We start from the raw sequence: 230,686 nt of genomic DNA on the forward strand, positions 1-230,686 counted from the left end.
TTCAAATCCATGATCTGTATTTTAAATGTTCACAAGCATAATGCCAAATTCCGTACCTGTGAGGGGTGTTTTATTATATGTTATTGAAATTCATTTAGTTGTTAATTAGATCTTTGCCGAGAGAAAGAAAATATCCTTTCAAAATGAGATGGTTTTTATCAGAATGAAATTATCCTGATTGTCTGATATAATTAATATCTTTGCAGTCCAAAAATATTCAGGAAATGTTTTCAAAAATCGTAGTACACAGAGTAGGAAATAAAATCAACGGAGAATCATTAATTCTTTCGCAGGAAGAGCTGCAGCTGGAAGAAGGAATGGCAGAAATGCTGGAGAACTATTTTTTAGGTTCTTTCAAATCGGAAGAGACTTTTCATTTTTACAGTGATTCCTATCTGGTGAATAATCCGGTATACAGCTCGGTTTCTGAGATTTTTGATGACAAGGCAAAATTCATGTGGGAGGCCGAAAATATTGCCAAGCACCTTTTTGAAGCAGCCGAAAACCCGCGCGTTCAGGGTGGGGAACTGTTTATTGTTTATTTTGAAGACGAAAGGGAAGGAACCGAAAGGGTAGATAAAATCGGGATCTTTAAAACCGAAAAAAGAGAATCTTTCCTGAAAATTTCGCCTCAGGAAGAAAATTTTGAAATCGAAAAAGACCAGGGAATCGGTCTGTCTAAGATTGACAAAGCAGCCCTCATCTACAACAATGATAAGGAGACCGGATATGTGCTTTCCGTGGTGGATAACAACAAAAACGGTGATATGTACTACTGGTTTGAAGATTTCCTGAAGGTGAAACAGCGGGACGACGAATATTTTCATACGCAGGAAGCCTTAATGGTTTATAAAGATTACATCACGAAGCAGCTGCCCCAGGAATTCGAAGTTTCAAAGGCCGATCAGGCAGATTTCCTGAACAAGTCCATCAATTTCTTTAAGGAAAAAGAAGAATTCAAGCTTGACGAATTTGCAAGCGAAGTATTGGGGGATGAGCACGTGATCGAAAGTTTTAATAATTTTAAAACCGATTACGAACAGGATATGCAGATCAATATTGCGGAAGAATTTCCAATCAGCGAAGCTGCCGTAAAAAAAACGCAGCGGCATTTTAAAAGCATTATCAAACTGGATAAGAACTTCCACATCTACATTCACGGCGACCGGCAGAAGATCGCGCAGGGAGAAGATGAGAACGGAAAATATTATATGCTGTATTTCGATAAAGAAGTTTAAATTGGGAATCTTATCTCATCCATAAAATTATCCTTTGGAACAGTTTATAAACCTTCTCTGTTTTGCCGCCTTCCGAAGTCAAGGTATGCGCATTTTCCCTGAAACTGTTGGCGGATTCATAGCGGCAGGAGTATTGCTTAGATTAAATATGGGGCAGAAATGGAAAAAAGGCTATATTTCCATTGTCATAGACTTACACGAATTGGAAAATAAATTTCTATAAAGGCCGTATCAGTAAAGAATAATTTATTGCAAATGTCCTGAATGTGTGAATTTTTTCGTAAAACTGTGGTACTTATTTGTATAGAAAAAACATCGTACCACGAAAAAAAGAGTTATATTTGATTGGTCAAAGTATTATATGAATTTTGTAGAGTGTCATGAAGAGCCTATCCATATTCCGGGCTATATACAAAGTTTTGGTTATCTGATTGGCATTGATGCAGATTCTCATTCCATTACTTTTTTCAGCAAGAATATCGAGGATATTTTTTCTGTCGAAAACCTGAATCAGCTTTTCGGCAAAAAGCTTACTGATTTTCCCGAAAGCTTTGCAAGTATTATAGAATCGGATATTTATAGTTCTTTGCCGAAGTTTACCCGAAGAGAAAACGAAACCTATTACGATAAAATTTTTATCAGCGGACAGGAATATCATTTCTCCGTTTTTAAAAGCAAGGACATTATTTTTCTTGAATTCGAAAAGGTATTGCTTAACCCCAATAAAAGAATTTCCAACAAGTACGACAACTTCTACATCATTGATGATTACCAGGAAATCTGGGATCAGCTGCTGACTACTTTATCAAAAATCGTGAACTACGACAGGATGATGATCTATAAGTTCTCTATGGACGGATCCGGGAAAGTAATTGCCGAGAAAAGCAATGAAAACCTGGAAAGCTACCTGGGGCTGCATTATCCTGAAAATGATATCCCGAGACAGGCAAGAGATCTGTATCTCAAAAAGAGAAAAAGGATTTTCAGCAATGTGTATTCGGAAACGGTTCCTCTTTTAAGCAAATCTCATGAAACCATAGATCTTACCTATTCTGCTTCACGCGGAATGTCGCCGATTCATGGGCAATATGTAAAGAACTCCGGGGCTTCTTCCAGCTTCAGTATTTCCATTATTATCGATGATCAGCTCTGGGGGCTGGTTACCTGTCAGAACGTAGAGCCTAAACATATCGATCTGGAAGACAGGGTTCAGGCCGGGATTTTTACGGCATTGGCGTCTAACGCCTATTCTTCGTTTAAATCGAAAAATGAATTGAACTACCGTCTGGAGCTCAATGGAAAGATGGCTTACCTGAAAACGGAGTTTTTAAAACATAACAATTTATTCAATTCGCTGATTGATAATAAGGCGCAGATTAAAAAACTTCCTGAAGCGGACGGGCTGGCTATTATTGCCGATGAAACCATCGTTACGGAAGGAAATGTGCCGGGACGAGATACTATTCTACGAATCATTAAGTGGGCGCACGCTCATACCGAAGATGATATGTACCTGAGCCGCAGTTTCCTTAAGGATCACGGTGCAGAACTAGATTTGACCGAAAATGCAGCCGGAGTCGCCATTTATTTTATCGAAAGAAGTAAAAATAATCTTGTGATCTGGTTCCGTAAGGAATTCGACGAGCATATCGATTGGGCCGGAAACCCGGAGAAAAAGATAGGCACCATCTCCCAAAATGGAGAAGAACGGCGGATTGTTTCACCTCGTACTTCTTTTCAGCTATTTACCGAAAACATCAAAGGAAATTCTAAAAGATGGGGATCGAGAAATATTACTGCTTTGCAGGCGATTAAAGACCTTATCCTTGAAACTTCCCATAAAAACTATAATACGATCAAAAGGCTCAATGACGAGCTGAAAAAAGTAAACGAAGAGCTCGACAGTTTTTCATATACCATTTCCCATGACCTGGGAACACCGCTTACGGTGATGAAGCTTAATGCACAGATGCTTTTGAAAAGCCTTACCGACGAATCGGATAAAAGCCGGAACAAGATCAATTCCATCATCGAGGAAATCGACAATATGGCGGAAATGATGAATGATGTTCTGCAGCTCAGCCGTGCCAAACACAGCGAAATCCAGCTGGAAGCCCTGCATACCGTTAATATTATCGAGAGAATTTCGCAAAATGCAAAAATCACTTTCGGAAGTCCGAGAAGTGAAATTATTATCAAGGCCTGTCCAGATGTTCTCGCAGATAAAACGATGCTTCACCAGGTGTTCTTAAATATCATCAACAATGCCATTAAATATTCTTCCAGACAGGAAAACCCGCGGGTGGAAATCGAAGGAAGCGATGAGGGCGATCAGGTAATCTATAGAATTAAGGACAACGGCATCGGAATTCCTGAAGAAAACAAGCACCAGATGTTCAAGATCTTCAACAGGATGGATAATGCAAAGAAATTCAAAGGAAATGGGGTAGGACTTTCCATTGTACACCGGATTATGAGAAGATTGGGCGGAAGCGTAGATTATGAAAGCGATGCCAACGGCACTTGTTTTATTTTAACATTTAAAAAGCCTTAGATTGAGGCATTTTCAGAATTTTTATTATGGTATCTGAATATCTTAAGCAACATACGGCAGAATATCACGACGCTGCCGAAAAACTTTTTAATTCAAAAAAAATATTCAACAAAACATTCACGCTTGAAGATTACAAAAAGATCATCGGGACCAATTACCTGATGCTGCTTCATTCGGAAGATCAGATTTTCAGCAGCCTTTCGGACCAGTTAGCCGAGAAACTGAATCTCGAAAACAGGAAAAAGCTTCCTCTTATTGAAAAAGACCTTGCCAGCCTCGCCCTTGAGAACAGAACGGCTGTCCACAATCTTGAATTTACCAGCGAAAACGAAGCATTGGGTGCTTTATATGTGATTGAAGGCTCTACTCTCGGCGGAAATGTGATTGCCAAACAGCTTTCCAAAACAGAGGGTTTTGATGAGGTGACGTTTAATTTCTTCGGATGCTATCAGGAAAATACGGGGCCGATGTGGAAAAACTTCAAGGAAGTCCTCGATACGGAAGTGAAAGAACAGAACTACGATGAGGTTTTGTCCGGAGCCAAAAAATTATACACGTTTTTGTTAAACGTTAATTAATTTCTTTTCAAACCTCATAAATATCGCTTTTAAAGATAATTAAATTCCTGAAAGATTGCCCAATTTTTCAGGAATTGTTAAATTTGGGCGTTCTCAGTTTAGAGCTGAATCAAAAGAAAACAAATTAAAAAAAATAATAAAAAGTAAATTATGAAAGTAACTGTCGTAGGTGCCGGCGCTGTAGGAGCGAGCTGTGCAGAATACATCGCAATGAAGAACTTCTGCTCGGAAGTGGTTTTGGTAGACATCAAAGAAGGATTTGCGGAAGGTAAAGCTATGGATTTGATGCAGACGGCATCTCTTAACGGATTCGATACAAAAATTACCGGAACAACAGGAGATTACAGCAAGACTGCAGGTTCTCACGTAGCGGTTATTACTTCAGGAATTCCGAGAAAACCGGGAATGACAAGAGAGGAACTGATCGGTATCAACGCCGGAATCGTGAAAGAAGTTACTGAAAACCTGGTAAAAAATTCTCCGGAAGTGATCATCATCGTGGTTTCCAACCCAATGGACACCATGGCTTACCTGGTACACAAGACCTCAGGTCTTCCGAAGCACAAAATTATCGGGATGGGTGGTGCGCTGGATTCCGCAAGATTCAAATACAGATTGGCGGAGGCTTTGGAAGCTCCGATCTCCGATGTAGACGGAATGGTAATCGCAGCACACAGCGACACCGGGATGCTTCCTCTATTGAGCAAAGCAACAAGAAACGGAGTTCCTGTAACAGAATTCCTGGATGCTGAGCAACAGAAATACGTTATCGAAGAAACAAAAGTAGGAGGGGCAACCCTTACCAAATTATTAGGAACTTCTGCATGGTATGCACCGGGAGCAGCTGTTTCGGTAATGGTTCAGGCAATCGCTTGCGATCAGAAAAAAATGATCCCTTGTTCTTTGATGCTGGAAGGGGAATACGGGCAGAACGATATCTGTTTAGGGGTTCCTGCGATCATCGGGAAAAACGGAGTTGAAAAAATCGTAAACGTTACCCTTACGGCAGATGAGCAATTGAAATTTGCTGAAGCTGCAAATGCAGTAAGAGAAGTAAACGGAGATTTGAAGTTTTAATTGACTGACAACGCTTTAAATATTGAAACCGCGCTCTTGGGCGCGGTTTTTATATTGTTTAATTTGAATTTCCGAACTTTTTAAAAAATTTCTCCCGTCCTTCTTTATTGTAAATATAGGGATCAGCAAAACTATTTGACCAGTCATCTTTAATTTCACTTATACTTTTATGAGTAAATTTTTCCAGCTGAGATTTTTTGACATCAATTTGGTAGGTTTTATTCCTAAATGGTAAAATAATCTTTACCTCATTAATGAAATTAAGATTTTTCATAATTCTTGCTGGACTTCCAACGAGCATCTTTTTGATAGAATCACCTGTTGACCAATAAGATTCTAGATCATTTTCTGTTAATCCGGATTGAGGATTTAGTGTCTTATACTCTTTATAATTTTTGATATAGGTAATTGTGGCTTTACCATTTTCTAATTCAACATTTTTTATTGAATTTCCTCCGTTCAGACGATAAGCCTCAATTTTAAGCTCCTCAATATCAGTTTTGTTACGAGTCTCAGGATCTATTACAGGTCCATGTTCTAATGGGGAAGATTTAATTGCAATATTTGGACTATCAATTTCTTGTGATGAAAGATTAGCACTGTCAATTTGTTTAACTTCTGCTGCAGTGTCCTTATTATTACAGCTAAAGAGAATAAGAAGGAATGGTAATGCAAAAGAAATCATTTTTGTTTTCATGGTTATTATTTTTATGTTTCAAAACTAAACAATCTTCCTGTTATAACTTTACGGAAAACCATAATCAGAATTATTCTCAACATAGTCCCACAAAAAAGAGCGGTAAGAACCGCCCTCATGAAAGAATATTATAAAGTTTATTAAATGTAAACACATCCGCAGCCTTCTTCCCAAGGCTCGCATATTCTCTTCGGTTCAAGGCATCGACCGTCGCCGCCACTGATCAAAGCTAATTCCTTACGTACTAATTTTTTTAGATTTTTCATAATACTATTGTTTTAATTTGGTGATAACGAATATACAAAATTATTTATTAATACACTTTATAGTGATTTAAAATTATTTTTTTTCATAATCACATTGCAATATTGAGTTCAGAAAATTATAATCGGCTCAACATCTCCGCCAGCTTTTTTCCCTGAGTTCTTGCTTTTACTTTTACATCTTCCTCCGTATAGCCGGCATTCACGGAAGTCCCGTGAAAATAAAAAGGCTCTACATAATTCATCTGTGTGTAATAAGCCGTCTGTTCAAGATTTTTACAGAATTCATATATCCTGAAATGATGTTCGCCCAATGTATAGTACTCACTTTCCGGAGCACCGACCGTAAAACTGGGAATGAAGTTTTTGCCTTTAAGCTTATCGCCTTTCGAACCGTAAGCAAACTGGTAGGTAAAAACCACGTCGAACCAGTGTTTCAGGATGGCAGGCATATTGTACCAGTACAGCGGATACTGAAAAACAATGTTCTGATGCTTTAATAATGCTTCCTGTTCTGCTTCTGCAGTGATGTTGTAGTCCGGATAAAGTTTTGACAGATTTCTGATTTCAAGGTCCAAACCGCTGTTTTCCAGTTCTTCGATGATGGTCTTATTGGCCAGTGATTTTTCAATATCGGGATGTCCAAGGATAAGTAATGCCATTTTCTTTATTTTTTTTACTATACAATTTATAGTTGCAAAATTATTTTGAGTCGGTTACATTTGCAATACCTATCTTATTTGATAGGTCAAAAAAAATGAAAAAGGAATGCACAGCCCATTACGTAAAAATGAATGGAAAAATGTATCCATGCTCGGTAAGCCTGGCGATGGACCTGGTAGGAGGGAAGTGGAAGACAGTTATTCTGTACCACCTGAAAGACGGTGAAAAACGGTACAGTGAGCTGCGGAAAGAATTGTTTTCGGTGACAGAGATGACGTTGAGCCTGCAATTGAAGCAGCTTGAGAAAGACGGGCTGATTTTAAGAAAGGTTTTTGGCGAAAAGCCCCCGATCAAAGTAGAGTATTCACTTACGGATTTCGGAAAGACCTTTATTCCGGTACTGGAAGCCATTACCAATTGGGGAAACCAGATTGTGGATAAAAGTGGAGAATTTGTGGATAACTTTTAAAATCCTGTGGATAACTCAAATTTTATTAAGACTCAGCAGATTTTAAAGGACTTCAAAGCTCATAAACAAAGCGGTTTCGGTGGAATCCGTATATCGCTTCGTATTGATCCCCGTAATGGCAAACCCTGCTTTGCGGTAAAAACGGATAGCGGGATAATTCGTATTCTGGGTTTCCGTTTCCACGATCCGGCATTGCAGTTCTCGGGCTCGGCGATTGATACTTTTAATAAGCATCCTTCCGGCATTCTGTCCTCTGAACGCTTCGCTTATCAATAAATGCTGAATGAACAGGCTGTTGTTCCACTCCCTGTACTCGCAGATCGCCCAGCCGACCAGCTCCTCTTCGTAAAAGGCTCCGAAAGAATGTCCCTGGTCAATAACGGTATTCAGTTCTTCTATATCCTTTGAACTTATTTCCCAGTTTTTGGTATATGGCTGATTTTTTTCCCGTAAGCTGAATTCGAAAGAAGTTCCGACTTCAATGGCGGAAACAACAAAAATTTTATCGGTGTGGTAGCCCGTCATTCCCCAAAAGTGCGTGGGATTGCCGGTAAGTCTTTCTAATCTTCTGATTTCCATGTTCAGCAGTTTATGATTTTGAGCCCGAGAAATTCCCTTTCGTCATATACAGCATGATTTGTATAACAACCAGGACGGAGATAACCACAATTCTTACCATCGCATTTTCCGATAATCTTTCCCGGATCAATTCCAGGTAGTTGATCTTCTCAATGGTAAATTCCTTCAGCCGATCCATATTGGTAAAGGCATTTACTTTTTCCACTTCAGATCCGATCTCGGCTTCGTTCAGTGTTTTAGCGACATTGATGAGATTAAGATTGCTCATCAACAGCCATCCGAAAAGCAAAATAGAAATAAAAAGAAGAAAAGGCCGCACAATATTCATGAATACGGAAGTTTGAGATTGGTACATATCGATAAATGTGTTAATTCAAATTTAAATAAAAATTTATTGGGCAGACAGCTGAAATCAATAAAATCTATATAAAAATTCTTGGGTTACATACACTTCAATAGCATTCAATTCTATCATATTGTTGATATTTAGCAACTCCAAAACCAGAGTACAGATTGAATTGATCAATCATAAGAAATTTTCCGCAAAAATTATTTTCTTCAGAAGATTTTTTTGAATTGCTTAATTTTCCGAGCTCAGCAATAAGATGAATTCTAGGATTACGGATTATATTATAATTTTTAATAATATATTGTGCCGGAAGTTTTAACTCAAAATATTCAGTCTTTTTATCATAGAATTTGTAATAACTGATAATCTTCAGGCCATCGTAAAAATAACCAATATCAAAAATAATTTTGCCATTGTCGTAAATCAATGGATAGTTTTCTGTATAATAAATTATCTCATTTTCTGTATTGAATAAAATATAACTGTCAATTTCAAAAGCATCCAGTTTGAAGATATAAAAGTTTTGCTCTTTGCCGGTCAACAATATTTTTTGCCGGTCACTGCAATAAGATATTTTTTCTGTTCTGCCACTTCCGTATTGTTCGCCACGAATACAATGGGTCGAAATTTTATCCGGAAATTTTTTCTGAAACTCCTTATAAAGTATTTTATCTTCTTTCAATGCGATTTTTTTCGGCTTCTTAATGCTGTCTTTCAATTTTCGATTATAATCATTCTGACTAATGAAGCTAAGAGTATTTCTTGTATTTGATTCTATAGTAAAGCTAAAATCATCACAATTAGGTATCAGAGATAAATTATCCTGAGCAGACAGTTTTAAAGAAACAAACAGAATTAAGAATAAAATATTTTTCATTAGTTATCATAAAAAAGAAATCAAATTTAATCAAAACTTCATATACCAAAACTTTCAAAACCCTTACATTTGTTTCCAATAAAAATTTAGTGGATGTTTAGGAAAATTTCGGTTGCGGCGGCCTTGGGCCTGTCTGTAATCACAATCAATGCACAGAAGAACAAAAACCCTCAGCTGGAAAGACCCAAACTGGTCGTAGGTTTGGTAGTGGACCAGATGAGATGGGACTATTTGTACCGTTTTTACAACAAATATGGAAATAACGGATTCAAAAGGCTTTTAAATACCGGCTATTCTTTAAATAACGTTCATATTCCTTATGTTCCTACCGTTACCGCTTTGGGGCATACCTGCATCTATACGGGTTCGGTGCCTGCCATTCACGGGATTGCCGGGAACGACTGGACGGATAAGGAAACCGGGAAAAACGTTTATTGTACGACCGACGAAAGTGTACACCCCGTAGGAACCACTAACATGAATGTGGGAAGCCATTCTCCGAAAAACCTGTGGTCGACAACCGTAACCGATGAGCTGAGGCTGGCGACTAATTTCCAGGGTAAAGTGATCGGGGTTTCTCTGAAAGACAGGGCTTCGATATTGCCGGCAGGCCATACGCCGAACGGTGCTTTTTGGTTCGACGATTCTTCAGGGAATTTCATTACGAGCACCTGGTACATGAATGATCTTCCGCAATGGATCAAGACGTTCAATGCACAGAATCTGCCGGAAAAATTGGTAGCAAACGGCTGGAATACCTTACTTCCGATCAGTCAGTATACCGAAAGCGCACCGGACAATTCGTCATGGGAAGGGCTTCTGGGAAGCGCAAAAACACCGACTTTCCCGTACAGCAATCTGGCAGCTGATTATCAGGCTAAAAAAGACAACATCCGCTATACACCTTTCGGAAATACCCTAACCCTGAAACTGGCAGAAGCAGCGATCGAAGGGGAAAAGCTGGGCGGAGACGATGTAGTGGATATGCTGGCGATCAATCTGGCTTCTACAGACTATGCCGGGCACAAGTTCGGGCCGAATTCCATCGAAGTGGAGGATGTTTATCTAAGACTGGATCAGGATTTAGCTCAGTTTTTCAATTACCTGGATTCCAAAGTGGGGAAAGGGCAGTATACAGTTTTCCTTTCTGCAGACCATGGCGGAGCCCACTCTGTAGGATTTTTACAGGAACACAAAATTACCACCGGTTTCTTTGGAGACGGAATGGATAAAAATGTCAACCAGAAACTGAAAGAAAAATTCGGTGTGGATAAGCTGATCAATGCTGTAGATAATTACCAGATTTATTTTGACAGAAAATTGTTAAAAGACAACAATATCAAGCTTGAAGACGTAGTGGATTTCACGGTGAAGGAAATTGAAAATGATCCTTCCGACCTGTATGCCGTAGCGGTAACGAAAGTTTCCGAAGCAACGATTCCTGAACCGATCAAGCAAAGGGTGATCAATGGGATCAACAGGCAGAGAAGCGGAGATATCCAGCTGATTTCCCACGATTCCATGCTTCCTCCTTACTCTAAAACCGGAACGACCCACAGTGTATGGAACTCCTACGATTCGCACATCCCGCTGATTTTTATGGGGTGGGGGATCCAGCACGGAGAAAGCAGCAAGCCTTACTTCATGACCGATATTGCGCCTACCGTTTCTTCCCTGCTGAAGATACAGTTCCCAAGCGGAAATGTAGGAAACCCGATCAGTGAAGCGATTGGAAAATAAAATACTTCTTACATAAAAATTAAATCCTTAACCGTCTGAACGGTTAAGGATTTTTTTTATGGCAAATTTAGGTTTAATGTAAATCCTGTTTAAAAAGTTTTAATGTGAATTTAGCAATAATGTGTACGGCAAAACTTCTGCATTTCTCTTCCAGCCTGTTTATCAGGTTTTTCTTCATGCTGAAATCAGATATAAATCTTGCTGTTGTCGATTTTCAGGACCTCCTGTTTTTCCATCTTTTTGATAGCGCGGATTACCGTTTCTATACGCATTCCGGTAAGGGAAGCAAGCTGCTGGCGGGTATAGGGGATCGCAAAAGAGAATTTATCCTCAAAACCGAAATGGGCTTTGATGTACCGCATCAGGATATGTAATTTCGTCACCGGGTCTTTAAAAAAGAAGGGGGCTGATGTTACAAACCGGTAATGCATCCGGTCTGCCGTGAAAGAATACAAATTGAGAATAAGCTGTGGTTGCGCCAGCAACAGATCGGTAAACCGGTTCTTTTCCAGCCGTATGATTTCACATTCGGTAATGGCAATGGCATTTACTGCATATTTCTTATCCGTAAAAAGATACGTTTCGGCAAAACAATAACCATCAAACGGGATCCCGTGAATAAATTCTTTACCGTCTTCCAAAAAGCTGCTCAATTTGACAGTGCCGGATTTTATTTGAAAATAATATTTGGGGGTGCTGTCTTCTTCGATGATAAAGTCACCGGAATGATAATTTTGCAGTTCAGCTCCATGAGAAAACAATAGGTTTTCCGAGATGATCATAGATTTTTTTTATAGTTGATTATAGAAGTTAAAATTAATAAAATAACCTATCGCCGGAAAACATAAAGGTACCACATAGATGCCCCAAAAATGTCTTATGCGGTTACATTTTAATGTTTTTGTCCGGCTTGCCGGAATTTTAAGTTAAATAAAGGGTTTTGCGAAGAAAAAATAAAAATTTGGAAGGAGGTCTATGTTTGATTTTGTTACTATTATATTCTGATCCTTTTTTATAGGAATGTATAAAAGCCGTCACTTTAAGAAAGCAATTTCAATAAATAAGAAACCCGCAAATGTGTGGACTGCCCCCAAAAAGTTAGACACTTTTTAGGGGCATTTTTTATTTATGGGAATATCAAAATATAGTTTATCATTTAAGTTGAGTTGCATAGAAAGAATTGGGAAACAAAATCTTTCGGTCCGCTCTTTAGCTCGGGAAATAGGTTTGGATGAGTCTATTATTCGCAAATGGAAAAGGTTTTATGATTTATACGGAATTCAGGGTTTACAACGCAGGAGCAACCGCTGTTATGATGTAAAATTTAAGCTCAGGGTTTTGGAAACGATGGAGTCGCAAAACCTTTCTCTAAAGCAAGCTGCTGCCAGATTCAATATCGCTGCAGAATCCAGTATTAGTACCTGGCGTGTTGCTTACGAAAAATATGGTATTTTAGGGTTAAAGAATAAACCCATAGGAAGAGCATCAATAATGAGCAATTACAAACAAAAAAAGAAAAAGTCCGGCAAACCACTGACTAGAGAAGAAGAACTGTTATTGGAAAATGAAAGACTTCGGGCCGAAATCGATTTTCTAAAAAAGTTAGACGCCTTAGCTCTCAAAAACAACAAGCAGAAGCCATCGAAGAGTTAAGGCATCAATACAATCTCTCTGTGTTGCTGGATTGTGCAGGGATGGGCAGAAGCAGTTTTTATTATCATCAGAACAGAGCTCAGAGCGACAAATATTCTGATGTAAAAGCAATGATAAAACAAATTTATCACAGGCACAAAGGAAGGTTCGGATACCGACGTATTACTTTAACAATGAAAGAAAAAGGTGTCATCATCAATCATAAAACAGTTTTGAGATTAATGAAAACGTTAGGACTGAAAAGTATTATACGGGTCAAAAGATACAAATCTTACCGGGGTGAACAAGGGAAAATAGCACCCAATATTTTAAAAAGAAACTTTAAAGCAGAGCAGCCGAACAAAAAATGGGCAACTGATGTAACTGAGTTTAATGTCTCGGGAAACAAGCTTTATCTGTCTCCGATCATCGATTTATTCAACGGTGAAATCATCAGCTATAATCTCTCAGAAAGACCTGTCTTCGCGCAGATTACAGATATGCTGAAAAAGAGCTTAAAGAAAATTAAAAATACAGAAAATATCATCTTACATTCAGATCAAGGTTGGCAATACCAGATGAAGGCATATCAAAATATCTTGAAAGAAAAAGGAATCATCCAGAGTATGTCCAGAAAAGGAAACTGTCTGGACAATGCCGTGATTGAAAACTTTTTCGGAACACTGAAATCTGAGATGTTTTATACCAAAAAGTTTAAAACAATTGATGAGCTGAAAAAAGAGATAAAACAATACATCACTTATTACAATAATGACAGAATACGGTTAAATCTAAATGGAAAGAGCCCGGTACAGTACCGAACTCTTTTCTTTAATAATATTGTTTAATTTTGTCCAAACTTTTGGGTGCAGTCTAGTGTTGCGGGTTTTAATATCATTGTTACTCTTCTTCAGCATCATCTTCATCATCCTCATACTGTTCGAGAAAATAAGTAAAGGTAAAATCTTCCATTTCGTCTTCAGCATCTTCCAGCGTGGTGAGAAGGTCCTCAAAGATTTCCAGCTGATCTACCGTCATGTTTACAAATTCGAGGTGGAGAGGCATTTCCAGCCCACCTGTAATTACATCCGAAAGGGCATCCAGATTGTCCCCGAAATACTCCGGAAGCGGAAGCTTTTCCTTGAGTTGTGCATAGAAGTCTTCATAATCCCCTATGTCTGTAAAGTCTATATATATTGTACTCATATTGAATTGAATTTCCAGTTTTTATTAATTAAAAATTGTTTGCATTTTTTACAAAAATCAGTTTCTTCATTGGTTGGGTTTTTACCTTCTGCATCTCTCATAAAGCAGGTCTTTACCGGGCAGTGTTTTAAGCCCTGCGTATGACCTAGCTCATGAATAGCTATTTTAAAAAACTGTTCGTCCGAATTGTTTTTATTTAATCTGAAACTTGAAGCAATGCATGCATTGCCAGGTCTTAATCCCAAACCCATAATTCCAAAATCTTTTATTTTACCTTTGGTAAAGCTGATATCCTTTGAGGTTAAACCTATCGTCACAAAACCATCTTTGGTATTCCTGCTTAAATATGAAATTACAGAATCTGCCCTGTAGCGTTTTCTGGGTTCATAATAAGTATTCTTTGGAAAATCAATTGGCTCCAGGATGCTGACATGTGGATACACCTTTTTGATTTCGTTGGCTAAACCTATTGCATTTTCAGATTTAAGATCTTTGAAAGGCTGGATAAGAATGGTAACTGCATGTTGATCCTTCATGATCTCCTGTTGTTTTTTTGAGCAGGAAAAAATAAAAGCAAAACAGAACAGCATTATCCCAAAACTACTGCTGCTCAAAACTTTTATAATGGTTTTTGGTAAGATAAACATCACCATCTTGGGTAAAGACAATCCGGTCTGATTTTCTGCTTCCGCAATGGTAATTTACGTCGGCTTCAAAATATTTTTTACCGTCCGGCAGCCTTCTTTCCCTGTTCCCGAATGCATCCCCGCCGATTGCTTTTCCCGGAGCGGCTTCACACAGGTTTCCTTTGGAAGGATTCCAGCCAAGGTTTCGGGCCTGGCTTTTTGTAATATAATAATCCGGAAGCTTATGATTTTGTTTGATAAAATGAATCACCGTTTTTTCTTCCGTCAGTTCATCGATGCTTTGATTTTGTTTATATCCGGAAATCGAGCTTCCGTCGGCAGTTTCTCCGGGAGCGTGGTACCTCGGACGGTTATCCGCAGCAATAGCTGTTTCTTTATGATCTGCTATAAAATTATTGTAAATATACATCACCGACATTCCGAAGAGAAGTCCGAGGCAAATAAAAAAAAGAGATCTCATTTTACCGTTCATACCTTTTGATTAATGTAGCAATGTAACAAGGTAGCAATTTACCTATATCTATTTTCAGTAAATCGCTACATCACTTATTACATTGTTACATTGCTCTATTATTATATTGTTATATTAATTAAGCTCTCCACTCTTCCGGCACATCACAAATCGGAATCGGAACCATTTTATGTTTTGCGGCTTTATGCATTCGGTCGAAAATCATGAAAACTTCCTTATCGCGGCCTTCATAATCTTCCACGGCTTTTGTCCCGTATTCTTTCTGGATTTTTTCGAGTTCCGGATAGGTGGCACCGATCTGGTCTTCATCCGTTCTTTCCGCATCCCAAAGCCCGTCCGTAGGAATGGCATTCTGAATGCTCTCAATTAAATCCAGTCCTCTTGCAAGTTCGTAAACTTCGGTTTTGTAAAGATCGGCAATAGGAGAAACATCTACACCGCCGTCTCCGTATTTTGTATAGAATCCGATGCCGAAATCTTCCACTTTATTTCCGGTTCCGCAAACCAGAAGCCCGTGAAGCTGCCCGAAATAGTACAGGTTCAGCATTCTGAAACGGGATCTTGTATTGGCCAGCGCAAGATTATTGCTCCATCTTCCTTCCACATGATCGTGGACCACCTGCTCAAAACTTTCGAAAACAGGAGTCAGGTTGATGGTTTTGGACTGTACGTTCGGGAATTTTTTCTTCAGGTATTCCATATGCTCCTGAGCACGGTTCACCTGGTCTTCTTTCTGGCGGATCGGCATTTCCAGCAGCAACACTTCAAGGCCTGTCATGGCACATAAAGTAGAAACCACTCCGGAATCCACACCTCCGGAAACTCCGATAACGTATCCGTTTACATTTGCCTTCACAGCATAATCTTTCAGCCAGCTTACAATATGATCTATTATTTTTTGGGTCTGCATTGTTTATATTTTTAGTCTGTTATTATTTATGAAATTCAAAATTAAAGATTTTGATGATGGTTAACGATAATTTTCACGGCTAAGTTCGTACCAGAAACAAATTCCGTCCGGTTCGGCGAGCTCACCGGTTTTTACAAAGCCTGATTTTTCTAAAATATGCAGGGAACTTTTATTTTCGCAATGGGCATAAGCGTAAATCATATCCGTTTTCAGATCACGGAAACCGAAGTCAAGAGAAGCATGCACGGATTCTAGAGCATATCCTTTTCCCCAATATTCCGGCAGGAAACGGTAGCCGAGTTCATAGACATTTTTGTAACCATTGGTCTCCAAGGTTAAAAATTTCAGTCCGCTCCAGCCGATTAGGAGTCTGCTTTCTTTTTCAATGACTGCAAGCCTTCCAACCCCGTGATCGGAGTATTGCTGCCGGATCATGCGGATAATCTGCCGCGATTCGTTGAGGTCTGAAACGGGAGGAATCCCGATGTACTTCATAACTTCCGGATTCGAGTCAAGTAGAAACAGGCGTTCGGCATCCGTTTCTTCAAATTTTCTTAAAATCAGTCTTTCTGTTTCCAGGTACATATTCTTAAGGTTGGTCCAATCCAAAAATCGTGACATTTGCCGGCCCTTTTTTAATATCTTTTTCCCTGATGGGATTTTTCATGATATTCAGGCTTTCCAGATTTACATTGGCGGAAATATCGAGTTTCTGGATCTGGTTATGTTCAAGATTCAGCTTTTTAAGATATTTCAGTGCGCTTACATCAATCGTCTTAATTTTATTTAAAGATACGGTTAATTGATTAATTTTAGGCGTCATTTTCAGCGAAATATTTTCAATAAGATTGTTGTCCAGGTACAGTGACGTAAGGCTTTTCAGGTTTTCTGCCATGAAAATGGAAACTTTGCTGCCTGCACAGGAAATCAGCTGGACACCATCCATATTTTTCAGGGAGATCTTTGGGATATTGTTCTCATCAAGAATAATCATTTTGGCATTTTTAAAATAAGAAAGATCTTCTGCAGAAGTAATACCTTTATTCATCAGAAATAAGTTTTCCACTGCTTCGGCTTCAAAAGGGCTTATTTTTCCGTCTTTATTGAGGTCATGATTTTCGAGAACGGCTTTTTCAAAATTCCTATCTTTAAAAGTAAGCTGCTGTGCATTAAAAAAGGGCAGCAGCAAAATCAAAGGCAATGCGGTAATAATTTTGTTTTTCATCATCAGGTTATGTTTAAATCATTATTTTTGTACACTTTAATTTCATGTAAAAATATGAAGATTTTCAGAATTATTGTCCTGTCTGCAGGATTCGTTGTAGCCCTGAATTCCTGTAAAAAAGAATCTCAGAACCAATGGAATGTTGAAATTACAGCACCCGCTGAAAAAGTGGAAATTACCGATATTTCCAACGAGCTGTATAACCCAGGTGTTTCTTCAGAGCAGTTTAAAGCAAAATATCCGTGGTTCCAGGGAACCGTAAGCGATGCCGATTTTGCCAAAAGAAGAATGGATGCAGGGGAAATTAAAATATACAAGGAAGCCATTGCAAAAATAGACCAGAAAAAGCTGCAAACGGATCTTCAGGATCTTTTCTCGCATATCAAATATTACTTTCCTTCATTTAAGAGCCCGAAAGTATTTTTATTTTCGTCCGCTCTGCAGATGGTACAGGATCCTATTTTTTACAATGCAAAAGAAAACCTTCTCTTTATAGACATTACCGGCTTTATGGGCGACGGGAACCCAAACTATAAAGGACTGGAAATGTATTTTCAGAAATCCATGAACCCGAATAATATCGTGCCGAAGGTAGCGCAGATCTTTGCCGAAGGTTTTGTAAAAGAATCACCGGACCATCAGAAATTTATCGATATGATGATCCTGAACGGTAAAATCATGGTGCTTAAAGACGCTTTTCTGCCTACGTATCCGGAATACCTGAAAATGAACTATACCCAAAAGCAGTACGAGTGGGCAGTAGCTAATGAAGCGAATATCTGGAATTACTTTGTAGAGAACAACCTGATTTTCGGGGATGACCACAGGCTGGAAGACCGTTTCATTGCGCCGGGGCCGTTTTCTAAATTTTATACGGAGATTGATAACGAGTCTTCACCACAAATCGGGATTTTCACAGGATGGCAGATCTGTAAAGCCTATCTGAAAGAAAAGCCGGATACCAAGCTTCAGGATTTCCTGAAGATGGATGCCACCATCATTTTCAACCAGTCCGGTTATAAACCGAAATTGTAAGAATTAAACCTTATCACAATATGAACCTTCAGCCTTGTCTGAAGGTTTTTTCATTTGGTTTTATATTAATTTACTACTTTGTATTGCATATTACTATTTTAATTATATATTTGTGGTATTAAATTATAACCTATGAAACACATTATCCGGATTCAGAACCTCCATTTTGAATTTTCCAGGGACAAACCTGTATTAAAAGACATCAGCCTTTCGGTTCCGAAAGGAAGTATTTTCGGGTTCCTCGGAGCCAATGGAGCGGGCAAATCCACGACGATGAAAATGCTGATCGGCAGCATTCCTGATGAGCACAATGCCATTCAGATTTTCGACCAAGAATTATCTGCACTATATCCCGAAGGCTTTACCCGGATCGGGAGCCTTATCGATACGGCTGCTTTCTATGAGCATCTTTCAGGCTGGGACAATCTGCTGGTTATTTCAAGGCTGAGAAACCTCCCGCCTTCCGAATGTGAAAGGGTACTGTATCTCGTGGGGCTTTGGGAAAGCCGGAACATGAAAACGAAAAGATATTCGCTGGGGATGAAGCAAAGACTAGCCATTGCCATTACTTTACTAGGAAAGCCTGATCTGCTGATTCTGGATGAGCCGGTAAACGGTCTTGATCCGAATGGAATGCTGGAAATACGCGAACTGCTTATCAGACTGAACAGGGAAGAGGGCGTTACCATCTTTATTTCGAGTCATCTGCTTCAGGAAATTGAAAAAATGATTACCCACCTGGCCATTATATCCAACGGTGAAATCCGTTTTGCAGGAAGCATTAAGGACCTGAATGAACGCTACCGTTACAACCGGATCAGAATCGGGCTGAATGACGCGGCTGCTTTCATCAACGAAATTCCCGGAAGCTATTCGCCGAAGATGTTGGATGAGACCGGTATTGAAATTACTGCTGCATCCAGGGAAGATGTTATCGCTCTTGTAAAACAGCTGGTGCTAAAAGAGGCCGGTATTTTCGAAATTAAGACCAGTGCAGGACTGGAAGAATGGTTCATGGAAATCACTAAAAACTAAAAAACTATGAAAAAATTACTAACGACAGTCGGTACGGAATGGCTGAAGCTGAAAGGATTAGGGATTATTTATATTGCCGTTGTTTTAGGCGCATTGCTCCCACTGTTAGTCTATGCCCCTTCATTTTTCATGCCGGAAACCGTTCCGGAAGGGACGCTGAAATTTTCTGTTTTTGAAGATGCCATTGGTGGTGATCAGTTAAGGTATTTCGTATTTTTCATATTGCCCCTGCTGATTATTGTTGCGGCAAACCGGATTGCACAGACCGATCACAAAAACAATGGCTGGCAGCTGATGGAAACGCAGCCGGTAAGCCGTTTGCAGCTTTATTTATCAAAATACATCATTGTCGTGATATTAAGTGTTATGTGCATCACCTCCTATTTTATATTCAGTGTGATGATGGCGGTGGCCGATTATTATATCCATCCGAATGCGGTGAAGCTGATGGATTTCGATTTGGTCTGGACGATTAAGACGTACATCAGGATCTGCATCACAATTTTAGGAATCGCAGCACTTCAGCTCTGTATTTCAGTGGCTTTCCACAGCTTTATCTGGTCCTTCCTAATCGGCTCCCTGGGCATCGCGTCGAATATTGCTGCACTTATCCAGAAACAATCTTACTTTTTCAATCCGTATGGTTCTCTATGCTCGTTCTGGAATGCACCGGAGATCAGAAATCTGAATACTTTTATTTCTCATTCCGAGTATATGAGCTTATTCTGGATGGTGATCTTCCTGGTCATCGGTTATTTATGGTACAGCCGAAAGGGCTTTAAAAATGCTTTTGGTAAAAATAAGAAACAGATGGCTGTTTCAGCTGCATGTTTTGCAGCCGGCGCCGGTCTGCTGTATTTTATCCAATTGCCGAAGCCTTATCGAAGCGGAGCGTCAGGGATTTCCATCAAAGGAACATTGGATACTGATCTTAAAATTGATTCCGTTAAAATCTTTACGTCGGATTTCCATAAAAAAGTTGGTGCCGTTCCGGTAATCAACAACACATTCAGCTGGACGACAAAGAAAAAGCTTCCGTTGGACGAATATCTGATTGAGTTCGGAAATAAAAAGCTGATCCTGGTGATGGGAAGCGGCGACTGGTTTAACCTGGATTTTAAATTCAACAATACCGAAATGGTAACCTACCTCAAAATCCAACCGGAAAGCGGATCAGACCTTCCGGGAAAAACAGGATTCTTTCGGAAGGGAGTTTACGTACGCCCTGGATGACCAGAGCTATATCGATGATCCCGCAAAATTCTATGAAGTGGCCCAGGACGACTGGAAGGAGAAAAAAAGAATCCTGAATGTTTTTGCCGATCCTGCCAACAATGCCCTGTCGGAGGATTATAAAATATACAGAAGACAGCTGATGGCCATCCGCTACCTTAACGAGATCAGCAATTACCGGAAAATGACTTCATGGAACGATCCTAAGTTTGCCCCTCCGAAAGCCTTTGTAGAAGAGTTGAATGCCAATATCCAGAAGCCATCACCTCTTTTAAGCAAAAACGAAAGCTACCTGCAGTTTAAGCTGGATCATCTGCTTACGGATAAAGACCAGTCGGTAAATGCGGACAGTATCCTGTTTGTAAAAATCAACCAGCTTCCGAAAGGGCTGGAAAGAGATCAGCTGCTTTCCCGGCATTTGGCAAAGACGCTGGAACTTCAGACCGACAGTATATCCAGAAAAAAATTATTTGCTGCTGAAATCAACACGATTAACAATGTTGATTACCGAAATAGCCTGTATTCCAAGCTAGAACAGATTAATATTTCCCAGAAAGGAGCGGTTTTTCCGGATCTCAGTTTGTTAAATGATAAAGGGAAGGCCGTAAAGCTTTCAAAATTCCGCGGAAAATATGTCGTCATTGATCTTTGGGCTACCTGGTGCGCACCATGTAAACAGATCCGTCCGGTTTTCGAAGCAAGAAATAATCAGTATAGATATTATCAGAATATCCAGTTTATTTCGGTAAGCGCTGATGAAAACCCGTCGAAATGGAGAAACTTTTTAAAGACAAAACCGGCAAGTATTCCTCAGTTTTGGCTAAAAAATGCAGAAAAGCTGATGACAACTTATAAAATCCAGTCGATACCGAGGTTTGTCATTATTGATCCGCAGGGGAAAATTTTTAACCTGAATACGCCGTTTCCGGATGAAGATAACTTTGTAGAAATTTTGGATAAGCTGAAGAAGTATTAACTTTGTACGAAATTTAGAACAAATAGAAAGTTATGAGAAAAACTCAGATTACGATAGATGTAGAACTGGATGAAAACCACATCCCGGAAAATATTACCTGGAACGCTCAGGATGGCGGCATCGAAAAGGAAGCAACCAAGGCAACGATGATTTCGGTTTGGGACGATAAAGCCATGGAAGCTTTGAGAATCGACCTTTGGACTAAAGAAATGCCCGTTGACCAAATGAAGATGTTCATCCATCAAATCCTGGTTTCTCTGGGAAATACTTACCAAAGAGCAACCGGAGAAGAGGATGTGGCCCAGTGGATGGAAGAAATAGCGGAGGAATTTGCGGTAAAATCTGCGATAAAAATGTAAATATTAATATAACAATCTAAAAATGTAATAATGTAACGATGATTGCTCGACTGTTACATGGATACATTGGTAAATTATAAAGTAATGAATTTCAATACAAAAGTAATACACGGTGGTCAACACCACGAATCGGCGACAGGTTCGGTAAACGTTCCTGTATTTTTAACGTCAACCTTCGCACAGAAAAGTCCGGGTGTACATTCCGGATACGAATATTCAAGAGCGGCGAACCCTACGAGACAGGCTTTGGAAGATTCTTTGGCAAGCATTGAAAACGGAGCGAGAGGACTGGCTTTCGGATCAGGCCTTGCAGCAATCGACTGTGTTTTAAAATTATTAAATCCCGGAGATGAGGTGGTTGCAGTAGATGATCTTTACGGCGGAACGTACCGGATGTTTACCCGCCTTTTTGAAAAATACCAATTGAAATTTACTTTCGTGAATTTTGATGACGTTTCAAAAATTGCTGATGTCATTACAGATAAAACAAAACTGATCTGGGTGGAAACCCCGACCAATCCTTTGATGAAGCTGGTAGATATTAAGGCGGTAGTGGAAGTGGCAAAAGGGAAAGATATCCTGGTGGCCGTAGACAATACCTTTGCAACACCTTATCTTCAGCGGCCGATCGATCTTGGAGCGGATATCGTGATGCACTCTGCAACAAAATATTTAGGAGGCCACTCGGACGTAATCGCCGGAGCTTTGGTGGCAAAAGATGCCGAATTGGGAGAAAAACTTCACTTCATCCAGTTCGCCAGCGGCGGAATTTTAGGCCCTCATGATTCTTATTTGGTACTAAGAGGAATTAAAACATTGGCATTACGTGTTCAGAGGCACTCGGAAAACGGAAGGGCTGTAGCCAAATATCTTGAATCTCATCCGGCTGTAGACAAAGTAATTTATCCCGGATTGGAATCTCATCCACAGTACGAACTGGCAAAAGCCCAGATGAAAGATTTCGGAGGCATGGTTTCTTTCACCTTTAAATCCGGAAAAAAAGAGGATGCGATTAAGTTTTTGGAAAAAGTAAAAGTATTTACACTGGCCGAATCTTTAGGCGGCGTAGAGTCTTTGGCGAATCATCCGGCACTGATGACGCATGCTTCTATTCCTGCTGAAAAACGTGCGGAACTGGGGATCACCGATGATCTGGTACGTTTAAGTGTAGGTATCGAAGATGCGGAAGACCTGATCGCTGATCTGGAAAGAGCATTTTCATAATAATAACTAAAGAACTTTGTCAAAGTTATATTTTCATCGCTTTTAACTTTGACAAAGTTTTACTTATAGCATGACAAGAAAAGCAACCCTTCAGGACATCAGGCAGCTGTCTGAATTATTCGATCAATACAGGATATTTTACCATAAGACTTCAGATGTTCCGGCGGCCGAACAGTTTTTAACGGAAAGAATCGAAAACGGAGATTCCAAAATTTTTGTTGCTGAAAACGAAGAGAGACTGGTCGGTTTTGTGCAGCTTTATCCGTTGTTTTCTTCTACCAGAATGAAGCGTTACTGGCTGCTGAACGATTTATTTGTCAATGAAAGTTACCGTGGAAAAGGCTTTTCAAAACAACTGATTGAACGGGCAAAAGAAATGGCAAAATCAACGGATGCCTGTGGAATTCTCCTGGAAACCGGAAAATCCAACGACATCGGAAACAAGCTGTATCCCAGCTGCGGCTTTGAACTTTACGATGAAGTCAATTTTTATGAATGGACAGTGGATTAATGTACTGATGTATTAATCTAACAGTCTACCAATGTTAATTGCTACATTGCTAAATTATTATAATGTTAAATTATAAAGTATGACAGATTTTCAAAAATATATCCAACGCTATTTAGACTTGGTTCCGTCCGGCGACTGGGTGAAAGAATTACAAACATCAGGTGAAAAAACTATTGCCGTTTATTCAAAACTTTCGGAAGAGCAGTCCCATTTTGCCTATGCTGAAGGAAAATGGACGTTGAAAGAACTTCTTTTGCATCTTTCCGACACCGAAAGAATTTTCCAGTACCGGATTCTGGCTATTGCCAGAGGCGACAAAAATGAATTGCCGGGCTTTGATGAAGAACTTTACGCCAGTCAGTCATTTGCCAACGAAAGGCATTTGGATTCCCTGCTTGAAGAATATCAATTGATCAGGAAGTCCTCCCGGATTTTACTGGAAACCATGAATCCTTCTGCTTTAACTAACATTGGAACCGCCAATGGAAACCAGATTGCTGCTGAAACTATCGGAAAACTGATTGTTGGTCACAACCTGCATCATTTGAATATTATTGAGGAGCGGTATTTGCCAAATCTGTGAAATTCTGTAAAATTCATATTGCAATCCTGATCAGTTTAGTCATATTTTTAATATCACTGACACAAGATTGTATGACCTATCAATATTTCAGATCGGTTGAGTATCCGTCATTTTACGCCTTATTATTCGGCTGGATGCATTTTGGCGGCGGCGGATTTTCAGAGGGCTGTATTTGGTTGGCTAATCCTTTTTATTTTACAGGCTTATTTTTACTGTACAAGAAAAAAGTTAATACTACTGTTTTGTCACTTATTGTTTCTTCTGTTTTGGCTTTGTTGTTTCTTAGTTTTGAAAATTTGACTATGACCAAAAGCGGAAGAATCGCACCGATTATTAAATTAAGTTCAGGATATTTTCTGTGGCTGATAGCCATTTTATTCGCTGCATTTTCTTCGATTTATTTGAAATTAAAAAAATGGACTTCAAAAAATATCAATAGGAACGGGCTTTAGCCCGTTTTTTCTATTATGTTATTCTTTCGGCTTTAGCCAAAATTTAAAAATAATTTATATTTTTGGCAAAACAACACAAATGCCTTTTATTAAAATTTATATCCATCTCGTTTTTCAACGAAAAATAGAATTCCGTTTTTCAATACTTCAGCATTAAGGGTGAAAGTCTGGAAACATATTAAAGAAAATGCTTCGGAAAAGGGGATTTATATAGATATGGTCAATGGATTTTCTGATCATTGCCATTGCTTAATTTCTTTAGGTTCGAATCAGAATATAGAAAAAGTTGTTCAGTTGATCAAAGGGGAATCTTCTTTCTGGATTAATAAAAATCAACTGACCCCGGAGAAATTTGCCTGGCAGGATGAATATTTTGCGGTTTCCATTTCTGAATCCATGCTTGAGCCGGTAAGGAATTACATCAGAAATCAGGAAATCCACCATACAAAACAGACTTTTGAACAAGAATACTTAAGGTTTAAGGAGAAGTACGGTTTTGAATAAGTTTCGGCTGAAGCCAATGGAATAATTCTTTTGGTAAACGGGCTTCCTTCGACAAGCTCAGGATGACATTGCCCGTTTCTATTGATATATATAGTTTGCAGTATTATAACCAAACAAAAGTCATAAACGAAATTTCATTCCTTTTGTTTTTAAGATATTCATTTGGCACAATTCCATAGATTTTTTATCTTTGAAAACCGGCTGAAGCCCGGTATTACTCACTTATGGAAAACATCATCAACATATTAAAATCCGGCGGAACCATTCTTTACCCGACTGATACGATCTGGGGAATCGGATGTGATGCGACGAATATAGAAGCCGTCAATAAAATTTTTGAAATCAAAAAACGGGAAAAGAACAAATCCATGATCATCCTCGTAGAATCGGAAAAAAGGCTGCAGGATCTGGTAGACGTTCCGGAGATGGCCTGGGAGATTATCGATCTGAGCGAAAAGCCGGTGACGATTGTTTACGAAAATCCCCGTGGCCTGCCGAAAGAGCTGTTGGCGGAGGATGGAAGCATCGGGATCCGTTTGGTGAAGAATGAGTTCTGTAAGAAATTAATTACCAAGCTTAATAAACCTCTGGTTTCAACATCAGCCAACTTCAGCGGTGAAAAAAGCCCGCTTACATTTTCGGATATCTCTCCGAAAATGATTGAGATGGTGGATTATGCCGTGGAAGAGGACCGCGAAAAAGTATCTAAATATTCCGGATCATCGGTTATCAAAATCTGGCACGACAACAGAATAAAAGTGCTTCGCGAATAAAAGAAAAGATTTTAATTATCTTTGCAGAATAATATAACCATTAAGAAGCCGGAGGTTTGGTTTTTAACCTGAATATCCGATTTCTTAATGGTTTTACATTAGATAACGTAAAGATCCTATCAGTATTGGATTGTAGTTTCGTTATCTGAAACCTATTATCTAAACCTAAAAAAATGTTCATTAATTTAAATCAGAATAAAAACCTGAAACTTTTCAAAATCATTTCGGAGGTTGCCTCCCGGAACAATCAGTCCGTATACGTTGTCGGAGGTTATGTGCGGGATTTGCTGATGAAAAGAAAAGCATCTACGGATATTGATTTTGTGACTGAACAGAGCGGCATCGAGCTGGCGCAAAACGTCGGAAAGGAAATAGATCCTAAAATGAAGGTTTCGGTTTTTAAAACCTACGGTACCGCCATGATCAGATACAAAGATCTCGAACTTGAATTTGTGGGAGCGAGAAAAGAAAGCTATACCGAAAACAGCCGCAAGCCGGAAGTGGAAGGCGGGACCATTGAGGACGACCAGAAGAGAAGGGATTTTACCGTTAACGCCATGGCCATTTCTCTGAACGAAAATAATTTCGGTGAGCTGATTGATCCCTTCAATGGAGTGGAGGATCTGGAAAAGGGAATTCTGAGAACCCCTTTGGAACCGGCGCAGACATACTCTGATGATCCGTTGAGGATGATGCGGGCCATCCGTTTTGCTTCAACGCTGCAGTTTCAAATTGAAGATCAGTCTTTGGAAGCGATCAGACAGGAAGCAGAGCGGATAAAAATCGTTTCCCGGGAAAGAATCATGGTGGAATTCAATAAAATCATGCTTTCCCAAAAGCCGTCAGTCGGGCTGAAACTCATGGAGCAGACCGGACTAATGAAACTTATTATTCCCGAACTGATTGATCTGAAAGGAGTAGAGGAGGTCGAAGGGCAGACCCATAAAGATAATTTTTATCACACTCTGGAAGTGGTGGATAACATTTCGGAAAACACCGATAACCTGTGGCTGAGATGGTCGGCACTGTTACATGACATCGGAAAAGCACCGACGAAAAAATTTGTAGAAGGAACAGGCTGGACTTTCCACGGACATGAGTTTTTGGGTTCCAAAATGGTAAAAACATTATTTCAGCGATTGAAGCTGCCGTTGGGTCCGGATATGAAATATGTCCAGAAAATGGTTAAGCTCTCCTCGCGTCCGATAGCTCTGATTACCGATGATGCTTCGGATTCTGCTCTGAGAAGATTGCTTTTTGATGCCGGAGAAGATATGGAAGACCTGTTTACCCTTTGCAAAGCCGATATCACGACCAAAAATTCCAGGAAACAGGAAAAATTCAAGAAGAATTTCGAGTATGTAGCGGTAAAAATCAAAGAAGTGGAAGAAAAAGACCAAGTGCGGAATTTCCAGCCACCGATTTCCGGAGAAGAAATCATGGCCATGTTCAACCTCAAGCCAGGCCGTGAAATTGGTATTTTAAAGGAAAAAGTAAAAGAGGCCATTCTGGAAGGAGAGATTGGCAATGACAGTGAAGAAGCTAAAAGGTTCGTCATTGCCGAAGCAGAAAAGCTGGGATTGGCATTGGTTTAACGGATTCTTATTTAATAAATTTTAAAGCAATGGATTTTTAATCTGTTGCTTTTTTTAACAAAAAATCCGGGCGGCTCTCAGGAACCGCCCGGAAAAAACACAAATGATGAAAAAAAATTAAATGAAATATTCTCGCTGTAAAGCGGAATATTAGTTTTTATAGAATCCGTTGGTCGCGATTCCTGTATTGAAAGAGGTTAACAATGAACCGTTGTTTGCATTGTAAACCGATACTTTGCTGTCTGAAGTAAATGTTTTCGCATCGGCGATGTATAATCTTCCGTCGATGACATTGAATCCGTAGAGGTTGGTAATACCTGTTAAAGAAACAAGCGCAGCCGTAGGCGCAGTAGTAGCCGTGATGCTCATCGAATATACTTTGCTGTAATCTACAAAATAAAACTTATCGGAATCAATTTTCAGCCTTTGTACCTGAGGAATGGTAGTCAGCGTTGTCGTCTGATAAGCTCCTGTAGCCGTATTGATCTTATAAATATAAGAAGCGGTATCGCTGGACGTAAGAACATACGCAGATCCGTTGTAAGATACAAGGTCTTTGATAATCGCTCCGTTGTTCGGTAAGCTTACCGTAGCGGAAACCGAGTTATTGGAAGGACTGATGATCGTAACGGTATTTCCGGTTGGGTGACTTGCGTAAGGAGGAGTAGAGTCATAATAAACACCGTCGGTCTGTACCACGATATTTCCTCCGGCTTCAACTACTTTCTCCGCGTATCGGTCGAAATTGATGCTCTTTACAAAGGTATTGTCCCCTGAGTTATAAACATTGATTTTCTTTACCGATCCGAAATTATTGTTGGTTACATAATATTGGTTTCCTGAAAATGCAATATATCTCGGGTTATCAAGATTTGAAGTAACGGTCGTCTGCTTTTTAAAAGTGGATCTGTTAACGATCTCAATCTTATTGGGCGTATTCATCACAAGATAAGCATTGTCCCCTTTGAAACCGATCGTCTGCAGAACGTTACCTAAAATTTCTTTGTTGTTGTTTGCGGCGTAGATTCCGTTCTGTAAAACGGCAAGGTCGTTGCTTACATAAGAAACATCAGAAGTTGGTGTGGTGAACCCTCCTTCATTGGCAATGATAATACCGTTGGTATAATCTGTTTTTTGTGTTTCCATCACAAATTCGTCATCGCTACAGGCAATGTTGAACAACAGGGCCGAAGCAAATGCAAGAGATAAAATTTTTCTGATTTTCATTTATTTTTATTTAAAAATTAATATTCAAATAGACGCTGTAATTCCTTTTAGGCAGCGGATAAAAAGCGGTGGTCTGATAGATTTCGTTAAATATATTGTTCACCTTACCGCCGATCGTGTAATGCTTAAGGAAAGTTCCTGAAATTCCGGCATTCATTACGAAATACGGTTCGATGGCAGCACTTCTTTTTTCTTCGCTGTCGGCATACGTAAGCCCGTTGTACATTCCCTGTACATAAACTTTCATAAAAGAATAGCGGTAATCGATATTCCCGAAAAACTTGTGAAGCGGAACATACATCATCTGCTTATCCGTTTCCAGATTGGTGGATTTTGTATACGAATAACCCAGGTTGGACCTTAATACATGTTTCCCGAATTTTCTTTCGTATTCGATTTGGGATTCAAGCCCGTAAGACTGAACTTTATAGGTGTTTACCGGCGAATAATATCCCATACTTCCCGGAAGCCAGGTAATCATGTTGGTGATCCTGATGTAATAGGGGGTCAGCATAAGCTTTACACCGGCAATGGTAAACTGGTTTTTCAGATCAAACTGATAGGCAGTTTCGGGTTTCAGATCAAGATTTCCGCCGGGTTGCCAGTACAGGTCATTAAAGGACGGATACCTGAAATTTTTAGCAGCATTCAGGTTAAGATTGTACCATCTCGTCATGTTCCAGTTTCCCGAAAAAGAAAGCAGAACCGGAGTGCTGTAATCTTCAACAAAATCTTTTTTGATCCCTGCTTCGAAGCGTAAATCTTTTGTTGCAAAATACCGTAGTAATCCGGCTAAGGAACCCACATTCCGACTGACATTTTTAATGCCGCTCATGTAGCCTTCTCCTTTATTTACCTGAAATTCCCCGATGATATTGATGTTCCATTTCGGATCGAGGAAATAATTGAAATCATTCTTCAGGATATAATTTTTACCCGCTCCGCCGCTGCTTTTTGGGCGGTCGATATTATCGAAATACTGGAAATTTTCTTCCGTATAGGCCGCACGGAATACGTTGTTCAGCTTAGAAGTATTCCAGTCCCAGATAAGGAGGCTTCTCACATTCTGGGTTTCATATTTGGTTTTGGTCTGGCTGTCGAAAAATACGGGAAAATGCTGGTTTCCGTTGAAAAATTCAGAAATCCATGAAACCTGATGATGCGGTGCTATTTTATAAGCCGCTGCAAAATTAAAATTCGTATTCGAGTATTCCCCGTTTCGGTTGATATAATTCCTCGATTCTTCCACTTCATAATCATTTTCACTCACCGAGTAATTCCCCGACAGTTTAAAGCTGAATTTATTGTTGGAATACGAAGCTTTTGCAAAATTATTATACGTATCGAACGACGCTGCTTCGGAAAAAAGGGAAGCATGCAGCCCTTTGTTAAAATCAAGGCTGTTGTTGAGGTGTACCGTTCCACCGACCGCGCCGCTTCCGTAAATAACGCCTACACTTCCGGCTTTTACCTCAAGCTGGTCGAATCCCATCGACGGAATATTGTTTACGTCTCCCTGACCTAAAAACTGCGAATTAATATTAATGCCGTTCCATACAAAAGCCGTTTGTCCGGCACTGGTCCCGCGAAACGAAGGTGACGAAACCGCACCCCGTCCGTTTTCTTTAATATAAACCTGGGACTGGAAACGCAATATTTCGGAAAGGTTGGTTGAGTTTTTCTCGGCGTCTTCCGGACGGATGGTGTTCACTTTATGGAAAAGCTTCACCTTGCTCATCTGGTTATCGAAAACATACACGGTATCGATAGCTGTCTCCTGTGCAAAAAGAAAACAACCGTAAGACGAAAAAAGCAGTACGAGCGATTTTTTTATATCCATTATTTTTTTGCCCTTCCTCCGAAAGCAATTATTTTAAAATTAGATTCTGGCAGGTCTCCTGACTTTCGCTTTCTACACCTTCCCGTTTGCACAGTGGTTTGTCGTAGAAATCTTTTGCGCGATCTACAGTTGCGGGGACAGTTCGGGATTTTCACCCGATTCCCTTTTCATTCCAAATGATTGGAAACCAAAATTTTTGCAAAGATAAACTTATTCACCGGAAAAGCAAATCCCCGGACCCAATAGCTTCAAACTGTGGTATCAGCACAATGTAAACATCCGCAAATAAAAGAAACTGCCCTCCATAAAAAACGTTTGCTAAATTCCCTGCCTATTTCCCACCACACCCTCAAACCCCCAAAACCCTCAAACCCCCAAAACCCTCAAACTCCCAAAAACCCCAAAACCCTCCAACGCTTACACCCACAACCCTTTAAAATATCAGGAGCTGTTTCCCGCTATCCACTGTATCTTTTTTGTTACAGTCTCCGCGCTGCTCCGCCTGCAACAAAAAAGGATGCCGTTTCTATCGGGGCTAAAAACCCGGGATAGGATGGCTTCGAGAGCCTCTGCCACCCTCAGAACCAGACGCGTTCAATTATAAAAAAGAGAATCATGGAGATCAGAAAACCATGCGCAATCCATTTTCTATTACAGGAGTAGAAGGTTTTAAAGAAAAATTTAGACAAAGTAATTTGAAAGCAAAATACTCGACAGGATGAATTCACGATCCTCAGCTATCTTACAACAATTTACTTTTTATTGATAAAAAATAAACCCTAAAAAATATGCGCTGTCTATTCCCCTCCGGCCGGAGGGGTGGATAAATTTTCAGAGAAAATTTAGACGGGGCGGTTTAAAAAGTAAGCAGAAAAATTAACGAAATAAAAAGCTACAGGAAAGTAGCATCAAAATAAAACGGCAGCAGATCCTTAATGGCATGCACTTTCACCACTTCTTCATTCATGCTCGAAAAATAGAGTTCGATATTCTCCTGCTGCTTGGTTTCGTATTCCATCAGGCTTTGCCTGCATGCGCCGCACGGCGGAATCGGCGGGTTTTTCTCGTGAAATTCCTTCGGGCCGCCCACCACAAAAATCTTTTTGATCTTTACATCCGGAAAGTTGGCTGCGATCCAGAACAAAGCCGTTCGCTCCGCGCAAAGCCCGGAAGGATAAGCCGCATTCTCCTGATTGTTTCCCGAGTACATTTCACCGTTTTCCAACAACACCGAACAGCCCACCAGGAAATTGGAGTAGGGAGCATAGGCATTTTCGCGTGCTTCTTTAGCTCTTTCGAACAATTTTTTCTCAATATCGTTCAGCTCACTGCTATTCTTAAAATATTCGTAACTGATCTGAGTTTCTTTTTTCATATATTGTGGATTAAAAAAGGGGGATAAAATTATTTCTTTTTCGTGAGGTGGGCAATATAGGCCTGTTCTTTGCAACTTTCAATTTTTTAAAACCAAACTAAAATGTTATATACTCCAATTAAATTCAGAAATGTTGAGTTGAAAAACCGTTGGGTAATGTCACCCATGTGTATGTATTCCTGTGAAAACGGACTGGCGAATGACTTCCATTTTGTGCATTACGGCAGCCGGGCGCAGGGCGGAACGGGTTTAATTATTGTTGAAGCTACCGGAGTGGAACCCCGCGGACGGATCACCAATCACTGCATGGGAATCTGGACCAATGAGCAGGCTGAAAAACTTCAGAAAATCGTAGAATTTGTTCATCAGCACTCAGAAAGCAAGATCGGGATTCAACTGGCGCATTCCGGGAGGAAAGGCTCCACCTGGAACAATGTACAGATTCCGGTAGAGGAGGGTTGGGAGACCGTAGCACCGAGTTCCATTCCTTATCATCCGAAAGAGAGAATTCCGCATGCATTAACGGTAGAAGAAGTAAAGGAGCAGGTACAGAATTTTAAGCTGGCAGCAAGAAGGGCGGCAGCGGCAGGTTTCGATGTCATTGAAATTCATGCGGCTCACGGCTATCTGCTCCACCAGTTTTTGTCGCCGCTGTCCAATATCCGGACGGATGAATACGGCGGAAGCTTTGAAAACCGGATCAGGTTCCTGTTGGAAGTGGTAGACGCCGTTAACGAAGAGCTGGATGAAAATATAGCTTTATTTGTAAGGATTTCCGGAACAGAATATGCGGAAAATGGCTGGGATGTAGATGACAGTGTTCAATTATCGAAAATCCTGAAACAGCATAAAGTAGATTTGGTGGACGTTTCCAGCGGCGGAAATATCCACGGTGCTAAAATTGAAGTACGTGCAGGTTACCAGGTTCCTTTCGCTTCAAAAGTCCGCACGGAGGCAGAGGCCGAAACCGGAGCCGTCGGTCTGATTACAACCACGGAACAGGCGGAAGAAATCCTTCAGAAAGGAGAAGCCGATCTTATTTTTATTGCGAGAGAAATTTTAAGGAATCCCTACAAGGCCGTTCAGGGATCTTTTGAAATGAATGAAGAATGCTTCTTCCCGCATCAATATTTAAGGGCTAAAATCTCTACTTAATTTTATATATTTGGAAAAGAAAACCATTTAAATGAGAATAGAAGACTTTATGCTGCCGTGCCCGATCAAGAAATTTTTCGGATTCGAATGTTTCGGATGTGGTACCCAACGGGCGATAGTCATGGTCTTTGAAGGCAGATTTACAGAAGCATTTTATATGTTTCCCGCGGTATATACCTTATTGCTCTTTTTTGCCACGGTGGTTCTCAATTTTATGGATAAAAAACGGAATTACAGCAATGTGATGGTTTTTTTAGCCATTTTTAATGCCATTGTAATGGTTATTTCTTATTTTTATAAACATCTATTTGTACATATACATTAAATTAAACCATTAAAATGATAACTATGGATCAACAAAAGTTACCTAACGCAACAGCGGTCTTAATTTTAGGAATTGTATCGATTATCGGCTGCTGCTGTTATGGGCTCCCGGGGTTGGTTGCAGGGATCATTGCCCTTGTCCTGGCTAAAAAGGACGGAGAACTGTACAGGAAAAATCCTGCTTTATATTCCAATTACAGTCAGCTGAATGCAGGAAAGATTATGGCAATCATCGGGATTGTGTTAAGTATTTTATACGCTATCTATGTAGTTGTATTGATTTCAACGGTAGGTTGGGAAGCAATGAAAGACCCGCAACTGATGCAGGAAAGATTAAGAGACCTGATGGGTCAATAAATTTTCCTTTCAGAAATAAAACAAAGCCTTCCCCAAATCGGAGAAGGCTTTGTTTTTAGAGATATTTTAAAATGTGAAAGATTTAACGGCAAGCTTTTAAACCTCCATCATCCAGCTTCCATCACCCATCTTTTACTTCACAATAAATTTCAACGTTACATCGTCCAGCTTCAAAAGATAAATACCCTGCCCAGGATTTTTAATCCTGATCGAATTCCTGGTATTTTTAAAAGGCTGGTCAATCGTCTGGATTAATTTGCCCTGAAGATTATAAATTTCCGCTTTCCGAATAGATTCTGTTTTTCCTTTTACAAAAATTTCATTGCCTGAAACCGGATTGTTTGAAATCTGTAATGAATTCTGATTCAAGTCCGTCGCTGCCGGATAAAGGTTTTGAGTCTGTCTTGAAGTTCCCGAATAGCAGGTCCAGCTCAGGTTATCAATCGCTACCCGGTCGCTGGTTGAATTATTTTCCAGGGTAATCGCCACATTTCCGGAAATGTTGATGTTATTGATGGTAGTGGTCGTTGTATTGGAATTGTAAGGCACTGTTCCTACGGTATTTCCGTTTACTTTTACATTGAAGGTACCGTTTGATCCCGTGAATTTCAGCTGGGTGGTTACCGTTAGAGATCCGATCCCGTTGGCGGAACTGCCGGAAGCTAACGAACCGTCCCGTACGGTAATGGCTTTTGAAGAAATGGTCTGGTCGGTTCTGGCGTCTGTGGCGGTCCATGAAATGCCGTTATTCGTCCAGGTTCTCGTCAGGTAAGAAGCTGAGCTTGCGGTTGGAATGGTTTCAAACGTTTCGTTGGCACAGCCTGTTGAGCTTGGTGGGGTCGTGGTACCGGTACCGGAAGTAGATCCGGAGCCCCAGATCTGGCTTACATAATTCGGGTTGTCAATAAAAGGGTTCCGGTTTCCTTGAAAGGAGTAAGACGCGTTGTTCCGGTTGATCTCCGCCTGAGAAACAGGATCCTGGTTATGCCATGCCAGCAGGACATTCAGTTCCCAGGTCTGTAATCCCGGATATGCGGAGCTGCCCAGCATGTTTCCGGATGAGAACGTTGAAAGCCTGCTTTGGTACCTGGTTACAAAATAAAAGATCATCCGGGCAACATCTCCTTTAAATTCATCGATCGGCTCAAACACCGTCCCGGAATATCCTGAAGACGCGGATGTCCCCAATTTGGAACCGTTTTTAGAAGTAAAGCTGGCCGTTCCCACTTTCCCGAAAGGATAATTGGAACGCATCCCGTTTACTTTGCCGTCAGTCGCTCTGATGAAATGAATGTCCGAAACCATCGGAGAAGATTCATTGAATAAACTCTGCGGAACCAGGTGCTCCCGGTTGTAGCAGTTTCCTTCGACTGAATACGTTCCGCACTGGTTGGTTACGGGGGTAAATTTATAAGGATCGGTTCCTGACGGTTTTTCAGAATAAATGTCCAGAATCGAACCGTCATTTTCGTAGTTCTTGTCGATATCTGTGGTTTTATATCCGGTCCAGAGCCCGTTGTAGCCTTTGTCCTGGTGACCGTTGGTGATGATGTTACTCAATGCTGTTTTCAGGGATGCTCCTGAAAGACCGTTGGCCGAATTGTAATACCCGGAAGGGGCCTGGGCAACTGCCAGCCCGGAAGCCAATACCAAAAGAAATAGTGAATTTTTCATATAAATATTTAAGTAGGTAAGATTACTATAAATTTATCAATAAAAAATTACGGGATTGTTAATTTTAATAGTCAGCGAATAATAATTAAATTAAATAAATTTAATTTGGTGGTATTTGTCTGATTTTCAAATATTCATTTTTCAATACATTAACCCAGATTCTATTTGGGGTAATTTCAAAATTAATTTTAAGAAAGGTAAGGACTGCTATTGGAATTGGAAGATCCTAACGTAATTAAGTTTATTCATTTAATTTTAAATTATTAAATAAAATTAGGATGTACCATAAGTCAAAATTTTAAACAGTGTTTATTTTAACAGCTTAAAAAACTTTTTGATAGCCAAAGTCCATTGGTTGTCATATTAACTGTGGGTAACTTCCAACATCCCGCTTCCTTCTTCCGGCCTTTTATTCCAACTCATATCAAAACAAAAAAGCCAATACCGCAATGGCATTGACTTTCTATATATCTGATTAGTTGAATCTTATTTTCCCGGTTGCGGCGGGTAGTTTTTCATTATTTCCATCATGATTTCAGGAATCTGCTTTTGCTTGGCTTTCGGACGGTCTACGGAAATTCCGCTGCCAATTCCCTGCCAAACCAGTTTGTTGGATTTTGCATCTACCATATCCACAATAATGGCTCCCTCATTGTAATTGCTGGTCCAGGTTCTGTTCATCCCGATTCCCCAACCGAAAGGCCCGCCCCAGCCCCAGGCTCCGTATGGCGAAGTGGTCGTGATGTCGGTTACTTTTTTATGGTTGGCTTTTACATTGATGATCAGGTCAGGATTTTCGCCCGGCTGAAGACCTTTCGCCTGAAGTTGTCTCGACAACTCGTTTAAGACCCGGTCTTTATCAATATCATTCAGTTTAAGATCGTCGATTCTCAGTTTATACGTTCTGTACGTATTAAAATTAGCCGTACTCGCATAATCGGAACGTACATTAAAAGGACTGCAAGACGTTAAACCCAAAGTAGCCGAAGCTAGCAGAATAAAAATATAGCGCTTCATTTTTATTTATTTTTTTTATCGTTTTTAATAAATGTATCGGTCTTTTTATCGTATCCGTAAGGACAATGTCTACAGCCACTTTTACAGCAATGTCCTCTTTTCAAATGGAATTTTTCTGTAAAAACCTTATAACCCTGTTCGTTGTAGTAAAAGTCTTCACCTTCTTTGATGTCAAAAAGTGCCATAGGTTAAATCTCTAAGTAAAAAACTTTTATATTTGTTATTATGATAATTATATGCCAAAAGCCTTTAAAAAAATTAAAAATTAACGGCATTGCTCTTTTTCCTTTTATCTTCATAAGGAATCCCGAAGATAAGAAAAATAACGTATTGATCAACCACGAAAAAATCCACCTAAGGCAGCAGATTGAAATGCTCGTTATTTTCTTTTATCTTTTCTATGTTGTTGAATATTACTATTGGCTGGCCAAACTGAAAAACGCCGATCAGGCCTACCAGAGAATCTCTTTTGAAAGGGAAGCTTATGCGAATGAGCGCAACCTGAATTATCTCAGTGAAAGGCCGTTCTGGAGTTTCAGGAAATATCTTTAATATTCAAAATTCAAAATTCAAGATTCAAGATTCAAAATTCAAGATTCAAGATTCAAAGTTTAATGTTTAAAGAATCTCAAGTATTATTGTTATTCGGATTTTCGCAGAATCCACACGCGAATCTTTCCACGTTTTCTATAAGGGTGTGTTTAGATTCCTGCGAAATGACAGACGTTGCTTAATATTATGGTGAGATCTCTACAGAGTGTATAAATAGAATGTTTAAAACCTTTTAAAAAATATTATTTCTGATTTTCCCATTCCTGATCAAAATCTTTCTGCGTTTTTTCTGGGGCGAAATATCTGTCGTGATGTTTCCCGATGTCGTATGAAATAGCACGGTCTATCAGGAGGTTGAGATCAGGCTTTATCCATTCCGGAGAACCTTTTCTTTCCTGTCCGTTGGTATAAACCTTTAGGGCTTTGCCGTTCTTCATTTCCGCTTTTATCAGGAGACAGGTTTCTATATAAGCGCTGCATGGACGGCCTGTATATACTTCACTGGCCTCGCTTCCGTCGTTGAATGTAATTTTTAATTCGATGTAATTTCTGGGCTGGGTAGACTTTACTCCGTACCGGGCATAGCTTTCAATGGATTTTATGGATTGCAGAAACGCTATGGTATTCTGCCGTGCTTCAGGAATGTAGCCGGGATACATCACACTCTGGGTATGATCGTTTATTTCTTTATCAATCTCAGCATTCAGCATGCGGATCATTTTGTCATTTTGCCTGCCTGGAGTATCGAATTCTGATTTTGAGGGAAAATAGTTACGGAAAGCAATGAATGCGATTATTCCGCAAAAGGCGATAACAAAGGCGGCAATGAGTATAGAAACAGCGGTTTTTTTCATGGTTGTCATTTTTAAGTTTAGTTTAACTAATTTAAAAATTATCATTTAAAATAAATTCGGAAATTTGCATCTGATGAAAATCCCTGAAATACATATTCCTGTTATTGAAATTCCTACAGAAAAGAAAGTGAAGCTCTTTATGAAAAGGGAAGACCTTGTTCATCCTCAGATTTCCGGGAATAAGTATTGGAAGCTGTTTTTCAATATCAACAAGTATCTGGACCGAAAGCCGGCAAAGCCGTACATGATCACTTTCGGAGGTGCTTTTTCCAATCATATCGCTGCGGTTTCTGCGGTGGGGAATCTCGCAGGGGTTCCGACGTTGGGGATCATCCGAGGTGAGGAATTGAAAGACAAATGGCGTGACAATCCCACGTTGCTTTTTGCAAAAAGAAACGGCATGAACCTGCAGTTTGTAACCCGTGAAGAATACCGCCATAAAGAAAAGCTGACCGGATTTTTGCAGAAGGAATTTCCTGATGCTCTGATTATTCCGGAAGGCGGAACCAATGCCGAGGCCGTAGCCGGCGTGAGAATGATGCTGAATGAAGGAACAAAAGATTTTGATTATCTTTGCACTGCAGTCGGAACCGGGGGAACGATTGCCGGGCTTTCGAAATACAGCGAGGACCATCAGAAAGTTATAGGATTCAGGGTAGTTGATGATGATTCACTGGAAAATAGAATCCTGGAATTAACCTCAAAGAAGAATTTCAGTCTAATAGATTCAAGCTTTGGGGGTTATGGTAAAATAAAGGATGAGAATATCCGTTTTATCAATGATTTTAAAGAGAGATATAATATTCCTCTGGAACCGATCTATACAGGAAAAATGATGCAGAAAGTGTTTGAATTGATTGAAGAAGGTTTTTTTCCTGAAAACAGTAAGATTTTGTGCTTTCATACCGGCGGACTGCAGGGAATTGAAGGGGCGAACCTACTTTTGGAAAAACAGAACAGAACATTAATCGTATAAAGTAAAATTGAAAACATGAAACACGAAGTGTTCCATCTTTCTTTTTAAAACCATAAAAATTATAAGATGAAAAGACTTTTCACGCTGGTAAGCCTTTTAGTTTTATCAAAATTCTCAGCTCAGACCTGGGCTACTGAAGACCAATACATCCAGAAATTTGCAAAATACGCAGTAGAGGAAATGGAAAAATATAAGATTCCGGCTTCTATTACCCTGGCTCAGGGACTGCTGGAAACAGGAGGCGGGCAGAGCCGGCTGGCGCTGGAAGGCAAAAACCATTTCGGGATCAAATGTAAGGAAGACTGGACCGGAAAGACCATGAAGCATACCGATGATGCCCCGAATGAATGCTTCCGTGTATACGATGATCCGAGGCAGTCTTACGAGGACCATTCGATCTTTTTATCCACCAGAAAATATTACGCGAATCTTTTTAATTTAGATATGAAAGATTATAAAGCGTGGGCTACCGGACTGAAAAAGGCGGGATATGCTACCAATCCCCGTTATGCATCGATCCTGATCGGTAAAATTGAACGGTACAAATTATATGAATTCGATAATACCAGCTCCAAGGAAGTGCTGTATGCGGTTCTGAAGATGTATCCGGATCTGAAAAACGACGTGAGCTTCATGGCCCAGATGGATTCTGAAAAGTATGCTAAAAAAGCTAAAGTACCGGTGACTGTCGAAGTTCCGTACAAACAGACTTCTTATGCCCAGCAGCAGAAAAGGGTAGAAAGAATCAAGACCAGGGCGGAGATGATGAATACGATTCTCATAAAAAGCCACCCGAACGACGGCCTGAAATACATTATTATTCCTGAAGATACCAATGTAGAGTTTATCGCCAAAAAATTTAAAATCAGTGAAAGCAAGCTGATGAAATGGAACGAGCTGGAAAGTAATGTGCTGAAAAAAAATGAGATTGTGTTCCTGGAATCCAAAAATTCCGAAGGAAATACAGCAACCTACAAAGCCGAACCCGGCGAAGACATGCATGATATCGCTCAAAAATTCGGAATCAAACTAAACAAGCTGTATGCAAAAAACAGAATGGATGAAGGCCAGAAGCCTACACCAGGACAGCTGATCTACTTAATTGATAAAAAACCCAGAAATTAAATTGTTGATGGTTTTTGGTTAATTGTAATTAGTAAATATTATTAATAACACCCAACCAAAGTTCCGCCAACCAATCCTTATATAATGAAATACCAGAGAAGTTCGGCTTTATTTGATGAAGCTTACCAATACATTCCCGGCGGTGTAAATTCACCGGTCCGTGCATTCAAATCCGTAGGAGGAGTGCCTGTTTTTATGAAATCTGCAAAAGGAGCCTACCTTACCGATGCCGATGACAATACCTACATCGACTATATCAATTCCTGGGGGCCGGCCATTCTGGGCCATACCCATCCTGAAGTATTGGAAGCATTGAAAATCCAGGCCGAAAAAGGGTTTTCTTTTGGTGCGCCAACGGAACTTGAAACGGAAATCGCAAAATTTATCGTCGAAAATGTCCCGAATATCGATCAGATCAGAATGGTCTCTTCAGGAACAGAAGCCTGTATGAGTGCTGTCAGGTTGGCCAGAGGTTTTACCGGAAGAGATAAGATTGTAAAATTTGAAGGTTGCTATCATGGGCATTCGGATTCATTTCTTATCAAAGCGGGAAGTGGAGCAGCCACTTTCGGAAATCCGAATTCTCCGGGCGTAACGGCAGGAACAGCAAAAGATACTTTGCTGGCAAGATACAACGATATGGAGCAGGTAGAAGACCTGTTCAGACATAATCAGGGTGAAATTGCGGCGGTTATTATTGAGCCTGTTGCCGGAAACATGGGTTGTGTCCTTCCTGAAAACGAATTTCTTCAAAAGCTGAGAACCATCTGTGATGAAAACGGAGCATTACTGATCTTTGACGAGGTAATGACCGGCTTCAGGCTGGCATTCGGAGGAGCGCAGGAGCTTTTTAATGTTAAGGCGGATCTCGTGACCTACGGAAAAGTAATCGGCGGTGGACTTCCGGTCGGTGCTTTTGCAGGCAGAAATGAAATCATGGACTATCTGGCACCGAAAGGTGCGGTTTACCAGGCAGGGACTTTAAGTGGAAACCCTCTGGCCATGAGAGCCGGACTGAAAACCTTGCAACTGATCAAAAATGATCCTGAATTCTTCAACAGGCTGGAAAAAACCACGGAAACGCTGGATTTTGAAATCGGAAAAATCCTGAATGAAAAAGGAATTGCCCATAAAATCAACCGAAAAGGATCGATGATGTCCGTATTTTTCCATACGAACAGAGTTGCTAATTTTGACGAAGCCCAGGAGGCCAACCATGCTTTGTTTAATAACTTCTTCCACCAGATGCTGCAGAACGGGATTTACCTTCCGCCGAGCGGCTATGAAACCTATTTCATCAGTGATGCTATTAAAGATAACGAGATCGATAGGACGCTGGAAGCAGTGAGAAAGTTTGAGTACTCTTAAAAGGTCGATGGTGAATTCCTCCGGGTGAATGGTGAATTTTAAGTTTTTTTAAAATTGACTTGCGCAGCAAAATTGACGATTCACGATTCACTGTCATGGTGAATTCTTTCAGGTGAATTGTCAATCTGTTCGGGAGAATAGTGAAGATTTTGGTTGATTTAAAATTGACTTGCGCAGCAAATTGACCATTCACTATTCACTTGTCAATGGTGAATTCTTTCAGGTGATTTGTCAATTCCTTTGGGTGAATAGTGAAGATTTTTGATTGATTTAAAATTGACTTGCGTAGCAAAATTGACGATTCACGATTCACTTGTCAATGGTGAATTTCTTCGAGTGAATTGTCAATTCCTGAGGTTGAACAGTGAATTTTTAGTTGATTTAAAATTTATTTGCATAGCAGAATTGACAATTGACCATTCAATTAAATAAAAAAAGACGTAGTTTTTGCTGCGTCTTTTTTTGTTTAGTAATCAATAATTTAATATCAAATTAATACTTGTGAAATCCTGAAAATTTTTGAACAGCTTATTTTTATGCCATAAAAAACATTCAGATCATGCATAAAATAATTAAAACAGGAGAGTGGAAATATTCCGGCAATACCTATCTGCCGATCCTACTGGTGGAGCAGGATCCTGCACATTTGCCACCATCTGCATCCGTTGCTTTTTCATCAAACATCGGAAAAGACAGGACAGTCTATTATCTGCATTTCGGAAAATATCTGATCGATGAAAAAGGCTATGTCTCCTCCGACAGCAGTTCGCGCCCCTTTTTGTCCGTACAGGAAGCAATGGGCTATGCAGAAAGAAATATTGAGATTCTGAATTGGAATATGGATTAATAAAATAGTATTGGCTTTTTCGAGTAAAAACTGATAATACAATCTATTATTTGTCTGAAATGATAAAACGACTCTTTTGATAGATAGTTAAATATCTTTTGCGAAATTTTAAAATTAATAAATATAAATACTAAGAACATGAAAATACTCTACATGAGTGCACTTACTTTATGTGCAGTGCCGGGCATTTCGGCCCAGGAAGTAGTCTGGCAAAAAGACATCAGATGCTCGACCCAGGATTTTTTAAGCCAGATTACCACAACCATCGACGGGCAATATCTTATTTCGGGAAGCAGTATCCAGCCCAATAAAATTTCTTCAGACAATAAACAAAATAACGGCTACAACTATCATTTGGTCAAATTAAACCAAATGGGTGAACAGGTTTGGGAAAAATATTTCTCCGGGAAAAACCATGATTTTTTATCCGCTACCGTTAATACGCAGGAGGGCGGATTTTTGCTTGCAGGAACTTCCTACAGCGGAAAAGGCCTGGATAAGAAGGACGAATCTAAGGGCGGAAGTGATTTTTGGCTGATCAGAGTAAATGAATTTGGTGACGAATTATGGCAGAAAACCATTGGTGGGGCTTCGGATGAAGAAGCGAGAGCTGTGATTCAGACGACGGATTTTGGGTTTTACGTTGCCGGAAACATCACCCTTCGAGAGCCTCAGGGTACTTTCCAAGGGTACGGTTCCAAAGATGTGCTTATTATAAGACTTGATAAAAACGGAAAAGAAATCTCACAGCTTGTTTTAGGAGGAAGAGGATTGGACGAAGTGGAAAAAATGATTCCAACGATCGATGGCGGAGCCTTGTTAGGGATCTATTCCAGAAGTGGAGCGGTGGCTGGAAGTAGCAAAGCCATTAACCATCAACCAAAAACCACCTCCAATTATGGCGAAGGTGATTATCACATCGTCAAGCTTAATAATGAAGGCAAGGTAGAATGGGAAAAGAATTTCGGTGGAACAGGTGACGATCATTTGAGAACTTTGGCGATGACATCCACGGGTTATCTGATCGGCGGGGAATCAAGATCGGAAAGATCGGGGAATAAAACCATAGGTATTGAAGAAGGGACTGACCTATGGTTAATCTCCGTAAACACGATAGGCGAAGAGGTCTGGCAGAAGTCCTACAATTTCAAGAACCGCGATGTTCTGATGGGCATGAGTGTTCTACATGCTTCCGACGATAAATCTACGAAAGGGATTTTATTGGGCGGCTACACGCAGGTAGAAGGAAGGATTGAAACGGATGATGAAAAGTTCTGGATGCTGTATTTGGATCAGAACGGGAATGAGCAGTGGAGAAAGCACATCAAAGGCGAATCCAGCAAAAGAGAAGAACGGCTATCAGATATTAAGCTGAACCGCGACGGTTCGATCATCCTGGCAGGAACCAGTGCCGAAGAACTGGGTAAAGAGAACTGGAAGATTGTAAAGCTGGGTGACAAGCAGGTTGACCAATTGATCGAGAAACAGGATATTAAGATCTATCCGAATCCGGTGAGTGATTATGCGTATGTGGAACTTGGGTTTGAGGGTATGAGAGAAGGAGCATTTGGAGCGGAGATCACTGTGTATGACATGGGCGGAAGGCAGCTTCAGAATATTAAGACAAAAAACAAAATAACCAAAATCAACACACAGCCGCTGGTTCAGGGAGCTTACCTGGTATCGGTGAAAACGGATGCAGGGAAAACGGCGAGTGCTAAAATTATTAAGAAATAAAATATGAAAAATAAGTTAAGCTTACTATTTACAATTCTTGCTATAAACTACATTTATAGTCAACAAAACAATAATCAATACGACTACTATAAAAATTATAACAATACGGAAAGAATTACCCAAAAACCATCTGACTGGTCTTTTAAAGATTATTCTAAAGACGGTACTGTCGATGTTTCAACAGGAAAATTTGGACTTTCACTTCCGGTTTGGATTATTAAAGATCAAGATATGGAATTACCCATTGGGCTATCTTATTCAACTTCAGGAGTAAAGTTAGATCAGAATTCTTCTGAAGTGGGGTTAAATTGGGAGTTATTTGCAGGTGGAAGTATTATCAGAAAAGTAAATGGTGTCCGGGATGAAATACAAGAAGCAACATCACCAAGTGGAGGAACGACTTTAGTAGAATATGCTGGTAATGCAGTTCCGACTAATACAAATGGGGGTATACTCGGATCCGGAACAAATGTTTTCACTACAACACTAATGAAAACAGGATCAATGTACTTTGTAAATTCTTTTTATAATATGTCGACATATAATGAGAAATTTCCAAGAATTCATAGTGATAATTATTATTCTGGGATGCCGGTCAATATCACTCCGCCAGCATTGGAAAATATTCCGCAATCTGTTTACGAAATAAATAGGGCTCAATATTCTAAAGAATATCAAAGAGATATATTTAAATTTAGTGTAGGTGATTTTAGTTTTAATTTTGCTTTAATTGATGAAAATCCTAATGATCCATTTACGGGACAAATAGCTTTGCCATTGGATGAAAAAGGAATCAAAATTGAATTTGAAAAGAAATTTGCTCCAACAACCAGCTTGTATAATGTTTGTGAAAATTGCCAGGAGACAAGTATTTTTACAAAATTTATTGTAACTGATAAAAAAGGAGTTAAATATTATTTCGAAGAATATGAAATTGTGGAAAACGAATATGTATATGATTATTATCGTTTTCCGGTAGATCCGACAGTAGATTCTTCGCCATGGTTATTGATAAGAGACGAGGCTATATCTGCACAGTTTAGGAAGAAAATTTTTCAGCATCTCATGAAATCTGCTAACGTAGATCGTTGGTATCTTACTAAAATTGAATATCCAAGCGGGAAAAAAATTAATCTAACCTATACTACTGACAAATATGCTGAATTTTTTGTACAGCAGAGAAAGCATGACGGAGAATATCTTGGAAATTCTAATAATACCGTACCAAAATATAATGCGGGATATTTTGATAAAATGAGAAGCTACACACGTAAGAAATATATTAATTCAATTTTCGCCGAAGATTTTAATACAAAAATATATTTTAACTATACAAGTTACCGTCCGGATTATATAACTGGAGGAAAAAATTTAGATAATATTCGTGTTATGGATAATCATAATTCAATTATTAAGCAGATTGTTTTAGAAAAAGAGTTTTCAAATGCGGAAATTGAAGAAAATTCGCAGGATTATCGTATGTTTCTTTCTTCATTTAAAGAAATGAAAATTACAGATAAAAGTAATTATAATAACAATAATATTGTTGATAATCAATATAGTTTTCTATATAATTCTATAAACCTGCTTCCACAAAAAAACTTTTTACCATACACTGATTTATTTGGATATTACCTAGGCAATCGAGGTGCAGCTACAGTGCTATCAAATCTTGCGTTTCCAAAACTTTTTCTTTATCCAGATGAAACTGATGGAAATAGAATATCTTATGAGCCCTATTCGCAAACAGCAGTTGAAACTAATGGCGTTGACAGAAGGCCGATAAGAGCAGATGGTCCAAGTGAGGGGTCATTAAGCGAAATAATTTTCCCCACAAAAGGAAATTTAAAAATTACTTATGAAGCTAACACTTATTTTTTTGATAAGGGATTAAATAAAAATCCTTATGGACCAGGAATAAGAGTAAAGAAACTCGTTCATGATAACAACAATAATAACCAAACAATCAAAGAATACTACTATAATAAGTTTACAGATAATCATTCGAGTGGAAATTTTATTATATAAGCCTTCTTTTGCCTATATCTCAAATCATGTTGCGAATAATCAAATTAATCAGGATAATTCTCTTAATTCCTCTCCTCAGGATTTTATGAATTTTTATAGATTTAATATTTTTACAACAGCACGTGAATTAGAAATACAAGGTCTTGATTCAAATAGCATTATTAAAAAAATGGTGGTATTGTCAAATCAAAACCTAGGGCCTCAGTCAGATATTTTTGGAAGAGAAATACTATATACAAATGTTACTGAAAAAACCATTAATTCAAAGAATAATACTGAGAGTTACTCAAAGAAATTTTATAATTTTTACGAAGATAATTCTACTGAAGTTAATGCTATAAGCGGACCTACCGATGAGCCAACTTATATAAGTCCTGGAAATAAATATTTGCATCATATTGATAAAGTTACTGATATATATATGCCTTGGAATGACTCATATACAAGTATAAACTATAAAATGTCTTACGGATTTGTAGAAAAAAAAGGAAAAAATATTTTTCCTTTTCCGGATAGGAATTATTTTGATATGAATAATGAGCTGTTAAATGGGAAAAATATTAAGACTGAATATCTGAATAGCGCAGGAAATATTGTTTCAGAGGAAAACTTTGTTTATGAGCCATTAATTACAATAGATAAAGCATTACATCTATTGAGGAACAGAAATTTTCAAGTTTCTTCTGTAGCTACTCATGTTTTTAATGCAACTGATCCTTTAAAAAGATCTGTCGAACTAGACTCTTCGGTACCTACTTATAGTAGAATGTATCATCATTTTGAAAGATATAGAAGGGCTATTATATTTTTTACAGATACCAATCAATACTTTCAGCGACCATTACGACTAAAGACTAGTAAACGTAAACTATATTTTCAATCAGGAGAATCTGTTGAAGAGATTACAAATTATGAGTACAGCCCTTACCAATATGCTTTATCATTACAAAAGAATCTATCTTCAGATGGTAATATATATGAGACCAAATTTAAATATATCAATGACATTTCCTCAGGAAACAATGATTATGTTGCTTTTGGTCTTACAGGAATACCTTTAATCATTGAGAAATTTAAAAACAATAAGCAGATCTCAAAATCATTAATAACCTACGGGCGAGATTGGATTGGACATGAACATATGCGTCTTTCAAAAGTGGAAGATATAAAAATAAATACGATTAATGGAAATGAGGAAATTATTAATCAAAGAAAAATTACGCAGTATGATGATAAGGGTAATATTTTGGAATATAGTACAGAAGAAGGAATTCCTGTAACTATGATTTGGGGATACAATAAAACCTTACCTATTGCAAAAATAGAAGGCGCAACTTATAGCTTAGTTTCTCAATACGTTTCAGATATTATTGCTAAATCTAATAATGATACAGATACATCTTCCGAACAAATATTAATTGATGCTCTTGATGCTTTTAGAAAAAATACAGCATTTGTCAATTATCAGATTACTACATATACCTATGATCCTTTGGTAGGAATTACAACTACCACTTCACCTTCAGGAATGCGTGAAACTTATCAATATGACAAATTGGGCAGACTGGAAAAAATAATAGATGTTGATGGAAAATTGATAAAAGAAATGAAATATAACTTCAAACAATAAACACTTAATCATGAAAAAATTTTTAAGAAGAATAATTCTGTTCTTCAATATATTTTTAATAGGAATTTTGCATTCACAAACCTCTTCTGAAAATTATGTTTATTCTTCCACATGCCTGGATGCAGATTGTATTAAGAAATCTGAAACCGTAAAATATTTTGATGGTTTAGGAAAGCCTATTCAGATTATTAGTGTAAAATCTTCGCCCGGAGGTAAAGATGTAGTTGTACCCTTGGAATATGATGGATACGGGCGATCTGTTAAAAGTTATCTTCCTATTCCTCAACAAACGACAGAAAATGGAAATATATTTACGAATCCGTTTTCATCTGCAACTGCTGTTTATGGTAGCGAAAAATACTTTTCTGAGAGTATACTTGAGAAGTCTCCATTGGGTAGGCCTGAAGAAAAAATAAGTGTAGGGAATGACTGGATAAATCATTCTTCAAAACTTGAGTATGATACAAATTCGCCAAATGATAATGTAAGGAAGTTCTCTACAACTACAATGTGGTCATCAGATATGACTATTTCTACTGTAAAATATGAAAATAACTATGAACCATCTCAATTGTATAAACTAACCTCTATCGATGAGAATAATCATAAAAATATAATTTTTAAAAATAGTCAAGGACAGTTGATTTTATCTAGGAAGGTCCTTAGCCCTAAAGTTAGTATAGACACTTATTTTATTTATAATGAATACGATCAGTTAGCAGCCGTTATTACTCCTAAAGCAGTAAACGAGTTTTTTGATGTTTATGGTGCTGGAATTGACGATCAAATACCTGATGATATAATAAAAAATTTGTGTTATCAGTATCGTTATGACGGTAGAAATCGCTTGGTTGAGAAAAAGCTTCCGGGAAAGAATTGGGAATATTTGGTATATGATAAACAGAATAGGGTCGTTTTATCCCAAGATGGTAATCTTGGTTCCTCAAAACAGTGGGCATATAATAAATATGATGAGTTTGGAAGATTGGTATATTCCGGAATTTATACCGGTTCGCAAAATTACGGAAGCCAAGGCCGGAATTTTGAACAAAATATCGTCAATACGAAAGGTAGTAATAATACTTTAAGGACATCTTCCATCGGTTTCACAGATGTGAGTGGTATGGAATTATATTATAATAATGATGCTTATCCCAATACAGATATAAAAGTATTAAATGTAAATTATTTCGATTTTTATCCTCAATATAGCTTTAATCCCGCTTTTCCTATTACAATTCAGAATCAGGAAGTGCTTAATGATGATCAGATTACTAATAATAAAAGTACAAAAAGCCTTTCCGTATTAAACTTTATTAAAAATATTGAAGATAATAATTGGACTAAAATATATACCTATTATGATAAAAAGTCAAGACTTATCGGAAGCCATTCAATTAATCATTTAGGCGGATACACACGTGTTGAAAGCCAACTGGATTTTTCTGGAGCACTTCAGAAAATAGTAACATCTCATTCAAGATTGGCATCTGATGTGACAAAAAGTATAACGGAAACCTTTGAATATGACCCTCAGTACAGATTAAAAAAGCACTGGCATCAGGTCGGTCTGAATACTCCCGAATTATTAACCGAAAATATATATAATGAGCTCTCGCAGATTGTCAGTAAAAATGTTGGAAATAATCTTCAAAGTATTAATTACACTTATAATATCAGAGGTTGGCTTACGAAAGTAAATGATCCGCAATCTCTGAGCGGAAAGTTATTTGGCTACGAATTAAAGTATACAGATCCTGTTTATACATCACTGACGCAAGGTAGATACAACGGGAATATTGCAGAGGTTGATTGGGCATCATCAAAAGATGGTGTTCTCAAAAGATATTCTTATCAATATGATGATCTTAACCGTTTGAGAAAAGGTATCTATTCCGAGCCCAACAATTCTCTTCCCCAAAACGAATATTATAATGAAGCTGTAGATTATGACCTCAATGGGAATATAATTTCTTTGCAAAGAAATAGAAAACTGGAGAATGTTGGCAGGCAGCAGATCGATAATTTAGCTTATTTCTACACCGGAAATAAACTGGATAAAATAGTAGAATCCCAGCCTAATTACTTTGGTTATCCTGAATCGTCTGGAAACCTGATGAATTATGATAGTAATGGAAATATGACAGATCATATTGACAAGGGCCTTCTGGAAATTAAATATAATTTTTTAGATCTTCCGGATTATGTTAAATTTGATCAGTATGTAATGCGTGACGATCCTTTTGGATTTGGACTGACCGCACAATATAAAAATACAAGTTACCTCTATCGTGCAGATGGAACGAAATTAAAAAAGATTCATAATTATTTTTCCGGACGTAATCAGAATAATGCTTCCAAAATTACAGAATATCTTGACGGTTTTCAATATAATTATGATTTAAATAGTCTTGGAGTTCCAGCAACTTCACAAGGACTACAATTTGTGCCGACTTCTGAGGGATATTATGATTTTGCCCAAAATAAATATATTTACCAATATAAAGATCAGGTTGGAAATGTAAGATTATCATTTTATAAAGATAGTAATGGTATTGCACAGATAGACAGAACTACTGATTTTTATCCTTTTGGATTAGAGTTTGGTGGAGATAAATCTTTGAATACAACGGGGAGCCTATCTCCAGACTATACTTATTCTTTTCAGGAACAGGAAAAGCAGCAGGAAACAGGATGGTATTCATTTAAATGGAGAAACTATGATCCCTCCATGGCCAGGTTTTTTAATATAGACCCGTTAAGTGAAGTATATGCCTATCAGTCGCACTATAATTTTTCCGAAAACAGAGTCATTGATGCAAGGGAATTGGAAGGGTTAGAAAAAGAATTGGTTAATTCAGGCGCAAGTTTTGATGGAATGTCATATGATGGCGGGGTAGAATCTACTCTTACCTGGGGCGATGGCCTGAAAGGAGCTGATATTGAAAGAATCGTTTTACAGGGACAGGCAGTTGATAATAAAACAGATGCTTCCGGAAGCTTTAATTGGTCCGATGCAGGAAGGACTGCTGTAGGTTTTGTACCTGTTGTAGGAAGCGGGTTTGATATTTATGAAGGGGCAAGAGATGGTAACTGGGTACAGTTTGGTTTTGGAGTAGGTGGTTTGGTATTAGACGTTGCCACATTAGGCTCAGGATCAATAATCAAAGGAGGAGTGAAAACTCTGGGAACCCATCTGATTGAAGAGGGAATGGAGAAGGCAGCTAAAGAAGCTGCGGAAGAAATAGTAGAGAAAGAAACTAAAAATTTAGCATTAGGTTTAGGAGATGATTTGTTTAATTTTGCTGAGCATCATGGTTTTGAAACTTATAGGGATTTCTCGACAGGATTTCAAAAAAATAAAATTTTAGATGCCATGAAAGCTTATGATAAGATACATTTTAATACTACTGGATTTGGGAAGGTTAATTTTTCTAGATTTAAACCAAATACTCCAATTTCTTATAGAAATTATACAAATTGGGAAATGCACACTATTATGAATGATCCGGCATTATTACAAAAAACTACTTTCTACAATAAATCATTCGATGGAACTTATAAAATTATAGATAATTATTCACCTTTTTTTAAATAAAAATTATATGATGTTTTATTCAAACAGAAAATTTAAAATATGGGCATATACTACAAGCCATCAATCATTATTATTAAGAAGCTATCTTCAACTTTATGATGAAAATGGCTATTCAGATGAAACGTCTTATAATATTGATTTAGAATTTTCAGGTGTGGAATATATGGATATGATTACTACTATAAATTCGTTGTCACTATCAATTATAGAAAAAGGAAATTTGCCTGATGATCTAAAAAAAGATAATGTATTTCGAGGAAAAGTCTTTGAAATATTATCAGAAGATAAAAGAAATTTAATAATTGCCGATAGTTTAATTATAGGTACAAATAGATGGATATATGAAGATAGGATATTTAATTATGATTTAGATTTGAAACATGATAATATCATATTATGTGTGCCACATTAATAATGCCAATTCTGCAATAAATAAATTAGTTTATATTAATTTCGTGAAGTATCTGATCGATAAAATGTCTATATCTTAGCAGACGGCAGCTCGCGTCCGTTTTTGTCAATATATGAAGCAATCAGTTATGCAGAAAGAAATATTGAAATTTTGAACTGGAATATGGATCAATAAAAGAATCAGTCTCACAACTCAATGATGTGGGTTGAAAATCGACTGTACGAAAATCATTCTCAGACAGAAGGTCGAGAAAAATCATAAAAAAGTCCGTTTTCACTAGTTGTGAGACGGACTCTTTGTATTTTGATAAAAGTGTTTATTGTAAGGTAGACCACCCAATCGCCCAAGCCGGGTTGGCCATCTTATTTCCGGCACCGGTAGCGTCGGATTTTTCCGTATAAGTATTGCTGAGCAAAGTTACAGTGGCTCCTGCGGTTGAGGTCGCGGTGATTTTGCTGGTGACATTCGTGTCAAAAAATACATTCGTAATTTTACTTTGTCCGTTCAGATAAGTAACGGTAGCATCGCCGGCGATATTGAATCCTTTTGCCCAGTTTGAAACCACCACATTGTCAAAATTGGCGTATGTTCCTGAAGATAAAGTGATGGCGTTGGATTCCCCCGAGGTTCCGCCAAGCAACGTAATATTTTTAATGGTAGGGCTTGAAATCGGAGTTGCTACGGAATTAGAAGCATTGTTCATTCCTTTGATCCCGGTATTTCCTGTGCCGTTGGTTTTTCTTTGGGTGAAGAGGGTGTTGACAGTCCCAATCCACCCATCGGTCCATACAAAGGCGTCGTCTGCATTGCCTAAGGAGGCGATATTGGATACATTTACCGTCCCTCCGTACAGCTGGATTCCGTCCTCAGCACCATTAACCAGAGCGATATTTTCCACTTTGGTTCCGCTTCCCACACCGAACAGCGAAAGCCCATTGAATTTTACGGTAGTCGAAAAGTCAGCACCAGCATTTTCAATCCGTACATAGGTCAGAGATCCTGAAGTATCTGTAGCAGAAGTTCCTCCGTAGACGGCGGTTCCGATTTCAGAAGTACCTGTTGTTCCGGTATTGATGGGTGCTTTTCCACAGATAATCACACCGCCCCAGGTTCCCGGAGTGGCTGCCGATGAAGTAAAGGAAACCGGTGAAGCAGGAGTGCCGTTGGCATAGATCTGCCCGCCCTGTTCTACCAGGACATATGAGGATGTGGTTGCCGTAGCTACAATTCGGGTTCCTGCAGGGATAACAAGTTTTCCTCCGTCTTTTACCCGCACCGGACCATTTAGTACATATACTTTGGTAGGATCTAGGGTAACCACCTGTCCGCTGATAACATCACCTTTAAAGTTTGCTGGGATCCTGGGCAATTCCTACAACAGCAGTGGTTGCAATTTCATCATCATCTTTATTGCATGAATTCATGATCAGTGCAGTGCCTATAAGAAATGCAGCCGGGATTATCTTTAAATGATTTTTCTTCATAATATTTCATATTTTACTTCCTCACGAGAAATTTTTCAACAGTGTCTGTTTTGAAAATACCAAATTACCATTTTTCCGGATATTATCCCAATACTAATCTGTAACGGCCGTTATTTTTATAAGCAAAACAGCATCGGAAAATCTTTCCGATGCTGTTTTTAAATTTAATATGAAGAAACTAATTACTATTTTTTTTTAGTTCATAGCATCAGATACGTCGAAGCTGCTTAAACCTGTCCATCCTTTACCCCAATCTGGCAATGCGGTTCCGCTTCCTGCACCTACCGCTGAAGTGTTTTCAGTATAAATGGCAGAAATATCTACTGCTGTTCCTGCTGTGTTTTTAGCTTTAGATTTTGTAGTGATGTTTACAAATCTTAAGTTTTTCAAATAAGAACCTGACTGGAACCATGCTAAAGTTCTGTCGGTTTCAAAATCAAGACCTGTAGTATAGTTTGCTAATACAATATTATCGAACTGACCGTTTGATCCTGCTCTTACCTTCATCCCCTGAGATTCTGATCCTGCAGTGTTTCCTAGGAAAGTAGCATTGGTGATCATCGGGTTAGAAGCTCCGTTTCCGAAAGTAGTTGTAGGATTGGTATCCTGAGTATCTGCTTCAATCCCTCTGTTTCCTGGTTCAGCAGCTGTCTGATACGTTTTCATTCTGGCAGCATACAGGTAGTTTACTGAACCTCTGTATCCTTCTGTCCAGTCAAAAGAGTCATCTCCAACACCCGTTACTACAACGTGATCTAAATTTACATTTCCTCCGAAACATTCGATTCCGTCATCGGCACCTGTAGTTACGTATACATAAGAAATTGTAGTTCCGCTACCTACTCCGAAAAGAGAAAGGCCGTTAAATTCTTTTTCAGGATTATATTTGAATCCGCTGTCTTTAATTACAAGATATTTAATAATACCTGAATTATCAGCCGTATTTGTACCTCCGTAGGTTAAATCACCCAATTCTGAAGTGGATGTTCCTGCAGAAGTTCTGTTGGTAGGCGCGTTACCTAAGATAACAATACCTCCCCAGTGTCCTTGCTTGTGAGAAGTACCTTCGAAGATTACAGGGCTTGAAGAGGTACCGTTAACGAAGATTTTTCCTCCTCTGTCTACGATCAGGTAGTTAGCACCTTCCGCTACCGTAATTCTTGTTCCGGCAGGGATGATAAGGCTTGCACCGTTTTCAACCATTACCTTCCCGGTGATTGTATATACTTTTGACGGATCTAACGTTACGGTAGTTCCCGCAGCAATATTTCCTTTGAAATTGCTTGGATCTATTGAAGAAATCGTTTCATTGGTGTCATCATCAGACGTGCTGCAAGAGATCGCAACAGATGAAAATGATGCGGCTAATGAAAAGAAAAGAGCGGCTTTTAAAATTGTTTTTTTCATAACTTTTATCGATTTATATAGTATTAAAATTTGTAAGATAGATTCAATCCAAGCTGACGACCTTTCGTATAATCTTTGTGGATGAATGTCTTGGTGGTGTTTTCCTGTTCGATTTTAAAATGAGGATTCAACAAATTCTTTGCAGAAATCCCGATTCCGATTTTGTTTAATGTAAAGCTTAAGTTCAGATCAAGAATCTCTCTCGGTACTTCATAGAAATTTCCGATAAACCCTGTTCCTACGGCGTAAAGGCTTTTACCGATGTGAGAATAAGATGCTACGAAATCCAAGCTGTTTACATTATTCCATTTATAATTATATCCTATGTTGACATTGGCGATGAAATCTGCCACCCCTTGGATTTTATCTTTCGGAGTATTGAATACGATGGTTTTACCGGCGTTATTTTTCGCAATTTCGCTTTCCGATTTAAATTCCTGCTCAGAATGCATATAGGTAGCATTAAGGAAAGTATACACTTTAGAATTGTTCCAAGAGTATAGATCTTTTCTGAATTCTGCTTCAGCTCCTACAATATATCCCCAATCTGAAATGTTGAAATATGTCATGTCACTTGGCGCAGAACTCGCATAACTTGTTCTCGCAATAGCATTCTGGATATATTTTCCGAAAGCCGTTACTGAAATCAGTTCACCGGATTTAGGAAATAGTTCCCATTTAAGATCCGCATTGTAGTTATCGGATGGATTAAGGAATTGGTTACCATATGTATTGGTCGTTACATCATAGTAAGCAATCGGAATAATTTCTTTTGCCTGTGGTAAAGTATATGTCTTTGAGAAGGCAAATCGTAAATTTTGCTTATCGTTTAGGCTGTACTTCGCGTTTAAAGCTGGTAAGAACTTGTTGTATTGCTTGTTCTTTTTACCGTCCTGTGCAATCGGATCCAACCACTTCATCTGCATGTCGATATAATCGAAACGTCCGCCTACCTGAATGATGAACTTATCAGATAAAGTAATATCCACATTGGCCAGACCAGATTGAATATTCTGTTTTGCCGTGTAGAAGAATGGCTTGAACAATTTATCTGTCGGCTGGAAAGTAATGTAGCTGAATAATGAATTGTTTCCTGCGTTGATGTATCCGTCGATATTGTTAGGATCTACCGGAACAACATTGCTGAAGTTCATCCCGATGGTTGTGTTTTCGAATCGTCTGTCTTTGTACTGCCCGTCGTATCCTAAAGTAACTTTAAACTTTTCAAATGTTCTTGTAAGATAGGCGTGTCCAAGAACCGTATTGTCCTTCAACTCGTCGAAATACCTGTGGTTGTTGATGGCACTTCCTGCAATAAGCTGAAGGTTAGTAGCATCGATGGTATTTTGAAGACGGTCAGGTCTTTTGCTGTTCAGCATATTATAACCCAATGCCCAGTCTCCGGACCATGAGTCACCGAATTTATGAGTACCTAATAATTGATTTACCCAGGTTGTGGTAATTTTATTATCTCCTCTGTTGATAATTACATTTCGATCGACGTCATACGAATACCCTTTATAAATTTTTGCCGACTGATCGGAAGAATGGATGTAGTTTGAAGTAAAGCTGATTCGGTGATTGCTGTTAATTCTATATCCTAAATTAAGCAAAGCTGTCGTATTCGTTTTATAATTAAAGCGTTCTACATCAGTATAATTTTTACTTGGTGTATTATCGAAGAAATAATAACCCTCCTGACCTTTGCTGTATTCGTAAGAATTTTCAAATCCTGCATAACCGAATAAAGAGAACTTCCCGAAGGTTGCACCTCCTTCAATATTCATATCGGTATTAAAAGGATTTTTTGCATTTTTAAAATTCCAGTTTGTCTGGAAAGGATATTTCTGATAAGGATTTCCTTTAGTGAAAGTTGCCTCTTTATATCCGAAAAACCCTGGAGCACCATCCTGTACTTTGAAGTCTTTTTTATCAAACGTCTGAAGATTGATGCTGCTTCCGATACCCACTCTAAAATAAGGCTTTCCTGTATGCTCCTTAGAAACGATGTTTACATTTGCTCCTCCGAAGTCTCCCAGCATTTTTGGGTTGTAAACTTTATCTAATGAAATATATTCGATCATTGAGGTCTTGAAGATCTCAAGATTGATGTTTTTATATTCCGGATCGTCCGATGGAATGGGTAATCCGTTTAATGTAGTACTGTTATACCGGTCTCCAAGACCTCTTACGAAAATCTGTCCGCTTCCTTCCTGTTTGGTAGTTCCTGTCGCTTTGGTTACCGCTGTAGCGGCATCTCCTACACCCTGCTTGGCAAGTTGTACGGATCCTACACGTTCAATAACTTCTACCGATTTTTTTTGCAGGTTGATAAGGTTCGCTTCAGTACCCTTTTTAGTAGATCCTTTAATGACTACACCTTCGATTTTCTTTTCTTTCTTTACGGTGTCGTTTTTGGTCTCTTGAGCGTAAAGTACAGTTCCTGATGTTGTTAAAAACAAAACTGCGATACTCAGTTTTCTAAAATTCATTTCTTTTTTACTATATTCTTTCGGTGCAAAGAAAGAAAGAATTCATGGGGTAGATGGTTTAGCGAAATTTAATTTTTTCTTAACTAAACATTAAGAAAAGAATATAATTGTTAACTTTATGTGAACGATACCCGTTTTGTTAAACCGTGATTAAAATATTATTAACTTTGACGCGTAAAAATTGAAAATGAACCAAAAGAAAATCCTCTTAATAGACGATGAACTGGATATTTTAGAGATTCTGTCTTACAATTTAGAAAAGGAAGGCTACGACATTTATACAGCCACCAATGGTAATGAAGGTATCGACAAAGCCAAAGAAATTATCCCCGATCTGATCTTACTGGATGTGATGATGCCCGAAAAAGACGGGATCGAAACCTGCCAGGAACTCCGCAAAATCAAAGAGCTTCAGAAAACACTTATCGTTTTCCTTTCCGCAAGAAGCGAGGAATTTTCCCAGTTGGCAGGCTTCCAGGCAGGCGCGAACGATTATATCGTAAAGCTGATTAAACCAAAAATCCTCATTTCCAAAGTAAATGCTTTACTGCAGCTTACTTCCCAGGTATCCGATAATGCCAAATTAATCGAGATCGGAGATCTGATTATTGATAAGGATAATTTCAGAGTATCAAAGAACGGGCAGCAGTTCCTGCTTCCGAAAAAAGAATTCGATCTGTTGTATCTGCTTGCTTCAAATACGGAAAAAGTGTTTAAGAGAGAAGAAATCCTGGAGAAAGTCTGGGGTAATGATGTCATCGTAGGCGAAAGAACCATCGATGTACACATCAGAAGACTGAGAGAGAAACTAGGCATCAATACGATCCAGACATTAAAAGGAATTGGGTATAAACTTATTGTTTAATACTCAATTTCAATTCTTATCTTTATATCAACCCATAAAACGTTGTAAAATTGAAATTTTACAGGCTTACTTTCGTCGCCTCTTGTCTGTTGACATTGGTGATGTTCCTGTTAGTAATCATTTTCGATTCGCTAAAGGATATCTATTACAACACCCCATTCTTTAAAATCGGGCTTTTCGTCTGCCTCATTCTTATTTTTATCATTAATTATATTGTTTTGGAGCTGCTCTTTAACTATTATGGTAAAAAGCAGGTTCGCGGGCTTTCGCAGCTGTTGCCGCAGGAGATTGTTCATAACGATAATGAGAATATCACCATTAAAGAATTGGGAGAACGGTTTTCAGATCTTAACCAGCAGAAAGTAACCGAGCTCGATATGTTGAAAGAAATGGAGAGCTACCGGAAAGAATACATCGGTAATGTTTCACACGAGCTGAAAACACCTTTATTTTCCATTCAGGGTTATGTGGAAACGCTTCGCGACGGCGGGGTGGATAATCTTACCATCCGCGACAAATACCTGGAGAGGATCGACAAGTCGGTGGAAAGACTAATTGCCATCGTTACCGATCTGGATATGATCAACCGGCTGGAGGCCGGAGAAATTAATCTTACGGTTTCAAAATTTGACGTTAACCTTTTAATTAAAGAAATTTTCGACCTGCTGGATCTTGAAGCCGAAAAGCACAATGCCATGATGCAGATTCAGACTTTGCAGCCACAGATTTTTGTAGAAGCAGACAAACAGAAAATCTCCCAGGTCTTTATCAATCTGATCTCGAATGCCATCCATTACGCCAACAGGCAGGAGGCAAAAGTGGTGGTGAAGACAAGCATCCTTAAAAATAAAGTGCTGATCGAAGTTATCGACAACGGAATGGGCATCAAATCCGAAAGCCTTCCAAGGATTTTCGAAAGGTTCTACCGCGTGGAAACCAGCAGAAGCAGAAGGGAAGGAGGATCCGGATTAGGGCTGGCTATCGTAAAGCATATCCTTGAGGCACACAACGAAAATATTACCGTGGAAAGTGTCTATCTTGAGGGGACAAAATTTAGTTTTATGCTGGAAAAAAGTAAATAATTCCGGCAAAATGTAAGGAAAAAAAATAATTTAAAAAATCCTGAAATATTTTTTTGTCACATCTCATTTATTTTATATTTGCAACAGAGATTTATCATAATAATAAAGGCAAAAAGTAATTTAAACTGATGGTTTACAAAATCCGCGTAATATTAGATGCGAAAGAAGATATTTTCCGGGATATCGAAGTTAAAGGAAAACAGACGCTGTGGAACTTACATTTAGGAATTAAAAGTGCATTCAGCTTGCAGGGAGAAGAGCTATCTACTTTTAACCTGCTGGAAGATGACGGAACGATCGTTAAAAGTGTTCCGCTGGAAGATATGAGCGACGACGGAGACGGCGAAATTATGTCGGATGTGTACATCGATGAGGCTTTCGAAAAAACGGGAGATAAAGCTCAGTTCCAGTACGGACTTTTAGATCTTTGGGAGTTTTTCTGCGAATTGGTGGAAGTAATCGAAGAAACAAAAGGAGTAAATTACCCGATCACCGTATACCGATTCGGAAATGTACCTTTGAAAGCACCAAGCAAGAGCGGTACCGGAGGATCTAAAAAGAAATCGGCAATGCCACTGATGGATGACGATTTCGGTTTCGAAGATGATTTCGGAGCAACCGGAAACTTCGCAGATGAAGACGACGATGCTTTTGATGATGAGGAAGAAGAAGATTACAACGACGATGTTTTCGATGATGAGGATGACAACGATGACGAAAGATAATCGAAACAACTAAAAAATATACAGCCCCGGATCAACATCCGGGGCTTTTTTATGATCAGAATATCAATATTCACTCCTGTATTTAGAATCCCAATCTCTGTTTATATATTATATTTTTAGACGTTGCCCATAATTGCCAGAGGAATCTAAACATAACATCAGGGATAATCGTGGAACTACTCGCGTCCGGATTCCTATGGAATGATAAAATGACTGTCTAGGTATCTACGTACTATTTTGCATTTACATTTTGCTTGTCATTCCCGAAGGGAATCTAAATATAGTATTAGCGATTAGTATAAGATACTTCTGATCTGGATTGGAGCAAATATAAAAGGATGTTTAGGACAGATTGCACAGATTTATATCCAGTTGGTGCAAGCTCTTGCTTATATTCTCATTCTGTTCTCAGCTGCTTACATCCATTCTCTGCAGGCTTAAGCGTCCGCTCTTATACCTTTCATATAATTACTTTGTAAATTTTATAGCCGGTTTTCCCGTTTTCCGATCACAATTCCTATTTTTGTTAAAAGAGAATTAATGAAAAAATTAATTTTAATTGCGGTAATGGGTATGGGACTTGTATCCTGCGCCACCACCCAAAAAGCTACGAAAGACATGACGGATTTACCTAAAAACTGGAAACATACGACGAATATATACGAAGTCAACGTAAGACAATATACCAAGGAAGGAACATTCAAAGCATTTGAAAAAGAAATGCCGAGGCTGAAGTCTATGGGCGTGAAAACCCTTTGGTTCATGCCAATCACGCCGATTGCGCAGCTGAATAAAAAAGGAAGCCTGGGCAGCCAGTACGCTGCATCGGATTATACTTCCATCAATCCGGAATTCGGAACGCTGGATGATTTCAAACACATGGTGAACGAAGCCCACCGTTTAGGCTTTAAAGTGATTATCGACTGGGTGGCCAATCATACGGGCTGGGACCATGTCTGGACCAAGACCCATCCTGAATTTTATCTGAAAGATCCCGATGGCAGTTTTCACCGTGCTTCCGGAATGGACGACATCATCGAACTGGATTATAAAAACCAGGAAATGCGACTGGCGATGATCGATGCCATGAAATACTGGGTAAAAGAGACCGGTATTGATGGTTTCAGATGTGATCTTGCATCCTGGGTGGAAGTGGATTTCTGGGAGCAGGCACGTCCTGAGGTAGAAAAATTAAAGCCGCTGTTCTGGCTGGGAGAATATGATGAACTGGAAAATCCGGACTATGGAAAAGTCTTTGATGCCAGCTATTCGTGGAAATGGATGCATAAATCTGCCGATTACTACAAAAATAATGAACCGCTTTATGAACTGACGGATCTTTTAAAAAAATATTCCGCAATCGGCGACAATTCTATGCGGGCATGGTTTACCACCAACCACGACGAAAATTCATGGAATGGAACCGAATATGAAAAGTATGGTGTAATTACAAAACCGATGGCCGTATTTTCAGCAACATGGAATGGTGTACCGCTGTTATATTCAGGACAGGAATTGCCGAATATGAAACGCCTGGAGTTTTTTGAAAAAGACCCGATCCAATGGACCAACACTTACCAGATGGCAGATTTTTATAAAACCTTATTGGATCTTAAATCTTCCAATCCGGCTTTGAGAGGCGGAGATCCCAACGTTACGACTTATCTTTTAAACACTACCGCCAACGATAAAATCCTGGCGTATGTAAGGAAAAATGGAAATAGTGAAGTGCTGGTGGTCCTGAATATGTCAAAAGAGCCGGTGAATTTTACCATTGACGATTCACAGGCTGCCGGTTCATTTAAAAATGTTTTTGATCGCACCAAAAGAAACTTTGACGAAGGAAAAGACTTCAGTTTCAAGCCCGGCGATTACGCCGTTTTTGAAAAATAAAATATAAAGTAAATATTCTCCGTCTGAAAAGGCGGAGATTTTTTATGATGAGATCAGAACTTTGATATTTAAATTTAATACATTTGGATAGCTGTGCTAAATGAAATGCTTGTCTATGGATAAAATAAAAATACTTACTCTCGTAAAAACGAAGATCGCCGATAAAATTCAGAAATTTGAAAGCCTGATTGAAGAAACCCGCGTGTCGAACAATGACACGAAGAGTTCGATGGGAGATAAATACGAAACCGGCCGCGAAATGCTTCAGCAGGAAATCAATAATCTGCAGCGGCAACTGAATGAGTGCCTACAACAGCAGTTATTGGTTCAAAAGATAACTGGGGATGCAGTTTCAAAAGTACAGCAGGGTGCCCTCGTAAAAACAAACAAAGGTTTATTTTATATTTCAGCTTCGATTGGAGAAATTACGGTTGAAAATCAGAAAGTCATGACGGTTTCTACCGAATCCTCGTTAGTAAAGGCAATGGCAGGATTAACCCAGGGTCAGAATTTCTTCGTAAATACCGTCAGCCAGACCATTGAGCAAATCTGGTAAGCAATGCCATTTCTAAATTGATAGTAAAATCAATCTAAAAATGAATATCTGATAAACAGAATTTCCGTTAACTGTACGGAAAAACATCCATTTAAGATATTTAATATTTCAGTTAATAAATTAAGAAAACTTTATCTTTGCTATTTGAAAAGAACCGGAAATTTCCCCGTAACTTTATATGAAACAAGTTAATAAAATAATTAAAATTTTATCAATATGGGAATTCTAGACAGTAAAGTAGCATTGGTGACGGGAGCCGGATCAGGAATCGGATTAGCCGTAGCTGAATTGTATGCAAAGGAAGGCGCGAAAGTCATTGTATCTGATATCAATGAAGAACACGGAAATCAGGCAGTTGAAAAAATCAAGTCTAAAGGAGGCGAGGCGACTTTTATAAAAGCGGATACGTCTAATGCCGGAGATGTTGAAGCCCTTGTTAAGAAAACCGTTGAGGTTTACGGAAAACTGGATATTGCGTGCAACAATGCCGGGATCGGCGGAGAGCAGGAGCTTACGGGAAACTACAGCCTGGACAGCTGGCGAAAAGTCCTGAGTATTAATTTGGATGGCGTTTTCTACGGCTGCAAATACGAGCTGGAGCAGATGGAGAAAAATGGAGGCGGTGTTATCGTCAATATGGCATCCATCCACGGAACGGTGGCAGCCCCACTTTCTTCAGCCTATACTTCGGCAAAACACGCGGTAGTAGGACTCACCAAAAATATCGGTGCGGAATATGGCCAGAAAAATATCCGTTGCAATGCAGTAGGTCCTGCCTATATCGATACTCCGCTTTTGGAAAGTGCCAGCGGTGATATGAAAGAAGCGCTTATTGCCAAACATCCGATGGGAAGATTAGGAAAACCGGAAGAAGTGGCGGAGCTCGTCCTGTTTTTAAGCTCGGATAAATCTTCGTTTATGACAGGAGCATATTATCTTGTAGACGGAGGATATACAGCAGTCTAAAAGAAAAATTTCATTTATAAAAATAAAGACAGGCTTTCCGGAGCCTGTTTTTATTTTCAGAAACTTTTCCTTCTGATATATTCCATCAGAGAATCCTTATAATTCGGGGCGATGGCAATTTGCTGATCACCAATGACAATATGGTTTCGTTCAATGGCTTCTATTTTATCAAGGGCAATAATATACGAACGGTGCACCCTCATAAAATGATCAGACGGAAGTTCTTCTTCCAGCTTCTTTAAACTCATCAAAGTTAAAACCGGTTTTGGCTGATCTTTCATGAAAATTTTTACATAATCTTTTAAACCTTCAATAAATAAAATTTCAGAAAAATTGATTTTAATTTGCCGGTATTCAGATTTTACAAAGAAAAATTCCTGTTTTTTTTCAGTTTTTTCCTGAGCCGGTTGAAGGCTTTTAAAATAATTTCTGGCTTTGGTCGCCGCATTCAGAAACTCAATGTAATCGAATGGTTTCAGAAGATAATCCAATGCATTCACTTTATATCCGTCAACTGCATACTGTTCAAAAGCCGTTGTAAAAATGACCTTGCTTCTTGGCGGGAGTAATTTTGAAAATTCCAGTCCCGTAAGATCAGGCATTTGGATATCAAGAAAAAACAGATCGATATCTTTATCCTCTTCAAGTTTTTCCATAGCTTCGATCGCACTGCTGCATCTGTATTTAAGTTCAAGAAAAGGGGTTTTCAGAACATAACTTTCCATTAAGTTCAGAGCCATAGGTTCGTCATCGGCAATCAGGCAGGTTAGTTTTTTCATATCAATCGGTTATGATTTTTATTTCCGCAATATACATTCCGTTGTTCAGGTGCGAATAAAATTCATGTTTTTCAGGATACAGCAGATTCAGTCTTTTTTTTAGATTTTCAATCCCGATTCCCGAACCGCTTTTATCCATATCGGTTTTCGGAAAGTTGGAATTGGAAGCCGTAAAATGAATTTCTTTTTCTATAATTTCCATTTTAAAATGAATATCGGAATGCTGAGTTGCCGAAATACCGTGTTTGAAAGCATTTTCAACAATCGAAATAAAAAGCAGCGGAGCAATTTTCAGATCGGGAATGGTCTTCGGAAAATTGGTATAAACTTTTATATTATCTGTCAGTCTCAAAGACATCAGTTCAATATATTTATTTAAAAATTCAACGTCTTCAGAAAGATTTATTCTTTCAACATCGGTTTTATACAGAAGATGCCGCATCAATTTGCTTAAGCTGTGCATGCTGTATTTAGCTTTTTCCTGGTCGAAATCTATCAGGGAATAAATATTATTTAATGAATTAAAGAAAAAATGCGGCTGAAGCTGATATTTAAGATGTTGAAGCTCGGACTGCAGTTTGATATTATCGGCTTCAATCTTCATCTCTTCTGCTTTCTGTATCTTCTTTCCGGCATTAATGGCGATAGAGAAAGCAACCGGGATCATATAGATCAGTGTGTCCATAAAGTAGAACAAGGCCATAGGAGGACGCCTGTCACCAGGAGGATGCCTTCTAGGTTCCAGCCAGTCCGAAATCTGATTCTTCATGGAAATTAACGTGAGAATCAATAACAAATTCACCACAAAAAACCACAATTTTTTATTCTCAAAAAGATGTTTTACGAGATAAGCATAATTCGCATAAAAAACAACCGCAAGAAAAATTAGCTGTAGCCAAAAATGGCGAAAAAGATCCTTCCAGTCTGCATCCGAGCCTATGGAAAAGGCAGCAGGAAGAAAGAATAAAACCATCCAGATCAGGAAATGCAGGCTGATCTCAACGTTTTTGTTTTTCAAATTAACCATCGCACAGGGCTTGGATTTTAAAATTTATATTTTTTTAAACCTTCAAAGAATCTAACCTTATAAAACCTTTGGATCAGTGAATTTAAAATTTTTTCTACCATTTTTTCTAAACTTATTAAAATTTGTACAATTGCAATTATAACCACGGCATCAGGGAGAACCTATTCATACCTCAATGCATTGATAGGGTCAGACTGTGCTGCTTTTCTTGCAGGATACCATCCGAAAAAGACTCCTGTTATCGTACATACGGCAAATGATATTCCAATAGACATCAGGGTAATATGAACGGGCCATCCGGCAAAGTATTTGATTCCGAAAGTGGCCATAAGTCCTATGATTACGCCCAAAGTACCTCCGGTGATACTGATGAGAACCGATTCTATCAGAAACTGCATCAGGATATCTTTGTCTTTGGCTCCGATCGCCATCCGAAGACCGATTTCTCGGGTTCTTTCTTTCACCGAAACATACATAATATTCATAATTCCGATTCCGCCCACAATCAGGGAAATGCTGGCGATGGCAACTAGTAAGAGGGTCAGCATCTCACTGGTAGAGCTGAACATGGATATAATTTCCTGCTGAGAAGAAACGTTGAAATCATTATCTTCACTGGATTTCGACTGATGCTGTTTTTCCATGACGGTTTTAATCTCGTCCACCGCTGCTTCAGATTTATCCTCGCTTATGGATGAAGCGACGATCGACTGAAGATAAGTTTGCGCTAAACTCCTTTTCTGGACAGCCGTGTAAGGGGCAATAATAATATCGTCCTGATCCTGTCCGAATGTATTTTCACCCTTTTCCTTTAAAACTCCGATCACTTTGAACGGAATATTCTTAAAACGGATCATTTTTCCGATCGGATCTTCATTTGGAAAAAGATTTTCCTGGACAGTTTTTCCGATAACCACTATTTTTCCGAAAGATTCTACATCATCATCCGTGAACATTGAACCTTGATCAATTCCCCAGTCACGGATTTTTAAATATTCCGGAGAGGTCCCGTAGATAGACGTGGGCCAGTTCTTAGAACCCGCAATACTTTGTCCGCTTCCGTTCACCAAGGGCGAAATATCCTTGATTAATTTAACTTCTTTTTTTAACGCCTTGTAATCCGCTAAAGTCAGGGTCTGCATCGCAGAAGGGTCTGAACGTACACCACCCATCATTCCAGCTCCGGGACGAATAGTGATGAGATTCGCGCCCATACTCGAAATATTTTTCTTGATGCTTTCTTTGGAACCTTCACCAATAGCCAGCATCGCAATCACAGAAGCCACACCGATAATAATTCCGAGCATGGTCAGCATGGCCCTGGTTTTATTGAGAATAATGGCTTTCCAGGCTATTTTTAATAAGTTTGAAAAATTCATAATTTCATTTTTTGATTTAAAAATCCTTTGCAAATCTGTCCTGCAACAAACTAATACCACTCTAAACAATTTCGATTTACAAAAATCTCCTCTTCATGTCAGATTTACAAAGGATGAAACAGCATTTAAATCCTCTTCATTACAGCTAATACAAATTGAAATATATTATTCCGGTTTTGCCAATTTTTCCAGTTCGGCTTTCGCCAGGAGTCTGTTGGTTACCATTTTATCTTCTTTGATCAGTCCATCCCGCAAAATCACGGTTCGTTTGCTGAATCTGGCAATGTCTTCTTCGTGGGTTACAAACCCGATGGTCATTCCTTCATCATTCAGTTCCTGGAAGAGATTCATCACTTCATAAGAAGTTCGGGTATCCAGGTTTCCCGTGGCTTCATCGGCCAGTAAAATCACCGGCTGGTTTACCAGAGCCCTCGCAATGGCCACCCGCTGCTGCTGGCCACCTGAAAGCTGGCTCGGGACATGTCCCATCCTGCTTTCCAGGCCTACCTGCCGTAAGGCTTTTACAGCCCTTTCCCTTCTTTCTTCCGAAGAAACAGCGGAATTATAAAGCAATGGCAACTCCACATTTTCCAGTGCGCTTGTTCTCGCTAAAAGATTGTACGACTGAAAGATGAACCCGATTTTTGTATTCCGGATTTCGGCAAGCTGATTCTTGTTTAAATCTTTTACCAGAACACCGTCCAGTTCATAGGTTCCGGAAGTAGGCTGGTCGAGGCATCCCAAGGTATTGAGAAAGGTAGACTTACCCGAACCGCTGGTTCCCATAATGGTTACAAATTCACCTTCATTAATGGTTAGATCGATTCCTTTTAGTGCATGAACAACCTCGTCACCCATTCGGAATTCACGTTTCAGATTTTCTATTTTGATGATGGGTTTCATTTTTCTTTGGAGTTTAAGGTTCAGGGTCTTCACAAGCGGATTTTATCTGGAACCTGCTTTTTTATTGTTGTTATTCGGTCTTTTCGGCATGAAAGGGCTGCTTTCTCCCGAATCGGATTTTGCAACAGTTTCCGTCTGCTCGTCCAAAGCCGTTACGATCTGTTCACTGCCGGTCAGCCCGCTTTTTACTTCTACGTTGATGCCGTCATTGATTCCTACGGTAATAAGCTTTTGCGAAAGGCTTCCGTCACTGTTTTTGATCCAGACATATTTTTCTTTGCCGTTTCCGGTTTTCGTTTCCGGAATTTGTGCAGTAATTTTGTTTTTCTGGTAATATTTCTTTAATGTTTCCGCATCGGGGCTAAAACTGATGGCCGCTGCCGGAACCGTATTGGTTCCTTTCAGTTCCTGTGTGAAAATGGTGATGGTGGCCGTTAATCCCGGTTTTAATTTCTGTTCTGAATTATCGGCATCAATCAAAACGGTGTAGGTAACAACATTTGAAGATGTTTTTGGGCTCAGACGCATCTCTCTTACCGATCCTTTAAATTCCGTTTCGGGATAGGCATCCACTGTGAAGGTCACACGCTGGCCCACCTGAACATTTCCGATATCTGCTTCGTCAACATTGGCCTGGACCTGCATTTTCGTAATATCTTTTGCGATGGTGAAAAGGGTAGGCGTCGTCATGCTCGCGGCGACGGTCTGTCCTTCCTGCACTTCTTTGCCTAAAATAATCCCGTCGATCGGCGCATAAATATTCGCATAGCTTAAATTGGTTTTTGCCTGGGCCAGCGTAGTTCGCTTCTGGTTAACCGATTGTTGTGCATTCTTTACCTGGTAAGCAGCCTGTTCGTAATCTGCCCGGCTAATCACCCCGGATTTAAACATATTGTTCTGACGGTTAAAATTCTGCTGCTGGTAACTAAGTTCATTCAAAGCCGAATTGTATTGCGCCTGAGCATCATTTACCGATTCCTGAAGATTGGTCTTATCGATTTCAGCCAAAAGCTGCCCTTTTTTTACCTCCGAATTGTAATCCACATAAATATTTTTAATCAGTCCGGAAACCTGTGTACCGACCTGAACGGTGTCGACGGGTTCTACAGTTCCTGTTGCCGTAACTGAAGTCGTGACATCCTGTTTCGTTAATTTTACCGTCTGCACATTAATTTCAGCATCTTTGGCTTTTGCAAAAAAGCGATAAGCAAAAACAATCACAATCACAGCTGCCAGAAATAATATAGAGTTTCTGAAGGTCTTTTTATATTTCGGATTCATAGTCTTGTATTTCCTGTTACTTTTAATTGGTGGTTAGAATTTTTCCCTGGTAAAAATTCAGGAGCTGGGTGTACAGAACTGCCATGTATTTCGATTGCAGATAAGTCTGTTCGTTCGTCAGATAAGTATTTCTGCTTACCGCAAGTTCTGTGGTCGTTAAGCCTCCGAACTCGAATTTCTTGGCAGATAAGTCATAGGAAAGTTTGGCATTATCTCGCGCTACTTTCGAAGATTTCTGTTGAGCCTGGTTGGCTACCGCATTTTGCCATGCGGTTTCGATGCTTGAATACAGGGTTTTTCCTGCACTGATCTTGTCTAAATTATTTTGCTCGATGTCTATTTTCGCTAATTCTACATTCGTGTCGTTCTGTTTTTTCGAGAAAATCGGAATGTTAAGCGAAATTCCTACTGACTTATTGAAGTTATTTTTAATCTGATTCATGTAAGAATAGTCCTGAGTGCTGGTAAACCCGGTATTCAATCCTGCCGTTGCGGAAAGGGTAGGCTTGTAACCGGATTTTGTTATTTCCAGTGCTTTGTTCAGGATCTTATTTTGTGCATCATAAATTTTGAGATCGGGAAGATTTTCTGCTGCCTGAGCAAAAACCTGCTGTTTATCGGGAAGGGTTTCTTCAATATTGGGAAGCGATGTTTTTTCAATTTCAAAATCTACACTTGGATCCAGTTCCAGTAATTGTTTTAATTTTAAAACCTGCTGGTTGTACAGATTTTCATTATTGACAACGGTATATTGGTTTTGGGCGTTCTGAGTTTCCACATCGGCCAGTTCCAGCTGTGAAATGGCTCCGTTTTTATATTTGATCTGCGTTTGTTTCAGTTCTTGTACTGAAGAATTTGCGGTGTATCGGGCAATTTCAATTCCTTCATAATAGTATAAAGACTGCAGATAGGCTTGCAGAACATTCAGGATGATATTGTTTTCTGCTTGTTGCTGATACAGGGAAGACTGATCCAGGATCATTTTATTCTGCTCGATCTGTAAATTCAGTTTATTTCCCTGGTAAATCGTCATATTTCCGCTCAACCCGAAACTGTTCGATAAAATATTCTGATTCACAAAGCTGCTGGTGATCGGGTCAATACTCGAACCATTGGTTAATCCCAATGAAGATGAACCGTAAATGGTCGGAAGTTTATTATTTTTCTGCTGCTGATAATTCAGCTGAGCCGTCTTTTTATCGAGAACGGTTTTCTTTACCGTAATGTTGTTTTTTACCGCATAATCAAGACAATCCTGCAGCGTCCATACTTTTTGAGCAGGAGCCAGGATCCCGATAAAGAGCGCTATAGTGAAGTAATTTTTCATTGTCTTTCTGCTTTACGGTGACAAAATTCCCCGATTCCCGATAGAAAATCAAAAGTATTAGACGAACGGCCTTATTTTATAGAAGTATTGCTTCTTTCTATCGTTACAGATTTTTATTTTTCAATTTTAAAAGAACTTTTTTACATTAAAAATCCTTTATTTTGTAAAAAATCAACAGCGGTTTTTTAAACGATAAATTATAAGACGATGCAGAACTACTTAGACCTCTTACAGCATATTTTAGACAATGGGACAGATAAAACCGATAGAACCGGAACCGGAACCAGAAGTGTTTTCGGCTATCAGCTGAGATATGACCTGTCTGAAGGTTTTCCTATGGTAACCACCAAAAAAGTGCATTTGAAGTCGATTATCTATGAATTGCTTTGGTTCTTAAAAGGCGATACCAATATTAAATATCTGAAAGACAACGGCGTTTCTATTTGGGACGAATGGGCTGATGAAAACGGAGATCTTGGGCCGGTGTACGGCGCGCAGTGGCGGAGCTGGACCGGTGCCGATGGAAAAGTAGTGGACCAGATTACGGAAGTAATCGAGCAGATCAAAAAAAATCCGGATTCCAGGAGGCTCATCGTATCGGCCTGGAATGTAGCGGAAATTCCGAATATGGCTTTGGCACCTTGCCATGCGCTATTCCAGTTTTATGTAGCAGATGGTAAACTGTCGCTTCAATTGTATCAAAGAAGTGCAGACGTATTTCTGGGCGTTCCCTTCAACATTGCAAGCTATGCTTTGTTATTGATGATGGTAGCGCAGGTATGTGAACTGGAAGTTGGGGATTACGTACACAGTTTCGGAGACGTTCATATTTACAATAACCATTTTGAGCAGGTTCAGAAGCAGCTTTCAAGAGAGCCGCGTCCGCTCCCGGTGATGAAGCTTAATCCTGAAGTTAAGAATATTTTTGATTTTGATTTTGAAGACTTTACGTTGGAGAATTACGATCCGCATCCGGGAATTAAAGCGCCGGTAGCCATCTGATTTTTAATAATTTTAATTAACTTTGATCTAAATATTGAATTATGGAAATCAAGATCAGTTTAGATGAATATGCCGATGTTCCGTTCATTAAAAAACTTTTATCACAAATAAAAGGCGTCACGAATATTGAAGTTTCTGAAGACGATAAAGCATATTCGTGGGAAGAAATCGAGAATTCAGAATATTTTGCAAAGGTGATGGAGCAGAGCGAGAATGAGTATAAAAATGGGAAATCCCAGGAATTGACTGATGATCTATTGGAGCGCATTTTTAATAAAAAATGAAAATTACAATATCAGAGACGGCAAGAATTTCGCTGGAGGAAATTGTAGATTTCCTGCAAATGCATTGGACTAAAAAAGAAATCGCAGTGTTGAATCTGATATTAAGAAATTCAGACAGACAATTAACGATAAAATTATTAAACATCCTTCATTAGAAAGATTCCCTGAAATTAAATATACTCTTATTGGCAAAAAGCAAATTAAGTTGATTTATGAAATTAAGAAAGATGAAATAATCATCAAATTATTTTGACACTGCAAACAGAATCCGGTAAAATTAAAACATCTTCTTACTTAGAATACTGAAAGTGAAGCTTCCAAACTTCGCTTTTTTTGTAACATCTCGTCAAATATTTCAACTTATTATCAAATCTCAAAAGTATGTTGAAAAAGTTACTTTTTCTCTCAGCCATCGGAATTTCCGGCATCGCCTTTTCTCAGACCAACGTAAAAGAGAAGCTGGGAAATTATCTCGACTCTCTTTACGCTCATCACAAAGTAATGGGAAGTTTTGCTTTTGCGGAAAATGACCGTCCGACTTTTATTAAAGTGGTTGGGTTTGCTGATGCAGGAAAACAGCAAAAGGCAAATGTAGATACCCAATACCGCATCGGATCGATCAGCAAGACCTTTACAGCCGTACTGGTCATGAAAGCGGTTGAGGAAAAAAAGATTACCCTGGATCGTAAACTTTCGGATTTTTATCCTGAAATTCCTAACGCGTCCAAAATTACCATTGAGAACTTATTGCAGCACCGCTCGGGAATCCATAATCTTACCGATGAAGCGGAATACCTTCAATATAATACAAAAACGCAGACGGAAAGTAACCTGATCGGGATTATTAAAAAATTCAACAGTGATTTTGAACCCGGCTCGAAATATGAGTACAGCAATTCCAATTACATTTTGCTGGGATTTATTCTCGAAAAAATATATAAAAAGCCCTACGCCGAACTGATCCGGTCTAAAATTACCAAGCCGCTGAAACTTACCTTTACGGAAGTCGGTGGGCCGATCGATACTTCAAAAAATCAGGCAAAGTCCTATAAATGTACCAACGGAACCTATCAGGCTTCTGACGAAACGGACATGAGCATTCCGATCGGTGCCGGAAATATGATTTCGACGCCACGGGATCTGTTGGATTTTATATTGGCGCTGGAACAGGGAAAGCTGATCAGAAAACAGAGTCTTGAAAAAATGAAAACTTTTACCGATGGGTATGGGTTTGGTCTTACAAAAGTTCCATTTGGAAAGTATTGGGGGTATGGTCATAACGGAGGGATCGATGAGTTCAGGTCGGTCCTGTATTATTTTCCTGATCTGAAAATAGCTGCGGCCTTTACCGTCAATCAATCGGATATGAACATCAATGAAATATCCGTTAAGCTTCTGGAAACGGCTGCCGGACATGACTTTGAAATGCCGGACTTTAAAACATTCACTATCGCCAAAAGCGAACTTCAGAAATTTACAGGAAAATACGCCAGTCCCGGAATTCCCGTAAAATTTAATATTTTTATCCAGGATAACAAACTGATGGCACAGGCTACCGGGCAAGGTGCATTCCCGTTGGATGCGGTTTCCGGCACAAAATTCAAATTTGAACCCGCCGGCATTACCGTCGAGTTTTTCCCGGAGAAAAATCAGTTTGTCATCATGCAGGGTGGCGAAAAAGATACTTTTACCAAAGAATAAGACAATGAAATATTTAAAAATTAACATGGTACAGGATGCCGATCTTGAAGCACTGAAAAATGCCATTCTCCAGATGAAGGGCGTGGATTCTGTAGAAACGATTGACGATGAAAATCCGGAAAGCGAATTAAAAAAAGCTTTTGCCAAAACAAAAGAACAGTTCAAAAAAGGGGATTACGAAACATTGGTCAACGATATTTTTGATATTCTAACCAAAAAATAATTTTAGAAATACATGAAAAAAGCCATTTTATCGATTGCTTTATTGGGTGGGATTTTCTTTTCCACAAATGCAGTGGCACAAACCGAAACTTCGGGCCGTGAAAAAGTGTACCGGGCTACCCATACCAAGGTAACAGAACTGAAGCACACCAAACTTAAAGTAAACTTCGATTACCAGAAGGAACAGATGAGCGGGGAAGAATGGCTTACGGCCGCTCCCTTTTTCTATCCGACCAACGAACTGACACTGGATGCCAAAGGAATGCTCATCCATGAAGTAGCATTGGAAGCAAATGGTAAAAAATCTCCTTTAAAATACGATTATAAAAATGAGGTTTTAAAAATTACCCTGGATAAAATCTACCAGAAAAATCAGGAATATACGGTTTACATCAAATATACGGCGCGTCCTAACGAAGTAAAGCAGGAGGGAAGTGCAGCCATTAGCGATGCAAAAGGCCTTTATTTTATCAATGCCCAGGGTAAGGAGCCCGATAAGCCTACCCAGATCTGGACGCAGGGTGAAACGGAATCTTCATCGGCCTGGTTCCCGACGATTGATAAATCCAACCAGAAAACCACCCAGGAAATTTACATGACGGTTCCTGATAAATATGTTACTCTTTCCAACGGTATTTTAAAAGATTCGCAGAAAGAAGCAAACGGTCTCAGAACCGATCACTGGGTAATGGATAAAAGACATTCTACTTATCTTTTCTTCATGGGCGTCGGAGACTATGCCATTGTAAAAGACAAATGGAGAAACATCCCGGTAGACTACTATATTGAAAAAGAATACGAGCCGTATGCAAAACAGATCTATGGAAACACTCCGGAAATGATCGAGTTTTTCTCTAAGAAGCTGGGCTACGACTATCCATGGGCAAAATATGCGCAGATCTCCGGAAGAGATTATGTAAGTGGTGCGATGGAAAACACAACGGCAACCCTTCATGGAAGCGGGATTTTGCAGAAGCCGGGGCAGCTGGTCGATGAAAACACGTGGGAAGATACCATCGCTCATGAGCTGTTTCACCATTGGTTCGGAGATCTGGTAACCGCGGAAAGCTGGAGCAACCTTACCGTAAACGAGTCTTTTGCCAACTATTCCGAATACCTGTGGAACGAATACAAATACGGAAAAGACCAGGCCGATTATCACCAGATGACTGATGTGAATATGTATCTTCATAATCCTGGGGATTTCAAGAAAGATCTGGTGAGGTTCGATTATGCTTCCCGTGAAGATGTCTTCGATTTGGTAACCTACCAGAAAGGAGGAGGAATTCTTCATATGCTGAGAAACTATTTGGGCGATGATGCTTTTTTCGCCGGAATGAATGATTACCTGAAAACCTACGAATACGGAAATGCGGAAGCCCACCAGTTGAGATTGTCCTTTGAAAAGGTTTCGGGAAGAGACCTGAACTGGTTTTTCAACCAGTGGTATTTCGGAAGCGGAAATCCGAAGCTTAAATATTCCTATACGTTTGAGCCGGTGAAAAAACAGATTGCCGTTACCATCGAGCAGACCCAGGAACAGCCGTTTCAGTTTCCGCTGGCCATCGATGTGTACGATAATGGGAAGCCAAAAAGATATAATGTATGGGTAGATGCACAGGCAAAAAATACCTTTAATTTTGATGTTTCCAAAAATGCAGATCTGGTAAACATCAATGCAGATGGAATTTTAGTGGCAGAAATTACCGATACGAAGACTCCTGAGCAGAACCTGATGCAGTTCATGGGTTCCAAAGAATTCAAAAGCAAATATGAAGCACTGAACGGGATCAAAGACCAGGTCGGAAAAAATCCCGCAGCCACCAAACTGTTGGCCGCGGCAATAAAAGATCCTTTTTTCAGAACAAGGATAAAAGCTCTAAAAATGATGGACCTTTCCAACGCCGAACAGTTCAAAGCTATGGGTGCGGACGTCGAAAAACTGGCAGGAAACGATCCTAAAACACTGGTACAGGCAGCAGCCATTTCTGCATTGGCCAAAACGAAGGATAAAAAATACCTTCCTGTTTTTGAAAAAGGCATGAATGCCGTTTCCAATGCTGTAAGAGGAAGTTCGGTAAGTGCGATCATCGAAATCGATTCTTCACGAGCAGGGGCGCTGGCTGAAAAAATCGATTTAAAAGATGCTTCTGAAGACCTGATGAATAAACTTCTGCCGGTGATTGTTAAAAATAAAGTCACTTCACAAATGGAAAATATTACCCAGCTTGTCGCATTTTATCCGTTTATCAAATTCCAGAATCCTGAATTGGGCAAGTCTGCGGAAGAAGGCTACAACTGGATCATGAGCTCCGACAATCTGAAGGCGACGGAAGGGATTACAAAAATGCTGGGCCGGGCAAAAGGGGAGATCGGAAACAACCCACAGGTTAAAATGATGATAACCCAGATGCTGAAAGACGGACTGAATAAGAAAATGGAACTGCTGAAACAGAATCCGCAAAGTGCTGCCAGCATCAACAAGCAGATTGATGCCATCAACAAAGCCATAGAGGATTTTAAATAATTTCAGAACCATAATTTAATAAAATATGATAACCGCTGTCCTGGATGGCGGTTATTTTATTTTAATCGTTATAATTAAAATTAATTTAGTTCTTTAACAAAATATTTGATTTATCTGTTTTTTTAACGTAGTTTTGCTGTCAAATTAATACCGATAACCATTGAAGAAAAATACAGGCCCTAGTCGGGCAAAAGGAATAATTACAATTGCTTGCAAACCGATGATATTCAATGAGAATCATTATTCAAATTACCATTTACATTCCCTGACTTTTATTTTTATTATACCTGAGTAATGCTCTTAATGATCATCGCTTACTTATGAAACAATAAGTTCAGGAAGGGTTATGAAAGAATAAATTTTTTTGATTTATAGCTGAACACAAATTTAATTAATAATTTACACTTGGGCATTTCTTTATAGGAATGCCCTTTTTATTAGTCAAAAGCTCCTCTTTTACATTTAAATAGAATTTCTTTAATGAAAATGAAAAATCGGATAAAAATCATATATGATTAAACGTTTACATTTTTTAAATTCGTACTAAAATAAATTAGTATGACTTTTGGAATTGAGGCGGCAAGTTACCACGTACCTTCATTATATCTGAAAATTAAAGACCTGGCGGAAAAAAGAGGCATTGAACCGGCTAAACTGGAAAAAGGACTGGGCCTTCACAAAATGGGCTTTCCCGACGTACACGAAGATGCGGCAACATTTGCAGCAGAAGCTTTGCTGAAGCTGATTAGAGATTACGAACTTAATCCCAAAGAAATATCAAGAATTTATCTTGGGACGGAAAGTGCCCTCGACGCAGCCAAGCCGACCGCCTCGTACGCAATGCAGATGGTTGAAGACGCTTTGGGAGCCGAATTTGGTGAAAGGGTTTTCAGAAACTGTGATGTGGTAGACATGACCTTCGCCTGTATCGGTGCCGTGGATGCACTCCACAATTCGTTGGATTTCGTACGTGCCAATCCTGATAAAAAAGCAGTGGTGATTGCCAGTGACTATGCAAAATATGAGCTGGCTTCGTCCGGAGAATATACCCAGGGAGGGGGTGCAGTAGCCGTTCTGGTTTCATCAACTCCTAATCTTTTGGAAATTGAGAACCATTGGGGAGTAGCTACAGAAAGTGTCTTCGATTTTTTTAAGCCGAGGCGCCATTTCAAAAAAGAAGATCTTTCTCACGCGCCTGAAAGTTTTCCTGACAAAATTGAAATATTTACTGATGAGCCTGTTTTCGACGGGCAATATTCCAACCAGTGTTATCAGGACAGGATCAGGGAAGCCTACAGCCATTACAAAGAAATCACGAGTAAAGAAAAGCCTTATGAAAACTGGAAATACCTCATTTTCCACCTTCCGTATGCTTTCCACGGAAAAAGGGTGTTCACGGAAATCTACAGCCTTGAGAACGGATTGTCTTACGAAACGCCTGAAGAACAGAAAGCCGTAGCAAAGTCAGACGAATACCTTGCGTTTATCAATCAAAAAATTGAAAAATCACAAAGGGCATCTTCCGAAATCGGGAATATGTATACTGCTTCCATTTTTATGGCCCTGCTTTCCGCTTTGCAGACTTCATTTAATGAAAATGAAGAACTGGCAGGGCAGGAAATCGGATTTTTAGGATACGGAAGCGGTTCGAAGTCCAAAGTGTTTACCGGTAAAGTTTCGGCCAACTGGAAAGAGGTTGCCGGAAAATGGAATATTTTTGAAGAGCTGAAAAACAGGACGGCGATCGATTTCGATACCTACGAAAAACTTCACCGCAAACAGCTGGAAAATTCGTTGAATAAAAACTATAAAGGCTTCGGACTGAAATCGGTAGAACTGGAAAACCCGGTATTGAAAGGAGCTAGATATTACGATTTTAAAAAATAAGATTAACTTAAAGACAAATATAGAACCGGAATTTAATGAGTTCCGGTTTTTATTTTAAATAAATCTTTGATTTTCTATAATATTCTAAACTATTTTCAAAGTTTGGTCCTGATCTTATATGACTTATGTGTTTAATCTTCTTCAGATTAAAATAGCAAGTATGAGTTATTTTCCCCAGAATCCATTCCGTTGTGCCCAGCTTTTAAATAATTGCGGCCATTCGGAAACCTCAGTTCCCGGTTTTCCCAAACCCCAGCCATGGTCGCCGCTCCGAAAAATATGCATTTCTACGGGAACATCGGCCTTTTCTAAAGCCGCATTCATGAGATAAGAGTTCTGTACGGGTGAAACCGGATCATCTTGAGCCTGCGCCAGAAAAGTGGGCGGCGTATCGGCTGTAACCTGCCGTTCTACCGAAAAAGCGGTTTCCTGCGAAATGGTAGGATGAAGACCTAAAATACTCTTCAGCGAATGGGTTTTGTTATTGGGCGGAAGCATGGAAATAACAGGATAGATGAGCCCTGCAAAATCCGGTCTTGCGGATAATGAATCGATAAAATCAACCGGTTCGTAAAATTTCTTATTAAAAAGAGTAGCGGTAATGCCTGCCAGATGCCCGCCTGCCGAAAATCCCAGAACGCCGATCTTATGCGGATTTATTCCATATTGATCCGCCATGCTGCGGATTAGCCTTACCGCACGCTGGGCATCTTCAAAAGGAACACTCGTGGTATTCCAGACTTTCTGGGGCAACCTGTAAATAAGTTCGAAAGCGGTAACTCCCTGCGACTGCAGCCAACTGGCCGTAGGATGGCTTTCTTTCCCCAGTTCAATGTGGGCATATCCTCCGCCGCTGATGACAAGTATGGCCGTTCCATTAGAATGTTGAGGACGGTGAACAATCAGCCGTGGCGTTGAAATATGAGTAATAGAACCCTTGTTACTTATAATTTCAGGACCTCTTGAGCCGCCTTTATCCGGCATAACAGCATTCCATAAATCAATTTGTTCCGAATCTGAAGGTAAAGTAAAGGGCTGCTTTCCGGACTGTGCATCGGCAGCATGGCTCATGAGGAGAAGCGCAACTGTCAGAACAATCAGCCGTTTCATTCAAAAAAAGTTGTTTTATCCTGATAGCTTTTTGGGGTGATCCCTACGAGCTGTTTAAAAACCCTTGTAAAATAATTCGTGTCCGAAAAGCCCGTCTGGAAAGCGGTTTCTTTAATGCTGTTCCGGCCTGCCAGGAGCTCTTTCGCCCTGCTGATCCTTTCCTGTAAAATAAAATCGTTCGGTGATGTGCCTAGTTCTTCCTTAAACATTTTAAAAAAGTTCGACTTGCTTACGTAGGCCATTTTTGCAATGCTTTCCACGGACAGCTTCTGATGCAAATTTTTCTTAATATAATCTACCACAAAGCCGATCCTCGATCTGTTTTTCGCCATATTCTTTTCCACGATGCCCCTTGCCTGGGTTTGCATCAGCCGGATCAAAAGTTCTTTCAGCGCAAAATCGGCCATAATATCCTTTTGGGAATTGTTATCCATCGCAATCCGCATAATATTATTGGTTGCAGAGGCCAGGGAAGTATTGTTGAAAAGATAATATTCATCCAGCCCGATATTCCAGTGGGAAGTTTCGTCAGCCTTCGGAAGATGATAATTCAGATAATTCAGGGAATCTTCGATAAATTCAGGATTAAGGCTCAGCGAAATGCATTGGGTAGGCGTTTCATCGGCTTCAGGAAAATCGATGACCATCGTTTCACCCGGGGAAACAAGTACGCTTTCTCCTGGAAAATAATCGAAATAGCCGGTTTTATTATCCAGCTTCATATGTTTTTTTCCGCGGAGCATGGCCGTGAAAGCAATCGTCTCAAAATGAAGCTTTACCCCAAAAGCTGCCTGATGCGTTTCGTAGATGCTGAATTCGCAGTTGTTTAGATTGAAGGTCGTCTGATTTTCCACCAGGCTCATAAGCTGGTTTTCCCTTTTCAATTCAGGAGTTTCTAATAAAATCTTGTTGCTGTTCATTACTAAACATTTTTTATGGGCCTCTATACTCAAATATAGAAAATATCTGCCTATCAATTTGTTAATGAAACCATAAAAAACAAATGCTGTGTACGATTTTGAAGTTTTTTTGTACGATTGTGCTATACGAATGTCAAAGAGAAGTGTAATTTGGATGGATAATAAAAATTAAAATTGTACGAATTATGAGCACTACAACACAACAGCAGTCAGAGACCCTATTACAATGGCCTGAGTTCAAAAGCAAATATGATAACTATATCAACGGGCAGTTTACCGCACCTGTAAACGGAAAATATTTTGACGTGGTTTCTCCGGTTAACGGGAAAAATTTCACACAGGCCGCCCATTCCTCTAAGGAAGATCTGGAGCTCGCCGTTAATGCTGCCGAAAAAGCCTTCGAAACCTGGAAAAATACTTCTTCCACGGAGAGAAGCATTATTTTAAATAAAATTGCCGACAGGATCGAACAGAATCTGGAATATATTGCCACTGTTGAAACCATCGATAACGGGAAAGCCGTAAGGGAAACGCTGGCAGCAGACATTCCGCTGGCAATCGATCATTTCAGGTATTTTGCGTCGGTCATCAGAGCAGAAGAAGGATCCCACAACGAGCTGGATAAAGATACCGTTTCCCTGATCGTCCACGAACCGCTGGGAGTTATCGCACAGATCATCCCGTGGAACTTCCCGATCTTAATGGCAGTATGGAAACTGGCTCCGGCATTGGCGGCAGGAAACTGTGTGGTCTTGAAACCGGCAGAAAGCACCCCGATCTCCATTATGGTTTTGATGGAACTGATCGGTGATCTTCTTCCTCCGGGCGTTGTAAACATCGTCAACGGATTCGGGGCAGAACTCGGAAGAGCCCTGGTAACCAATCCGAAAATAAATAAAGCGGCATTCACAGGTTCTACAGCAACCGGACGTCTGGTTATGCAATATGCCACGGAAAATATTATTCCGGTAACCTTGGAACTGGGTGGTAAATCGCCAAACGTGTTCTTCAGTTCCGTGATGGACGCCGACGACGAATTTTTAGACAAAGCAGTTGAAGGAGCTGTTCTTTTCGCCTTAAATCAGGGGGAAATCTGTACCTGCCCTTCAAGGTTGTTGGTTCAGGAAGATATTGCAGATGCTTTCATCGCCAAAGTGATTGAAAGGGTGAAGGCCATCAAAGTCGGAAACCCGTTGGATAAAACCGTAATGATGGGAGCGCAGGCCTCACAGATCCAGAAAGACAAGATCCTTTCCTATATCAAATTAGGGAAAGAAGAAGGAGCTGAAGTGCTTACAGGAGGTGATGTGAATAATGTAGGAGAAGGATTGGAAGAAGGATACTACATCCAGCCAACGATCTTTAAAGGCTCCAACAGAATGAGGATTTTCCAGGAAGAAATTTTCGGGCCGGTATTGGCGTTTACAACTTTCAAAGATGAAGAAGAAGCGGTGAAAATTGCCAATGATACCATCTATGGCCTTGGTGCAGGAGTATGGACGAGAGATGCACACCAGTTGTACAATGTTCCGCGTCAGATCCAGGCGGGCAGGGTATGGGTCAACCAGTACCATTCTTATCCGGCAGGAGCGCCATTCGGAGGATACAAGCAGTCGGGAATCGGGCGTGAGAATCACAAAATGATGCTCGATCATTACCGTCAGACCAAGAATATGCTGATCTCTTACAACAAGAACAAACTCGGTTTCTTTTAATTTTTATACATGATGGCGTGTCCGTTTCCCCGTCTTGCAACGGGGAAACGGCCGGGCTATCCAGGGCTCCACTTCGTTCCGGTGCTTTGCACGCCCGCTTTCAGCGAGCCCCTTCCTATCCCTCACGCGGACCTGTAGTCTGTGATTAAATACATCTATAAAAAGAAAATTATGCAGAATAAAATACCCAGGCTTTCAGCCACCGAAAAAGCATTGGAAGTGATCTGGGAGTTGGAAAAAAAATATGGGGACCTGATGTTCTACCAGGCCGGAGGATGCTGTGAAGGAACCCAGCCGCAGTGTTTTGAGAAAGGCGGATTTTTCCCCAGAATGAACGACGCCATGATCGGAACCATCCACAACCATGAATTCTGGATCGACCGTGACCTCTTTGAATACTGGCAATATTCCCATTTTACCTTAGACGTTACCGACGGTTTCGGACCGGGAGGGTTTTCTCTTGAAACCCCTTTGGGAAAAACATTTAAAGTTATTTACAGGCTCTTCACGCCCGAAGAACTGGAAAACCTGAAACCGGTGAAACGGAGTGAGTAATTTTTATTTAATATTCTGGAACTGATTGTTTTTCCGGGCAATAAAGTATAATTCCCTTTCAAAGTCATATTTGTCTTTTTTTATTGCTCTTTTTAATCCGAAATACTGAATTATTAATAGAATAAAAGGGAAAGCAGTAAGAATAAAATTTTCGTTTTCTTTAAAGAATTGGAGAGCAATAAAGATCATAGCAGGAACAAAAAAAACGAGCGTTGGAAGATAAGGAAGGAAAGGAACGAATTCTACAGTAATAGCAGTTCTATTATTTTCTTTTAATATATTTCCTTTGATTACGGAATGAATCACATTAAAGTCAAAGAAACAGACTCTTTTTTTGATGATAAAATAATCCGAATTAACAATCCCGCGGTATTCAAATCGTGTAGGTATTCCATTATCTGGAATTAATGACAGGAACGTCGTATTGGTTTTATATGTGATTTTCCGAAGACTTTCTGTAAATTCAGATCCGTCCATTTCAAGGCTGAGATTTAAACTATCGTACAGTCCGATACTTTTGTAAAAAGAGTTCATGGTAATTTGAATGAAAATTACATAAATAATAAGGTCACACCTTCACAAACCGGCTTACAAACATCGAAGCGACCAATTGTCCCACCGCATTCAGTACGGTGGCCAAAGGATCCACCAGGGTACCGATGATCATCACGGCCGGAACAGCTTCCTGTGGCAGCTGGTAGACGGAGATCATCAGCATTTCCCCAATATAACCGCCATTCGGAATTCCGCCGGCGACAATGCTGACAAAGATAGTAATTCCCAGGGCCAACAGCAGATTCACCGGATCAAAAAAATCCCTTCCGATAATCAGGAATGCCACATAAATTTTAATGATCGAAGACATCGACGAGCCGTTTTTATGCAGGGTTGTCCCTATCGGAATGACGATATTCGAGATCTGGCTCGGAATCCCGATTTTTGAGGCAGCTTCCAAATTAGCAGGCATCGTGGCAAAGCTGCTGCACGTACTCAAAGCGGTTAAGGTCGGAAACGGAGCATGGGTCCAGAAACTTTTTACCCCTGTTTTCCCATTGGCCATAAAAGCATACAGCGAAAAAAAGACAATAAAATAGATAACTCCGGCAACATAATAGAGTCCCAGAGGTTTGGCATAAAACCCGAAAAGCTGAGGTCCCAAAGTAGCTACCTGATAGGCAAGATAAGCACCCAAACCAATTGGGGCGGCTCTCATGATGATTAAAAGCAGCTCTTTCATCACTTCATATCCTGAAGCAATAAATGACCTGAAAACCATCCCTTTTTCCCCTGCTTTCCTCGCTGAAAATCCGGTCATAAACGAAAAGATGAGAAGCGCGAGCATATTTTGTCTCGAAAAAAGCTGGGTAAACTCCCCAACGCTAAAGAACCCGACAATCCTGTCAGCCCAACTGTCGTCACCGGCTGATGCTTCCACAACTTCACTGCTGCCCATTACCCCCGAAACCGGAAACAGATACACAGCACCAATAGTAAAGATTGCCGCCGTGATGATGAAAAAAAGAAACGTAAAGGTCATAACGAACATTATTCTCCCGAACTTAGACTGCTGTTCCAGCGATGCAATAGAGTTGGCGACTGCAAAAAATACCAGCGGAACCACACTTACGAAAAGGAGGTTCAGGAAAATATCGCCCAAAGGTTTCAGATACTCCACCAGGTTTGGAGCCACAATTCCGATGATGCTGCCGATGGTAATTCCGAGAAGCAGGAGTAAAATTCCGGAGTAGTTTTTCAGGACGCTGTTCATGGATGCTTTTTGATCAAAGATAGCGGTAATTTTTAATATTTGAACTGCCTGTTTCGGTCTCAAATTTGTTGATTTTAAGAAAAATTGTTTCTATGGCTTATATAGATTACTATACCATTTTAGGCGTAGACAAAAATGCAACTCAGGAAGACATCAAGAAAGCGTATCGTAAACTGGCAAGAAAGCTTCATCCGGACCTTAATCCGAATGATAAGGAAGCGGAACGGAAATTTAAGGAACTCAACGAAGCCAATGAAGTGCTGAGCAATCCGGAAAACCGAGCCAAATACGATAAGTATGGCGAACACTGGAAACACGGGGAAGAATACGAAAAAGCTCAGCAACAGCAGCAAAGACAATATCAAAGCCAGGGTCAGGGAGGAAACTTCGGAGGCGGGTTTTCAGGTGCCGATTTTGGGGAAGGAGAAGATTTTTCAGATTTTTTCCAGAGCATGTTCGGTGGTGCAGGCGGCGGAGGCTTTGGAAGAAGTTCCCGCGGAAGCGCGTCAGGAAAATTCAAAGGACAGGATGTTCATGCAGAACTGAATCTGAACTTGAGAGATGCTGCCGTTACGCATCCACAGACTTTTGAAATTAACGGTAAAAAAGTACGGATTACGATTCCGGCAGGTGTGTACGACGGACAGCAGATCAAACTGAAAGGTCATGGCGAGCCCGGCTTTAACGGAGGCCCGAACGGAGATCTGTACATAACCTTTACTATTCCGGCGGATCCGGATTTTGAAAGAGTAGGGGACGATTTGAAAACTAAGGTCACCATTGATATGTACACCGCCGTTTTGGGAGGTGATGTAAAAGTGAATACCCTGAATGGAAGCGTCAACCTGAAAGTAAAACCGGGAACCCAGAACGGAACAACGGTAAGGCTGAAAGGCAAAGGCTTTCCCGTATATAAAAAAGAAGGGGAATCCGGTGACCTGTTTGTAACTTACGAAGTAAAGCTTCCAACAAATCTCACGGATAAGCAGAAAGAACTTTTTGAACAACTAAAAAATTCCTAAGTCATGAGTGAAAGAATATCGAGGGAAGAACTCGTAAAAATATACAATATCGAAATCACTTTTTTTGATGAACTGGTCGATTCCGGCCTGCTGAATATTCAGACTGAAAATGAAATCCGGTATCTGATGTATGAAGACCTGCCTAATTTCGAGAAATTTACCAACTGGCATTATGATCTGGATATCAATCTTCCGGGACTGGAGGTGATTCATGAGATGCTTAAAAAGATGGAAGTGCTGAAGCAGAGAAACCGTGAACTGATGAACAGGCTTTCGGTAATCGGCAATAAGTACGAAGAAGGATAAGGGTGATGGAAGGTGGCAAGCTTTAAGACCTTGAGTTTAGTACTACATAATTTTTAGTTACTGAATTATGCTTAAGGTAAATTAGCAATAAGAATCTGTCAGAGTTTAAAAGGGCTTTCTAATCGGATTGATATCTTTTAATCATCAAAACCTCTGGTTGTAATATGAAGAAGATAACTCCCGGCATTCAACTTCCTTATTCCAATCTCCGGTTAAAAAACAATCATATCAGATTCCGTATCGGAGTTCTGAAATTTTCAACTAGCTTTGTATTCAGAATTTATCAGTATGAGCGAAGAAAAGGTAATTGTTTTAAAACCGAGAAGGCAGGATTTTGAAGAGATCTATTTTAACGGAAACCAGGGAAGCCTGTTTTTCTCGCCGACCACCAGAGGAAGAACAATAACTACGATTGTAATAGGAGCGATTCTGCTGATCGTATTTATTTTCAGGAATGATTTTACCCGGGAAAAAGCAGGGATTTTATATTTTGTAAGTTTTCTGTTTTTACTGTGTGCTGTTTTCCTTTCCGTAAGCATCAACAAAGTTTCAAGGTGGAAAAAGCAGGTCAGCCGTTATCTGACAAGGCTTGAAAAATGCAACATCTATGAGATAAGGTTTGATGAAAATTTTTTTACCGTGAATATCGACGGTGAAAAAGAAACCAGCGAATGGAAAGACTTCGAATATTTCGACAATAACAATGAGTGTATAGTTCTGGAAGGAAAATACAGCTATGTATTTCCGAAGAAGGCCATGAGTGAAAAGGATTACAGCATATTGAAACAGGTGGTAAAAAAGAATATTACGACATAAAACAAAAAACTCAGAGCAACTTTGCTCTGAGTTTTTTTATGATTGAAGCTGATTAATTAATCCAGCCAGCCCATTTCTTTCATCCACTCGTCGTTGTAGATCTTTCCAACGTATCGGGAACCGTGGTCATGAAGGAGAACCACGATCACATCATCTTTTGTAAACTGGTCTTTCATCTGGACCATTGATGCAATGGCACTTCCCGCCGAATAGCCGCAGAAAATCCCTTCTTCCTTGGCCAGTTTCCTGGCGTAAACCGCACCGTCCTTATCCGTTACTTTCTCAAAGTGATCGATCACCGACATATCATAGTTTTCAGGAAGAATATCTTCTCCGATCCCTTCGGTAATATAGGTATAAGCATTACCTAAATTGATTTCTCCGGTTTCGTGAATTTCTTTCAGGATTGATCCGTAGGTATCAACACCAATGATTTTGATGTTTTCATTTTTCTCCTTGAAAAATTTACCGCAGCCCGTAATGGTCCCTCCTGTTCCGGCACCTACTACAAAGTGCGTCAGTTTACCTTCAGTCTGTTCCCAGATTTCTGGAGCGGTAGATTCATAATGCGCCGCGCGGTTCGATAAATTGTCGTATTGGTTTACGTACCATCCGTTTTCCGTCTCTTTAGCCAGTCTTTTAGACACTGAATAATAAGAACGCGGGTCAGTAGGCTTTACGTCGGTCGGACATACGATTACCTCGGCTCCTACGGCACGGAGAATATCACATTTTTCTTTAGACTGTTTCGAGTTGGTTACAAAGATACATTTGTAGCCTTTGATGATCGCGGCAAGAGCCAGCCCCATCCCTGTATTTCCTGAAGTTCCTTCAATAATGGTTCCTCCGGGTTTCAATCTTCCATCTTTCTCGGCGTCTTCAATCATTTTCAGGGCCATTCTGTCTTTTACGGAATTTCCCGGATTGAAAGTTTCCACCTTTGCCAAAACCAATGCCGGAAAATCTTCACCTAAAACTTTATTTAGCTTTACCAATGGGGTGTTTCCGATGGTTTCGAGGATGTTGTTTGCGTATTTCATAAATGTTTTTTAAAGCACGTGCAAAGATACGGCTTTCAACGAATTAATTATAAGTCATCCATCATCAAAAAGATAGATTAACTGTAAACCTGCGTGATAGATAGAAGTTTACCGACAGATTATTTATGATAATCTTATTTAACCATACTTAATTTTAAAAGATTCGTAAATCAATCCTTTTATTTCAATATAAGAATTCGACCGTATCAATCGGATAATGATTTGTAAGTAAAATGAAGTAATGGTTTATTATTGACTATTTATGTTTAATATCAATAGTTAATTTTATAATTCTAAATTCACTAGCGAAGCAAATTCACTATTAACTATTAACCTAATTATACTTTATCGCTTTTACCGGGGATATTTTGCTGATCAGGTAACTCGGAACAATCAGTGCCAGACCCGAAATAAGCAGGATGCCGAGAGAAATGGAGATAATTGCAATTGGATTGAGGTCTACCGGAACGGTGCTTACATAATAATTCTCCGGATTTAATTTAATTACTCCAAAAATCTTCTGGATGAAAATCAGGCCGAGGCCGATAGCGTTTCCGTACAGTAATCCCGGAACCATGATGATGAGCGTATAATTGATAAACGTAGCCCTGATCTGCGCATTGCTTGCGCCAAGGGTTTTCAGTAAACCAATGGAATTTGTTCTCTCAATAATCAGGATCAGAAGAACCATGATGATATTAATGACCACGACAATCAGCATGATGATGATGATCAATGCGATATTGGTGTCGAAAATGCTGATCCAGTCGGTAATCTGCGGGAATTTTTCCGTTGCCTTTTCCGCATAGTTTTTATAGCCGATCAGCTTTTCAATTTCAGGCATATTCCGGTCGATATCGTTTACGTTTTTAAAAAAAATATCCAGTCCGCCGATTTCATCCGGCTTCATATCCTGAATTTTGCGTACATGGTTAATTCCACCCAGCACAAACTGGTCATCGATCATTTTAATATCCGTCCTGTAGATTCCGACTACCTCAAATTTTCTGTAAATAGGCTTCTGATCTGCTTTGGAGAAAACGGTTACGATGCTGTCTTTTACTTTCAAATGAAGATCATTGGCTATTTTCTGAGAGATGGTAACCCCGTTATAATATCCTTTTTCAGTAACTTTCGGTGAGGTTCCGGCGATCAGGAATTTTTTAAACCGAAGGCTGTCGAAATCTTTTCCAACCCCTTTGAAAATAATACCGGCAAAATTGTGCTCATTCCGCATAATTCCTGTTACCGTAGCATATTTCTGGACACTTGCCACATCCGGCAACTCTTTTATTTTTTTCAGGTCCAGCCCCTGGTTATCCAGTACCGACGTATTATACGACGAGTTGGACCGGGTTGAACGTACGGTAATATGCCCGCTGAAATCTGCCAGTCTTTCTTTTATGGCTTTCTTGGAGCCAAACCCCGTGGAAACGGTGATCAGCGAAACAATAATTCCCAAAGCCACGGAAAGCCTGCCGATAAAGATGATGACCCGTGATAGGTTATTTTTGTTATCTTTGGAAAACGCTATTTTTTTGGAAAAATATAAAGGAAAGCTCAAGACGATGAATTTAGATTTCAAAATTAAAAATTTACTTCTTATTTGCCTAATTTTTTTAGGAGTATTCAATCAATATTATTCTCAGGTTCAATATACAGGTAATTTTAAAACCGGTGCCGATCAGCCCGGATTGTATTTGCCCTTGCTGAAAGGCAAAACCGTCGGGGTCGTGACCAACCAGACGGGACTGATGAGCGACCGGACTTATGTGGTGGATTTCCTGGTAAAAAACGGAATTAAAATCAAGTCTATTTTTGCGCCGGAACATGGCTTCAGGGGAGATGCCGACGCCGGGGAAAAAGTAAAAAACGGGGTGGACGTAAAGACCGGGATTCCGATTGTTTCCCTGTATGGCAACAACAAAAAGCCAAGTGTTGAACAGTTGAAGGGAATTGATATTATTTTATTTGACATTCAGGATGTCGGAGTCCGTTTCTATACTTATATTTCCACGCTAACGTATGTGATGGAAGCCGGAGCCGAAAATAATGTAGAGGTCATCGTATTAGACCGTCCAAATCCGCATGACGGTTATACAGACGGACCGGTTTTAAAGAAAAAATGGACCAGCTTTGTCGGTATGCATGAAGTTCCGGTGGTGTACGGATTAACCATCGGCGAATACGGAAAAATGGTCAATGGTGAAAAGTGGCTCAAAAATAAGGTGCAGGCTAAGTACACCCTGATCCCAATGAAAAACTATCATAAAACCAAGCGGTACCCAATGCTGGACAGGCCATCGCCCAACCTTCCGAACGATAAATCGATCAATTTATATCCAAGCCTTTGCTTTTTCGAAGGGACACAGGTTTCGGTAGGAAGGGGTACGGATCTTCCGTTTCAGATCTACGGCTCACCGTGGACCCAAAGTCTGCCTTATCAGTTTATCCCTAAGCCTACGAAAGGAGCAAAAGACCCCTTTTTAAACGGGAAATTATGTTACGGCGAAAATCTGTCGGAGTATCCGCATGACCTCAGGGAATTGAATCTCGAATGGCTGATGAAAGCCTATAAAAATTACAGAAATCCGGATCTCAGTTTTTTCCTTCAGCCTGCAGCAGGGAAGAATTTCTGGTTTGATACACTGGCGGGAAGCGATGAGCTGAGAAAGCAGCTTGTTGCAGGAAAATCAGTTTCCGAGATAAAAGCATCCTGGAAATCCGATCTCGATCAGTTCGAAAAGATCAGGAAGAAATATGTGGTTTATGAAAAATAGAAAGGTGAATGGTCAATCGTCAATTTGGCTTCGCCAGTCAATTTTTAAAATTCACAAGCGTTAGCGAATTCACCATTGACTATTGACCATTCACTTTATTATATCAGTCAAAATTCTGTGGCGGTGTCTTATCATCTTTTCCTTTGTTCATAATAACCAAACCGATGGACAGCCCGATAACGCCGGCTCCGGCAATCATGAGCGCTCTTTCCAGCTTGTCTGCCTGATCATTTCCGAGGTAATTCATCAGGAAAAGGATGACAAATGTAATGACACAAATAATGATATGGTTCTTTCCGAATAACTTCATGAGATTATTTTAATTTATAAGAAATCATAACGCCGCCTCTATATGGAATGATTTCACCGCTCTTATTGTAGTCGGTCGCTTTATCATAACGGTCTCCTCTAACACGGTCATATCCTTTGTAGAAGTCCTGTGAAGTTCCTACCGCTCCATAGATATCGATATTCCAGCGGTCGGAAACTTTAAACTGGTATCCTGCAGTAACTCCCAGGATTAACGAATATCCTCTTTGATAAAAATCTGAAGAATTACGGGTAATCCCTGTTTCTTCTTCAGTATATATATTGTCTTTCCAGTAGTTCCATTTTTGTACATTAAAACGGGATGCTGCAATATTGGCTCCAATATACCAGTGGTTAAATGCTTCATTGAAATAATATCGTCCTTCTAATGAAATGGAATAATACTGCATCTCATGTCCTGCAAAAGATTTCCAAGGCGAAATAAAAACATCACCCTGCACCGTAACCTTCTTGCTTACCTGATGCTCCAGTGCTAAATTTACAATTCCGATAGGGATAAATAAAGCATTTCCCTTCACATATACGCTTTTTTCAGATGGCTGTTCCTGTTCCTGGGCGTTTAAACTTCCTAATAAAAACAGGGTAAGAAATCCTGTAATAAATTTAATTTTTGACATTCGTTATTTCAATTGTTTCAATAATTCATTAGCTAAAGTGGAATCTTTTTGTGATTGGGTGGCTATATTTTTAGACATTTCGGCATAGGTTTTTGCCATTTCCTTATTTCCTGTTAAAAAATAAAGCTTCGCAAGAATGTAAGTGTTTTCGGAGGTTTCGCCTCTCATGACGGATTTTTCTGCCCATTCTGCGGCTTTTTTAAGAGAAGATGGGGTTTTTATATGTTCAGAAAATATCCAGGAAGCTTTTAAAAGCTCGTTGGGTTCAAAGGCTTCAGCATTTTTGTAATAAGCCAGTGCAGCCTTTTCGTATTCCGGGAAATCGGCGTTCTGCTCGTAATAGCTTAATTTGGTCTGGTTGAGTTTTACTTCCGCGTCATGCTTTCCCACAAGAGGCTCAGCATTTTTCATGAAATAGTTTTCATTAATTTTTTTACTCTGCGGATCGATTGATTGTTCCACAATCTTTCCTAATTTAATCTGGTTGTCAAACTCTTTGTAAGTTTCTTCGGGTAAAAATTTAATAATATCTGCTTTTCTTTCGACGAAGGTTTTATAATTTTTATCTTCGGTAGACTTTAAAAAATACAGGAGCAGTCCGACATCATCTTTTGTGAATTCATCGGTTGTTTTCCTGTTTTCAAAATACCTTTCGGAAGCCAGCTTTGCAAAGGCATAATCCGTAGAAGAGTTTAGCTTCATAATGTTGATGAGAAATTCCGGATCTTTCTCTCCTTTGGCAAAGCGCTCTTTCAGGGAACCTTTCTTGTTGTTGGGAGAGTTTACATCCTGGGCCATAGTAAGAAACATGCTGCTTTCCATATAGCCGAAATTCTGTGATACCAGTTCGCTGTCACCATTCAGAAACAGGTAGGTAGGATAGGAGCGGACCCCATATTTTACAGCAATATCCCTGCCTTCGCCTTTTTCCATATCAAATCTCGCGTTCACGAAATTAGCATTGAAATAATCTCCGACCGTTTTTTGGGTAAATACATTTTTTTCCATCATTTTGCAGGGGCCGCACCATGAAGCATAGGCATCGAGAAAGACAATTTTCTTTTCCTTTTTTGCTTTGGCAATAAGGTCTTTGAAAGGCAGGTCCTGAAACTGGATGGCTTCCTGGGCAAATGCTGCTACCGTGGAAAATAAAAATAAACCGGAGATAATCTTCTTCATTTTTCAAATAGAAATTTCAAAAAGCGAATATACTTATTTTCAGGTAAAAGATTGGTGATTATTGTGACATTAACCACCATTTAACAAAATTCCAAAAAACAAAAAAGTCACCTCGTATGAGATGACTTTAAGTGGTTTCTCCAGGAATCGAACCAGGGACACATGGATTTTCAATCCATTGCTCTACCAACTGAGCTAAGAAACCATTTGGTTGTACTTCGTTTTGAAGTGGTGCAAAACTAATAATAATTATTAAATCATGCAAGGATATTTAAAATAACTTTGAAAAGAAAACCACCTTTTTACAGGTGGTTTTTTAAGTGGTTTCTCCAGGAATCGAACCAGGGACACATGGATTTTCAATCCATTGCTCTACCAACTGAGCTAAGAAACCATTCTTTTACTTCGTTGTTTTAAAGTGATGCAAAAGTAGTAAGTTTTCGTATATGAAGCAAGTATTAAGAATACTTTTTTTAACAAATCTTAAAACCTACTGATTTTCAATCGGATTATTTTCCTGTTCCTTTCGGATCTGTTCGCTCATTTCCTCTAATACCGGCTTAATCGTGCTTTCGGGAAGATCACTGATCCGGATATACATCAGCCCGTCGATCGCATCGTTGAAGTTGGGATCTACATTGAAGGCGATTACCTTTGCGTTCTGCTTAATGTATTTCTTAATTAAGACAGGCAGTCTCAGCTCCGGCTCGAGATCGTCAATGATCTTATCAAGCTTATTCAGATCAGACTCCATTTCCTCGAAAAACAGGTGCTTGTCGCGGTCCCGGAGTTTTACTTTATATTCATTTCTCGGCGTGATGTACTGAGCTACGGCAGAATCATAGTAATTCGAACGCATAAACTCGATCATCAGGGATTTTGAGAATTCGGAGAATTTATTCGAAATACTCACACCGCCCATCAGGAATTTATGATCGGGATTTCTGAGGCAGACGTGTACGATCCCCCTCCATAAAAGGAACAGGGGTAGAGGCTTCTGCTGGTATTCCTGGCAGATGTACGCCCGTCCCATTTCAATTACTTTTTTGAAGAAAGGGTGGATATCCTGTTCAAATTCGAACAAAGAACTGGTATAAAAGCCCCGGATCCCCGATTTTTTCATAACTTCTTTGCCCAAAGCCATCCGGTAGGCACCCACAAGCTTTTCCGCAGCATTATCCCAAAGGAAAAGGTGATGGTAATGCTTATCATATTCGTCCAGGTCGAAAGGCAGGTTGCTTCCTTCGCCCACGGCACGGAAGGTAAGCTCCCGCTGGCGTCCGATTTCCCTCATGATCGAAGGAATCTCCTCGTAAGTGGTAAAGTAAACTTCATAATTTCCATTGCTGAAAAACATCTTATCTGTTCCTTTCAGCTTGGAAATGTCTTTTAAAATGTCCTCTTTCGGTGTTTCATCAATGATGTTCTGGACAATATTTTCTTCCTTCAGCAAAGGGAACTTTACCGATAGATTCTTAAGATTGATGCTTTCAGCCAATGATTTCCTCTTTTCATAATAAGATTGCATCATGTATACTTTACGTTTCAGAAACTCGCCCAGCTCCTGAATCGTTTCCATATCATCCATGGCTTTTACCGTAATCGGCTTTCCGATCCTGATCCTGATCGGTTTTTCCCGGTCTTTCATCATCTCCGCAGGAAGCATGATGGTCTGTAAATTAGGATGAAACTTTGCCACCTGATAGAACACCCTGCTGTTTTTTGCATGGAAATACATAGGAACCACCGGCACTTTAGCCATCCGGATCAGCTTCAGCGCCGGTTTTTCCCAGTCTTTATCCAATATCTCTCCGTAAGGATTATTTTTGTTTGAAACTTCGCCTGCCGGGAAGATTCCTACGCAGCCTCCGTTTTGCAGATGCTTTAATGTTTCGCGCATCCCCGAAGAGCTGCTGTGTGCTTCTTTTCTGTTTTCAAAAGGATTGACGGAAATTACGTAAGGTTCCATAGGTTTAATCTTCTCCAGAAGAAAATTTCCCATTACCTTAAAATCCGGTCGCACTTCCGAAAGTACCTTACACATGAGAATCCCGTCGATTGCGCCCAGCGGATGATTCGAAACCAGAATAAAAGGACCTGTCTTAGGAATTTTTGCCAGATCCTCTTCAAAAGCGATATAACTTAATTTACGCTCTCTCACAAATGAGTCGAAAAAGTCTTTACCTTCCTTGTCTTTCAGTTTGTCGTATAGTCTGTTTACTTCGTTTATTTTAGCAATGCTCATAATAGCAGATGCTACAGGATTCTTAAGAAATCCTATTTTACTTAAGCCGGAAGCTTTTATTAAATCGTTTTTCGAAATTAAACTCATGTGTGTTTAGTCGCAATTAGTTTTATTGTGTTACCATTTGAAGTGTATTCTTCGAAATCTGCTCCAATAATACACTTTTTTCCTGGTAAAATTGATCTATGTTCTCGATTTTAGCATTTCTTACCGTGAATAAAGATACATTTTTTACGATTTCCGTTTTAAATGATTTTTGCAGTTCTTCGTTAAGCTCATCGATATGATTGAATTTATCTTCCAGGCATAAAGCCAGTGAAATAGCAGAATTCTGCATCAGGGAAACCTTGATTTTATTTTTAGATAAATATCCGAAAACCAGGCTCATATGGTCTTCCGCAATGAATGAAAAATCGCGAGTCGATATTTTTAACAGCGTCTGGTTTTCCTTTAGGATATAAGATTCTTCGCTTTGATTTTTTTCTGAAGCGCCTACTTTTGTTCCTTCTTTCGTAGGATCTACAAAAGATTTTACGTAGAAAGGAATGTTTTTTTGCTGAAGCGGCTGCAATGTTTTCGGGTGGATTACACTCGCGCCATAGTAGGCCATCTCAATCGCTTCTTCGTAAGAAATATTGGATAGCAGGGTCACATCCTTGAATTTTCTCGGATCTCCCGTCATTACCCCCGGTACATCTTTCCAGATGGTCATTGCTTCGGCATTCAGGCAGTAAGCAAAAATAGCGGCTGAATAATCGGAACCTTCTCTTCCCAAAGTAACGGTGAAATTATTGTCATCCGAACCAATAAAACCTTGGGTAACGTAGCAGATCTCTTTATTTAAGTTTGAAATAAATTCTTCGGTTTTCGCCCAGTCGACAACTCCTTCGCGGTAGGAATTATCGGTTTTTACATAATCCCGGGCATCCAGCCACTGGTTGGTAAACTGAATTTCGTTTAAATATTCACTCACAATTTTCGTGGAAATCATTTCCCCGCAGCTTACGACCTGGTCATAGACGAAGTTATAGTTAGGAGACTTGTTTCTACGTAAAAAAGAATCAATATCATCAAAAAATAAATTGATTTCCGCAAAAACAGCATGATTTTCGGGAAATAGGCCTTCCGCGATTTCCATGTGTTTTCGTTTTATCTTTTCAATTTCTGTTTGATAGTTCTCTTTTCTGAAATAAAGCTCCACCACTTTTTCCAATTCATTCGTCGTTTTGCCCATCGCTGAGATTACCAGCAGACATTTGGCAAATCCCTGGCTTTTTAAAACCATAGACACGTTCTTTACGCTTTCAGCATCTTTTACCGATGCTCCACCAAACTTGAAAATTTTCATTAATTTGTTAATAATAAAATTGTTAGATAAAAATTATGGGAATATTTTACGGGGCTCAAAATTATAAATTTACAACGAGATATGAAATAGCCCATGAATTTCACCGGCTTAAGATTTTATTAAAATTAGTAATAAGCAGAAATTAGCATTGTTGCAATACCGAAAAGGGAGCATGTTTTTATGATAAGTCCTGCTTTTCAGATGGAGATTGAGTGTTTATTGTATTTAGGTACAGTAGGTTATAGGCTTTTATTAATAATTATTTTAATTTGTGATAAATTTTACGAAATTTGAGCAAATCGTAAAAAGAAAAATATGTCACAGCAACCATTACAGACTTTAGGAGAGTTCCTTATCGAGAAGCAGGATGATTTCCAGTACTCCACCGGAGAATTTTCCCGCCTGCTGAGTGCGATAAGGCTGGCTTCTAAAGTGGTAAACAGAGAAGTAAATAAAGCAGGGATCGTAGACATCGCAGGTGCGGCCGGTAACCAAAATATTCAGGGAGAAGAGCAGCAGAAACTGGATGTGATTGCCAATGAAATTTTTATTACGGCTCTGTCTCAGCGTGAGGTTGTCTGCGGAATCGCTTCCGAGGAGAACGATGATTTTATCGATATTAAATGCGGTGAAAACGGTCATTTAAGCAAATATGTTGTGTTGATCGATCCTCTGGATGGTTCTTCAAATATTGATGTGAATGTTTCTGTAGGAACCATTTTCTCCATTTTCAGAAGGGTTACCGAGCCGGGAACGCCGGTACAGCTGGAAGACTTCTTACAGAAAGGGATCAACCAGATTGCAGCAGGATACATCATTTACGGATCATCTACCATGATCGTTTATACGACAGGAAATGGGGTGAATGGATTTACACTGGATCCATCTTTGGGAACCTATTATCTTTCCCATCCGAATATGACCTTTCCAAGAACCGGGAAAATTTATTCGATCAATGAAGGAAACTACATCAAATTTCCTCAGGGTGTAAAAAATTATCTTAAATATTGCCAGATGGAAGAAGGGGACCGGCCGTACACATCAAGATATATCGGTTCGCTGGTTGCCGATTTCCACAGGAATATGCTGAAAGGCGGGATTTATATCTATCCGTCTTATTCACAGGCACCTAACGGTAAGTTGAGATTACTTTACGAATGTAATCCGATGGCTTTCTTAGCCGAGCAGGCGGGTGGAAAAGCAACCGATGGTTTCCGAAGAATCCTGGAGATCGAGCCGACTGAGCTGCACCAAAGAATTCCGTTTTTTTGCGGAAGCATTGACATGGTAGAAAGAGCGGAAGAATTTATGCGAATCGACAGTGTAAAATAATGAAAGCAGAATATTTCAGATATTTATTGGAATTCAAACGCCCGAGCGGAACATCTCGTGGCGTTTTGCATGAAAAGGAAACCTTTATCCTTGAAATTTCCGAAAACGAAAAGAAAGGAGTCGGAGAATGTGCCGTTTTCAGAGGGCTTAGCTTTGACGACCGCCCGGATTATGAAGAAAAGCTTCAGTGGCTGTGCGAAAACATCCAGCAGGATTATGAAGTTCTAAAAGCTTATTTAAAAGATTTTCCTTCCATCTGGTTCGGATATGAACAGGCATTGCTGAATCTGAAGCATGGGGGGAATATTTACTTTCCAAGTGAGTTTACTCAAGGAGTTTCGCCGATCATCATCAACGGGCTGATCTGGATGGGAAGTGTCGATTACATGGAAGAACAAATACGTGATAAACTGGATCAGGGATTTCATTGTATCAAATTAAAGATCGGGGTCGACTGGAAATCGGAATATGAAGTTCTTAAGAAACTGAGACAGAAGTTTTCAAAGGAAATCCTGGAATTGCGCGTGGATGCCAATGGCGGTTTCAGCAAAGATGAAGCGGAAACCGTTCTTCAACAGCTGGCAGATTTACAAATTCATTCTATTGAGCAGCCGATTAAGGCAGGAAATATAGCTGATATGGCTGAACTATGTTCGGAGACGCCAACCCCAATTGCTTTGGATGAGGAATTGATCGGAATTACAGACTTTAATGAAAAGAAAAAGCTACTGGAAATAATAAAGCCTCAGTACATTATTCTGAAACCAGCTCTTATCGGAGGTTTTGCAGGTTCGGATGAATGGATTTCTTTAGCGGAAAGCCAGAAGATCGGATGGTGGATTACCTCAGCGTTGGAAAGTAATATCGGACTGAATGCCATTGCTCAATATACTTTCACAAAAAAAAGCCCGATGCCGCAAGGATTGGGGACCGGAGCTTTATTTGTAAATAATTTCGAATCACATCTTGATTTGCAAGGCGAAATGTTATGGTTCAAAATATAAATAAGAAAATTAATTAGCAAGCTGGCGGAGGTGAATCCGGACAAGTGGTTTTGCCACAATAATCGGGATCCCATGATCTGCAGCACATAGCCGCCGGATTCCAATTGTTACAGCCAAGAGGAGGCCTTCCTCCCTGAATTGTTCTCAATTTTTCTCTTTTGATTTTTTCTAGATTTTTCATGATAACATTTTAATTTGATTGGTAATGTAAATATGAAAATCTTTTGGGAGATCTGCAACAATTCCAGCGTATTTAACAGATATTAAAACAGTATATTCTGTAACTGAAATCTATTATTCCCTTATTAACTATAATAATAAGTGCAAATCGTGTCTGTTCTGTGAAATTTAATACTTTTTATTAAATCACGTCTTTTATGAAAATTGCTTTCTTAAGGTATTCTACCCATGAAGAAAACTTGCTTTTAACTTTTTCCATGATATAAATTTTTGTATTCCTTTACTATTAATTGTTGAGAATGGCTACAATCTCTATGCCAGACTGTGCTACCACAATTATTCAATAAAGTGTGATATTTAGGTGTTTGAAGCAATGAGCTGGTTAATAAGTTATTGTAAAGGTATTTTCGTTGTTTTTTATTCTGTTGGTGATAAGATTACGATCGATACCATATAGATTTTGAAAAATGTCGTTTTGAACCATCGAGCTGGAAAGATAACCCCAATGATTACCGATTTCAAATTTAAAAGTATCCAAAATATCATCTTCAACGAAAGTACAGTCGATCACCGAAACAATATCTTTGAAACGGTCAATATTGCTGGGTCCATTTTTTCCCAGCCTTGGGGTCAGGATATTTTTGGTAAACTGGGAAATACCCAAAATCACGTCTTGTTTGTTTAAATAAATGGAAACCCGATTGGAAAGCAGGGGAAGCTTGTTGAAGGAATCTTCCGAATCTTCAAAGACTTTATAGCTTACGTCCGAATTCAGCAATAAAACCTGGTCGATCACACGCAGGATGTTTTCACTTTTTAAACTGTACAGCATACTCTGAAGAACACGGTTTCCCATAGAGTGCGCCATGATATGAATCCGCTGGTTGCAGGGAGCCAGGTCACGGTTTGAAAAAACATCTTTTAAGAATTGGGTATAAAAGTAAAAAAGCCGCATCAGCGAAGTCCCGGAATTGATGCTCGAAGCCTTATCGTCGAAATAGGTCAGCGGAACAATACTGCTCGAAGCAGGCCAGCTGATAAACAGAATATGCTCTACGGGGGATGCCGGATTGTCTATAAAGATTTTTTTAAGATCAATAATAGCTTTTAATTCATCATTGAAATCATAGGCGTATCCGTGGATAAAAATCATTACATCGCTTCTGTCTTTTGCTGAAGACATATTTTTATAAAGCTCATAAAACATTCTCTGGGTACCGCCCAGATTAGTTGCGGTCAAAGAGGAATTCTTGATCCCTTTTTCATTCAGCAGCACTTCCAGCACTTCCTGGTAGCCCTGCTTTTCGGGTTCTGAAAAAAGCGTATAATTTAGAATATTCCGGTTGGTGTAATCTTTTTTCTTTCGGGCCGCTTTGGTCGGTTCTTTATAATTATCAAAGTTACATTTCGCAATTCTGAAATTAGGAATTGAATATTCATCATTGGAAAAAGAATCGGCTTTTTCACCTTTGTGACGGACGATTTTTCTATTGCTCAGGATGTAGACGGCCATGTTGATATCGAATTTGAGTAACGGTTTTAGTAAGCCTAAATTAAGTAAAAATATTGTACCCGAAACACTTGTTGTCTTAAATAATCACTTGGGTAAACCCTTAAATTTTCCTAAATTTGCAAATTGCCGTTATATGCGGCATTTTAAAGCGAATTTTAATGGAAGAAGAAAAAAAATCACTCAATTTTATTGAGCAAATTATCGAAGATGATTTGGCAAACGGCCTGAAAAGAGATCAGATCCGTTTCCGTTTTCCGCCTGAACCAAACGGTTATCTGCATGTAGGTCATACCAAAGCGATCTGCATCAACTTCGGTTTGGGTGAAAAATACAATGCTCCCGTGAACCTTCGTTTCGACGATACGAATCCTGAAAAAGAAGAGCAGGAATTCGTGGATTCTATTATGAAAGACGTTGAATGGTTAGGCTTCAAATGGGATAAAGTATTGTACGCCTCCGATTACTTCCAGCAGCTTTACGATTGGGCGGTACAGCTTATTAAAGAAGGAAAAGCGTATGTAGACGAGCAGCCTTCCGAAGTGATTACCGAACAGAGAAAAAATCCTACCGAGCCGGGTGTGGAATCGCCATACAGAAACCGTCCTGTTGAAGAATCCCTGGACTTATTCGAAAGAATGAAAAATGGGGAGTTTGAGGAAGGAGCAATGTCGCTTCGTGCCAAAATCGATATGACGTCGCCGAACATGAACATGCGTGATCCGGTGATGTACAGAATTCTGAAAAGACCACACCACAGAACAGGAACCACCTGGAAAATTTACCCGATGTACGACTGGGCGCACGGGGAATCCGATTATATCGAACAGATTTCGCACTCCCTTTGTTCTCTTGAGTTTGAAAACCACAGGCCTTTGTACAACTGGTACCTGGATCAGGTATATGAAGAAGGAAAGGTGAAGAACAAGCAGAGGGAATTTGCCAGGATGAACGTTTCTTACATGATCACTTCCAAAAGAAAGCTTCAGAGGCTGATCGCGGAAAAGGTAGTGAACGGCTGGGACGATCCGAGAATGCCTACCATTTCCGGAATGAGGAGAAAAGGGTTTACACCGGTTTCCATCAGGAATTTTATTGATAAAGTAGGAGTTGCCAAAAGAGAAAACCTTATCGAGCTTCAGCTGCTTGAATTCTGTGTCCGTGAAGACCTGAATAAAGTGGCAAAAAGAGTGATGACGGTGGTAGATCCTGTGAAATTGGTCATTGAAAACTATCCGGAAGGCCAGGAAGAATGGCTGGAAACAGAAAACAATCCTGAGCAGGAAAATGCAGGAACAAGAGAAATTCCTTTTTCCAGAGAGCTGTATATTGAACGTGAAGACTTCAAGGAAGAAGCCAATAATAAATTTTTCAGATTGAAATTAGGCGGTGAAGTGCGTTTGAAATCTGCTTATATCATCAAAGGAGAAAGAGTAGAGAAGGATGAAAACGGAAACATTACGACCATTTACGCAACTTATGACGAAAAATCCAAATCGGGAAGCGGTACGGAGGAAAGTTTGAGAAAAGTAAAAGGGACCATTCACTGGGTGTCTGCAAAACATGCCATTCCTGTGGAGATCAGAAACTACGATAAATTATTTACGGTAGAACAGCCTGATGCGGAGAAAGACGTGGACTTCCTGGATTTCATCAATCCGGATTCCGTAAAAACCGTTCAGGGATTTGCCGAGCCAAGCTTAAAAGAAGTAGCTGTTGGGGAACCGCTACAGTTCCAGAGAATTGGCTATTTTACGAAAGATCAGGACTCTACGGATGCAAATTTTGTATTCAACAGAACCGTAACCTTAAAAGACTCTTATAAGCCGGAGTAGAAATTTATTTATACATATAAATGAAACAGGGCTTAATTTTTTAAGTCCTGTTTTTGTTTTTAAACACTGATGACACGAATAGGCTCACAAATATTATTAAGGTTCATTCGTGAAAAACATTAGTGGTATTTGTAGTTAGAGTATAGGAATGCTGATTAAACACTAATGTCACGAATAAGCTCACAAATATCACAAATAATAGTTGTGTCGTTCGTGAAAAAAAATGAGTGCTGTTTGTGGTTAAAAATGAAGCAGGCAATGGCTTAATTTCAAATAATAAAATATAAAAAATCAAAATTGTGAAACTATTAAAAATATATATCAATTCATTCAGAGGGCTTTCGTCGGAAAGCTGGATGCTCGCCCTGGTGATGCTGATCAACCGTTCGGGTTCGATGGTGTTGCCTTTCCTCGGCGTTTATATGACCGATCATCTTAAATTCGACATTAAAAGTGCCGGAATTGTACTCAGTTTCTTTGGGATTGGCTCTGTGGTGGGTTCCTGGCTGGGTGGAATGATTACGGATAAAATCGGAGAATTCCGGGTACAGAGTATGAGTCTGTTCCTGAGTGTTCCCATGTTTTGCCTGATCCCGCTTTTTCATACCGAAACCGGGCTGGCGGCGATTATTTTTATCCAGAGCTCCATCAGCGAAGCGTTCAGGCCGGCCAATTCCGTAGCAGTATCCAAGTATGCCAAACCCGGAAACATTACCCGGGCATTTTCCCTGAACCGGATGGCGGTAAACCTCGGATTTTCCGTAGGCCCCGCGCTGGGCGGAATACTGGCTGCGATTTCGTATGACTTCCTATTTTACTCAAATGCCATCGGTGCTTTACTGGCGGGATTAACCTATGTTTTCTTTTTCAGAAACCGAAGTTATAGGAACAAGGAAAAATCCGATCCGGTAATGGCCAATACAACGGTATCGCCTTACAAAGATTCAAGGTTTATTCTTTTTGCGGCGGCCTGTTTTCTGTTTTCCGTGTGCTTTTTCCAGATATTGAATACGCTTACCATATTCTACAAGCAGGAAGCCCGTCTTTCTGCTGAGAAAATAGGTTATATCCTGGGCTTCAGCGGAGTCATCGTCGTAGTCATGGAAATGATTATGGTACAGATCGCGGAAAAATATTTAAAGCTGAAAACCACCATGCTGTTGGGTACACTGTTCTGTGCTGTTTCTTTTGGGATGCTGGCTGCCGGAACTTCGTTATGGATCCTTGTGGTGTCTATTACCATTCTGAGTGTGGGGGAGATCTGGGCCCTGCCGTTTATGGCGACTATTACTTCGCTCCGTTCGGGAACACATAACAAAGGCGCTTATATGGGATTGCTGGGAATTGCCTTTTCGCTTTCGTTTATCATAACGCCGTCGCTGGGGACGTTTATCGCAGAACGTTTCGGGTTCACCTTTTTATGGTCTGCAACAGGAATTATTCTCGGAATGACAGCAGTCGCTTTCTATTATATTGTTCCGTGGATGATCGGTAATAAAAAAGAATCGCATTAATAAATTTAAAATAATGTTAGATGAAAGAGCCGGTAGATAATCGGGTTCTTTCTTTTTAGGTAAAGTGATCTGTCGGTGTTATGGTAATTGATGTATTATTTAGTACATCAGTTATTGTAAATTCAATTTAGTTAAGGTTGGTCTGGATAAACTTATCAGTAGCGTCGGCTTCAGCCCGATGTAATTATAGCAGTTTAAAATCCGGCTTTAGCCAAAACTTATAATAATTTTCGCTAAAGCCGGATTATCATACATCATATATCAAATGGGCTTTAGCCCATTTCTATTGAAACTTTTTGTCTGCTTTATTAATCTTGCAATGAATGCGAATTGGAGATCATTGTACTTTAAATCAGCCTGAAAACTCTGGAATACATACGCACTCTCTTGAAGTTAAATTAAAAAATTTAGTTTAAATATACCCTGATTGCAAAGGAAAGTACAGTTTTTGCATATCGTTAGGCGATGACAAAACTCTATTTTTTCCTTCCCATTTTTTCGGCTTCATTGCTGTTCGCCCAACAAAGAGATTCGGCAGAGCTGATCTCGGAAGTCCGTATCGATGCTTATAAAAAACCGACGGCTTTTATCTCTTCCACCAAATCGGTTTCCGTGGTTTCTCAAAATCTGCTGATCCAGAACCCGCCGGAAAGGATGCTCGAATCCATCAACCAGATTGCAGGAGCAAGAATGGAAGAGCGCTCACCGGGAAGTTACCGGATTTCCCTGCGTGGTAGTACGCTGAGATCACCTTTCGGGGTGAGAAATGTCAAAGTATATCTGGATGATTTTATTTTATCGGATGCCTCGGGAAACACATATTTTAATGTACTTTCTCCTGAACTGATCGACAGGATAGAAATCTATAAAGGTCCGGAAGGTGGAGATTACGGAGCGGCTACGGGAGGTACTGTTCTTCTGAAAACAAAAAGCGCGGATCAGATTTCAGCCAGCCTTTCAGCCGGAAGCTACGGAACCTTCAACCAGAGTTTTGATCTATCCAGGCAGATTGGAAAACACTTTGTTGAGGTTTTTCAGAACTATTACCAAACCGATTCCTATCGGGAACAGGCTAAAGTTCAGCGAAAACAGGTATTTCTTAAAGATCATTTTAAATATTCCGAAAAAGGATTGCTGAAAGCGATGCTGATGTACTCCGACCTTGATTATCAAACCCCTGGCGGACTGACCCTGGAGCAGATGAACGCTGACCGAAGACAGGCCAGGCCGGCAACAAAAACGTTGCCCGGAGCAAAAGAACAGGATGCCGGAATCCGAAATAAAATGATTTTGGCCGGACTTTCCCATGAATTCAGCTTTAGTCCGGAATTTTCCCATTTCATATTGATCCAAGGTTCTTATGTTGATTTTGAAAATCCGTTCATTACCAATTTTGAAAACCGTTTTGAAAAGAATTTTTCACTGAGAACCCATTTTAATTACGAAAAAAACTGGAACGCTGTTTCATTGGCGTACCGTCTCGGATTTGAGGGAGGTATCAATGATATTCTGGTTAAAAATTATGATAACAACAGGGGAATGGAAGGAAACCCACAGAATTTCGATCAGCTGAAAAACATCTCAGGATTTTATTTTTTATCCCAAAAGCTGAATGTCGGCGAAAAACTTTTTACCGATATTTCGATCAGCCTGAATTCAAATGTATACGAATGGGAACGGATGTATCCGCGGTCAGAAAACGGGAAAGTAAGGTTTGGGAATCAATGGCTGCCCAATTTCGGGCTTACCTACATGCTGGGAAAAGGGTTTTCTCTACGGGGAAAAATCGGAAAAGGCAATTCGGCACCTACGAATGAGGAAATCCGCTCTTCAACGCAGCAGTTTAATCAGGATTTAAGACCTGAATTCGGCTGGAATAAGGAAGCCGGTATCAGGAAACAATTCGGAAACTCTATTTTTGTTGAAGGAAGTTATTTCGATTTCAGAATGAAAGATGCTATTGTAAGAAGGCAGAACGAAGCCGGACAGGAATATTTCGTCAATTCCGGGGAAACGGTTCAGAAGGGAGTGGAAGTTTTATTGGAATCTAAAAACTTTGATTTAAAAAATAATTTTCTGAGCCGGTTTAAATTTCGGTTTTCAGGCAGCTTTTATGATTTTAAATTTAAAAATTACAGACAGAACGAAACTGACTTTTCGGGAAATGAGCTCACCGGAGTTCCCAAAACAACGATCAACAGTTTGTTGAATTTTACTTTTTTCAGAAAGCTTTCTATAGATTATTCCCATTTTTATACTTCAAAAATCCCTTTGAACGACGCCAATTCGGTATGGTCAGACGCCTACCTGATCGGGAATATCCGGTTTGGGTTTCCAGTAGATTTAGATAAAACAAGACTAAATTTATTTTTTCAGATCCAGAATGTATACAATGAAGACTATGTATTGGGCTTTGATATCAACGCGTTCGGAAACCGGTATTACAACCCTGCGGCCAAAAGAAATTTTGTATTTGGAGTGAAGATTGATTTTTAATGACACAATAAACAAAGCAAAATAAGATTTTTTTATCCGGTCACTTGTTATTAATTATATTTCTTTGCGGAAAATTTATTATTAAGAATATGCTTCACAATCATCTCCGCATGAACCCTGGAGTTTTCTATAAACCACAGATGTGTATCTTTTCCGCCACAGACCACACCGGCAAGATATAATCCCGGTACATTGGTTTCCATCGTTTCAGGGTGGTAAAGAGGATTCAGGCATTCGCCCTGCAATTCGATACCAGAATCTTTTAGGAAATCGAAGTTGGGAAGATAACCGGTCATGGCCAGTACAAAGTCATTTTCAATCTCATTGAGTTCGCCGTTCTGATCTTTAAATACAACTGAATTTTCTTTGATTTCCAGTAATTCCGCTCTGAAATGTGCGGTAATGCTTCCTTCTTCAATCCGGTTTTCAATATCTGGCTTTACCCAATATTTTACGCTGGGCGAAATGGCATCATGGCGGATGATCATCGTTACTTCAGCACCTTTCCGGTAGGTTTCCAGAGCGGCGTCCACTGCCGAATTGCTGGAACCTACAACCACAATTTTCTGTTGGGCGTAAGGATAGGGTTCGGTATAGTAATGCTTTACTTTGGCTAAATTTTCACCCGGAATATTCATAAGATTGGGGATGTCATAAAATCCGGTAGAGATAATGACGTGCCGGGCGGCATACTTTCCTTTTGTCGTCTCAATGGTGAAAACTTCATTTTCTTTGAAAACTTTTTCCACTTTCTCATACAGGTTAATATTGATATTCCGCTGCCGGGCAATACCCTGGTAATATTCCAGCGCTTCCTGCCGTCCCGGCTTCGGGGCTGTAGAAATAAACGGAATGCCATCAATTTCCAGCTTCTCTGCCGTTGAAAAGAATCTCATGTACAACGGATAATTGTATAACGAATTTACGATGGTTCCTTTTTCAATAATCAGGTAGCTGAGGTTATTTTTTTTGGCTTCCAGTGCACAGTTTAATCCGATAGGGCCGCCTCCGATGATGAGAATATCTAAAATTTCCATAAAACGAAATTACAAAAAACGGATAAGCAATACATTATAAACTCAGCAAAAACCATACAACAGGCCATTGTTTTCTAATTAAAGATAAAAGGAAGCGTAGAGATTTAGAAAATGTGGCATCTATTTTGGTGCATCAAAAGGTTAAATATCATGAAAATATGAAAAAAGCAGTTATTCTCTTATCCTTTCTGGCTGTAGTTGCCTGTAAGAAAAATCCGGAAAAATTCGTTAACGATAAAGCCGACTCCACTAAGCCTGCGCAGACCGGAAACAGACAGCAGACATCAGTAAGTGTAGATAAGGAAACTGCTCTGAAAGCAGCTAATGAAGGGGTGCTCCAAGCATTAAAGGATAAAAATTACAAAAGGTTTGCCGACTTTATCCATCCTGAAAAAGGTGTGCGGTTTTCGATGTATGCCTTTGTAAGTCCGGAAGGCGATAAGCTTTTTTCGAAGTCGGATTTCATCAAATATCAGCCGACAAAAACTATTTTTACCTGGGGTGCGCTGGACGGCTCGGGGGATCTTTACAAATCGACGATTACCGATTATCTGATTAAATGGGTTTACTCAAAAGATTTTGCAACCGGACAGGTATCTATCAATGAATTTCAGGGAAAAGGAAATTCAATGAACAATTTAAAAGAAATTTATCCAAAAGCCGATTTTACGGAAAACTTTGTCAAAGGTTCAGAGTCCAACCCGGAAATGGATTGGAAATGCCTTCGTCTTGTGTTTGAACAGTATCAGGGAAAATATTACCTAATAGGAGTTGTCAATGATCAGTGGACAATCTAAAAGTCCCCACAGATTCAATAGTTTTTTACGGATAAGGATGTGATGTGGCTTCGAGTAGTCTCAGCCACCATGACATTGTTATTTGAACCATGACTATAAAACACATACCTGAAAAACTCCAACACCTTGTTTGTCATTCCCGCAGGGAATCTCAACATCGTATTAGAGATCCCTAAATGTTTTCAAAGGTGGCTTCAACATTCCCAGTCACCAAATTTTCATATGCCTGATGGGTTAATCTTTTACGGTTTAAAAAAGCGATTTAAAATTTCAGCCAGCTTTTTCGTCAGGTTCCTTCTGGAGAACTGCTCAATGTTTTGGGCATTTGCAGTCAGGCTGCCGTTTTTCCAAAGCTCAAACTTTTCGAGGATAAATGCTTTGATTTTTTCAGTATCGTCATAGCTGAAATGTTTACCTGCCTGGGTTTCCTTAAGGATTTTTGCCACATCAGCCTTATCGGGCCCAAAAGAAATGATTTGCTTTCCCGTAGCAAGGTATTCGAAAATTTTCCCCGGAATGATGCCCTTTGAAGAAGCGTTGGGAAAATTGGTAATTAGTAACAGATCCGAGGTCTGCATTTCGTCGATGGCCTTGTCATGGGAAAGGTAGCCGAGATTAAGAATGTTATTCTTTACAGCAGAATTTTCTATTGAATTCAGAATTTTATCATCAATCCTTCCGGCAAATTTTAAAGTAAAATTCCCTGCAAATTCAGGATTTGTTTTCACCAGATCCTCTAAAGCTTTCCAGAGGTTTTCAGGATTTCTCAATTGTTCAAGAACGCCGATATAGCTCAGGGTGAATTTTTGTGGTTGGCTACCGTTTAATGCCGGTTTCTGACTATGGGAATTCGCATCGGCTTCATCAAACCCATTGGTAATGCAAATGGCATTGGCTCCATTCTTCCTGAAATTTTCTGCGTCGGTATAGCTCGTGGCCAATGTAAAATCGGCATTTCTGAAGACTTCGCTTTCCAGTTGACGGTGCTTTTTATCAGAGCTTTTCGTAAGCTTCAGGTGTTTGTAATAAGAAATTTCCGTCCACGGATCACGGAAGTCGGCAATCCATTTCAGCTCAGGCCGCTTTTTTTTCAGTGCCAGGCCGATAAGGTGCAGCGAATGCGGCGGCCCGGAAGTAACTACGACATCAATCTTGTTTTTTTTTAAATACTGTTCCAGAAATTTTACGGAAGGCTTCACCCAGAATACCCTCGCATCCGGAATGAAAAAATTCCCTCGTACCCAGATCGAAAGCCTGGATTTCCAGCTCTGGTTCTTTCCTACATCAAACTGTCCGGCTTTAAACTTCTTATTGCTTTTATTCAGTTTTTCGGCAAGCTGATAAGGTTCCCAGATTTTTGTTTTTACCATCTCGATATCTTCCGGGATATCTTTCAGCAGACTTTCGTCCAATAGAGGATAGCTTGGATTCTCCGGGGTGTAGATCACCGGTTTCCAGCCGTTTTCAGGCAGGTACTTGGCAAATTTCAGCCACCGCTGAACACCAGGGCCTCCCGCAGGAGGCCAGTAATAGGTGATAATGAGTATTTTTTTTTGAGAATCCATTGATTTTTATTTTAACCGCAAAAGAGACAAAAGATGAATATGGCTTTTCAGTGATTCAAAAGTTGACAAAATGTAAACGGATATTTTAATTAAGTTGGTCAAAGTACTTATTAATGAAGGTTTCCTGACCAAAATGATAGATGTTTTTTACATTAAAATTTACCAGAATTCCTTTAGGAACTTTCAACAAATTTATATAATTAATAACCTGTGATCTATGAATCTCCAGAATAGAAGAAACTGCTTTTATTTCTAAGACAATTAAATCTTCTACTAAAAAATCGCATTTAAAATCACACTGTAAATGTTCATCTTTGTAAATTACGGGAATCTGAAACTCGGATTTATATTTTATATCTCTTAATTTAAACTCTTTTTCTAAAGCTTTATGATAAACAATTTCTGCCAATCCTGCACCCAAAATCTTATGAACTTCAATACAAGCCCCATTAATCCGATAAGTCAGATCTGTTATATATTTTTGAGTAATCATTAAAACAATGCTTTTTCAAACTTTTGAATTTCTACAATTCAGCAACTTTTCTTTTGTCTCTTTTGCGGTAAAAAAGATAAATCCCCAGTCCGCTTAAAATAACAAACAATCCGAAGCAGATCAGCGATATCCATTTTCCTTTTTCGATGACTTCCGGCTCAAAGACCATTCTTACGCGGTGGTTTCCGGCAGGTACATGCACGGCACGCAGCAGGTAATCAGCTTTGATGTAAGGCACTTCTTTTTCATCAATGAATATCTTCCAGCCATGAGGATAATAAATTTCAGAGAATACAGCCAGTTGCGGTGTTTTCGATTGTGATTTAAATTCTAATTCGTTCGGCTGGTATCGCGTTAAGTTAATAAATGCAGTAGAATCGGCCTGAACGGATTTCCCTTCAAAATATTTACGGTCGGAAGAAGCGATAACGGCAGTTCTTTTACTGTTGATCGTACCGATCGCCTTGATTTCCTGGTTCGGAGAATCCACAAATTTCAGATCGCTGACAAACCATGCGTTTCCATTCGCTTTGGGATTTGGAATGGCCTGTGGCTGCTCCGGTCCGCCTAATACGAGGTATTTGGCATTCAATAGGTTTAAGATATTCGGAACTTTTACCGAGTCCATCACCTGGAAATATTCGTTGATGACATCGTCATATCTTCTCAGTTTTACCGCGTGGTAACCCCCGATGGAAGATTTGAAATAAGAAGTATTCGTCTCGCTGAATGTTCCTAAAATATTATTGAAAATACGGTAATGCGTTTTGTCTTTGTCGGCAATGGTTTCTAAAGTTTTATTAACGTTGACATTCGCTAAGATCGATTCCAGGTTCGGGTTTCCCTGGGCCTTTTCAGCCAGCAGATCCGAACTTTCCGTTTGGAAAGGGTTTTCAGCAAAGATTTTGTCTACATAATTTTCATCATTCAGATAACGCTTGTTTACCGTCCATAAGTCGAATAAGCTCACTGCGCCGATAATGACCAAGGCAATATTCTGATTGAGTTTTTGCTTCAATACCATAAACAAAGCCGCAACCGTAATCGCTACATAGAAAAATGCTTTAATGGCATCCACCCTGAACATTTTAAATCTTTCTTCAATTAAGTAATCCAAAAGGAAAGGAGGAAGATAGGTCTTTTCATTTTCCGTCTGGAAACCTAAAAGGGATTTTCCGAAGAGCAGCAGGATCAGGACAAAACCTAATGTTCCGCCGCCCACGTACAAAAGAATTTTCTGTTTGTATTCTTTGGTTAATTCGTTATCCGTAAAGAATCGGTACAATCCGATAATAGCGATTAAAGGGAACAACAGTTCCACCACTACCAGGATCGAAGAAGGTGCCCTAAACTTATTATAAAAAGGAATAAAATCGATAAAGAAATCGGAAAGCGCCATGAAATTGCTTCCCCAGGCTAAAAAAATGGTAAGAACCGAAGCACCTAAAATCCAGTAACGGTACTTTTTCCAGGCAAAGAACAAACCTAACAGAGCCAGGAAACATACGATTGCTCCCTGATACGCAGGACCGGAAGTTCCCGGCTGGTCTCCCCAATAAGTAAGGTTTCCAAATCCTTTCGATATCCTGTCCATTTCAGTTTGGGAACCCACATTTTCCTGAACCATTTCCTGGATCTTCGCCATCATTTCCTTGCCTTCCGGTTCCTGGCTTCCGCCGCCCATCAGTCTCGGAATAAAAAGATTCAGGGTTTCAAGCTTCCCGTAGCTCCACATCAGCATGCTTTCTTTATCCATTCCCGAATCTCCTCCGGTATGGCTTTCATTGGTAAGGATCTGCTTTCCGCGGACAGTTTCTTTTATATATTCTGAATTGGCCATGATTCTCTGGGAATTCATTCCAACTCCTATTAAACAGGAAGCGGCAATGATTCCGGAAGAGATCAGGAAATGTTTTACCGATGTTTTTTTCTGAATAGTCCTGATTAATTCGGACAGGAATAAAAATCCTAATGCCAGGAAAAGGTAATAGGTCATCTGCGGATGGTTCGCCGCAATCTGAAGCCCCATGAAAAGGGTGGTGACAATGAATCCCCAGATGTATTGCTTCCGGATATAAACGAGCAGCATCCCGGCTAAAAGCGGGGCGAAATACTCGATGGTATTAATCTTACCGTTGTGTCCCGCCGCAATGGCAATATAAAAATAAGTTGAGAGGCTGAAAAAAGTAGCTCCCAACAGCGCATATTTCCAGTTTCTTACCACGACCATTCCCAACAGGAAAAAGCCAGCCGCAAGAAGAAAAAGGTAATTGACAGGCCGCGGGAAAAAGTTCAGCTTGGAGTCGATATTCTTAATGATATCTCCTTCAAACCGGCTTCCCATCTGATAGGTCGGCATCCCGCCGAACATGGAGTCGCTCCAGTACGTTTCTTTTCCGGTGGCATCCCGGTAATCGAGGAGTTCCTTCGCTCCACCGCGATATTGCACGATATCATGCTGGAAAAGCTGTTTCCCCGTAATCACGGGAGTGGAGTATAAAAATGCTAAAACGATAAATACAACTAATGAAATTGCAATATAAATCAGGTTTTTATTTTTCGCCATGTGGATGGTTATTATCTTTATTTTTTGGAATGATTACCTTTTGTCCTTGCTTTCTTTTACCTCTTCGTAGTCTACGGTTTCCGCATCCCAATTGAGGCCTTGGTTATTCTTATCAGAGTTTTGTAGATCCGGCTTGCTATTATTGTTCTGCTGGTTATTGAATCGGTAACTGTAAAACGTCTTGAAGAAAATCCTTTTCAGAATATTCCAGACAAAGAAAATAATAATGGCGCTGAGTACGAGCTCAAGAATATATTTCATAATTTTTATTTAAAATAATTTATATGATAATGAGAGGTTTAAGCCATCCATTGTCATATCATGATAAGCACCATAATAAGAAGAACTAAAATTAGGAATTGTTCCCAATTTTAATTCAGCACCAAACTTATCATAATTATATCCTAGTCCAAATGAATAACCATAAAGTCCACCGCTAGCTTTAGAAGAAAAATTATCTACTGTAAAATTATCTTTATTTAACATTAAATTATAGTATAATGCCGTTGAAATATAAATTTTAGACTTCTGATTTAAAAACATATTGTATTTAAATCCCAGAGGAATTTGAATTGATGAAAAATTGACTCTAAAATTTCTTCTGTTATAATCATTCACCGTAAATTTTACAGTCTGAAAACTAGGCTCAGAAAAAATTGCCCATTTCCCTTTGTTAAAATTTAAAATATATTCTAATTCTAAAGCAGCTTTAAAAGCAATTGAATTCTCTTTTTTTTCACCTATAGATAAATTTTCTGACGGAGGTAATATTTTATAATGTGAAAGACCAACACCAGATTTAACATAGATATGAAAATTATTTTTATTATTACTGCTTATATCTGCTAAGTCATCATAATTTTTAAATATCCTCATTAACTCATTTTCTCTATAAACTAAGTTATCTATATCTTTGGCTCTAATTTTTTCATTATCTGAAAATTCTTTTTTTAATTGACTTTTATATTCTTCATTTTTCTGAAGTAAGTTATTGTTTACTAAATATTCTTTATAATTTAGCGGCTTAAATGTGTTATCATTTTCTTTTTTATAAAAGAAACGTGTAATAGAACCGTCTGTGTATCTATAAAGACTTACTTTCCCTTCTAAAAGTTGTTTTAAAAGTAAAGTTTCTTCTTTACTATTAAAGTTTGGTGAATCAGATAGATTCTCAATTTTAGATGAGGATCTATCAATCATTACTTTTGCGGTTACATATTTTTGGTCTCCTACCGAAAATTCCTGTAAATCTGAAGTTTTTATTTTTAAAGGAGTTTGATCATCTTTAATTTTATATTCAATGACGGTAGGGTTATTTTTCCAGTCATAGTTTTTTATTAAAACATCAGTTTTTTCACCGTTATTATTGATAAAATATCCATTTTCAAAAGTAATTTGCCCATAAGCAAAAGTTGATAGTAGCAATAAAGCAGCGTAAAATAAATTTTTCAAGGTTACTATTTTAAATTTAAGATTTTAATTATTATTTAGCGGAAGGATTTACCATGACAGAAGAGTTGGAAACACTGGTCATCGACTGTGATTCTTTCCCTTTTGAAATGCTTTCGATCTGGGTTGTTTTTACGGAAATGTTCTGGTTCTTGATCCACCCCGTATTCTGGTCAAACTTAATGGTTCCGTTCTGCGTCAGTTCGCTGCTTAAGCTGTGGGTTACATCGCCCTGGTTCTGTTTTTCAACTTTTTTAGGAATTCCACCTGTTACGGAAATTTCTACCACCCCATTTCCTGCGCTTTTCAGTGTGTAATTTGATGTTACTTTAATTCTTCCCTGCGCATCGGCATTTTCACTGTTAGACCATTTTCCGCCGATCTTAGCTCCTTTTTTAGGAATAATCGTCAGGTTTTTGGTGAACTGGTCTTTCAGCACTTTTTCATTAAACGATTCTTTAAGGCTAGCGACTACGTTTTCTTTCTGGCTTTTGTCTTTAATAAGCGTTCCTACCGAATTGGCCACTTTATTGTAAATGGGATCGAATCCGGTAATGGAGATCACATTTCCTTTGGTATCCATTTTCATGTTCAGCTTATTTCCGGTTAAGGCTCTGTTGATATTCCAGATCATTTTCAGGTCGTCTTCTTTCGGAATTGGTAATTTCGTATCCACAACGAGGGTTTTGCCCTGAGCCGTTTGTGAGTTTCTTTTAGCAATAAGGTTTAGGGTAATGTCGTAAACATTGCCTTTCACATCGTTTACCGTAAAAGACATTTCGTCCGTAGATTCGCTGGTCGCATTAATGGTTTTCCCGTTAGGATCCGTCATGGTTTTGGTATCCCTCTGATAGGTCGTCAAAGGATAGGTTTTTCCTTTTTCCAACTTAAACGTCTGGGTGTAGATGCCCGCTGAATCTTTGATCGCCGGGTTTTCTTCTACTTTCGCCACGGAATCGGCCGGAACTTCCACCGTGATGGTTTTTCCGGTTTTAGGATCAACTTTCGTGATTTTTGCCGTTTCTTTTTTATTACAGGAAACTAAAGCTATGGTTGAGATCAGCGCTATTGCTGCTATGTTTTTCATTTAGGGATTTTTTTAATGTTAATTAATTGGCTTCGTAAATTTCTGTCGTACCGCTTCATACAAAATCGCTCCGCAGGCTACAGAAACATTTAAAGACTGTGTTTTTCCTTCAATCGGTAATTTTATTTTTTCGTCGGCGTGATGCAGCACTTCTTTGGAAATTCCGGTTTCTTCATTACCCATTACAATAGCGGAAGGCTCGGTAAAATCAACGTCATAAATCAATTTTTCCGCTTTTTCGCTGGCGGCATATACGGAAATTCCGCTTTGCTGAAGAAAATCCACTACGTGCGCCAGGTTGGGTGCTTTACAGATCTTCACATTATACAGTGCTCCCGCAGAAGTTTTAATGGCGTCTGAATTGATGGGTGCTGCTCCTTTTTCAGGAATAATCACCGCGTCCACTCCCACACATTCCGCGGTTCTGCAGATCGCTCCGAAGTTTCTGACGTCGGTAAGGCGGTCTAAAATTAATAAAAACGGCGTTTTTCCTTCTTCAAAAAGCTGAGGCACAATATCCTCTACTTTGTGAAACGGCACATCCGAAATAAACGCCACCACTCCCTGGTGGTTCTTCCTTGTAAAACGGTTGAGTTTTTCAACCGGGACGTAATTGGGACGGATTTTATTTTTAGCTAAAATAGCCTTAAGTTCAGCATAAATCGGTCCCTGCAGCGCATTCTGCACAAAGACCTTGTCAATTGTTTTTCCCGCTTCAATAGCTTCAATTACGGGACGTAATCCAAAGATGAAATCGTCCTTTTTATCGTTGTTGTTCATTTACTTAAATTAATGTTTATGAGGCAAAATAATATCCAGAAAGAAGGTTTTCTTCAATTTCTATTGCTTGTCCTCGAAATATAGCTATATCCTCATTATTTCGGAACCACACTAAATCGAAAACTCTTCTATTACTATCTGAAATTCTAATATTTAAATTTACAATTTCTGAAGTGTTACCTTCTCTCCAAGTTGATAAATAACTATTATCGAATCTATTTTCGTTATTAATTGTATCAGCACTTTCTGTACGTATAGATGTATCGGCATCATTAAAAAATTCGCCTACTAGATTTCCATTGTTGGTCAATCGAAAATAAAAAAAGCCTCTTGTCATTTTGATATTTTAAATAGTGAATGGTCAGTGGTCAACTTTACTTCGTAAGTCAATTGTATATTTTTAAAATTCACGTTTGACTATTGACTTGCAAAGCAAAATTCACTTGAACTATCTTCCTTTTTCTCCTAAAATTGCTCTTTTCTGTGCCAGCGCATATCCGTAGTGCAGGCTTTCGTGCATATTGTTAAAAATAATTGCATCCTGAATGCTTTTCAGATCCATCCCAAAGCTGGTGGTGTATGGTGTATAATCGGAAAACAAATCGCTGTCATAATCTTTCATCAGGATCTTTGATGTCTCCGTCAACAGGAATTCCAGGTCTTCCACTTCGGATTTCTGAACGTCAAGATTCGGCAGGGTACCTTTCTTGTAGGTTTCGATCCAGTATTTATCAATTCTGAAAGGATTTCCGCTCAGGTAATAATGCAGAAGCTGCTGGGTAGCAACGGTGTGGGCAATGTTCCAGTATAAGTTATTGTTGAAACCGTCCGGAATCAGCAAAAGGTCTTCATGTGAAGTATTCTGTAAAATATCGAGAAGATTCTTTCGGACCTGCCGGTGCGCTTGAAAATGATAATTCATTTTGCAAATTTTTTAATCACCAAAAATAGTTTAATAAACTGGAAATGACAATTTTTGAAAGGTGCATTGAAGTGAAATTTATATATTTTTATGAAAAATGGCAATCATCCTGTTAAATTACATGGTTTCATTCTATTTTCAATCCTGCATTGATGTCGGAACATTTAACAAACTTTAACTCAAAGATGGCATTTTTTGTGTTGATTAATGCAAGTATTTATTAGAAATTTACCAATTATTTTAAATAAGACTATGTCAGATACATATCAGGCGGATGATATTCGTCAGCTAACGGAACAGGTAAAGGAGGCCAACTTCTATTTTTCCCGTCTTCGCGAGGAAATCAACAAAGTAATTATCGGTCAGGAATATATGATCGACCGTCTTTTGATAGGACTTTTAGGGAATGGTCACGTTCTTTTAGAGGGGGTTCCCGGATTGGCAAAAACTTTGGCGATCAAGACCCTGGCGGAAGCGGTTCATGGTGAGTTCTCTAGAATCCAGTTTACGCCAGATCTGCTTCCTGCAGATGTGGTAGGAACCATGATCTATAATGTGAAAGACAATGATTTTTCTATTAAAAGAGGTCCTGTGTTTGCGAATTTCGTATTGGCGGATGAGATCAACCGGGCACCGGCCAAAGTACAGTCGGCCCTGCTGGAAGTGATGCAGGAAAAACAGGTAACAATTGGGGACGAAACGATGAAGCTTCCGAAGCCTTTTCTCGTATTGGCTACCCAGAACCCGATCGATCAGGAAGGAACTTATCTTCTGCCGGAAGCGCAAAGTGACCGTTTCATGCTGAAATGCACCATCGATTATCCAAAATTTGAAGATGAAAGAATGGTGATGCGGATGGTTTCCACTTCTCACCAGCCGACAGTAAAACCTGTAATCTCACTCGAACATATTGTAGCTGCGAAAGAACTGATCAATCAGATTTATCTTGACGAAAAAATTGAAAAATATATTCTCGATATGGTGTTTGCTACCCGTTTTCCTGAAAATTACGGATTGGCTGAACTGAAAAACTATATCGGTTTCGGCGCTTCACCGAGAGCATCTATTAACCTGGCAATTGCTTCCAGGGCTTATGCGTTCCTGAGAGGAAGAGCATTTGTGATCCCTGAAGATGTGAAAGCATTGGCAAAAGACGTATTGAGACACAGGATCGGTTTAACGTTCGAAGCAGAGGCAGAAGAAATTTCATCAGAAGAAATCATCAACAGAATTTTAGCGAAAATTCAGGCTCCGTAATGGATGACGTGACGATAAGAAAAGCTGTCCGGGAAGATTGTGCGCCAATGCTGGCGCTGATCAAGGAACTGGCGGAATATGAAAAGGCATTGCATGAGGTTACTTTAACGCTGGAACAGTTTTCTGAAGACGGATTCGGAAATAATCCTGTTTGGGGAGCTTTTGTAGCAGAAACCGACGGAAAGATTCTTGGAATTTCTTTGTATTATGACCGGTATTCTACCTGGAAGGGAAGGAGGCTGTATCTGGAAGATCTGGTAGTAACTGAAAAGATGAGAGGTAAACAGATTGGCAAGAAACTATTTGAAGCAACAATGGATTATGGAAAATCAAATAACTACAGTGGCATGGTTTTCCAGGTACTGAACTGGAACGAGCCGGCCATTAGTTTCTATAAAAAATACAGTCCGAAATTTGATGAGGAGTGGCTTAATGTTTCGATCGAATTCAAAGTTTAAAGTGCAAGGTTTAAAATTCTTATTACCTATATTAAAGATTTTTAAAATTTAATATCCGAACTAAAAACATTTAACCCTAAACATTAAATCTTAAATGAATTAAGTGCTATGCAGATAAAAGATATTGTAAAAAAAGTAAAGCAGATTGAAATCCGTACCCGAAAAAAGACGGAAGCTACTTTGATGGGGCAATATCACAGTGCTTTTAAAGGCCAGGGAATGACGTTTTCAGAAGTGCGTCCGTACCAGTTCGGAGATGAGATCCGTAGGATCGACTGGAACAAAACGGCCCGTTTCCGCGAGCCTTTCGTGAAAGTGATGGAAGAGGAAAGGGAACTGACCATGATGCTGCTCGTCGATATTTCGGCGTCTATGGATTATGGGACCAAAACCCAGCTGAAAAGGGAATATGTTGCAGAAATTGCTGCAAGTCTCGGCTTTTCGGCAGCAGGAAATAACGATAAAGTAGGCTTGATTTTATTTGCCGACAAAGTATATAAAGTGATTCCTCCGCAAAAAGGAAGAAAGCATATTCTCTCGATTATCAGTATGATCCTGACGGCCGATTATGTGCCGGCTGTTTCAAAGATCGATAAAGCCATGGAATATATGATGGGCATTTTTAAAAGAAAATCACTCGTTTTCCTGTTTTCGGATTTTGAGGATGAATATGATTCCAAAATGCTGCGGGTCGCTTCTAAGAAACATCAGTTGCTTGGGATGAGGATTTACGACGAAAAAGACAATGAAATTCCTGACGTAGGATATACGCTGTTATATGATGCCGAAACCGGAAAACAGGTTTGGGCAAATACGTCCAGTGCAAGGTGGAGATATACCTTTGCGGAAGCCAAGAAGCAGAAGCTGAGAACGCTGGAAGAAGATTTTGCCAATAGTTCCGCAAGCTTTATGAATGTAAATACGGGAGCGGACTATTCTAAATTGCTGTATAATTATTTTCAGAAAAAATAAAACAAACGGAAGTGGGCAAAGCTCATTTTAAAATGTATTGAAATTGAAAAAATTAGTATTACTATTTTGTTTTTTAATCTGTGCAAGTGCTTTTTCACAGATACTTTCTTCAAGCGTGGAGAAGAAGACCATTGCTTTGGGAGAGGTAAACCATCTTGTGGTGACCATCAATAATATTCATAACGAAAAGGTTTCTGCAGCTCCTGAAAATGAATTGCTGCCTTTTCATTTCGAGGAAATCAAAGACAGCATCGCACAGACGCAGGATGTTTATTACCGAAGGATTGAATTTACTGTTTTTGATGAAGGGAAATTCACCATTCCCGAACTGGAATTTAAGGTAGGAGGAAAAGTGTTAAAAACCATTCCTTACGAAATAGATGTCATCAATACGGCTCAGAAAACGGACCAGATCAACGACATTATGAACAATAAAAATGTAAAGCTTGAGGTTACCGATTACTGGGAACTGTATAAGTTTTATATCCTGGCTGCCATCGCGCTGATCTGTCTGATTATTGCCGTCATTATGTTCATAAGATACGGACGGAAGAAAAAAAGTTCACCAGTGGTAACCACAAACCAGACCTTAAAAGAGCTGGATTCCCTGAAAAAGAAAAAATATGTAGAGACCGGAAACTACCGCTCATTTTATGTGGAGCTGATCGACATTTCAAGAAAATTTCTCGCAACCCAATACCGTCTGCCGGCAGATGTTCTGCTTACCGATGACCTTATCGATCTGATGAAGAAGAACAATACCATTTCCCAGGAAAATGAACGCGTGGTGGAAGAGGTTTTCGTGAGAGGTGATCTTGTGAAATTTGCAAAAACATTCCCGGACAAACAGACGATGGAAAAAGACCTGGCGGATATTACCGCATTTGTAAAACGGTCATCAAAGGATTTAGAATTCGAAAACCTGAGAAAAGATGCTTAATTTTGAATTTTACAGTCCGTGGTTTTTACTGCTTTTTGTCCTGTTCATCCCGCTTTTATTCATGGATCTCAGTAAGCAGAAAAGAAAAGGCATCAAGGTTCCCACTGTTAAAAATATGGGCGACAGCGGCGGCATTCATATCGTCATGTTTTTCCTGAGAATTTCAAAATACCTGATTCTTTCAGCACTGATCATTGCAATGGCGAGGCCAAGGACGTTCACAGTTTCTCAGGACAGGGATGATACCAAAGGAATTGATATTATGCTTTCCGTAGACGTGTCCTTGAGTATGCTGGCAAAGGATCTTACCCCGGACCGTTTGACTGCTTTAAAAGATATCGCTATTAAATTCGTTAATAAAAGACCGAATGATAGAATTGGTTTAGTGGCTTACTCAGGAGAAGCTTTTACAAAAGTACCGGTAACCTCCGATCATCAGGTGGTTGTAGATGAATTGAACAGTCTGAACCCGCTGGAATTGCAGCCAGGAACCGCTATCGGCGAAGGTCTTTCCGTAGCTGTAAACCATTTGAAAAACAGCAAAGCGAAAAGTAAGATCATCATCCTGATGACGGATGGGGTAAATACAATAGAAAATGCGATGCCTCCTGCTATTGCAGCGGAACTTGCTAAAAATAACGGAATAAAAGTCTATTCCATCGGGATCGGAACCAACGGATATGCGCTGATGCCTACGCAGCAGGATATTTTTGGGGATCTGGTCTTCACGGAAGCAGAAGTGAAAATCGATGAACCGGTTTTAAAGGAAGTGGCCCAGATGACCGGCGGAAAATATTTCCGGGCAACTTCCAACAGCAGTCTGGAGGAAGTCTATGATGAGATCAACCAGCTGGAGAAATCCGATGTGAAGGTAGCCAAACTGTTTAATTATCAGGAATATTTTAAGATTTTCCTTTGGATTGCATTAGGCCTGCTTTTCCTGGATGCTTTGATGAGATGGGTGTTTTATAAAATTTTAAGCTAATGGATTGGTATTTAGGTAATTATTGGTATTTATTGTTACTGCTGCTGTTGCCGTTTTTAGCTGCCTTTCTGATCCGTTATCTGAAATGGAAAAAAAAGAAGAGAGCCCTCTTTGCAGACAGTCAGTTTCATGAGCATTTGTTTGAAAAAAAATCAGGTTTTACAAAGTTTTTCCCGGCTCTGTATTTACTGGCAATCCTGTTCCTGATTTTTTCGATCATTGATCTACTCAGCGGTTCGGAAGAGATTAAAACCAACCAGAAGCTGAATAACGTTATTTTCATGATGGATGTTTCCAATTCGATGAATGCGGAAGATATAAATCCAAGCCGCCTCACGGAAGCGAAGAACCTGATGCTTCAGACCATGCAGAAAATGAAAAATGATAAAGTCGGAATTGTGATTTTTGCGGGACAGGCAACTTCCATTATGCCACTGACCACTGATTACGGTTCAGCAGAAACCTACATTGGCGGAATTGAAACCAATTCGATGCAAATTCAGGGAACTGATTTTTTAAATGCGATGAAAATAGCCGTCGAGAAATTTAAAAATGTAAGCAAAGACGGAAGAAAGGTCGTCCTGCTAAGCGACGGTGAAGATAATGAAGGAAATGATGAAGCAGCGATACGGTTAGCTAAAAAAGAGGGAATCATGATCACCTCGGTCGGAATCGGTACAGATGAAGGAGCTCCGGTACCGGAGTATGTTTTCGGTCAGCTGATGGGATATAAAAGCGATATGAACGGGCAGACTGTTATTTCCAAAAGGCAGACGGAGGCCCTTAGAAAAATGGCGGAGGCGACTGGCGGAACTTATATCGACGGAAATAACATCAACGAAGCACCGGACCGTATTCTGGATGCCCTGAAAAAGAAATCGGGATCTTCGGAAACTATGGTGAAATCGCAGAATGCCAATCATTATTACCAGTATTTTCTGGCAGTTTCCCTGTTTTTCTTCTTTTTGATTTATATTTTTAATCCTAAAAGGGATTTTAATCTTTAATCTGAAAGTTTTAGAGTCTCTGTTTGAGTAAATTACTTTAACCTAGTTTTAACAAATAAAACGCTGTTTATTAACATATAAAGGAATAATTTTGTACTTGATGAATACTAAAATCTTTTTTTTGTCGTTTATTACTGCTTTCCTGTGTTCAGGCTTCCTGTTTGGCCAGGAAAAATACCGCACGCTGGTATATGAAGGGAATGAAAAATTTAACGGCAAAGATTATGACGGTGCTTCGGTAAAGTATCTGGAAGCGATCCGGAAAAACAGCAAAGATTTTACAGGGCACTACAATTTAGGAAACGCATTATATAAAAGCAAAAAATACGCAGAGGCAAAAGCGGAATTTGAGACAGCGCAGAAGCTGGCGCAGACCCTTCCGGATAAAGCGGCTGCTCTTCATAATCTAGGGAATACGTACATGCAGATGAAGCAGCCGGAAAAGGCAGCGGAAACTTACAGGCTATCCCTGAAGCAAAACCCATACAGCGAAGCAACAAGAAAAAATTACGAAATTGCGAAACTGAAAGAAAAGGAAAACCAGCAAAAGCAACAGCAGAAGAATAACTCCGGTAAAGGAGGTGGCGGTGGTAAAGACCAGCAACAAAATGATGATCAGAAAGGAGGCCCTAAAGACCAGAAGCAGGATCAGGGGCAGGGCCAGCAGAATCAGGGAAAAGGGCAGGGAAATGACCCTAACAAGAACCAGAATAATGAAGGGAAGATTCCCAAAGGCCTCGAAAATCAGATACTCAATAAAGTAAGCGATAAAGAAAAAGAAACCGCCAGAAGAATTTTAAATAAAAATTCTTATTCGATGCCCGAGAGCAACGAGAAAGATTGGTGATGCAGAACAGAATTATTTACATATTAATCCTTTTTACTTCCGTAATTTCTTACGGGCAGGTAAACCTTACCGTAACGCCGGATAAGACAACCTACAATGGGAAAGATATCGTAAACTTGAGTATTGTTCTTGAAATTTCAGGTAGTGAAAATAATCCGCAGACAAAACTTCGTCTGCCGGATTTCTCCAAGTTCAATCTAATCGGAACAGGATCTGTAAACAATGCATTCATGGATCCGGAAACCAATACGGTAGTTTCTCAATCAGTGACCAGGCTTGCTCTTGAACCAAAACAGAAAGGGAAACTGAAAATAGGATCATTCCTAATCACTATCAACAATAAGATTTATAAAACCGAACCTTTCGAAATTCTCGTTAAAGATTTGGAAAAGAAAACTGCGACGGCAGCCAATACTTCAAAAGACGTTTACCTGAATATGGAAATTGATGACCGTGAAGTCTATCAGGATCAGCCAACCGTTGCCGTATTAAAGGTATATTCTAAAAATATGGATAATCTGAGGAAGGTGAGAAACATTCATCTTCCTGAGCAGGAAAACCTGGATGTATTTCCAATCAGTTTTGCCAGATCCGAAATCGATCCGTCGGATAACGGCAGCATGGCCTCACAGATCCTGGCCGTTTTTATGGTTTTTCCTAATGAAGCAGGCTATGTAGACGTTCCGGGTGTTTCCGCTTCTCTGAATTCTTATTCCCATCGGGACAAGATTGTTTCCAACAAGGTAAAGATCAACGTAAAAAAACTTCCTGAAGGTTCACCCGAATGTTTCAAAAATGCCGTCGGAAATTTCAACGTGAGTGTTGCCAATATTTCAAAAGAAAAAGTAGAGGTGAAGAAGCCCATGAATGTATTGGTAAAAGTAACCGGTGAAGGGAATCTTAAAAGTATGGAAATTCCAAAGATTGCGGCTTCTCCGGATTATGAAGTTTTCGCTCCCAAGATTACATCGCGGGTATTGGTAGGAACCGAGGGAATGAAAGGAGAGGTACTGGCCAATTATCTTGTAATTCCTAAAAAAGCAGGAGAAATAACCATCAGAACAGAGCATTTCGCATTTTTTGATCCTTCAAACAAAGAATATGTGGATCTTGGCGAACAATCACTGGCTGTGAACGCTTTTTCCCACGATCAGATTCTTGAATCGCGTACTACTGTTGAGAAAGTAAATGAATACACCAACACCTTCCTGGAAACGGTAAACACCCCAGTTCTGAAAACAACCTCATTGAAAGTAAAAGAAAAAAGCAAGTTTCACTGGAACATCCTTTTCACCAATATTGCTATTCTGCTTGGATTGTTTCTTGCTTATCTGGGATTCAAAACATGGCAAAGAAAAAACCGATCTGTTAAAGAAACGGCAACTCCAGAACCAACGGGATCTGTTGAGGAAACCGAGAGAGAAATCAGAGAGAAACAGAAAACGGATATCAACGATTATTTCAGCTATCTGGAAAATCTTAAGGATAATTCGGACTATGAACGGTTCTTTCAGGCTTTTGATGAGCTGGACGGAGAGGTAAGAAAACAATATGCAGGCGGATCTGTAAGCGATTTCAGCAGTACACTGGAAAATCATCACGGGCTTGCTTTCGCTGAAGAATACCGAAGCCTTATCCAGCGTGTGCAGATGGAAAAGTATGCACCGGTAAAATCACCGGAAGCGATGGATGAGCTTTTAACGGCCATTGTTAATTTGTATTCAAGAATTAGCAAATAATCAATTTATTTTCATATTTTTGCGAAATTTTTAATAACAGATTGATGGATATTTTTGATCATTTTTCTATAAAAGAAATTGTAACCTGTTTTATGGTGCTTTTTGCCGTGATTGATATCATCGGTTCTATTCCTATTGTAGTAAGCCTTCAGCAGAAATACGGACAGATCGAAGCGGAAAAAGCGACGCTTACCGCAGGCGCCATTATGTTGGTTTTCCTTTTCGTTGGGAACAAAATTCTGAAATTTATCGGCGTGGATGTGAATTCATTTGCCATTGCAGGTGCTTTTGTGATTTTTATCATTGCCCTCGAAATGATTTTGGGGATTGAGATCAACAAAACTTCCGAAGTGAAGGCGGCTTCCATTGTTCCGATTGCCTTTCCTCTTGTGGCAGGTGCCGGAACCTTAACGACAACGCTTTCCCTGAAGGCTGAATTTCATGATATTAATATTATTTTCGGAATCATTCTCAATACAATTTTCGTATATTTGGTGCTGAAATCTGCGACCTGGCTGGAAAGGAAAATGGGGGATGCCACATTGGCCATTTTACAGAAGGTTTTCGGGATTATCCTGTTGGCGATTTCAATTAAATTATTTACCGCAAACTTTGCACAATTGGTGCAGAATTATATTAATTTTTAAGAATCATGCAGAAGTTTTATAAAGTATTTTTGGTAGTGTTTATCGTGTTTATTGCGATCAATGTGTATGCGCTGGACTGGCAGTCGGATATGTTGTCCGAAGATAACTCGAAGTTCGTATTCTCTATTGCTTCAGCCGTTATCGGACTGATGCTGCTGTTCGTAATGAATACCTGGAGTAAAATAGGCATAAAGAAATAAATTTTAAAAATTTACAGATACAAGACCTCTTTCATTTTGAAGGAGGTTTTTTGTTATATTGAGCTGAGGTTGATTATCAATAGGAGCGGACTTTAGTCCGCTTATGAGATCGATTTTCACTAGGGCTTTAGCCAAACTTGCAGCAGGGTTGCAAAACTGTTTTATTTTCAATAGATTCCACAGAATTTCACAGGGAATAATTATGATTCAGGATTCGCTCCTCCAATGGAAATCTTCCGTTTCTACCATATAGGATGAAATTAGCATCCGCGTTTCAATGCAAAGTTTGTTACCCCTATGGTAACCTAGATATCATATTATAAAATTGCGTGGAAAGATTCGGGTTTAGATTCCTGTGGAATGACAAGATGCTGGAAACATGAGTTAAAAAAATAACACAACGTTGTCATCGCCCCGTGTATCTAGATAATTATATAAAAAGATGTGAATTAAGATAGTATGTCAGGAAACATGAGTTAAAAAACAACACCACGTTGTCATCCCGTAGGGATCTAAACATAATATTAGAGATTTCACTCAACCGAAAATCTTCGATTTTCTCTCTTCTGTGCTCTAAAAATATGCGCAATATTTAAAACTAAAATCTAATGTGACTCATGTGCTAAAAAACTTTTGTGACTTTGTGGTTATATTTTTCCTGCATGGTGAAGACTGCCTCAGCCACCGTTTGCTTATCATGACATTCCGGAAATGAATTATAAAACAACAAGGTTCTTTAATACCGCTTCGGATTTCAGCTCGGTTTCAATCCATTCTTTTTCAGGATTGCTTTGCGCGGTAATGCCACCGCCAACAAACACATGAACGGAATCCTGATAAAGCCTGGAACAGCGGAGATTCACAAAATACTGAACGGTGTCTTCCGTTTCGATTTTAATATAGCCGGCATAGAGTTCCCGTGAAAATTTTTCAAGTTTCTGAATGCTTTCCTTACAGAATTCTTTCGGAATACCACAAACGGCGGGGGTAGGGTGTAACACCTGAATAAGAGCATCTAGATCTTCCGGTTGTATCTTTGCCTTAAAATCGGTGCGGAGGTGCTTGATGTTTCCAGAAATATGGTCAAAGGTCCCGGATTCATCTACATTTTCAGAATAATTATTTAAAATAGTCCGGATGTAATTGGTCACCGGTTTCTGTTCCTCGATTTCCTTTTCCGACCAGTTTTCCGAAACCGGCAGTGTACCGGCAAGGCTCATGGTTTCAAATTCATGGGTTGTCTTGTTGAATTTTCCCAGCACTTCGGAGAATGCACCCATCCAGGAATGTTCGCCATCATTAAAAATATACCTGAAAGCATTGGGATATGATGTGCAGAGGTTTTTAAAGCTGCTTTTGAGGTCGATCTCCTGAAATTCCCTGAAAATCTTTCTTCTTGAATAGACGAGTTTTGGAAGATGGTTTTCCTTAATTACCCCGATTACATTTTCAAGCTGGTTTAGGTATTCATCTTTGGTTTCGGCAACGAATCCAGCTGTACCTTCGGGCAGGTGCTTGCTTGAAATAACGGTATCTGCAAAATATTCCGGACTTATTTCAACCACATTTCCGGCAAATTCTAATGGGTCTGAACCGTCAAAAGCATAAAACCCGATTTTTTTTTGTCCGGAACCTTTGTCTGTGGAATACAGTGTTTCGTCGAATGGAAATTTGAAATAAATCATTGTTTAAGGGATTTGCAGAAATCAGAGCTTCGAAAGGATATAGGAAATTCCGAAACTTATTTTTCTTTCTGCAAAGGTATTATTCGTCTTAAAAATCTCAAAATCAAAGTCAGCATTTTTTAATGAAAAATTCTTTAAAGCATATTGCTGATATTCTGCGGATAAAAGGAATCTCCGTAAAATACGGTATTGAATTCCCAATGCAAAGCCCAGGTTGGTCTGGCTGGATTTAAAATCATCCACCCGGTTCAGAACATTGTTTTCCGGTACCAGAAACTGCATCTTATAGGTGTTGCGATTCACCAGGATCCCGGCAAAAGGGCGGATATTTCTCCAGTTATACATGAATTTCAGCTGAACCGAATATTCAAAATGCTTATTGTTAAATCGTTGGAATAAGAGTGGCTGGTTATCTTTCGTAAAATAATATCCGTTAAAAAAAGTATCTTCCTTGTTGGCATCCAGATCGAAGGAGGAATTCCAGTGATAGACATTTGCAGAAAGCTGCACTGAAAACTGGGAACTGAAAAAACTTTTAGAGGCCCAAAACCCAAGATATTCTCCGAACTGGTTGTTGTTCCCTGAATTTTCTGTGGTCCAGTTTGTGTTTTTTAAGCCTGCTCCGCCTTCAATTCCGTACAGAAAAGTCGCAGGTCTCCGTAATTGTGCCCTTCTGGAAGCCCTTTGCCGATCGATTTCTTCTTTGTAAACATTCCGTACGAATTTTGTTTCTTCAACTTTCAATTCGGGAAGGATCAGGTCTTTCAGCCTGGACGGTAAAGGCTTGAAACGGTAGACCGTATCATAAACAACTACTTTTTCATAGATATATACCGTATCCACTTTCTTTTTTTTACGGTTTTGGGCAAATGAAAGGCTTACCGTTAAGACTGATAAAAGCAATACGAGTTTTCTGAGCATCATGGTCTGTCGGCAGTTTATTTTTCTACAAAGATAGTATCTCTTTTAATGATTTTTTTAACGACCATAACTTTCTGCGATGGTTCTGCTAAAGAATCTCCGGTAATGCCTTTTTTAGAGTGTTGTCTGCTGATTACTTTTTCTTCATTCTGAATTTTTGGAGTATTGTTCTGCCCGTTATTTTCAGACGATGCTTCTTTTAGCTGTTGGCTGACTGAATTTTGTATTGAATCTGAACCCGATATTGCTTTATTTAGCTGGGGATGTTCTATAGTATTTTGATTGTTATCCAATGAAACCGACGAGGATGCAGATTGACGAGCGGTTAAAAAACCGTTTCCAGGCCGCATCAGGAAAATTGATATTATAATAATGATCAGAACAGTTCCTGCGATGATTCCTTTTTTCTGCATGGCAGCATTTGAGGAGGGAAGGATTAAAATTTTTCCCATACTGCCGGATGGAATTTCAAAGCTTTTTGAAGGGGAAATTTGAAAATCTGCAAATTTACTTTTGAATGTCTGCGCCCAGAGCAATCCGCCCAGGCCAAAGATGACAAGCAACTGTGCCGTTTTCTTTTTCGGGGTATTCTGGTTGATCGTGTTGTTCAATAAATAATTTTGAACCGATTTTTTAGCTCTCAAAAGATGAGATTTGGATGTATTTACTGTAATACCAAGCAGTCCGGAAATTTCGGCGTGCGAATGGTTTTCAATAAAAAAAAGGTTAAAAACCGATTTATGGTGGGGCGGAAGGTTGTCGATCGATGATAACAATTCTTCACGCGTAAAGTCGTAAATGAAAATGTTTTTTTCTTCTGAAAAAGGATGGTCCATGTCTGCGTAGGTATCTGGGATTTCTGAGGGTTTCGCATCGACGAACGTATGTTTGCTGTATTTGCGGATGTGCTGTAAAGCGTTATTAACAACAATTTTTTTCAGCCATGCAAATAATGCCTTTTCATCGTTCAGCTGATTGTTTTTCTGAATGGCATTCATAAAGCTGTCCTGTACAATATCTTCTGCCGTATAAATATCCGTGATATATCTACGGCAAATCCCCAAAAGTTTCGGGGAATATTGGCTGTAGACTTTCTGCCAGTCTAAATTATTGGTATTCTGTATCATATTTTTATTCGGGATAACAATAACCAATTGTTTTCCCATCGAAATAATATTAATTTTTAAATTCACCCCATCCCAGCACTGCCTGGGATAAAGGTAAATTTAATAAAAAGGATACGAAATAATTTTTTACAAAAATTTGGTTTTATAATATAAGGATGAAATAAAATGAAAAGGTTGCAGTGTTTTTGAAAAATATTTTAATTCACGACAACAAAAACTGAGTTAAATGCATTTACAACCGTATTAGCAGGATTAGTAATGCTTTGTATCTCATTATTGTTTATGTATACTTTACTTGCGAAAGGTATACCTTTTTGCTTTATTACATATATATTACCATCAAGAACAAAAAGATCTTGAATAATCTCGTAGTCCGGGTCCAAAGGGAATGTCGTCTCAATATCGTTTTTATAATAAAAGTTATTCATCAGCATTCTTCCTGTTATATAATAGTCAGCAGAAGTTTTTTCTCCGGAAATTTTACCAAAGGTAAAAATAGGATGTGAAAAATTCGCAGCAAGAATCTCTGTATTGGTAGATAATTGCATGGAATAGTAATTGTAATTTTTAATATAAAGAAACTGGATTCCCGATGAGGTTTCTGTAAAATTACACACACGGATGATTCCAGGAACTGTGTGAAATACGGAATTTACATAATACCCGGACTCAGTTGTACCGGCATTTCGTATTGTTGCAGAAATATAGGACTGATGATTAAAAACACTAATTTTCGAATCGTCATAAATAATATTGTCAGATGTATTAAGCTCTGTCTTTACCCCGTTTTTCCAAAGACAAAAAGCATATCTTTGAACAGCGACGGGTGAAAGCGTATCATAATATCCGATAAAATAAGTGTCATTACCATCAACTGCTATATCTAAAATCTTATAGTAATGCCCCGCTGGAATGCCTAGATATTGTTCTAAGTTCAGCCGTATATTATTTTTCCAGTAATAATAGCTGCCATTAAAGTTCGTACGGGTTTTTCCGAGAACATGTACATTGTTATTTTCTACGATGATTTTATTGGCAGTAGTACTATCTGGAGAAAAAAGATTTGTTTTAATATTATTTTTCCAGTAGCAAGCTTTGTAATTTTCCATCCCCGCCACGTATACGTCATGTGAAGTGACGTTTTTTTCTAAAGCGTCAGTGTTATCAGGTGAACATGAAATGCAGAAAGTGAGTAAAAGTAAAAAAGGTAAAATTAAAGTCTTCATGGTTATTAATTTCTTATAAGATGAAAAAAAATGAAAAGGTTGCAGTGCTTTTGAAAATATTTTAATTCGTAGCAATAAAACTGAGATAAAACATTTATAAATATATTTTTCGGATTGATAGTTTTTGTTTTTCTGATAATAATCCAGTCTTATCGACAAAAAGATTTTGTCTGCTGATTTATCAAGCATAGTTAAATCCTGAACGAAAAGACAAATTAAAATCTGTAGGAAAAGTCTGGATATTGTTCTTATAATAAAAATTGTTCGTCATCGCGATTTTTATTACATACTGATTCATCGAGGATAAATACGGAATGCCGAATATCAATAAAATTAGAAAAGATAAAATAAGAGTCTTCATGGTTGTTAGTTTCCTATAAGATGCACAAAAATAAAAAGGTTGCAGTCAGCACATAAAAAAAAGCTCAAAAAAACTTGAGCTTCGTATTTTATTCCATTAACCTTACTTCCGAATAATGGTATTCGTCATGGTGGTGTGGCTGATCAACGCGTCTTTTTCATCGCGGATTTCGATTTCGGAGACGTGCATGGTCTTTCCTTTACGAATAAACCGGGCAACCGCAGTTACCGTTCCGTCTTTTTTGCTTCTCAGGTGGTTGGTATTGATGTTGGTTCCCACCCCAAAGTATTTTTCACTGTCGATAAAGATATTGGACAGGCTTGATCCCATGGTTTCGGCCAGCACACAGCTTGCCCCGCCGTGCATGATCCCGAATGGCTGATGGATTCTTGGTAAAACAGGCATTGTAGCCGTTAAGGTTTCATTTTCCATATCAATATCCGTGAAATGGATTTCCAGGGTTTTAGCGAAAGTTTCTTCGCCCCAGCTGTTGATGAATTCCAGTATTTCTTCCTTCGTCTTATCTTTAGTATACATCTTTTTTATGAGTAATAAATAATGGGTAATGAGTAATTTTGCTAGTTGCTAGTTGCTAGTTGCTAGTTGCTAGTTGCTAGTTGCTAGTTGCTAGTTGCTAGTTGCTAGTTGCTGTTTCGGAATCGGTTCCCATGATATTGGGGTTCCAGTTTTCCGGAACTTTCGGTCCGATATCGTTTTTAATATAATAATCCTGAATTTCTTTCATGATTTCCGTAAAAGGGACGGAAGCAATTCTTTCGTAAGGAATGGTGTATCCTAAGTAAACGGTATTTCGTTTAAAATCTCCTGCCGCCAGAACGATCGGCACTTTTGCCGCCAGTGCCATATGGTAGAATCCCTTTCTCCATTTCGGAACCCAGCTCCGGGTACCTTCCGGTGTGATCACCAAACTGAAATCGTCTTTTGCAAATTGTTCTGCGACAAAATTAATCAGGTCATTTTTCCGGCTTCGGTCGATCCCGATTCCGCCAAGCCCTTTTACAATTCCACCGTACCAGGCCTTGGTATGGGCATCTTTAATGATGATCTTCAACGGTTTTCCCAACGACCAATAGGCAAGATTTCCCAGGATGTATTCCATGTTGTGGGTATGAGGCGCCACGACCAGGATGCATCGGTCCAGGCTGCTTGCATCGCCCTGTAGAACGACCTTCCAACCCATTAATTTTAATAGCAGTTTGCCAATCAGCTTTTTCATAATATTTCGGTTAAAAACAAAAAAGTATAACCAAAGTGGTTATACTTTACAAATATATTGAAATATTATCGCTCTTAAAACAGACTGCTGATTAAATCAACAATTTTCATTACAATTTCTAATGCCAGTTGTACCATAATTGTTTAATATTTTTTATGAGTGTTTCGGTTATTATTTTTTACTACACAAATGTAAATATTTTTCTTGATATGAAGAATTAAATTTTTACATTTTTTCATTTTTTCTGAGAGAAGAAGGGTGTGAATTTCAAACGGTTGTGTTATCCACTCACACCTTCTGCCACTCTCTGAAGTTTAGTTATTTGGTTTGTATGGAAATTTCGTTTTTATCCTTATCTACTTTGAAGTCGATATTGGCTCCTTTCATCTTTTTGATGCTGTGTTTCATCGAGTCGATTACGTGGTCTGCTTCATCACTGGCTACTTTTTTTCCGTTTACAATGATGCTGTCCTGGTCTTCGTCACCTGAATTGTATTCGATCGTAGAGCCGTTTACGGTGATTTTATTTTTTTCAATCTTGATGTTGCCGTCCTCGTCTCTATCCTGGTCATTGTCATTGATGCCATCTGCATTCAGATCCCCGTAAAAGCTGATGCCGTCCTGTTTTACCGGAATAACTACGGTTTTCATTGGAAGTACCAGTTCATAGTCTATGCTGTAATCTCTGAATCGGTGATCGTAAGGATATTTGATATAATTCGGAAAGATGATCTTATTGTCAATGATATCTACCGGAACACTTACATTCAGTGGAAGATTATATCCTTTTGCTTCTTTTTTGATGATCAGATAGGGTGTTTTTACATCGGCCTTTCTTGTTACATCCACATGGATCCAGTCTTTATGGTAAACGGAAACCCTGTCGGAATAAAGATCGTCATCATAAGCTGTGAAGTTCTGAGGAATGGTTACCTGTTTGAAATCCGCATAAATCGTATCCGATTTGGTATTGATGGAAATTTCTTCCGTATCTTCTTTATGACCTTTGAAAATCATTTCTCTTTTTGCGATGCTCACCCCGAAATAAGTTCCCAGTCCGATCAGCGTAAGAAATAAAGCCCCCAGTACCCAGCCAACATTTCGCAGTTTGGTTTTCGGAGAGAAAATCTTGATGCTTAATAAACTGAAGATCAGTGCAGGAATAAGAGATCCGATGATAATCATTGCTGTCAGTACGCTGTACAATCCGTTGTCATCAAAATAGAATTTGATTTCACTGGCACCCGGAAAATCGGAATCGATCCCGAAAAGCCCGAACACGACAAACACCCCGATAATAGATCCTACAGCCATCAAAGCGAAGAATGCACCCATGATGTATTTTAGAACATTCCATACACCGCTGCTTGCGTTATTGATGTAAGGTTTGTTTTCGATATAGATTTCGCCTGCTCTTGTTGTGGTTTCATTCGCAAACTGTACCAGTTTGCTGGATTCTTCCTTTAGGTTATCAAAATTAAGCGGTTTTCCTTTCATCTTCAGAAAATCGGATGCTGTTTCAGCCTGCGGAAGTACGGCCCAAAGGATAAAGTAAAGCAGGATTACCAGAAAAGAAGATCCCGGTGCTACCCAAAGGAATAGGAATGCGCCTACCCAGATCAGTCTCATTACCGTAATGTCCATGCCGAAATAAGAGGCCAGACCGGCACAGACTCCCGCGAGCTTTTGTCTTTCAGGATCACGGAACAATTGTTTTTTATCCGAATATTCGGTTCCTGTGCTGCTTGCTTTTTTTGTGTTTTTTTCAGAATAGTAAGCTTCTTCCTGCTCTTCGATTTTTTCAGGGCTTCCAATCTGGGCAATAACTCTTTCTACATCCGTATCATTGATTACTTCCCGTTTTGCCATGGAATCTCTGAAAATTTCCACCATTCTGATTTCTATATCGTGCATTACCTCATCAGCCTCCGAAGCATCCAGCGAGCTTCTCAGCGCATTCAGGTAGTCGCTCAGTTTTATGTAAGCATGTTCTTCTATCGTAAAAGAAAAACCTGCAAGTCCTATTGAGAGTGTTTTGTTCATAGCTTTGTTTTTAATGTTTTTGAGTGATTTGGTTAACTGAATTTGTCAATTCGTTCCAGGTGTTTTGAAGTTCGCCTAAGAACAGTTTACCTTTTTCTGTGATCTGGTAATATTTCCGGGGTGGTCCTCCTGTAGATTCCTCCCATCGGTACGAAAGAAACTCTCCGTTTTTCAATCTTGTTAAAAGAGGGTAGAGGGTTCCTTCCACAACATCCAGTTTTCCTTTTTTCAGTTCATCAATTAAATCAGAAACATACATTTCGCGGTGATTGATGAGGCTTAAAATACAGAATTCCAGAATCCCTTTCCGCATTTGCGCTTTGGTATTTTCGGTATTCATCTTTAATAAGTTTTGTTAATTAGTTATATAATTTTCGAAACCCGGAACCTAGCTAGCAGAACCTGTTTCGATTTTACATTACAAAGATATGTAATTAGAATGGTATTATGCAATACAAAGTAGTGAAAAAATATTAATTAATTGTTTAAGTGACTGATAATCAATTAAATTATTTTTAATGATAAAATTAAGAAATTGGGAAGACCAGAAAATTCAGGCTAAATTTTAGTAATTTTACCTGGGAGGCTTGTGGTTCGTAAAGTGACCAATGCCTTTTTCTCCAACACTTTCTGATATGATTGAAAATTGTATTTTTTGTAGAATTTACGGACGATGAGTGCCATTTCCATCATCGCAAAATGTTCGCCGATGCAAAGACGTGGACCTGCTCCGAAAGGATAGTAGGCAAAATTCTTTGCATTTTCATCGTCAAAACGTTCAGGAATAAACGAAGTGGGATGGTCCCAATATTTTGGATTCTGATGCAGGCCGGCAATGTAAAGGATAATTAACGTGCCTTTCTCCCATGAATAGTCTTTGAATCGGTCGTCTTCCAATGCCTGACGGTCAATAGCCCAGGCAGGGGGATGCAGCCTCATGGATTCTTTAATGACATTCATTGTAAAAGACTTTTTCATCAAGCTCTCAGTGCTGAAAGCATTTTCACCTTCGTTTTCAATCTCCTGCCGTAATTTTTCCGCTTCATAGGGATGTTGGCTGATTTCGAAAAAGATAAAACTTAGCGCATTGGCCGTCGTTTCGTGCCCGGCAATAAAAAGGATCAGCATTTCATCCACCAGCTGCTTATCGGACATTGGGAGTCCTGTATCTTCGTATCTGGATTGAATCAGCATATCCAGCAGGTCATTTTTTTCCTCCCCTGAATTCCGCCGCTTGTCCAGAACACGCTGAATAATGGCTTTTGCTTTTTCGCTTTTTTTAATGGTCTTGCCGATAATGCCGAACAAACTTAAAATCTGGGTGTAAAGCGGAATCCTTACTTCCTTTGCAAAAACTTCCTGAACTTCGGTAATGATTTTTCCCAACTCCTTTATTTCAGTTTCTTCAATATCCGAACTGAACAGGGTTTTGGCCACAATATTAAAAGCCAGCGTATGAAAAAAGTCGTACAGATCTACTTCCGGTTCCTGATCAAATGGCTGAAATGCTTTTTCGATCTCCTCATCCATAATAGAAACCAGGTTTGTAATTTTAATCTTGCTGAAGCCGGGCTGGATCAGTCGCCGCTGCTGCAGCCAATCTTTTCCGTTGTTGGTAAGCAGGCCGTTACCAATATATTTACCTAAAGTAACAGATTGTATTTCAGATTTGAAATAGTTTTTGTGGTTTTGCTTTAAAATATACTCTACAAATTCTTTATCCTGCGAGAAAATAAGCTTTTTATTCGTCAAGCTTGCCCGTAGAAAATAGCTGTCTCCTGCTAGCACATGATTCCCGCTGATTACCCCCAAAGGATTTTTCACTCCATTAAACAGAGAGTAGAGCTTTCTTTTTCCTTTGATTTCGGTAGGGTAATTGAATTTCGGAGCCATGCTGAAAAATTTATTCTAAAAATACGACTAATCTCTGATAATAAATACATAAAACGTATGATATGTTATGCATTGCCATGAGATTAAAATTTACGTAGACGTTGGTTGTTCACAAGATATTTTGAGAAGACCTGAAATTTAAGCTATCCGATATATCTGAAGTAAAAAAATTTTAAATCGATTACATTTTGTCTGATCATCTTTACAGCAGGATTACTGTTAAAAGCCTTATTTTTGTAACTGAAAATGGATCTGTGATGCAGACACTGATGCATTATAAAAGAACATTCCACTAAATAAAATATAAATCCAACGATGAAGATTCAGAAAGAAATCGATTTTATCCTGGCGGTGGACACCCTGAAAAATGTGCAGCGAAGAAACTATAACGCGGATGATTCGAGAAGGGAGAACACGGCAGAACATTCCTGGCAGATTATTATTCTGGCCCAGATCCTTTTTCCATACGCAAAAAACAGGGCGGATATCGATTTGTTGAGGGTGATCCGCATGTTGTCTATTCATGACCTGGTGGAAATTGAAGCCGGGGATACTTTTATATTTGATGAAGCGGCAATGGTCGGGAAATTTGAACGGGAAAAAATTTCAGCTCAGAAGATTTTCGGTATTCTGGACGAGCCTTTACGATCCGAATTTTTCAACCTGTGGCTTGAATTTGAAGAAGAGCAGACACCGGATGCCATTTTTGCGTGTGCCATCGACAGGATTATGCCGTTTATCCTGAATTCCCATACTTCCGGAAAAAGCTGGACCGAAGCCGGCGTTACCGAAAAACAGATCCGGAATATGCTTGAAAATGCCATCAGCAGAGCATCAGATGAGCTGGGAGAAGCCTTCCAATTGCTGCTGATCAAAAATCTGGAAACGGAAAAGGTGATGAAATAATATAAAATTGATTCCGCTTGAGGTTGGTGAGGGAAGCTGGAGGCTGGAAGTTTTTTTTTATAAATTATTCCGAGTACCAAATAGTTATTGTTTATTAGAAAAATTTCAAGTCATTAGGCTTCTTTTCTGGTTAAATAATTAATGGATATTATTAGAAATTCATCTTAAAATAAAAAGTTTCGGCGGGCAAAGCCCGCCGAAACGCCTTAAAAAACATGAGAAGTATGGGTTCCGGCGAAAGGTTGCCGGAACTTTATTTAAAGGATTTGGATGGGCTTCTTAAATTCATCAATCGCCACGAAGGTAAAATCACCTACAATAGCCCGCTCTCTTTCGTAAGAGTACATTTGCTCCGTATAGATTTCCACATTTACCTTCAGGCTTGTTTTTCCTACGTGAACCACTTTTCCGATCAGTTCAACGATCGTTCCTGCGGGAATTGACCTGTTGAAATCGATCTTATCGCTGCTTACCGTTACTACGCGTTTTCTGGCAAACCGTGTGGCTGCAATAAAAGCCACCTCGTCCATCAGCTGCATGGCCGTGCCTCCGAAAAGCGTATCGTAATGGTTGGTCGTGTTGGGGAAAACAGCTTTAAAAATTCGGGTTTCGGACTTTTCAATTCTTTCTTCTATCGTCATATTTCATTATTAATTAAAGCGAAATGAAATAAATCGACACAACAGAAAACAGCAGAGACGGGAATCTCCGGACATCCGTTAGATCAATAAACTTCAGATCGCGAAAGTTTTTATTGTAAAGAAAAAGGCAGGTCTCCTGACTTGTAACATCTTTATTTCCTTCCCATCCCGTCTGAGACAGAACAGTGGACTCTTAATAAAGACTTCAGTTACTTACAGTTGCGCGACAGTCCGTGATTTGCACACGGTTCCCTTTTAATCTGCAGCTAAGCAGAACCGGTTTCTGAAAAGCTCAAAATATAGCTGTGAAGCAAATTCCAGGGCTTTCCGTTGGCAAAAGTAGTGATTATTGATGAATTATTCGGGGTTTTTGAAAATGATCTGGCTTTCGACCTTTCCCTGTTTGATGGTCCAGATCGTTGTGTATCTGTTTTGGCCTGAACCGTTGATCATATAAAGGAAAATATGGTCATTGTCGATGGCTGTCACCCCGACATTATTGAAATCCATGGTCGGCTGGAACATGTTTTTGATGGCATCCCTTACAAAAACGGAGCCCCGTCCCGGCTGTTGCACGCGAACGGATTTAATTTCGGTTAAATCTTCAGGAAGCTCTTTTCCTACCCCCCAGGCTTTTACTTTATCCACTTTGATGATGTTTCCCTCAGCATCTTTTTCCTGCTTTTTGATCTTGGCGTAAGACGGATAGACATCAATGATCACTTTGGTTCTCTGATTTCCCGGGATTTTTGGATTGGAATCATCGGTGAAGATCAGGGATTTTCCGTTTTTGGATTTGGAAGGGGTAAACTGCGGCAGCTTGTCTACGAAAACCACCCGGTTTTTATTCACCATCCCTTCTTTGGTAATGCTGTCGTACCGCACAAAAGGTTTTTCGGTGTCTTCTCTTTCAGGATATTTGATCCATATCCATTCGGTTTCTCCCGGTGCCGGCTTTTCATAGATAAAGACATCCCCTGTTTTCATGCGGATCTTGTCGATGATCTTGCGGTAATCATCTTTATGAACCCGTACCATGGCATACCCTTCTTCAGCTTTTACTACGCCAAAAGGAACTTTGTTCTGGCCTTTGGCAAAAGCGATGGAAAACAGACTGAAAACGGAGAGGTAGAATGCTTTATGTACGGAAATCATCATGAAATTTTTTTAACAGTTCAAATATATAAATTAAATGCTTTTCGGCAGATAATAATGCTGTTGTAATTCGTTTAAATCTTTTATTTGTTTTAAAATTCCTTCATGCAGAAAGTAAATTTCATCGGAAAGTTCCAGCGCATATTCCGTCATAAAATTCGAAATAATAAATCCTTTGTCCTTTGATATTTCTTTTATGGTTTTCATCACTTTTTCAGTAAGAATGGGAGACAGGCCGCTGTAAGGTTGTTCCAGCAGAATAAATTCAGCTTCGGAATGAATGATCGTCAGTACTTCCACCAGCTTTCTTTCGCCGCCGGAAAGATTCTGACGGTCCTGTTCAGGAATGGCTTGATAAGATTATTATTAAAAAGTTTAAGGGTATTTTCCCGATTACAGAATAACGGGATCAGATTTTTAACTTTACTGTTTTTCGGAAACATCGGCTGTTGCGGCAGATAGGCAATCCTGTTTTTTCTATCGGATTGCTTCGTTAAAACTTTATTATTAAACTTAATGAACTGCGAATCCCCTTTCATGGTTCCGAAAATAATCTGAAGTAAGGTTGATTTCCCTGAACCGATACTTCCCAGTAAAGCCACAACTTTTCCTGTTTCACAAGTCAGGTAAACATCCTGTAAAATTTTCTTTGAGCCAAAGGATTTTGTAACGCTGTCGATATGTAATATACTCATAAAAATTTAGAGATCAGATTGATAACGAAACCAATTGAAACCGTGGTGATCCAAAGAAATAATTTTGAAAAACCGAAATTGGCAAAAAACACATATTCATGCTTTAATCTCAGTTCATAAATTAAAAAATGAAAGGAAGGGAAGATCACAAGAAAACAGAACCCGAAATTACCGATATTTAAACCCGTCTGAAAGGCTAACAGCAATGAAAATAATACCGTCGGGATCAGCAGTTTGATATAAAATATCCAAAGGATTTTGAGGTCTTTTATCATATTCAAATATAATAAAACTAAAACTTGTGATTTATTGATTATCTTTAGGCAATAATAACTTTTGAAAACAATCTAAACCATTAAATATGACAAAAAAACTACTTTTTTTCTTTCTTTTCCTTTCAGGAATTTCATTGTTTTACAGCAAAAATCTAACGGCGGGAGAGCCCGGATACTGCTATCTCTGCGATACTGCTCCCTCCAATGTACAGGTTTCTAATATTACCATGACCTCGGGAACGGTAAGCTGGACGAATGATCCTACTGTTTCTTCGTATATGGTAAGATTCAGGCAGTATCCGGCTACAGCTTGGATGACCTTTACATCGGTTTCCATTAGTGCTTTTACCTTAACCGCGTTATCTCCGTGTACCACCTACGAAGTGCAGGTAGCGAAAGTATGCTCCGGTTCTCCCACGACAAGTGCGTGGTCCGAATCCGTAGTTTTTACCACTTTATACATGAATTATTGCGCCGCATCTTCCTTAAATGCCAATGTAGCTTATATGTCTAACGTGACGGTTACACCTACGGGAAGCGGTATTTCTCCGATGGTCAGTAATTCCGGAACATCCAATTATACGGATTACCGGCCTGATCCTACCCGGAAAGTGCAACTGATGATCGGCAGTACGGGAAACCAGATTTCCGTTTCCAAGACATGGGTAGGATCTCCCAATCCCGTATATGTAAGGGCCTGGATCGATTTTAACGGCGATGGAATTTTCCAGTCATCGGAAATGATGCTTTCTTCCGGTTCTTCCGCTTTATCAACGGCCACCGCAACATTTAATGTTCCGCCGACAGCTTTCCAGACAGGAACAACCTGCGGGGTGAGCATGAGAGTGATGATCAGTGAAACCGTTACAACTTCTTCCGCCTGCGGAACTTTCAGTTACGGCGAAGTGGAGGATTACGGGGTTTATCTGTTAACACCTGCGAACCTTTCTACCAACGAAATTAATAAACAGAAGAACATCAGCATTTATCCCAATCCGGCCTCGGATGTTTTGAATATTTCAGGAATCGAAGGAACTGAATTTGAAATTTACAATACAGCCGGGCAATTGGTAAATAAAGGGAAAATTTCCGATCAGAAAGTCCAGGTTCATGATCTGGTAAAAGGGGCTTATTTTATTCAGATCAAGAATAACAACAATATCTCAAAACTAAAGTTTATTAAAGAATAAGATTGAGAAGGTTTAAAATAAAGAAGCGGATCATCACTGATCCGCTTCTTATGTTTTCCAGAATTAATCGTTTCTGAGTTTCGCTTTGATATGATTTATTTTGATCATATTTCTAAGTTCTGAAACCTGATCTTTCGTCATTGCCCGTTTGGGACAGAATCCATAGGTAGATTTACTATGATAAAACAAAAACCAGTTTTTAAGTTCCTCTATTTTGTAAATATTGTTCCATGCCAGTTCAACCGTAAAGCTTTCGGCAACATCCTGAATAATATCATCTTTAAATAGGGATGTTGTCTCTGATGAAATGACTTTGTTTGTTTGATAATCTTTTCTGAACTTATAATAATACCATAAAGGATATAAAATGAATGTTCCTAACAATATAAAAATATTAAATAAAATAGATGAAATCGGTATTAAATTAAGCTGGCCACTAATAATGATTTTTATATCCAAATAAATCATATAAAATCCAAGTAATAAAGTCACTATTACAATGGGTTTTCTGTAGGCTAAGAAATACATAAGTCGTATATATTCCTTTTGTGAAATTTTATATTTTATTTTCATCGTTTATCAATATCATTTATTAACCGAGTAATATTGAACTTGTATTAAAATTAATCTTCTCTGAGTTTCGCTTTTACTTTATTGGTTTTAATAATTCTTCTCAGTTCTGAAACCTGATCTTTGGTAAAAAATTTTTTCGGAACCATATTCATGGCCTTCGCACTTTGATAGATCAGGAACCAGTCTTTATTTTCCTTGACCTTATAAACGGAACTCCAGGCCATTTCTCCGTCAAAAGTCTCTCCCTGAATCCGGATTTTTTCTTCCGTAAAAGTATAGATAATATGTTCCTGGATATTCTTGTTTGAATTAAACGCAAACCGTACACTGAAAAAAGAACGTACCACCATAAACAAAAGCAAAATGGTATACCACATCGAAGCCGATTGCAGGAGTTCTCTTTCCGTGCTGCCGTCCACCGATTCTTTGATGATAAAAAATACCAGCAGAGCTGATGGAAATACAATGAGGCGAAGCAACGAGCTTTTCACATGGAAAATCAGGAAATCCCTGAAACAGATCTGCGTTTTTACCGTTATCATACAAGATTAAATTCTTTCCAGCTCATCCGCATTGATCGTCGTCTTAAAGGTTCCATAATTCACAATCACTTTATTCCTTGAAATTTTTTCAATGGTTCCAACGCTGGTGCTTCCGATAATCCGTACACGTTGACCTTCTTTCAGCCAGAGCGCACGGTCGGTTTTACGTTTTTCTTCCAGCTTCTCGTTGGTTTCTGCAATTTTTTCGATTACTTCCTCTTTCTTCAGCTGCTGGGTAATTTTGCGTTTCACCACCTGAAGTCGTTTGCTTTCATCCTTGTCCGCACCGATCTTCCTGAACTTTTCCTGTTCAAGAATCTTTACAAAATCTTTCACCACATCTTTTCTGGATTTTCCTTTTACATAGCTGTCGATAAAAGCTTCGATCTTATTTCCGAACTGCAATTTGCGGTGTTCTTCCTCATACAGTTTTTGGAAATTGTACAGTTTCTGCTGAAGCTGATCGTTCAGTTTCTGTAGATTATCCCTTTTGTCTTCTACAGATTCCTTCCGTTCTGCGAGATCGGTTTTCAGTTTTTCCACTTCATATTTTTCCTGCTGAAGCTTGACGATGGTTTTATCCAGGTTGACAATATCATGTTCCACTTTTTTCTTTGCGGAATGGATGATGAATCGTGGGATTTTATTTTTCTCCGCTACTTCAAAAGTAAAGGAGCTTCCTGCCTGTCCGACTTCCAGCTTATACATCGGTTCCAGGGTTTTCTTCGTTAAAGAGCATTGCTGCATTCTGGGCGTTCGGAAGCTGTTCTACCACCAGTTTGATGTTGGTATAGTGGGTGGTAATAATCGCAAAACTTTTCTTATCGTAGAAAAATTCAAGGAAACTTTCTGCCAGGGCACCACCCAGTTCAGGATCGGAGCCTGTACCGAATTCGTCAATCAGCAGAAGCGTATTCGCATCGGCTTCACGGATGATTCCGCCCATTTTCTTCAGTCGGGAAGAATAGGTGGAAAGATGGTTTTCAATGGATTGGTTATCTCCAATATCGGTCATGATCTTATCAAAGAAAAACATCTCCGATTTCGGATGGGTCGGAACCAGGATTCCGCTCTGGATCATCAGCTGAAGCAGACCTACGGTTTTCAGTGTGATGGATTTTCCTCCCGCATTCGGTCCGGAAATACAGATAATCCGGTTATGGTCCGTTAACGTAAGCGTTTGTGGGAAAATCGTTTTATTCTGTGCTTTATTTCTCAGAAACAGGAGCGGGTGGAAAGCTTCTCTTAACCGCAGCGTCTTATGCCGGTTGATTTTCGGTAAAACCCCGTTGATCAGTTCTGCAAATTTCGCTTTGGCCCTCGTCAGGTCAAGATCGAAAATATATTTCTGGTATCTCCAGAGCTGAGGCTGGAACTCGGCAAGTTCGGCCGTCAGTTTCCTCAGGATCTTGTCAATTTCCTTTTTCTCTTCTTCTTCGCTTTCTTTCAGCTTGAAATAATGCTTAACCACAGAATCGGGCTGAATGTAGGTGATGGATCCGGTTTTGGATAATCCCAGCACTCTTCCCGGAACCCTTTTCTTGAATCCCGATTTTACGGCCAATACCCTCTGGTCATCAATAATCGTCTCACGGATGTCATCCAGAAACTCACTTTGCCCGTAATTGAACAAAGCCCGGTTGAAATTTTCCTGGATCGCTTTTTTAGCAATCTGGATTTCGGCTCTCAACCCTTTCAGGATGGGTGAAGCTTCACTTTTTACTTCTCCGAAACGGTTAAAAACTTTATCTACCTTATCAATGATTTCCTTTTTGAATTCAAGCACCAAAACATCTTCCATCAGCGTAGGGAAGGTTTCCGGCATGGTGGGGAAAAACTTCTGCAGTTTTCCGATCTGTTCTGTCAGGGTTTTGATCTTCATGAAAGCGCTGTTTTCAAGACGGTAGTTCTCGATCAGCATAAGCTTCAGCTCACTTTCGATATCTTCGTATTCGTCAAACGGAACTGCGTTTGAACTTTCAAAACTCGACAGGTATTCAGACGTTTTTTTCAGGGAAATTTCGGCCTCGTCGATTTCCATCGGACGCAGCTCGAGAATTTTTTCCCTCGTCTTCGGAGAATAAGCAAAAGGAGAGATTTCCGCGAGCAATTGCGGAAACTCTAATTCGTTTAAATCTTCTTTATTTATATACACAATGCAAATTTAGTGAGAAAATGTGAATTTAGTTTGAAAATGAGTTAATTTGGGTATTTGAAAATATCTATAATCACAGAGTATATATGAAACTGGAAACCAAAAGACTGCAACTGAAAGAAATTAACGAAAGCCATGTTGATGATATTCTGAAAATACGGAGCAATGAAGTCATCAATCGATTTGTGCAAAGAAACGCTCCGAAAAACAATTACGACGCGCTGCAGTTTATTCTCACCATCCGGGAACGGACTAAAAATAATGAGACGTTTTATTGGGGGATTTCCCTGAAAGACCAGTCTCATCTAATTGGAACCATCTGCCTGTGGAATTTTTCGGAAGACCGGAAAGTTGCTGAGGTGGGCTACGAATTACTGCCGGAATATCACAGAAAAGGCATCATGTCGGAAGCTTTGGCGGCCATTACAGACTTTGCTTTTCACAAACTGCATCTCGGTGAAATCGTAGCCATGACCCATCAGGATAACGAAAACTCCAAACAGCTTCTTTTAAAGCATCATTTCGTCTTGGGCGAGGGAGGGGAGGACGAAGGATTCCCGGAAAATCTCGTTTTTAGTCTGAAGACTTTTTTATAGCCGTTTTGAAAATTATTATATTTGTATCATCCATAAACTGAAGCACAATGAATCTGTCATCCGAAATTACATATACTACCAATAATCATCCAGAAATCATAAATCTGCTTGAAAAGTGATCTCGGATAGTCATAATGACAAAGGCAAGAAAATTGATATTGTTCCGTAAACACCAATATATTCCTTAGGAAAAAATGTTTCCACGAATATTTTAAATTAATTAAAAAATAATTGGAGTGATTTTCAAATTCACTCATTTTCAAATTAAAATTATGACCTGGACTGAAGTTTTAGCCCCGATAAAAAATACCCCATACTTTACCAATCTTTGGGAAAAAGTAAAGCAGGAATATGCAACGACCAAAGTTTTTCCACCGAAAAGCCAGATTTTCAGGGCGCTGGAAATTACGCCTTTTGATGATATTGAAGTTGTAATCCTCGGGCAGGATCCTTACCATAACGATTATCAGGCGAACGGACTTTGTTTTTCCGTTTCGGAGCAGGTAACGGCACCACCTTCGCTGAAAAATATTTTCATCGAATTGAAAGATGACGTAGGCGTAGTGAGGACCTCAAAAGAATTAGACGATTGGGGCAAACAGGGTGTTTTATTGTTAAATGCGACCTTAACGGTGCGTGCCCATTCACCCAATTCCCATAAAGATATCGGCTGGGAGAAATTTACCGATTTTATCATTAAAGAAATTTCGGATAAAAAAGAAAATGTCGTATTTGTGCTTTGGGGCGCTTTTGCCCAAAAAAAGGCCGAACTCATTAATCCGGCCAAACATTTTATTTTAAAATCTGCGCACCCTTCTCCATTTTCGGTTCATAGGGGTTTTTTCGGGAGCCGACCTTTTTCTAAAATCAATGAATATCTTATTTCAAAAGGAAAGAAACCTATTTCATGGTAGACGGATCACCGCCTTTCGTAATAATAATTCCGATTCTGTACTTTCCTTTCAGGGCCTTTGCTCCGTCAACCGCTCCGGGATAAGGCTGGACATCCGCTAAAGAAAAGGTGTAGCCGTTAAATACAGCCGACGCATGATAGTTTCTGGATGTATTATCGATTGTGGCGATCTCCAATGTCATCGGCCGGGTTGCGGTTCCCACCACTTCAACCTGCGCTACGGCAACGCCTGCCCAGATGCAGTTCACGTCTTTCGGACAGCGGCTGTCCTCGGAAATTCCTTTGAAAGTTACGTTCATCTGGTACTCTTTCAGGAAACGGTTTTCACCTTCGTTAAAGTAAAGGATGGTCTTATCTGATTTACTCACATGATTCACCTGGTTTTTATCAGTATCCACTTTGATCTTATTATTCTTTTTTTGAGCATTGCAGTTCATTAAAAACAGTGAACCGAGGCTCAGCAGTAAGGCTTTATGCGGTATCATAATTTCTTTTTTTTAAATAATATTGAGCATATTGAAAAGTACCACCAAAAACATGGCCACTCCTACGACAAGACTGAAGCCCGTACCGTAAATAAATCCGATGAAGGCGCCTTTTGTTGATTTCCAGGCCTTTGTCATATCCTTGCTGTCATGAAGAAGTTCCCCGATGAAAACGCCGGCAAACATCCCCACAAGAAATCCCAGAGGGATAGGCAAAAATATACCAACAATGGTTCCGACAATTGATCCGATGCTTCCCCAGCGCGTTCCGCCGTACTTTTGGTTGGTTTTCGCCGGAATTACATAATTTAAAACCACCGAAGCGGCGGTAAGGATCACAAATACCCAGACATAGATCATCGATAGGTCTGCGTCGGTCCCGAATTTATAGATCAGCAGTCCGCAGATGCTTAATAACAATCCCGGCAGGACCGGAAGGAAGGTTCCTAAGATTCCTAAAAATAACAAGACCAGGCAAAGAATTTCAATTAATACGACGTCCATGAGATTTGATTATACTATGCAAGATATAAAAAAAGCGGCTCTTCTGAAAGCCGCTTTTTGTCTAAGTTGAATTTTGTTATAGGTTTAGAATAACATATTGTAAGATTACTCCCGAATTTCCAATGTTTCCACTTGCATGGTTGTGGAATGTGGTGTAATAAATATAACCGCTGTTAGCCGATCCTGAACAAGGTCCAACCGTTGCTCCCAATGCCACAAGGTACGGTACCAGAACCTGAGGAACGGAAATGCTGATCTGGATATTCCCTGGAAGGGTAATGCAGACTGTGGTAAATGTTGTCGTTGGTGCATTACCGATCGGTGTCGTCGGAAGTCCGGTTGCCGAAAAATGGTTGGTCCGGATCATCAGTGCATCATTGGTAGAGGTTTCTTTCACCAGAACTTCCCAGTAAGCCGGATCGTAATTGATGATTTTCTGCCATGTACCCAAATCATAATTGATATTCAGACTGTTGAAGCCTAAAGCAGTCGTAAGGCCGGTGTTGGTTACGGTAGCGCCTACATTGCCTGCATTTCCAATATTTTTGGAGCATAATTTCGAATCGGGAACAAATCCTCCGGCCGGAGAACAGGCTGAGGTATTGCTTGTTCCGCCTACCAGGTAAGAAACATCCCAGTCTGAAGCATAAATACTTCCGCCGTTAGCCACAAAAATCGCCAGATTGGCTTCGGCTGCAGCATAAAGGGTTGGGTTGGAAGAATAATTATTTCTCGAACCGCAGTTCAGGAATATAATATCATACTGGGCTATGGCCGTTAAATTCGCAAGATCGGTATTGGTAATTTCCGTAGCGGTATATCCTAAACTCTGGATAATGTCCTCGATTTTATCGTAGTTTCCTTTTACGTAAGCAATCTTTGCTACCTGGTTCAGCTTGGTCTGTCCCGCATCCAGGCTCAGGGTCTCATCGTATTTCACCGTAGCCGAAATTTCTGTCCGGAAATTGCTGCCGTTCCCCGTCTGAATATAAAAAGTATGGTTTCCCACAGGCGCTTCAAGCGTAAAATTACCGTCAGCGTCAGACGTGGTGTAATAGATCTTGTATTTTTCATCAAATGTAAAGACCGAAGCACCACCGATGGGCTTCACCCCGTTTTGCGACATGACTTTTCCGCTGACTTTCCCTGTTTTTACAGTATTATCAACGGTAATTTCTGCAGGAGTTTCAGATTCAGAGCGGCAGGCGCCCAATGATAAAAGAATAATGAAAATGAATAGAAGATTAAACTTTTTCATAAGGTTTAGTTTTTTAATTAGAATACCAATTTAGGTATTTTATTGTTAAATATTCTATGATTTGAAAATAATTTTAAATAATTCGTAATTTTTTAAGATAGATTATGGTAAAAAATCCTGTTTTCAGGAGGTTTCCGGTGAATCTAATTTTATTAAATTTGTTTTGATGAAAGACCAGTTAGAAGAAACCAAAGATTTAATACAGGAACTCAGTGAGCCTCTGTATATTTACATAAGCAAAATTTCGCCGACCGGGCTGGAATGGGTATTCCATATAATCGTGAAGCTCGCTTTGCTTTGCGCTGTTTTTTTTGTGATCGATTTTATTCTGAAGATCATTATCAACAGTATTTTCAGCATTTTCCGCAATCAGGAAAAATACCCGATCGTAAATTCGGTATATGCTTCGAGAATTACCAATTCCCTTGCTCATCTGATCGCACTTTTGATCATTGGTGGAATACATGAGTCGATCTTTGCGGGAGCGCTTACCAAAACAACAAAGTTTATTGTAAGATCCGTCAATCTGGGAATTGTGATGATCTTTGCCGGTATGCTGTACCGGGGATTAACGGCTTTCAGGAATTATTTTGTGATCAAACAGGATTACTATAAGATCATGGCGCTGAATGCCATTTCCGAGACCATGAAGATTTTGGGGATCTTTATCTTTTCAGTGGTTGGGATATGCGTGGTCTTCGGGATTAAAGGAACCACTATTGTCGGAAGTCTCGGGGCGATAACTGCGGTGCTGGTATTGGTTTTTAGAGATACGATCCTTGGGTTCGTCACAGGCCTTCACGTGGCCACTTCCAAAAACCTGAAAGTAGGGGACTGGGTAAGCATTCCCAAATATAATGTGGAAGGAAATATTGCCGAAATAAACCTGTTGACGACCAGGATCAATAATTTCGATAAAACCTTTTCCACAATTCCAACCTATGACCTTTTGACCACGGAGATCAAAAACCTCCAGGTGATTTCGGAAAAAAATACAAGAAGAATTAAAAAATCAATTTATTTCAATATCAATTCCTTTAAGTTTCTAACAGATGAAGACATCCAACGCCTGAAAAGCATCAACCTTATTTCGGAATATCTTGAAGAGAGTGCCATCAATCTAAAAAAAGAAAAAGAAAACATGGCGCATAAAGAAGAGATTATCAACGGGAGACAGCTTACCAATATCGGAGTGTTCAGGATCTATGCCCAAAAATATATCGAACGGATCCCTGAACTGGATAAGGAAGGCCCGATTATGGTGCGTCAGCTCAATATTACACCGCAGGGACTTCCGTTGGAGATTTATTCATTCACCAATGATACAGAATGGGTACAATTTGAACAGATCCAGGCAGATATTTTCGATCATTTGCTGGTCGCTTCAAAAGCTTTCGACCTTGAAATCATGCAGGTAAAAGTGTAAGGTGATCATTCTAATTGCTGCCCTCTATGTAAAAAGTGCTTCATTGAATTTATGCGAAATCTCAGGAGCGAAAACCTGATTTTCATTTTTGGAATCTGTATTTTATCAATAGCTTTGCAGCTGTATAATTATCAACAGAACTGATGGTATTATTTCATGTATTGTCCGTCAGGTTATATTTAAAATTTATCATTAGAAGATGACAAAACTAAGTGTAAACATCAATAAAATTGCCACCTTACGAAATGCAAGAGGCGGTGAAACACCAAGCGTAGCGGAAGCTGCCGTGAAGATCCAGGAATTCGGTGGACAGGGGATTACCATTCACCCGAGACCAGACGAAAGGCATATTACCAGAAAAGATGTTTACGACCTGAAGCCGCTGGTTACGACAGAATTTAATATTGAAGGAAATCCGCACAGGCCTTTTATCGATATGGTCCTGGAGGTAAAGCCCGAGCAGGTAACGCTGGTTCCCGATGCTGATGATGCCATCACTTCCAATGCCGGCTGGGATACGAAAAAGCACCTGGATTTTCTTACTGAAATTATTGCTGAATTCAAAAATGCAGGGATCCGTACTTCTATTTTTCTTGACCCGAATCCCGAAATGGTAGAATATGCTGCCAAAACCGGGACAGACCGTATTGAACTGTATACGGAAGCCTATGCAAAAAATTATGTACAGAATAAAGAAGCGGCAATAAAGCCTTATTACGATACGGCAGTGCTTGCAGCCGATTTTGGACTGGGCATCAATGCAGGACACGATTTAAGCTTAGACAATTTAAAATACTTTGCCGACCAGATCCCGAACCTTCTTGAGGTTTCCATCGGCCATGCTTTGATCTCCGAAGCGCTGTATATGGGATTGGAGAACACCGTTCAGGCTTATCTGAAAAGGCTGGCAAAGTGGTAGAGTAGCTGGGTGCTGGAGCTGGAAGTTATTAAAGTACAAAATTTGAATGATATCCGTTATGATTATCGGTGTGATCAAAAAATAAAAGACAAGTTTTAAAATACTTCACCTTTGTGAACACCCAGCTTTCCGCACCCATCATCCAGCCAAAAACATTCAGAACAATTTAAAAATGCCAACAGCTGCAATTTTCATCTCCGAAAACTTCCGGCTTCCCGCATCCATCATCCATCCAAAAAACAAACCTATGCAAATCCTAAATTCAAAAATATTCGGTGAAAACCTTTCTTCAACACCGCTATTGGTATTCCACGGCCTGTTCGGAATGCTTGATAACTGGGGAACCTTCGGAAAAGATTTCGGGGAACTGATGCCGACACATCTGATCGATCTCCGCAATCATGGAAGAAGCTTTCATTCGGAAGATATGTCTCACGATGATCTGGCAGACGATATTCTTCGGTATATGGATCATTACGGAATTGAAAAAGCGCATATTCTGGGACATTCGTTAGGTGGAAAAGCCGTAATGCAGTTTGCGATAAAATATCCTGAAAAAGTAGAGCGGTTGATTGTGGTCGATATTTCGCCGAAAGCCTACCCGCCGCATCATCAGGGAATTATAAAAGCATTGGAAACGGTGGATTTTAATACGGTAAATTCCAGAAGTGAGGTAGAAGCGGTTTTAAGCCAGTATATTCCGGAAAGATCGACCATTCAGTTTTTAACCAAAAACCTGTATTGGGACGAAAACAAAAAACTGAACTGGAGGTTTAACCTGAAAACATTGTCGGAAAAGTACAATCAGTTTGTGTCGAATGCTATAAAGTACGGGGTTTTTCCAGGGCCGACTTTATTTATCGCCGGGGAAAAATCAAACTACATTCTTCCGCAGGACCAATTTGCCATTAAGCAGCAGTTCCCTAAAGCGGAATTCGTAACCATAAAAAATGCCGGACACTGGGTACAGGCAGAAAATCCTGTTGATTTTGCAAAGGTGGTCAAAGAATTTTTACCTATCCCATAATATACAAATGGTCTGATTTTGAATTGTTAAAATTTTCTTAAAACATACATTTATTCTTCTTAGTGTGAATTTTTTTAATACTTTAGTGACTCCTAAATCACTAAATATTAATGCTATGGAAAATAAGAAATCCAAAAAGCCTTTTTTTGCTTCTTTTCTCGAAAAGCAAATCCAGGATCCTGAAAAAATTAAAGGAGGATCCGGCGTTGTTACTTCACCGGCAGAAGATAACATCACCTCAGTTCTTAAGGATAATTTAACGGCTCCTAATTATGATGCCGTAACGATGAGGTTTCCGTCCGACAGTGATGCCGCTGAGGATCTGGATTAATCATCAGTAATTCCCGCAGTTTTTCATCAACAACTCTTTTATTCCTGCATCCACGGAATGTCTTTTTCAGTTTAAATAAAGCTACTTAGACTTTTCGTGCATTCTAGCCTTAAAATTGAGTTTTTGTATGGGTTGCGGATTACCACAGCTTTCAATTAACGATCATTACATTATGAAAAATAAAAATCCTAAAAAGCCGTTCTTCGCTTCTTTTTTGGAGAAGCAGATCCAGGAGCCTCACAAAGTAAAAGGAGGGTCGGAAACTTCTACCGGAGTACTGAAAGACAATGTTACGGCACCAACGACAGACAGTCTTACGAAGCCGGGAGAGGATACCGTAAGCATGAAGTATCCGTCCGACAGCGATGAAGGCGGTAACGAGTTATAAACTAGACCAGACAACCAATTCAAATTACAAACATTATGAAAAAGAAAGACAAAAAACCCTTTTTTGCTTCATTTTTAGAAAAGCAGATCGAGCATCCTGAAGGAATTCAGGGCGGCGCCACCAATCCCAAAGCCGATATCGTAACCATTCCGGAAAGAGATGCCGTGACTTCTCCTACCATTGATGGTCCGATCACTTTAAAATATCCTTCTGACAGCGATGACGGCGGATACGACCCGGTACCCCCTGGAGATGATCCACATACTCCGGCACCTTAATAACAAACAAGAATACAATCAAAATTAAATCATATGAAAAACAAGAATTCAAAAAAGAAGCCTTTTTTCGCATCGTTTTTAGAAAAACAGATTCAGGATCCTGAAAAAATCAAAGGGGGAACAGATGTTTCTTCTCCTCTTCAGGACGGGGTAATCACTACAAACAAGATTACCGATCAGCCTACCAAGCCGACGCTGGATATGGTTCAGACCATGAAATATCCTTCGGACGGTGATGACGATGTTCCTACTGTCTAATCAATTTTCAGTACACATTACAAATTATATCAGGGGAAACTTACATTCTAAGTTTCCTTTTTTAATAAAACGGCTCCATGATTCTCTGCATCACCCACTCTCAGGATTTTTACAATATTGATCTCTTTTTTGATTATTTACAGACCAAAGATATTCCGTATTTCAGGCTGAATTCCGACCGTTTGAACCATCTCCAGAAAATCAGTCTTCAGGACGGTTTTTTTGAATTAACGGATGAATCCGGGAACACGCTTGATTCCAGGACAATAAAAGCGGTATGGCATCGGAAATCCTGGGGAATCACCATTCCGGAAGAACTGGATGAAAGCTATGCCCGAATTTTTCTGAAAGAATATGCAAGCCTTCATTACAATCTTTTTACTTTGCTGGAAGATGTACCCTGGATCAATCCGCTCCAGAATGAGAACAAGATAGACGGCAATAAAATCCACCAGCTCAAACTGGCTAAGAAGAATCATTTAGTTATTCCGAAAACCATTTTTTCCAATGATCCTGAAAAGATAACCGGATTTTTCTACGAAAGCTGTCATGGGAAAATGATCGCCAAACTTCACGGGGTGATTTCAAAATCGATGGGTGGGGAAAACCTGCTTTCGACGCATATTATTGACGATGATTCCCTGGAAAATATGGAAGATATTGTCTACTGCCCGATGATCTTCCAGCCTTATATCGAAAAAGAATATGAGCTCAGGATCGTCTATCTCGACGGAGAATTTTTTACCGGAAAAATCAACAACAGCGAAAATGCAGACTGGAGGATTGCACAGGGAAATTATTTCTGGTCCGAATATTATCTGTCAGAAGAGATTAAAGCCAACCTCACATCGATGATGAAAGAAATGGGACTGTACATCGGAGCGATTGATATGATCAGAAGCAAGGACGGAAATTACTACTTTCTGGAAGTCAATCCGCAGGGAGAATGGGGCATGCTGCAAAAAGAGCTGGGTTTCCCGATTGCGGAAAGAATAGCCGACAACCTTATCAAAAGAATGAAAACCAATGAATAAAATTTTAATCATTACCCATACCGGAGATAATTTCTCCATTGAAAAAGTAACGGAATATATCGATAAGAACGGATGCGAAGTCATTCGTTTCGACGTAGACCTTTATCCGTTGAAAAATAAGCTTTCCACCCGTTTTGAAGACGGGAAGTGGATCACTGTTCTCGAAACACCGGAGAAAAAGTACCGTCTTGACGATATTTCAGCCATCTGGTACCGAAGAGCTTACAATATCGGAAACGGCCTGAAAGAAGAGCTCGACGGAAAATTCCTGGGAGCTGCGCTGGGCGAAATCCGCAACACGCTGTTCGGGTTTTTCGAATCTGCGGAGGTGTATTCATTAGGTAAACCGAGCGTATACCGTAGGCTCGACAGCAAAGAAGAACAGCTGAAAATTGCAGATAAAATCGGACTTAAGATTCCGGAAACCTGCATCACCAATAATCCCGAAGAGGCTAAACAGTTTGTGCTGAAGCACCAGAACGTAGTTGCCAAAATGCAGACCGGATTTGCGATTTATGAAGATGGGGTAGAAAGTGTGGTTTTTACCAATGTCATCAACGAGGAAAAGCTAGAGGAACTGGACACGCTGCTGTACTGCCCGATGCAGTTCCAGAAAAAAATTGAAAAGAAAAAAGAGCTTCGCGTGACTATTGTCGGACGGGATGTTTATGCTTTTGAGATCGATTCGCAGCAGTCGGAACGCGCAAAGATCGACTGGAGAAAAGACGGGGTTAACCTGATCGATAAATGGATTCCTACCGAACTTCCCACGGATATCGAAGCGAAATTACTGGAACTTCTGGATGTTTACCACGTGGATTACGGAGCGATTGACATGATCGTTTCGCCGGAAGACGATTATTATTTCATCGAAATCAATGCAGCCGGTGAATTTTTCTGGCTGGACAACCTTACGGAAGGCAACCTGATTTCCAAAAGTATTGCCGATGTACTTTGCGATAAAGCTCCGAGAAGAAACAATATGGTTTTAGTATAAATCGATAGTATACCATTAGACCTTCAGGATTTTTAAAATCCTGAAGGTTTATTTAAAGCCCTAAATTTTATTTTCTAAAAGATATTTACTATTATTGGGGTTATTCATATTATTTCTCAAAAAATTCAATCATTTCTCTTAATTTTCCCCCTGCCTGTATAGGATAATCTAAAAATAAACTTAATTTTATCCTCTAAAATGTGGTAAGTGCTGAAATTTTTTTCTCTTGTTTTTACGGTTATCTATTCTCTTGTCCTGGCGGGGACCGGAAACCCGGAAAAGAATCAGCTTTTCAGAAAAGCAGAGAGTGAGATCGTACTGTCCCCGGAACGGTCGATGGAAGTATTGGATTACATTGAAAAAAACTTTCCGCCTGATGATGAAGAATCGGGCCGGCTGATGTATTTAAGGGCAAAATCGCTTTATTACCAGAATAATCTTACGGAAGCTTTAAAAATTATCTCAAAAGAAAATGAGCATCTTTCTCCTGACCTGATGATTTTACGAAGAAACATTCTGTATTCATTCAATATCAAAGATACTTTCGTTCCGAAGGATATCACGGTGAATAACGATTACCGGTTTTCCGAAAAAGCAGGACAGCTGCTAACCCGTTTATCCGGCACAGGAAGGCCTGTTGCTCCTGCGGAATTGTCGGCGTTACTGAAAGAGGCCAGCGCCCATCATCTGGAAATACAGCGGGAGAATATGCTTACCCTTTCAGAATATCTCGCGCAGCATGATCCCGGCCACAGGTATCAGGATTTTCTGAACCAAACCCGAATTCTTTATAAAAACGATCCGGCTTTTAAAATTCTGTATATCAAATATTTGCTTGAAAACAACAGGGCCGGAGAGGCTGATGTATTGATAGCAGAACTGCCCAGAGAAAACCTTGAACAAAGCACGAACCTTTACCTGAAATACCGCTATTATGATCTTTTGGTCACTTATTATTCGAAAACCGGTCAGCATTTGGATTATAAAGAGGCGGTTCAGAAAAAGGAAGCTTTGTTTAATACCATTGACAGGGGCGCTTTTTCAGCCAAAAACAAATGGTTTGGCATCCTGGAAGAAAATTACAGGCATGAGCTGGATTCTGCGATAACCATCAGGCGGTATATTTTGTTCTCTTTTTTGGCATTGCGGTACTGCTGATTATCTTTATCTCGGTAAGGCTTCTTCAAATAAGGAATCAGATCAGCGAATATGAAGAGTTCCGGATCAAGCTCAGATTTAACCAGGATAAAAAAACAGTTCAGACCCAGGCCATCTCTGAGAAAACGGAGACCATGCTCTTGCAGAGGCTGCAGGATTTTGAAAAGACTACTGATTATATACGTCCCGATATTTCCCTTCAGAACCTTGCTAAAAAGCTGGATACCAATACCAAATATTTATCGGAAATCATCAACAAGCACAAGCAGAAGAACTTCAATACGTACATCAACGAGTTGAGGATCAATTATATTACCGATAAGCTAAAAGAAAATACCGTCTACAGAAATTACCAAATAAAATACCTTGCCGAAGAAAGCGGCTTTTCGACGCACAGTGCTTTTGCAGCGGCATTTAAGGCCGTCAATGGTCTGTCTCCGGCTCATTATATCCAATTGTTAAATCATAAAGAAGAATGAAAGTACTGATTTTTATTATATTGATGTTTTCATGCTTTTCCTGCAGGACAGATCATCCTGAAGAAGATAAGACAGTGGCACAAGCTGAAAAATTAATGCTTTCGGATCCTAAAAAATCGTTTGACCTTGCCCATAATTTATTAAAGGAACATTCTTTAGCCCATAATAATAAAGTCCGCAGCCTGTTTGTTCTTACCAATACTTCCAATATCCTGGGAAATCCGCTGGATGTCATAAAATATGGCAATCTGACGCTGGAAAGTGCGACAGAAGAGGGTGACGTCATTACAAAAATCAAAGCACTGACGTTGTTGGGGAATACATATCAGTCGATACAGCTGAACGAAAAATTACGTACGAATCTGGATCAGGCTGAACAGTTGCTGTCTTCCCCCGCCGTTCCCGATTCGATGAACATTATACGGGGTAATATATTCTACCTGAAAGCCATGAACTATTTCAGCAGCATGGACGGAAATATTGCCCTTTCTTATTTTGACAAAGCCATTCATCAGTACCTCCTATCCAAAGAGCCTGTTGCAAAGATTAATCTTACGTTTGCGTACACCAACAAAGGATGGGCACTGATCGATCAGAAACGTTTCGACCTGGCAAAACAGAACTTTGCATTGGCCAGAGTAGATCCTCAATCTTCTCCGAACAGGTATCCGCCATTGTTCGTAGAAAGGATGGAAACAACTTCTGCACTTGCGGAAGCCAAGATGTATGCTGTGCAGAATGATCCTGACCGTTCCAATGCCATTCTTTTCGGAATATTAAATGATCAGAAAAATATTCAGGTAAAAAAAGAGATTGAAAATGATATTTACAAGCTGTTAGCAGATAATTTTCTAAAAAAGAACGATGTTGCAAAGCACGATTACTATCAGAATCTGTACATCAGCCGTGCCAGCAAATACAATCAGATTGCAGCGGAACTCGTCAATAAACTCATTCAACAGGAAGGTGAAGCGTATGCTATAAAGAAGAAAGAAATCGACCGAAGTACTTTTTATTAACAGGTGCTTTGCTGCTGCTTACCCTGCCAATTGTCTTATTTCTGATGAAAAAAACCATTAATCTGAGCAAAAAGTGTAAGAGCTTAAAAAAGGAGGTCTATGAAATACTACCTTCTGAAATTCAATTGGTTAGATAATTTATTTACCTGCCGGAATCATGAATATTCTGTAAAACCGGTACAGCTTTCCTTGATTTTTATAAAATGGACCGTTATTTTCGTACAACTAAACATCTACGAAAATGAAGAAAGTCTATCCCTTTAACCAACCGTTACAAATGAATACCATTGAAAGAAATCCCGGAAAAAAAACCAGGACTTCTTTCGTTACATTTCTGACGGTCTTGGCTGCCTTTTTAGTATCGGCGAATCAAAACTGTAAGGCACAGATTATAGCCTACACCTTTTCACAATCCACATCTGTTTATACGCCAGTTGCTAACGAAACGGTATTGACTGCCGCAACAGATAATACCGCCACGTTGAACCTCAACAGTGTGGTCTCTTCCGTTGCTCTGCCTTTTGCTTTCAGCTTTAACGGAACTTCTTATACTTCTCTTAATGTTTCTTCCAACGGGTTTATCACTTTTGGTTCGGTGGCACCATCTGCCTTTTATACCAATCCGATTTCAGGGAATACCGCTTATCAGGGTGCGGTATCTGCATGGGGCAGGGATATTTCCAGTTTTTATAATATAAACGGAAAAACAGGGAAAATTTCATACGGGGTCACCGGAAACGCGCCTAACAGGGAATTTGTTATCCAGTGGACGAATTTCAGGCCTAATGCTTCAACAGTAAGCACCATTGTTTATTCATTTTCTTTCCAGATCAGATTAAAGGAAACCTCCAATATTATTCAGATGGCCTATGACCAGGGATCGTATCTGGCCGGTAGCACGACGGTAAACGGTACTGCAGAAATAGGAATTAGAGGAGCTTCTAACGCTGAATTCAACAACCGTCTGAATCCGACGACTACAGTATTTACAGCTTCAGGAGCCGGAACTGCCAACAGTTCAGCACAGGCTTTTAATACCGTGGGTACGGTACCGGGAATGCCACCGGCAGATCTTGTCTACACCTGGACGCCGCCAAGCTGCTACATCCCAACCGGTATCTCTGTAAACAATCTTACATCGGTTTCTGCAAATTTATCGTGGAACGCCTCTGCGTCATCGCCGGGAGGATACGATATTTATTACAGTACCAGTTCTACAGCGCCAACATCTTCGACGGTTCCTACCATTTCGAATGTTCCGGGGACTTCCTATCAGATAAACAATCTCAATCCGTTAACGACTTACTATGCTTGGGTGCGCTCAAACTGCGGCAGCGGAAATGTGAGTTTATGGTCACTTGATCCCACGATATTCACTACCAAATGCAGCAATCCTCCCGCTGCTCCTTCTGTCAGTGGAGCAACGATTTATCCGAACCACCAGGCCATTCTTACCGCTGATCCGTCATCATCTGCCAATTACAGCTGGTATGATGCACCGAACGGGGGCAACCTGATGTTTACGGGAAATCCTTTTACAACCCCTGCACTGACGGCCACAACCAATTATTATGTGAGCACATTCACAGGAACTTCGGGAATCCCTACAGGAAGACCGATCTACACCAACGGAGGTGCTTTTACCGGTTTTGGAACCACTAATTTCGGGTTGGTTTTCGATGCTCTGAGCTATCTGGTATTGGAGAGTGTAACCGTTTATCCTCTGAGTACGACCAGTGCTTCAGGAACTTTAACTATTGACGTGATCAATTCCAACGGTGTAATCGTAAATACAAAAACGGTAAATGTAACAGGTGCTCCGGTATCTGCACCCGTAGCGCAGGTCATCAGTCTCGATTTCCCGATTTTCCCGGGAACCAATTACAAATTACGTCCCCGAGGCTATACCGGTATCGATGGATTGTTATATGAATCGAATTCGACTGCCGGCTATTTCGGATACCCTAACAGTGTTCAGAATTTAATAGACATCAAATACTCCACTACAGCCGCTGCTCCTACAAATACCCCTAATACCGGTCTTTACTACTATTTTTATGACTGGAAAGTAGGAAATAAATGCGAGTCGGCCAGAAGCCCGGTTACGGTAAGCGTGGATTCCACTCTTTCAACATCGGAAGCAGGCACAAAAAATACGGTAAAAATTTATCCGAATCCTTTTTCCGATGCCGTAACGATCGACAGGCCTGAATTGATTGGTTCACTGAATATTTTCGATGCTTCCGGAAAATTAGTGATGCAAAATGTGAAAGCTGAGCAGAAGCTTACCCTTAGCCATCTGATATCCGGAATATATATCGTACAGATGCTGATGAAAGACGGAACGCGTCAGTCTGTAAAGCTCATTAAAAAATAAGTAAATTATATTGGGAAAGGCCGTCTGGATCATATTCAGGCGGCTTTTTATTTAATAATAATACCACTGAAAACTTCCAGCATCCAGCTTTCCTTTTCCAACCTTTAAACCTGGTTTGTACCTTTGAGTCCAGGTCATTCAATATCTTCCAAATCTAAATTTTCATGCTTTTCACCATTTTAAACCGAATTCTCCTTTAAAAATCGCAAATTTGCAAAACGTAGAATATTATCATAATTTAGTCAGCAACCAAGTAAAAATAACTGATGGTTTTTGTAACGGGAGCAACCGGGATTTTAGGCAGGATAGTCGTTTTGGAACTTCTGAAAAAGGGAAAAAACGTTCGTGCTGCAAAAAGGCCGACAAGCAATTTAAACGAAGTAAAGCATTCCTATTCATTTTATACGGAAGATCCAGATGGGTTTTTCAGCAGGATCGAATGGGTGGACGTGGATTTTGATGACATATATTCTTTACAGGCAGCTTTGGACGGAGTGGAAGAAGTTTATCATTGTGCGGCCAAAGTAAGCTTTCATCCCAACGATGAAAAAGAGATGTACCATACCAATATCAAAGGTACCGAAAACCTGCTGTATGCCTGCGAAGGTTCGGGGGTGAAAAAATTTCTGCATGTAAGTTCGATCGCCGTACTGGATACGGTAAATGATCTGGGGGAAATGGACGAAGATTCCAGCTTCAACCCCAAGCTTGAACATTCTGCGTATGCATTATCCAAGCATCTGTCTGAAATGGAGGCGTGGAGAGCCTCTGCGGAAGGCCTGAATGTCATCATCATCAATCCCGGCATGATTATCGGCAGCGGAAACTGGGGAAACAGCAGTGGCGATATCTTTCCGACCTTTGAAAAAAACGGGTTTACCTTTTCAGGCGGCTCAAACTATGTGGATGTACGGGATGTCGCCAGGATTTCTGTGGAACTCATGGAGAAAAATGCTTTCGGCGAACGCTTCATGGTTGTGGCTGAAGGGAAAAGATATACCGAACTGGCCCGGCAGATCAGGTCAAAATTAGGGCTGAAGGAGGCCAAAGTATTGTCCGAGTTTCAGCTTAATGCCGGAAGATGGGCCAATACCCTTTTCGGATGGCTGATCCCCAAGCTCAGGCTGATTACCAAGTCCAACATTGAAGCCATCACCACCCTTCATACGATATCCAACAAAAAAATAAAAGAAAAACTTGATTATCAGTTTATTCCCGTTTCGGAAAGCATTGATTTTCATTTGAAAAATTATATGAACGATAAAAAGATGAAGCCATGAATCTTGCAGAGGCCATTATCCTAAAAAATACAGAAAAACATCCTCTGAAAGCAGCGATCGGGTTTAAAAAGAAAGATGCAGGATGGAAAGAACTGAGCTGGAAAAAGTTCGGTGAAATTATTTTTAAAACAGCCAATGCCCTGAAAAATGCAGGTGTCGGAGAAAATGATAAAGTAGCCATCTATGCCGACAACTCTTCCGAATGGATGATTTTCGATCTGGCCGCTATGGCGATAGGAGCCATTAGTGTTCCTATTTATGCTACCAATAATGCCGAACAGGCAGAATATATCGTTAATGATTCCGGAGCTAAAATTATTCTTGTAGGAGATCAGGCCCAGTATGATGCTGCCCTGCAGATTCTTCAGAAAGAAAACAGCCTTGAAACAATCATTGTTTCTAAAAAAGCCGTGTGGATCAAAAAAGAATTCAGCAGTTTCTATCTGGAGGACTTTATTGCCAAAGCTTCACCTGAACTTGAATGCTGTAAAAAAGAATACGAAGACGTAGCCACCATCATTTATACTTCAGGCACCACAGGAACACCGAAAGGGGTAATGCTTACGCACGGAAATTTCATTAAAGCACTCGATGCGCATTTTGAGTTTTTTAAATTTAAAAATTTTGAAGAAGAGCTTTCGCTGGCATTTTTACCTTTAACGCACGTTTTTGAAAGAAGCTGGAGCTTGCTTTGTCTGTACGGCGGGGCAAGGGTGTATTTCCTGGAAGATCCGAAGAATATCTCAAAAGCTCTGGAAGAAGTAAAGCCTACCATGATGTGTGCTGTTCCGAGATTTTTCCAGAAAGTTTATGCGGGAGTCCTGGAGAAGTCGGAAGAAGGTTCGGAATTCAAGAAAAAAATCTTCGACTGGGCCGTAAAAACAGGCTGGCAGGCAGCAGAATTGAGAAGAAATGAAAAGCCGGTACCAGCAGGCTTAAAGATAAAAGAATTTATTGCAGACTCATTGGTTTTTAGTAAGATCAAAAATAAGATGGGCGGCAGGCTCTGGTTTTTGCCTTGTGGCGGAGCTTCGTTATCGCCGGAAGTCACGAAATTTTTCGAATCGGTGGGAATTCATGTAACGGTAGGGTATGGGCTGACCGAAACCACAGCTACGCTGACGTTATTTCCACTAACGCATTTTGAACACGGAACCAGTGGGAAAGCACTGCCTGGTGTAGAACTCAGAATCGGTGAAAATGACGAAATTCAGGCACGCGGAAACGGCATCATGAAAGGCTATTACAACAGGCCGGATGAAACACAGAAAGTCTTTACCGAGGACGGCTGGTTTAAAACAGGAGATGCCGGGAAAATCGATGACCAGGGAAACCTTACCATCACCGACCGCCTGAAAGACCTGATGAAAACCTCCAACGGAAAATACATTGCACCACAACCGGTCGAGAACCTTTTAACCAATAATAATTTCATCCAGCAGATTGTTCTGATCGCGGAAGGAAGACAGTTTGTTTCTGCCCTTATTGTTCCCAATTTCGAATTTTTAAGGGACTATCTGAAGAAGAATAATATTCCGTTTACCAGTTGGGAAGAAATCGTAAAGAATGAAAAGGTAAACGACTTTTACAAAGCGAAAATTAAAGAATTGCAAACCGATCTGTCCGACTACGAAAAGGTAAAACGGTTTACTTTGATGCCTTCGGAATTCGACATCAATACGGGAGAAATTACGCCTACCTTGAAAGTGAAAAGAAACGTCGTGCTGAAGAAATATGCGGATCTGATTGAAGGGATGTATTAAACTATGGTTGAAATAGAATTTGAAAATCCGCATTATGAAGTTTGTGAATGTTGTGGAAATACAACCGTAAAACTTACCCGGTTCGTATATGAAAATGATGAAGCATTTGCAATTTATTATATTCATTTTACCAAAAAGCACAATGATAAACATGTTTTGGGACTGATTTCTTTAGGAGAATGGGGAACAGACGAAATTCCTAAATGCAGAGTATCATTTTTGTTTAGATTATGGTTTAATAATGGCAATTTCAATGTAAGTATTATAGATGGTGAAGAATCTCCATGGCAATCTGAAATTCTGGGAAAAATATTAAGTAGAGAAGAGGCTTTGCAGCATCCATGGGTAACCGATGTATTTCATATTACAGATCATATAGTAATAGAAGATTCAGAAGTTATCAAGTATCTTACAAACAAAGATTAAAATAAAGTTTATCACTAAACTAAATTATGACAACAACACAGGAATTTTTAGGAAAAAAAGAATTTACAATACATAACCGGACGGCTTCTGAAAGCTGCCCGTCAAATATCGCCCTGATTAAATATTGGGGAAAATATGATAACCAGATCCCGGCAAACCCAAGCATCAGCTTCACCTTAAACCATTGTAAAACCAATACAACAATGGAGTTTACAGCCAATGAGTCCTTTTCCGTCCAGACTTTTTTAGCTGGAAATGAAGAAGTGAAATTTGCCGAGAAAATCGAAAAATATTTCAGGAACATTGAACAGTATCTGCCTTGGATTTTACAGGGGAAATACCTCATCAAAACAGAAAATACCTTTCCTCACAGCTCAGGAATAGCCAGTTCAGCTTCCGGTTTTGGAGCGATTGCCAAATGTTTGATGAATCTGGATGAATCGTTTTCAGGGAAAATCTCAGACGAAGAATCGTTAAGAAAGGCTTCTTTTCTGGCGAGATTGGGAAGCGGAAGCGCCTGCAGAAGCTTATATAACGGGCTGGTGGTTTGGGGAGAATCGCAGGTGAAAGGCAGCTCGGATCTATTTGCCGTTCAATATCCCAACGAAGAAATCCATGAGGTTTTTAAAAATTTTAATGATTGGGTTTTGTTAATTCATGAAGGGCAGAAAAGTGTCTCTTCGACGGTTGGGCACGGTCTGATGAATACCAATCCGTATGCAGACCGGAGGTTCCAGGAAGCCCGTGAAAATTTCGGTCCGATGAAGGAAATTCTGGCAGCAGGAGATATGGAACGGTTTATTAAGCTGGTGGAACATGAGGCATTAACCCTTCATGCCATGATGATGATGAGCGATCCGGCCTTTATTCTCATGAAAACAGGCACACTCGCCGTTATCAATAAGATATGGGATTTCAGAAAAGAGACAGGACTCCCTTTATTCTTTACGCTGGATGCAGGCGCCAATGTTCACCTTTTATTCCCGAACAACGGCTCCGAAAAGGCCATCCAATCTTTTATAGAAACCGAATTGTTACAGCACACCCAGAATAATGGTGTGGTAAAGGATGAAATGAAATTTTAGATTTTCAGGGAAATACGATCAGTAAATATAGCCTTCTCAAATTGAGAAGACTTTTTTGCTGACTTCCCCAGAGTTACCAGCATGGTTCTTTTCGCGTATAAAATGTGTAAGAGCTTGAATATGCCGAATCACCATTTCCATAGGAATTAGACACAAATCTTTCCTTAGTTCTCTAATACCATGTTTAGATTCCTCCGGAAAGACATAGAGGGCAAGGAATCTGTTTTCTGATGACTAATAGTGAATAGCTTAATCTTCCGTTACCACAGCATCCCTTTCTCCGTCCTCCTTTTTACCCTCTTCAATCATTTCTTCGGCTTCGGCTTTTTCTTCTTCGGTGGCGTAATCGATTTTCTCTTCCTGTTTCTTTTCCTGTTCATGGTCAATGAAAAACTCGCAGAATACTGGAAGATGGTCCGAGCCGAAATTCTCCAGGGTTTTTAGGTCATCAATAAAAATTTCCTCGCTGTGGAACATCAGGTCGATCGGAAACCGTAGCAGTTTGTATTTTGCATGGAAGGTAGATACAAAGGAGCGCCCGATTCGCGGATCGATAAGATGACTTGTTTTCCTGAACAGTATGGAAGATTTTGACCAGGCCACATTGTTGAAATCACCGACAACAATCACCGGCTTCTCGATTTCGATCACTCTCTTTGCAGTGCTTAGCAGGTCGCCGTCTCTTTCTTTAGAAGTTTCTTCTTCTGTCGGGCTTGGCGGCGGCGGATGAACGCCGAAGAACACAAATGAAAATCCGTCTTCGGTTTTCAGATGGGCTTCAATACTCGGAATATCATCGGCCACGAAAAAATGCGTCCGGGATTCTTCTATTTTGATTTTCGAATAGAAATGCATACCGTATGTATTTTCCAGAGTTACTTTATGCTGATAAGGATATTCATTTTCCAGTTTGCGCAAAGCTTTTTCCCAGTCGCCGTTGCTTTCCATAGTGAGAAATATTTCCGGCTGGTATCTTTTGATAAGCTGGATAAAACGGTCGTATTCTGTATTAAACTGGTAAACATTGGCGGAAATAAAATGCAGTTTGTCGGAAGACTGATATTTCTGAGTAAATTTTTTAACGGGATAGAGTGGAGTATATTTTATTAAAATAACGCTGTGATGGATAAAAATAAGTACCAAAAGGCCCTGGCAGTACCATAAATACTCGGAACGGGGAATCAGGAAACCCAGGATAATGGTGAAAACCGTAAAAAATGTAATCTGGATTTTGCCAAATTCAGGGGTGCGGAAAACCCAGTGTGCGTGCTGGATTTTGGGCAATAAAGTAAGAATTAGCAATAAAACGGTCAGACTCAAATACAGTATCCACATATCTTTTTAATAAACGGATAAATTTAATTCAAATTTCTAAGTTTTCAAACGCCTGGGTAGGTAAAATTCAGTAATTAAATAAAAGAATCCGGATTAATCACTATTTTTATCCGGTCATAAAATCAATAACCTCATGAAGAGAACATGCGCTCTTATCTTGCTGCTCGGAAACTTTTGCTTTGGCCAGCAGAATAGGGAAATCGAAAAACCGATCCGCAACCTGTTTTTAGGAATGAAAAATGCCGATGCCGGACTGTTGAAATCTGCATTTTCTGATGCTGTCATTCTTCAGACCATTACCAAAGAAGGCGTAAAAACTGAAAATATTAATGATTTTATAACTTCTGTTTCAAAAATGGAGAAAGATGCGCTGGACGAAAGAATTACTATCGAAGCGGTTCATAAGGACGGAAACCTGGCCAGTGTTTTTACGTCCTACACATTCTATTTTAAGGGTAAATTCTCCCATTGTGGAGCCAACAGTTTTCAGCTGGTAAAGCAGAGCGGGGAGTGGAAAATACAGTATCTGATTGATACAAGGAGAAAAGAGAATTGTAAAGTGATTAATAAATGAGAGATAAAAATCTGATTTTAAACCCTGTTTTTGTAGGCTGCCTTACGCTTTTGTTTCTGAATGATCATCTATTTAAAACAATGTATCATAACGGAGCAACAGGGAAATTGTCGGATATGGCAGGGATTGTCTTATTCCCGATGCTTTTGGCTTACCTGTTTCCGAAGTTCAGGGAGAATGCTGTGTTTGTAGCAGGAGCATTTTTTATTTTCTGGAAATCGCCGTTTTCAGGAAGCCTTATTACTCTTTATAACCGGGTTTCCCCGATTTCCATTCACCGGGTGGTAGATTACACGGATCTGTGGGTATTGCTGCTATTGCCGATTCCCTATTTTCTGATTAAAAACAGCTTTTATCTGAAGAAAATCAACTTTCTTAAAGTTAATGTTTTCGCAGTTCTGATTCCTACAGTATTTGTACTGATGTCTACTTCGCCGCCTTACTCTTATTTTTATATTTCTGAAAAAGGCACTTTGGTTTTCAAGGGTGCCAGTATTGAAATCAAGAAAACAAAAACCGATCTTCTCAGAGAAATGGATGTTCATCACGTAGCCTGGGTAAAGGATACGGCAGAGGTTATAGAATCCCTTCGTTTTGAGACATCAAGAATGGGAAAGTTTGATCAGAATGCTCTTAAAAACGGAGGTGCTATCTTCACCATAGATAATGATGAGCTCCGTTTGCTTATCCTGAGAAAAATATATGAAAGCTCAGATTATAAAATCCCGGAATTAAAAATAGGAGACAGGACAGTAAAGAACCTCAGGTTGTCTATTGAGCCTTCTTACAGGGAAATAAACTCGAAAAAATTCAGCACCGTTGTCATCCGCGAAGTGGAAATTGATAAGAACCTGGATCATGATAAGGCAGGAAAAGAGCTCAGGAAAATTTATCAGGACATTATCATCAGTAAATTCAAAAATTTTTAGCATGAAAATCCATCATATCGCCATTATCTGTTCAGACTATGAAGTCTCAAAAAATTTTTATACCGAAATTATAGGACTTAATATTATCCGTGAAGTATATCGGGAGGAAAGAAAATCGTATAAGCTTGATCTGGCCATCGGAGATCATTACGTCATCGAACTCTTTTCCTTTCCCGATCCGCCACCGCGACCTTCCCGGCCGGAAGCCTGCGGATTGAGGCATCTTGCGTTCTCAGTAGAAAGCGTTCAGGAAAAAAGAGAAGAATTAATGCAGAAGGGATTAGCCTGTGAAGACATCAGGATCGACGAATTTACAGGGAAAGCATTTTTCTTTACACAGGATCCCGACAATCTTCCGTTAGAATTTTATGAAATATAAAAAATAAAGCAGTTTCAAGAATGAAAAAATATGCAGTATTATTTGCTCTCGCCCTGATGAGCCAGCTGAATGCCCAGGATGTTCATGAACCGAAAAATCATCCGAAAGAATGGTCACAGGCGTATGAGCCGTTCAGGATTGCCGGAAACCTGTATTATGTCGGGACTTACGACCTTGCTTCGTATCTTATCGTAACGAACAAAGGAAACATCCTGATCAATACCGGTCTTGCCGATTCACTTCCGATTATTAAAAACAATATTAAAAAACTTGGCTTTAAATATAGCGATATTAAAATCCTTTTGCTTAATCAGGCACACTACGATCATTTGGGTGCAATGGCGGACATTAAAAAGGAAACCGGCGCAAAATTGTATGCGGACGGGGCAGACGCAGAAGTATTAAAAAGCGGAGGGAAATCGGATTACGAAATGGGAAAGTATGGGGTCACCTTTAAGCCCGTTACTCCCGATGTTATTTTAAAAGACAGGCAGGCCGTAACACTCGGCAGCACCAAGCTGATCATGCTGCACCATCCCGGCCATACGAAAGGCTCATGCAGCTACCTGCTTGAAACGAAAGATAAAAGCAGAAGCTATAAGGTTCTTATTGCCAATATGCCCAGCATCATTATCGATCATAAATTCTCGGATGTCTCCGCATATCCTGGTATCGCCAAAGATTACGCTTACACACTCAGGGAAATGAAAAAGCTGGATTTTGATGTTTGGGTAGCTGCCCACGCCGGTCAGTTCAGCCTTCACGAAAAGCATAAGCCGACAGATCCGTATAATCCGAAAGTTTTTATGGATAAAAAAGAATACTTTAATGAACTGGATGAACTCGAAAAAGAATATCTTGAAAAAAAGTCAGAGGATCCTATTAATGAGCATACCCGGTAAAGAAACTGATTGCCATAATAGCCAGCACGATCGAGGAAATCACCACATAAACGTAATCCTTTTCTTTTAAGTAACCGATTAAAGCGAAAATAATCCTCATCAACGGAGTGAAAATCAGCAGGAGAATGCCCAGCTGGATGATGGCCATGCCTTCACCTTTGCAGAGTGTATTCCAGAAATGGCTCCATACTTTTTCCGAAGAGCCACCCATATCGAGAAGCTTATATTTTTTAGGCATCTGAAAGCCTTCCGTAAAGAGCTTTACAAAACCTACCAGTGAGGTGGTGACCGATAAGATGACACCTAAACGAAGAAGATTGCCTACCGAACGGTTAAGATCCGTGTCCGTGAAATTCTTTCTCATGAGAAATTGCTTCTTATTCCGTTATACATCATATATACTGAAAGAATTGTAATCACAATTGCGAAAAAGGTTTTCAGTTTTTTGGTTTTGGAAACCATCAGGGTTTTGGAACCGATGAAACTTCCTACCACGACTCCTACCAAAACAGGAGCAACGATTACCGGGATAATTTCACCCCGCTGGAAATAGATCAGCGAGCTTGCTACGGCTGTTACGCCGATCATGAAATTACTGGTTGTTGTAGAAACCTTGAAGGGCAGCCTCATCATATTATCCATGGCCAGAACTTTAAGGGCACCGGAACCGATTCCCAGCAATCCGGACATGGCACCGGCAAACATCATCATAAAAAATCCCGGAACGGTATTTCTTGCAGAATAGCTTTTCAAAATACCTTTATCGGGAAAAGTACCGTATAATTTCAGTTTCTGCTCCAGGCTTCCCTGTACCACAGGTTCCTGATGATCCGGTTTTCCTTTTAAATTTAAAATAACGGTCAGAAGAAGAATACTGGCAAAGATAATTCCGATGGTATTCGGATTAAGCATTCCGGAAACCAAAGCTCCGACGATGGCTCCTGCCGTGGTAGCGATCTCCAGGAACATCCCGATCCGCATATTTGTGAAGCCTTCTTTTACAAAGGCAACGGCCGCGCCGGAAGAAGTTCCGATCACGGAAATTAAAGAAGCACCGATGGCATAATGCATAGGAACACCGAACCCCAGCGTCAATAAAGGAATAATGATAACGCCTCCTCCTAAACCGGTCAGCGACCCAAGAAGTCCTGCCGAAATTGCTCCAAGGAAGAGAATGATGATTTCTGACATGCTACAAATATAAAACTATTGTAACAGTCTGCCAAACGTTTAAAAAAGATAAATTTGATGTATTTTTGCATAAACAAAAATTATATGAAACTATTTTATGTCATCCTGGGAGCCACACCGCCCGGTAGAAATATAGAGCAGCACGATGTATTCTTTGGGATTGCGGAAAGCCTGAAAGATCTGGTAGAAGATATGAAGGCATTCTGGAAGGAAGCGAAAGGAAAGATCCATATCGATTGCTATCAGGAAGTGAAGTTTGTGGACGGGTACGAAGTACAGATTGTGGAACGGGGAGAACAGACTTCCGAAGAACAGCTGTATTTCATCAATCTTGGAGGATATAAAAGAGGCTATTTTGAGGAATTCCACGAGCAGCATCTTGTGGTGGGAAATTCCATGAGTGATGCCGTAAAAAGAGCAAAGTCTACGGAGTTTTATAAAACCATGGGCTTCAAAGGAGCCACCAGCCATATCGATGAAAAACTGGGGGTGGATATCGATGATATTTTCCCGGTAAAGGAAATCCTGCCTACCGATATGAAAAAGAAATATGCAATCTCTTTGGTAAAATCCGAGGCGGAAAATCAGGAGAACTTTGTAAGCCTGGGATATTTAAAAATTGATAAAGTTCAGTAAATAATAAGAATAGACATCACTTGCTATTTTGAACCGATTAAATTGTAAACAATTAATTTAATAAGCGTTTTAAGAGTTAGTGATTTTTTGTAAATTAAAACATAGTGCACTTTTTTAAGTGATATGCTTAAAGCAGGAAGTACTGGGAAAAATCGCTGTGAAATCTGTATTCAGAAAGCAATAGATAACGGAATATTTGAAATTTAAATCTAACAGAAATAAATATAAGTAAAAAATGAAAATTGGAATTTTAGGAGGCGGACAGCTGGGAAGAATGCTGATTCAGGAAGCATTGAAATACGACGATGAATTTTATACCCTGGACCCGGCTTCCGATGCACCCTGCCATAATATTTCTTATTTTACCCAGGGCAGCTTCAACGATTACGAAACCGTTCTTGCTTTCGGAAAAGATAAAGAAGTAGTAACCATTGAAATCGAACACGTGAATGCTGATGCGCTGGCCGAACTGGAAAGTCAGGGCGTAAAGGTGGTGCCGAATTCCAATATCATTAAAACCATTCAGCAGAAAATCCTTCAGAAGCAGTTTTATAAAGCCCACGACATCCCGAGTCCTGAATTTGAAGTAATGGACGGAAGTTCTGATGAGATCAAGATGCCATTGCCTTTTGTACAGAAAATGAACACGGGAGGATATGACGGAAAAGGCGTGCAGGTAATCCGCACGGCTGAAGACATGAAAAACCTATGGGTGGAAGATTCGGTTATTGAGAAACTGGTGGATATCGATAAAGAACTCTCTGTGATCGTGGCCAGAAATGAGAATGGTGAAACCAAAACATTCCCGGTAACGGAAATGGTAGCCGATCCGAAGCTGAACCTTTTGGATTTCAATATCTGTCCGGTTCTCCTTTCGGAAGAAATCGAAGCACAGATCGATGCCATTACCGAAAAGTTCTTAAATGCCATCCAGTCACCGGGACTCTTCGCCATTGAGCTGTTCCTTGATAAAGAAGGAAAAGTATGGGTAAACGAAACAGCACCGAGACTTCACAATTCCGGGCACCAAAGCCAGGAAGGAAATGCAAACTCCCAGTTTGAGCAGATGTACCGCGTCGTAAAAAATCTGCCATTGGCGGATACGGATGCGATTATTTACAGCGGCATGCTGAACCTGGTAGGAGCGGAAGGCTATTCCGGAAAAGTAATCTATGAAGGAATGGAAGACGTATTAAAACTGCCGGAAACATACATTCACCTGTACGGAAAAACGGAAACCAAGCCGGGAAGAAAAATGGGCCACATTAACGTCCTTGCAGAATCCCGGGAAGAGCTGATGGAAAAGCTGGTGATGGTGAAAGGAATGGTGAGGGTAATTGCACAATAATTGAACTTATTATAATAAAAAAGACTGCCGAAAAGGCAGTCTTTCTGTTTAGTTACATTGATATTCCGCAAACCTCGGATATCCGTTTTCATTATATTCGTAACCGCTTATTTCACTGGTTTCATAGGTTGAAGTCGGATAGCCATCTAAGTAGGTCATTTTACTGTATTTTCTATAATTATTTTTGGAGAGCCTTAAATAGAAAATATCCTCAAAAGGGACATTTACATTGGCATAAGGATTTTTATAGGTATCATAATTATCATATTTGATCTGGATTTTATAATTAACGTGAGTTCGATCTAAGCTGCTGTGATTCTGCTTTCATGAATGATATCACACTTGGTATTAATGGAAGGTTTTTTATCGAAGAAAGAATAAGCAGCCAGAGCTGATAAGATATTGAGGATAAAGTTCTCAAAACTTCTGTGCCTGGTATGTTCTATCTGACAGATATTCTTAAGTTCATCGTTTACAGATTCAATCAAAGCCCTTTTTCTGAGCATGATTTTGTCCTGTAAAAGCATTAGGGAATTTTTCATGTTTTTCTTTATTTTGGTTACCAGATGAACTCCGTCGATAAAGAGCTGTTCAAAAAGATCTTTTCCGATATAGCCTTTGTCTCCAAAAAGTTTCCCAAAGATTCTTTTATGCAGATCCATGCTCTTTAGCGGTTCCCTGTCATCTACATTGCCTGCGGTGAGGATAAAATCCAGGAGCTCACCTTTGTCATTAATAATCAGATGAAGCTTGAACCCATAGAACCATCCTAAAGAACATTGTCCCTTCTGAGCAATGCCTTTCAAGGTTTTGTGCTGCTTTTCCCTTTTGATATGACAGGCTCTTAAAGGCGTGGAATCTATAAAGGAAATGCCGGTACATTTTCCCAGGCACATCATCTTCACAAAAACCGCCATTGGGATATTCACTTTTTTCTGAAGCTCGACAAACCGGTTATAAGAAACCGTTACCGGGAATTCTTTTTTCATATATCTTTGGATATAGCCCTGGTAAAAATGTTTGAAATTTCTGAAAGCCCCATAATGAAACAGGATCATAATGGTCATCACTTCACTCTGGGACATAGCAAATTTTCGTTTTCTGATTCTGATTTTAGGGTCCTCTAAAGCATATTGCTGTAAAACCTTATCGAATTCTTTAAAAAACTCATCAACAATATAATAAATATTCGTAATTTTATCATTAGAAATCATAGCGGATTATTTAGTTTAAATATTTGAATTTCAATACCTTAAATATACTAAATTTTCCGCTGTTTTATATTGTTTTTTCTTGTTTCTTACGTCGAACTCACGTTAATTAGGACTCGATGTTGCGATTTGTTCAATCAGTCTTAAATTTCCATCCGAATCATAGGTAAGCGTTTTCGTAGTTTCTCCGTAAACATCTCCGAAGCTGTCGGTGGTTTTTTCTTCAATCAATATTATTTTATTGTTGGAATTATAAGAATATTTGAAGTTTCTTGTATCGCTACTGCCGTCGGTAAAGTTGGTAGAAACCCTGTTTTTTTCCGATAATCTCCCTTGGCTGTCATAGACAAGATTGTCAACAGATTGAATATTAGTAGATATATTTATCGGTTCAATGATTTTTATAGGTTGCAATGAAGTATTATACTGAACTTCGGTTGTTTTATCCGGTTGAATCACATAAGTTGGATATTGCTGGCCGGAGGTACTGTTATCAATCAGTTTATAATCCAGTTTTTTAGTAATCCGGTTACCATCATAAACATATTCGGACAGGTAAAATTGTTGGCCGGTATGTTTTATAGTCGTTTTGTTAAATTTTGTAATATAACATTTCTGTTCCTGTACAGATTGATCATCGTTCGTGCATGAGCATATAAAAAGCAGCGAAATAATGGCGAAAAAATTTTTCATTAAAATGGCTATTGATTTTTAGCTGCAAATATACTCAAATTGAATGTTACAATAAAGTGTCTAATCTTTTTACTCATGGATTTTAGGAAAACCAACCTTCCATTTCCGGTCTGTAGAGTTCCATAAAAGATAAGGACCGTCAAAACCTTCGATGTAAGTAAGTTCAAAGCTCCCCTTATGATCCGTCGCGTAATTAAGATAAATTTTTGAGTCTTTAAAAGAAAGTCCTAATTTCTCAAGTGTTTTATAATCTGTTCTTTCGGGAAGTCTTCCATACTTTTTTGAAAGCTTTCAATACTCCAGATGATTTTATTTCCGGATTCTATATCTAATTTTCTCGTAATTTCGATCGGCAAGTTCTAGTAAACTGTTATTGAGATTATAATCAATGCAAAAAATGAATCTATAAGTATGGCTGCTTTTTTCATTATTCGACTTTAATTCATATGATATAAGATAGCTTTATCTTTTCTTACGGTTATCCAAGTAATTATTAACATAACTTTCGTAAACACTTTTCAGAATTTCGCTTTCTTTTTCAAAATGGTTTTCAGCATCCCCGGCTATTTTCCTGTAGTTCTTTAGCTTGGTATTAAAATCCCAGAATTTGTAAGTAAGAAAAAGAGAAAAAAGAAATACCAATGCAACATTAGTAAAAACTAGTTCCCTGTTTTCTTCAAAATAGTTTTTTTCAGTTGTCAATCTGAAAATGGTAATAATTAAAAATGCAGCAATAATAATGTTTGAAAAAGCAATAATGTAATTTAGAACTTCATGTTTCTGAATGGCTGCAAATCCTTCTTTAACTCTCTGAATTTCTGACTGTGCGCATTTGCTCTTTGAATCTTAAATAATTTATACTGTCTTAGATCTTCATCTATTCTCTCGGTTTCATTTATGATATTAGTTTATAAGGGAAATATAATTATTATTTTATTTAAATGATAACATTTATTTGAAAATCTTCTTAATCACATTCCCAATCTCCATAAAATCACCGTGATTTCCGACAGAACGTTTTTCGGGGTTGTTTTCGTCAAGCTCCGAGAAAGGGAAAATCAACAGGTAGTTGTTGTTGCCCAGGTTTCTGTTCAGCAGTTCGGGGATCAGGCGCATCTGCGGGATATAAGAAGACATTCCCCTTTTGGCCATAAAAATGATCAGGGCTTCATCCTCTTTCAGTTGAGCGGCTGTTTTTTCACCGTCTTTCCAGGAATTCATGATAATAAATTCAGCTTCGATATTTGCTTTCTTGATAATTCTCTGAAGGATATCCAGGATCTTTTCCGAAGCATAAAACACCAGGGTGGCACCGGAATTCCTTGCAATATTCCAGACCCTCAGCAGGGCATGGAAAAATCCGGCTTCCAGATGGGCATTTTCCGGAATCATCACCGCGTATTTTTTTACGGTCGATAAAGGCTGGGCGGCATGATAGACCAGTACATTCACATCTTCATTCTGTAAATATCCGTTGTAAAGGTTGTAGACAAAAGAAGGGGAGAAGCCCTTGTCATCATTAACAGCAATGATCAGGTCTGTAATTTTCTGTTCCTTAATCACGTTGCTTACTCCGTTGATCACATCATTGTCGTACCTTTTCAGCGACTGGATTTTCACATCGGCGGCAGCGGCCGTATCGGTGGCCGTGTGAAGCAGCTTTTCAGCATTCTTTACCGACGATTCGTTTTTATCTTCATTAATGATATTTAAGGCATACAGATGTTCCGTGTTGGAGTGGGCTTTGATCAATATCCCCAGATTGACCATCCGTTCTACGGTTGTTTCATAGTTGAGAGCCAAAAGAATATTCTCTTCCTCATGGCTGTTGCCGGAAACCGTATCTTCATTATCCTGTTCTGCAATTTTCTGGGCACTGGCCATTGATACGAAAGAGGAAATCGTACACGAAATAAGGATCAGCAAGATACTTCCGTTCAGAACGTGTTCGTTTAAGAGCCTGATCGGTTCTCCGGTTTCGGTTTCGGAAAGGATAATGTTATAGCCGACCATCACCGAGGCCAGCGTAGCCGCAGCAGAAGCAGAACTTAATCCGAAAATAAGCTTGCCTTCTTCCTTCGACAGCCGGAAGGTTTTCTGTGTAGCCACTGCCGAAAGATATTTCCCACCGATAGAAGCTACGAGCATGATGCCTGCTACTTCCAGCGTTTCCCAACTTTTAAAAAATACTTTAAAATCAATCAGCATTCCGACACTGATCAGGAAAAAAGGGATGAATATGGCATTTCCTACGAATTCTACGCGGTTCATCAGCGATGAGGTATGCGGGATCAGCCTGTTCAGTGCCAGTCCGGCAAAGAAGGCCCCGATGATGGCTTCCACTCCGGCGAGCTCTGCCAGTAAAGCCGCCAGGTAGATCATCACCAGTACGAAAATATACTGCGAAATTTTATCATTCACTTTTTTGAAAAACCAGCGGCCGATAATCGGGAATACCACCAAGACGATAAGCCCAAATATGACGAATGAAACCGAAAGTTTTACCCAGAATTCGGTACCCACCTCTCCCTGCGACATTCCTACAATCACAGCGAGGACCAAAAGCGCGAGGATATCCGTAATCATGGTTCCTCCGACCGTAATATTCACGGCGGGATTTTTAGCGATTCCCAATTTGCTGACCAAAGGATAGGCAATCAGGGTATGCGATGAAAAGAGACTGGCAAAAAGAATCGAAGTAAGGACGGAGAAATGTAGAATATAATACGCTCCGAAATAACCTAAGACAAAAGGAACCGTAAACGTATAGATTCCGAAAGTCAGGCTCTTCCACTTATTTTTTTTGAAATCGCCCATATCGATCTCCAGCCCTGCCAGGAACATGATGTAAAGCAGCCCGGTAGTTCCGGTAACCACGATGCTGCTGTCCCGGGCCAAGACATTAAAGCCGTTTGGACCGATTACGGCACCGGCAATGATAAGACCCAGCAGATGCGGAACCTTTATCTTGTTTAAAAGCAGCGGTGCGGCAAGGATGATGATTAAAACCAATAGGAATTTCAACACCGGGTCTTCAATCGGAAGACTCAGGTTGTGTATGCTCAGTAAGTTCATTGTTTGCTTATTTGGTGGAACGGACTAATTCTACAGAGAATTTTGCCATACAGTTGTTATCGGCGGTAATGGTTCTCGTGCCTCTCATTTTATTGGCGGAAAAATCATTAAGCAGCACATTCATTTCTACCTTTTTTTTCGAAGTAGAATCGGTTTTAAATTGAAGTTTTACTTCGTTATTTTCAAATTTTCCGGAATAGAGTCTTACCAGATTGTTGTTGTTGATAATCTTGGTTACCAGCTGGATCGAATCGCTGTCGAATTCCCACGTATCAGTACGCTGGTCGCCCACTACATAATCGCTGCAGTTGGATTCCGTACAGATTACTTTTCCCGTCCAGGATCCGGCGATCTGTGCGGGCCAGACGTTAATGGTTACAGAATCTTTCTTGGCAAAAATACTGTCCCGCATTTTTAATAATGACTGGTATTCGGATTCTTTCTGGGCAAATGCCTTTTCTTTTTCCAGCAACTGCTGTTCTCTCGCTGTAAGATCATTTTCCTTTTTTCTGTTGTCGCAGCTTATTAAAAAGAATACAATGGCAAGTAAAGCAAATAGTGTGTTTTTTTTCATATTGAATAGCTTGGTTTACACAAGATAAGAAAAAATGTGCAGAAATTAAAACTTTCCACTTTATAAAAGGCTTGTAAATAAAACCTTCGTAGGATTAAATTTTCTGTTTTTTAAACATTTGTCTGTTGTAATTGATGATGAAAACACCGAGAATAATCAGTACCGCCGCAATAATAAATTTAGCAGAGATTTCTTCATTCAGGATCAGCCAGCTCAAAAGAGATAGAGATAATGGTATTGATGTAGGCCAGAATAGAAACCTGTACCGGAGAAACTTTCGTTAATGCATAATGATACGCAAAAAATGCCGCTACCGAACCAAACAGGGCTAAGTAAAGCATTGCGGAAACACTTTTCAGAGACCAGTTTTCAAAATTATAATCTTCCGTAAACATAAAGGCAAATATGATCTGGATAATTCCGGCAAAAGCAAACTGATAAAAAAGGTTCAGTGAAATATTGCTGCTTTGGATATTCATTTTTTTTGTGAAAATAGTTCCCGAAGCCCAGCCCAGAATTCCACAGAATAAGAGGAAAATGCCGAAGCGGTATTCCGGATTGGCCAGATCCCGGATCCCGTCCCAAAAGATAAAGGTAATCCCGCTGAAGCACAGCATAACCCCGATGAATGCCTTGAGGGTAAACTTTTGCAGGCTCAATGCAACACTTCCTAGAAATACGATAATAGGAGAGGTGGCACTGATCAGCGAAGTAAGGCTGCTGGTAATGGTTTCTTCCGCGACGGTAGTCAATCCGTTAGCGATGATCAGCATCAGTGAGGCGAAAACAAGCTGATAGCTCAGGTTTTTCCAGCCAATCCACTTAAACTGTCTGCGGTATAAAAGAATCATCATCATGATAACAGCGGCCAGGAACTGCCTGATTCCTGCAACAAACCACGCCGGGATCGTTTCTACGGCGACCCGGATCGACAGGAATGTGGTTCCCCACACAATGGCAACGGTAAGGACGGCGAGGGTAAGCTTGTAATCTTTCAAAACAATGGTATTTTGCAAAAATATTTAAATTAAAAAATATTCAGTGGGTTTACAGTACCCGGATTTCAGGATAACAGAACAAGTTTTACGCCTTTTTGGAAGAACCTTATTAATTTTTTATCTTTGGGCATCTAATAAATTGAAGAATGGTAGGAATTATAATGGGAAGTCAGAGCGACTTGCCGATCATGGAACAGGCGGCCAACTTTTTAAAATCACTGGATATTCCGTATGAGCTGACGGTGGTTTCAGCGCACCGGACTCCTGAAAGAATGTTCGATTACGCGAAAACGGCTAAAGAAAGAGGCCTGAAAGTAATTGTGGCCGGCGCAGGCGGTGCCGCTCACCTTCCGGGAATGGTGGCCAGCTGTACCACATTACCGGTGATCGGTGTTCCGATTTTATCAAGCAACTCCATAGACGGATGGGATTCCGTACTTTCTATTCTACAGATGCCGGGTGGCATTCCGGTGGCTACCGTAGCCTTAAACGGTGCTTTAAATGCAGGGATTTTAGCAGCAAAGATTATTGCCACTTCCGATGAGCAGGTAGCTGAAAACCTTCAGAAATATCAGGATGCGTTAAAAGATAAGGTTTTGGGAACGGTAGATGATATCAAAGCAAAACATCCCAACCATTTTGATCAGTAATTTTTTTAATTGAATGATAGAAACCGGGGCTCACGAAATTCGTGATCCCCGGTTATTTTTTATTTTTTGATGAATTTAAAATTTTGGATATTTTTATCGGAAATTAGACTAAGGATATAGTTCCCTGAAACCAGATTGCGGATATCGACTTTACTGTCATTTAGCATCCCTCTTGAAACCGTCCTTCCGCTCGGGTTGAAGATCACAAACTTTTTTGCCTCGCTGTTCCTCACAAAGATAAAATCGGTGGCAGGGTTCGGATAGATGCCGGTGTTGTCCTCAGCCTTTACGTCCGAAACTCCTAAAACAGATTGGCATTCTTTATCATAAATGTCGCCGGCGATGTTCCAGTTTTTAGAAGTAATCAGATAGTTCCTTGCATTTACTGCTGCAGGATGGGCATAGACTAGTGGTGCTACAGATGACAGGAAAATATTGTTGGGGGTAGCAGAATTCTGGCTCCAGCCTACCAAGGTTCGGTCGTAATTCTGGCAGTTCAGCCCCGAATTTCCTAACATGCCACTTGCATTGGTCAGACTGCCTAAATTCCAATTGCCCAAATTCTGGTTGAATTGAAAGGCATTGGAAAACATTCCCTGCATTGCAATAACGTTCGACGTATTCCAGCCGCCGATGTCTTGATTAAAAACCTTCGCATTCATAAACATATAGTCCATCCGGACTACTTTGGAAGTATTCCAGCCGCCCAGGTTCTGATTAAATTGTTCCGCACCGGAAAACATGCTGTTCATACGAACCACTTCGGAAGTATTCCAATTTGAGATATCCTGGTTAAAAGCCTTTGCATTTAAAAACATATTATTCATTTCTGCTACTTTAGCAGTATTCCAGTTTCCGATGGGCTGATTGAAAACCTTAGCGTCACAAAACATAAATTCCATATCCGTTACATTGGAGACATTCCAGTTTCCGATCGGTTGATTAAAAACTTTTGCGTTGTGGAACATTGCGGTCATTTCCGTTACTTTGGAAGTATTCCAGTTTCCGATCGGCTGGTTAAAATTATGGGCCATCAGGAACATAACAGCCATGCTCGTTACATTGCCGGTTTGCCAGTTTCCGACAGGCTGGTTGAAAATAGTGCATCCGTTGAAAAGTGCGGTGAAATTTGTTACATTGGAAGTATCCCAGGTATTAATTGTCGGGTTTCCGAGCAAAGAAGGACAGTTCATAAACATATAAGACATGTCGGTTACCTCCGATAGGTCCGGAATATCCGTGGCAAGCAGGTCTAAAGTATGACAGGCTGTAAATGCATACTGCATGGATGACCATTTGATATTGCCCCATTGATTGATTGCAATGATTTTTGAACTGTCCCCAGTAAGATATGAAGTAAATGGTAACGTAACAATATCTCTAAAATGGATCCTATGAAAATTGCCGTTTCCGTTGCTTACCTTTACAGTATAAGTGGCATCGGCGGGATTGGGATTGAGAGGTGTCCCGAAATCCAGTAAAACCTGGTATACTGAAGTTACTCCGGTGAGGGTTGCCTGATGAGCAGGATACCCCACTTCTTCCCATTGGATGGTATAATTCGTGCCCTGAAAGGGCGCCCAGACCTGGGTATCCGATGAAGGAAAAGGAGGGTAGTTAAGAACAGGATTCTGAATATTACCAGGTTTCCAGGTGGTGATGAATTCGTTTTGGGCTTTTGTAATTTGAATAAATACAATAAATAAAAGCAGCGTTATTAGTTTTTTAAACATATCAATATTTTGTGATTTAAGTTTCACAAAAGTAATGAAATATTTAAAATTATTAATTATTTTATAATTTTAGATGGAAAATATTAATTTAAATAATTAATTAGGGAAATATATTAATAAAAAACTCTCCAAAGCGGAGAGTTTCGTTTTTTATTCCTGAAGCATATTGTCCCGGGTGTTTTTCTGTACCGCGATGGCCCCGAAAAGCGCCAGTAAAAAGGCAAATCCGTAGAATCCTTTTTCACTGGGAAGAATGGTGGCATTCCACAGCCCGATTGCCAATAGTACAATAGAAGAAAGAGTGGCAAACCAGCAGATCCCGTAATAGATATCCGTTACTTTGATGTTTTCCAGCCGGTCTCTTACGGCTTTCTGTAAAGATACTACTGCAAAAAGCCCGTACAGCAGGATGGTAAAGTAATATCCTTTCTCATTAAGCTGCATTTCAGCTCTTGCCAGTCCTACAATAAAGCCGATCATTCCGGCTCCTAAAGCGATCCATGATGCCGCGACAAACGCGGTTGATACATTTTGCTTTTTCATGTTTAATGTTTTTGTTAAGATGCCAAAGATATTAATTTAAATTAAATATGAACACCAACTGGAATTTTTGCATTTTATTGTGTGGAAGGGTGTGGTCAATAGTGAATGGTCAATTCGCTTCGCTTGTCAATTTTGTATTGATAGAAGATTCACAATTCACTTGCGTAGCAAAATTCACGATTCACTTTGTACCGTCAATAGTCAATCATCTTCGCTTATCAATTTGTGAGGGATGTAAAAGTCAATGATAAATTGAATCAAAAGGACAACTGCTAAATCCTTTACCGAAAAATTCCACTCCTCTGGAGGGGTGACAAAAATTCTTTGAATTTTTGACGGGGTGGTTGACAACAGCATGGTTTAAAAGGTGAATGGTGAATAGTCAATCGCTTCGCTCGTCAATTTGCATTGGTATAAAATTGACCATTCACTTGCGAAGCAAAATTCACCATTCACCTGCTCCGGCAGAATTGCCCCAATAAAAAAACTCCCCAATCAATGGGGAGCCTTTATTTTTGCTAGAAGCTTAGTATCTGTAATATTCAGGTTTGAACGGACCTTCTACATTTACTCCGATATAATCGGCTTGTTCCTGAGAAAGGGTTTCCAGTTCTACGCTTAATTTCTTAAGGTGAAGGGCAGCTACTTTTTCATCAAGATGCTTAGGAAGCATGTATACTTCATTTCCGTATGCTTCAGAATTATTCCAAAGTTCGATCTGAGCCAGAGTCTGGTTAGAGAAAGAATTGGACATTACGAAAGACGGGTGGCCTGTCGCACATCCTAGGTTTACCAATCTACCTTCTGCAAGGATGATCACTTCTTTTCCTTCGATGGTATAGATATCAACCTGCGGTTTTACCTCAGATTTTGTAGAACCGTAGTTTCCGTTTAACCAGGCCATATCGATTTCGTTATCGAAGTGTCCGATGTTACATACAATCGCTTTGTCTTTCATTTTAAGGAAATGTTCTCCTCTTACGATGTTGAAGTTACCGGTAGTTGTGATGATGATATCCGCGTTATCCACTACGGTATCCAATCTTTTCACTTCATAACCGTCCATCGCTGCCTGAAGTGCACAGATCGGGTCGATTTCAGTTACCGTAACGATAGAACCTGCTCCTCTGAAAGAGGCCGCTGTTCCTTTACCTACGTCTCCGTATCCGCAAACAACCACTCTTTTTCCGGCAAGCATGACGTCAGTTGCTCTTCTTACCGCATCTACGGCAGATTCTTTACATCCGTATTTGTTGTCGAATTTAGACTTGGTTACCGAATCGTTAACGTTGATAGCAGGCATTACCAAAGTTCCGTTCTTCATTCTTTCGTATAGTCGGTGTACTCCGGTTGTGGTTTCTTCAGAAAGTCCTTTGATATCTTTTGTTAATTCAGGGTATTTATCGAAAACCATATTGGTTAAATCACCACCGTCATCAAGGATCATGTTCAATGGCTTTCTGTCTTCCCCGAAGAATAAAGTCTGCTCGATACACCAGTCGAATTCCTCTTCGTTAAGACCTTTCCATGCATAAACAGGAATTCCTGCAGCAGCAATAGCAGCAGCAGCGTGATCCTGGGTAGAGAAAATATTACAAGAAGACCAGGTAACTTCAGCACCTAAAGCCACCAATGTTTCGATAAGTACAGCAGTCTGGATTGTCATGTGAAGACATCCTGCGATTCTTGCACCTTTCAACGGCTGAGACGGTCCGTATTCTTCACGGATAGCCATCAAGCCCGGCATTTCAGCTTCTGCAAGGGTAATTTCTTTTCTTCCCCATTCTGCAAGGGCGATATCCTTAACTTTATAAGGAATGTATTGTGTTGTCGTACTCATATGTAATGAATAAATTTAAATTCAACGATAATAAGCTGCAAAATTACAACTAATAATTAAGATAAAAAAACATTGATATGCTTTGAATTAGCTAAACTGATTTATAACAGGAATTGTAAAAAGCAGATCCTTAAGATCAAATTAATTCCTAATAAAACTGTGAGGCGCCTGCCGGAAATTTTTCACTATTTTTGTCGGATAAATCCAAACCCATGCCTCTTTACCGCGATTTTTCCGATGATAATGCCACTATTCTTGTATGGAAGTACGATGAATCTGAAGAACTGGATATTCATAAGCTATTGGAACCTGAAAATGCCGATAAAGTAAAAGATTACCATCCGAAGAAACTCCAGGAGGTTTTGATGGTGCGTAAATTATTAAAAGGCTTAAAGCCCAATTCCAAGATTTTATATAAGGAAAGAGAGCCGTTTTTATCTCCGAAAGATGCGGAAATTTCGATTACCCATTCTTTTCCGTTTGCGGCAATTGCCATTTCAAAAAACAAAATCGGGATCGATATTGAAAAATTCAATCCTAAAATTTTAAGGGTTATCGATAAGTTTACCTACGAAGAGGAGCGGGGATTTATTCCTTTTGATAATGAAGTCACATTTTATACGATCATCTGGAGTGTAAAGGAAAGCATGTACAAAATCCATCATTCCAAGCACTGGTCGCTGAAAAAGCATTACGAAGTAAAGCCGTTTGAACTGAAGCATCTTCACCAGATCAAATGCAGGGTTTACGATGATCAGATTTCAGATGAATTAAAAGCAAGGGTCGAATTTTTCGACGATTACTGCTTTACGATTGTTGAGGAATAGGTTGTACCGGTTCCTGCTTTTCGTGGGATTCGTTTTTGTAGGTTTCAATAACCTTGCGTTGTTCTTTGGCGACATCAAAGATCAGTTCCAGCACATCATGAATATTTTTAAGCTCGGTAAGCCTTGAGATTTTATCGGGATCCCGGAGATCGTACGATTCATTCTCGGTAAGCTCAGCTTTTCTTTTAAGGATGAGGTCGTCCAGCGACGAATCTTCGGGTTCGATACGGCTTTCCATATTCAGGGTATCCGTGATTTTTTCGCCGTTCAGAAGATTGGAGACTTTCTGCATTTCCGCTTCAATTTTCCGGCTCCAGCCTTCCGCATCGATCTCAGGATATTTTTCATTGTCCTTTACGTATTGCGAGAGGGAAGCGGTATAAGCAGTGATCAGATGCGAGGTCGCCACAAACTGATGTACGACCTCCAGTTTTTTCTGCTGGTTTTTAGGATCGGAAATCATCCGCTGGAAGTTATCGGAAAGGTTGGCCAGGGAAATAATCGCGTTTTTCCGTTTTACCTTATAATCTTCAACATTAAAACCTTCACCGATAAATTTTGAGATCACGCTTTGGAAATAGATGAGGTTGGCCTCTGCCGATTTTTTCATTAAATCCAGATTCTGGGTGTGTTCCCAAACCGGCAGTACAACATAGGCAACCAGCGAAGTAATGATAGCGGCAATAATGGTATCTACAATCCTGTCCCTGAAAATAATATCGACATTTCCGGGACTGAGGAAATTAAAGCTTACAAATACATAAATCGTCATGAACAGGACCGCCCAGAAATACCTTCCTTTTAAAAAGCTGAAACACATAATCATGCTTAGAAGAAGCATGGTGAACAGGATTTCATTAATGCGGATATAATGCAGAATCCCATAGGCAATCACGGCTCCCGCAATTGTGCCGTAAAGACGCAGCAGGTTCCGCTGTTTGGTAATGGAGTAGGCGGGCTTCAGGATCGCAACGGTAGTAATGAGGATCCAGTAGGTATGACCGATCCCGATAAACTGGAACAGCGAAAATAAATAACCCAACAGTAAAGCAATGGTAATTCTCAGCGCATGGCGGAAATGAGACGATGAAAGGGATATGTTGTTTTTTAAAACTTTAAAATTCAGCTTTTCTTCATTCGGCATAAACTTTCTCAGGTCCAGACCTGTCGAAAGACTTTTGGCAAGCTTTACGTTTTGTGAGAATACCTTGTAGATCTCATCAATTTCTTTGGTGATTTCATTAATGCGCATCAGGATCTGCCGCAGGACCATAAAATTCTCAAAATTATCCGGCGAAATATTTTTGTTCCTGAAATCAAAATAGTTATGATTCAGGGTCTGTAGCTCTGCATTAAGATCAAACATCGGTTTTGCCCGGGTTCCGATCTGAAGCGAGATGCCGATGTTGGTAATTTCTTCCGCCAGCAGGTTCAGGTAATCGTGGATGTTTACCAGAACGGTGGTATCGCCGAAACTCTTTTGAAGCTTTTCGTAATCACTTTCGGAAGTCATCAGCTTTTCGTGAAGGTCCATGGAATTCAGCAGCATCAGCATGAGCAGGCGGCTGGTTGTAGTAGATTCATTAACGATGACACGGGTTTTGAAAACCGTTTCACGTGTTTCTTCCTGTAAATTTTTGATTTCGATCTGCTTGGCGATTACCTGGGTCGTCAGTTTGTTGAAGTCCGGGTTTTTCTGGTAATAATTTGCTTTTATTTTCAGAAATTCCGCGAGCTGTAGATAATTTTCACCGATCATTTGGCTGGCCAGCTTATAAGGCTGAATAGTAGTAACGATTAAAAAGATCAGTAAAAACCAGGTGCAGCCGGAAGCAAAGATCAGCAGGCTTTTTAGGATATTGGTTCCCGTAAGATGCCCGTCGATAAAGATCGCAAGAACTACCAGCGATAAAGAGCCGACGGCAGCCAGCCGCTGACCGTAAACGCCGATCAGTGAAAAGAACATCCCGAAAATAATGATCTCGGCAAAAACGAGAATTTTGATGTGCATCACCAAGCTGGCAATCAGGGCGACAAAGACAAAGCAGACAATCGCAAACGTCAGCGCGTTTCTTCTCCGGATGAAAGGCCCCGGCTGATCGGTAAGAGCGACAAAGCTGGTTCCGAGCGGGGAAAAGAAAATACTCTTTCAGGATTCCGAAGTGGGCAAGAACGACGCACGGCAGAACAGTGGCCAGTGTAATCCTGATGGCAGAATATACATATTGGCTGGTTACAAACTTTTTGAGTTCCGCGGAGTAGTTCATGCTGCAAAAATAAGGGTTACATGTGAATTATTGATTTATAAATAGTGAATTTTCTCCTGCAGGCATCTGATGTCTTAATTTAAATATACAGGTACCGGACTGAGAAATCATTATCAAATTTTAAACCATGATCCCGGTTTGAGGGTTTGGGCGTAAGAGGGTTTGATTGTTTTCGAAAAGAGTGGTAGGATGAATCTGTCTTCGCTAGATAAAAAGGATGATCAATTGGAAGCGGGAAGTTGGAAGTTTTATCTTTTTTGTTGAACATGTGGCTGCTGCCCTAGCCCGGATCGCAGTGGTTACCCCGGAGTGGGGGCTGGAAAGTTTGGGAGTGAATGGGTTTGGCGGCGGAGCGCAAGGATTGCGTTGGCGCGAGGAGTAGTAGCGGAGAGCCGGATTAAGCTCCTAAAAATTGAATGGGGAAGGGTGAATTTCGCTCTGCGAGTGAATGGTGAATTTTAATTATATTGAAAATTGACCAGCGCAGCGGATTGGCCATTCACCTTTAAAGCCATGCTGTTGTAAACCACCCCGTCAAAAATTATTTCATAATTTTCGCCACCCCTCCGGAGGAATGGAATTTTCGGTTAAGGGTTTAGATGCTGTTCTTTTGATTTTCCGTAAATCTTAGTCCATCTGAAAAAATTGACGAGCGAAGCAGATTGACTATTGACAAGCATAGCGGATTGACCATTCGCCAGAAGAAATTGACCATTGCCTCAAACAAAACAGGCTGTCTCACATGAGGCAGCCTGTTTTGTTATCAACTTAAAGTTGTATTTTTAGTAATCTACGTTGGATGTATCGTCACCGATGTTCCAGGTAAGCCCGAAGCGAAGGGTGTTATCCAAAGCTGTATTGATTTTTGACATATTGATCAGGTAAGAAATATCCAATCCGAAAGAACGGTATTTTAAGCCGATACCTGCTGTCGCAAACTGTCTTGCTCCCTGCTCTTCGCTTTCGTGGAAATAACCGCCTCTTACAGAAAACGCATTGTCGTAAGAATATTCCAACGCACCGCTGTACATAATGGATTTTTCGTTTTTGAACGATTTTCCGATTCCAGACATGACACCTACGTTCGGTACCTGATAGATCGGCTGTCTTGTATTAGGGTCGATTCCTACATATTCCGAACCCGGAACCAGGATTTTAGAACCTTCTACGCTTAATCCTACGCGGTTCATATCATCAAGGTACATATCGTATCCAACCCCTAATCTTGCCATCGTCGGAAGATAAGATCTGGATTCTTCGTTTCCTGTATAATCTAATTTAGGACCCAAGTTCTGAATTGCAAAACCTCCGTTGATTTTCCCATCCATACCTCCTAAAGCCGAAAATTTCGGAGAAGTATAATATCCGGAAACATCTACTGCAAAGCTATTGGCCGGCTTCAGGGTAGTATCGGTGTTGAATCCTCCGGCTAAGTCGGAACGGATGAATCTACCGGTAACCGCCATCGAGTACGAATCGGATAATTTCAGACCGTAAGCAACATCGATGGAGAATTCATTTGGCTTTGAGGTACCCATGGAAGTTACTTCATTTCCTACTAACTGCGTTAAGTCCACTTCCCCCATATTAAAGTAATAGATACTTGCAGAGATGGTAGATCTTTCTTCCTGGCCTAAGAATTTATGGAAAGCTCCGTATAATAAAAACACATCATTGGTAAGTTTCCCCATATACGGTGTATAGTTAATCCCTACGGAAGAACTTGTTCTGCTAAAAGGATATTTCGCAGCATTCCAGAATTGTGAAAAAGCATCCGGCGAGGTTACCACCCCCTGGTCTCCCATACCCCCAGCTCTTGCATCCGGTGCGATTCTTAAGAAAGGAGCTCCGGTTAGTACAGGTCTTACAAGGCTTAAATCCTGAGAGTAGCCTAAAAAACCGGCACCTAACCCAATTCCTAAAAGCAGTTTAGTAGTTAAATTCATATGTTGTCTTTTATATATTATCAGTTTTTTGTTAATATGTTTACTGTAATCGTTTTAAATTTATTTCAAAAGTACCATTTTTTCTACAGCTGTAGCACTTCCTTTGCATTTTTCTTGATTCTGACTTTTTGCAAATATCTTAAAAATATACGTACCTTTTGCAACAGTTGCCCCAAAATCGTCTCTTCCGTCCCATTCGATGGCCTGACGAGGCGTTCTAAAGCCCTGTAGGAAAGGTTCTGCGACTACCGGCTGCGATAAAGTTCTTACCAGTTTTCCGGTAATGGTATAAATCTGAACGTTTACATCCAGGATATCATCACAATTATGCTCGAACTGGATATACGTTTTATTAGTAAACGGGTTCGGCCAGTTCAACGGCCTGTTGATGATGAGATGCTGATCGGCTTCATCCTTAACTTCAAAATTTAACGTAGCAGTTGTAGAATTATTGTTTATATCCCAAACTTTAAATGTCAATTGATGCTGTCCTATCGCAAGATTTCTGAAAGGGTAGGTTACATTCCCTTTCTGATAATCTGCCAGGCTCGGACTTAAGCATCCGTTTCCTTCTCCTGAAGCATAAAAATCATTCAGCACAACCGTATTGATAATTTGCCCGTCCAAATATACTGTAATATCGTGACCGATACCAGATCCTGTAGAATTAATTCCGGTATCATCGGTAATACATGCCAGCAACATCGGATTCTGATCAGTAACCCCACCGTCTGCGAAATTGGTATTGTTCATGTATAATTTTACTTTAGGCGGTTCGTTATCATTAATTCCGTTCGGGTTAAGATCTCCTACCTGTACCGCCTGGTTGTTGAATACATCGCTGGCCTTATTATCCGCATAACCCAGGATTCTTCCGGTACCCACCGCGTAGTTGATGTCTTTCGGAACATAGAATTCTACTGTAAATACTCCGTTTACGGCTGTTCCTGACGCTTTGACGATGGCACTTCCTTCTTCGGTGTACTGAAGAACCGGCGTCAGTCCGCCGTCGTTGTTCAATGTGGTTTTATTTAATCTTTTATCAAAAATGTTGATGACCACCCGTCCGTTGAATGACGTATTTAGCGTACCGTTCGGATTGTTGATATGGCCTTTCACTTTCACGAAGTCCAGTCCTCTGATGAGTCCCGGAACCGGCGTTTCGATATTGTCGATAACCATCAGTCTTTTCGGTCTGCTCAGCTTCATTGCAGGATCTCCCAGGAAATTTACCTTCAGGTGTTCCGTAGAAGCTCCTTCCTGTTTCTTGGCATTTAAATGCGCATATCCTAACGTGTCGAAATCGTCATTCGTAAGCTTGAAAATATTCTGGGTAAACGTATTGGTAAAAGTAATCCCGTAGAATACATCAATCGCACGGCTGGAAGTAATCATCGTTGCAGGACCTCCCTGTTTCAGCTTGATGAACTGCTCTCCCGCGGAAGAGGTATCGGGATCGTCCCAAAGCGTAAATTCACAGGTAATCGTAGATACAAATGGAAATCTGCTGTACACCGGCGAGAAGTTGTTCGCATTCTGGATTTCACTTAAGGTTAATACCCTTTCCTGTGCCCAGCCGTTGATCCCTCCATGTCCGAAATAGAACATATATAAGCTGTTTCCGATATCATTGGAGATGGCCTGGTTTACCTGCGGATACCGCTGTCCTCCTGCAGTACTTTGCGCTGGAAATGCATCCAGGTACAGTTTTCGGACGTTGTATTCTTTCAGATTGGTTGAAGAGGCCTGTTCGAAAACCGAAACTAAAGAATTGTTCATTACGGTATGGAACGGAACGGAACCCGGTCCGTCGTTGTCATCATCCACAATGAAGTCCAGTTTCATCTTCCATTCTCCGAAAGGAGTGGACTGTCCGGATAAACTGTTATAATAAGCGAGTGTTTTATCAATCATATTCGCCGCTTCCGTTACATTGGCTGCCGGAAGTCTTCCTACAGGCAGATCCGGAAGGTTGAAATCCAGATACTGCGTCGTCTGCGGTTTGGTCATCACAATATAATCGTCAGTGATGAAAGACCGGATCACATCCTGTGAAATCTCACTCTCATAGCCGGAAACCACATTTGAATTCCCTGAAATCCTGTTTTTGTAATCATAGGAAGCATCCCCCAAAATGAAAACATATTTTAAGGTTCCTGTCGGAGTATTCAGCTTGGTAACAAAATCCCGGATGGCGGTAAGATCCCTGCTGCCGCTGCCGAATTCATTGTAAATCTTATCTGTATCGACGATCTGTACATTATAGTTGTTTTTGGTCTGGTGGTAATTCGCCAGTCTCTGTGCCTGTCCCATCATTTCAGGAACGGTAATGATCAGGTAATCCACATTCTGCAATGCGGAAAGATTCTGGTTGTTAATTCTTCCCACAAACTGAGGGCTGTAAGCTGCATCAGCCTTGAATGCCACAAACTCATTGTTGAAATTAGGATCTGAAGCGGTATACGCGAAATTGAAAGTAGTATTTCCTGCCGCTTTATTTACTCTTCGGTTGGCGTTTGTAATATCGGTTACATCCCAGATCTGTTCCGCTGCTGAAGCATTGGATAAGCTGAATCCATAAGTGGTATTGCTTCCGCTCACCAGTGAGAAATCCCTGAAGCTCATCTGGGTACCGTTAAAGCTCAGGTTGTCTTTATATTGTACTTCAAAATAATCCGGATAAAAAGTCCCGTTAGGATTTAGCGTAATATCCGGTTTCAGATTAAAGGTAATCTGGCTTCCGCTGAGTCCTGAAATTGTTCCGGTATATCTTGTGGTATAAAATTCATTGGTTCCACTCGTATTCGGGGCTTGAACAGTAGTTGTTTCAGGATTCTGATTATTAATATTATAGGTAATGCTGTTCTGCTGGGATTTATAGGCAATGACTTGCGCCCTGTACCGGATCTGGTCACCTGCCTGGATAGGAGAAGCGGTGTTGAAGGTAATCGCTTTATCTGTAGTGAAAGGGGTATCTTCCACCCATACACGGCCTACCTTCATCAGGTTTTTCTGATCGTTGTTGATAAACTGATAATTATCGAATCTTGTAATGAGCGGAGTAGCAGGTAAGTTGACATCCACAGGCTGTACCCTTTTTCCCGGGCCTTTATCGAAATTGATATAGTAATAAGAATAATCTTCGTAAATATTCTTTACGTTTTCACTTCTGTCGCTTCTGGTATCATTTCTTTTATAGCCGTTTCCGTTGGCTGTATTGTACAGGTTATAACCATTCGGTCCCTGAGCATAAAAAAGAGCGTAGTCATTGTCATTCCATACGCCGTCACTTTCTCCCACTACCTGGATCGCGTTTTCCTGAAGTGCACTGTATTTTACATCCTGATTGAATTCCGGAAGCATGATCCCTCCGTTTCCGTAGATCCTGAAATTTTTAGGATTTACAGAAGACGGGTTGATTCCGTTATCCTGCAGAAACTGCTTCGTAATTTTGAAAATCCCCGATTTGTCGACTCTTATTTTATAAAAATTTCCTGTTGAAAGAGGGTTGTTTGTGGTTCCGACTTTCAGGGTGCTTCCAATGCTGTTGGGTAGGTTGCTTTCTGAAATTTCAAATGAAGACAACCGCTGCACCTGGCCCTTTACATTTTTAAATAAAGAAACATTAATACTCGCATACCTTTCTCCTTCCAGAAAATAATAAGCTATATCTTTTACTTCATAATCCGGTAGAAGACCTTTACTCATTTCAAACAAATCTCCGGCAGAAACATTCTCCCAAACCGGATTGGAAATTTTCAGCTGCTTTTCTCCAACCTGTTGTTTGGTTGTGATAAAAATGTTATTTTGGCTGAATAAAAATCCTTGATTTTTGAAATTGGGGAGATTAAGTTTTGTATCGCCAAAGTCTCGGATTTTAGAGCCATCCCATTCGATGTTAATTCTTTGAGCCCAGAGTATTGATACAAAGCTTAATAGAAATAAAAGTGAGATTTTTTGTTTCATGTTTATGGTTGAAATTTCTGAATTACAAAATAAATGAAAATTTTATAATTAAATTGTGATACAATAAAATTAATTTGTTAACGTTTTTCAAAAAAATCAACTCTTTACTTGATTTATTGAATAATTTACTTTTTCTTTGTACTTTGAAAATATTTATATCGACTATGAAAAAACTAAAGTTGTTTTCATTAATAGCATTAAGTTCTACACTTGCATTAACCAGTTGCGGAGGATCTAATAATGGCGGCGGTACGAAAAAATTTGTCAGCAAAACAGGTTGGAAACCAAACGAGAAACAAGGTTGGTTTTTTGCAGGAAAGCAACAAAAACAAAAAGGTTGGCCGGGAATGGTATATGTAGAAGGTGGAACTTTTACAATGGGATTAGTGAAAGATGATGTTATGCACGATTGGAATAACTCGCCACGCAGAATGCAGGTAAGTTCGTTCTTTATCGGGGAAACTGAAATTACTAACTACGAATACCGCGAATACCTTACATGGTTGAAGTACGTATTCCCTCCGAGTGATCCGAGCTTTAAGGAAATCTACAACGGTGCTTTGCCGGATACCTTATTGTGGGACAACAAATTATCTAGAAATGATTTCAACGAAACGTATTTCCGTTCTCCTGAATTCGATTACTATCCTGTAGTGGGAGTAACCTGGACTCAGGCCAACAGATATTGCGAATGGTTGTCAGACAGAGCAAACGAGAAAGCTTTAATGCAGGCTGGTATCATTGCCAAAGATTTGTATATCAACGAATCTAATAACCAGGGTGGAACGGCATTCAATATGGATAAATTCAAATCGAATGATCCTGAAATGCAAGGGTACATCAATGAAAAAAGAATGCAGCAGAAGACCGGTATGAAAACTACCAACCAGAGATTGCTTGCTGCGAACAGAGCTCCTAATGCGGCTATGGTAACGAAATTCAGACTTCCTACTGAAGTAGAATGGGAATACGCAGCTTTAGGTATGGCTAAAAACAGAGAATACAACCAATACTTAGGTAAAAAACCTGAAATCGATCAGTTGAGAGGTACCAAAGGAAGAGAAAGAGGAATGTTCCTTGAAAACTTCAAAATGGGTGCCGGTGATTATTCAGGTCTTCCAGGTTGGAAAAATGACGGATCCGCTAAAACTTCAGACGTAAGACAATATCCTTCCAATGATTTAGGAATCTATGGAATGTACGGAAACGTTGCAGAATGGACAGCTGACGTATACAGACCAATCATTGACGAAGATTTCAGCGATTTCAACTATTATAGAGGAAATATGCCTCAGGCAGTAGTAAGAAACGGAGACGGAACTTACAAAATGGTAGACGAAAGCAATATCAAATATGATACTTTAGCTGACGGAAGACTGGTTTACAGAAACCTTCCGGGACAGTTTGAAAGAGAGACGATTGCTGACTACAGAAACTATAGAGACGGAGACAGAATGTCTTCCCTAAACTACAGAAACGCTTCTGACTCTGCTTCTACTTACGACATGTACAATTCTCCTAAATCAAGATTTATTGTAGATGCTAGCGGTAAAGTAGTATTGCAGAAAGACAGAAAAGAAAGAACTTCTGAAATCTCTAACGATATCAGAGTTGTAAAAGGTGGTTCTTGGCAGGATACAGCTTACTGGCTGGATCCGGGACAAAGAAGATACAAAACTCAGGACAGAGCTTTCGGATGGATCGGTTTCCGTGTTGCACAGGATGCCAGAGCAAACGATAAGAGTAGAACTAGAAGATAATATTTATCTAAATAATTTTCAAAAAAACCTTCCGGAATTCTGGAAGGTTTTTTTATTTTTGAACCATGAATACAGAACAGTTTTACCCTTTGTTTTTACAGGCTGATAAAGTAACCATCGACAGCAGAAAAATCGGAAAGAATGATATTTTCTTCGCTTTTTCCGGGGATAATTTCAATGCGGCGACATTGGCCGGGCAGGCAATCGATAACGGAGCGCTGGCGGTTATTGTGGAGCAGAAGGATTTTGAAAATAAAGCCAAAAATATTTTCTATGTTGCTTCTACACTTGATTTTTTGCAGGAACTGGCCGTCTATCATAGAAAACAGCTGCAGATTCCTGTCATCGGGCTTACCGGAAGCAATGGTAAAACAACGACGAAAGAGATTATTCATGCCGTTCTTTCAGAAAAATACAATGTTCAGTATACCTTCGGAAATTTAAATAATCATATCGGCGTTCCGCTCACCCTTCTTTCCATTAAGCCGGAACATGAAATGGCCGTGATTGAGATGGGTGCCAACCATCAAAAGGAAATTGAGCTTTTATGTTCCATTGCGCAGCCTAATTTCGGCTATATTACCAATTTCGGAAAAGCACACCTGGAAGGCTTCGGCGGATATGAAGGGGTAATCAAAGGAAAGTCTGAACTGTATGATTACCTTAAAAATAACGGGCAGACCATTCTTGTTAATGAAAACGACCCGATTCAGGTGGAAAAGACAGAAAATTATTCACCGAAAATTACGTTTGGAAAAGAGCATTCCGATTACCGGTTTGAATTATTTTCAGAAGAGAACTTTGTCGGTTTAAGGTACGAAGATAAAAACGCGGTTTCAAAACTGACAGGTGCCTACAATTTTACCAATCTCTGTGCAGCGGCAAGCCTCGGGCTTCATTTTGGGATCGGTTTTGAAAGCATTAAAAATGCCATCGAAAAATACACGCCAACAAATATGCGTTCCCAGATTGTAAAAAAAGACGGTAGAACACTGGTGCTGGATACCTATAATGCCAATCCAAGCTCTATGGCCGCCTCCTTGCACAACTTCATTACTTTTGAAGGTTCCAAAACCATTATCATCGGCGATATGCTGGAGTTGGGAGAGGAGAGTGAGAAAGAGCATGAAACCCTGTTGAAACTGGCAGAAGAATTAGGCTTCGACCAGATCATCACGGTGGGTAAAAACTTTAAGAGCGTAAACGATTCTTCGCTGAGCTTTGAAGATACCTCAGCATTGAGCGAGTATCTAAAAGCCAACAGAATACCGTCGGAAAATATATTGTTAAAAGGTTCCAGAGGGATCGCTCTGGAAAAATCCATTGATTTTATTCAGCCTTAAGATCCCAGAATTCCTTTACGATCAGTTTGATATTTTTAAAAGTGCCAGGGAAAACTTCGTCTTCAATCTGGGCGGTGTTTTTCCAGGCGACTTCGGTGATGCCTTCTTCAATCTGAGGTTTTGAAGTATCTTCCCCGCTGAAGTTCATTTCAAACCAGTGGGTGCATTTCAGCACTTTGTCGCCGTTTCTTTCTACGTAAATGTGATAGGTGGTATTGATGAAGCGCACCAGTTCCACATTCGCCAGGCCGGTCTCCTCTTCAATTTCACGTACGGCAGACTCTTCGCGTGATTCACCTTTCTCCATTTTTCCCTTTGGAAGATCCCATTTCCCCAATCTTTTAATGAAGAGGATATCACCTTGCGGATTGTTCACCAATCCACCTGCCGCTTCGATGATCCTGAAGAGTTTCTGAAACTCTGTCCACATTTCTTCCAGGTTTTCCCCAAAAACATTTAATTCCTTTACCGATGTATTTTCAAGGAGATCAAGCGCGATCTCCAGGCTTGTGACGTTTTCGTATCCAAGCGTTTTTTCTAAGTTTTCAGATTGCTTAGACAACAGTAATTTTTTTTCGTTCACAAAAACTTTATACATATATTTGTAAGAATTAAGAATTTAATACAAAAATAAAAAATGAATTTAGAAGGACGAAAGATTATTGTCAATAAATCATCTAAAGAGTTGGTGGAAATCCTGAAATCGCCGGAAAATTACAAAGATTTTATGCCGGACGGTCTTCAGAAGTTTGAGACGAGAGAGGATGGATTTAAATTCGGACTGCAGGGAATGCCTGAGATCGCCCTAAAAATCGATGAAGTGAATGATCAGAAAGCGGTATTAAAATCGGCAAGCTCAAGCCTTGATTTTTCTTTAACGGCTACTTTGAATCCTTTGAATGAAAACCAGACCGAGGTACAGATGCTGTTTGAAGGAAAATTCAATCCGTTCATTAAAATGATGGTGGAGAAGCCGCTTCAGAATTTCATCAATACTCTGACGGATAAGATCGAAGCTTATAAATAAAAGAAAAACCTTCAGCGATGAAGGCTTTTTTTATGCAATAATACCGGAACAGTGATCCTTTGAACTTCCCGTCGCGGAAGCCAGGACATTAATTTCATTGTTTATCCTTAAAACACCCATAAAAGCAAAGATCAGTGCTTCCTTGTAATCGATGATATCCTTTTGAGGAATGATGATTTCAGCGTCGGTTTTGGATCTTATTTTCTCAGTTAAAAAAGAATTGTAAGTTCCTCCTCCTGTAAAAAGCACTTTTTTCAATTGGTTTTCATTCAGAACTTTCGAAATCTGTACGGAAGCATGCTCTGTAAAAGTGGCCAGCAAATCCAGGACTCCGATTTCTTTACATAATGGAAAAATAGATTCGTTGCACCATTCGATTCCCAGGGATTTCGGATGGGACTGTTGATAAAAAGGCAACGAATTCAATTGGGATAACAGTACTTCGTTGATTTTTCCGGTTCTCGCCAGATCGCCATTTTCATCAAAAGTTTTATTAAGTTGCTGGGCAAATGCGTTTAAAATAATATTAACCGGCGCAATATCAAAAGCAATCCTCCGGTTATTGATTTTTAAAGAAATATTTGAGAAGCCTCCCAGATTAAGGCAAGCATCATACTGGGGAAATAAAAGCGCATCACCGATCGGTACCAGCGGAGCGCCGTTGCCGCCCATCAGGACATCCTGGCTCCGGAAATCATAGACTACCGGTATATCGATTTCCAGTTTAATGGCTCTTCCGTCACCGATCTGTAAGGTGAATTTTTTCTGTGGCTGATGAAAAACCGTATGTCCGTGGGAAGCTATCAGATCGATATTCTGAAGCTGATGTTTTTCAATAAAACGTTTAACGGATTTTCCCAGGTAAAAACCGTATTCCGAATGCAGTTCCAGCAATTCTTCCGCGGAAAGACAGATGGAATTTCTGAGTTTATTTTCCCACTCCTCGGAATAGGGAAGAGTTTCAGCCTTCAGGATTTCAAAGTGCCATGCCTGCTGCTTTTCAAATCTTGCCAGGCAGATATCCAGGCCGTCTAAGCTGGTTCCGGACATCAGCCCGATCGCATGGAACGTCATGAATTATTTTTTATTTTGAGAAATTTCAGGAGCGGCAAAGTCTCCGGAGTTTTGGAAGAAAACATATTCTGAAAAGTCATCCTTTGCCCGCATACCGTGGGCACCGATCAGTGTACTTCCGTCTTTTCTCGTTACATACACCGTATCGCGGGTATAGATGTTTTTCTTTACCTGATCCCAGTAAATGCTCTGCATCGCAAATTTATCGCCTTCATTGGTTGTAATCCTTACATTGCCTTTGGCTTCGTAGAACTTTTTATAATCGTAAAACTTAGCGTATTTGGCCTTGATGGTTCCCGGAATTTTCGGTTTTTTCTTATCGAAAAACTGGATGTCGATTCCTTTTCTCGCAACCGTGTAAGGGCTGTCGATCAGCTCGTATTTTTCAATAATCGGAGCTTTTGCCTTCATGGTAACAAATCCCGAATCGCGCTGGATAATATAGGCATTGTTGATAATCTGTGAGGCGAAGTTTTTACTCTGCTTAGAATTAGCCTTCGTGAGGTCTTCCTCACAGGAGGTCATAATAAAAAATATAGCACAACTAAAAAGGTATGCTATATTTTTTTTATGAAGTATGTTTCTAAAAAACATCATTTTAGTTATATAGAGTTTTTCTGAACCATCGGTCAGCAAAATTGAAACCAACCCTTAGGTTAATGAAGTTCTGGTTGATCAGGTTGTTCTTAACAGTTCCTCTTTTTCCAAGTTCAAGTCCAAGTTCCAATCCGCTCATCCGCGTAATGCTGCTGTTTTTGAATGGAAGAAGAACTCCGGCAGAAACACCGAATTTATTGATATTCTGTCCGGCAATCTGAAGATTCCCTTTTTCATAGAACGCTCCGTAACGGTAAACGATTCTTGAGAAATAACTTCTGAAGTTGTTGTAGTTCGGTAAATACCAGCCTCCGGCAGAAATCCTGTATGAATCCTGAAGATCGAGGATGTTCCCGAAATAAGCGATGCTTTCTCCTTTTTTATAGTCACCCTGTACCGACAGAAACCATTGGTTCTCTTCTCCGTAACCAACCCCTAGGGAAGCCTGCATCGGAAGAAGGTTTTTAGATTTCGTACTTCTCTGCTCAATAATGCTTTCGTTACTTTTTGTAGTAGCTGCCGCATCAGAGTAGAAATAAGTACTGTTTACATAATCGGTTGTCATATTACTGGTATTCCCGAAAGTAGTGGTAGCACCGATGGTCAATTTACGGTCTGTGCTTGTATTCAGGTTTTGGTAGCTCGCGCCTAACGTGAAATTGAAGTTGTGGATGCTGTTTCTCGTCTCATATCCATTGATCAGCTCAGCATTGGAATAAGCCAGCTCATTCAGGTCATAAAGATTTCCGAAATAGTAATTGGCTCTTGCGCCCACCGCAAATTTATCGGTTACCTTATATCCCAAAGCGATCTGAGCAGTGTTCAGTGTTCCGCTTCCTTTGAATCTGTTGTATTCCGTAACTCCGGTTTCCTGATTTGTTTCTTCATGAAGAATGTTATAGCTTTTTGAGCTATACGGCTGATAGGAAAGTCCCATTTTCAGCTTCGAAGACAAAGGAAAAGCCAGTGAAATATTGGATAAATACGTAGAGTGTTTGGTCGCCTTCGTATTGTTGTAATCTGTTTTAAAGTAATTGTTCTCGTTGGTTGCTTCCAGTTTGATGCTGGTCAGCTCGAAATTGGCATTGTTTGCAGGGTTTGCAAAATTGAAATTACTTGTAAAATCGCTTATAAAAGCGGTTGATATACCTCCCATAGAGGTCGTTTCGATCGTATTATCATATTTTACATCTCCGATTCCGTAAGTCGCATAGGGTGAATTACTCAGGTTCTGCGCATTAAGGAAATACCCAACAGATAGGAATGATAGTACAAAGATTTTTTTCATTCTTTATTTTTAAAACAATGCGCAAATATCTTAAATATTAATGAATTGTAAAAATTATATGAGGTTAAAGTTTGTTAAGGCAGATATAGAGGGAAAACAGCCGCCCATATTGGTGAATGGTGAATGATGAATGGTGAATGGTCGATCCGCTTTGCTTGTCAATTTTTTGCTAAAAGATTCACCATTAACTTGCGAAGCAAAATTCACCATTGACAATAAAAAAGGTGAATGGTCAATCCGCTTTGCTTGTCGATTTTTTGCTAAAAGATTCACCATTGACTTGCGAAGCAAAATTCACCATTGACAATAAAAAAGTGAATGGTCAATCCGCTTTGCTTGTCAATTTTTTGCTAAAAGATTCACCAATGACTTGCGAAGCAAAATTCACCATTGACAATAAAAGGTGAATGGTCAATCCGCTTTGCTGGTGAATCTTATGCGTAATAAATTCATAGGCAAAATAGATTTAGTAATGCAATGGTAGCAATATTCTGTTTTAAAGGATTCTGCATATTTTCAGTTTGTAAAGATACTTCGGCAAGTTCAGTACAGACTTTATACTTAGTAAATGATAACATTGAATAATAGTAAAAGTCACGGATAAATTAAATAAAAAGAACAACTAATAAAGCCTTAACCGAAAATTCCACTCCTTTGGAGGGGTGTCGAAAATTCAAAGAATTTTTGACGGGGTGGTTTTACAACGAGATGGCTTTAAAGATCAATGGTGAATGGTCAATTCGCTTTGCTTGTGAATATTTCAGAAAGTAAAATTCATAAATTCACTTGCGCCAGCAAAATTCACCGTTGACCGATCCTATTCGGCTGAAGCATAAAATTCATGCATGACATAAAATTGACATGACAATAACCTACAATTTTTTTATCTTTGAGCCATGAATTGGGAGAACATCGCCGGACAGGAAAACCTGAAAAAACTTCTCAGAGACAGCATCGCCGAAAACAGGGTGAGCCATGCCCAGCTTTTCACAGGAAAAGAAGGGTACGGGACGCTGCCTATGGTTCTGGCCTACGCCAAAGAAGTCCTGAGCCGCGAGAATGAGCATGCCGCCTCGAAAGTGGAGCACCTCAACCACCTCGATCTGCATTTCAGCTTTCCGGTGTTCACGGACAATAAAAATTCTTTAAGCAAAAATAAATTTGAAGAATTCCGCGAAATGGTGCTGAAATCCCCATATGCGAGCTATGACGACTGGACCGCTTTTTTGCAGTCTGAAAATAAACAGCTCTTCATCTCAGCCGATGAAATCGATGACCAGAACCAGAAATTTTCATTAAAAAGCTACGAAGGCGGAACGAAGATCCTGATTGTCTGGAGAGCCGATAAAATGAATATAGCAGCGGCCAACAAATTCCTGAAGTTCCTGGAAGAACCGCCGGCCAAAACGATTATTCTACTCACTGCGGAATCTACCAACGATATTCTTCCGACCATCCTTTCCAGAACGCAGATCGTCGAAGTTCCGAGAATTACCGACGGAGACTTGGAAGCCTATTTAAAAAAGAGCTTCAGTATCGGGGATGAAAAGGTAAGGGAAATTGTTCATGAAGCCCAGGGTGACCTGAATGATGCGATCAAACTGTTGAAATCAGGCAGCAAAAATCAAGAATTCGAGAAACTTTTTGTTCAGTGGGTCCGTGATGCTTTTATGGTAAAAAAGAAACCTGAATTTTTGAGGAGTATCATTCTTTGGGCAAGGGAGATTGCAGGATGGAACCGTGAAAAGCAGAAAAACTTTTTAAATTACTGTTCCGAGATCTTCAGGTTGGCGCTTCTGCAGAATTATCAATCCGAAGATCTGGTATATAAAAAAATCAATGCCAACGGTTTCAATTGGACCGGCTTTTCAAAATTTATCAGCGGGGCCAATATTGAAAGCATTCTGGAAGAAATCAGCACTGCCGATCTGCATTTGACCCGCAACGGAAACCCCAAAATTGTCTGGACCGATCTGGGCATAAAATTATCCCGATATATTCACAAGAACTCATAAAAGATCTCCGGCAGCTGCCGGAGATTTTGCTTTATACAACCGGAAACTTACCCAATTTTTTTCCGAAATATTTTGTTTTCTCTTATGTTGAGTCAACTTTACGGCATTTATCCAGCCCTGATATTTCCATAAATAATTGCTCAAATACCCCATCTATCATTCCAATTTAATTTTTGAATAATTTTAAAATATTGTTAATCAATGTTTTAAAAATTTAGACATTAAAAAAACCTTAAATTTTCAATCAATCGTTTGATTTATTCAAATTTGGATGTAAATTTGCAACGTCAAAAAACGAGAACGCACTAAGATGATTTCAAAAGAAGAAAATATATTGTTTGCCGCCGAAAAGCTTTTTGCTGAAAAAGGTTTTGAAGGAACTTCTACCCGGGAGATTGCCAAAGCAGCCAACGTGAATATTTCCATGATTTCTTATTATTTCGGTTCAAAAGAAAAGCTGTATGAAAAGCTGGTGGAGTTTAGGATGAATGAAGGGCAGTTCTTCTCGAAAGATATTTTGGAACGAACCGATATTAACGATTGGGAAAAAATAAATAAGATCGTAGACCAGTTTGTAGGGAGGATAAGACATCAGAAATGTTTTTACAGGATTATGCAGCGGGAGCAGCTTCATACCGAAAATCCGAATATTGTAGATATGCTGAAGCAGGCTAAGCTCGGATTTCTTGCCATGTATTCCAAAATATTGGAAAGTGGACTGAAGAACGGAATTTTTACTAAGAACCCTCCGATCTATCTGCTCCATTCCACCGTAAGCGGAACCTTGTTTTATGCTGTGAATGCCAAGGAGATGTATAAAGAATTCCTGAATGAGACCGAGGAGGATACCGTTTTCGACGAAAAGTACTACACAGAACTTAACACACATATTAAATACTTACTTAAAGACCTTTTAGGTTATGAAGAAAATAAATAACTCAGTCCTTGCGCTGGCTCTGTTTGTTGGAATAGCAAACGCAAATGCCCAGGAGAAAAAAACACTCACCCTGGATGAAGCCGTGCAGCTCGGTATCCAAAACAGCAAGAATCTGAAGATTGATGCCGCCAAGATCGAAGAAGCTACAGCAGATCTCCTGGAAGCAAAGAACAGACAGCTGCCTGAACTTAAAGTTTCCGGAAGCTATATGTATCTTCCCCTGAAACCTACTGTGAACATTAAACTTCCCGGCGTTGCAGGTGGCGGTCCCGAAATCCATCAGGTAGCTTACGGATCAGCCAACCTCAGCGTTCCGATTTACAGCGGTGGCAGAATAAAGTATGGGATTGAGTCGGCAAAGTACCTCGTGGAAGCATCAAAATTAAATACGGAAAACGATAAGGTTGCTATTGCTTACAATGTGGCACAGGCTTATAACAATTTGTTCAAAGCCAACCAGTCGATTAAAGTATTGGAAGAAAACCTTTCGGCCTCCCAGAAAAGAGATGAAACGTTTCTGAAACTTGAAAATAACGGAGTAATTGCCAGAAACGACCGTCTGAAAGCTAATCTTCAGACTTCAAACATTGAGCTGCAATTGCTGGAAGCGAAAAACAACTATAACATCGCCAACATCAATATGGATCTTCTGTTAGGGCTTCCGGAAACTACCGAAATTGAAGTAGACCAGGACTATATTGAAGAAGGCACTGAAGTAAAACCAGTTGATTTCTACATCAACGAAGCCCGGGAAAACCGTAAGGATCTTCAGGCTTTGGATAAACAGAGACAGGCTGCAGCATTGGGAACCAAATCTGCAAAAGCGGAAAACCTTCCGTCTATTGCCTTTACCGGAGGTTATGTGGCCGCGGATATTCCTAAATTTTTAACCATTTACAATGCCGTGAATGTCGGAGTGGGGATTTCTTATAACTTATCCAACCTATGGAAAGAGAACTCTTCACTGAAGCAGTCTCAGGCACGAGAAATGCAGCTGGCCGCCAATAATGAGTTGTTAAATGACAACATTAAGCTTGATGTAAACAGGGAATACCAGAATACCGATTATTCTAAAAAGAGAATCGCCGTTTTCGAAAAATCTGCTGAACAGGCGAATGAAAATTACCGAATTACAAAAAATAAATACGATAACGGTCTGGCAACCATGACGGAACTCCTGGATGCCGATGCAGCGCAGATTGCCGCCAATGTGGGTGTGATCAACGCAAAAGCCGACGCAGCACTCGCATACCGAAAATTATTACAGACTACAGGAACCTTAACAATTAAATAAATAAAGAACGATACCCAACATGGAAAATAATACTACCCCAGCTACTGAACCTAAAAAGAAGAAGAGCTTAGTCTTTCCTATTATTTTAGCAGTTGTTTTGATTGGCGGAGGAATCTACGGTTATAGAACCTATACCTACGGACAGTCTCATGAAGAAACCGATGACGCACAGATTGCTTCCAACCTTTCTCCCGTAATCTCAAAGATTTCAGGATATGTAACGGAAGTAAAAGTAAAAGATAACCAGTTTGTAAAAAAAGGAGATACCCTGATTGTCCTGGACAGCAGAGATCAGAAGCTGGCATTGGAACAGGCGGAAGCAGCTTTGGCAACAGCAAAAAGCAATATTTCAAACGCTCAGGCCAGCACAACTGCAACTTCCAAAAATATCGGTTCGTCCCAGGCAGCGGTAACGACGGCAAATGCACAGATCGAAGCAGCGAAGGTAAACGTATGGAAAACCTCACAGGATCTTAAAAGATATGCTAATCTCGTAAAAGACCATTCTATTACGGAACAGCAGTATGAGCAGGCACTGGCCGCAAAACAGACGGCTGACAAACAATTACAGGTTTTGATCGACCAGAGAAACCAGATTGCCCAGCAGACGAATATTGCTTCTTCTCAAACGGCAGCAAGTTCTCAGCAGATCAGCGTAGCAGGATCTGTGGCCAAGCAAAGAGAAGTTGATGTGGAAAATGCCAGACTGAATCTTTCTTACACGGTGATTCTTGCGCCTGAAGACGGATATGTAGGAAAAGTGCCGATCCAGGCCGGACAATATTTACAGGCCGGTTCCCAATTGTTTGCCCTGGTAAAAAATGACCAGAAATGGGTTGTAGCCAACTTTAAGGAAACACAGGTGGACAAAATGGTAGAAGGGCAGAAAGTGAAAATTGAGATCGATGCTTTCCCTGATCAGGACTTTGAAGGAGTAGTAAGTTCATTCTCTCCTGCAACCGGGGCTACCTTCTCAATCCTTCCTCCGGATAACGCCAGCGGTAACTTCGTAAAAGTAGTACAGCGGCTTCCGGTAAAAATCGATTTTGTAAATCTTGATAAAAATATCGCCAAAAAATTAAGAACGGGAATGAATGTGAAAGCAGAAGTTTCCCTAAAATAATACAAAATAAGTGAATTGTCAATGATGTGGAGGAAAGAAGAGCGCATATGTGGAGGCAAAAAGATGAACCATTGACAATTCCTTTATTACCATAATTTATAAGTGAATGGTCAGCTTTGCAGAAGAATGCCGGAATGAAGAAGTTCAATGAAGGTGCAGACCGATGAAGCGGATATTGCGAAAGAAGATGCAGACGATGTAAAGATGAAGCGGAACTGATCGGGAAGGAGGATACTGTTTGAAGAGAAGATTAGCTATGCAGAGGAAAAATGAAGAGGAAATCGATGAAGAAGATGTATGCAGAAGAATGTCTGAGTGCGGAAGGACAATGGAAGGCAACGACAAATGCAGGCGGAACGCTGACCATTCACTTTTTATAAAATAAAATTAAAATATTAAAAGGTCAGGAGATCCGGATCTTAATGACTTAAAATTAAAAATTCTGAAGATTTAAAGGTAAGACTCATGAAGTAAGTTATAAAATAGGCTTTAGCCGAACATCATAATTTATTTCACCTCAACCTTAATCTCAATCTATTTAAAATAGAATAAAGTTAGTTCGTTAAACTTGTTCTGATCAGAAATTTCCGGATCTCATGATCTCTTGATTTTTTAATACCGAAAAAAACTATGCAAGATTCATTAGTAGAATATGGAGCCAGAAGGGTAATCATCACGATTACGGCCATCCTTTGTGCTCTGCTAGAAATTGTGGACTCCACGATTGTAAATGTTGCCCTTAACGAAATGAAGGGGAACCTGGGAGCCACCCTTTCGGAAGTAGGCTGGGTGATTACGGCGTATGCGATCGGTAACGTAATCATCGTACCGATGACAAGCTGGCTTTCCCAGCAGTTCGGAAGAAGGAATTACTTTGCTGCATCCATCATCATATTTACCGTATTCTCCTTTCTTTGCGGAAACGCAACGAATATCTGGGAGCTGGTATTTTTCCGGCTGATGCAGGGGATCGGTGGGGGAGCGCTTCTGGTAACTTCCCAGACGATCATTACCGAATCCTATCCGGTAGAAAAAAGAAGTATGGCACAGGCGATCTATGGTCTTGGGGTGATTATCGGTCCTACATTAGGTCCGCCGCTCGGAGGATACATCGTAGATAACTTCAGCTGGCCGTATATTTTCTATATCAATATTCCGATCGGGATTGCAGCGACTTTAATGACGCTTCAGTTTGTACGGAGCCCGAAATATGCCGAAAAGCGGAAAGCTTCCGATGTCGACTGGCTGGGAATCGCTTTGTTGGCAATAACGGTAGGATCGCTGCAGTATATCCTTGAAAGAGGGCACGAAGAAGACTGGTTTGCCAGCGGATGGATTGTGACTTTCACCGTATCAGCTGTTTTAGGATTTATCTTATTCCTATGGCGGGAGCTTACTTTCAAATATCCGATTGTGGAACTCCGGGTATTAAAAAACAGCAACTTAAGAATCGGTACCGTGATGTCCTTCGTCTTAGGATTCGGACTGTACGGATCGACGTTCATTGTTCCTTTGTATACCCAAAGTATTCTGGGCTGGACGGCCCTTCAGTCGGGGGCATTGATGATCCCGGCGGCACTCACCACCGCTTTCATGATGCCGATTATCGGGCGGTTGCTGTCCAAAGGCGCAAAACAGCAGGTGCTGGTTTCCCTCGGACTGTTCATTTTCTTTATCTACAGTTTCTGGGGCTACAAAATCCTTACGCCGGATACGGGTAAAGATGCTTTCTTCTGGATGCTGATCGTAAGAGGAGCAGGGCTGGGACTTTTGTTTATCCCGATTACTTCCCTGTCTTTGAGTACACTGAAAGGACAGGAGATTGGCCAAGGAGCAGCCTTCACCGGGATGATGAGACAGCTGGGCGGTTCTTTCGGAATTGCTGGAATCACAACATTCATTGCAAATGCCAGTCAGAAATACAGGCTCAACCTGATTTCCCATCTCGATGAAACGGATCTTGCCGTTCAGCAGAGATTGCAGGCTTTAAAAGGAAGCTTCATGGCTAAAGGAATGACTCCCGACGCCGCGATGAATGCTGCCTACAAGATACTCGATCTTTCCGTTACGAAACAGGCTACCGTACTTTCCTACATGGATGTTTTCCTTTACTTGGGAGTCATCTTCCTGATCTGTATTCCGTTTATCCTTTTTGTAAAAGAAAGGAAAAGCAAGGAAAAGATCGATCTGAGTGGCGTACATTAATTAAAATATTTCAAATAAACAAAAACCTCCAATTTGGAGGCTTTTTTGTTTTAGAGGATTTTAAAAAATTATTTTTAACGCGAATTCGATAATTGTTTAATGTTCAGTATTTGGTCGGTTTGGATGTTGAGTAGAAGAACTTCCAGCATCCAGCGTCCTTCTTCCAGCCTTCTAATCCGAATTCTACATTGTGTTTACAAACGAATAGCCCAGATTATTGTATTTAAATTTCCTACTGCCATACACTTGTCATCAGCCTCCTTATCTTTGCATAATAAAAGAACCACCATGAGCTATTGCACCGTTATTGAAACCATGCAGCCCGAAAGCAGAAGGGCTCTTCACCAGAATTACCACGACCATCATTACGGTTTTCCGATTCATGACGACAACGAACTGTTCGGAAGATTAATAATGGAGATCAACCAGGCGGGATTGAGCTGGGAAACCATTCTGAAAAAGGAAGAAGGTTTCAGAAAGGCGTACGACAATTTTATAATAGAAAAAGTTGCCGCATATACCGAAGCTGACCGCGAACGGCTGCTTGCTGATCCGGGAATCATCAGAAATAAATTAAAGGTCAATGCCGCCATCGAAAATGCGAAGACGATCTTAGGACTGCAGCAGGAATTCGGTTCATTTGAAAAATGGCTGGAACATCACCATCCGAAAACATTGCCGGAATGGATGAAGCTGTTTAAGAAAACGTTCAAATTCACCGGCGGAGAAATTGTCAACGAATTTCTGATGAGTACGGGCTACCTGAAAGGTTGCCATTCGGAAAGCTGTCCGGTATACCGGAAAGTGCTGGAACAGAATCCGAAGTGGAAAGAAGCGGAAATGTAAAATGTAGAAAATCTGCCGGTTTGTGACTATAAAGTATCAAGCTGGCTTTTAATCCTTTCCGTAAGCATTGCAATAAGCCTTTTATTAAACGATTTGCTGTCGGAAAGGTATATCGCCACTTCTTCCTTGATCAGCATACCGATGGTCATTCCGATAAAGATGTTCCTTAAAGCATGATCCTTTTGCAGGCTCTGATCGATAAAAAGTATTTTCTTTTCTTTTTTCAGCGTATCAAAATCTGAAATTTTACCCAAAGCATAATCTTTAAACAACATCAGGTATATCTCATTCTGTAACTTTAAGACAGGGCGGAGCGTCTCATTTTGAAATGATTCGGTTTTGCTGGTGGTTTCAAATATGGGGAGATCAAGTTTTTCTCGTAGGTCTGCTTTACTGATCATGAATTAAGGGTTTAATTTTAGAATTTATTTTTTATACCAGCTCAGCCCGCAGTACCTGCATTGTTGTGCAGAAGGAGTCCTGGCCAGCTTTCCACACCTGGGGCAGTTGTTAAAAAATATTTTTTCCGGTGTTTCCTTCATGATACGTCTGGCCACATTGATTTCAAATTCCTCGTATCCTTCCCGGAAAAGATGGTCTGTTTCAGACGTATGACGGATCCAGCCTTTTTTAATCATCATTTCTCTTTGCTTTTCATTATCGGAAGATTTATACATATACATCTGATATTTTAATGCCAGTTTTTCATCCTCTGTCATGAGATGGCTAAAATAATTAATAATGTATCTTACGGTTTCCTGATCCATTAATTAGAATCTGTTTTTATTTATTCAATACAAAATTAATTCTTCTTTCCGCTTCTTCTTTTGAAATTCCCTCATAAAAGTCTTTTACGAAAGGATGTTCATGGCTTTCGTGGGGGTAGATGAAGGGTCTTCCTATTCTATTATCGATAAAAACATCCGTGGGAATGGTATTACTGAATTCATAATCAGGAAGGTAATTCGCCAGCCACCCAAAACATCCGCCTTCAAATTCTTTATCTTCGTAATTTTCTACATAATTCTCAAAACTTTTCTCGCTTAAAGACACCCAGACCCCATATTCAAGATTCTGGCAATCATTATGCACTTCCTGCACCAGAACAGCCCGGATAAAATAACAGGTTTCATCTGAATATCGGATAATACAAAGATCGGAGGTTAATTCTGAATTCTTTATTTCTTCTTCAGATAAACCGAGATATGGATATGGCGCAGAATAGGCTATTGCAGGCCAGTCTTCTTTTTCTTCGCCACAGCATGGGCAAATGTATTTAATCATTCTATATTTTTAATTTTAACAGGTTTAAATATGCCTCTTTTAGAAAATTCTGAACTTTTTGTTTGATATTTAGGTGTTAAATGAACCGTTCTTATATATTCAATATTATTGTTTTTTGAGCTTAGTTTAACTTCATTAATTATTATTTTGTTAATAAGTCTTTTATCGCTCTCTTGAAGGTAAACTTCTCCTTTTCTCAACTTTAGTTCATTAAGATGGATTCCGTTTTCACTTTCTACATCATTAAGATTGAAAAAAAACAGACTGTCTTTAGTCTCTTTAAATTTTTCAAAAACGTATCTCTCTAAAGAATAATCTTTTTCGGAATAACCGCGATACTGAAATATTCTTGTGGTAATATTTATTTCATTACTGATCATATTTTCAGTTTTCATTACTTTAAAGATAGGATTTGTTTTATAATAATTTTCACCGCAGGAATTATAACAATCGTGGGTTATGCCGCTGATTTTAAAATTTTTAGGGATGTCTGAAAGATAATAGAATGGTAATTCTTCCGATAAATCAATTTTAAATTCTTTTGTCGAATCTAAAATAACAAAACCATTTGCATTGGAATCTCGACCTCCCCACGCATTATATTTATACAATAATTTTGAAGATCCTTCTATTTGCTGAGCAAATAGTTCATCAACATTCCACTTTCCTAAACTTGAATTACATCCGTAAATAGAAAACATGATTATGAAATTAAACACATATAAAGTTCTCTTTTTCATACTGATCAAATTGGTAATTTTCTTGAATAACTTTTAAAATATATTCTTTACCCCACCGTCTTCGTATCCTCCTCCTTCAGAATTTTTTTCTCCTTCATAGAAAGCATCATTCGTTCACATTTGTATTTCTGCCAGTCGAATTGGTGGAGGAAATCGAGGGCGGCAGAGAAACCGCGGTTGAAGAGTTCTTCTTTTTCGTTTTTTTTCATAAAGAAATTCAGCCAGCTGCTGGTTCCGCAGTTTACGGTCTGAATACTGAAAAGATGGTAAAACGTATGCTTGGTGAGAAAGGTTTTATCATTAAAGCCTTTCAGGGTGCTGAGAATGTTGCCGGCAAAAGAAAAGGGCGACTTTAAAATCTCGGCACTGGTTTTTCCTTTTTCCGAAAGAAGGTCGGAATCGCTGGTCAGCTGTACTCCGAAAAGCGGCGTTCTCGGGTAAAAAATATCGGCGGAGTGGAAGAGATCGATCGGAAAATTGGAAATGCTTCCCCCGTCAATAAACACCCCGACCGGATTAATGTCTTCCGCCTTCGTATTCATCCAGAATCTCCAGGCATATTTTACCGAGTCGTCATTCCGGTTGATCTGCTTCTGAAATGGCTCAAAAAAGAAAGGAACTGACATCGAAGCCCGCACGAATTCAGCCGGGCTGATGTGCTTGAGTTCTTCTTCAGACCAGTACAAATTGGCCATGGTCGGTAGTTCCACCTTAATTTTGGCATTGATATCCGTAGTCACCACAATATATTCCGACTGCAACAGGTAAAAAGGATCTTTCTTGTAATAATCGTTGTTGACCGTACCTTCGTAAAAAATACGGTACCGGATCTCGTCGATATGTTCTTTGTTGTTGGTATAAATTTCCTCGATGCTTTCCAGTGCAATATCGTAATACTGCGTCTCATTTCCGTAGCGATAGTTCAGGTTGAGGTTTTTGCCTTTCTGTACAAACTTTTCATTCAGTTCGGCAACGGTTTTTATACCGAAACCGTCCAGCACCGATTTCATCTGATTGAGGAAAGTATTTCCCGGGTTAAGTCCGGAATTGGCTTTTTTAAGATCATTATAAAGCTTCAACAGACAGATCATCGCAATGAGAATCGGGATGATCGGAACCAGGAAAAGCAGTTTCGCGCGCAGAGTGGTTTCCGAAGAAATGGCAAACGGCATAATCACTAGGATCAGCATAATGATTCCGGCAATAATGATGTTGTTCCGGACAAAATTTTTATTGTTCAGCATTGAATGAATGGTCGTCTTGATATAGGGCTTTCCATCCATAAAATCGGCAAAATTCCAGTTGAATAAAATATCCCGGATGATTTCGCTCTTCATTTGCTCTTTTGTCCTGCAGGCAGCAATCAGCATCGTATTAATGGCTCCCGCGCTGGTTCCGGCTACTTTCAGAAATCGGATCCCGAAAATTTCCAGGGCGTAGAGATAGCCTACCAGTGCACTTCCCCACACGCCGCCGCCTTCCTGTACGAATTCCACATATTGGTTTCCCTCTTCATCCAGGAGGTCGGAAAATTCCTTGGCAGAGATCAGATCGTGCAGTGCAGCGAGTTTTTCTTTGGATTCTCCGGAAAGGGTATGGTCTTCAAGGATTTTTTGCAGGGCTTCGGGTTTCATGGTGATTGGCGGTTAAGTTATTTTGATTTAACGAAGATAATTTAATTCTAACCTTAATAAAATACCCCGACGAAGATTTTTTCAGTCTTTGCAGTTGTTTTCATTACAGGATAGCCGATCAATTTACCATTACCACTGCTTCCTTCTCGCATAAATAAATGTACAGATTACGACCAATGCCATTAATCCTAGGGTAAAAAAATACCCGTTCCTGTGGTGCAGCTCCGGCATATTGTCGAAATTCATCCCGTACACTCCTGCAATAAAGGTAATCGGCAAAAAATACACAGAGTAAACGGCCAAAACTTTCATCACCTGGTTGGCTTTCTGATCCGAAAGGGCCAGGAACATTCCGATGAGGTTGGTCACCTGGATGTTCAGGTGGTCAAAATCTGCAACTACGTCCTTATGCTTATCCTTTAAATCGGATACTTCGGAATCCTGAAGCCCCAGCAGTTTAAACTTATCGATGGCATCGGTAGAAACCGTCAGTACCCTGGAGTTGAGCCCCGACTTTCTTTTCAGCTTGTAGAGCCGTTTGATCTGATTGGTATGGTTGGTATTTTTAAGGAAAATCTCATTTTCGATATTGTCCATGGTTTCCAGCAGGCTGACCGACTCGTCGTCGAAGCTTTTCATGATCAGCAGGGCGATCCGTAAGGCAATATTTTTGGCGGTGGTTTCGGTTTTCAGTCCCGAAAGCTGCTTTTTGGTTTCGGTGAGGCTTTTGGTCTTCATCCGGTGGATGGTGATGATTGTCCTTCCCAAAATAAAGATCCCGATTGTTGGTGCTGATGTCGCTGATGGTGTTAAGGTTTTTCCGTTCCAGTTCCGTGCTTTCCCGAAGCAGGAAAAATTTCACGTCGCCGTCTTCCTCATACTTCGGGAGGTGGTTCGGATCCAGGGTATCTTCCAGGAGAAGATTGTTGATCTCATATCGTTCGTGTAAAAACGTCAGGTCCTCCGCAGTGGGAGCCTCCACATCCACCCATTCGCACTGGGAGTCTCGGTAAATGGTAACAATTGCCATATCGTAAAAATAATAATATTTTGAAAAACTATGTGTTAAATAAGTTTATCTTTACCAAAATTAAAAAACTATATGATTAAAAGTACAATAAAAGGAATCGGATTCCATGTTCCGGATCACGTTGTTACGAATGATGATTTAGCAAAATTAATGACCACCAATGACGAATGGATTACGGAAAGAACCGGCATCAAAGAAAGAAGACACCGGGAAAACCGCAACGATGCACAGGAAACCACTGCCTACCTGGGTTTTAAAGCCTCCGAAAAAGCCATAGCCAATGCAGGCCTGACTTCAAAAGATATCGATTATATTATTTTCGCCACCCTTTCACCGGATTACTATTTTCCGGGCTGCGGTGTTTTGCTTCAGGATATGTTGGGCTGCGGTACGATCGGTGCCCTGGATGTAAGAAACCAGTGTTCTGGGTTTGTCTATGCGATGAGCGTTGCCAATGCATTTATCAAATCCGGAACGTATAAAAATATTCTGGTCGTAGGTGCCGAAGTTCATTCTTTCGGACTGGATTTTTCCGATGAAGGCAGGGGAGTTTCCGTTATTTTCGGGGACGGCGCAGGTGCCATCGTACTTTCGGCAACCATTAATGATGATGCCGGAGACGTACTTGCCGTGAATATGCATTCCGAAGGGAAATATGCCGATGAATTGTGTACCCAGTTTCCGGGTTCCAAATACGGCTGGAGCGACCGTATGAGAAAAGAACCGGAGAATGTAACGAACAAAGAAGTGTACCCGATCATGAACGGGAACTTTGTTTTCAAGCATGCGGTAACAAGATTCCCGGAAACGATGAAGGAAGCCCTGGATAAAGCCGGAAAAACGATTGAGGATGTGGATATGTTCATTCCACATCAGGCGAACTTACGGATTGCGCAGTTTGTACAGCAGAAATTCGGTCTGCCGGATGACAAAATCTTCAACAACATCCAGAAGTACGGAAATACGACCGCTGCCTCGATTCCCATCGCATTAAGCGAAGCCATTGAGCAGGACAAGATCAAAAGAGGAGACCTGGTATTGCTTTCTGCCTTTGGAAGCGGCTTTACATGGGGAAGTGTTTTGTTTGAATATTAATAAAAACTTTTTGAAATAGAAATCCGCTGTCTGAAAAGGCAGCGGATTTTTTATGTATATACAGGATTTAATCTTTCAAGAGCTTTTCGATCAGCTTATTCTGCATTTCCATCAGTTGGTTAATCTGGTGTTGGTTATTAATGACATTTTTTAATAAATCTTCCGAAACAGTATTAACGATTCCATTGGCATTATTAAAATTATTAATAAGCATCCCATTATTATTTTCTACATCATTAACAAACGTATCTCCTTCAAGGAAATACTGAGGTTCCACTTTAAAAAAATCGGCAATCTTCTGCATAAAAATAAAATCCAGTTTTTCAATAGCTCCATTTTCAATTTTGCTGAGATAGCTCTGGGATACATCCAGCTGAAAAGCCAGGTCTTCCTGTGATATTTCTTTCTGCTCCCTTAATTTTTTTATTTTAAAACCGATACTGTTGTTCATCATGATGGAAATTGAAATGTAAAGATAATGTTTTTACCATAATATTTTTATTCCAAAAGGAATAGCATTTTATTCCTTTTGGAATTGTTAGCTAGGGAACCGTTTTTCATCTTTGGAAAAAGTTTCGCGAAATACTTTTGTGTAAAAAATTATTATTAATTTAAAGATTACAATATATATATAATAAAATTTTTAATATCAGTATTGTTATTATAAATGTGATATTTAGCAATATTTTTTGTAAATATAGCTGATCTAAATTTTTATAATAAAAAAGTTAGAATTATTCCTGTAATTGTGAAAAAATATATAATATTGTATAACAATTAAACTTATGGTTCGTAAAATTATCTTTTTAATATCGGTTTTCAGTTACCTTTTTTATTCAGCACAAAAGGATCAGGCAAGTCTTGAAGTTGTTTACTATTTTAAAATAATTCCGGACTCATTAAACAGGGCAAACTTTACAGAATCTAATATGATTCTTAGATGCAATAAATACAAATCGATTTATTTTAGTCCTGCAATGGCAAGCTACTATGAGTATTTAAAAGATTATGCACAGAAAATTGATCCGAAAAAAATTGATATTAATACCAGTAGGCCGAGTATTCCTAAAGTCAGACATAATGTATGGAAAGATGGAGATACTGTTATCGCTACGATTCCATTAGGAATGTATTTTTATACTTTTAGGGAACCTTCACTAAACTGGCAGTTAATGGATGAAATAAAAGAGATTCAGGGTATGAAATGTCAGTTGGCAAAAGTAAAGACCGAACATGATATTTTCTATGCATGGTATACGGCAGAAATTCCTTTTTCGGAGGGTCCTTTCAGATTTAAGGGATTGCCCGGATTAATCTTGGAGGTCTACAACAAAAGTAAAACGATCGAATTTTCTGTTGCAAGTATTAAAAAATCTGAAAAAGAGATTGAAAAAATGGAGAGGGTATCCACCATCGATCTACAAGATAAAAAAGATTTTTTAAAAGCGAGAGATAAATGGTTGAAGTATCCATTTAACAATATCGTAAACAAAGAGATTGAGAAAAGAGGCCTGGAAGAAGTTAAAAAACTAAATGTTTTTTTAGATTAATATATAAACTTTTAAAAATGAATTCTATGAGAAAAATTTTTGTTATCGGAGCATTAGCTTTTTCTGCTTTATCATTTGCTAAGCAAAATGCAGAATCTGCTGAATTAAAAGAAAGTGCAAACACAGCATTCTTCAGAGGTGTTTATACTGTGACTTTTACATTACCATGTAACGGTCAGACAATTACTGCATATTATTATACAACAACTACTGAAGGTACACAAGCCTTTAATCAAGATTTAGCTTGGGCAGTAAATGTTACAGTTGATGAAAACTGTGGTGCTGGTGCATCGGGCGTTAATACCGGTTTTTAAGAAACTTCTAAATTTAGAATTACAGCTGAACTATATTTTATTACTGATAAAATATATTATGCTTATGTATTCTATTACTGAAAGAAGCCGCTTCAAAAGAGGCGGCTTCTTATATATTACTGTATTGTTAAACTCTTTAGCAATTTTTCAGTATCACCGGAGTCCTGTCCTGTTTTTTTCGCCAATTCAATGGACTTTTCAGCCCAAAGCTTTGCATTTTTTTTATCGCCTACTTTATTATAAAGGTTCGCTAAAGTATCGGTATTGGCATAATTTTCATTTTTCTTTACCGATTCCTGTGCCCAGGCTACAGCTTTTTCGAGAGATGTTTTGTTGGTAACATTCTCAAAGAAGTTCCAGGCCACGGAGTTCAATTCTTCCGAACTCATGGCAGATGTGTCTTTGTTCAGTTCCAGGGTCAGTTTTTCGTATTTGGCAATATCTTTGTCTCTCAATGCTCTTCCTGCTTGTGCCTTTTTCAGCGTTTTTTCAGCTTCTTCCTTCGGCATGAATTTCTGGGCTTCCGTTAGGAAATAATTATCATTCCAGGATTTGGTATCCGCATTATATGATTTTTTGAAAAGACTGCTGATTTTTATGCTTTTGTCGATGGCCTCATATTTTCCAGGAGTAATCATGTTGGAAATCTCTGCCTTTTTGGACTGGAATACTTTGTACATTGGGCTGTCGGAAGTCTGTATCACCGATAAAAGCATCTGGATATCGTTCCTGTCCAGTTCAGTTTTCGCGTTAAAATAACGCTCCATTACTTTCCCTGAAAATTCAGGATCGCTGTACATGGTAAGTCCTGCCAGGTTTTTCAGGAATTCAGGGTCTTTCTCTCCGTTTTCGAATTTCTGCTTTAAGGCAGTCAGCCTTTTGCTTGGATCTCCTGCATCTTTGGCAAACTGGATGAAGTCGTTTTCCTCTACATATCCTAACGTTCTGTGTACCAATTCCCCGTTTCCGTCTACAAACAGATAGGTAGGAAAGGCTTTTACATTATATTTTTTAGCAATCTCGATGCCTTCGCCTTTTTCCATATCGATTTTGGCATTTACGAAATTGGCGTTATAATAATCTCCTACGGTTTTCTGTGGAAATACATTCTTAGCCATCAGCTTACAAGGTCCGCACCATGTGGTATAAGCGTCGATAAAAACCAGTTTGTTTTCTTTTTTGGCTTTGGCAAGCACGGTAGCGAAATTGGATTCTTCAAATTTGATTCCCTGGGCAAGAGCAAATGCTCCGATAAACAGGGCTGAGAATATTGATAATTTTTTCATAATACTTCTTATTGGTTGCAAATGTAATAATTATGTCGACAAATAGGTCTGCATAATCGTAAAATAGTTACAGCGGTATTTAGATTATTGAATGTGGTATAAGTTAAAGCACGAACAGACTGTTATTTTAAAGAGATATTACTAAAAGATTTTGGGCCATTCCAATAAAAAACCGCAGAAAAATCTGCGGTCCTGTTTATTTCGTTTTTGCGGTATCCGATTTCATCGCGGTGCTGTCGGAAGCGGAAGATTCGGAACGGGCACTGGCCGTATCGCCCAGGCTGTTTCTCATGTATTCCTTGTTGTGATCTTCCTTAAATTCTTCCCTGTTTTCTTTTTTATCGGCGCAGCTGCTTAAAAATACCAGGCCCAAAACAGCGCCTATCCATAATTTTTTCATAGTAAATTCTTTAATGTTTAGTAGTAATCAAATATAGTGAATAAAAGTATAAAGTATAAAGTATAAAGTATAAAGTATAAAGTATAAAGTATAAAGTATAAAGTATAAAGTATAAAGTATAAAGTATAAAGTATAAAGTATCTTTATTAAATCTCTGAAGGGTTGCTTGCCGTAGGATGTTATAAGATAGAGTCTGATTATGGGCTGGAAGAGGGATGCAGGATGCTGGAAGTTTTATAGCCAGTAGTTTTGAATTTCAATAATATTTGTTAATCTGATAAAAGAAATTCTAATTCAATAACTAAAAATAGATTACTTATTATTAGATGCATATTTAAACAAAAATCCCCTGACTTTCATCAGAGGATTAAAATGTTTGGGGGTAAATTAGATACTATCGCGTAGTTGCGGCAGTATCCATTTTCATTTTCATACTATCCGGATTACCGGTGGTCGTTGTTCCTGTCGTCATGGTATCGGTGGTGGCAGGTGCCATGGTAGACGTGTTATCTACCGCTGTAGAATCCGAATTGTTCGTCGACATTGAAGATTCTTTCGTCCCGCAGCTGATGGCCAACATGCCGATTGCAGCGATTAACAATAATTTTCTCATAATATTTTATTTTGGTGTGATTCCAACAGTTCAATAACCGTTCCGAAAATTTCGGTTTGTTGCTAATTATCAATAAAATAACGAAAGTTGTTAAAAGAACCTGATATTATTAAAAGAACAGCAGCATCTAATTTTATCTTATTTAAAGTACGGAAACAAAAAGCCCCGAAACCAAAATTCCGGGGCTTATCATTATTTATCGATGATCGATTATTATTTATTATCCTAAGTATGGATATTTATAATCTTTAGGAGAAACAAATGTTTCTTTAATAGATCGTACGGAAGTCCATCTCAACAAGTTCATTTTAGAACCGGCCTTATCATTCGTACCGGAAGCTCTGCCTCCTCCGAAAGGCTGCTGACCAACCACAGCTCCTGTAGGTTTGTCGTTGATGTAGAAGTTTCCGGATGCATTTTCCAACGCTTTGAAAGCTTCATTGATCGCGTAACGATCCTGTGCGAAAACAGAACCTGTCAAAGAGTAAGGAGAAGAAGAATCTACCAGTTCAAGAGTTTCTGCCCATTTTGCATCTTCATAAACATAAACCGATAAGATCGGTCCGAAGATTTCTTCAACCATGCTTTCGTACTGTGGATTGGTGGTTTCGATAACGGTAGGGTGTACAAACCATCCTTTGGAATCATCTGTTTTTCCTCCGATCACTACGTTGGCTTCTCCTGATGCGTTTGCTCTGTCGATATAACCTTTGCATTTTTCGAAAGAATTTTTGTCGATTACCGCATTCACAAAGTTGGACGGATCTTCAGGAGAACCGATTTTGATCGAAGAGATCTGGGTTTCCATCACTTTCTTCACGTCAGCCCAAAGAGACTGCGGAATGTAGGCTCTGGAAGCTGCCGAACATTTCTGTCCCTGATATTCAAAAGCTCCTCTTACCAAAGCGGTGGCTACTGCTTCCACATTCGCAGAAGGGTGGGCGATCACGAAGTCTTTTCCTCCGGTTTCCCCGACAATTCTCGGATAAGTTCTGTAATTATGAATATTATCGCCGATCATTTTCCACATTCCCTGGAATACTTTCGTAGAACCGGTAAAGTGAAGTCCTGCAAAATCACGGTGTGCCAATACTTTTTCGGCAGTTTCTTTTCCATCGGTAAAGATCATGTTGATCACCCCTTTCGGAAGACCGGCTTCGATAAGAACATCCATGATTACTTTTGCGGAGTAAATCTGCTTATCGGAAGGTTTCCAAACCACAACGTTTCCAAGCATAGCCATACACGTTGGCAAGTTCCCGGAAATCGCGGTAAAGTTGAATGGTGTTACTGCAAAACAGAATCCTTCCAACGGTCTGTATTCTACACGGTTCCAGATTCCTGCATCGGAAACCGGCTGCTCAGAATACATTTCCGTCATAAATTCTACGTTGAATCGTAAGAAGTCGATGAATTCGCATGCCGCATCGATTTCAGCCTGATGAACATTTTTAGACTGTCCGATCATGGTTGCTGCATTGATCACGTCTCTATAAGGTCCGGCTAATAAATCAGCTGCTTTTAAGAAAATCGCTGCACGGTGTTCCCAACCCAGCTCATTCCATTCTTTTTTGGCAGCCAGTGCCGCATTGATGGCATCATCGACGTGCTGCATCGTTCCTCTGTGGTAGAACCCGAAATCATGGGCATGATCCTGAGGCGACTGAAGCTGAACTTTGTCTCCTGTTTTTACTTCTTCACCATTGATGACCATTGGGATTTCCACTTGCTCTGCCCACATTTTTTTGTATTGGGCGATGAGGCTTTTTACTTCCGGAGTTCCCGGCGCATAAGAATTTACCGGCTCGTTTACCGCAAAGGGTACTTGCGAAATTGCTTTTGCCATATTAGTTGTCTGTTTTTATTTGCTATGATACAAATTTACGACATTTATTTGAGGTCTGAAGCAAGGAGCGAATGAATGATGAATGGTGAATAGTGAATGGTGAACAGTGAACAGTCAATCCGCTGTGCCTGTCAGTTTTTGTAAATTATCTACTTAATACTAAAGGACACAGGAATTTTATCGGCAAACAGTTAAATTAAAAAAACATTTGGTGATAGATTTTTATGAATTAATTGAAAAGCAAAACAGATCATCATTCACCCATTGATATTGTTAATCATGAGTGAAGATGATCTTATAAAATTAAAATAAGTAGGATTACTTGGTAATTCTTAAATATTATTTGTCAAAAATTCTTTTAAAATTTCGACAACTTTTTTATTAAAAAAGAGTTAAGTTTAAAAATAAAAGTATTTTGAATAGTTCTAGAAATTGGTTATCTTCTTGTTGAATTTAGTAAGCAAAATTGACAAGCGAAGCAGATTGACCATTCACCATTCACTTTTTCACTTCCTAAATCTTCTCGTTTTCCAATATTTTCAGCACCAGTTTTTCCTCGTGGGTTAAGCCGGCTTTACCATCATTTTCTTCGATCTTTTCAAGTTCATCGAGGTATTTTTTGATGGTATTGTTTTCATAAAGATTGATCACGAGAGGATGAACGTAATATTTTCGGCAGACCGTACTGGTATTTCCCAAGTGAGAAGCTACCATTTCCAGGGCCTCTTTCACTTTTTTCTTGTATTCGGTATGGGTTTCCGCGTAGCCGATCTCCTTAAAGGCAATTAATGCGCTTACGGTTCCGGACCATGTTCTGAAATCTTTAGCCGTAAAGTCTTCCCCGCTGATTTCTTTGATATAATCATTCACCATTCCCGAATCTACGGTGTGCCGGTTTCCTTCATCATCAATATACTGGAAAAGTTCTCTTCCTGGAATATCTTTGCATTTCTGAATCAGTTTGGAAAGTCTCCGGCTCTTCAGATCGATGTCGTGCATTACTCCTTTTTTACCCTTAAAATGAAAGGTAATTTTCTGGCCCTGAACTTTAACGTGTTTTCCCTTTAAAGTAGTTAATCCGAAAGAGCCGTATAATTTTTCGTAGGCATTGTTTCCAATACGGATATTGGTTTTCTGCATTAAGCTTACAATCAAGGCAAGAATCTTTCTTTTCTCAAAATTTCGTAGCGCCAGATCTTTCTCGACCTGCAGACGGATACCGGGCAGTGCATAGCCGAACTGAAGCATCCTGTAAAACTTAGTATGGTTTCTCAGCGCACTCCAAAGCGGGTGATAGCGGTATTGTTTTCTCTTTTTAAGATCAAAACCTGTGGCCTGAAGATGACCATTGTCTAAGGCACAGATCCAGACATTTTCCCACGCCGGAGGAATAACCAGCTTGTTGATTCTGGCAATCTCTTCTTTGTCCTTGATTTTCTCTCCTTCTTTATAGTAGGAGTATTTTTTTCCGGTTTTCTTACGGGTAATTCCGGCTGTTTCTGCATCGGAGGTATATATAAGATGTACCGCCTTTGCAGAAGCCACCGGATCTTTCATAATTTTTACAATCTTCGAAGGCTTCAGATGTGTGATAAGGTCTAGGTCTGAATTTTCCATAAGACTTGGTTAAGAGTTCTTACCCCTTGAGAACAGCCACAAAATAAGGGCTATTACGCCGACAACTAAAATGATGCCCCACCACATCCCTGCTTTAAAGATTGTTTCTACTGCTTCGCAGCTTGTTAACATCAGCAGACAGAATACTGTCATACTGTATAAGCTCAATTTTTTCATGATAATTTATTTTGGTGTTTATTATTTTAAATTCGGTGACGGTCGGGCCGCCATTTATTAATGGATCTTTTGATCTCATCCCCGGTGATGTTTTCGTGAAGGGCCTTATACAGCAGTTCTTTGAATTCATCATCATAGGTAAACCGTAAAGCGGCAATCTGGTCGAACTTCAATTTGTTTTCCACTTCATCAGACCTCAGCTGGAAGATCTCGAAATACCGCTGTTTAAATTCCAGCCTTACCATCCGGTCCTGAAGCCCGAGTGCATAATGCTGTCTTACCATGATGGCCAGGTATAAGATCAAAAAAATTACAATCGAAAATAAAATCCAGATCAGCTGACGGGGTTCATCATTGAAGATTTTATAGATCCCGAAAACTTCTAGCACCATCACTAATGGAAGGTAGATAAAATGATGCGGCGGATAAAATTTCCTGTGGTTTTTGTAATTCTGGCTTTCCATAATCTGTAGTAAGCAATAACCTTTCCAAAATTTTTTATTTTATGATCTGAACGTCATTTTAGTCTGAAGAAAAGATGCGTTTAAAAGTTAATTTTTCTGCAGAATCCTGTGCTGTAATAAAATCTGAAATTTAATTCACCTGTATGTGGTTATATTTGAGTATATTAACATTTTAATTTAAAGCTCTGTGCAAAATGATCAGAATAGGAATGTTTATACTTAGTTTTTCAACTTCCGTATTTTGTTTTAGTCAAAAATACAACTTTACTTATGCGTACACATTTAAGCCCGATTCGTTACATTTAGAAAAAACCGAAACCGAGCTGATGGGCTTGTTTATCGATAAAAACGGATCCACTTACTTTAGCCTGGCAAAAGTAAAAAGAGATTCTGCCATTGCACAGAAAATGGAGTCAAACGGGATGTCTTCAGATAGGGCAGTTTCACCAACTGCCTTTCCACAAGGGAAAGTTCGTGCTGTAATAAAAAAAGATTGGCGATCCAATGAAGTAATATCTTACCTTCCTGTGAACACAGACCGGTTTAAAATCATTCAACACATTACTTTGAATTGGAAGATCGGAGCAGAAACTGATCTGATACAGGGTAAAAAATGCCAGCGAGCAACGGTAGAATATAAAGGCAGAACATATAATGCATGGTTTACTAATGAAATTCCCGTATCTGAAGGTCCTTATAAGTTTTCGGGACTTCCGGGATTAATCGTGAAGATCGAAGACACCAAAAAACAGCACATCTGGGAATTGAAAGGAATTGAAAAGTTCAGAAATATAAAACTTAATTTGTCTGCCTATATTCCGGTGACAGAAAGCCGGTACAAAAAAGCGCTTGAAGATTATATCAGAGATCCGATGAGCAGGCTGCGGGAACTTAAGCAAAGATATAATATTACCAGCTTAACATCAAATATGCCGGACGGGACTTCATACTCCGATACTGAATATGAAAAAATGAGAACCAGGAAAATACAGGAGTATTTTAAGGAAAACAACAACTCCATAGAGCTTTACTAAATATTTAGAGTGATATAAGGCTTGGATTCATAATGATGGATAAAAAAATCCTTGTTTAAAGAATAAATTATTCAATAATGGACAAAAAATTAAAAATATTTCTGATCAGATCTGTGGTTGTTTTAAGTATAATACATCTGGCTTATTTTATCTATGGATACTTTAAGTTTGAAGGAATTCATAAAATTGATATTTACACCGAGTTTTACAGATTTAAATTTTATGATGATGTTTCTATTTCGCACTTTTTTATTACCGGCCTGTTTCTGTTCTGTTTTCTTGTTTTATTACTGAGGAATCATTCCAAAATAGGATACAATATGGTCAATAAGGTGAAAATTGGAGCTTCTGTATTGTTTATTTCCTTTCTCTCACTGACTTTTTTCATAAGCTATAGTTTTGGGTTAAATGCCAAAATGAGGCAGGAGCTTCCTGAAAAGGATTTTAATAAAGATAAAACTTTGCTGAATGTCTTAAATCCGTTTTTGTACAATTATACTTCCTACAGTTCCGAGAAATTATTCAATCCGGAAAATATTTTATATCCTGAACCTTATCCGGTAATTGCGGAAAAAGACACCACCTTCTATGACCCTGGTAATCCGGAATATTACTCTATTAAAACAACCTATTACAGTATAGATACGTTAAAAATACTAAGTTCTGATTATAAAAACGTAAGTTCCAAAATAATGTCAGGAATGGATGATCTGGGACTCGACCCCAAGGCGTTGACAAAAAGAATTATTTCTAAAAAAGCGATCGGAGACAGTACGGAAATTATATTCAAAGGGGTTGAAGCAGATCCGGAGTATGATGAAGAGGTCTGTATCTTTCTGGAAAATAATATTTTATACAGTCCGGTCCATCAAATTTCCCAAACAGCGCAACAGCATCAGAATGCGGTAACGAGATACAGGTTGCTCTACAAATATGATCGGGACTCGTTGCTTCATTCGTTTCAGAATTTCGATGCCTTGCTCACGAAGTATCAAATAGAATCAGAAATTGTTCCCAAGGATCTGAATCAGGATGTTTTCTATTACCGTGATCACAGGAACGAACTCCTTAATGAGATCCGGAATACCTTTGACAGAGCTAAATTAAAGGAAAGATTTAAAATTCTTGAACGTTTATTTTATAACCCCAATTATCTTCATCCCTCAATACAGCCTATTTTAATTCTGGTCGTCCTCAGTGTCTGGCTCGCTATCTTTCTGCTGTATCTGATCTGGAATTATATGAACACAAGAAATCGGAGCCGGTCCATATAGTGAAGAATGAGCTGTGAAATGTAAAGAACAGTCGTTTCACATTGATGCTGAACAGATCATCAAAGACTTCTTCTGTGGTTTCCTTTAATCCGGCCAGGAAATAGACTGTAATAAAATCCGATAAAACATGACTAAACTCTCTCAGATAACCTTTAAATTCGTAACTTCACCTTTTAAAAAATTATTCAAAAAATGACTTCAAAGGAAAAAGTAGCTGCGCTTCGTGAAGAGATGCAGAAAAATAATGTTGATGCATTTATAGTATATTCCGCAGACCCGCACATGAGCGAATATCTGCCTCAGGAGTGGCAGGAAAGAGCATGGCTGTCCGGATTTTTAGGTTCTGCAGGTTTTGTGGTGATTACCAAAGACAAAGCAGGGCTCTGGACCGACGGGCGGTATTTCACCCAGGCACCCATCGAACTTGCCGGATCGGGAATCGATCTTTTTAAAGACGGGATGGAAGGAACGCCGAATTATATCGACTGGATCATTTCTGAAATTCCGGAGAACGGTAAAGTAGCGGTGAATGCTTTGGCAACTTCCCACGCCAACTGGGAACTTCTAACACAAAAGTTAAATTCAAAAAATATTACCCTTGTCGATCTTCCTTTACTGAAGGAAATCTGGAAAGACAGAGGGACGCCTTCTAAAAATCCGATCTTCGTACATCCTGTGGAAAGAGCAGGGAAATCGGTAATCGATAAAATCGCAGCCATCCGCCAGAAAATGGAAGAGCAGTGCGCGACCATCCATATTATTTCCAGCCTGGACGATGTGGCCTGGACTTTAAACCTTCGGGGAAGCGATGTCGAGAGCAATCCTGTATTTTTAGGATATCTCGTGATTACAAAGAACGATGCAAAACTTTTCACGGACCTGGATAAGCTGGATGTCGAATCGAGGAGACAGATGGATGAAGCGTGGGTTAAAATGATTCCTTACGAAGAATTCTACAATTGCCTGAAAGCATTCAGCAATGAAACCGTGTTGGTTTCGCCAAACAGCAACCAGTCGATTTTCGAAGCGCTGAAATCGGATAACGAATTTATCAAAGCGGCAGTTCCCGGGAATCTAATGAAAGCCCAGAAGAATGAAACGGAGCTCGAAGGATTCAGAAAAGTAATGGTGCGTGACGGCGTGGCTATGGTAAAATTCCTGTATTGGCTGACGCACACTGCCGGAAAAGAAACCATGAACGAATATTCCATCGGCGAAAAGCTGAGAAGTTTCCGTGCAGAAGGGGAGAACTTCGTAGGAGAAAGTTTCGGAAGCATTATCGGATATAAAGATAACGGAGCCATTATGCATTATTCCGCGAAAAAAGAAGGCAGCAAAGAAGTAACGAACGATGCCAGCATTCTGGTAGATTCAGGAGGCCAGTATCTGGAGGGAACAACGGATATTACAAGAACTTTGGCTTTAGGTGCGGTTACCGAAGAATTTAAAAGAAATTCGACGCTGGTTCTACAGGGACTGATCCGTCTTTCGATGGTGAAATTTCCAAAAGGCACCCGCGGGGTACAGCTGGATGCGATTGCCCGGCTGCCGTTGTGGATGGAAGGCAAAGACTATAACCACGGTACCGGCCATGGAGTAGGAAGCTTTATGAATGTGCACGAAGGCCCTCAGAACATCCGGAAAGATATGAATCCGCAGGAGCTGATGGTCGGAATGGTGTGTTCAAACGAACCGGGCTATTACCTGGAAGGGGAATATGGAATCCGCCACGAAAACCTGATTGCGGTAAAAGAATCTGAAACGACGATCCACGGCACATTCTATGAGTTTGAAACGCTGACGTTCTGCCCGTTCTTTAAAGATACCATTGTAAAGGAAATCCTTTCCGAAAACGAAATTGCCTGGCTGAATGCCTATCATAAGACCTGTGAAGACAAGCTCGCACCGTTCCTGGAAGGGGAAGTTAAAGAATGGTTCCTTGAGTTGGTAAGTCCGCTGTAGCAATTGATGCTGGAAGAGGGAAGCAGGATGCTGGAAGTTTTCTGGTTAACACCTTCTCAATTCAGAACCGCTTTAAATATTAAAATAAATAAGTCGTCCTGCAAATTTTTTGCAGGACGATGCTTTTGCGGACTACCGTATTTTCACGGAGGCTGTTTTGGGGTTTATCCTGAAGATCATCAATACGGCTGATCTTATCTTTGCCCAACAACATCATTCATATCTTCATACAGTAAATTCAAAACAGGTAAATCATCTCAGTTCTTGAGGTGATTTTTTTGTCTATGAATAACCGTAAATCAGATGTTTTTAAATTTCCCGTTCGCTGGAAGGGGGTGGTTTTACAAAGTGAATAGTGAATGGTCAATTCGCTTTGCTGGTTAATTTTGGAAAGGGAAAAAATTCGCTACTATCGATAAACTACTAAAACCTTAACCGAGAATTTTCTGAATTTTTACGGGGTGGTTTGAAGATGAATTAGCTTTGCAGTGAATGGTCAAAAGTGAATTTTATCCAGGTTTAAAGTTGGCTGTTATCCATTAGTTTATTTTGACAGATTATGAAACCGTATTGAAAGTAGTGAATTTTTTTTGCAACGAACGGTCGATCAAGTCTAAAAAATGGACGATTACAAATGACTTATTTCTATTATTAAAATGAATGGCAATCATTGAAATTGGGTCTTCCGTTATTCTAGCCCGGATAGTAGCGGATACCCCGCAACAGGAGCAGGAGCGCGATGGCTTTAGCGCAGGCGGGCAGTGGCGTGAGGAGTAGGAGTGGATAGCCGGAAACAGCTCCTGAAAAAATATCCTGTAAAAGACAGATAAGGTTCTGTTGCTGATGAATTTTGCTTGCACAAGTCAATGGTGAATTTTAATTTCTGAAAGATTAACAAGCGAAGTGGCTTTACCATCAATGGTACAAAGTGAATTGTGAATTGTGCAATGCAGTGAATTGTCAATCTTATATTAATATAAAATTTACAAGTAGCGGATTGACAAGCAGGGTAGTTATTCACTTATTGCTGCAATTACTTCAATACACAAACAGTATGGCAGTTTGCGATTAAAAACCGTAAATTTGCGGCATGAATAACGATACGATTTGTGCATTGGCTACGGCCAACGGCGTAGGGGCATTGGGAATTATCCGCGTTTCAGGAAATGAAGCTTTATCTGTGGTTCAGAAATCCTTTCCGGGGAAAAATCTGGACAAACAGAAATCCCACACGATTCATTACGGCTATTTTATGGATGGGGAAGAAGCGATCGATGAGGTGATGCTTTCGATTTTCCTGGCACCGAAGAGCTTTACGACCGAAAATTCCGTGGAAATTGCTTTTCACGGGTCGCCGCATATCGGGAAACGTATTCTGGAAACACTGATTAAAAACGGGGCCCGGATGGCCAAAGCCGGTGAATTTACCCTGCGTGCCTTCATCAACGGCCGGATCGACCTGTCACAAGCCGAGGCCATTGCCGATGTGATTGCCTCCGAAAACGAAGCTTCACGGAAAGTCGCCATCAGTCAGCTGAAAGGGGGAATTACCAATGAAATTTCGTTTCTGAGAACGGACCTGCTGAACTTTGTGTCGTTAATTGAGCTGGAGCTGGATTTTGCTGAGGAAGATGTGGAATTTGCAGACCGGAGCGCCCTGAACCAGCTGTTGGACAAGATCACCCTGAAATTGAATTCGCTGATCGAGAGCTTCCAATACGGAAACGCTATCAAAAACGGAACTGCCGTTGCCATCATCGGAAAACCGAACGCCGGAAAATCGACATTGCTGAATGCACTTTTGAAGGAAGAGCGTGCGATTGTGAGCAATATCGCAGGAACGACGCGGGATACGATCGAGGAAGTGTTGCATATCAAAGGCCATGCTTTCCGCCTGATCGATACGGCCGGACTGCGTGAGACGATGGATGAAATCGAAGCCATCGGGGTAAAAAAAGCCAGGGAAAAAGTAGCGAATGCCAATATCCTGGTCTACCTAGCCGATGCCGGAACCGCCGATTTTTCGGAAGATATCGAAATGATCCAGTCGTTGGTACGGGACGACCTGAAACTGATCATCTGTGCCACGAAAATCGATGAGGTGATGCCGACCCAATATGAAAAAGTAGAAGATACTTTCCGACAGGCACTTACCCACGAGTTTGATTTCATTAAAATTTCTGCGGTCGAAAACCAAAATATCCAGGATCTTAAAAACGAACTGTCCTCTTACGTCGAGCAGCTGAAGGCTGCGGAAAACAACGTGGTCATCACCAACCAACGCCATTTTGAAGCCCTGCAAAAATCTCTCGAGGCCGTTGAGAAAGTTAAAGAAGCCATCACCTTCCGGATTTCCACCGAACTTCTGGCTTATGAGCTGCGCAATGCCCTGGAACATCTCGGTGAGATTTCAGGGGAAGTGACAAATGATGAGGTGCTGGGGAATATTTTTTCGAAGTTTTGTATCGGGAAATAAAATGTTTTTCTTTTGCTTTCTAATGTTTTATTTTGGTTGATTTTCATATGTTTATGTGATTTTTGATTTCTTTTTTTAGAGTTTATTTTTATATTTGTGTATCTTTTGTACACCTCGATTTTACAAGAGTATTAAATAGGTGTACAATTGTACATCTTAAAAGCGTACTATGAAAATTACTTTAAAGCAAAAAAAATTAACTAACAGAAAAATTAGTCTTTTTATTGAATATTATAAAGGATCTTCCACAAATAATCAAGGTAAAAGAATTCATATTAGAGATTTTGAATACTTAAAATTGTATCTTCATTCAGAACCTAATTCTGCGAAAGAAAAGAAAGAAAATAAAGAAACAATGGCTTTAGCCGAAAGTATATATTCAATTCGTAAAGCAGAATATTTTCAGGGGCGTTACGATCTAAAAGATAAAGTTAAAAGTAAGAGGCTTTTTTTAGTTTATTTTGAAGAATTGACAAAAGAAAAACAAAAACATGACTCTTCCAACAATTACGGCAATTGGTTTTCGACGCTTCAACATCTTAAAAAGATTGTTCCTCCAAATTTTACCTTTGATGAAATAGACGAAAATTTTATAAAAAAAGTTAAAAATTATTTTGAGAACGATGCTTTAACAAAAAGCGAAATACCATTATCCCAAAATTCAAAATATTCCTATTTTAATAAATTTAAAGCAGCTATCCGGCAAGCATTTGAAGATGGATATTTACCTATAAATTACGCTACAAAAGTAAAATCTTTTGAACAAGCTGAAAGCCAGAGAGAATATTTAACGTTTGATGAATTACAATCTTTAGGTACAGCGGAATGTAAATACCCTGTTCTGAAAAAAGCTTTTCTTTTTTCATGTTTGTCAGGATTGCGTTGGTCTGATATCAATACTTTGATCTGGAAAGAAGTTCGGGATGAGGGTGATATTTCAAAAGTTAATTTTCGTCAAGAAAAAACAGATGGCGTAGAGTATCTCTATATCTCAAAACAAGCTAGGGAATTATTGGGCGAAAGACAAGATCCCCAAGAAAGAGTCTTCAAAGGTTTGAAATATGGGATGACTTACAATACAGAAATTATTCGTTGGTGTAATCGAGCTGGTGTAGCAAAACATATTACTTTTCACTCAGCAAGACATACTAATGCAGTTTTGCTTTTAGAAAATGGTGCAGATATTTACACTGTTTCAAAAAGATTAGGGCATAGAGAGTTGAGAACCACTCAGATTTATGCAAAAATTGTTGATTCTAAAGCTAAAGAAGCAGCGGAAATTATACCACAATTGAATATTGATTTATAAAAATTGTAGTTTTTAGCCTTATTTGATAGTAAATAGCCTGTAAGTTATTGATAATATTGTTTATATGATTTCTGATGTCGAATTTTGTTAAAGAAATTAAAAGAAACAAATGGAAAATAACGAAATTATTATTTACAAACTTAATCGAATTGAAAAGCATATTTTTGGACTTAAAACAATTCTTAATGTAGAAGAACTTTCTGATTATACAGGATTCAAGAAATCGTATATATATAAATTAGTTCATACTAATTCAATCCCATTTTCAAAACCTTTCGGGAAAGTTCTTTTTTTTGACAGAATAAAAATTGATGAATGGTTGCTAAAAAACAGTCATAAATCAAATGATGAAATCCAACAAGAAGCAATAGAGTTTTCTTTGCGTAAAAAATAAAACCTAACTACTGCAATAGTTAGGTTTAAATGTTTGTTTTACTGGAAATAAAGAGCAAATATAAAAATTATTTTAACTCTTTCCGCAATCTAGAATGTTTTATGAAAGATAATAAAATTCTGTATCAAACTGATACAGAAACTAAAACTATATTTGACAGGACACTTAATTATTTAAATTCCAAATATTCAATCAGATTCAATACAATTTCTCTTGAGTTTGAAATTAAGTTATTGTTTGATAAAAAATGAACAACACTCAATTTAAACTCATTATTTATAGAACTCGTTAGATCTGGAATTGATATTCCGATTAATAAATTGGAAATTCTTATCAGAAGTCATTTGATCCAACAGTATAATCCGATTCGGGAATATTTTGAAAATTTGGAAGATTGGGATCAACAGGATCATATTGGTAAATTATGCAGCTATATAAGGACAACTGACAATATGTCTTTTCAAAAATATTTTGAAAAATGGCTTACCAGAACTGTAATTTGCGCATTAAAACCCGGCTATATCAACAAACAGTGTTTGGTTTTGTTTAATATAAAACAAAACACAGGGAAAACCAGTTTTCTGCGATTTCTTATTCCTTTACAACTTGAAAAATATTACACAGAAGATATAGGCGTTGATAAAGACGGTTTGATTGCCTTGTGTAAGAATCTTTTAATTAATATTGACGAACTCTCTGTGATGTCGAAAACGGATGTTAATATTCTTAAATCATTCATTTCAAAAAATACTGTTAATGCAAGATTGCCTTATGATCGTAAATCGACACTTATGCAACGAACCGCTTCATTTTGTGGTTCCACTAACCGCTTTGATTTTTTAACCGATGAAACAGGAAGTGTAAGGTGGCAGGTGTTTGAAGTTCTAAACATTGATTTCAATTATTCCAAAGATATCAATATTGAAAAGGTATGGTCGCAAGCATATTACAATGCATTTGAAAGAAAAAATTACAATCCGGAACTTACAGTTGAAGATATACAGGAAAATGAAAAAAGAAATGAAAAGTTCAAGCAGATATCGCTTGAACAGGAAATTATTCTTTCACATTTTGAAAAATCCAAACTGCAGAATGAATTTATGACACCTTCAGATATTATGTTAGCTATGAATAATGCACTCGGTGTACGGCTTAATATAATAAAAATTGGTAAAGCCCTCACTGCCATGAATTATGAAAGAATAAAACATCCGAAAAGGCAGGTATATGGCTATTTGATTCGAAGAAAAATTGAAGAATAAAAATTCACGAATATTAAAATCACTTATCACTTACCTGAAACTTTGTAAATCAATGTTAGCGCGTAGTTTACAATATGGTAACTGAATAAACGGGAGCTTACCTAATTACCTTTACTATTTTATTTTTTTAGGTAAGCAGGTAATAAAAAGTAAGAGGGTTAAATCCAGATAAAGACAAGCTGCAGAGACTTAGGTAATAAGGTAGGTGAAATTTAAAAGAAAATCTAAAATATAACAAAAATGAACTGTAAACAATTCAACAGCATATTGTTGGAAGTGATTCTACTTTATTTCGGATATCTTCCAATTAAACAAAATAAAAACGAAGCCTGGTATCTAAATCCTTTTGCCAATGAATCTCAAGCATCTTTTAAACTAGATAAAAGGAATAATGTCTGGTATCTTCACTCTGAAGGTGTTGGAGGTAACAATATAGATTTTATGATAAGATATCTAAATACT

At 39.6% G+C, this 230,686-nt stretch carries 220 protein-coding genes, 2 tRNA genes, 2 pseudogenes and 2 riboswitches (2 of these 226 only partly in view); of the genes and pseudogenes, 117 read left to right on the forward strand and 107 right to left on the reverse strand.

The features are described from left to right. Window positions 1-11 carry the 5' portion of a hypothetical protein gene (locus QE422_RS07310; RefSeq protein ID WP_307456326.1) on the reverse strand. Its footprint begins 139 nt before the window's first position, so the window shows 11 of its 150 coding nt (coding positions 1-11); its start codon is at window positions 9-11; its stop codon lies beyond the left edge, outside the window. Window positions 12-224: 213 nt separating this feature from the next. On the opposite strand from QE422_RS07310, the gene QE422_RS07315 reads away from it, so the two are divergent. The 5 genes from QE422_RS07315 (at window position 225) to QE422_RS07335 (ending at window position 5,447) form a co-directional block, all read left to right on the forward strand. After that, the gene (locus QE422_RS07315) at window positions 225-1,238 is read left to right on the forward strand and encodes a nucleoid-associated protein (RefSeq protein WP_307456328.1); all 1,014 of its coding nucleotides are present in this window, start codon (window positions 225-227) and stop codon (window positions 1,236-1,238) included. 34 nt (window positions 1,239-1,272) lie between these two features. Further along, window positions 1,273-1,461 (forward strand): hypothetical protein, encoded by a 189-nt coding sequence (locus QE422_RS07320; protein WP_307456330.1) that lies wholly within the window; start codon window positions 1,273-1,275, stop codon window positions 1,459-1,461. Window positions 1,462-1,599: 138 nt separating this feature from the next. Next, the gene (locus tag QE422_RS07325; protein WP_307456332.1) at window positions 1,600-3,792 is read left to right on the forward strand and encodes an ATP-binding protein; all 2,193 of its coding nucleotides are present in this window, start codon (window positions 1,600-1,602) and stop codon (window positions 3,790-3,792) included. A gap of 26 nt (window positions 3,793-3,818) precedes the next feature. Next, entirely contained in the window at window positions 3,819-4,370 is a 552-nt protein-coding gene (locus QE422_RS07330; protein ID WP_307456334.1) for a biliverdin-producing heme oxygenase, read from the forward strand. Window positions 4,371-4,520: 150 nt separating this feature from the next. Next, on the forward strand, window positions 4,521-5,447 hold the full coding sequence (locus QE422_RS07335) for a malate dehydrogenase (RefSeq protein WP_307456335.1): 927 nt from the start codon (window positions 4,521-4,523) through the stop codon (window positions 5,445-5,447). Between the two features lie 58 nt (window positions 5,448-5,505). On the opposite strand, the gene QE422_RS07340 is transcribed toward QE422_RS07335, so the two are convergent. Beyond that, window positions 5,506-6,144, reverse strand: coding sequence for a hypothetical protein (locus tag QE422_RS07340; protein ID WP_307456337.1), 639 nt, complete (start codon window positions 6,142-6,144; stop codon window positions 5,506-5,508). Window positions 6,145-6,526: 382 nt separating this feature from the next. Continuing rightward, window positions 6,527-7,069, reverse strand: a complete 543-nt coding sequence (locus tag QE422_RS07345) for an NAD(P)H-dependent oxidoreductase (protein WP_307456339.1) — start codon at window positions 7,067-7,069, stop codon at window positions 6,527-6,529. A 95-nt stretch (window positions 7,070-7,164) separates the two neighbouring features. On the opposite strand from QE422_RS07345, the gene QE422_RS07350 reads away from it, so the two are divergent. After that, on the forward strand, window positions 7,165-7,539 hold the full coding sequence (locus tag QE422_RS07350) for a helix-turn-helix domain-containing protein (protein ID WP_307456341.1): 375 nt from the start codon (window positions 7,165-7,167) through the stop codon (window positions 7,537-7,539). Between the two features lie 42 nt (window positions 7,540-7,581). Here the strand turns inward: QE422_RS07350 and QE422_RS07355 are convergent, their stop codons facing one another. The 3 genes from QE422_RS07355 to QE422_RS07365 form a co-directional block, all read right to left on the reverse strand. After that, window positions 7,582-8,118, reverse strand: coding sequence for a GNAT family N-acetyltransferase (locus tag QE422_RS07355; protein WP_307456342.1), 537 nt, complete (start codon window positions 8,116-8,118; stop codon window positions 7,582-7,584). 10 nt (window positions 8,119-8,128) lie between these two features. Further along, a complete protein-coding gene (locus tag QE422_RS07360; protein ID WP_307456343.1) occupies window positions 8,129-8,473 on the reverse strand; it encodes a hypothetical protein in 345 nt (114 codons plus the stop codon). A gap of 97 nt (window positions 8,474-8,570) precedes the next feature. Continuing rightward, the gene (locus QE422_RS07365; protein ID WP_307456345.1) at window positions 8,571-9,344 is read right to left on the reverse strand and encodes a hypothetical protein; all 774 of its coding nucleotides are present in this window, start codon (window positions 9,342-9,344) and stop codon (window positions 8,571-8,573) included. A 93-nt stretch (window positions 9,345-9,437) separates the two neighbouring features. On the opposite strand from QE422_RS07365, the gene pafA reads away from it, so the two are divergent. Further along, window positions 9,438-11,084 carry an alkaline phosphatase PafA gene (gene pafA, locus QE422_RS07370; protein ID WP_307456347.1) on the forward strand — a complete coding sequence of 549 codons (1,647 nt, stop codon included), beginning with the start codon at window positions 9,438-9,440 and terminating at the stop codon, window positions 11,082-11,084. Window positions 11,085-11,269: 185 nt separating this feature from the next. On the opposite strand, the gene QE422_RS07375 is transcribed toward pafA, so the two are convergent. Then, entirely contained in the window at window positions 11,270-11,866 is a 597-nt protein-coding gene (locus QE422_RS07375; RefSeq protein ID WP_307456349.1) for a Crp/Fnr family transcriptional regulator, read from the reverse strand. A 346-nt stretch (window positions 11,867-12,212) separates the two neighbouring features. On the opposite strand from QE422_RS07375, the gene QE422_RS07380 reads away from it, so the two are divergent. Together QE422_RS07380 and QE422_RS07385 are read left to right on the forward strand one after the other, a co-directional pair. Beyond that, complete coding sequence (locus QE422_RS07380; protein ID WP_307456351.1) at window positions 12,213-12,737, forward strand: transposase; 525 nt, start codon at window positions 12,213-12,215, stop codon at window positions 12,735-12,737. Beyond that, window positions 12,725-13,564, forward strand: a complete 840-nt coding sequence (locus QE422_RS07385; protein ID WP_307462308.1) for an IS3 family transposase — start codon at window positions 12,725-12,727, stop codon at window positions 13,562-13,564. The genes QE422_RS07380 and QE422_RS07385 overlap by 13 nt, the downstream gene beginning before the upstream one ends. Before the next feature lie 52 nt (window positions 13,565-13,616). On the opposite strand, the gene QE422_RS07390 is transcribed toward QE422_RS07385, so the two are convergent. The 6 genes from QE422_RS07390 to QE422_RS07415 all read right to left on the reverse strand — a co-directional run bounded on the left by QE422_RS07390 (window position 13,617) and on the right by QE422_RS07415 (window position 17,179). Further along, complete coding sequence (locus tag QE422_RS07390) at window positions 13,617-13,922, reverse strand: barstar family protein (protein ID WP_307456353.1); 306 nt, start codon at window positions 13,920-13,922, stop codon at window positions 13,617-13,619. After that, window positions 13,919-14,458 (reverse strand): Zn-dependent protease, encoded by a 540-nt coding sequence (locus QE422_RS07395; RefSeq protein ID WP_307456355.1) that lies wholly within the window; start codon window positions 14,456-14,458, stop codon window positions 13,919-13,921. The genes QE422_RS07390 and QE422_RS07395 overlap by 4 nt, the downstream gene beginning before the upstream one ends. 64 nt (window positions 14,459-14,522) lie before the next feature. Beyond that, window positions 14,523-15,029 carry a ribonuclease domain-containing protein gene (locus tag QE422_RS07400; protein ID WP_307456356.1) on the reverse strand — a complete coding sequence of 169 codons (507 nt, stop codon included), beginning with the start codon at window positions 15,027-15,029 and terminating at the stop codon, window positions 14,523-14,525. Window positions 15,030-15,159: 130 nt separating this feature from the next. After that, window positions 15,160-15,951, reverse strand: a complete 792-nt coding sequence (nadE, locus tag QE422_RS07405) for an NAD(+) synthase (protein ID WP_307456358.1) — start codon at window positions 15,949-15,951, stop codon at window positions 15,160-15,162. Window positions 15,952-16,011: 60 nt separating this feature from the next. Next, window positions 16,012-16,572, reverse strand: coding sequence for a GNAT family N-acetyltransferase (locus tag QE422_RS07410; RefSeq protein WP_307456359.1), 561 nt, complete (start codon window positions 16,570-16,572; stop codon window positions 16,012-16,014). Further along, window positions 16,541-17,179, reverse strand: a complete 639-nt coding sequence (locus QE422_RS07415; RefSeq protein WP_307456361.1) for a leucine-rich repeat domain-containing protein — start codon at window positions 17,177-17,179, stop codon at window positions 16,541-16,543. Before QE422_RS07415 ends, QE422_RS07410 begins: the two co-directional genes overlap by 32 nt. A gap of 51 nt (window positions 17,180-17,230) precedes the next feature. Between QE422_RS07415 and QE422_RS07420 the strand changes: the two genes are divergently transcribed. The 8 genes from QE422_RS07420 (at window position 17,231) to QE422_RS07455 (ending at window position 24,132) form a co-directional block, all read left to right on the forward strand. Then, window positions 17,231-18,211 carry a gliding motility protein GldB gene (locus QE422_RS07420; RefSeq protein WP_307456363.1) on the forward strand — a complete coding sequence of 327 codons (981 nt, stop codon included), beginning with the start codon at window positions 17,231-17,233 and terminating at the stop codon, window positions 18,209-18,211. Between the two features lie 132 nt (window positions 18,212-18,343). Next, the gene (locus QE422_RS07425; RefSeq protein WP_307456365.1) at window positions 18,344-19,246 is read left to right on the forward strand and encodes an ABC transporter ATP-binding protein; all 903 of its coding nucleotides are present in this window, start codon (window positions 18,344-18,346) and stop codon (window positions 19,244-19,246) included. Between the two features lie 6 nt (window positions 19,247-19,252). Next, window positions 19,253-20,479 (forward strand): ABC transporter permease, encoded by a 1,227-nt coding sequence (locus tag QE422_RS07430; RefSeq protein WP_307456366.1) that lies wholly within the window; start codon window positions 19,253-19,255, stop codon window positions 20,477-20,479. A gap of 37 nt (window positions 20,480-20,516) precedes the next feature. Further along, complete coding sequence (locus tag QE422_RS07435) at window positions 20,517-21,455, forward strand: TlpA disulfide reductase family protein (protein ID WP_307456368.1); 939 nt, start codon at window positions 20,517-20,519, stop codon at window positions 21,453-21,455. A 32-nt stretch (window positions 21,456-21,487) separates the two neighbouring features. Further along, window positions 21,488-21,814: a gliding motility protein GldC gene (gene gldC, locus QE422_RS07440; RefSeq protein ID WP_089853771.1), complete on the forward strand. Its 327-nt coding sequence runs from the start codon at window positions 21,488-21,490 to the stop codon at window positions 21,812-21,814. Between the two features lie 84 nt (window positions 21,815-21,898). Then, complete coding sequence (locus QE422_RS07445) at window positions 21,899-23,038, forward strand: cystathionine gamma-synthase (RefSeq protein ID WP_307456370.1); 1,140 nt, start codon at window positions 21,899-21,901, stop codon at window positions 23,036-23,038. Between the two features lie 70 nt (window positions 23,039-23,108). Further along, entirely contained in the window at window positions 23,109-23,549 is a 441-nt protein-coding gene (locus tag QE422_RS07450) for a GNAT family N-acetyltransferase (RefSeq protein WP_307456372.1), read from the forward strand. Window positions 23,550-23,628: 79 nt separating this feature from the next. Next, window positions 23,629-24,132 (forward strand): DinB family protein, encoded by a 504-nt coding sequence (locus QE422_RS07455; RefSeq protein ID WP_307456374.1) that lies wholly within the window; start codon window positions 23,629-23,631, stop codon window positions 24,130-24,132. 190 nt (window positions 24,133-24,322) lie between these two features. On the opposite strand, the gene QE422_RS07460 is transcribed toward QE422_RS07455, so the two are convergent. After that, window positions 24,323-24,505, reverse strand: coding sequence for a hypothetical protein (locus QE422_RS07460; RefSeq protein WP_307456376.1), 183 nt, complete (start codon window positions 24,503-24,505; stop codon window positions 24,323-24,325). Window positions 24,506-24,743: 238 nt separating this feature from the next. Here QE422_RS07460 and QE422_RS07465 point away from each other — a divergent pair, with 238 nt between their 5' ends. From QE422_RS07465 to QE422_RS07475, 3 genes are all read left to right on the forward strand, one after another. Further along, window positions 24,744-25,088 (forward strand): transposase, encoded by a 345-nt coding sequence (locus tag QE422_RS07465; RefSeq protein WP_307456377.1) that lies wholly within the window; start codon window positions 24,744-24,746, stop codon window positions 25,086-25,088. Between the two features lie 224 nt (window positions 25,089-25,312). Then, entirely contained in the window at window positions 25,313-25,861 is a 549-nt protein-coding gene (locus tag QE422_RS07470; protein WP_307456379.1) for an L-threonylcarbamoyladenylate synthase, read from the forward strand. A 173-nt stretch (window positions 25,862-26,034) separates the two neighbouring features. Then, window positions 26,035-27,456 (forward strand): CCA tRNA nucleotidyltransferase, encoded by a 1,422-nt coding sequence (locus QE422_RS07475; RefSeq protein ID WP_307456380.1) that lies wholly within the window; start codon window positions 26,035-26,037, stop codon window positions 27,454-27,456. Between the two features lie 150 nt (window positions 27,457-27,606). On the opposite strand, the gene QE422_RS07480 is transcribed toward QE422_RS07475, so the two are convergent. From QE422_RS07480 to cdd, 3 genes are all read right to left on the reverse strand, one after another. Continuing rightward, on the reverse strand, window positions 27,607-28,683 hold the full coding sequence (locus QE422_RS07480; protein ID WP_307456381.1) for a hypothetical protein: 1,077 nt from the start codon (window positions 28,681-28,683) through the stop codon (window positions 27,607-27,609). Window positions 28,684-28,693: 10 nt separating this feature from the next. Beyond that, the gene (locus tag QE422_RS07485) at window positions 28,694-30,523 is read right to left on the reverse strand and encodes a TonB-dependent siderophore receptor (RefSeq protein ID WP_307456382.1); all 1,830 of its coding nucleotides are present in this window, start codon (window positions 30,521-30,523) and stop codon (window positions 28,694-28,696) included. A 30-nt stretch (window positions 30,524-30,553) separates the two neighbouring features. Beyond that, window positions 30,554-30,730: riboswitch (cobalamin riboswitch) on the reverse strand. Between the two features lie 685 nt (window positions 30,731-31,415). Beyond that, window positions 31,416-31,898 carry a cytidine deaminase gene (cdd, locus tag QE422_RS07490; protein WP_307456383.1) on the reverse strand — a complete coding sequence of 161 codons (483 nt, stop codon included), beginning with the start codon at window positions 31,896-31,898 and terminating at the stop codon, window positions 31,416-31,418. A gap of 102 nt (window positions 31,899-32,000) precedes the next feature. On the opposite strand from cdd, the gene namA reads away from it, so the two are divergent. The 3 genes from namA to QE422_RS07505 are packed head-to-tail and all read left to right on the forward strand — an operon-like array spanning window position 32,001 to window position 33,734. Continuing rightward, window positions 32,001-33,053, forward strand: a complete 1,053-nt coding sequence (gene namA / locus QE422_RS07495) for an NADPH dehydrogenase NamA (RefSeq protein ID WP_307456384.1) — start codon at window positions 32,001-32,003, stop codon at window positions 33,051-33,053. 31 nt (window positions 33,054-33,084) lie between these two features. Continuing rightward, a complete protein-coding gene (locus QE422_RS07500; protein ID WP_307456385.1) occupies window positions 33,085-33,378 on the forward strand; it encodes a DUF2752 domain-containing protein in 294 nt (97 codons plus the stop codon). Between the two features lie 23 nt (window positions 33,379-33,401). Then, a complete protein-coding gene (locus QE422_RS07505) occupies window positions 33,402-33,734 on the forward strand; it encodes a CCC motif membrane protein (protein ID WP_307456386.1) in 333 nt (110 codons plus the stop codon). Between the two features lie 132 nt (window positions 33,735-33,866). Here QE422_RS07505 and QE422_RS07510 read toward each other — a convergent pair whose 3' ends face one another. The 3 genes from QE422_RS07510 to QE422_RS07520 form a co-directional block, all read right to left on the reverse strand. Beyond that, entirely contained in the window at window positions 33,867-35,408 is a 1,542-nt protein-coding gene (locus QE422_RS07510; protein WP_307456387.1) for an endonuclease, read from the reverse strand. A 486-nt stretch (window positions 35,409-35,894) separates the two neighbouring features. Next, window positions 35,895-36,425, reverse strand: a complete 531-nt coding sequence (locus QE422_RS07515) for a DUF4136 domain-containing protein (RefSeq protein ID WP_307456389.1) — start codon at window positions 36,423-36,425, stop codon at window positions 35,895-35,897. Between the two features lie 2 nt (window positions 36,426-36,427). Then, a complete protein-coding gene (locus QE422_RS07520) occupies window positions 36,428-36,610 on the reverse strand; it encodes a DUF5522 domain-containing protein (RefSeq protein WP_029294953.1) in 183 nt (60 codons plus the stop codon). A gap of 40 nt (window positions 36,611-36,650) precedes the next feature. Here QE422_RS07520 and QE422_RS07525 point away from each other — a divergent pair, with 40 nt between their 5' ends. Beyond that, a complete protein-coding gene (locus QE422_RS07525; protein ID WP_307456398.1) occupies window positions 36,651-36,977 on the forward strand; it encodes a hypothetical protein in 327 nt (108 codons plus the stop codon). Window positions 36,978-37,219: 242 nt separating this feature from the next. Here QE422_RS07525 and QE422_RS07530 read toward each other — a convergent pair whose 3' ends face one another. Continuing rightward, a complete protein-coding gene (locus QE422_RS07530; protein ID WP_307456400.1) occupies window positions 37,220-37,831 on the reverse strand; it encodes a hypothetical protein in 612 nt (203 codons plus the stop codon). Between the two features lie 73 nt (window positions 37,832-37,904). On the opposite strand from QE422_RS07530, the gene QE422_RS07535 reads away from it, so the two are divergent. The 9 genes from QE422_RS07535 (at window position 37,905) to QE422_RS07575 (ending at window position 51,552) form a co-directional block, all read left to right on the forward strand. Beyond that, window positions 37,905-38,807, forward strand: a complete 903-nt coding sequence (locus QE422_RS07535) for a 1-aminocyclopropane-1-carboxylate deaminase/D-cysteine desulfhydrase (protein WP_307456401.1) — start codon at window positions 37,905-37,907, stop codon at window positions 38,805-38,807. Window positions 38,808-38,873: 66 nt separating this feature from the next. Continuing rightward, window positions 38,874-39,932 carry a glucosaminidase domain-containing protein gene (locus QE422_RS07540; RefSeq protein ID WP_307456403.1) on the forward strand — a complete coding sequence of 353 codons (1,059 nt, stop codon included), beginning with the start codon at window positions 38,874-38,876 and terminating at the stop codon, window positions 39,930-39,932. A gap of 84 nt (window positions 39,933-40,016) precedes the next feature. After that, entirely contained in the window at window positions 40,017-41,300 is a 1,284-nt protein-coding gene (gene hemL / locus QE422_RS07545; RefSeq protein ID WP_307456404.1) for a glutamate-1-semialdehyde 2,1-aminomutase, read from the forward strand. A 559-nt stretch (window positions 41,301-41,859) separates the two neighbouring features. After that, on the forward strand, window positions 41,860-42,147 hold the full coding sequence (locus QE422_RS07550; RefSeq protein ID WP_307456406.1) for a hypothetical protein: 288 nt from the start codon (window positions 41,860-41,862) through the stop codon (window positions 42,145-42,147). A gap of 138 nt (window positions 42,148-42,285) precedes the next feature. Next, complete coding sequence (locus QE422_RS07555; protein ID WP_307456407.1) at window positions 42,286-43,884, forward strand: T9SS type A sorting domain-containing protein; 1,599 nt, start codon at window positions 42,286-42,288, stop codon at window positions 43,882-43,884. Between the two features lie 3 nt (window positions 43,885-43,887). After that, window positions 43,888-45,912 carry a hypothetical protein gene (locus tag QE422_RS07560; RefSeq protein ID WP_307456409.1) on the forward strand — a complete coding sequence of 675 codons (2,025 nt, stop codon included), beginning with the start codon at window positions 43,888-43,890 and terminating at the stop codon, window positions 45,910-45,912. Further along, window positions 45,893-47,542, forward strand: coding sequence for an RHS repeat domain-containing protein (locus tag QE422_RS07565; RefSeq protein ID WP_307456410.1), 1,650 nt, complete (start codon window positions 45,893-45,895; stop codon window positions 47,540-47,542). The genes QE422_RS07560 and QE422_RS07565 overlap by 20 nt, the downstream gene beginning before the upstream one ends. 10 nt (window positions 47,543-47,552) lie before the next feature. After that, a complete protein-coding gene (locus tag QE422_RS07570; protein WP_307456412.1) occupies window positions 47,553-51,140 on the forward strand; it encodes a DUF6443 domain-containing protein in 3,588 nt (1,195 codons plus the stop codon). Between the two features lie 7 nt (window positions 51,141-51,147). Then, window positions 51,148-51,552: a hypothetical protein gene (locus tag QE422_RS07575; protein ID WP_307456414.1), complete on the forward strand. Its 405-nt coding sequence runs from the start codon at window positions 51,148-51,150 to the stop codon at window positions 51,550-51,552. 316 nt (window positions 51,553-51,868) lie between these two features. On the opposite strand, the gene QE422_RS07580 is transcribed toward QE422_RS07575, so the two are convergent. The 4 genes from QE422_RS07580 to QE422_RS07595 all read right to left on the reverse strand — a co-directional run bounded on the left by QE422_RS07580 (window position 51,869) and on the right by QE422_RS07595 (window position 56,935). Then, window positions 51,869-52,921, reverse strand: coding sequence for a hypothetical protein (locus QE422_RS07580; RefSeq protein ID WP_307456415.1), 1,053 nt, complete (start codon window positions 52,919-52,921; stop codon window positions 51,869-51,871). After that, window positions 52,896-53,036, reverse strand: a complete 141-nt coding sequence (locus tag QE422_RS07585) for a hypothetical protein (RefSeq protein ID WP_307456417.1) — start codon at window positions 53,034-53,036, stop codon at window positions 52,896-52,898. Before QE422_RS07585 ends, QE422_RS07580 begins: the two co-directional genes overlap by 26 nt. 195 nt (window positions 53,037-53,231) lie before the next feature. Beyond that, on the reverse strand, window positions 53,232-54,443 hold the full coding sequence (locus QE422_RS07590; RefSeq protein WP_307456419.1) for a hypothetical protein: 1,212 nt from the start codon (window positions 54,441-54,443) through the stop codon (window positions 53,232-53,234). Between the two features lie 23 nt (window positions 54,444-54,466). Beyond that, window positions 54,467-56,935 carry a TonB-dependent siderophore receptor gene (locus tag QE422_RS07595; RefSeq protein WP_307456421.1) on the reverse strand — a complete coding sequence of 823 codons (2,469 nt, stop codon included), beginning with the start codon at window positions 56,933-56,935 and terminating at the stop codon, window positions 54,467-54,469. Between the two features lie 187 nt (window positions 56,936-57,122). On the opposite strand from QE422_RS07595, the gene QE422_RS07600 reads away from it, so the two are divergent. From QE422_RS07600 to QE422_RS07625, 6 genes are all read left to right on the forward strand, one after another. Beyond that, entirely contained in the window at window positions 57,123-57,800 is a 678-nt protein-coding gene (locus tag QE422_RS07600) for a response regulator transcription factor (protein WP_307456423.1), read from the forward strand. A gap of 50 nt (window positions 57,801-57,850) precedes the next feature. Then, window positions 57,851-58,882 (forward strand): cell wall metabolism sensor histidine kinase WalK, encoded by a 1,032-nt coding sequence (locus QE422_RS07605; protein ID WP_307456425.1) that lies wholly within the window; start codon window positions 57,851-57,853, stop codon window positions 58,880-58,882. Between the two features lie 128 nt (window positions 58,883-59,010). Further along, window positions 59,011-59,607, forward strand: a complete 597-nt coding sequence (locus QE422_RS07610; protein WP_307456427.1) for a hypothetical protein — start codon at window positions 59,011-59,013, stop codon at window positions 59,605-59,607. Window positions 59,608-60,147: 540 nt separating this feature from the next. After that, complete coding sequence (locus tag QE422_RS07615) at window positions 60,148-61,500, forward strand: alpha-amylase family glycosyl hydrolase (RefSeq protein WP_307456428.1); 1,353 nt, start codon at window positions 60,148-60,150, stop codon at window positions 61,498-61,500. 115 nt (window positions 61,501-61,615) lie between these two features. Beyond that, window positions 61,616-62,056, forward strand: a complete 441-nt coding sequence (locus QE422_RS07620) for a hypothetical protein (RefSeq protein WP_307456430.1) — start codon at window positions 61,616-61,618, stop codon at window positions 62,054-62,056. A 216-nt stretch (window positions 62,057-62,272) separates the two neighbouring features. Further along, complete coding sequence (locus QE422_RS07625; RefSeq protein WP_307456432.1) at window positions 62,273-63,022, forward strand: SDR family NAD(P)-dependent oxidoreductase; 750 nt, start codon at window positions 62,273-62,275, stop codon at window positions 63,020-63,022. 56 nt (window positions 63,023-63,078) lie between these two features. Here the strand turns inward: QE422_RS07625 and QE422_RS07630 are convergent, their stop codons facing one another. From QE422_RS07630 to QE422_RS07655, 6 genes are all read right to left on the reverse strand, one after another. Continuing rightward, window positions 63,079-63,801, reverse strand: a complete 723-nt coding sequence (locus QE422_RS07630) for a LytTR family DNA-binding domain-containing protein (protein WP_307456433.1) — start codon at window positions 63,799-63,801, stop codon at window positions 63,079-63,081. Window position 63,802: 1 nt separating this feature from the next. Next, window positions 63,803-64,828: a sensor histidine kinase gene (locus QE422_RS07635; RefSeq protein ID WP_307456434.1), complete on the reverse strand. Its 1,026-nt coding sequence runs from the start codon at window positions 64,826-64,828 to the stop codon at window positions 63,803-63,805. A 161-nt stretch (window positions 64,829-64,989) separates the two neighbouring features. Beyond that, on the reverse strand, window positions 64,990-66,207 hold the full coding sequence (locus QE422_RS07640; RefSeq protein ID WP_307456436.1) for an ABC transporter permease: 1,218 nt from the start codon (window positions 66,205-66,207) through the stop codon (window positions 64,990-64,992). A 165-nt stretch (window positions 66,208-66,372) separates the two neighbouring features. Continuing rightward, complete coding sequence (locus QE422_RS07645; protein WP_307456437.1) at window positions 66,373-67,110, reverse strand: ABC transporter ATP-binding protein; 738 nt, start codon at window positions 67,108-67,110, stop codon at window positions 66,373-66,375. Window positions 67,111-67,152: 42 nt separating this feature from the next. Beyond that, the gene (locus QE422_RS07650) at window positions 67,153-68,391 is read right to left on the reverse strand and encodes an efflux RND transporter periplasmic adaptor subunit (RefSeq protein WP_307456439.1); all 1,239 of its coding nucleotides are present in this window, start codon (window positions 68,389-68,391) and stop codon (window positions 67,153-67,155) included. A 22-nt stretch (window positions 68,392-68,413) separates the two neighbouring features. After that, entirely contained in the window at window positions 68,414-69,718 is a 1,305-nt protein-coding gene (locus tag QE422_RS07655) for a TolC family protein (protein WP_307456441.1), read from the reverse strand. A gap of 207 nt (window positions 69,719-69,925) precedes the next feature. Here QE422_RS07655 and QE422_RS07660 point away from each other — a divergent pair, with 207 nt between their 5' ends. The 6 genes from QE422_RS07660 (at window position 69,926) to QE422_RS07685 (ending at window position 77,341) form a co-directional block, all read left to right on the forward strand. Beyond that, complete coding sequence (locus QE422_RS07660) at window positions 69,926-70,720, forward strand: thymidylate synthase (protein WP_307456443.1); 795 nt, start codon at window positions 69,926-69,928, stop codon at window positions 70,718-70,720. A 41-nt stretch (window positions 70,721-70,761) separates the two neighbouring features. Beyond that, window positions 70,762-71,004, forward strand: a complete 243-nt coding sequence (locus QE422_RS07665; protein WP_307456445.1) for a hypothetical protein — start codon at window positions 70,762-70,764, stop codon at window positions 71,002-71,004. 381 nt (window positions 71,005-71,385) lie between these two features. Further along, window positions 71,386-72,705 (forward strand): serine hydrolase, encoded by a 1,320-nt coding sequence (locus QE422_RS07670; protein WP_307456447.1) that lies wholly within the window; start codon window positions 71,386-71,388, stop codon window positions 72,703-72,705. A 4-nt stretch (window positions 72,706-72,709) separates the two neighbouring features. Further along, a complete protein-coding gene (locus QE422_RS07675; protein WP_307456448.1) occupies window positions 72,710-72,928 on the forward strand; it encodes a hypothetical protein in 219 nt (72 codons plus the stop codon). A 12-nt stretch (window positions 72,929-72,940) separates the two neighbouring features. Beyond that, window positions 72,941-75,454, forward strand: a complete 2,514-nt coding sequence (locus tag QE422_RS07680) for a M1 family aminopeptidase (RefSeq protein ID WP_307456449.1) — start codon at window positions 72,941-72,943, stop codon at window positions 75,452-75,454. 558 nt (window positions 75,455-76,012) lie between these two features. Beyond that, a complete protein-coding gene (locus QE422_RS07685) occupies window positions 76,013-77,341 on the forward strand; it encodes a hydroxymethylglutaryl-CoA synthase family protein (protein WP_307456451.1) in 1,329 nt (442 codons plus the stop codon). Between the two features lie 165 nt (window positions 77,342-77,506). Here QE422_RS07685 and QE422_RS07690 read toward each other — a convergent pair whose 3' ends face one another. Both QE422_RS07690 and QE422_RS07695 read right to left on the reverse strand, forming a co-directional pair. Continuing rightward, window positions 77,507-78,451 (reverse strand): alpha/beta hydrolase, encoded by a 945-nt coding sequence (locus QE422_RS07690; RefSeq protein WP_307456453.1) that lies wholly within the window; start codon window positions 78,449-78,451, stop codon window positions 77,507-77,509. Continuing rightward, a complete protein-coding gene (locus tag QE422_RS07695; RefSeq protein ID WP_307456455.1) occupies window positions 78,448-79,371 on the reverse strand; it encodes an AraC family transcriptional regulator in 924 nt (307 codons plus the stop codon). The genes QE422_RS07690 and QE422_RS07695 overlap by 4 nt, the downstream gene beginning before the upstream one ends. A gap of 185 nt (window positions 79,372-79,556) precedes the next feature. On the opposite strand from QE422_RS07695, the gene QE422_RS07700 reads away from it, so the two are divergent. Next, entirely contained in the window at window positions 79,557-81,086 is a 1,530-nt protein-coding gene (locus QE422_RS07700; protein ID WP_307456457.1) for an aldehyde dehydrogenase family protein, read from the forward strand. A 171-nt stretch (window positions 81,087-81,257) separates the two neighbouring features. After that, complete coding sequence (locus tag QE422_RS07705) at window positions 81,258-81,641, forward strand: DUF779 domain-containing protein (RefSeq protein WP_307456459.1); 384 nt, start codon at window positions 81,258-81,260, stop codon at window positions 81,639-81,641. A 3-nt stretch (window positions 81,642-81,644) separates the two neighbouring features. On the opposite strand, the gene QE422_RS07710 is transcribed toward QE422_RS07705, so the two are convergent. Beyond that, window positions 81,645-82,175, reverse strand: coding sequence for a hypothetical protein (locus QE422_RS07710; protein WP_307456461.1), 531 nt, complete (start codon window positions 82,173-82,175; stop codon window positions 81,645-81,647). Between the two features lie 34 nt (window positions 82,176-82,209). Beyond that, window positions 82,210-83,409 carry a dicarboxylate/amino acid:cation symporter gene (locus QE422_RS07715; RefSeq protein ID WP_307456463.1) on the reverse strand — a complete coding sequence of 400 codons (1,200 nt, stop codon included), beginning with the start codon at window positions 83,407-83,409 and terminating at the stop codon, window positions 82,210-82,212. A 92-nt stretch (window positions 83,410-83,501) separates the two neighbouring features. On the opposite strand from QE422_RS07715, the gene QE422_RS07720 reads away from it, so the two are divergent. The 3 genes from QE422_RS07720 (at window position 83,502) to QE422_RS07730 (ending at window position 85,553) form a co-directional block, all read left to right on the forward strand. Then, window positions 83,502-84,431, forward strand: coding sequence for a J domain-containing protein (locus QE422_RS07720; protein WP_307456464.1), 930 nt, complete (start codon window positions 83,502-83,504; stop codon window positions 84,429-84,431). A gap of 3 nt (window positions 84,432-84,434) precedes the next feature. Then, the gene (locus tag QE422_RS07725) at window positions 84,435-84,737 is read left to right on the forward strand and encodes a chaperone modulator CbpM (protein ID WP_307456466.1); all 303 of its coding nucleotides are present in this window, start codon (window positions 84,435-84,437) and stop codon (window positions 84,735-84,737) included. Between the two features lie 288 nt (window positions 84,738-85,025). After that, a complete protein-coding gene (locus QE422_RS07730; protein ID WP_307456468.1) occupies window positions 85,026-85,553 on the forward strand; it encodes a YcxB family protein in 528 nt (175 codons plus the stop codon). A 56-nt stretch (window positions 85,554-85,609) separates the two neighbouring features. On the opposite strand, the gene QE422_RS07735 is transcribed toward QE422_RS07730, so the two are convergent. Both QE422_RS07735 and QE422_RS07740 read right to left on the reverse strand, forming a co-directional pair. Beyond that, entirely contained in the window at window positions 85,610-86,593 is a 984-nt protein-coding gene (locus QE422_RS07735) for a PLP-dependent cysteine synthase family protein (RefSeq protein ID WP_307456470.1), read from the reverse strand. 334 nt (window positions 86,594-86,927) lie between these two features. Continuing rightward, window positions 86,928-88,157: an FtsX-like permease family protein gene (locus QE422_RS07740; protein ID WP_307462309.1), complete on the reverse strand. Its 1,230-nt coding sequence runs from the start codon at window positions 88,155-88,157 to the stop codon at window positions 86,928-86,930. 4 nt (window positions 88,158-88,161) lie between these two features. Between QE422_RS07740 and QE422_RS07745 the strand changes: the two genes are divergently transcribed. Next, complete coding sequence (locus QE422_RS07745; protein WP_307456472.1) at window positions 88,162-89,373, forward strand: DUF1343 domain-containing protein; 1,212 nt, start codon at window positions 88,162-88,164, stop codon at window positions 89,371-89,373. A 103-nt stretch (window positions 89,374-89,476) separates the two neighbouring features. On the opposite strand, the gene QE422_RS07750 is transcribed toward QE422_RS07745, so the two are convergent. The 7 genes from QE422_RS07750 to QE422_RS07780 form a co-directional block, all read right to left on the reverse strand. Beyond that, window positions 89,477-89,683, reverse strand: coding sequence for a hypothetical protein (locus QE422_RS07750; RefSeq protein ID WP_307456473.1), 207 nt, complete (start codon window positions 89,681-89,683; stop codon window positions 89,477-89,479). Window positions 89,684-89,687: 4 nt separating this feature from the next. Beyond that, window positions 89,688-90,320: a DUF3575 domain-containing protein gene (locus QE422_RS07755; RefSeq protein ID WP_307456475.1), complete on the reverse strand. Its 633-nt coding sequence runs from the start codon at window positions 90,318-90,320 to the stop codon at window positions 89,688-89,690. Between the two features lie 3 nt (window positions 90,321-90,323). After that, window positions 90,324-91,499, reverse strand: a complete 1,176-nt coding sequence (locus tag QE422_RS07760) for a thioredoxin fold domain-containing protein (RefSeq protein WP_307456476.1) — start codon at window positions 91,497-91,499, stop codon at window positions 90,324-90,326. A gap of 132 nt (window positions 91,500-91,631) precedes the next feature. Further along, window positions 91,632-91,704: transfer RNA gene (locus QE422_RS07765), tRNA-Phe, on the reverse strand. Window positions 91,705-91,820: 116 nt separating this feature from the next. After that, window positions 91,821-91,893: transfer RNA gene (locus QE422_RS07770), tRNA-Phe, on the reverse strand. Window positions 91,894-91,989: 96 nt separating this feature from the next. Continuing rightward, on the reverse strand, window positions 91,990-93,831 hold the full coding sequence (locus QE422_RS07775) for a lysophospholipid acyltransferase family protein (protein ID WP_307456477.1): 1,842 nt from the start codon (window positions 93,829-93,831) through the stop codon (window positions 91,990-91,992). A 22-nt stretch (window positions 93,832-93,853) separates the two neighbouring features. Further along, entirely contained in the window at window positions 93,854-95,092 is a 1,239-nt protein-coding gene (locus tag QE422_RS07780; RefSeq protein ID WP_307456478.1) for an aspartate kinase, read from the reverse strand. 315 nt (window positions 95,093-95,407) lie between these two features. Between QE422_RS07780 and fbp the strand changes: the two genes are divergently transcribed. Together fbp and menC are read left to right on the forward strand one after the other, a co-directional pair. Next, entirely contained in the window at window positions 95,408-96,424 is a 1,017-nt protein-coding gene (fbp, locus tag QE422_RS07785; protein ID WP_307456479.1) for a class 1 fructose-bisphosphatase, read from the forward strand. Continuing rightward, window positions 96,424-97,428 carry an o-succinylbenzoate synthase gene (gene menC / locus QE422_RS07790; protein WP_307456480.1) on the forward strand — a complete coding sequence of 335 codons (1,005 nt, stop codon included), beginning with the start codon at window positions 96,424-96,426 and terminating at the stop codon, window positions 97,426-97,428. Before fbp ends, menC begins: the two co-directional genes overlap by 1 nt. Window positions 97,429-97,990: 562 nt before the next feature. Here menC and QE422_RS07795 read toward each other — a convergent pair. After that, the gene (locus QE422_RS07795) at window positions 97,991-99,121 is read right to left on the reverse strand and encodes an alpha/beta hydrolase (RefSeq protein ID WP_307456482.1); all 1,131 of its coding nucleotides are present in this window, start codon (window positions 99,119-99,121) and stop codon (window positions 97,991-97,993) included. A gap of 158 nt (window positions 99,122-99,279) precedes the next feature. On the opposite strand from QE422_RS07795, the gene QE422_RS07800 reads away from it, so the two are divergent. The 3 genes from QE422_RS07800 (at window position 99,280) to QE422_RS07810 (ending at window position 104,963) form a co-directional block, all read left to right on the forward strand. Then, window positions 99,280-100,953 carry a glutamine--tRNA ligase/YqeY domain fusion protein gene (locus QE422_RS07800; protein WP_307456484.1) on the forward strand — a complete coding sequence of 558 codons (1,674 nt, stop codon included), beginning with the start codon at window positions 99,280-99,282 and terminating at the stop codon, window positions 100,951-100,953. 299 nt (window positions 100,954-101,252) lie between these two features. Next, a complete protein-coding gene (locus tag QE422_RS07805) occupies window positions 101,253-102,467 on the forward strand; it encodes an MFS transporter (RefSeq protein ID WP_307456485.1) in 1,215 nt (404 codons plus the stop codon). 465 nt (window positions 102,468-102,932) lie between these two features. Next, the gene (locus QE422_RS07810; RefSeq protein ID WP_307456486.1) at window positions 102,933-104,963 is read left to right on the forward strand and encodes a TonB-dependent receptor; all 2,031 of its coding nucleotides are present in this window, start codon (window positions 102,933-102,935) and stop codon (window positions 104,961-104,963) included. Window positions 104,964-105,013: 50 nt separating this feature from the next. Here the strand turns inward: QE422_RS07810 and QE422_RS07815 are convergent, their stop codons facing one another. Continuing rightward, the gene (locus tag QE422_RS07815; protein WP_307456488.1) at window positions 105,014-106,000 is read right to left on the reverse strand and encodes a YpdA family putative bacillithiol disulfide reductase; all 987 of its coding nucleotides are present in this window, start codon (window positions 105,998-106,000) and stop codon (window positions 105,014-105,016) included. 158 nt (window positions 106,001-106,158) lie between these two features. Between QE422_RS07815 and QE422_RS07820 the strand changes: the two genes are divergently transcribed. Continuing rightward, the gene (locus tag QE422_RS07820) at window positions 106,159-106,797 is read left to right on the forward strand and encodes a hypothetical protein (protein WP_307456489.1); all 639 of its coding nucleotides are present in this window, start codon (window positions 106,159-106,161) and stop codon (window positions 106,795-106,797) included. A gap of 242 nt (window positions 106,798-107,039) precedes the next feature. On the opposite strand, the gene QE422_RS07825 is transcribed toward QE422_RS07820, so the two are convergent. The 9 genes from QE422_RS07825 to QE422_RS07865 all read right to left on the reverse strand — a co-directional run bounded on the left by QE422_RS07825 (window position 107,040) and on the right by QE422_RS07865 (window position 115,659). Continuing rightward, entirely contained in the window at window positions 107,040-108,362 is a 1,323-nt protein-coding gene (locus QE422_RS07825; RefSeq protein WP_307456490.1) for a glycosyltransferase family 4 protein, read from the reverse strand. A gap of 85 nt (window positions 108,363-108,447) precedes the next feature. Then, a complete protein-coding gene (locus QE422_RS07830; protein ID WP_307456491.1) occupies window positions 108,448-108,855 on the reverse strand; it encodes a GxxExxY protein in 408 nt (135 codons plus the stop codon). Window positions 108,856-108,886: 31 nt separating this feature from the next. Then, window positions 108,887-111,421, reverse strand: a complete 2,535-nt coding sequence (locus QE422_RS07835; RefSeq protein WP_307456492.1) for a YfhO family protein — start codon at window positions 111,419-111,421, stop codon at window positions 108,887-108,889. Between the two features lie 33 nt (window positions 111,422-111,454). After that, on the reverse strand, window positions 111,455-111,682 hold the full coding sequence (locus tag QE422_RS07840; RefSeq protein WP_307456494.1) for a hypothetical protein: 228 nt from the start codon (window positions 111,680-111,682) through the stop codon (window positions 111,455-111,457). A 9-nt stretch (window positions 111,683-111,691) separates the two neighbouring features. Beyond that, the gene (locus QE422_RS07845; RefSeq protein ID WP_307456495.1) at window positions 111,692-112,873 is read right to left on the reverse strand and encodes a hypothetical protein; all 1,182 of its coding nucleotides are present in this window, start codon (window positions 112,871-112,873) and stop codon (window positions 111,692-111,694) included. A 31-nt stretch (window positions 112,874-112,904) separates the two neighbouring features. After that, on the reverse strand, window positions 112,905-113,957 hold the full coding sequence (locus tag QE422_RS07850; protein WP_307456496.1) for a DUF6263 family protein: 1,053 nt from the start codon (window positions 113,955-113,957) through the stop codon (window positions 112,905-112,907). Window positions 113,958-113,975: 18 nt separating this feature from the next. Then, on the reverse strand, window positions 113,976-114,737 hold the full coding sequence (gene rlmB, locus QE422_RS07855) for a 23S rRNA (guanosine(2251)-2'-O)-methyltransferase RlmB (protein WP_307456497.1): 762 nt from the start codon (window positions 114,735-114,737) through the stop codon (window positions 113,976-113,978). A 16-nt stretch (window positions 114,738-114,753) separates the two neighbouring features. Beyond that, complete coding sequence (locus QE422_RS07860; protein ID WP_307456498.1) at window positions 114,754-115,074, reverse strand: hypothetical protein; 321 nt, start codon at window positions 115,072-115,074, stop codon at window positions 114,754-114,756. Window positions 115,075-115,185: 111 nt separating this feature from the next. Further along, window positions 115,186-115,659 (reverse strand): DinB family protein, encoded by a 474-nt coding sequence (locus QE422_RS07865; RefSeq protein ID WP_307456499.1) that lies wholly within the window; start codon window positions 115,657-115,659, stop codon window positions 115,186-115,188. A gap of 252 nt (window positions 115,660-115,911) precedes the next feature. Here QE422_RS07865 and QE422_RS07870 point away from each other — a divergent pair, with 252 nt between their 5' ends. From QE422_RS07870 to QE422_RS07915, 10 genes are all read left to right on the forward strand, one after another. Further along, window positions 115,912-116,916, forward strand: coding sequence for a MoxR family ATPase (locus tag QE422_RS07870; RefSeq protein ID WP_307456500.1), 1,005 nt, complete (start codon window positions 115,912-115,914; stop codon window positions 116,914-116,916). Beyond that, window positions 116,916-117,374 carry a GNAT family N-acetyltransferase gene (locus QE422_RS07875; protein WP_307456502.1) on the forward strand — a complete coding sequence of 153 codons (459 nt, stop codon included), beginning with the start codon at window positions 116,916-116,918 and terminating at the stop codon, window positions 117,372-117,374. The genes QE422_RS07870 and QE422_RS07875 overlap by 1 nt, the downstream gene beginning before the upstream one ends. Window positions 117,375-117,482: 108 nt before the next feature. After that, window positions 117,483-118,346 carry a DUF58 domain-containing protein gene (locus QE422_RS07880; RefSeq protein WP_307456504.1) on the forward strand — a complete coding sequence of 288 codons (864 nt, stop codon included), beginning with the start codon at window positions 117,483-117,485 and terminating at the stop codon, window positions 118,344-118,346. Window positions 118,347-118,389: 43 nt separating this feature from the next. Next, window positions 118,390-119,286 carry a BatD family protein gene (locus QE422_RS07885; protein ID WP_307456506.1) on the forward strand — a complete coding sequence of 299 codons (897 nt, stop codon included), beginning with the start codon at window positions 118,390-118,392 and terminating at the stop codon, window positions 119,284-119,286. Next, complete coding sequence (locus tag QE422_RS07890; protein WP_307456507.1) at window positions 119,279-120,271, forward strand: VWA domain-containing protein; 993 nt, start codon at window positions 119,279-119,281, stop codon at window positions 120,269-120,271. Before QE422_RS07885 ends, QE422_RS07890 begins: the two co-directional genes overlap by 8 nt. Further along, window positions 120,271-121,278, forward strand: coding sequence for a VWA domain-containing protein (locus tag QE422_RS07895; RefSeq protein WP_307456508.1), 1,008 nt, complete (start codon window positions 120,271-120,273; stop codon window positions 121,276-121,278). The genes QE422_RS07890 and QE422_RS07895 overlap by 1 nt, the downstream gene beginning before the upstream one ends. A gap of 121 nt (window positions 121,279-121,399) precedes the next feature. Further along, window positions 121,400-122,125 (forward strand): tetratricopeptide repeat protein, encoded by a 726-nt coding sequence (locus tag QE422_RS07900; RefSeq protein WP_307456510.1) that lies wholly within the window; start codon window positions 121,400-121,402, stop codon window positions 122,123-122,125. After that, window positions 122,125-123,864 (forward strand): BatD family protein, encoded by a 1,740-nt coding sequence (locus QE422_RS07905; protein WP_307456512.1) that lies wholly within the window; start codon window positions 122,125-122,127, stop codon window positions 123,862-123,864. The genes QE422_RS07900 and QE422_RS07905 overlap by 1 nt, the downstream gene beginning before the upstream one ends. Window positions 123,865-123,908: 44 nt before the next feature. After that, window positions 123,909-124,511: a MarC family protein gene (locus QE422_RS07910; protein WP_307456513.1), complete on the forward strand. Its 603-nt coding sequence runs from the start codon at window positions 123,909-123,911 to the stop codon at window positions 124,509-124,511. Window positions 124,512-124,516: 5 nt separating this feature from the next. Then, the gene (locus QE422_RS07915) at window positions 124,517-124,711 is read left to right on the forward strand and encodes a hypothetical protein (RefSeq protein ID WP_307456515.1); all 195 of its coding nucleotides are present in this window, start codon (window positions 124,517-124,519) and stop codon (window positions 124,709-124,711) included. A gap of 716 nt (window positions 124,712-125,427) precedes the next feature. On the opposite strand, the gene QE422_RS07920 is transcribed toward QE422_RS07915, so the two are convergent. The 9 genes from QE422_RS07920 to QE422_RS07960 all read right to left on the reverse strand — a co-directional run bounded on the left by QE422_RS07920 (window position 125,428) and on the right by QE422_RS07960 (window position 135,204). Beyond that, a complete protein-coding gene (locus QE422_RS07920; RefSeq protein ID WP_307456518.1) occupies window positions 125,428-126,396 on the reverse strand; it encodes a chorismate-binding protein in 969 nt (322 codons plus the stop codon). Between the two features lie 21 nt (window positions 126,397-126,417). After that, the gene (locus tag QE422_RS07925; RefSeq protein WP_307456519.1) at window positions 126,418-127,320 is read right to left on the reverse strand and encodes a hypothetical protein; all 903 of its coding nucleotides are present in this window, start codon (window positions 127,318-127,320) and stop codon (window positions 126,418-126,420) included. 14 nt (window positions 127,321-127,334) lie between these two features. After that, on the reverse strand, window positions 127,335-128,483 hold the full coding sequence (locus tag QE422_RS07930) for an RNA polymerase sigma factor (protein WP_307456521.1): 1,149 nt from the start codon (window positions 128,481-128,483) through the stop codon (window positions 127,335-127,337). 158 nt (window positions 128,484-128,641) lie between these two features. Further along, window positions 128,642-129,670: a hypothetical protein gene (locus tag QE422_RS07935; RefSeq protein ID WP_307456523.1), complete on the reverse strand. Its 1,029-nt coding sequence runs from the start codon at window positions 129,668-129,670 to the stop codon at window positions 128,642-128,644. 463 nt (window positions 129,671-130,133) lie between these two features. Further along, entirely contained in the window at window positions 130,134-130,568 is a 435-nt protein-coding gene (locus tag QE422_RS07940; protein WP_307456524.1) for a PaaI family thioesterase, read from the reverse strand. 97 nt (window positions 130,569-130,665) lie between these two features. Then, complete coding sequence (locus tag QE422_RS07945; protein WP_307456525.1) at window positions 130,666-131,268, reverse strand: 1-acyl-sn-glycerol-3-phosphate acyltransferase; 603 nt, start codon at window positions 131,266-131,268, stop codon at window positions 130,666-130,668. A gap of 318 nt (window positions 131,269-131,586) precedes the next feature. Beyond that, the gene (locus QE422_RS07950) at window positions 131,587-133,311 is read right to left on the reverse strand and encodes a PspC domain-containing protein (protein ID WP_307456526.1); all 1,725 of its coding nucleotides are present in this window, start codon (window positions 133,309-133,311) and stop codon (window positions 131,587-131,589) included. Window positions 133,312-133,321: 10 nt separating this feature from the next. Then, window positions 133,322-133,651, reverse strand: coding sequence for a PadR family transcriptional regulator (locus tag QE422_RS07955; protein WP_307456527.1), 330 nt, complete (start codon window positions 133,649-133,651; stop codon window positions 133,322-133,324). Window positions 133,652-133,869: 218 nt separating this feature from the next. After that, on the reverse strand, window positions 133,870-135,204 hold the full coding sequence (locus tag QE422_RS07960; protein WP_307456529.1) for a cytochrome P450: 1,335 nt from the start codon (window positions 135,202-135,204) through the stop codon (window positions 133,870-133,872). A gap of 315 nt (window positions 135,205-135,519) precedes the next feature. On the opposite strand from QE422_RS07960, the gene QE422_RS07965 reads away from it, so the two are divergent. Beyond that, on the forward strand, window positions 135,520-136,110 hold the full coding sequence (locus tag QE422_RS07965; RefSeq protein ID WP_307456531.1) for an HD family hydrolase: 591 nt from the start codon (window positions 135,520-135,522) through the stop codon (window positions 136,108-136,110). A gap of 257 nt (window positions 136,111-136,367) precedes the next feature. On the opposite strand, the gene QE422_RS07970 is transcribed toward QE422_RS07965, so the two are convergent. The 4 genes from QE422_RS07970 to QE422_RS07985 all read right to left on the reverse strand — a co-directional run bounded on the left by QE422_RS07970 (window position 136,368) and on the right by QE422_RS07985 (window position 138,601). Beyond that, entirely contained in the window at window positions 136,368-136,751 is a 384-nt protein-coding gene (locus tag QE422_RS07970) for an acyl-CoA thioesterase (protein ID WP_307456532.1), read from the reverse strand. 108 nt (window positions 136,752-136,859) lie between these two features. After that, a riboswitch (cobalamin riboswitch) is annotated at window positions 136,860-137,047 on the reverse strand. Between the two features lie 61 nt (window positions 137,048-137,108). Then, entirely contained in the window at window positions 137,109-137,909 is an 801-nt protein-coding gene (locus tag QE422_RS07975; protein ID WP_307456534.1) for a hypothetical protein, read from the reverse strand. Between the two features lie 30 nt (window positions 137,910-137,939). After that, window positions 137,940-138,206 carry an ABC transporter ATP-binding protein gene (locus tag QE422_RS07980; RefSeq protein WP_307456535.1) on the reverse strand — a complete coding sequence of 89 codons (267 nt, stop codon included), beginning with the start codon at window positions 138,204-138,206 and terminating at the stop codon, window positions 137,940-137,942. Beyond that, window positions 138,194-138,601: an ATP-binding cassette domain-containing protein gene (locus QE422_RS07985; RefSeq protein ID WP_307456536.1), complete on the reverse strand. Its 408-nt coding sequence runs from the start codon at window positions 138,599-138,601 to the stop codon at window positions 138,194-138,196. The genes QE422_RS07980 and QE422_RS07985 overlap by 13 nt, the downstream gene beginning before the upstream one ends. A gap of 361 nt (window positions 138,602-138,962) precedes the next feature. Between QE422_RS07985 and QE422_RS07990 the strand changes: the two genes are divergently transcribed. Beyond that, a complete protein-coding gene (locus QE422_RS07990) occupies window positions 138,963-140,066 on the forward strand; it encodes a GEVED domain-containing protein (RefSeq protein ID WP_307456537.1) in 1,104 nt (367 codons plus the stop codon). Window positions 140,067-140,129: 63 nt separating this feature from the next. Here QE422_RS07990 and QE422_RS07995 read toward each other — a convergent pair whose 3' ends face one another. The 3 genes and pseudogenes from QE422_RS07995 to QE422_RS08005 all read right to left on the reverse strand — a co-directional run bounded on the left by QE422_RS07995 (window position 140,130) and on the right by QE422_RS08005 (window position 143,336). Then, window positions 140,130-140,639 carry a YcxB family protein gene (locus QE422_RS07995; protein ID WP_307456539.1) on the reverse strand — a complete coding sequence of 170 codons (510 nt, stop codon included), beginning with the start codon at window positions 140,637-140,639 and terminating at the stop codon, window positions 140,130-140,132. A gap of 50 nt (window positions 140,640-140,689) precedes the next feature. After that, window positions 140,690-141,181, reverse strand: a complete 492-nt coding sequence (locus QE422_RS08000; RefSeq protein ID WP_307456540.1) for a YcxB family protein — start codon at window positions 141,179-141,181, stop codon at window positions 140,690-140,692. A 6-nt stretch (window positions 141,182-141,187) separates the two neighbouring features. Then, window positions 141,188-143,336 (reverse strand): annotated as a pseudogene (locus tag QE422_RS08005) (DNA mismatch repair protein MutS). An 86-nt stretch (window positions 143,337-143,422) separates the two neighbouring features. Between QE422_RS08005 and QE422_RS08010 the strand changes: the two are divergent. Then, window positions 143,423-143,932, forward strand: coding sequence for a GNAT family N-acetyltransferase (locus tag QE422_RS08010; protein WP_307456542.1), 510 nt, complete (start codon window positions 143,423-143,425; stop codon window positions 143,930-143,932). 272 nt (window positions 143,933-144,204) lie between these two features. Further along, window positions 144,205-144,846, forward strand: coding sequence for a uracil-DNA glycosylase (locus QE422_RS08015; RefSeq protein ID WP_307456543.1), 642 nt, complete (start codon window positions 144,205-144,207; stop codon window positions 144,844-144,846). On the opposite strand, the gene QE422_RS08020 is transcribed toward QE422_RS08015, so the two are convergent. The 3 genes from QE422_RS08020 to QE422_RS08030 all read right to left on the reverse strand — a co-directional run bounded on the left by QE422_RS08020 (window position 144,833) and on the right by QE422_RS08030 (window position 147,092). After that, entirely contained in the window at window positions 144,833-145,330 is a 498-nt protein-coding gene (locus QE422_RS08020; protein ID WP_307456544.1) for a hypothetical protein, read from the reverse strand. The two genes, QE422_RS08015 and QE422_RS08020, sit on opposite strands and share 14 nt — an antisense overlap. 12 nt (window positions 145,331-145,342) lie before the next feature. Further along, window positions 145,343-145,834 (reverse strand): DUF456 domain-containing protein, encoded by a 492-nt coding sequence (locus tag QE422_RS08025; RefSeq protein ID WP_307456545.1) that lies wholly within the window; start codon window positions 145,832-145,834, stop codon window positions 145,343-145,345. Window positions 145,835-145,910: 76 nt separating this feature from the next. Further along, complete coding sequence (locus QE422_RS08030) at window positions 145,911-147,092, reverse strand: carboxypeptidase-like regulatory domain-containing protein (protein ID WP_307456546.1); 1,182 nt, start codon at window positions 147,090-147,092, stop codon at window positions 145,911-145,913. Window positions 147,093-147,258: 166 nt separating this feature from the next. On the opposite strand from QE422_RS08030, the gene QE422_RS08035 reads away from it, so the two are divergent. From QE422_RS08035 to QE422_RS08120, 18 genes are all read left to right on the forward strand, one after another. After that, window positions 147,259-148,518 (forward strand): mechanosensitive ion channel family protein, encoded by a 1,260-nt coding sequence (locus QE422_RS08035; protein ID WP_307456547.1) that lies wholly within the window; start codon window positions 147,259-147,261, stop codon window positions 148,516-148,518. Between the two features lie 199 nt (window positions 148,519-148,717). Beyond that, entirely contained in the window at window positions 148,718-149,437 is a 720-nt protein-coding gene (locus QE422_RS08040) for a pyridoxine 5'-phosphate synthase (RefSeq protein ID WP_307456548.1), read from the forward strand. Window positions 149,438-149,684: 247 nt separating this feature from the next. Beyond that, window positions 149,685-150,464 (forward strand): alpha/beta fold hydrolase, encoded by a 780-nt coding sequence (locus QE422_RS08045; protein WP_307456550.1) that lies wholly within the window; start codon window positions 149,685-149,687, stop codon window positions 150,462-150,464. Between the two features lie 115 nt (window positions 150,465-150,579). Then, complete coding sequence (locus QE422_RS08050) at window positions 150,580-150,795, forward strand: microviridin/marinostatin family tricyclic proteinase inhibitor (protein ID WP_307456551.1); 216 nt, start codon at window positions 150,580-150,582, stop codon at window positions 150,793-150,795. A 172-nt stretch (window positions 150,796-150,967) separates the two neighbouring features. After that, window positions 150,968-151,183: a microviridin/marinostatin family tricyclic proteinase inhibitor gene (locus QE422_RS08055; protein WP_307456553.1), complete on the forward strand. Its 216-nt coding sequence runs from the start codon at window positions 150,968-150,970 to the stop codon at window positions 151,181-151,183. A 35-nt stretch (window positions 151,184-151,218) separates the two neighbouring features. Beyond that, window positions 151,219-151,461, forward strand: a complete 243-nt coding sequence (locus tag QE422_RS08060) for a microviridin/marinostatin family tricyclic proteinase inhibitor (protein WP_307456554.1) — start codon at window positions 151,219-151,221, stop codon at window positions 151,459-151,461. 33 nt (window positions 151,462-151,494) lie between these two features. After that, window positions 151,495-151,719 carry a microviridin/marinostatin family tricyclic proteinase inhibitor gene (locus QE422_RS08065; protein WP_307456556.1) on the forward strand — a complete coding sequence of 75 codons (225 nt, stop codon included), beginning with the start codon at window positions 151,495-151,497 and terminating at the stop codon, window positions 151,717-151,719. 77 nt (window positions 151,720-151,796) lie between these two features. Further along, window positions 151,797-152,753, forward strand: coding sequence for an MvdC/MvdD family ATP grasp protein (locus QE422_RS08070; RefSeq protein ID WP_307456558.1), 957 nt, complete (start codon window positions 151,797-151,799; stop codon window positions 152,751-152,753). Next, entirely contained in the window at window positions 152,746-153,750 is a 1,005-nt protein-coding gene (locus QE422_RS08075) for an MvdD family ATP-grasp ribosomal peptide maturase (protein ID WP_307456560.1), read from the forward strand. The genes QE422_RS08070 and QE422_RS08075 overlap by 8 nt, the downstream gene beginning before the upstream one ends. Before the next feature lie 207 nt (window positions 153,751-153,957). Next, complete coding sequence (locus QE422_RS08080) at window positions 153,958-154,908, forward strand: hypothetical protein (RefSeq protein ID WP_307456562.1); 951 nt, start codon at window positions 153,958-153,960, stop codon at window positions 154,906-154,908. Between the two features lie 134 nt (window positions 154,909-155,042). Continuing rightward, complete coding sequence (locus QE422_RS08085; protein ID WP_307456564.1) at window positions 155,043-155,387, forward strand: AraC family transcriptional regulator; 345 nt, start codon at window positions 155,043-155,045, stop codon at window positions 155,385-155,387. Next, a complete protein-coding gene (locus QE422_RS08090) occupies window positions 155,384-156,406 on the forward strand; it encodes a hypothetical protein (RefSeq protein WP_307456566.1) in 1,023 nt (340 codons plus the stop codon). Before QE422_RS08085 ends, QE422_RS08090 begins: the two co-directional genes overlap by 4 nt. Window positions 156,407-156,505: 99 nt before the next feature. After that, a complete protein-coding gene (locus QE422_RS08095; RefSeq protein ID WP_307456567.1) occupies window positions 156,506-156,670 on the forward strand; it encodes a hypothetical protein in 165 nt (54 codons plus the stop codon). Then, the gene (locus QE422_RS08100) at window positions 156,648-158,783 is read left to right on the forward strand and encodes a T9SS type A sorting domain-containing protein (protein WP_307456569.1); all 2,136 of its coding nucleotides are present in this window, start codon (window positions 156,648-156,650) and stop codon (window positions 158,781-158,783) included. Before QE422_RS08095 ends, QE422_RS08100 begins: the two co-directional genes overlap by 23 nt. A gap of 266 nt (window positions 158,784-159,049) precedes the next feature. Next, window positions 159,050-160,063, forward strand: a complete 1,014-nt coding sequence (locus QE422_RS08105) for an NAD-dependent epimerase/dehydratase family protein (protein WP_307456571.1) — start codon at window positions 159,050-159,052, stop codon at window positions 160,061-160,063. Next, entirely contained in the window at window positions 160,060-161,826 is a 1,767-nt protein-coding gene (locus QE422_RS08110) for a long-chain fatty acid--CoA ligase (RefSeq protein WP_307456573.1), read from the forward strand. The genes QE422_RS08105 and QE422_RS08110 overlap by 4 nt, the downstream gene beginning before the upstream one ends. 3 nt (window positions 161,827-161,829) lie before the next feature. Then, on the forward strand, window positions 161,830-162,252 hold the full coding sequence (locus tag QE422_RS08115) for a hypothetical protein (protein WP_307456575.1): 423 nt from the start codon (window positions 161,830-161,832) through the stop codon (window positions 162,250-162,252). Window positions 162,253-162,278: 26 nt separating this feature from the next. Then, window positions 162,279-163,337: a diphosphomevalonate/mevalonate 3,5-bisphosphate decarboxylase family protein gene (locus tag QE422_RS08120; protein WP_307456577.1), complete on the forward strand. Its 1,059-nt coding sequence runs from the start codon at window positions 162,279-162,281 to the stop codon at window positions 163,335-163,337. A gap of 249 nt (window positions 163,338-163,586) precedes the next feature. Here the strand turns inward: QE422_RS08120 and QE422_RS08125 are convergent, their stop codons facing one another. Further along, complete coding sequence (locus QE422_RS08125; RefSeq protein ID WP_307456578.1) at window positions 163,587-164,672, reverse strand: endonuclease/exonuclease/phosphatase family protein; 1,086 nt, start codon at window positions 164,670-164,672, stop codon at window positions 163,587-163,589. Between the two features lie 133 nt (window positions 164,673-164,805). Between QE422_RS08125 and QE422_RS08130 the strand changes: the two genes are divergently transcribed. From QE422_RS08130 to bla, 4 genes are read left to right on the forward strand one after another with little or no spacing between them, the layout of a single operon-like run. Next, the gene (locus QE422_RS08130) at window positions 164,806-165,246 is read left to right on the forward strand and encodes a nuclear transport factor 2 family protein (protein ID WP_307456580.1); all 441 of its coding nucleotides are present in this window, start codon (window positions 164,806-164,808) and stop codon (window positions 165,244-165,246) included. After that, a complete protein-coding gene (locus QE422_RS08135; RefSeq protein WP_307456581.1) occupies window positions 165,243-166,175 on the forward strand; it encodes a hypothetical protein in 933 nt (310 codons plus the stop codon). Before QE422_RS08130 ends, QE422_RS08135 begins: the two co-directional genes overlap by 4 nt. Window position 166,176: 1 nt before the next feature. Then, window positions 166,177-166,554 (forward strand): VOC family protein, encoded by a 378-nt coding sequence (locus QE422_RS08140; RefSeq protein WP_307456583.1) that lies wholly within the window; start codon window positions 166,177-166,179, stop codon window positions 166,552-166,554. 20 nt (window positions 166,555-166,574) lie between these two features. Next, complete coding sequence (gene bla / locus QE422_RS08145) at window positions 166,575-167,456, forward strand: subclass B3 metallo-beta-lactamase (protein WP_307456584.1); 882 nt, start codon at window positions 166,575-166,577, stop codon at window positions 167,454-167,456. On the opposite strand, the gene QE422_RS08150 is transcribed toward bla, so the two are convergent. Then, complete coding sequence (locus tag QE422_RS08150) at window positions 167,437-167,820, reverse strand: DUF1634 domain-containing protein (RefSeq protein ID WP_307456586.1); 384 nt, start codon at window positions 167,818-167,820, stop codon at window positions 167,437-167,439. The two genes, bla and QE422_RS08150, sit on opposite strands and share 20 nt — an antisense overlap. After that, a complete protein-coding gene (locus QE422_RS08155) occupies window positions 167,817-168,647 on the reverse strand; it encodes a sulfite exporter TauE/SafE family protein (protein ID WP_307456588.1) in 831 nt (276 codons plus the stop codon). The genes QE422_RS08150 and QE422_RS08155 overlap by 4 nt, the downstream gene beginning before the upstream one ends. An 84-nt stretch (window positions 168,648-168,731) precedes the next feature. Here QE422_RS08155 and QE422_RS08160 point away from each other — a divergent pair, with 84 nt between their 5' ends. Then, the gene (locus QE422_RS08160; RefSeq protein ID WP_307456591.1) at window positions 168,732-169,283 is read left to right on the forward strand and encodes a DUF1543 domain-containing protein; all 552 of its coding nucleotides are present in this window, start codon (window positions 168,732-168,734) and stop codon (window positions 169,281-169,283) included. A gap of 235 nt (window positions 169,284-169,518) precedes the next feature. Then, window positions 169,519-170,631, forward strand: a complete 1,113-nt coding sequence (locus QE422_RS08165; RefSeq protein WP_307456592.1) for a 5-(carboxyamino)imidazole ribonucleotide synthase — start codon at window positions 169,519-169,521, stop codon at window positions 170,629-170,631. Between the two features lie 302 nt (window positions 170,632-170,933). Here QE422_RS08165 and QE422_RS08170 read toward each other — a convergent pair whose 3' ends face one another. The 6 genes from QE422_RS08170 to QE422_RS08195 form a co-directional block, all read right to left on the reverse strand. Next, window positions 170,934-171,845, reverse strand: a complete 912-nt coding sequence (locus tag QE422_RS08170) for an IS982 family transposase (protein WP_307456595.1) — start codon at window positions 171,843-171,845, stop codon at window positions 170,934-170,936. A gap of 102 nt (window positions 171,846-171,947) precedes the next feature. Beyond that, complete coding sequence (locus QE422_RS08175; RefSeq protein WP_307456597.1) at window positions 171,948-172,535, reverse strand: hypothetical protein; 588 nt, start codon at window positions 172,533-172,535, stop codon at window positions 171,948-171,950. A gap of 462 nt (window positions 172,536-172,997) precedes the next feature. Continuing rightward, window positions 172,998-173,237, reverse strand: coding sequence for a hypothetical protein (locus tag QE422_RS08180; protein WP_307456600.1), 240 nt, complete (start codon window positions 173,235-173,237; stop codon window positions 172,998-173,000). A gap of 249 nt (window positions 173,238-173,486) precedes the next feature. Next, on the reverse strand, window positions 173,487-175,610 hold the full coding sequence (locus QE422_RS08185; protein WP_307456601.1) for a cation:proton antiporter: 2,124 nt from the start codon (window positions 175,608-175,610) through the stop codon (window positions 173,487-173,489). A 7-nt stretch (window positions 175,611-175,617) separates the two neighbouring features. After that, entirely contained in the window at window positions 175,618-176,184 is a 567-nt protein-coding gene (locus QE422_RS08190) for a hypothetical protein (protein WP_307456604.1), read from the reverse strand. 194 nt (window positions 176,185-176,378) lie between these two features. After that, on the reverse strand, window positions 176,379-177,200 hold the full coding sequence (locus QE422_RS08195; RefSeq protein WP_373463349.1) for a DMT family transporter: 822 nt from the start codon (window positions 177,198-177,200) through the stop codon (window positions 176,379-176,381). A 128-nt stretch (window positions 177,201-177,328) separates the two neighbouring features. Between QE422_RS08195 and purE the strand changes: the two genes are divergently transcribed. Then, window positions 177,329-177,832, forward strand: coding sequence for a 5-(carboxyamino)imidazole ribonucleotide mutase (gene purE / locus QE422_RS08200; protein WP_307456607.1), 504 nt, complete (start codon window positions 177,329-177,331; stop codon window positions 177,830-177,832). 59 nt (window positions 177,833-177,891) lie between these two features. Here the strand turns inward: purE and QE422_RS08205 are convergent, their stop codons facing one another. From QE422_RS08205 to ahcY, 3 genes are all read right to left on the reverse strand, one after another. Next, entirely contained in the window at window positions 177,892-179,565 is a 1,674-nt protein-coding gene (locus QE422_RS08205; RefSeq protein WP_307456609.1) for a BspA family leucine-rich repeat surface protein, read from the reverse strand. 150 nt (window positions 179,566-179,715) lie between these two features. Continuing rightward, entirely contained in the window at window positions 179,716-180,108 is a 393-nt protein-coding gene (yiaA, locus tag QE422_RS08210) for an inner membrane protein YiaA (RefSeq protein WP_072952793.1), read from the reverse strand. A gap of 526 nt (window positions 180,109-180,634) precedes the next feature. After that, window positions 180,635-181,948 (reverse strand): adenosylhomocysteinase, encoded by a 1,314-nt coding sequence (gene ahcY / locus QE422_RS08215; RefSeq protein WP_307456615.1) that lies wholly within the window; start codon window positions 181,946-181,948, stop codon window positions 180,635-180,637. A gap of 212 nt (window positions 181,949-182,160) precedes the next feature. Between ahcY and QE422_RS08220 the strand changes: the two genes are divergently transcribed. Continuing rightward, on the forward strand, window positions 182,161-182,775 hold the full coding sequence (locus QE422_RS08220; RefSeq protein WP_307456618.1) for a 4'-phosphopantetheinyl transferase superfamily protein: 615 nt from the start codon (window positions 182,161-182,163) through the stop codon (window positions 182,773-182,775). On the opposite strand, the gene QE422_RS08225 is transcribed toward QE422_RS08220, so the two are convergent. The 3 genes from QE422_RS08225 to porU all read right to left on the reverse strand — a co-directional run bounded on the left by QE422_RS08225 (window position 182,756) and on the right by porU (window position 190,954). Continuing rightward, complete coding sequence (locus QE422_RS08225) at window positions 182,756-184,786, reverse strand: FUSC family membrane protein (RefSeq protein ID WP_307456621.1); 2,031 nt, start codon at window positions 184,784-184,786, stop codon at window positions 182,756-182,758. The genes QE422_RS08220 and QE422_RS08225 overlap by 20 nt on opposite strands. A gap of 1,038 nt (window positions 184,787-185,824) precedes the next feature. Next, window positions 185,825-186,988 carry a type IX secretion system outer membrane channel protein PorV gene (gene porV, locus QE422_RS08230; protein WP_307456622.1) on the reverse strand — a complete coding sequence of 388 codons (1,164 nt, stop codon included), beginning with the start codon at window positions 186,986-186,988 and terminating at the stop codon, window positions 185,825-185,827. Window positions 186,989-187,048: 60 nt separating this feature from the next. After that, entirely contained in the window at window positions 187,049-190,954 is a 3,906-nt protein-coding gene (gene porU, locus QE422_RS08235; RefSeq protein ID WP_307456624.1) for a type IX secretion system sortase PorU, read from the reverse strand. A 164-nt stretch (window positions 190,955-191,118) separates the two neighbouring features. Here porU and gldJ point away from each other — a divergent pair, with 164 nt between their 5' ends. Beyond that, window positions 191,119-192,714, forward strand: a complete 1,596-nt coding sequence (gldJ, locus tag QE422_RS08240) for a gliding motility lipoprotein GldJ (protein WP_307456626.1) — start codon at window positions 191,119-191,121, stop codon at window positions 192,712-192,714. Between the two features lie 65 nt (window positions 192,715-192,779). Next, window positions 192,780-194,057: a UDP-N-acetylmuramoyl-tripeptide--D-alanyl-D-alanine ligase gene (gene murF, locus QE422_RS08245; RefSeq protein ID WP_307456628.1), complete on the forward strand. Its 1,278-nt coding sequence runs from the start codon at window positions 192,780-192,782 to the stop codon at window positions 194,055-194,057. Here murF and QE422_RS08250 read toward each other — a convergent pair. Beyond that, window positions 194,044-194,655 carry an NUDIX hydrolase gene (locus QE422_RS08250; protein WP_307456631.1) on the reverse strand — a complete coding sequence of 204 codons (612 nt, stop codon included), beginning with the start codon at window positions 194,653-194,655 and terminating at the stop codon, window positions 194,044-194,046. The genes murF and QE422_RS08250 overlap by 14 nt on opposite strands. 39 nt (window positions 194,656-194,694) lie before the next feature. Here QE422_RS08250 and QE422_RS08255 point away from each other — a divergent pair, with 39 nt between their 5' ends. Continuing rightward, window positions 194,695-195,084, forward strand: coding sequence for an SRPBCC family protein (locus QE422_RS08255; RefSeq protein WP_307456634.1), 390 nt, complete (start codon window positions 194,695-194,697; stop codon window positions 195,082-195,084). A 30-nt stretch (window positions 195,085-195,114) separates the two neighbouring features. On the opposite strand, the gene QE422_RS08260 is transcribed toward QE422_RS08255, so the two are convergent. Genes QE422_RS08260 through QE422_RS08270 form a run of 3 tightly spaced genes read right to left on the reverse strand, consistent with a single transcriptional unit; the run spans window position 195,115 to window position 198,043 of the window. Further along, window positions 195,115-196,158, reverse strand: a complete 1,044-nt coding sequence (locus QE422_RS08260) for an anhydro-N-acetylmuramic acid kinase (protein ID WP_307456636.1) — start codon at window positions 196,156-196,158, stop codon at window positions 195,115-195,117. A 3-nt stretch (window positions 196,159-196,161) separates the two neighbouring features. Continuing rightward, a complete protein-coding gene (gene lptC, locus QE422_RS08265) occupies window positions 196,162-196,752 on the reverse strand; it encodes an LPS export ABC transporter periplasmic protein LptC (protein WP_373463437.1) in 591 nt (196 codons plus the stop codon). Window positions 196,753-196,756: 4 nt separating this feature from the next. Further along, entirely contained in the window at window positions 196,757-198,043 is a 1,287-nt protein-coding gene (locus tag QE422_RS08270; RefSeq protein WP_307456642.1) for a hypothetical protein, read from the reverse strand. Between the two features lie 896 nt (window positions 198,044-198,939). On the opposite strand from QE422_RS08270, the gene QE422_RS08275 reads away from it, so the two are divergent. The 6 genes from QE422_RS08275 to QE422_RS08300 all read left to right on the forward strand — a co-directional run bounded on the left by QE422_RS08275 (window position 198,940) and on the right by QE422_RS08300 (window position 206,463). Then, window positions 198,940-200,058, forward strand: a complete 1,119-nt coding sequence (locus QE422_RS08275) for a DNA polymerase III subunit delta' (protein WP_307456645.1) — start codon at window positions 198,940-198,942, stop codon at window positions 200,056-200,058. A gap of 310 nt (window positions 200,059-200,368) precedes the next feature. Beyond that, on the forward strand, window positions 200,369-200,995 hold the full coding sequence (locus QE422_RS08280) for a TetR/AcrR family transcriptional regulator (protein ID WP_307456648.1): 627 nt from the start codon (window positions 200,369-200,371) through the stop codon (window positions 200,993-200,995). Then, on the forward strand, window positions 200,979-202,289 hold the full coding sequence (locus tag QE422_RS08285; protein WP_307456651.1) for a TolC family protein: 1,311 nt from the start codon (window positions 200,979-200,981) through the stop codon (window positions 202,287-202,289). Before QE422_RS08280 ends, QE422_RS08285 begins: the two co-directional genes overlap by 17 nt. A 19-nt stretch (window positions 202,290-202,308) precedes the next feature. After that, window positions 202,309-203,412 (forward strand): HlyD family secretion protein, encoded by a 1,104-nt coding sequence (locus QE422_RS08290; RefSeq protein WP_307456654.1) that lies wholly within the window; start codon window positions 202,309-202,311, stop codon window positions 203,410-203,412. A gap of 630 nt (window positions 203,413-204,042) precedes the next feature. Beyond that, a complete protein-coding gene (locus QE422_RS08295) occupies window positions 204,043-205,617 on the forward strand; it encodes a DHA2 family efflux MFS transporter permease subunit (RefSeq protein ID WP_307456656.1) in 1,575 nt (524 codons plus the stop codon). Between the two features lie 288 nt (window positions 205,618-205,905). Then, window positions 205,906-206,463, forward strand: a complete 558-nt coding sequence (locus QE422_RS08300; protein ID WP_307456659.1) for a DNA-3-methyladenine glycosylase I — start codon at window positions 205,906-205,908, stop codon at window positions 206,461-206,463. A 26-nt stretch (window positions 206,464-206,489) separates the two neighbouring features. On the opposite strand, the gene QE422_RS08305 is transcribed toward QE422_RS08300, so the two are convergent. The 7 genes and pseudogenes from QE422_RS08305 to QE422_RS08335 all read right to left on the reverse strand — a co-directional run. Continuing rightward, window positions 206,490-206,864, reverse strand: coding sequence for a glyoxalase (locus tag QE422_RS08305; protein ID WP_307456662.1), 375 nt, complete (start codon window positions 206,862-206,864; stop codon window positions 206,490-206,492). A gap of 24 nt (window positions 206,865-206,888) precedes the next feature. Next, on the reverse strand, window positions 206,889-207,230 hold the full coding sequence (locus tag QE422_RS08310) for a hypothetical protein (protein WP_307456664.1): 342 nt from the start codon (window positions 207,228-207,230) through the stop codon (window positions 206,889-206,891). A gap of 16 nt (window positions 207,231-207,246) precedes the next feature. Then, entirely contained in the window at window positions 207,247-207,747 is a 501-nt protein-coding gene (locus QE422_RS08315) for a DUF2199 domain-containing protein (protein WP_307456666.1), read from the reverse strand. Beyond that, entirely contained in the window at window positions 207,744-208,487 is a 744-nt protein-coding gene (locus QE422_RS08320; protein ID WP_307456669.1) for a hypothetical protein, read from the reverse strand. Before QE422_RS08320 ends, QE422_RS08315 begins: the two co-directional genes overlap by 4 nt. A 47-nt stretch (window positions 208,488-208,534) precedes the next feature. Continuing rightward, entirely contained in the window at window positions 208,535-210,121 is a 1,587-nt protein-coding gene (locus QE422_RS08325) for a patatin-like phospholipase family protein (protein ID WP_307456670.1), read from the reverse strand. Window positions 210,122-210,250: 129 nt separating this feature from the next. Next, a complete protein-coding gene (locus QE422_RS08330; protein ID WP_307456672.1) occupies window positions 210,251-210,859 on the reverse strand; it encodes a CorA family divalent cation transporter in 609 nt (202 codons plus the stop codon). A 148-nt stretch (window positions 210,860-211,007) separates the two neighbouring features. Further along, window positions 211,008-211,151: pseudogene (locus tag QE422_RS08335) on the reverse strand (magnesium transporter CorA); the annotation flags it as partial. A gap of 72 nt (window positions 211,152-211,223) precedes the next feature. Between QE422_RS08335 and QE422_RS08340 the strand changes: the two are divergent. Next, window positions 211,224-212,246 carry a 3-oxoacyl-ACP synthase III family protein gene (locus QE422_RS08340; RefSeq protein ID WP_307456675.1) on the forward strand — a complete coding sequence of 341 codons (1,023 nt, stop codon included), beginning with the start codon at window positions 211,224-211,226 and terminating at the stop codon, window positions 212,244-212,246. A gap of 67 nt (window positions 212,247-212,313) precedes the next feature. Here QE422_RS08340 and QE422_RS08345 read toward each other — a convergent pair whose 3' ends face one another. Then, complete coding sequence (locus tag QE422_RS08345; RefSeq protein ID WP_307456678.1) at window positions 212,314-212,700, reverse strand: helix-turn-helix domain-containing protein; 387 nt, start codon at window positions 212,698-212,700, stop codon at window positions 212,314-212,316. A gap of 331 nt (window positions 212,701-213,031) precedes the next feature. Here QE422_RS08345 and QE422_RS08350 point away from each other — a divergent pair, with 331 nt between their 5' ends. After that, a complete protein-coding gene (locus QE422_RS08350; protein WP_307456681.1) occupies window positions 213,032-213,796 on the forward strand; it encodes a GLPGLI family protein in 765 nt (254 codons plus the stop codon). Window positions 213,797-213,822: 26 nt separating this feature from the next. Further along, window positions 213,823-214,110, forward strand: a complete 288-nt coding sequence (locus tag QE422_RS08355; RefSeq protein WP_307456684.1) for a hypothetical protein — start codon at window positions 213,823-213,825, stop codon at window positions 214,108-214,110. 116 nt (window positions 214,111-214,226) lie between these two features. Here the strand turns inward: QE422_RS08355 and QE422_RS08360 are convergent, their stop codons facing one another. The 6 genes from QE422_RS08360 to QE422_RS08385 form a co-directional block, all read right to left on the reverse strand. Beyond that, window positions 214,227-215,396: a thioredoxin family protein gene (locus QE422_RS08360; protein ID WP_307456687.1), complete on the reverse strand. Its 1,170-nt coding sequence runs from the start codon at window positions 215,394-215,396 to the stop codon at window positions 214,227-214,229. Window positions 215,397-215,592: 196 nt separating this feature from the next. Continuing rightward, window positions 215,593-215,796 carry a hypothetical protein gene (locus QE422_RS08365; protein ID WP_307456690.1) on the reverse strand — a complete coding sequence of 68 codons (204 nt, stop codon included), beginning with the start codon at window positions 215,794-215,796 and terminating at the stop codon, window positions 215,593-215,595. A gap of 394 nt (window positions 215,797-216,190) precedes the next feature. Beyond that, a complete protein-coding gene (locus QE422_RS08370) occupies window positions 216,191-216,409 on the reverse strand; it encodes a cytochrome C551 (protein WP_307456693.1) in 219 nt (72 codons plus the stop codon). Window positions 216,410-216,629: 220 nt separating this feature from the next. After that, window positions 216,630-218,255, reverse strand: a complete 1,626-nt coding sequence (gene pruA / locus QE422_RS08375) for an L-glutamate gamma-semialdehyde dehydrogenase (protein ID WP_307456696.1) — start codon at window positions 218,253-218,255, stop codon at window positions 216,630-216,632. 513 nt (window positions 218,256-218,768) lie between these two features. Then, window positions 218,769-219,872, reverse strand: coding sequence for a DNA topoisomerase IB (locus QE422_RS08380; RefSeq protein WP_307456699.1), 1,104 nt, complete (start codon window positions 219,870-219,872; stop codon window positions 218,769-218,771). Between the two features lie 203 nt (window positions 219,873-220,075). Continuing rightward, window positions 220,076-220,513 (reverse strand): DUF6526 family protein, encoded by a 438-nt coding sequence (locus QE422_RS08385; protein WP_307456700.1) that lies wholly within the window; start codon window positions 220,511-220,513, stop codon window positions 220,076-220,078. 209 nt (window positions 220,514-220,722) lie between these two features. Here QE422_RS08385 and QE422_RS08390 point away from each other — a divergent pair, with 209 nt between their 5' ends. The 8 genes from QE422_RS08390 to QE422_RS08425 form a co-directional block, all read left to right on the forward strand. Further along, entirely contained in the window at window positions 220,723-221,547 is an 825-nt protein-coding gene (locus tag QE422_RS08390; protein ID WP_307462310.1) for a GLPGLI family protein, read from the forward strand. Window positions 221,548-221,624: 77 nt separating this feature from the next. Continuing rightward, window positions 221,625-222,821, forward strand: a complete 1,197-nt coding sequence (locus QE422_RS08395) for a hypothetical protein (protein ID WP_307456702.1) — start codon at window positions 221,625-221,627, stop codon at window positions 222,819-222,821. Window positions 222,822-223,013: 192 nt separating this feature from the next. Then, window positions 223,014-224,783, forward strand: coding sequence for an aminopeptidase P family protein (locus QE422_RS08400; protein ID WP_307456705.1), 1,770 nt, complete (start codon window positions 223,014-223,016; stop codon window positions 224,781-224,783). Between the two features lie 1,090 nt (window positions 224,784-225,873). Then, the gene (gene mnmE, locus QE422_RS08405) at window positions 225,874-227,259 is read left to right on the forward strand and encodes a tRNA uridine-5-carboxymethylaminomethyl(34) synthesis GTPase MnmE (RefSeq protein WP_307456708.1); all 1,386 of its coding nucleotides are present in this window, start codon (window positions 225,874-225,876) and stop codon (window positions 227,257-227,259) included. A gap of 169 nt (window positions 227,260-227,428) precedes the next feature. Then, window positions 227,429-228,568: a site-specific integrase gene (locus QE422_RS08410; RefSeq protein WP_307456710.1), complete on the forward strand. Its 1,140-nt coding sequence runs from the start codon at window positions 227,429-227,431 to the stop codon at window positions 228,566-228,568. A 109-nt stretch (window positions 228,569-228,677) separates the two neighbouring features. Further along, entirely contained in the window at window positions 228,678-228,962 is a 285-nt protein-coding gene (locus QE422_RS08415) for an AlpA family transcriptional regulator (RefSeq protein ID WP_185205198.1), read from the forward strand. 320 nt (window positions 228,963-229,282) lie between these two features. Further along, window positions 229,283-230,224: a VapE domain-containing protein gene (locus QE422_RS08420; RefSeq protein WP_307456716.1), complete on the forward strand. Its 942-nt coding sequence runs from the start codon at window positions 229,283-229,285 to the stop codon at window positions 230,222-230,224. A gap of 240 nt (window positions 230,225-230,464) precedes the next feature. Then, window positions 230,465-230,686, forward strand: partial view of a toprim domain-containing protein gene (locus QE422_RS08425; RefSeq protein WP_307456719.1) — the 5' end (the start) only. The gene runs 657 nt beyond the window's last position; the window shows 222 of its 879 coding nt (coding positions 1-222); it begins with the start codon at window positions 230,465-230,467; the stop codon falls past the right edge of the window.

Source organism: Chryseobacterium sp. SORGH_AS_0447 (assembly GCF_030818695.1).
Taxonomy (GTDB): domain Bacteria; phylum Bacteroidota; class Bacteroidia; order Flavobacteriales; family Weeksellaceae; genus Chryseobacterium.

Bases quoted from the DNA above. Each gene is read 5' to 3' on its own strand.
- QE422_RS07315 (WP_307456328.1), top strand. From the start codon at position 225: ATGTTTTCAAAAATCGTAGTACACAGAGTAGGAAATAAAATCAACGGA.
- QE422_RS07325 (WP_307456332.1), top strand. From the start codon at position 1,600: ATGAATTTTGTAGAGTGTCATGAAGAGCCTATCCATATTCCGGGCTAT.
- QE422_RS07330 (WP_307456334.1), top strand. From the start codon at position 3,819: ATGGTATCTGAATATCTTAAGCAACATACGGCAGAATATCACGACGCT.
- QE422_RS07335 (WP_307456335.1), top strand. From the start codon at position 4,521: ATGAAAGTAACTGTCGTAGGTGCCGGCGCTGTAGGAGCGAGCTGTGCA.
- QE422_RS07340 (WP_307456337.1), bottom strand. From the start codon at position 6,144: ATGAAAACAAAAATGATTTCTTTTGCATTACCATTCCTTCTTATTCTC.
- QE422_RS07345 (WP_307456339.1), bottom strand. From the start codon at position 7,069: ATGGCATTACTTATCCTTGGACATCCCGATATTGAAAAATCACTGGCC.
- QE422_RS07350 (WP_307456341.1), top strand. From the start codon at position 7,165: ATGAAAAAGGAATGCACAGCCCATTACGTAAAAATGAATGGAAAAATG.
- QE422_RS07355 (WP_307456342.1), bottom strand. From the start codon at position 8,118: ATGGAAATCAGAAGATTAGAAAGACTTACCGGCAATCCCACGCACTTT.
- QE422_RS07360 (WP_307456343.1), bottom strand. From the start codon at position 8,473: ATGTACCAATCTCAAACTTCCGTATTCATGAATATTGTGCGGCCTTTT.
- QE422_RS07365 (WP_307456345.1), bottom strand. From the start codon at position 9,344: ATGAAAAATATTTTATTCTTAATTCTGTTTGTTTCTTTAAAACTGTCT.
- pafA (WP_307456347.1), top strand. From the start codon at position 9,438: ATGTTTAGGAAAATTTCGGTTGCGGCGGCCTTGGGCCTGTCTGTAATC.
- QE422_RS07375 (WP_307456349.1), bottom strand. From the start codon at position 11,866: ATGATCATCTCGGAAAACCTATTGTTTTCTCATGGAGCTGAACTGCAA.
- QE422_RS07380 (WP_307456351.1), top strand. From the start codon at position 12,213: ATGGGAATATCAAAATATAGTTTATCATTTAAGTTGAGTTGCATAGAA.
- QE422_RS07390 (WP_307456353.1), bottom strand. From the start codon at position 13,922: ATGAGTACAATATATATAGACTTTACAGACATAGGGGATTATGAAGAC.
- QE422_RS07395 (WP_307456355.1), bottom strand. From the start codon at position 14,458: ATGAAGGATCAACATGCAGTTACCATTCTTATCCAGCCTTTCAAAGAT.
- QE422_RS07400 (WP_307456356.1), bottom strand. From the start codon at position 15,029: ATGAGATCTCTTTTTTTTATTTGCCTCGGACTTCTCTTCGGAATGTCG.
- nadE (WP_307456358.1), bottom strand. From the start codon at position 15,951: ATGCAGACCCAAAAAATAATAGATCATATTGTAAGCTGGCTGAAAGAT.
- QE422_RS07410 (WP_307456359.1), bottom strand. From the start codon at position 16,572: ATGTCACGATTTTTGGATTGGACCAACCTTAAGAATATGTACCTGGAA.
- QE422_RS07415 (WP_307456361.1), bottom strand. From the start codon at position 17,179: ATGATGAAAAACAAAATTATTACCGCATTGCCTTTGATTTTGCTGCTG.
- QE422_RS07420 (WP_307456363.1), top strand. From the start codon at position 17,231: ATGAAGATTTTCAGAATTATTGTCCTGTCTGCAGGATTCGTTGTAGCC.
- QE422_RS07425 (WP_307456365.1), top strand. From the start codon at position 18,344: ATGAAACACATTATCCGGATTCAGAACCTCCATTTTGAATTTTCCAGG.
- QE422_RS07430 (WP_307456366.1), top strand. From the start codon at position 19,253: ATGAAAAAATTACTAACGACAGTCGGTACGGAATGGCTGAAGCTGAAA.
- gldC (WP_089853771.1), top strand. From the start codon at position 21,488: ATGAGAAAAACTCAGATTACGATAGATGTAGAACTGGATGAAAACCAC.
- QE422_RS07445 (WP_307456370.1), top strand. From the start codon at position 21,899: ATGAATTTCAATACAAAAGTAATACACGGTGGTCAACACCACGAATCG.
- QE422_RS07450 (WP_307456372.1), top strand. From the start codon at position 23,109: ATGACAAGAAAAGCAACCCTTCAGGACATCAGGCAGCTGTCTGAATTA.
- QE422_RS07455 (WP_307456374.1), top strand. From the start codon at position 23,629: ATGACAGATTTTCAAAAATATATCCAACGCTATTTAGACTTGGTTCCG.
- QE422_RS07460 (WP_307456376.1), bottom strand. From the start codon at position 24,505: ATGGCTATCAGCCACAGAAAATATCCTGAACTTAATTTAATAATCGGT.
- QE422_RS07470 (WP_307456379.1), top strand. From the start codon at position 25,313: ATGGAAAACATCATCAACATATTAAAATCCGGCGGAACCATTCTTTAC.
- QE422_RS07475 (WP_307456380.1), top strand. From the start codon at position 26,035: ATGTTCATTAATTTAAATCAGAATAAAAACCTGAAACTTTTCAAAATC.
- QE422_RS07480 (WP_307456381.1), bottom strand. From the start codon at position 28,683: ATGAAAATCAGAAAAATTTTATCTCTTGCATTTGCTTCGGCCCTGTTG.
- QE422_RS07485 (WP_307456382.1), bottom strand. From the start codon at position 30,523: ATGGATATAAAAAAATCGCTCGTACTGCTTTTTTCGTCTTACGGTTGT.
- cdd (WP_307456383.1), bottom strand. From the start codon at position 31,898: ATGAAAAAAGAAACTCAGATCAGTTACGAATATTTTAAGAATAGCAGT.
- namA (WP_307456384.1), top strand. From the start codon at position 32,001: ATGTTATATACTCCAATTAAATTCAGAAATGTTGAGTTGAAAAACCGT.
- QE422_RS07500 (WP_307456385.1), top strand. From the start codon at position 33,085: ATGAGAATAGAAGACTTTATGCTGCCGTGCCCGATCAAGAAATTTTTC.
- QE422_RS07505 (WP_307456386.1), top strand. From the start codon at position 33,402: ATGGATCAACAAAAGTTACCTAACGCAACAGCGGTCTTAATTTTAGGA.
- QE422_RS07510 (WP_307456387.1), bottom strand. From the start codon at position 35,408: ATGAAAAATTCACTATTTCTTTTGGTATTGGCTTCCGGGCTGGCAGTT.
- QE422_RS07515 (WP_307456389.1), bottom strand. From the start codon at position 36,425: ATGAAGCGCTATATTTTTATTCTGCTAGCTTCGGCTACTTTGGGTTTA.
- QE422_RS07520 (WP_029294953.1), bottom strand. From the start codon at position 36,610: ATGGCACTTTTTGACATCAAAGAAGGTGAAGACTTTTACTACAACGAA.
- QE422_RS07525 (WP_307456398.1), top strand. From the start codon at position 36,651: ATGATAATTATATGCCAAAAGCCTTTAAAAAAATTAAAAATTAACGGC.
- QE422_RS07530 (WP_307456400.1), bottom strand. From the start codon at position 37,831: ATGAAAAAAACCGCTGTTTCTATACTCATTGCCGCCTTTGTTATCGCC.
- QE422_RS07535 (WP_307456401.1), top strand. From the start codon at position 37,905: ATGAAAATCCCTGAAATACATATTCCTGTTATTGAAATTCCTACAGAA.
- QE422_RS07540 (WP_307456403.1), top strand. From the start codon at position 38,874: ATGAAAAGACTTTTCACGCTGGTAAGCCTTTTAGTTTTATCAAAATTC.
- hemL (WP_307456404.1), top strand. From the start codon at position 40,017: ATGAAATACCAGAGAAGTTCGGCTTTATTTGATGAAGCTTACCAATAC.
- QE422_RS07550 (WP_307456406.1), top strand. From the start codon at position 41,860: ATGCATAAAATAATTAAAACAGGAGAGTGGAAATATTCCGGCAATACC.
- QE422_RS07555 (WP_307456407.1), top strand. From the start codon at position 42,286: ATGAAAATACTCTACATGAGTGCACTTACTTTATGTGCAGTGCCGGGC.
- QE422_RS07560 (WP_307456409.1), top strand. From the start codon at position 43,888: ATGAAAAATAAGTTAAGCTTACTATTTACAATTCTTGCTATAAACTAC.
- QE422_RS07570 (WP_307456412.1), top strand. From the start codon at position 47,553: ATGAAAAAATTTTTAAGAAGAATAATTCTGTTCTTCAATATATTTTTA.
- QE422_RS07575 (WP_307456414.1), top strand. From the start codon at position 51,148: ATGATGTTTTATTCAAACAGAAAATTTAAAATATGGGCATATACTACA.
- QE422_RS07585 (WP_307456417.1), bottom strand. From the start codon at position 53,036: ATGAAGAAAAATCATTTAAAGATAATCCCGGCTGCATTTCTTATAGGC.
- QE422_RS07590 (WP_307456419.1), bottom strand. From the start codon at position 54,443: ATGAAAAAAACAATTTTAAAAGCCGCTCTTTTCTTTTCATTAGCCGCA.
- QE422_RS07595 (WP_307456421.1), bottom strand. From the start codon at position 56,935: ATGAATTTTAGAAAACTGAGTATCGCAGTTTTGTTTTTAACAACATCA.
- QE422_RS07600 (WP_307456423.1), top strand. From the start codon at position 57,123: ATGAACCAAAAGAAAATCCTCTTAATAGACGATGAACTGGATATTTTA.
- QE422_RS07610 (WP_307456427.1), top strand. From the start codon at position 59,011: ATGGTTTACAAAATCCGCGTAATATTAGATGCGAAAGAAGATATTTTC.
- QE422_RS07615 (WP_307456428.1), top strand. From the start codon at position 60,148: ATGAAAAAATTAATTTTAATTGCGGTAATGGGTATGGGACTTGTATCC.
- QE422_RS07620 (WP_307456430.1), top strand. From the start codon at position 61,616: ATGGATAAAATAAAAATACTTACTCTCGTAAAAACGAAGATCGCCGAT.
- QE422_RS07625 (WP_307456432.1), top strand. From the start codon at position 62,273: ATGGGAATTCTAGACAGTAAAGTAGCATTGGTGACGGGAGCCGGATCA.
- QE422_RS07630 (WP_307456433.1), bottom strand. From the start codon at position 63,801: ATGAAAAAACTAACCTGCCTGATTGCCGATGACGAACCTATGGCTCTG.
- QE422_RS07635 (WP_307456434.1), bottom strand. From the start codon at position 64,828: ATGGTTAATTTGAAAAACAAAAACGTTGAGATCAGCCTGCATTTCCTG.
- QE422_RS07640 (WP_307456436.1), bottom strand. From the start codon at position 66,207: ATGAATTTTTCAAACTTATTAAAAATAGCCTGGAAAGCCATTATTCTC.
- QE422_RS07645 (WP_307456437.1), bottom strand. From the start codon at position 67,110: ATGAAACCCATCATCAAAATAGAAAATCTGAAACGTGAATTCCGAATG.
- QE422_RS07650 (WP_307456439.1), bottom strand. From the start codon at position 68,391: ATGAATCCGAAATATAAAAAGACCTTCAGAAACTCTATATTATTTCTG.
- QE422_RS07655 (WP_307456441.1), bottom strand. From the start codon at position 69,718: ATGAAAAATTACTTCACTATAGCGCTCTTTATCGGGATCCTGGCTCCT.
- QE422_RS07660 (WP_307456443.1), top strand. From the start codon at position 69,926: ATGCAGAACTACTTAGACCTCTTACAGCATATTTTAGACAATGGGACA.
- QE422_RS07665 (WP_307456445.1), top strand. From the start codon at position 70,762: ATGGAAATCAAGATCAGTTTAGATGAATATGCCGATGTTCCGTTCATT.
- QE422_RS07670 (WP_307456447.1), top strand. From the start codon at position 71,386: ATGTTGAAAAAGTTACTTTTTCTCTCAGCCATCGGAATTTCCGGCATC.
- QE422_RS07675 (WP_307456448.1), top strand. From the start codon at position 72,710: ATGAAATATTTAAAAATTAACATGGTACAGGATGCCGATCTTGAAGCA.
- QE422_RS07680 (WP_307456449.1), top strand. From the start codon at position 72,941: ATGAAAAAAGCCATTTTATCGATTGCTTTATTGGGTGGGATTTTCTTT.
- QE422_RS07685 (WP_307456451.1), top strand. From the start codon at position 76,013: ATGACTTTTGGAATTGAGGCGGCAAGTTACCACGTACCTTCATTATAT.
- QE422_RS07690 (WP_307456453.1), bottom strand. From the start codon at position 78,451: ATGAAACGGCTGATTGTTCTGACAGTTGCGCTTCTCCTCATGAGCCAT.
- QE422_RS07695 (WP_307456455.1), bottom strand. From the start codon at position 79,371: ATGAACAGCAACAAGATTTTATTAGAAACTCCTGAATTGAAAAGGGAA.
- QE422_RS07700 (WP_307456457.1), top strand. From the start codon at position 79,557: ATGAGCACTACAACACAACAGCAGTCAGAGACCCTATTACAATGGCCT.
- QE422_RS07705 (WP_307456459.1), top strand. From the start codon at position 81,258: ATGCAGAATAAAATACCCAGGCTTTCAGCCACCGAAAAAGCATTGGAA.
- QE422_RS07710 (WP_307456461.1), bottom strand. From the start codon at position 82,175: ATGAACTCTTTTTACAAAAGTATCGGACTGTACGATAGTTTAAATCTC.
- QE422_RS07715 (WP_307456463.1), bottom strand. From the start codon at position 83,409: ATGAACAGCGTCCTGAAAAACTACTCCGGAATTTTACTCCTGCTTCTC.
- QE422_RS07720 (WP_307456464.1), top strand. From the start codon at position 83,502: ATGGCTTATATAGATTACTATACCATTTTAGGCGTAGACAAAAATGCA.
- QE422_RS07725 (WP_307456466.1), top strand. From the start codon at position 84,435: ATGAGTGAAAGAATATCGAGGGAAGAACTCGTAAAAATATACAATATC.
- QE422_RS07730 (WP_307456468.1), top strand. From the start codon at position 85,026: ATGAGCGAAGAAAAGGTAATTGTTTTAAAACCGAGAAGGCAGGATTTT.
- QE422_RS07735 (WP_307456470.1), bottom strand. From the start codon at position 86,593: ATGAAATACGCAAACAACATCCTCGAAACCATCGGAAACACCCCATTG.
- QE422_RS07745 (WP_307456472.1), top strand. From the start codon at position 88,162: ATGAATTTAGATTTCAAAATTAAAAATTTACTTCTTATTTGCCTAATT.
- QE422_RS07750 (WP_307456473.1), bottom strand. From the start codon at position 89,683: ATGAAGTTATTCGGAAAGAACCATATCATTATTTGTGTCATTACATTT.
- QE422_RS07755 (WP_307456475.1), bottom strand. From the start codon at position 90,320: ATGTCAAAAATTAAATTTATTACAGGATTTCTTACCCTGTTTTTATTA.
- QE422_RS07760 (WP_307456476.1), bottom strand. From the start codon at position 91,499: ATGAAGAAGATTATCTCCGGTTTATTTTTATTTTCCACGGTAGCAGCA.
- QE422_RS07775 (WP_307456477.1), bottom strand. From the start codon at position 93,831: ATGAGTTTAATTTCGAAAAACGATTTAATAAAAGCTTCCGGCTTAAGT.
- QE422_RS07780 (WP_307456478.1), bottom strand. From the start codon at position 95,092: ATGAAAATTTTCAAGTTTGGTGGAGCATCGGTAAAAGATGCTGAAAGC.
- fbp (WP_307456479.1), top strand. From the start codon at position 95,408: ATGTCACAGCAACCATTACAGACTTTAGGAGAGTTCCTTATCGAGAAG.
- menC (WP_307456480.1), top strand. From the start codon at position 96,424: ATGAAAGCAGAATATTTCAGATATTTATTGGAATTCAAACGCCCGAGC.
- QE422_RS07795 (WP_307456482.1), bottom strand. From the start codon at position 99,121: ATGGCCGTCTACATCCTGAGCAATAGAAAAATCGTCCGTCACAAAGGT.
- QE422_RS07800 (WP_307456484.1), top strand. From the start codon at position 99,280: ATGGAAGAAGAAAAAAAATCACTCAATTTTATTGAGCAAATTATCGAA.
- QE422_RS07810 (WP_307456486.1), top strand. From the start codon at position 102,933: ATGACAAAACTCTATTTTTTCCTTCCCATTTTTTCGGCTTCATTGCTG.
- QE422_RS07815 (WP_307456488.1), bottom strand. From the start codon at position 106,000: ATGGAAATTTTAGATATTCTCATCATCGGAGGCGGCCCTATCGGATTA.
- QE422_RS07820 (WP_307456489.1), top strand. From the start codon at position 106,159: ATGAAAAAAGCAGTTATTCTCTTATCCTTTCTGGCTGTAGTTGCCTGT.
- QE422_RS07825 (WP_307456490.1), bottom strand. From the start codon at position 108,362: ATGGATTCTCAAAAAAAAATACTCATTATCACCTATTACTGGCCTCCT.
- QE422_RS07830 (WP_307456491.1), bottom strand. From the start codon at position 108,855: ATGATTACTCAAAAATATATAACAGATCTGACTTATCGGATTAATGGG.
- QE422_RS07835 (WP_307456492.1), bottom strand. From the start codon at position 111,421: ATGGCGAAAAATAAAAACCTGATTTATATTGCAATTTCATTAGTTGTA.
- QE422_RS07840 (WP_307456494.1), bottom strand. From the start codon at position 111,682: ATGAAATATATTCTTGAGCTCGTACTCAGCGCCATTATTATTTTCTTT.
- QE422_RS07850 (WP_307456496.1), bottom strand. From the start codon at position 113,957: ATGAAAAACATAGCAGCAATAGCGCTGATCTCAACCATAGCTTTAGTT.
- rlmB (WP_307456497.1), bottom strand. From the start codon at position 114,737: ATGAACAACAACGATAAAAAGGACGATTTCATCTTTGGATTACGTCCC.
- QE422_RS07860 (WP_307456498.1), bottom strand. From the start codon at position 115,074: ATGACAAGAGGCTTTTTTTATTTTCGATTGACCAACAATGGAAATCTA.
- QE422_RS07865 (WP_307456499.1), bottom strand. From the start codon at position 115,659: ATGAATTATCATTTTCAAGCGCACCGGCAGGTCCGAAAGAATCTTCTC.
- QE422_RS07870 (WP_307456500.1), top strand. From the start codon at position 115,912: ATGTCAGATACATATCAGGCGGATGATATTCGTCAGCTAACGGAACAG.
- QE422_RS07875 (WP_307456502.1), top strand. From the start codon at position 116,916: ATGGATGACGTGACGATAAGAAAAGCTGTCCGGGAAGATTGTGCGCCA.
- QE422_RS07880 (WP_307456504.1), top strand. From the start codon at position 117,483: ATGCAGATAAAAGATATTGTAAAAAAAGTAAAGCAGATTGAAATCCGT.
- QE422_RS07890 (WP_307456507.1), top strand. From the start codon at position 119,279: ATGCTTAATTTTGAATTTTACAGTCCGTGGTTTTTACTGCTTTTTGTC.
- QE422_RS07895 (WP_307456508.1), top strand. From the start codon at position 120,271: ATGGATTGGTATTTAGGTAATTATTGGTATTTATTGTTACTGCTGCTG.
- QE422_RS07905 (WP_307456512.1), top strand. From the start codon at position 122,125: ATGCAGAACAGAATTATTTACATATTAATCCTTTTTACTTCCGTAATT.
- QE422_RS07910 (WP_307456513.1), top strand. From the start codon at position 123,909: ATGGATATTTTTGATCATTTTTCTATAAAAGAAATTGTAACCTGTTTT.
- QE422_RS07915 (WP_307456515.1), top strand. From the start codon at position 124,517: ATGCAGAAGTTTTATAAAGTATTTTTGGTAGTGTTTATCGTGTTTATT.
- QE422_RS07920 (WP_307456518.1), bottom strand. From the start codon at position 126,396: ATGATTTATTTCAAATTTCCATTCGACGAAACACTGTATTCCACAGAC.
- QE422_RS07925 (WP_307456519.1), bottom strand. From the start codon at position 127,320: ATGATGCTCAGAAAACTCGTATTGCTTTTATCAGTCTTAACGGTAAGC.
- QE422_RS07930 (WP_307456521.1), bottom strand. From the start codon at position 128,483: ATGGGAAAACAATTGGTTATTGTTATCCCGAATAAAAATATGATACAG.
- QE422_RS07935 (WP_307456523.1), bottom strand. From the start codon at position 129,670: ATGAAGACTTTAATTTTACCTTTTTTACTTTTACTCACTTTCTGCATT.
- QE422_RS07940 (WP_307456524.1), bottom strand. From the start codon at position 130,568: ATGTATACTAAAGATAAGACGAAGGAAGAAATACTGGAATTCATCAAC.
- QE422_RS07945 (WP_307456525.1), bottom strand. From the start codon at position 131,268: ATGAAAAAGCTGATTGGCAAACTGCTATTAAAATTAATGGGTTGGAAG.
- QE422_RS07950 (WP_307456526.1), bottom strand. From the start codon at position 133,311: ATGAACAAAACACTCTCAATAGGACTTGCAGGTTTTTCTTTTACGATA.
- QE422_RS07955 (WP_307456527.1), bottom strand. From the start codon at position 133,651: ATGAATACCGAAAATACCAAAGCGCAAATGCGGAAAGGGATTCTGGAA.
- QE422_RS07960 (WP_307456529.1), bottom strand. From the start codon at position 135,204: ATGGCTCCGAAATTCAATTACCCTACCGAAATCAAAGGAAAAAGAAAG.
- QE422_RS07965 (WP_307456531.1), top strand. From the start codon at position 135,520: ATGAAGATTCAGAAAGAAATCGATTTTATCCTGGCGGTGGACACCCTG.
- QE422_RS07970 (WP_307456532.1), bottom strand. From the start codon at position 136,751: ATGACGATAGAAGAAAGAATTGAAAAGTCCGAAACCCGAATTTTTAAA.
- QE422_RS07975 (WP_307456534.1), bottom strand. From the start codon at position 137,909: ATGATGATTTCCGTACATAAAGCATTCTACCTCTCCGTTTTCAGTCTG.
- QE422_RS07985 (WP_307456536.1), bottom strand. From the start codon at position 138,601: ATGAGTATATTACATATCGACAGCGTTACAAAATCCTTTGGCTCAAAG.
- QE422_RS07990 (WP_307456537.1), top strand. From the start codon at position 138,963: ATGACAAAAAAACTACTTTTTTTCTTTCTTTTCCTTTCAGGAATTTCA.
- QE422_RS07995 (WP_307456539.1), bottom strand. From the start codon at position 140,639: ATGAAAATAAAATATAAAATTTCACAAAAGGAATATATACGACTTATG.
- QE422_RS08000 (WP_307456540.1), bottom strand. From the start codon at position 141,181: ATGATAACGGTAAAAACGCAGATCTGTTTCAGGGATTTCCTGATTTTC.
- QE422_RS08010 (WP_307456542.1), top strand. From the start codon at position 143,423: ATGAAACTGGAAACCAAAAGACTGCAACTGAAAGAAATTAACGAAAGC.
- QE422_RS08015 (WP_307456543.1), top strand. From the start codon at position 144,205: ATGACCTGGACTGAAGTTTTAGCCCCGATAAAAAATACCCCATACTTT.
- QE422_RS08020 (WP_307456544.1), bottom strand. From the start codon at position 145,330: ATGATACCGCATAAAGCCTTACTGCTGAGCCTCGGTTCACTGTTTTTA.
- QE422_RS08025 (WP_307456545.1), bottom strand. From the start codon at position 145,834: ATGGACGTCGTATTAATTGAAATTCTTTGCCTGGTCTTGTTATTTTTA.
- QE422_RS08030 (WP_307456546.1), bottom strand. From the start codon at position 147,092: ATGAAAAAGTTTAATCTTCTATTCATTTTCATTATTCTTTTATCATTG.
- QE422_RS08035 (WP_307456547.1), top strand. From the start codon at position 147,259: ATGAAAGACCAGTTAGAAGAAACCAAAGATTTAATACAGGAACTCAGT.
- QE422_RS08040 (WP_307456548.1), top strand. From the start codon at position 148,718: ATGACAAAACTAAGTGTAAACATCAATAAAATTGCCACCTTACGAAAT.
- QE422_RS08045 (WP_307456550.1), top strand. From the start codon at position 149,685: ATGCAAATCCTAAATTCAAAAATATTCGGTGAAAACCTTTCTTCAACA.
- QE422_RS08050 (WP_307456551.1), top strand. From the start codon at position 150,580: ATGGAAAATAAGAAATCCAAAAAGCCTTTTTTTGCTTCTTTTCTCGAA.
- QE422_RS08055 (WP_307456553.1), top strand. From the start codon at position 150,968: ATGAAAAATAAAAATCCTAAAAAGCCGTTCTTCGCTTCTTTTTTGGAG.
- QE422_RS08060 (WP_307456554.1), top strand. From the start codon at position 151,219: ATGAAAAAGAAAGACAAAAAACCCTTTTTTGCTTCATTTTTAGAAAAG.
- QE422_RS08065 (WP_307456556.1), top strand. From the start codon at position 151,495: ATGAAAAACAAGAATTCAAAAAAGAAGCCTTTTTTCGCATCGTTTTTA.
- QE422_RS08070 (WP_307456558.1), top strand. From the start codon at position 151,797: ATGATTCTCTGCATCACCCACTCTCAGGATTTTTACAATATTGATCTC.
- QE422_RS08075 (WP_307456560.1), top strand. From the start codon at position 152,746: ATGAATAAAATTTTAATCATTACCCATACCGGAGATAATTTCTCCATT.
- QE422_RS08085 (WP_307456564.1), top strand. From the start codon at position 155,043: ATGCTCTTGCAGAGGCTGCAGGATTTTGAAAAGACTACTGATTATATA.
- QE422_RS08090 (WP_307456566.1), top strand. From the start codon at position 155,384: ATGAAAGTACTGATTTTTATTATATTGATGTTTTCATGCTTTTCCTGC.
- QE422_RS08095 (WP_307456567.1), top strand. From the start codon at position 156,506: ATGAAATACTACCTTCTGAAATTCAATTGGTTAGATAATTTATTTACC.
- QE422_RS08100 (WP_307456569.1), top strand. From the start codon at position 156,648: ATGAAGAAAGTCTATCCCTTTAACCAACCGTTACAAATGAATACCATT.
- QE422_RS08105 (WP_307456571.1), top strand. From the start codon at position 159,050: ATGGTTTTTGTAACGGGAGCAACCGGGATTTTAGGCAGGATAGTCGTT.
- QE422_RS08110 (WP_307456573.1), top strand. From the start codon at position 160,060: ATGAATCTTGCAGAGGCCATTATCCTAAAAAATACAGAAAAACATCCT.
- QE422_RS08115 (WP_307456575.1), top strand. From the start codon at position 161,830: ATGGTTGAAATAGAATTTGAAAATCCGCATTATGAAGTTTGTGAATGT.
- QE422_RS08120 (WP_307456577.1), top strand. From the start codon at position 162,279: ATGACAACAACACAGGAATTTTTAGGAAAAAAAGAATTTACAATACAT.
- QE422_RS08125 (WP_307456578.1), bottom strand. From the start codon at position 164,672: ATGTGGATACTGTATTTGAGTCTGACCGTTTTATTGCTAATTCTTACT.
- QE422_RS08130 (WP_307456580.1), top strand. From the start codon at position 164,806: ATGAAGAGAACATGCGCTCTTATCTTGCTGCTCGGAAACTTTTGCTTT.
- QE422_RS08135 (WP_307456581.1), top strand. From the start codon at position 165,243: ATGAGAGATAAAAATCTGATTTTAAACCCTGTTTTTGTAGGCTGCCTT.
- QE422_RS08140 (WP_307456583.1), top strand. From the start codon at position 166,177: ATGAAAATCCATCATATCGCCATTATCTGTTCAGACTATGAAGTCTCA.
- bla (WP_307456584.1), top strand. From the start codon at position 166,575: ATGAAAAAATATGCAGTATTATTTGCTCTCGCCCTGATGAGCCAGCTG.
- QE422_RS08150 (WP_307456586.1), bottom strand. From the start codon at position 167,820: ATGAGAAAGAATTTCACGGACACGGATCTTAACCGTTCGGTAGGCAAT.
- QE422_RS08155 (WP_307456588.1), bottom strand. From the start codon at position 168,647: ATGTCAGAAATCATCATTCTCTTCCTTGGAGCAATTTCGGCAGGACTT.
- QE422_RS08160 (WP_307456591.1), top strand. From the start codon at position 168,732: ATGAAACTATTTTATGTCATCCTGGGAGCCACACCGCCCGGTAGAAAT.
- QE422_RS08165 (WP_307456592.1), top strand. From the start codon at position 169,519: ATGAAAATTGGAATTTTAGGAGGCGGACAGCTGGGAAGAATGCTGATT.
- QE422_RS08170 (WP_307456595.1), bottom strand. From the start codon at position 171,845: ATGATTTCTAATGATAAAATTACGAATATTTATTATATTGTTGATGAG.
- QE422_RS08175 (WP_307456597.1), bottom strand. From the start codon at position 172,535: ATGAAAAATTTTTTCGCCATTATTTCGCTGCTTTTTATATGCTCATGC.
- QE422_RS08185 (WP_307456601.1), bottom strand. From the start codon at position 175,610: ATGAACTTACTGAGCATACACAACCTGAGTCTTCCGATTGAAGACCCG.
- QE422_RS08190 (WP_307456604.1), bottom strand. From the start codon at position 176,184: ATGAAAAAAAACACACTATTTGCTTTACTTGCCATTGTATTCTTTTTA.
- purE (WP_307456607.1), top strand. From the start codon at position 177,329: ATGGTAGGAATTATAATGGGAAGTCAGAGCGACTTGCCGATCATGGAA.
- QE422_RS08205 (WP_307456609.1), bottom strand. From the start codon at position 179,565: ATGTTTAAAAAACTAATAACGCTGCTTTTATTTATTGTATTTATTCAA.
- yiaA (WP_072952793.1), bottom strand. From the start codon at position 180,108: ATGAAAAAGCAAAATGTATCAACCGCGTTTGTCGCGGCATCATGGATC.
- ahcY (WP_307456615.1), bottom strand. From the start codon at position 181,948: ATGAGTACGACAACACAATACATTCCTTATAAAGTTAAGGATATCGCC.
- QE422_RS08220 (WP_307456618.1), top strand. From the start codon at position 182,161: ATGCCTCTTTACCGCGATTTTTCCGATGATAATGCCACTATTCTTGTA.
- QE422_RS08225 (WP_307456621.1), bottom strand. From the start codon at position 184,786: ATGCACATCAAAATTCTCGTTTTTGCCGAGATCATTATTTTCGGGATG.
- porV (WP_307456622.1), bottom strand. From the start codon at position 186,988: ATGAATTTAACTACTAAACTGCTTTTAGGAATTGGGTTAGGTGCCGGT.
- porU (WP_307456624.1), bottom strand. From the start codon at position 190,954: ATGAAACAAAAAATCTCACTTTTATTTCTATTAAGCTTTGTATCAATA.
- gldJ (WP_307456626.1), top strand. From the start codon at position 191,119: ATGAAAAAACTAAAGTTGTTTTCATTAATAGCATTAAGTTCTACACTT.
- murF (WP_307456628.1), top strand. From the start codon at position 192,780: ATGAATACAGAACAGTTTTACCCTTTGTTTTTACAGGCTGATAAAGTA.
- QE422_RS08250 (WP_307456631.1), bottom strand. From the start codon at position 194,655: ATGTATAAAGTTTTTGTGAACGAAAAAAAATTACTGTTGTCTAAGCAA.
- QE422_RS08255 (WP_307456634.1), top strand. From the start codon at position 194,695: ATGAATTTAGAAGGACGAAAGATTATTGTCAATAAATCATCTAAAGAG.
- QE422_RS08260 (WP_307456636.1), bottom strand. From the start codon at position 196,158: ATGACGTTCCATGCGATCGGGCTGATGTCCGGAACCAGCTTAGACGGC.
- lptC (WP_373463437.1), bottom strand. From the start codon at position 196,752: ATGTTTTTTAGAAACATACTTCATAAAAAAAATATAGCATACCTTTTT.
- QE422_RS08270 (WP_307456642.1), bottom strand. From the start codon at position 198,043: ATGAAAAAAATCTTTGTACTATCATTCCTATCTGTTGGGTATTTCCTT.
- QE422_RS08275 (WP_307456645.1), top strand. From the start codon at position 198,940: ATGAATTGGGAGAACATCGCCGGACAGGAAAACCTGAAAAAACTTCTC.
- QE422_RS08280 (WP_307456648.1), top strand. From the start codon at position 200,369: ATGATTTCAAAAGAAGAAAATATATTGTTTGCCGCCGAAAAGCTTTTT.
- QE422_RS08285 (WP_307456651.1), top strand. From the start codon at position 200,979: ATGAAGAAAATAAATAACTCAGTCCTTGCGCTGGCTCTGTTTGTTGGA.
- QE422_RS08290 (WP_307456654.1), top strand. From the start codon at position 202,309: ATGGAAAATAATACTACCCCAGCTACTGAACCTAAAAAGAAGAAGAGC.
- QE422_RS08295 (WP_307456656.1), top strand. From the start codon at position 204,043: ATGCAAGATTCATTAGTAGAATATGGAGCCAGAAGGGTAATCATCACG.
- QE422_RS08300 (WP_307456659.1), top strand. From the start codon at position 205,906: ATGAGCTATTGCACCGTTATTGAAACCATGCAGCCCGAAAGCAGAAGG.
- QE422_RS08305 (WP_307456662.1), bottom strand. From the start codon at position 206,864: ATGATCAGTAAAGCAGACCTACGAGAAAAACTTGATCTCCCCATATTT.
- QE422_RS08310 (WP_307456664.1), bottom strand. From the start codon at position 207,230: ATGGATCAGGAAACCGTAAGATACATTATTAATTATTTTAGCCATCTC.
- QE422_RS08315 (WP_307456666.1), bottom strand. From the start codon at position 207,747: ATGATTAAATACATTTGCCCATGCTGTGGCGAAGAAAAAGAAGACTGG.
- QE422_RS08320 (WP_307456669.1), bottom strand. From the start codon at position 208,487: ATGAAAAAGAGAACTTTATATGTGTTTAATTTCATAATCATGTTTTCT.
- QE422_RS08325 (WP_307456670.1), bottom strand. From the start codon at position 210,121: ATGAAACCCGAAGCCCTGCAAAAAATCCTTGAAGACCATACCCTTTCC.
- QE422_RS08330 (WP_307456672.1), bottom strand. From the start codon at position 210,859: ATGAAGACCAAAAGCCTCACCGAAACCAAAAAGCAGCTTTCGGGACTG.
- QE422_RS08340 (WP_307456675.1), top strand. From the start codon at position 211,224: ATGATTAAAAGTACAATAAAAGGAATCGGATTCCATGTTCCGGATCAC.
- QE422_RS08345 (WP_307456678.1), bottom strand. From the start codon at position 212,700: ATGATGAACAACAGTATCGGTTTTAAAATAAAAAAATTAAGGGAGCAG.
- QE422_RS08350 (WP_307456681.1), top strand. From the start codon at position 213,032: ATGGTTCGTAAAATTATCTTTTTAATATCGGTTTTCAGTTACCTTTTT.
- QE422_RS08355 (WP_307456684.1), top strand. From the start codon at position 213,823: ATGAGAAAAATTTTTGTTATCGGAGCATTAGCTTTTTCTGCTTTATCA.
- QE422_RS08360 (WP_307456687.1), bottom strand. From the start codon at position 215,396: ATGAAAAAATTATCAATATTCTCAGCCCTGTTTATCGGAGCATTTGCT.
- QE422_RS08365 (WP_307456690.1), bottom strand. From the start codon at position 215,796: ATGAAAAAATTATGGATAGGCGCTGTTTTGGGCCTGGTATTTTTAAGC.
- QE422_RS08370 (WP_307456693.1), bottom strand. From the start codon at position 216,409: ATGAGAAAATTATTGTTAATCGCTGCAATCGGCATGTTGGCCATCAGC.
- pruA (WP_307456696.1), bottom strand. From the start codon at position 218,255: ATGGCAAAAGCAATTTCGCAAGTACCCTTTGCGGTAAACGAGCCGGTA.
- QE422_RS08380 (WP_307456699.1), bottom strand. From the start codon at position 219,872: ATGGAAAATTCAGACCTAGACCTTATCACACATCTGAAGCCTTCGAAG.
- QE422_RS08385 (WP_307456700.1), bottom strand. From the start codon at position 220,513: ATGGAAAGCCAGAATTACAAAAACCACAGGAAATTTTATCCGCCGCAT.
- QE422_RS08390 (WP_307462310.1), top strand. From the start codon at position 220,723: ATGTTTATACTTAGTTTTTCAACTTCCGTATTTTGTTTTAGTCAAAAA.
- QE422_RS08395 (WP_307456702.1), top strand. From the start codon at position 221,625: ATGGACAAAAAATTAAAAATATTTCTGATCAGATCTGTGGTTGTTTTA.
- QE422_RS08400 (WP_307456705.1), top strand. From the start codon at position 223,014: ATGACTTCAAAGGAAAAAGTAGCTGCGCTTCGTGAAGAGATGCAGAAA.
- mnmE (WP_307456708.1), top strand. From the start codon at position 225,874: ATGAATAACGATACGATTTGTGCATTGGCTACGGCCAACGGCGTAGGG.
- QE422_RS08410 (WP_307456710.1), top strand. From the start codon at position 227,429: ATGAAAATTACTTTAAAGCAAAAAAAATTAACTAACAGAAAAATTAGT.
- QE422_RS08415 (WP_185205198.1), top strand. From the start codon at position 228,678: ATGGAAAATAACGAAATTATTATTTACAAACTTAATCGAATTGAAAAG.